Annotated in this window: 168 protein-coding genes, 2 pseudogenes and 1 riboswitch; of the genes and pseudogenes, 73 read left to right on the top strand and 97 right to left on the bottom strand. The window is 61.3% G+C overall.

The features are described 5' to 3' along the window. Positions 1-58: 58 nt before the first annotated feature. From H096_RS09610 to H096_RS09575, 8 genes are all read right to left on the bottom strand, one after another. Positions 59-769: an ABC-type transport auxiliary lipoprotein family protein gene (locus tag H096_RS09610; RefSeq protein WP_033897860.1), complete on the bottom strand. Its 711-nt coding sequence runs from the start codon at positions 767-769 to the stop codon at positions 59-61. A 176-nt stretch (positions 770-945) separates the two neighbouring features. Then, positions 946-3,210 carry a DNA topoisomerase IV subunit A gene (gene parC, locus H096_RS09605; RefSeq protein ID WP_025999681.1) on the bottom strand — a complete coding sequence of 755 codons (2,265 nt, stop codon included), beginning with the start codon at positions 3,208-3,210 and terminating at the stop codon, positions 946-948. A 73-nt stretch (positions 3,211-3,283) separates the two neighbouring features. Then, entirely contained in the window at positions 3,284-4,279 is a 996-nt protein-coding gene (locus H096_RS09600; RefSeq protein ID WP_033897858.1) for an esterase-like activity of phytase family protein, read from the bottom strand. Then, on the bottom strand, positions 4,279-6,186 hold the full coding sequence (gene parE / locus H096_RS09595) for a DNA topoisomerase IV subunit B (RefSeq protein WP_033897857.1): 1,908 nt from the start codon (positions 6,184-6,186) through the stop codon (positions 4,279-4,281). Before parE ends, H096_RS09600 begins: the two co-directional genes overlap by 1 nt. A gap of 45 nt (positions 6,187-6,231) precedes the next feature. Further along, positions 6,232-6,840: a YqiA/YcfP family alpha/beta fold hydrolase gene (locus H096_RS09590; RefSeq protein ID WP_033897856.1), complete on the bottom strand. Its 609-nt coding sequence runs from the start codon at positions 6,838-6,840 to the stop codon at positions 6,232-6,234. Between the two features lie 49 nt (positions 6,841-6,889). Beyond that, positions 6,890-7,705, bottom strand: a complete 816-nt coding sequence (gene cpdA / locus H096_RS09585; protein WP_033897854.1) for a 3',5'-cyclic-AMP phosphodiesterase — start codon at positions 7,703-7,705, stop codon at positions 6,890-6,892. A gap of 97 nt (positions 7,706-7,802) precedes the next feature. Beyond that, complete coding sequence (locus H096_RS09580) at positions 7,803-8,252, bottom strand: DUF1249 domain-containing protein (protein WP_003171323.1); 450 nt, start codon at positions 8,250-8,252, stop codon at positions 7,803-7,805. Then, positions 8,243-8,860, bottom strand: a complete 618-nt coding sequence (locus tag H096_RS09575; RefSeq protein WP_033897867.1) for an NUDIX domain-containing protein — start codon at positions 8,858-8,860, stop codon at positions 8,243-8,245. The genes H096_RS09580 and H096_RS09575 overlap by 10 nt, the downstream gene beginning before the upstream one ends. Positions 8,861-9,051: 191 nt before the next feature. Between H096_RS09575 and H096_RS09570 the strand changes: the two genes are divergently transcribed. Further along, the gene (locus H096_RS09570; protein ID WP_033897852.1) at positions 9,052-9,789 is read left to right on the top strand and encodes an RsiV family protein; all 738 of its coding nucleotides are present in this window, start codon (positions 9,052-9,054) and stop codon (positions 9,787-9,789) included. Here the strand turns inward: H096_RS09570 and cytX are convergent. Together cytX and thiC are read right to left on the bottom strand one after the other, a co-directional pair. Continuing rightward, complete coding sequence (cytX, locus tag H096_RS09565) at positions 9,758-11,035, bottom strand: putative hydroxymethylpyrimidine transporter CytX (protein WP_033897851.1); 1,278 nt, start codon at positions 11,033-11,035, stop codon at positions 9,758-9,760. The genes H096_RS09570 and cytX overlap by 32 nt on opposite strands. Positions 11,036-11,138: 103 nt before the next feature. Continuing rightward, positions 11,139-13,028, bottom strand: coding sequence for a phosphomethylpyrimidine synthase ThiC (gene thiC, locus H096_RS09560; RefSeq protein WP_033897850.1), 1,890 nt, complete (start codon positions 13,026-13,028; stop codon positions 11,139-11,141). A gap of 149 nt (positions 13,029-13,177) precedes the next feature. Next, positions 13,178-13,283, bottom strand: a riboswitch (TPP riboswitch). 193 nt (positions 13,284-13,476) lie between these two features. On the opposite strand from thiC, the gene H096_RS09555 reads away from it, so the two are divergent. Beyond that, complete coding sequence (locus H096_RS09555; RefSeq protein ID WP_028615490.1) at positions 13,477-14,916, top strand: TolC family outer membrane protein; 1,440 nt, start codon at positions 13,477-13,479, stop codon at positions 14,914-14,916. On the opposite strand, the gene waaA is transcribed toward H096_RS09555, so the two are convergent. Together waaA and H096_RS09545 are read right to left on the bottom strand one after the other, a co-directional pair. Beyond that, complete coding sequence (gene waaA / locus H096_RS09550) at positions 14,910-16,184, bottom strand: lipid IV(A) 3-deoxy-D-manno-octulosonic acid transferase (protein WP_033897849.1); 1,275 nt, start codon at positions 16,182-16,184, stop codon at positions 14,910-14,912. The genes H096_RS09555 and waaA overlap by 7 nt on opposite strands. Positions 16,185-16,207: 23 nt before the next feature. Beyond that, positions 16,208-17,098 carry a LysR family transcriptional regulator gene (locus H096_RS09545; RefSeq protein ID WP_033897848.1) on the bottom strand — a complete coding sequence of 297 codons (891 nt, stop codon included), beginning with the start codon at positions 17,096-17,098 and terminating at the stop codon, positions 16,208-16,210. A 102-nt stretch (positions 17,099-17,200) separates the two neighbouring features. Here H096_RS09545 and H096_RS09540 point away from each other — a divergent pair, with 102 nt between their 5' ends. The 4 genes from H096_RS09540 to H096_RS09525 all read left to right on the top strand — a co-directional run bounded on the left by H096_RS09540 (position 17,201) and on the right by H096_RS09525 (position 20,654). Beyond that, positions 17,201-17,536 carry a multidrug efflux SMR transporter gene (locus H096_RS09540; RefSeq protein ID WP_010213655.1) on the top strand — a complete coding sequence of 112 codons (336 nt, stop codon included), beginning with the start codon at positions 17,201-17,203 and terminating at the stop codon, positions 17,534-17,536. 138 nt (positions 17,537-17,674) lie between these two features. Further along, the gene (locus tag H096_RS09535) at positions 17,675-18,844 is read left to right on the top strand and encodes an FAD-dependent oxidoreductase (RefSeq protein WP_033897847.1); all 1,170 of its coding nucleotides are present in this window, start codon (positions 17,675-17,677) and stop codon (positions 18,842-18,844) included. Then, on the top strand, positions 18,841-19,653 hold the full coding sequence (locus tag H096_RS09530; protein ID WP_033897846.1) for an aldo/keto reductase: 813 nt from the start codon (positions 18,841-18,843) through the stop codon (positions 19,651-19,653). The genes H096_RS09535 and H096_RS09530 overlap by 4 nt, the downstream gene beginning before the upstream one ends. Positions 19,654-19,694: 41 nt before the next feature. Then, on the top strand, positions 19,695-20,654 hold the full coding sequence (locus H096_RS09525; protein ID WP_028615485.1) for a hypothetical protein: 960 nt from the start codon (positions 19,695-19,697) through the stop codon (positions 20,652-20,654). A gap of 110 nt (positions 20,655-20,764) precedes the next feature. On the opposite strand, the gene H096_RS09520 is transcribed toward H096_RS09525, so the two are convergent. From H096_RS09520 to H096_RS09495, 6 genes are all read right to left on the bottom strand, one after another. Next, entirely contained in the window at positions 20,765-21,700 is a 936-nt protein-coding gene (locus tag H096_RS09520; RefSeq protein ID WP_033897843.1) for an NAD-dependent epimerase/dehydratase family protein, read from the bottom strand. Beyond that, positions 21,693-23,117 (bottom strand): bifunctional D-glycero-beta-D-manno-heptose-7-phosphate kinase/D-glycero-beta-D-manno-heptose 1-phosphate adenylyltransferase HldE, encoded by a 1,425-nt coding sequence (gene hldE / locus H096_RS09515; protein WP_033897841.1) that lies wholly within the window; start codon positions 23,115-23,117, stop codon positions 21,693-21,695. Before hldE ends, H096_RS09520 begins: the two co-directional genes overlap by 8 nt. Positions 23,118-23,220: 103 nt before the next feature. Continuing rightward, a complete protein-coding gene (gene cysC, locus H096_RS09510) occupies positions 23,221-23,829 on the bottom strand; it encodes an adenylyl-sulfate kinase (RefSeq protein ID WP_033897838.1) in 609 nt (202 codons plus the stop codon). Then, complete coding sequence (locus H096_RS09505; protein ID WP_033897836.1) at positions 23,822-24,526, bottom strand: sulfotransferase family 2 domain-containing protein; 705 nt, start codon at positions 24,524-24,526, stop codon at positions 23,822-23,824. Before H096_RS09505 ends, cysC begins: the two co-directional genes overlap by 8 nt. A 152-nt stretch (positions 24,527-24,678) precedes the next feature. Then, a complete protein-coding gene (msbA, locus tag H096_RS09500) occupies positions 24,679-26,487 on the bottom strand; it encodes a lipid A export permease/ATP-binding protein MsbA (RefSeq protein ID WP_033897835.1) in 1,809 nt (602 codons plus the stop codon). A 9-nt stretch (positions 26,488-26,496) separates the two neighbouring features. Continuing rightward, positions 26,497-27,675, bottom strand: coding sequence for an O-antigen ligase family protein (locus H096_RS09495; RefSeq protein ID WP_033897833.1), 1,179 nt, complete (start codon positions 27,673-27,675; stop codon positions 26,497-26,499). Between the two features lie 148 nt (positions 27,676-27,823). On the opposite strand from H096_RS09495, the gene H096_RS09490 reads away from it, so the two are divergent. Continuing rightward, the gene (locus H096_RS09490) at positions 27,824-28,390 is read left to right on the top strand and encodes a toluene tolerance protein (protein ID WP_191983001.1); all 567 of its coding nucleotides are present in this window, start codon (positions 27,824-27,826) and stop codon (positions 28,388-28,390) included. Here the strand turns inward: H096_RS09490 and H096_RS09485 are convergent. From H096_RS09485 to H096_RS09450, 8 genes are all read right to left on the bottom strand, one after another. Beyond that, complete coding sequence (locus tag H096_RS09485) at positions 28,379-29,464, bottom strand: glycosyltransferase (protein ID WP_033897831.1); 1,086 nt, start codon at positions 29,462-29,464, stop codon at positions 28,379-28,381. The two genes, H096_RS09490 and H096_RS09485, sit on opposite strands and share 12 nt — an antisense overlap. A 46-nt stretch (positions 29,465-29,510) precedes the next feature. Then, positions 29,511-30,272 (bottom strand): hypothetical protein, encoded by a 762-nt coding sequence (locus H096_RS09480; protein ID WP_033897829.1) that lies wholly within the window; start codon positions 30,270-30,272, stop codon positions 29,511-29,513. Between the two features lie 52 nt (positions 30,273-30,324). Next, positions 30,325-31,281 (bottom strand): glycosyltransferase, encoded by a 957-nt coding sequence (locus H096_RS09475; protein ID WP_033897827.1) that lies wholly within the window; start codon positions 31,279-31,281, stop codon positions 30,325-30,327. Then, entirely contained in the window at positions 31,278-32,666 is a 1,389-nt protein-coding gene (locus tag H096_RS09470) for a PIG-L family deacetylase (RefSeq protein WP_033897826.1), read from the bottom strand. Before H096_RS09470 ends, H096_RS09475 begins: the two co-directional genes overlap by 4 nt. Continuing rightward, positions 32,663-33,559 carry an antimicrobial resistance protein Mig-14 gene (locus H096_RS09465; RefSeq protein WP_033897824.1) on the bottom strand — a complete coding sequence of 299 codons (897 nt, stop codon included), beginning with the start codon at positions 33,557-33,559 and terminating at the stop codon, positions 32,663-32,665. The genes H096_RS09470 and H096_RS09465 overlap by 4 nt, the downstream gene beginning before the upstream one ends. Beyond that, positions 33,559-34,689: a glycosyltransferase gene (locus H096_RS09460; protein ID WP_033897822.1), complete on the bottom strand. Its 1,131-nt coding sequence runs from the start codon at positions 34,687-34,689 to the stop codon at positions 33,559-33,561. Before H096_RS09460 ends, H096_RS09465 begins: the two co-directional genes overlap by 1 nt. Next, a complete protein-coding gene (locus H096_RS09455) occupies positions 34,673-36,430 on the bottom strand; it encodes a carbamoyltransferase (RefSeq protein ID WP_033897821.1) in 1,758 nt (585 codons plus the stop codon). Before H096_RS09455 ends, H096_RS09460 begins: the two co-directional genes overlap by 17 nt. 142 nt (positions 36,431-36,572) lie before the next feature. Next, on the bottom strand, positions 36,573-36,929 hold the full coding sequence (locus H096_RS09450) for a YceK/YidQ family lipoprotein (RefSeq protein ID WP_033897820.1): 357 nt from the start codon (positions 36,927-36,929) through the stop codon (positions 36,573-36,575). Positions 36,930-37,130: 201 nt separating this feature from the next. On the opposite strand from H096_RS09450, the gene H096_RS09445 reads away from it, so the two are divergent. Next, positions 37,131-39,233: a TonB-dependent receptor gene (locus H096_RS09445; RefSeq protein WP_033897818.1), complete on the top strand. Its 2,103-nt coding sequence runs from the start codon at positions 37,131-37,133 to the stop codon at positions 39,231-39,233. 76 nt (positions 39,234-39,309) lie between these two features. Then, positions 39,310-40,698, top strand: coding sequence for a surface-adhesin E family protein (locus H096_RS09440; protein ID WP_033897817.1), 1,389 nt, complete (start codon positions 39,310-39,312; stop codon positions 40,696-40,698). A gap of 26 nt (positions 40,699-40,724) precedes the next feature. Here the strand turns inward: H096_RS09440 and H096_RS09435 are convergent, their stop codons facing one another. From H096_RS09435 to glnE, 8 genes are read right to left on the bottom strand one after another with little or no spacing between them, the layout of a single operon-like run. Further along, complete coding sequence (locus H096_RS09435) at positions 40,725-42,167, bottom strand: lipopolysaccharide kinase InaA family protein (protein ID WP_033897816.1); 1,443 nt, start codon at positions 42,165-42,167, stop codon at positions 40,725-40,727. Further along, entirely contained in the window at positions 42,167-42,919 is a 753-nt protein-coding gene (locus tag H096_RS09430; protein WP_033897815.1) for a lipopolysaccharide kinase InaA family protein, read from the bottom strand. The genes H096_RS09435 and H096_RS09430 overlap by 1 nt, the downstream gene beginning before the upstream one ends. Further along, the gene (locus H096_RS09425; protein WP_033897814.1) at positions 42,916-43,650 is read right to left on the bottom strand and encodes a lipopolysaccharide kinase InaA family protein; all 735 of its coding nucleotides are present in this window, start codon (positions 43,648-43,650) and stop codon (positions 42,916-42,918) included. Before H096_RS09425 ends, H096_RS09430 begins: the two co-directional genes overlap by 4 nt. Continuing rightward, positions 43,650-44,456, bottom strand: a complete 807-nt coding sequence (gene rfaP, locus H096_RS09420; protein ID WP_033897813.1) for a lipopolysaccharide core heptose(I) kinase RfaP — start codon at positions 44,454-44,456, stop codon at positions 43,650-43,652. The genes H096_RS09425 and rfaP overlap by 1 nt, the downstream gene beginning before the upstream one ends. Continuing rightward, positions 44,453-45,577 carry a glycosyltransferase family 4 protein gene (locus tag H096_RS09415; RefSeq protein ID WP_033897812.1) on the bottom strand — a complete coding sequence of 375 codons (1,125 nt, stop codon included), beginning with the start codon at positions 45,575-45,577 and terminating at the stop codon, positions 44,453-44,455. Before H096_RS09415 ends, rfaP begins: the two co-directional genes overlap by 4 nt. Further along, a complete protein-coding gene (gene waaC / locus H096_RS09410; protein WP_033897811.1) occupies positions 45,577-46,638 on the bottom strand; it encodes a lipopolysaccharide heptosyltransferase I in 1,062 nt (353 codons plus the stop codon). Before waaC ends, H096_RS09415 begins: the two co-directional genes overlap by 1 nt. 1 nt (position 46,639) lies before the next feature. Then, positions 46,640-47,674, bottom strand: a complete 1,035-nt coding sequence (waaF, locus tag H096_RS09405) for a lipopolysaccharide heptosyltransferase II (protein ID WP_033897809.1) — start codon at positions 47,672-47,674, stop codon at positions 46,640-46,642. Positions 47,675-47,728: 54 nt separating this feature from the next. Then, positions 47,729-50,668: a bifunctional [glutamate--ammonia ligase]-adenylyl-L-tyrosine phosphorylase/[glutamate--ammonia-ligase] adenylyltransferase gene (glnE, locus tag H096_RS09400; RefSeq protein ID WP_033897808.1), complete on the bottom strand. Its 2,940-nt coding sequence runs from the start codon at positions 50,666-50,668 to the stop codon at positions 47,729-47,731. A 383-nt stretch (positions 50,669-51,051) separates the two neighbouring features. Here glnE and aceE point away from each other — a divergent pair, with 383 nt between their 5' ends. The 4 genes from aceE (at position 51,052) to msrA (ending at position 59,069) form a co-directional block, all read left to right on the top strand. Continuing rightward, entirely contained in the window at positions 51,052-53,697 is a 2,646-nt protein-coding gene (gene aceE / locus H096_RS09395) for a pyruvate dehydrogenase (acetyl-transferring), homodimeric type (protein WP_033897804.1), read from the top strand. Between the two features lie 11 nt (positions 53,698-53,708). Then, positions 53,709-55,349, top strand: a complete 1,641-nt coding sequence (gene aceF / locus H096_RS09390) for a dihydrolipoyllysine-residue acetyltransferase (protein ID WP_033897803.1) — start codon at positions 53,709-53,711, stop codon at positions 55,347-55,349. Between the two features lie 305 nt (positions 55,350-55,654). Then, positions 55,655-58,348, top strand: a complete 2,694-nt coding sequence (locus H096_RS09385; protein ID WP_033897802.1) for a GGDEF and EAL domain-containing protein — start codon at positions 55,655-55,657, stop codon at positions 58,346-58,348. Positions 58,349-58,421: 73 nt separating this feature from the next. After that, positions 58,422-59,069 (top strand): peptide-methionine (S)-S-oxide reductase MsrA, encoded by a 648-nt coding sequence (gene msrA, locus H096_RS09380; RefSeq protein WP_033897800.1) that lies wholly within the window; start codon positions 58,422-58,424, stop codon positions 59,067-59,069. 51 nt (positions 59,070-59,120) lie between these two features. Here msrA and rlmJ read toward each other — a convergent pair whose 3' ends face one another. The 4 genes from rlmJ to putP all read right to left on the bottom strand — a co-directional run bounded on the left by rlmJ (position 59,121) and on the right by putP (position 64,410). Further along, positions 59,121-59,957, bottom strand: a complete 837-nt coding sequence (gene rlmJ / locus H096_RS09375; RefSeq protein ID WP_033897799.1) for a 23S rRNA (adenine(2030)-N(6))-methyltransferase RlmJ — start codon at positions 59,955-59,957, stop codon at positions 59,121-59,123. Positions 59,958-60,054: 97 nt separating this feature from the next. Next, positions 60,055-60,738 (bottom strand): DUF4123 domain-containing protein, encoded by a 684-nt coding sequence (locus H096_RS09370; protein WP_033897798.1) that lies wholly within the window; start codon positions 60,736-60,738, stop codon positions 60,055-60,057. 21 nt (positions 60,739-60,759) lie between these two features. Then, positions 60,760-62,721 (bottom strand): type VI secretion system tip protein VgrG, encoded by a 1,962-nt coding sequence (locus tag H096_RS09365; protein WP_033897797.1) that lies wholly within the window; start codon positions 62,719-62,721, stop codon positions 60,760-60,762. Between the two features lie 204 nt (positions 62,722-62,925). Then, entirely contained in the window at positions 62,926-64,410 is a 1,485-nt protein-coding gene (gene putP / locus H096_RS09360; RefSeq protein WP_033897796.1) for a sodium/proline symporter PutP, read from the bottom strand. A gap of 460 nt (positions 64,411-64,870) precedes the next feature. Between putP and putA the strand changes: the two genes are divergently transcribed. Both putA and H096_RS09350 read left to right on the top strand, forming a co-directional pair. Continuing rightward, positions 64,871-68,824: a trifunctional transcriptional regulator/proline dehydrogenase/L-glutamate gamma-semialdehyde dehydrogenase gene (gene putA / locus H096_RS09355; RefSeq protein WP_033897795.1), complete on the top strand. Its 3,954-nt coding sequence runs from the start codon at positions 64,871-64,873 to the stop codon at positions 68,822-68,824. A 166-nt stretch (positions 68,825-68,990) separates the two neighbouring features. Further along, positions 68,991-70,793, top strand: coding sequence for an acyl-CoA dehydrogenase (locus H096_RS09350; RefSeq protein WP_033897794.1), 1,803 nt, complete (start codon positions 68,991-68,993; stop codon positions 70,791-70,793). On the opposite strand, the gene H096_RS09345 is transcribed toward H096_RS09350, so the two are convergent. Beyond that, positions 70,790-71,083: a cell division protein ZapA gene (locus H096_RS09345; protein WP_016977202.1), complete on the bottom strand. Its 294-nt coding sequence runs from the start codon at positions 71,081-71,083 to the stop codon at positions 70,790-70,792. The genes H096_RS09350 and H096_RS09345 overlap by 4 nt on opposite strands. Then, on the bottom strand, positions 71,080-71,310 hold the full coding sequence (locus H096_RS09340; protein ID WP_016977201.1) for a hypothetical protein: 231 nt from the start codon (positions 71,308-71,310) through the stop codon (positions 71,080-71,082). Before H096_RS09340 ends, H096_RS09345 begins: the two co-directional genes overlap by 4 nt. A 278-nt stretch (positions 71,311-71,588) precedes the next feature. Between H096_RS09340 and H096_RS09335 the strand changes: the two genes are divergently transcribed. The 4 genes from H096_RS09335 (at position 71,589) to selO (ending at position 80,168) form a co-directional block, all read left to right on the top strand. Further along, positions 71,589-73,214, top strand: coding sequence for a methyl-accepting chemotaxis protein (locus H096_RS09335; protein ID WP_033897793.1), 1,626 nt, complete (start codon positions 71,589-71,591; stop codon positions 73,212-73,214). A 307-nt stretch (positions 73,215-73,521) separates the two neighbouring features. Then, complete coding sequence (locus tag H096_RS09330) at positions 73,522-75,264, top strand: potassium/proton antiporter (RefSeq protein ID WP_016977199.1); 1,743 nt, start codon at positions 73,522-73,524, stop codon at positions 75,262-75,264. 50 nt (positions 75,265-75,314) lie between these two features. Beyond that, positions 75,315-78,656, top strand: coding sequence for a mechanosensitive channel MscK (mscK, locus tag H096_RS09325; protein ID WP_033897792.1), 3,342 nt, complete (start codon positions 75,315-75,317; stop codon positions 78,654-78,656). A 48-nt stretch (positions 78,657-78,704) separates the two neighbouring features. Next, positions 78,705-80,168: a protein adenylyltransferase SelO gene (selO, locus tag H096_RS09320; RefSeq protein WP_033897791.1), complete on the top strand. Its 1,464-nt coding sequence runs from the start codon at positions 78,705-78,707 to the stop codon at positions 80,166-80,168. Between the two features lie 39 nt (positions 80,169-80,207). Here the strand turns inward: selO and H096_RS09315 are convergent, their stop codons facing one another. Together H096_RS09315 and H096_RS09310 are read right to left on the bottom strand one after the other, a co-directional pair. Next, positions 80,208-80,609 carry a transcriptional regulator gene (locus H096_RS09315; protein WP_016979222.1) on the bottom strand — a complete coding sequence of 134 codons (402 nt, stop codon included), beginning with the start codon at positions 80,607-80,609 and terminating at the stop codon, positions 80,208-80,210. Further along, positions 80,606-80,905 (bottom strand): type II toxin-antitoxin system HigB family toxin, encoded by a 300-nt coding sequence (locus H096_RS09310; RefSeq protein WP_033897790.1) that lies wholly within the window; start codon positions 80,903-80,905, stop codon positions 80,606-80,608. The genes H096_RS09315 and H096_RS09310 overlap by 4 nt, the downstream gene beginning before the upstream one ends. 237 nt (positions 80,906-81,142) lie before the next feature. Between H096_RS09310 and trxC the strand changes: the two genes are divergently transcribed. Next, positions 81,143-81,577 (top strand): thioredoxin TrxC, encoded by a 435-nt coding sequence (gene trxC, locus H096_RS09305; protein ID WP_033897789.1) that lies wholly within the window; start codon positions 81,143-81,145, stop codon positions 81,575-81,577. Here the strand turns inward: trxC and H096_RS09300 are convergent. Together H096_RS09300 and H096_RS09295 are read right to left on the bottom strand one after the other, a co-directional pair. After that, positions 81,565-81,789: a DUF6124 family protein gene (locus H096_RS09300; protein WP_033897788.1), complete on the bottom strand. Its 225-nt coding sequence runs from the start codon at positions 81,787-81,789 to the stop codon at positions 81,565-81,567. The genes trxC and H096_RS09300 overlap by 13 nt on opposite strands. Positions 81,790-82,126: 337 nt before the next feature. Then, entirely contained in the window at positions 82,127-82,897 is a 771-nt protein-coding gene (locus H096_RS09295; protein WP_033897787.1) for a ParA family protein, read from the bottom strand. Between the two features lie 348 nt (positions 82,898-83,245). Between H096_RS09295 and H096_RS09290 the strand changes: the two genes are divergently transcribed. The 20 genes from H096_RS09290 to H096_RS09195 are packed head-to-tail and all read left to right on the top strand — an operon-like array spanning position 83,246 to position 100,497. Beyond that, positions 83,246-83,965, top strand: coding sequence for a beta-ketoacyl synthase chain length factor (locus H096_RS09290; protein WP_033897786.1), 720 nt, complete (start codon positions 83,246-83,248; stop codon positions 83,963-83,965). Then, positions 83,941-84,753: a lysophospholipid acyltransferase family protein gene (locus H096_RS09285; protein ID WP_033897785.1), complete on the top strand. Its 813-nt coding sequence runs from the start codon at positions 83,941-83,943 to the stop codon at positions 84,751-84,753. The genes H096_RS09290 and H096_RS09285 overlap by 25 nt, the downstream gene beginning before the upstream one ends. Then, complete coding sequence (locus H096_RS09280) at positions 84,731-85,000, top strand: phosphopantetheine-binding protein (RefSeq protein ID WP_014716603.1); 270 nt, start codon at positions 84,731-84,733, stop codon at positions 84,998-85,000. The genes H096_RS09285 and H096_RS09280 overlap by 23 nt, the downstream gene beginning before the upstream one ends. Positions 85,001-85,009: 9 nt before the next feature. Next, positions 85,010-85,264, top strand: a complete 255-nt coding sequence (locus tag H096_RS09275) for an acyl carrier protein (protein WP_016979215.1) — start codon at positions 85,010-85,012, stop codon at positions 85,262-85,264. Continuing rightward, complete coding sequence (locus tag H096_RS09270; protein WP_033897784.1) at positions 85,261-85,806, top strand: membrane protein; 546 nt, start codon at positions 85,261-85,263, stop codon at positions 85,804-85,806. Before H096_RS09275 ends, H096_RS09270 begins: the two co-directional genes overlap by 4 nt. After that, a complete protein-coding gene (locus H096_RS09265) occupies positions 85,803-87,473 on the top strand; it encodes an acyl-CoA synthetase family protein (RefSeq protein WP_033897783.1) in 1,671 nt (556 codons plus the stop codon). The genes H096_RS09270 and H096_RS09265 overlap by 4 nt, the downstream gene beginning before the upstream one ends. Beyond that, positions 87,466-88,200, top strand: coding sequence for a glycosyltransferase family 2 protein (locus H096_RS09260; RefSeq protein WP_033897782.1), 735 nt, complete (start codon positions 87,466-87,468; stop codon positions 88,198-88,200). Before H096_RS09265 ends, H096_RS09260 begins: the two co-directional genes overlap by 8 nt. Further along, on the top strand, positions 88,197-89,132 hold the full coding sequence (locus tag H096_RS09255; protein WP_016979211.1) for a glycosyl transferase: 936 nt from the start codon (positions 88,197-88,199) through the stop codon (positions 89,130-89,132). The genes H096_RS09260 and H096_RS09255 overlap by 4 nt, the downstream gene beginning before the upstream one ends. Next, positions 89,116-90,657: an aromatic amino acid ammonia-lyase gene (locus H096_RS09250; RefSeq protein WP_033897781.1), complete on the top strand. Its 1,542-nt coding sequence runs from the start codon at positions 89,116-89,118 to the stop codon at positions 90,655-90,657. Before H096_RS09255 ends, H096_RS09250 begins: the two co-directional genes overlap by 17 nt. Next, positions 90,650-91,075: an acyl-CoA thioesterase gene (locus H096_RS09245; protein WP_033897780.1), complete on the top strand. Its 426-nt coding sequence runs from the start codon at positions 90,650-90,652 to the stop codon at positions 91,073-91,075. The genes H096_RS09250 and H096_RS09245 overlap by 8 nt, the downstream gene beginning before the upstream one ends. After that, positions 91,072-91,662 (top strand): outer membrane lipoprotein carrier protein LolA, encoded by a 591-nt coding sequence (locus tag H096_RS09240; RefSeq protein WP_033897779.1) that lies wholly within the window; start codon positions 91,072-91,074, stop codon positions 91,660-91,662. The genes H096_RS09245 and H096_RS09240 overlap by 4 nt, the downstream gene beginning before the upstream one ends. Next, positions 91,652-93,964: an MMPL family transporter gene (locus tag H096_RS09235; protein ID WP_033897778.1), complete on the top strand. Its 2,313-nt coding sequence runs from the start codon at positions 91,652-91,654 to the stop codon at positions 93,962-93,964. The genes H096_RS09240 and H096_RS09235 overlap by 11 nt, the downstream gene beginning before the upstream one ends. 33 nt (positions 93,965-93,997) lie before the next feature. Next, on the top strand, positions 93,998-95,245 hold the full coding sequence (locus H096_RS09230) for an NAD(P)/FAD-dependent oxidoreductase (RefSeq protein ID WP_191983000.1): 1,248 nt from the start codon (positions 93,998-94,000) through the stop codon (positions 95,243-95,245). Continuing rightward, a complete protein-coding gene (locus tag H096_RS09225; protein WP_033897776.1) occupies positions 95,242-95,976 on the top strand; it encodes a class I SAM-dependent methyltransferase in 735 nt (244 codons plus the stop codon). Before H096_RS09230 ends, H096_RS09225 begins: the two co-directional genes overlap by 4 nt. Then, positions 95,973-96,455 (top strand): hypothetical protein, encoded by a 483-nt coding sequence (locus tag H096_RS09220; RefSeq protein ID WP_033897775.1) that lies wholly within the window; start codon positions 95,973-95,975, stop codon positions 96,453-96,455. The genes H096_RS09225 and H096_RS09220 overlap by 4 nt, the downstream gene beginning before the upstream one ends. Continuing rightward, entirely contained in the window at positions 96,452-97,618 is a 1,167-nt protein-coding gene (locus tag H096_RS09215; RefSeq protein ID WP_033897774.1) for a beta-ketoacyl-[acyl-carrier-protein] synthase family protein, read from the top strand. The genes H096_RS09220 and H096_RS09215 overlap by 4 nt, the downstream gene beginning before the upstream one ends. Further along, positions 97,615-98,076 carry a hotdog family protein gene (locus H096_RS09210; RefSeq protein WP_033897773.1) on the top strand — a complete coding sequence of 154 codons (462 nt, stop codon included), beginning with the start codon at positions 97,615-97,617 and terminating at the stop codon, positions 98,074-98,076. The genes H096_RS09215 and H096_RS09210 overlap by 4 nt, the downstream gene beginning before the upstream one ends. Next, a complete protein-coding gene (fabG, locus tag H096_RS09205; RefSeq protein ID WP_033897772.1) occupies positions 98,073-98,801 on the top strand; it encodes a 3-oxoacyl-ACP reductase FabG in 729 nt (242 codons plus the stop codon). The genes H096_RS09210 and fabG overlap by 4 nt, the downstream gene beginning before the upstream one ends. Beyond that, positions 98,801-100,027 carry a beta-ketoacyl-ACP synthase gene (locus H096_RS09200; RefSeq protein WP_033897771.1) on the top strand — a complete coding sequence of 409 codons (1,227 nt, stop codon included), beginning with the start codon at positions 98,801-98,803 and terminating at the stop codon, positions 100,025-100,027. Before fabG ends, H096_RS09200 begins: the two co-directional genes overlap by 1 nt. A 26-nt stretch (positions 100,028-100,053) precedes the next feature. After that, positions 100,054-100,497, top strand: coding sequence for a hypothetical protein (locus H096_RS09195; protein WP_033897770.1), 444 nt, complete (start codon positions 100,054-100,056; stop codon positions 100,495-100,497). A 371-nt stretch (positions 100,498-100,868) separates the two neighbouring features. On the opposite strand, the gene H096_RS09190 is transcribed toward H096_RS09195, so the two are convergent. Then, on the bottom strand, positions 100,869-101,762 hold the full coding sequence (locus tag H096_RS09190; protein WP_033897769.1) for a LysR family transcriptional regulator: 894 nt from the start codon (positions 101,760-101,762) through the stop codon (positions 100,869-100,871). A gap of 124 nt (positions 101,763-101,886) precedes the next feature. Here H096_RS09190 and H096_RS09185 point away from each other — a divergent pair, with 124 nt between their 5' ends. Further along, entirely contained in the window at positions 101,887-103,161 is a 1,275-nt protein-coding gene (locus tag H096_RS09185; protein WP_082461496.1) for an MFS transporter, read from the top strand. 24 nt (positions 103,162-103,185) lie between these two features. Here H096_RS09185 and H096_RS09180 read toward each other — a convergent pair whose 3' ends face one another. The 13 genes from H096_RS09180 to H096_RS33845 form a co-directional block, all read right to left on the bottom strand. Then, positions 103,186-104,457: a type II toxin-antitoxin system HipA family toxin gene (locus tag H096_RS09180; RefSeq protein ID WP_033897767.1), complete on the bottom strand. Its 1,272-nt coding sequence runs from the start codon at positions 104,455-104,457 to the stop codon at positions 103,186-103,188. Further along, positions 104,450-104,701: a helix-turn-helix domain-containing protein gene (locus tag H096_RS09175; RefSeq protein ID WP_033897766.1), complete on the bottom strand. Its 252-nt coding sequence runs from the start codon at positions 104,699-104,701 to the stop codon at positions 104,450-104,452. Before H096_RS09175 ends, H096_RS09180 begins: the two co-directional genes overlap by 8 nt. Positions 104,702-104,835: 134 nt before the next feature. Further along, positions 104,836-105,903 (bottom strand): uroporphyrinogen decarboxylase, encoded by a 1,068-nt coding sequence (hemE, locus tag H096_RS09170; protein ID WP_033897765.1) that lies wholly within the window; start codon positions 105,901-105,903, stop codon positions 104,836-104,838. 109 nt (positions 105,904-106,012) lie between these two features. Next, positions 106,013-107,431: an FAD-dependent oxidoreductase gene (locus H096_RS09165; protein WP_033897764.1), complete on the bottom strand. Its 1,419-nt coding sequence runs from the start codon at positions 107,429-107,431 to the stop codon at positions 106,013-106,015. A 32-nt stretch (positions 107,432-107,463) separates the two neighbouring features. Continuing rightward, positions 107,464-111,909, bottom strand: coding sequence for a glutamate synthase large subunit (gene gltB / locus H096_RS09160; protein ID WP_033897763.1), 4,446 nt, complete (start codon positions 111,907-111,909; stop codon positions 107,464-107,466). Positions 111,910-112,262: 353 nt separating this feature from the next. Continuing rightward, a complete protein-coding gene (locus tag H096_RS09150; RefSeq protein ID WP_033897762.1) occupies positions 112,263-113,828 on the bottom strand; it encodes an AAA family ATPase in 1,566 nt (521 codons plus the stop codon). A gap of 10 nt (positions 113,829-113,838) precedes the next feature. After that, positions 113,839-114,939 (bottom strand): 3-dehydroquinate synthase, encoded by a 1,101-nt coding sequence (gene aroB, locus H096_RS09145; RefSeq protein WP_033897761.1) that lies wholly within the window; start codon positions 114,937-114,939, stop codon positions 113,839-113,841. A 125-nt stretch (positions 114,940-115,064) separates the two neighbouring features. Then, a complete protein-coding gene (gene aroK / locus H096_RS09140; protein WP_016979191.1) occupies positions 115,065-115,583 on the bottom strand; it encodes a shikimate kinase AroK in 519 nt (172 codons plus the stop codon). A 4-nt stretch (positions 115,584-115,587) separates the two neighbouring features. Continuing rightward, positions 115,588-116,913 (bottom strand): type IV pilus secretin PilQ family protein, encoded by a 1,326-nt coding sequence (locus tag H096_RS09135; protein WP_033897760.1) that lies wholly within the window; start codon positions 116,911-116,913, stop codon positions 115,588-115,590. 69 nt (positions 116,914-116,982) lie between these two features. Further along, the gene (locus H096_RS09130) at positions 116,983-117,942 is read right to left on the bottom strand and encodes a pilus assembly protein PilP (protein WP_033897759.1); all 960 of its coding nucleotides are present in this window, start codon (positions 117,940-117,942) and stop codon (positions 116,983-116,985) included. Continuing rightward, positions 117,939-118,493 carry a PilN domain-containing protein gene (locus H096_RS09125; RefSeq protein ID WP_033897758.1) on the bottom strand — a complete coding sequence of 185 codons (555 nt, stop codon included), beginning with the start codon at positions 118,491-118,493 and terminating at the stop codon, positions 117,939-117,941. Before H096_RS09125 ends, H096_RS09130 begins: the two co-directional genes overlap by 4 nt. Further along, positions 118,490-119,143 carry a type IV pilus assembly protein PilM gene (gene pilM / locus H096_RS09120; RefSeq protein ID WP_051421990.1) on the bottom strand — a complete coding sequence of 218 codons (654 nt, stop codon included), beginning with the start codon at positions 119,141-119,143 and terminating at the stop codon, positions 118,490-118,492. Before pilM ends, H096_RS09125 begins: the two co-directional genes overlap by 4 nt. A 23-nt stretch (positions 119,144-119,166) precedes the next feature. Beyond that, a complete protein-coding gene (locus tag H096_RS33845; protein ID WP_021492324.1) occupies positions 119,167-119,313 on the bottom strand; it encodes a hypothetical protein in 147 nt (48 codons plus the stop codon). A gap of 48 nt (positions 119,314-119,361) precedes the next feature. Here H096_RS33845 and H096_RS09115 point away from each other — a divergent pair, with 48 nt between their 5' ends. Beyond that, positions 119,362-121,824 carry a penicillin-binding protein 1A gene (locus H096_RS09115; RefSeq protein ID WP_033897757.1) on the top strand — a complete coding sequence of 821 codons (2,463 nt, stop codon included), beginning with the start codon at positions 119,362-119,364 and terminating at the stop codon, positions 121,822-121,824. A gap of 108 nt (positions 121,825-121,932) precedes the next feature. Here H096_RS09115 and H096_RS09110 read toward each other — a convergent pair whose 3' ends face one another. From H096_RS09110 to rpmE, 3 genes are all read right to left on the bottom strand, one after another. Then, entirely contained in the window at positions 121,933-123,201 is a 1,269-nt protein-coding gene (locus H096_RS09110; protein ID WP_016979185.1) for a malic enzyme-like NAD(P)-binding protein, read from the bottom strand. 181 nt (positions 123,202-123,382) lie between these two features. Continuing rightward, positions 123,383-124,189: a thermonuclease family protein gene (locus tag H096_RS09105; protein WP_033897756.1), complete on the bottom strand. Its 807-nt coding sequence runs from the start codon at positions 124,187-124,189 to the stop codon at positions 123,383-123,385. A gap of 14 nt (positions 124,190-124,203) precedes the next feature. Further along, a complete protein-coding gene (rpmE, locus tag H096_RS09100; protein ID WP_033897755.1) occupies positions 124,204-124,434 on the bottom strand; it encodes a 50S ribosomal protein L31 in 231 nt (76 codons plus the stop codon). Positions 124,435-124,649: 215 nt separating this feature from the next. On the opposite strand from rpmE, the gene H096_RS09095 reads away from it, so the two are divergent. From H096_RS09095 to H096_RS09050, 10 genes are all read left to right on the top strand, one after another. Beyond that, complete coding sequence (locus H096_RS09095; RefSeq protein WP_033897754.1) at positions 124,650-126,869, top strand: primosomal protein N'; 2,220 nt, start codon at positions 124,650-124,652, stop codon at positions 126,867-126,869. Positions 126,870-126,979: 110 nt separating this feature from the next. Next, positions 126,980-128,716: an arginine--tRNA ligase gene (gene argS, locus H096_RS09090; RefSeq protein WP_033897753.1), complete on the top strand. Its 1,737-nt coding sequence runs from the start codon at positions 126,980-126,982 to the stop codon at positions 128,714-128,716. A 1-nt stretch (position 128,717) separates the two neighbouring features. Next, positions 128,718-129,419: an SPOR domain-containing protein gene (locus H096_RS09085; protein ID WP_025858692.1), complete on the top strand. Its 702-nt coding sequence runs from the start codon at positions 128,718-128,720 to the stop codon at positions 129,417-129,419. Between the two features lie 256 nt (positions 129,420-129,675). Then, positions 129,676-130,206 (top strand): ATP-dependent protease subunit HslV, encoded by a 531-nt coding sequence (gene hslV / locus H096_RS09080; RefSeq protein ID WP_003171209.1) that lies wholly within the window; start codon positions 129,676-129,678, stop codon positions 130,204-130,206. Positions 130,207-130,242: 36 nt separating this feature from the next. Continuing rightward, positions 130,243-131,580 carry an ATP-dependent protease ATPase subunit HslU gene (gene hslU / locus H096_RS09075; RefSeq protein ID WP_033897752.1) on the top strand — a complete coding sequence of 446 codons (1,338 nt, stop codon included), beginning with the start codon at positions 130,243-130,245 and terminating at the stop codon, positions 131,578-131,580. A gap of 79 nt (positions 131,581-131,659) precedes the next feature. After that, positions 131,660-132,037, top strand: coding sequence for a DUF971 domain-containing protein (locus H096_RS09070; protein WP_033897751.1), 378 nt, complete (start codon positions 131,660-131,662; stop codon positions 132,035-132,037). A gap of 249 nt (positions 132,038-132,286) precedes the next feature. Next, complete coding sequence (phaC, locus tag H096_RS09065; RefSeq protein ID WP_033897750.1) at positions 132,287-133,966, top strand: class II poly(R)-hydroxyalkanoic acid synthase; 1,680 nt, start codon at positions 132,287-132,289, stop codon at positions 133,964-133,966. A 22-nt stretch (positions 133,967-133,988) separates the two neighbouring features. Further along, entirely contained in the window at positions 133,989-134,834 is an 846-nt protein-coding gene (gene phaZ / locus H096_RS09060; protein WP_016979176.1) for a poly(3-hydroxyalkanoate) depolymerase, read from the top strand. 89 nt (positions 134,835-134,923) lie between these two features. Beyond that, complete coding sequence (gene phaC / locus H096_RS09055) at positions 134,924-136,606, top strand: class II poly(R)-hydroxyalkanoic acid synthase (RefSeq protein WP_033897749.1); 1,683 nt, start codon at positions 134,924-134,926, stop codon at positions 136,604-136,606. Between the two features lie 27 nt (positions 136,607-136,633). Continuing rightward, complete coding sequence (locus tag H096_RS09050; protein ID WP_033897748.1) at positions 136,634-137,254, top strand: TetR/AcrR family transcriptional regulator; 621 nt, start codon at positions 136,634-136,636, stop codon at positions 137,252-137,254. Positions 137,255-137,267: 13 nt separating this feature from the next. On the opposite strand, the gene H096_RS09045 is transcribed toward H096_RS09050, so the two are convergent. Beyond that, on the bottom strand, positions 137,268-137,942 hold the full coding sequence (locus H096_RS09045; RefSeq protein ID WP_237142545.1) for a response regulator transcription factor: 675 nt from the start codon (positions 137,940-137,942) through the stop codon (positions 137,268-137,270). A 368-nt stretch (positions 137,943-138,310) separates the two neighbouring features. Here H096_RS09045 and H096_RS09040 point away from each other — a divergent pair, with 368 nt between their 5' ends. The 6 genes from H096_RS09040 (at position 138,311) to H096_RS09015 (ending at position 144,703) form a co-directional block, all read left to right on the top strand. Then, positions 138,311-138,892, top strand: a complete 582-nt coding sequence (locus H096_RS09040) for a type 1 fimbrial protein (RefSeq protein WP_033897747.1) — start codon at positions 138,311-138,313, stop codon at positions 138,890-138,892. Between the two features lie 63 nt (positions 138,893-138,955). Next, positions 138,956-139,732, top strand: coding sequence for a fimbria/pilus periplasmic chaperone (locus H096_RS09035; protein ID WP_033897746.1), 777 nt, complete (start codon positions 138,956-138,958; stop codon positions 139,730-139,732). A 6-nt stretch (positions 139,733-139,738) separates the two neighbouring features. Continuing rightward, positions 139,739-140,494: a molecular chaperone gene (locus H096_RS09030; protein WP_033897745.1), complete on the top strand. Its 756-nt coding sequence runs from the start codon at positions 139,739-139,741 to the stop codon at positions 140,492-140,494. Between the two features lie 186 nt (positions 140,495-140,680). Further along, a complete protein-coding gene (locus tag H096_RS09025; protein ID WP_241495490.1) occupies positions 140,681-143,179 on the top strand; it encodes a fimbria/pilus outer membrane usher protein in 2,499 nt (832 codons plus the stop codon). 43 nt (positions 143,180-143,222) lie between these two features. Then, positions 143,223-144,158, top strand: coding sequence for a fimbrial protein (locus tag H096_RS09020; protein WP_033897743.1), 936 nt, complete (start codon positions 143,223-143,225; stop codon positions 144,156-144,158). 17 nt (positions 144,159-144,175) lie between these two features. Next, on the top strand, positions 144,176-144,703 hold the full coding sequence (locus H096_RS09015; RefSeq protein WP_033897742.1) for a fimbrial protein: 528 nt from the start codon (positions 144,176-144,178) through the stop codon (positions 144,701-144,703). Positions 144,704-144,764: 61 nt separating this feature from the next. Here the strand turns inward: H096_RS09015 and H096_RS09010 are convergent, their stop codons facing one another. The 3 genes from H096_RS09010 to H096_RS09000 form a co-directional block, all read right to left on the bottom strand. Next, positions 144,765-145,760: a phasin family protein gene (locus H096_RS09010; RefSeq protein WP_033897741.1), complete on the bottom strand. Its 996-nt coding sequence runs from the start codon at positions 145,758-145,760 to the stop codon at positions 144,765-144,767. Positions 145,761-145,772: 12 nt separating this feature from the next. Next, complete coding sequence (locus H096_RS09005; protein ID WP_033897740.1) at positions 145,773-146,195, bottom strand: phasin family protein; 423 nt, start codon at positions 146,193-146,195, stop codon at positions 145,773-145,775. 105 nt (positions 146,196-146,300) lie between these two features. Beyond that, positions 146,301-146,576, bottom strand: a complete 276-nt coding sequence (locus H096_RS09000; protein WP_033897739.1) for a polyhydroxyalkanoic acid system family protein — start codon at positions 146,574-146,576, stop codon at positions 146,301-146,303. A 144-nt stretch (positions 146,577-146,720) separates the two neighbouring features. Between H096_RS09000 and ubiE the strand changes: the two genes are divergently transcribed. The 11 genes from ubiE (at position 146,721) to H096_RS08945 (ending at position 156,886) form a co-directional block, all read left to right on the top strand. Next, positions 146,721-147,491: a bifunctional demethylmenaquinone methyltransferase/2-methoxy-6-polyprenyl-1,4-benzoquinol methylase UbiE gene (gene ubiE / locus H096_RS08995; RefSeq protein ID WP_033897738.1), complete on the top strand. Its 771-nt coding sequence runs from the start codon at positions 146,721-146,723 to the stop codon at positions 147,489-147,491. Then, positions 147,491-148,114, top strand: a complete 624-nt coding sequence (locus H096_RS08990) for an SCP2 domain-containing protein (RefSeq protein ID WP_033897737.1) — start codon at positions 147,491-147,493, stop codon at positions 148,112-148,114. Before ubiE ends, H096_RS08990 begins: the two co-directional genes overlap by 1 nt. Then, positions 148,111-149,715, top strand: a complete 1,605-nt coding sequence (gene ubiB, locus H096_RS08985; RefSeq protein WP_033897736.1) for a ubiquinone biosynthesis regulatory protein kinase UbiB — start codon at positions 148,111-148,113, stop codon at positions 149,713-149,715. The genes H096_RS08990 and ubiB overlap by 4 nt, the downstream gene beginning before the upstream one ends. A gap of 41 nt (positions 149,716-149,756) precedes the next feature. Continuing rightward, entirely contained in the window at positions 149,757-150,149 is a 393-nt protein-coding gene (gene hisI, locus H096_RS08980; protein WP_033897735.1) for a phosphoribosyl-AMP cyclohydrolase, read from the top strand. A gap of 2 nt (positions 150,150-150,151) precedes the next feature. Beyond that, positions 150,152-150,484, top strand: coding sequence for a phosphoribosyl-ATP diphosphatase (locus tag H096_RS08975; RefSeq protein ID WP_003187881.1), 333 nt, complete (start codon positions 150,152-150,154; stop codon positions 150,482-150,484). A gap of 26 nt (positions 150,485-150,510) precedes the next feature. Continuing rightward, the gene (locus H096_RS08970) at positions 150,511-150,789 is read left to right on the top strand and encodes a twin-arginine translocase TatA/TatE family subunit (protein ID WP_003171180.1); all 279 of its coding nucleotides are present in this window, start codon (positions 150,511-150,513) and stop codon (positions 150,787-150,789) included. A gap of 10 nt (positions 150,790-150,799) precedes the next feature. Continuing rightward, a complete protein-coding gene (gene tatB, locus H096_RS08965; protein WP_033897734.1) occupies positions 150,800-151,204 on the top strand; it encodes a Sec-independent protein translocase protein TatB in 405 nt (134 codons plus the stop codon). Further along, positions 151,201-151,989, top strand: a complete 789-nt coding sequence (gene tatC, locus H096_RS08960) for a twin-arginine translocase subunit TatC (protein WP_010213805.1) — start codon at positions 151,201-151,203, stop codon at positions 151,987-151,989. Before tatB ends, tatC begins: the two co-directional genes overlap by 4 nt. Beyond that, positions 151,986-152,693, top strand: coding sequence for a 16S rRNA (uracil(1498)-N(3))-methyltransferase (locus tag H096_RS08955; RefSeq protein WP_033897733.1), 708 nt, complete (start codon positions 151,986-151,988; stop codon positions 152,691-152,693). The genes tatC and H096_RS08955 overlap by 4 nt, the downstream gene beginning before the upstream one ends. 262 nt (positions 152,694-152,955) lie before the next feature. Next, positions 152,956-154,872 (top strand): methyl-accepting chemotaxis protein, encoded by a 1,917-nt coding sequence (locus tag H096_RS08950; protein ID WP_033897732.1) that lies wholly within the window; start codon positions 152,956-152,958, stop codon positions 154,870-154,872. Positions 154,873-154,978: 106 nt separating this feature from the next. Next, positions 154,979-156,886, top strand: coding sequence for a methyl-accepting chemotaxis protein (locus H096_RS08945; RefSeq protein WP_033897731.1), 1,908 nt, complete (start codon positions 154,979-154,981; stop codon positions 156,884-156,886). On the opposite strand, the gene H096_RS08940 is transcribed toward H096_RS08945, so the two are convergent. From H096_RS08940 to hutU, 20 genes and pseudogenes are all read right to left on the bottom strand, one after another. Then, entirely contained in the window at positions 156,881-157,615 is a 735-nt protein-coding gene (locus H096_RS08940) for an amino acid ABC transporter ATP-binding protein (RefSeq protein WP_033897730.1), read from the bottom strand. The genes H096_RS08945 and H096_RS08940 overlap by 6 nt on opposite strands. Continuing rightward, positions 157,608-158,567, bottom strand: coding sequence for an amino acid ABC transporter permease (locus H096_RS08935; RefSeq protein ID WP_033897729.1), 960 nt, complete (start codon positions 158,565-158,567; stop codon positions 157,608-157,610). Before H096_RS08935 ends, H096_RS08940 begins: the two co-directional genes overlap by 8 nt. 92 nt (positions 158,568-158,659) lie before the next feature. Beyond that, positions 158,660-159,457, bottom strand: coding sequence for a transporter substrate-binding domain-containing protein (locus H096_RS08930; protein ID WP_025999974.1), 798 nt, complete (start codon positions 159,455-159,457; stop codon positions 158,660-158,662). A gap of 219 nt (positions 159,458-159,676) precedes the next feature. Continuing rightward, positions 159,677-160,477 (bottom strand): transporter substrate-binding domain-containing protein, encoded by an 801-nt coding sequence (locus tag H096_RS08925; protein WP_033897728.1) that lies wholly within the window; start codon positions 160,475-160,477, stop codon positions 159,677-159,679. Positions 160,478-160,661: 184 nt separating this feature from the next. Further along, positions 160,662-163,234 (bottom strand): annotated as a pseudogene (gene mdoH / locus H096_RS08920) (glucans biosynthesis glucosyltransferase MdoH); the annotation flags it as partial. Further along, positions 163,227-164,963, bottom strand: coding sequence for a glucan biosynthesis protein G (locus tag H096_RS08915; RefSeq protein ID WP_033897864.1), 1,737 nt, complete (start codon positions 164,961-164,963; stop codon positions 163,227-163,229). The pseudogene mdoH and the gene H096_RS08915, both read right to left, overlap by 8 nt. A 267-nt stretch (positions 164,964-165,230) precedes the next feature. Beyond that, the gene (dtd, locus tag H096_RS08910; RefSeq protein WP_033897726.1) at positions 165,231-165,668 is read right to left on the bottom strand and encodes a D-aminoacyl-tRNA deacylase; all 438 of its coding nucleotides are present in this window, start codon (positions 165,666-165,668) and stop codon (positions 165,231-165,233) included. After that, positions 165,665-166,636 (bottom strand): prolyl aminopeptidase, encoded by a 972-nt coding sequence (gene pip / locus H096_RS08905; protein WP_033897725.1) that lies wholly within the window; start codon positions 166,634-166,636, stop codon positions 165,665-165,667. The genes dtd and pip overlap by 4 nt, the downstream gene beginning before the upstream one ends. A gap of 103 nt (positions 166,637-166,739) precedes the next feature. Then, the gene (locus tag H096_RS08900; protein WP_033897724.1) at positions 166,740-167,675 is read right to left on the bottom strand and encodes an alpha/beta hydrolase; all 936 of its coding nucleotides are present in this window, start codon (positions 167,673-167,675) and stop codon (positions 166,740-166,742) included. Further along, entirely contained in the window at positions 167,672-168,604 is a 933-nt protein-coding gene (locus H096_RS08895) for a choline ABC transporter substrate-binding protein (RefSeq protein ID WP_033897723.1), read from the bottom strand. The genes H096_RS08900 and H096_RS08895 overlap by 4 nt, the downstream gene beginning before the upstream one ends. 129 nt (positions 168,605-168,733) lie before the next feature. Beyond that, entirely contained in the window at positions 168,734-169,534 is an 801-nt protein-coding gene (gene hutG / locus H096_RS08890) for an N-formylglutamate deformylase (protein ID WP_033897722.1), read from the bottom strand. 12 nt (positions 169,535-169,546) lie between these two features. Continuing rightward, a complete protein-coding gene (gene hutI / locus H096_RS08885; protein WP_033897721.1) occupies positions 169,547-170,752 on the bottom strand; it encodes an imidazolonepropionase in 1,206 nt (401 codons plus the stop codon). Between the two features lie 15 nt (positions 170,753-170,767). Next, on the bottom strand, positions 170,768-172,177 hold the full coding sequence (locus tag H096_RS08880; protein ID WP_033897720.1) for an amino acid permease: 1,410 nt from the start codon (positions 172,175-172,177) through the stop codon (positions 170,768-170,770). 98 nt (positions 172,178-172,275) lie between these two features. Then, entirely contained in the window at positions 172,276-173,814 is a 1,539-nt protein-coding gene (hutH, locus tag H096_RS08875; RefSeq protein ID WP_156717472.1) for a histidine ammonia-lyase, read from the bottom strand. A gap of 32 nt (positions 173,815-173,846) precedes the next feature. Continuing rightward, positions 173,847-175,355, bottom strand: a complete 1,509-nt coding sequence (hutH, locus tag H096_RS08870; protein WP_033897719.1) for a histidine ammonia-lyase — start codon at positions 175,353-175,355, stop codon at positions 173,847-173,849. A 16-nt stretch (positions 175,356-175,371) separates the two neighbouring features. Further along, a complete protein-coding gene (locus tag H096_RS08865) occupies positions 175,372-176,196 on the bottom strand; it encodes a glycine betaine/L-proline ABC transporter ATP-binding protein (RefSeq protein ID WP_005783958.1) in 825 nt (274 codons plus the stop codon). Further along, positions 176,193-177,044, bottom strand: a complete 852-nt coding sequence (locus H096_RS08860) for a proline/glycine betaine ABC transporter permease (RefSeq protein ID WP_010213842.1) — start codon at positions 177,042-177,044, stop codon at positions 176,193-176,195. The genes H096_RS08865 and H096_RS08860 overlap by 4 nt, the downstream gene beginning before the upstream one ends. 71 nt (positions 177,045-177,115) lie before the next feature. Then, positions 177,116-178,081 (bottom strand): ABC transporter substrate-binding protein, encoded by a 966-nt coding sequence (locus H096_RS08855; RefSeq protein WP_033897718.1) that lies wholly within the window; start codon positions 178,079-178,081, stop codon positions 177,116-177,118. A 69-nt stretch (positions 178,082-178,150) separates the two neighbouring features. Next, positions 178,151-179,596, bottom strand: coding sequence for a cytosine permease (locus tag H096_RS08850; protein WP_033897717.1), 1,446 nt, complete (start codon positions 179,594-179,596; stop codon positions 178,151-178,153). A 43-nt stretch (positions 179,597-179,639) separates the two neighbouring features. Beyond that, entirely contained in the window at positions 179,640-181,325 is a 1,686-nt protein-coding gene (gene hutU, locus H096_RS08845) for a urocanate hydratase (RefSeq protein WP_016979142.1), read from the bottom strand. Between the two features lie 454 nt (positions 181,326-181,779). Between hutU and H096_RS08840 the strand changes: the two genes are divergently transcribed. Next, complete coding sequence (locus H096_RS08840) at positions 181,780-182,178, top strand: hypothetical protein (protein ID WP_156487790.1); 399 nt, start codon at positions 181,780-181,782, stop codon at positions 182,176-182,178. Positions 182,179-182,220: 42 nt separating this feature from the next. On the opposite strand, the gene H096_RS08835 is transcribed toward H096_RS08840, so the two are convergent. Together H096_RS08835 and hutC are read right to left on the bottom strand one after the other, a co-directional pair. Continuing rightward, positions 182,221-182,778: a HutD family protein gene (locus H096_RS08835; protein WP_033897716.1), complete on the bottom strand. Its 558-nt coding sequence runs from the start codon at positions 182,776-182,778 to the stop codon at positions 182,221-182,223. Next, positions 182,775-183,554, bottom strand: coding sequence for a histidine utilization repressor (gene hutC, locus H096_RS08830; protein ID WP_170949823.1), 780 nt, complete (start codon positions 183,552-183,554; stop codon positions 182,775-182,777). The genes H096_RS08835 and hutC overlap by 4 nt, the downstream gene beginning before the upstream one ends. A gap of 78 nt (positions 183,555-183,632) precedes the next feature. Here hutC and H096_RS08825 point away from each other — a divergent pair, with 78 nt between their 5' ends. Next, positions 183,633-184,997: a formimidoylglutamate deiminase gene (locus tag H096_RS08825; RefSeq protein WP_033897715.1), complete on the top strand. Its 1,365-nt coding sequence runs from the start codon at positions 183,633-183,635 to the stop codon at positions 184,995-184,997. 38 nt (positions 184,998-185,035) lie between these two features. Here the strand turns inward: H096_RS08825 and H096_RS08820 are convergent, their stop codons facing one another. The 6 genes from H096_RS08820 to H096_RS08795 all read right to left on the bottom strand — a co-directional run bounded on the left by H096_RS08820 (position 185,036) and on the right by H096_RS08795 (position 194,127). Then, a complete protein-coding gene (locus tag H096_RS08820) occupies positions 185,036-185,605 on the bottom strand; it encodes a lipocalin family protein (protein WP_028615380.1) in 570 nt (189 codons plus the stop codon). A 30-nt stretch (positions 185,606-185,635) separates the two neighbouring features. Further along, complete coding sequence (locus H096_RS08815; protein ID WP_033897714.1) at positions 185,636-185,890, bottom strand: lipoprotein; 255 nt, start codon at positions 185,888-185,890, stop codon at positions 185,636-185,638. 176 nt (positions 185,891-186,066) lie between these two features. Further along, positions 186,067-187,077, bottom strand: coding sequence for a class 1 fructose-bisphosphatase (locus H096_RS08810; RefSeq protein WP_033897713.1), 1,011 nt, complete (start codon positions 187,075-187,077; stop codon positions 186,067-186,069). 109 nt (positions 187,078-187,186) lie between these two features. Further along, the gene (locus H096_RS08805; RefSeq protein ID WP_033897712.1) at positions 187,187-188,542 is read right to left on the bottom strand and encodes a DUF3999 domain-containing protein; all 1,356 of its coding nucleotides are present in this window, start codon (positions 188,540-188,542) and stop codon (positions 187,187-187,189) included. Continuing rightward, the gene (locus H096_RS08800) at positions 188,542-191,592 is read right to left on the bottom strand and encodes a DUF2339 domain-containing protein (protein ID WP_033897711.1); all 3,051 of its coding nucleotides are present in this window, start codon (positions 191,590-191,592) and stop codon (positions 188,542-188,544) included. Before H096_RS08800 ends, H096_RS08805 begins: the two co-directional genes overlap by 1 nt. An 84-nt stretch (positions 191,593-191,676) precedes the next feature. Continuing rightward, positions 191,677-194,127 (bottom strand): glycogen/starch/alpha-glucan phosphorylase, encoded by a 2,451-nt coding sequence (locus H096_RS08795; protein ID WP_033897710.1) that lies wholly within the window; start codon positions 194,125-194,127, stop codon positions 191,677-191,679. Positions 194,128-194,367: 240 nt separating this feature from the next. Between H096_RS08795 and H096_RS08790 the strand changes: the two genes are divergently transcribed. After that, the gene (locus tag H096_RS08790; RefSeq protein WP_017734855.1) at positions 194,368-194,802 is read left to right on the top strand and encodes a YkgJ family cysteine cluster protein; all 435 of its coding nucleotides are present in this window, start codon (positions 194,368-194,370) and stop codon (positions 194,800-194,802) included. Positions 194,803-194,899: 97 nt separating this feature from the next. Here the strand turns inward: H096_RS08790 and typA are convergent, their stop codons facing one another. After that, a complete protein-coding gene (gene typA, locus H096_RS08785) occupies positions 194,900-196,720 on the bottom strand; it encodes a translational GTPase TypA (protein WP_032890153.1) in 1,821 nt (606 codons plus the stop codon). Positions 196,721-196,859: 139 nt separating this feature from the next. Continuing rightward, the gene (gene thiI, locus H096_RS08780; RefSeq protein WP_033897709.1) at positions 196,860-198,314 is read right to left on the bottom strand and encodes a tRNA uracil 4-sulfurtransferase ThiI; all 1,455 of its coding nucleotides are present in this window, start codon (positions 198,312-198,314) and stop codon (positions 196,860-196,862) included. A 334-nt stretch (positions 198,315-198,648) separates the two neighbouring features. Between thiI and glnA the strand changes: the two genes are divergently transcribed. Then, positions 198,649-200,055, top strand: coding sequence for a type I glutamate--ammonia ligase (glnA, locus tag H096_RS08775; protein WP_016979133.1), 1,407 nt, complete (start codon positions 198,649-198,651; stop codon positions 200,053-200,055). Between the two features lie 77 nt (positions 200,056-200,132). On the opposite strand, the gene H096_RS08770 is transcribed toward glnA, so the two are convergent. Both H096_RS08770 and H096_RS34355 read right to left on the bottom strand, forming a co-directional pair. Beyond that, positions 200,133-200,372, bottom strand: coding sequence for a DUF6124 family protein (locus tag H096_RS08770; protein WP_033897708.1), 240 nt, complete (start codon positions 200,370-200,372; stop codon positions 200,133-200,135). A gap of 130 nt (positions 200,373-200,502) precedes the next feature. Then, positions 200,503-200,830 (bottom strand): annotated as a pseudogene (locus H096_RS34355) (hypothetical protein); the annotation flags it as partial.

Below are 200,830 nucleotides of genomic sequence, written 5' to 3'. Positions count from 1 at the left end.
GCGTTTTGAGACTGAAACAGGTGTAAACCTATTTCAGGACTAGACACTGCGATTCAGATCAGAACCTGAACACTTCCATATCCGTACGAATCGGCGTTGCCATCGGCATCTTCGGCTTCTGCGGTTCTGCCGGCTTAGCCTGTACCGGGGCGCTTTGCTTGCGCGGCGCTTCGGCAATCGGCGGCTGGTTGGCCAATGGCTTGAGGGCCACCGACAGCTGCTGTGCCAGATGTTGCAGCAACACGCCCTGGGCCTGGACCTGGGACGCGGTGGTGCCAGTGTGTTGTTCCTGCAGGTGCACGATGCGGTTGTCGCGTACCTGGCCACGACGATCGATCAAGCGCCATTGCGCATCGAGGATCGCTGGTTGCGACGTACCGGAGTCAAGACGGGTGATGGTCAACAACACTTGCACATCCGGGGTAAAACCAGTCGGCGCGGGCGCCAGCACCACACGCTGGCTGTCCAGTTGACCCGCCACCTGGCGCAACATCAATTGGTTGATGTCGGAGGACAAACTACCCGCCCAACGGCCATCGGTTGAACCTTGCAGGCTGCCGTCGTTCTGACGTTGCAGCAGTGTTTCGCGTTGCAGGTAGTCGGCAACGACCACCGGGCCCAGCAAGACAGCCATGCCGGCGGTCTGTGCAGGTTGAGCCGGACTTCCGCTGTCCAGCTGGTACAGCGACACCGGCTGGTGTGTGCTGCAACCCGCCAACCCCAAAAGGCCAGCGAGCACAAAAAATAAAGGAAGGCGTGGAGCAGTCATCATCCCATCCAGGTGGCTGCCACAAGGCGAACCACAATGTAATACTAAAAATAACCTAAACACGCTCGGCCACGCCGGCGCTGGAAAGGCCATATCATCCGTGAATATGCGCCATGACTCCAGCGCCAAAGCGTCGATCTACGGGTTAAATCGTAGATCGAGGGCTCTAATCCGCCTTAAACCGGTGTTTCCACCAACAAAGCATCCACTCGCTGGAAGCCACGTGGCAATTTGTTACCACGCCGGCCACGTTCTCCCTTGTAGTGCTCAAGGTCGTCAGGACGCAACGACAGGGTACGTTTACCGGCCTGAAGCACCAACGTCGCGCCTTCCGGGATCACTGCGATGTCGGTCACGTACTCTTCGCGACTGGCCACCCGCTCGCCGGGAATACCAATGATCTTGTTGCCCTTGCCTTTGCCCAACTGCGGCAGGTCGCTGATCTTGAACACCAGCAAACGCCCCTCAGTGGTCACCGACGCCAGCCAGTTGCTCTCGCGGTCGTCCACCGGACGAGGCAGGATCACCTTGGCGTTGTTCGGCAGGCTCAGCAAAGCCTTGCCCGCCTTGTTCTTCGCCTGCAGGTCTTCACCTTTCACCACAAACCCGTAGCCCGCGTCGGAGGCGATCACGTACAGCGCATCGTCGTCCGGCAGCAGCACGCACTCGAAATTCGCCCCGGGCGGCGGTGTAAGGCGCCCGGTCAATGGCTCGCCCTGCCCCCTTGCGGATGGCAAGGTGTGGGCCGGCACCGAATAACTGCGCCCCGTGGAGTCGATAAACACCGCAAACTGGTTGGAACGCCCGGCGGCGGCGGTCTTGAAGCCGTCGCCAGCCTTGTACGACAAACCAGTGGCGTCAATATCATGCCCCTTGGCGGAACGAACCCAACCCTTTTCCGACAGAACGACGGTAATTTTCTCGTTTGGCAGCAGTTCGGTTTCTGTCAGCGCTTTGGCTTCGGCGCGCTGGACGATTGGCGAACGACGGTCATCGCCGTAGGTTTCCGCGTCTTTGATCAGCTCGCTGCGCACCAGCTTCTTCAGCTTGGCTTCGCTGCCCAGCAGCGCTTGCAGCTTGGCTTGTTCCTTGAGCAGCGCATCTTGTTCGTCGCGCAGCTTCATTTCTTCCAGCCGCGCCAACTGACGCAAGCGGGTGTCGAGGATGTAGTCAGCCTGGATCTCGCTCAGCTCGAAACGCGCGATCAGCTCGGCTTTCGGGTGTTCGGCGGTACGAATGATGTGGATCACTTCATCCAGGTTGAGATAGGCGATCAGCAAGCCGTCCAACAGGTGCAGGCGACGCTCGACCTTATCCAGGCGGAATTGCAGGCGGCGACGCACGGTCTGCACCCGGAACTCCAGCCATTCCACCAGCAAGTTGCGCAGGTTTTTCAGCTGCGGCTTGCCGTCCAGGCCGATGATGTTGACGTTGACCCGGTAGCTGGACTCCAAGTCCGTGCTGGCAAACAGATGTTGCATCAGCACTTCGTGGTCGACCCGGCTGTTGGTCGGGATGATCACGATGCGGCAGGGGTTTTCGTGGTCGGATTCGTCACGCAGGTCGGCAACCTGCGGCAATTTCGACGGCTTGGCCTGCATCAACGCGGCGATCTGCTCCAGCACCTTGGCACCGGACACCTGATGCGGCAGCGCGGTGACGATAATGTCGCCATCTTCGATGTGGTACACGGCGCGCATGCGCACCGAGCCCTTGCCGGTTTCGTACATCTTCAGCAGGTCGGCGCGCGGCGTGATGATTTCCGCTTCGGTCGGGTAGTCCGGGCCCTGGATGTGTTCGCAGAGCTGTTCCACCGTGGCTTTGGGCTCATCCAGCAAGCGCACGCACGCGGTGGCGACTTCGCGCAGGTTATGCGGCGGCACATCGGTGGCCATGCCGACGGCGATGCCGGTGGTGCCATTGAGCAGGATATTCGGCAAACGTGCCGGCAACACCAGCGGTTCATCGAGAGTGCCGTCGAAGTTAGGCCCCCAGTCAGCGGTGCCCTGGCCCAACTCGCTCAGCAGGACTTCCGAGTAACGCGACAGGCGTGCCTCGGTGTAGCGCATCGCAGCGAACGACTTGGGATCATCCGGCGCACCCCAGTTGCCCTGGCCGTCTACCAGCGTGTAGCGATAGCTGAACGGTTGGGCCATCAACACCATGGCTTCGTAGCAGGCGGAATCGCCGTGGGGGTGGAACTTACCGAGCACGTCACCGACGGTACGCGCCGACTTCTTGTGCTTGGAATCGGCGTCCAGGCCCAACTCACTCATGGCGTAGATAATGCGCCGTTGTACAGGCTTCAGGCCGTCGCCGATATGCGGCAAGGCACGGTCCATGATCACGTACATGGAGTAGTTGAGGTAGGCATTTTCGGTGAAGTCAGCCAGCGACCGGCGTTCTACGCCATCTAAGCTGTCTGCGAGGATGTCACTCATGCGGGCCTCATCATGGTCGGGTAAGGTGCTGCGGAACTGCCGCTGCACCGGGTCAATTCAAAAAAACAGGGGCTCATGGGCGAGCGCTCCAGCCACCGGCAGGGGCGGCGAAACGATAGACCACGGGGCGCGTTTCACCATCGGCACGCGGGCCGAAGTTGTTGTCGATGCCCAGCCAGGCACCGTCGGCATCCACCACCAGGGCTTCGGCCAGGCCATAGGGCTGGGGATAACGCCGCTCGGGCGTTAGGGTCTCGTCGGCAAACGACCAGCACAGCTCGACCTTGGCCGTGACCGCATCCCGCCGGCAAATCTGGAACGCATTGCGCTCCAGGGTAAACAGCTTGCCGTTGAACAGCGCCAGGTCGGCGAAATCCTTGGACACCGCCTTGGCGTTCGGGAACTGGGCCGGTTGCACTTCCTGGCCGGCCTCGCTCAACAAGACGCAGGGGCCGTCACAGTCCCACAGGCTTTGCGGACGCTTGATCGAGATCAGTCCACGTCTTTCGCGCTCAGCGGCCAGCCAAATCTGGTTGCCTTCGGGGTTGATCGCCAGGCCTTCAAACAATGCATTGAAGTGCAGCAGCATGCCGCTGGCGCGCGCTTCACGCACCATACCCGGCGCAATCTTCAACCACTCAGGCGCACCCGTCACCGGCACCTGCAGCACCGCCGCATGGGCTTCGCTGACGATGTAGCGGTTGCCGGCGGCATCGCAGGTGATGCCTTCAAAGTCCAAGTCACCACCGCGAATGAACGATGCGGCCTTGGTGCGCGAACGCAAACCCCAGGGCAACCCGGACTCGGGCACCGGTGGCACGTCGATCTTTACCGCCTCGGCCTGCCAGGTCGGCGCGCTGATATCCAGGCGGTAGATCTGGTCATCATCGCGGTCGGAAACCGTCCACAACTCCGTGCCACACAAGGCCAGGCCCGACAGGTTACCGCCGCGCATGCCATCCACCGGGTGCTCGGACAGCAGCTTCAGCTCAGACACGGGTGCGGCAACCACTGGGGTAGCCGCCAGCCCGCTCAACATCAGGATCGCCAGGGCGAAACCTGTGCGCATCAGCCCAGAACCTCGGCCAGGTTGCCTTTGGATTCCAGCCAGGATTTGCGGTCCGGCGCGCGTTTCTTCGCCAGCAGCATGTCCATCATTTCCGAGGTGGCGGCGAAGTCGTCGCCCAGGGTCAACTGCACCAGACGCCGAGTGTTCGGGTCCATGGTGGTTTCGCGCAGCTGCGGCGGGTTCATTTCACCCAGGCCCTTGAATCGTGTGACCTGTGGCTTGCCGCGCTTCTTCTCGGCCACCAGGCGGTCGAGAATGCCGTCGCGCTCAGCCTCGTCCAGGGCGTAGTAAATCTCCTTGCCCAGGTCGATCCGGTACAACGGCGGCATGGCGACGTAGACGTGGCCGGCATCCACCAGCGGGCGGAAGTGCTGCACGAACAGCGCGCACAGCAGCGTGGCGATGTGCAGGCCGTCGGAGTCGGCGTCGGCGAGGATGCAGATCTTGCCGTAGCGCAGTTGGCTCATGTCCGCCGCGCCTGGATCTACCCCAATGGCCACGGCGATGTTGTGCACTTCCTGGCTGGCCAGGACTTCGCTGCCATCGACTTCCCAGGTGTTGAGGATTTTGCCGCGCAACGGCAGGATCGCCTGGAATTCCTTGTCTCGTGCTTGCTTGGCGGAACCACCGGCGGAGTCACCTTCCACCAGGAACAGCTCGGAGCGCATCGGGTCTTGCCCGGCGCAATCGGCCAGCTTGCCGGGCAATGCCGGGCCCTGGGTGATGCGCTTGCGCTCGACCTTCTTGCTGGCCTTCAGGCGACGGCCGGCGTTGTTGATCGCCAGTTCCGCCAGGGCCAGGCCCAGTTCAGGGTGTTCGTTGAGCCACAGGCTGAACGCGTCCTTGACCACGCCGGAGACAAACGCCGCTGCCTCGCGGGACGACAGGCGTTCTTTGGTCTGGCCGGAGAATTGCGGCTCCTGCATTTTCATCGACAGCACGAACGCGATGCGCTCCCACACGTCTTCCGGCGCCAGCTTCACGCCGCGCGGCAACAGGCTGCGGTATTCGCAGAATTCGCGCATGGCATCCAGCAAGCCCTGGCGCAAACCGTTGACGTGGGTGCCGCCCTGGGCGGTCGGGATCAGGTTGACATAGCTTTCCTGCACGCTGTCGCCACCTTCCGGCAGCCACAACAACGCCCAGTCCACGGCTTCTTTATTACCGGCCAGGCTGCCGCAGAACGGCTCGTTGGGCAGGCGCTCGAAGTCGCTGACGGAATCCTCCAGATACGAGCGCAGGCCATCTTCGTAGTGCCACTCGACCTTCTCACCGGTGCCTTTGTCTTCAAAGGTCACCAGCAGGCCTGGGCACAGCACGGCCTTGGCCTTGAGCACGTGCTTGAGGCGGCTGATGGAGAATTTTGGCGAATCGAAATATTTCGGGTCCGGTGCAAAGTACACGCTGGTGCCGGTATTGCGCTTGCCAACGGTGCCGATCACTGCCAAGTCGGTGGCTTTGTAGCCATCGGCGAACGTCATCTCGTACTCGTTGCCGTCGCGCTTGACCCTGACGCGAACCAGCGTAGACAGGGCGTTGACCACGGAAATACCCACACCGTGCAAGCCACCGGAGAACTGGTAGTTCTTGTTAGAGAACTTACCGCCAGCATGCAGCTTGGTGAGGATCAGCTCAACGCCGGGCACACCCTCTTCAGGGTGGATGTCCACCGGCATGCCGCGACCATCGTCGGACACTTCCAGGGAGTGGTCAGCGTGGAGAATGACATGCACCGACTTGGCGTGGCCGGCCAGGGCTTCGTCGACGCTGTTGTCGATGACTTCCTGGGCAAGGTGGTTCGGCCGACTGGTGTCGGTGTACATGCCGGGGCGTTTGCGCACCGGGTCGAGGCCCGAGAGGACTTCGATGGCGTCGGCGTTATAAGAGCTAGCGCTGGGAGTGGCCATGGGGTCTCGTCGTGAGTCGTTCGATTAAAAAGTGACCTGCGATTCTTACAATGAAGAAAAATCGAAGGATTGATACTGATCTGCGCCAATACCGGCAAAGCTCAACATGGCCGGCAATTGCTGGGCGAACCCCTGGTAACCATGGTCGCCGCCGGCCTGGATGCGCAAGGCACAGGCCCGGTAATACTGCTGGGCGAGGCGATAATCCAGGGTTTCATCCCCGGTCTGCAACCACACCTGATACCGCGCCGCGTCCTGGGGAGCCGGTACTTCCAGCTCGGCCAGCGCCGTGACGTGGTCGTGGGTCAGTTCCCAGGTTTCATCGGTGTAGAGGTTCTTCTGGGTGCCCAGGTAACCGTCGAACATCCGGTGAGGGCTGACCGCCGGGTTTACCAGCAGCGCCTTGAGGCCATGGCGCTCGGCAAGATGGGTTGCATAGTAGCCGCCGAGTGAGCTGCCGACCAGCAGTGGCCGCCCCAGTTCAGCGATCGCGGCTTCCAACTGAGGAATGGCCTGACGGGGATGGTGATGCAGGGCCGGTACGCGCAATTGGTCGGCCAGGCCAATGGCACCCATTACGGTGATCAATTGAGTGGCCTTGTTGGACGCAGGCGCGCTGTTGAAACCGTGGATATACAGGATCGAAGCGGACATGCCGGGCTCTCCGTGCTTGCGCCAAAAAGGCGCAGTTTACAGGTAAATCTCAGTAGCCGTTGCTACCGTAATCCACCGTAAACGCGAAGCCGACCAAGCGCTCTACCCCCGTCTCCAACCGTCCGTCGGCATGCAGACGCAGCCAGCGGTAGCCCGGCGCTTGCTCGCTGACCTTGAAATCCTCGCTGCCCGGTGCGAACTGGATGCAGGTGGACGGCGATGCCAGCAGGCGCACGCCGTTGCGCTCGCGGTCGATTTCCTGGTGCACATGCCCCCACAGTACCGCCCGTACCTGCGGAAACCGGTCAAGCACGGCAAACAATGCCTCAGGATTGCGCAAGCCAATGGGGTCCATCCAGGCGCAACCGATGGGCACCGGATGATGGTGAAAACACACCAGATGATGACGGTTAGGCGCTTCGCTCAGGGCCTGGGCGAGCAGCTGCAGCTGTTGGTCTTGCAGGTAGCCCGGCACTGAACCGGGTACGGCGGAATCCAGCAGGGTCACGCGCCAGTTGCCGATATCGAGCACCGGCTCCAGCAGATCGCTGTGCACGGCGGCGTGAGCCATGATGTGCGGTTCGTCATGATTGCCGGGAATCCAGCGCGCCGGGGCGTCGATCTGCCGGGTCATGTCGCGAAATTGCTGGTACGACTCCAGCGTGCCGTCCTGGGACAGGTCCCCCGTAGCCAACACCAAATCGATGCGCGGCTGCTGCGCGCGCACCAGTTCAATGACGCCTTGCAGGCTTTCGCGGGTGTTCATGCCCAGCAGCGTACCGTCGGCCTCGGCAAACAAATGGCTGTCGGACAGTTGCACCAGCAATGCGGGCGCATCGGGACTCACAGTGGATACGCTCGGCAAGGCGCTCTCCCAAGGCAATCACAGGAATGGACGTGTGGCGTGATTATGCTGGGGCAGGACACAAGAGGAAACCTTGGGAAGCAGATGCAGTTCACATCTAACGCACAACTTCGAACTCATGGCCCAAGGCCAGGCAATGGCTCAACCATTCACCGAGGAACACATTGAGCTGTGCTTTCTCATCGGGCTGGTGCATGAACACGTTGGGGTAAGGATAGATGCTGCGAAAGCGTCGTGCATGTTCGGCGCTGATGACTTCGGCCATCCGCGCGTCGTGGTACACCTGCACTTCCAACTGCGGCACTGGCAGCCAGGGCAGGCTGTGTTCCTGACGTACGCGCAAGGTGGTGGTGTACGGGCAATTGACGATGACTTCCAGCGCCAGCACGCCGAGCATCTGGTCGCCGTGGGTCACGCCGATACGGCGGGCCTCCGGGGCATGGCGCATGTCGGGGAGCAAGCGCATCAGCCGCGCGTAGTTGGCCTCGCAAGCCGCTTGCAGCCCGATCAGGTCGACTCGATAACGTTCCCGTGCCTTTACTGCCATAACCCCCTCACTTCCGCGCGATTAAGCGCAAGCCATTGCAGGGCGATAATGCTGGCTGCGTTGGAAATTTTGCCGTCGCGCACCGCTTGCAGGGCATCTTCGAAGGCCCAGACGGTGACGCGGATATCTTCAGCTTCTTCTTCCAATCCATGGACGCCCCCCACACCGGCGCTGTCGCAGCGACCCAGGTACAAGTGCACATATTCGGTACTGCCGCCGGGCGACGGGAAATACTTGGTGATCGGCCACAACGCGGAGAATGTCAGCCCAGCTTCCTCCTCGGCTTCGCGGTGTGCAACCTCCTCGGGTTGCTCGTCCTTGTCGATCAGGCCGGCGACCATCTCGATCATCCAGGGGTTGTCGGTACGGCCCATGGCTCCGACGCGAAACTGCTCGTTCAACACCACTTCATCGCGCTGCGGGTCGTAGGGCAATACACACACGGCATCATGACGAACAAACACTTCGCGGTTGATCACACGGCTCATGCTGCCGTCGAATTTTTCATGGCGCAGTTGTATCTGATCCAGCTTGTAGAAGCCTTTGTAGAGATTGTCGTGCTGAACAATTTCGATCTTGTCCGGCGCCGACTTTGCAAAATCCGTCATATCCATCCCCGTTGAACCTGCGCAATTGGCGCCATCCTAACGCGCTCATGCCTCTGGATGCAGCCCCTTTCCAGTTGCCGGGATAGACGGCGGGCGTCAAACTCACTCTAATCAGCTTAGTGGCGAACTGACTGCCTTGCCGGTAGTCGAAGCTGCACAATTTCGCTCTTATCGACGGACGAAGACCCTACATGTCGCTTTTAAAAATCGCCTCCGTGGCCTGTATCGCATTGACCCTCGGTGCCTGCCAAAGCCTGTTCCAGCCCAGCTATAAAGCCCCGCTGGACGCCACCCGCGACGCCACCGAGCAAAGCAAGCCAGGCTGCGCCAGCGCCGATTGCCCGCTGGTGAACATCGACACGGTGCACTTTGCCAAGGAGCCCAAGCTGGACGCCTTGATCGAACAGCGCCTGCTGGAAATGACCCAGGCCGACCCGCTGCCAACCAGCCTCGCGACCTACAGCGAGCAGTTCCTGCGCACGGCCGCTCCACGCAACAGCATGTACTTGCAGGCCAAGGTACGTGAGCAGCATGACGGCTTGGTGATCATCGAACTCTCCAGCTACCTGGACCAGGGCGCCACCCACGGCGAGCCAGGCCGTGCGTTCATCAACTATTCGCGCCAGCAGCAAAAGGCCCTGACCCTCACCGACATGTTGCTGCCCGGCAAGGAAGACGCCTTCTGGAAAGCCGCCCAAGTGGCCCATAACAGCTGGCTGATCAGCACCCGCCTGAGCCTGGAGCCGGAGTACGTGAAACAGTACCCCTTCCAGAAAACCCCGAACGTGGCGCTCACCTACGGTGGCGTGATCCTCAAGTACCCCACCACCACCATCGCGCCGTATGCCTTGGGCCACGTCGAGTTGCAGATTCCGTACTCGCGCCTGGAAGGCATCCTCAAGCCTGAACTGGTGCCTGCGCGCCGCTGAAGGCCCGGCCCAGGATCAGCTGCAACAGCCCTGCCAGCACCAGCGCCGGCAGGGTCGCGCCGATGTCCGGATACAGATTGGCCAGCAGGTGGTAAACCGCAATGCCACCCAGCCAGGCGATTAACGCCGGCCAGCGCAGGCTGGCTAAGGCTCCCCCGCTACGACGGCGCAGGATGAAGTGATCCACCAGCACCACGCCAAACAGCGGCGCGAATACCGAGCCGATCAGCAGCAGGAAGTTCTGGTACTGAGCCAATGGCGCAAAGCAGGCGATGAGCGTGCAGATCACGCCAATCGCCAGCGCCAGGTGCTCGACCTTCAGGCGCAGCAATATCCCGCTGGAAACCGCCGCCGAGTGAATATCGGCGAAGGCGTTTTCCGATTCGTCCAACAGGATCAATAGCAGCGGGATCCCCAGGCCAGCCCCGGCCAACGCCAGCAACAGCGCGTTCACTTCGCCGCTCGGCGCAAACGCCAGGGTGTAGGCCACACCCAGGCTCATCAGCCAGAAATTACCGATAAAGAACCCCAGCGCGGTACCGCCGAACACACTTTTGGCACGCTTGCCGAAGCGTGAGTAATCCGCGATCAGCGGCAGCCACGACAGCGGCATGGCGATGGCGATATCAAAACCCACCGCAAATGGCATCGAACCGTCACCCGCCCTGGCCCAGAGTGCGGCGAGGTCGGCTTTGGCGAACAAATTCCACGTCAGCCACAGGCAGGCGGCGAGCAGCAGCCAGATGCCCCATTTGCGCAAAATCTGGCGCACAAAGGTCAGCGGGCCACTGACCGCCAGCAGCGTTGCCAAGCCGCCGAAGAACAGGGTCCACAGCAATGGGCTGGCCAGCAGGCTGCCGTCACTGAACGCCCGCGTGCCCAACAGGCTGGCTGCATCGCGCATCACGATGATTTCAAACGAACCCCAGCCGATCAACTGCAGCAGGTTGAGCAGCGCCGGCAGGCTGGCGCCTTTGGCGCCAAGGCTGAGCTTGAGGGCCGCCATGGCGGACAGGCCGGTGTCGCTGCCGATCACGCCGACGGCGGCCAGCAACAGGACACCCACCAGGGTGCCGAGGAAAATCGCCAGCAACGAACCGGACAGGCCCAGGCCCGGCGCAAGCAAGGCGCCGGTTTGCAGGACCATCAGGCCGATGCCGAGGGAGAACCAAAGGGAGAACAGGTCGCGGGCGCCGAAGACGCGCCTGGCGGTGGGGACAGCGTTGTCGGGAGAGTAGGTGTTCAAGGCAGTTGTCCTTGTGAGCGAATAGGGCCGCAAGTTTCAAGCTGCAAGCTCCAAGTAAAAGCAGAACTGCTTCTGCTCTAACTTGCAGCTTGCAGCTTGCCGCTTAAACCTTCTTGTAAAGCTGACTACCTTCCTGCTTGAACCGCTCCGCCTGCTCGGCCAAGCCTTTGGCCACATCCACATCCACCGTTTCAATGCGCTGGTTGGCCGCGTATTCACGCACTTCCTGGGTGATCTTCATCGAGCAGAACTTCGGCCCGCACATGGAGCAGAAATGCGCGACCTTGGCCGAGTCCTTCGGCAGGGTTTCATCGTGGTACGAACGCGCGGTATCCGGATCCAAGCCCAGGTTGAACTGGTCTTCCCAGCGGAACTCGAAGCGCGCCTTGCTCAAGGCGTTATCGCGGATCTGCGCGCCCGGATGGCCTTTGGCAAGGTCAGCCGCGTGGGCGGCGATCTTGTAGGTGATGATCCCGGTCTTCACGTCATCCTTGTTCGGCAGGCCCAAGTGCTCCTTAGGCGTGACGTAGCAGAGCATGGCGCAACCGAACCAGCCGATCATCGCCGCACCGATGCCGGAGGTGATGTGGTCGTAGCCCGGCGCAATGTCGGTGGTCAGCGGGCCGAGGGTGTAGAACGGCGCTTCGTCGCAGCATTCGAGCTGCTTGTCCATGTTCTCCTTGATCAACTGCATCGGCACGTGGCCAGGGCCTTCGATCATGGTTTGCACGTCGTGCTTCCAGGCGGTCTTGGTCAGCTCGCCGAGAGTTTCCAGCTCGCCGAATTGCGCGGCGTCGTTGGCGTCGGCAATCGAGCCTGGGCGCAGGCCGTCGCCGAGAGAGAAGCTGACGTCGTAGGCCTTCATGATTTCGCAGATTTCGTCGAAATGCGTGTAGGTAAAGTTCTCTTTGTGGTGCGCCAGGCACCACTTGGCCATGATCGAACCGCCACGGGACACGATGCCGGTGACGCGCTTGGCGGTCAGCGGCACATAGCGCAGCAGCACGCCGGCGTGGATGGTGAAGTAATCCACACCTTGCTCAGCCTGTTCGATCAGGGTGTCGCGGAACAACTCCCAGGTCAGGTCTTCGGCGGCGCCGCCGACTTTTTCCAGGGCCTGATAGATCGGTACAGTGCCGATCGGCACGGGCGAGTTGCGGATGATCCACTCGCGGGTTTCGTGGATGTGCTTGCCGGTGGACAAATCCATCACGGTGTCCGAACCCCAGCGAATGCCCCAGGTCAGTTTCGCCACTTCTTCTTCGATGGACGAACCGAGGGCGCTGTTGCCGATGTTGCCGTTGATCTTCACCAGGAAGTTACGGCCGATGATCATCGGTTCCAGTTCGGTGTGGTTGATGTTGGCCGGGATGATCGCGCGGCCACGGGCGATTTCTTCGCGCACAAATTCCGGAGTGATGATCTTCGGCACGCTGGCGCCAAAGCTGTGACCGGCGTGTTGCTGGTCGAGCAGGCCAGTGGCGCGGGCTTCTTCCAGCTTCATGTTTTCGCGGATGGCGACGTATTCCATCTCGGCGGTGATGATGCCTTTGCGCGCGTAGTGCATCTGCGTGACGTTAGCGCCGGCCTTGGCGCGACGCGGGTTCTTCACGTGGGCGAAGCGCAGCGCGGTGAGTTCGGCATCGCTCAAGCGTTGCTGGCCGAAATGCGAGCTGAGGCCAGGCAAGCGCTCGGTGTCATTACGCACTTCGATCCACGGCGAACGTACATCGCCAAGGCCTTTGCGCACGTCAATGATGACGTTAGGGTCGGTGTACGGGCCGGAGGTGTCATAGACCACGACCGGCGCGTTGATTTCACCGCCGAAGTCGGTGGGGGTCACGTCCAGGCTGATTTCACGCATCGGCACGCGAATGTCCGGGCGGGTGCCTTGTACGTAGATTTTTTGCGAGCGGGTAAAGGGTTGCACAGAGCCGGAGTCGACCTTGGCCGATTCACTCAGGTGCACGGTATTTTTTAGTTTTGTCGTCATCACGGGCTCTCCAACTTATCCAGGCGGTGGATTTTTGTCGGAGCGAACCTGTGACGGATGGACGCACTGAAACCAGTGCTGTGCTTGGCGCACGAGAGCTGTTCAAAAAACGAACAACAACCCGGACGAAGCACAAGAGGACTCGCCGGGTGACGAGAAATCTTGTTCCCTACGCAGGCGCTAACCTGATCAGGTTCAACGGGATCCGGTATTTACCGATCTCAGCCTTCCAACAAGGCACCCCGACAAGAACGCGGCCAGTCTAGACCATGGCGTGGGCAAATTGCCAATGGCGGTGCATTCAGCGTGATGAATGGCTCTTTTGCAGATTGTTGTGCGGTGACCGCGCCACTACACTCGGGAACTGCTTAAGGCTTGACGCCACAAAAGGCGAGCCTTAGCCTTGGGCTCGAAATTACATCCATAATATTTATCTAGGGATCGCCTCATGCTGCGCAAACTTTCACTGGCTCTCGCCGTGTCTTGTGCGACCAACGGAATGGTCTGGGCAGCTGAAGCGCCCTTGTCCGCTAAAACTGACTTGGTCAGCGTCTACCAGGAAGCGGTGGACAACAACGCCGACCTGGCCGCCGCCCGCGCCCAATACGGCGCGCAAAAAGAAGTGGTGCCCCAGGCCCGCGCCGGGCTGCTGCCGAACCTGACCGGTGGCGCCGACATCAATAACGTGCGCACCCAGATCGACACGCCCGCCGCCACCGCCAACCGCGATGCGCATTCCTGGCGGGCCACCTTGAGCCAGCCGCTGTTCCGCGCCGACCGCTGGTTCCAACTGCAGGCGGCCGAGGCCACCAACGAGCAGGCGGCGCTGCAACTGTCGGCCACCGAGCAGAACCTGATCCTGCAAAGCGCCGAAAATTACTTCGCCGTGCTGCGCGCCCAGGACAACCTGGCGTCGACCAAGGCCGAAGAGAATGCCTTCAAGCGCCAACTGGACCAGTCCAACGAGCGCTTCGACGTCGGCCTGTCGGACAAGACCGACGTGCTGCAATCCCAGGCCAGCTACGACACCGCCCGCGCCAACCGCATCCTGGCCCAACGCCAGGTGGAGGACGCGTTCGAAGCCTTGATCACGCTGACCAACCGCCAATACAACTCGATCCAGGGCATTGTCCACACGCTGCCGGTGCTACCACCGCTGCCGAACGACGCCAAGGCCTGGGTAGAAACCGCCGGCCGCCAGAACCTCAACCTGCTGGCCAGCAACTACGCCGTCACCGCCGCCGAAGAAACCCTCAAGCAGCGCAAGGCCGGGCATGCCCCGACCCTGGACGCCGTGGCGCAATACGAAAAAGGTGACAACGACGCCCTGGGCTTCAGCAACCCGAATGCGTTCGGCACGCCGTACCGCGGCGATGTGGAACAGCGCACCATCGGCCTGCGCCTGAGCATCCCGATCTACAGCGGCGGGCTGACCAGCTCGCAAGTGCGTGAGTCCTACTCGCGCCTGGGCCAGACCGAGCAACAGCGCGAAGGCCTGCGCCGCCAGGTGGTGGAAAACACCCGCAACCTGCACCGTGCGGTGAACACCGATGTGGAGCAGGTGCAAGCGCGCCGCCAGTCGATCATCTCCAACCAGAGCGCGGTGGAAGCCACGGAAATCGGTTATCAGGTGGGTACGCGCAATATCGTCGATGTGCTGGATTCACAACGCCAGCTCTACGCGTCGGTGCGTAACTACAACAACAGCCGCTACGACTACATTCTCGACAATCTGCGCTTGAAGCAAGCGGCAGGCACTTTGAACCCAGGTGACTTGCAGGACCTGGCGCGCTACTTAAAGGCTGACTACAACCCGGACCGCGACTTCCTGCCGCCGGACCTGGCCAAAGCCGCCGCCGAGCAATTGAAAGCCCGCCCCGGCTATTGAAGCAAACGCCCCAGGCCATCCAGCAAGCGCTTCAACGCGCCCTGATTGGCCTGCATCACCTTGAGTCCCGCCTGCGCCATCTTGCGCGCATCCTGCGGCAGTTCGAATAACTGGCGCACGGCTTCGGCCAAGCCTTCGGCGTCATCCACCTCGCGCAACGCCCCGGCTTCACGCATCATCGTGGTGATTTCGAGGAAGTTGAACACGTGCGGCCCCATGATCACAGGCTTGGCCAATGCCGCCGGCTCCAGGGGATTGTGCCCGCCGGTCGCCACCAGGCTGCCGCCGACAAAAGCGCTGTCGGCCAAAGCGTAGAGAAACAGCAATTCGCCCATGGTGTCGCCGAGCAGAACCGAGGTTTGCGCGGTGACGGCTTCGCCGCTGGAGCGACGCACGGTGACAAAACCTTGCTGCTGGCACAGCTCGAACATCGGCCCGAAGCGCTCCTGGTGGCGCGGCACCAGGATCAGCAGCGCGTTGGGATAGCTTTCGAGCAATTGGCGATGGGCTGCCAAGACGACGTCATCTTCACCTTCATGGGTACTCGCGGCGATCCACACCGGGCGCTCGCTGGCGCCCCATTGCGCGCGCAACGCAGCGGCCCGCGCTGGCAGCTCGGGGTCGATGGTCAGGTCAAACTTGATCGAGCCGGTGACGTCGACGGTTTCCGGGCGAGCGCCAAGGCTAAGGAAACGCTGAGCTTCGGCGTGCGTCTGCACGGCGAACAGGCTCATTTGCGCCAGCATCGGCGCCGTCAGCTTGGCAAAGCGTGCATAGCCCTTGGCCGAACGCGCCGACAGCCGCGCATTCGCCAATGCCACCGGAATCCCACGCTGGGCGCAGGCGTGGATATGGTTGGGCCACAGCTCGGTTTCCATGATCACCGCCAGTTTCGGCTGCACACGGTCGAGGAAACGTCTGGCCGCGCACGGCAAGTCATACGGCAAATAGCAATGCTGGATGCGTGGCTCGTTGGCGAACAATGCCTGGATGCGCTCGGACCCGGTGGGCGTCATGCAGGTAACAGTGATCGGCAGCGTCGGATAACGCGCCAGCAACCCGCGCACCATGGGCGCGGCGGCAATGCTCTCGCCTACCGACACAGCATGCACCCAGATCCCGCCGGGCTGCATCACCGGCAGGCCATAGGAGAAACGTTCGCCGACGCGCTTGGCATAGGCCGGCGCCTTGCGCGCGCGCAGCCACAGACGTAAAGCCACCAACGGCAGCGCCAGGTAAAACAGACAGCTGTAGAGAGTTCTATTCATGGCGGCGGAGTTTATCGGCTTTTTCAGTCGATCGCCTGCAAGCACTCGGCAAATCGTTTGGCCAGGAAGCGCGCGGCAGGTCCCAGGTGTTCGTCGCGGCGCCAGACCAACTCCACCACCAGGGCCGGCGGCGTCCATTCGCTGTCCAGCTCCACCATCTGTTGCTGATAGGTCGGGTACTGCACGATATGCCGGGGCAGCCAGGCCCAACCCAGGCCGCTCATCAGCCACTCGGCCAACACGTAGAAACTGTCGGCGCGCCATACCAGCGGGCTGGCCGCTTCGCTGCCGGGATACACGCTGGTCTGGGTCGACATCAGCAACTGGCGGAACTGCGCCAGGCGTTGGCACGTCACGTATTGCTCCTTGGCCAGTGGGTGATTTACACCGCACACCGTGACCATCTCCACACTGCCGACCACCCGTCGCTCCAAGGCTTCGGGGATCTGGTCGTGATAGAACAGCAGGCCCAGGTCAGCCTTGCGCTCCACCAACTTGCGCGCCACATCGCCTTGGGCGGCGCTGGACAGCTGCACTTCCAGCAACGGGTATTCGCCGGCCAGGGCTTCCAGGCTGTCGAGGACCGGCTGAAACAGCATGGCTTCGTCCTGGGCCAGGCGCAGGCACGCCTCCTCGCCGCGGGTCAGTGAAAGCGCCCGGCCATTGAGGCGCTCACATTGGCGCAGCACTTCGCGTGCTTCCTCCAGCAATACGCTGCCGGCTTCGGTCAACCGTGGTTGGCGGCCGCTGCTACGCTCGAACAGGCTGACGCCGAGGTCCGCCTCCAGCATTGCAATCCCATTGCTCACCGCCGACTGCGCCTTGCGCTGTTGGCGCGCCACGGCCGAAAACGAGCGCTGTTCGGCGACGCTGACAAACAGGCGCATCTGCTCCAGATCCCATTGCACGCTCATGGCTCAACCCATCTCCAATTCAGATAGGTAATGACTTTACCCCATCTGATTAAACTCTAGAATGCCAGCCTTATCTGATTGCTTTACCCCGAGGATTGACCCATGAACGTCGCTTACTACTACTTGGCCATTGCCATCTGCTCGGAAGTGATCGCCACCGTGTCCATGAAGGCCATCAAGGGCTGGAGTACGCCGATCCCACTGTTGCTGGTGATCGTCGGCTACGGCGTGGCGTTCTGGATGCTGACGCTGGTGGTGCGCACGGTGCCGGTGGGCGTGGCCTACGCCGTGTGGGCCGGGATGGGCATTGTGATGGTGAGCATCGCGGCGCTGTTTATCTACGGGCAGAAGCTGGATATCCCGGCGATGCTGGGGATGGGCCTGATTGTGTTGGGCGTGGTGGTGATCCAGTTGTTCTCGAAAACCGCCGGGCACTAGGAAAGCAGCCGCTAGCTTTAAGCGGCAAGCGACAAGAAAAAGCAGCGCGGTCGGCGTCTAACTTGCCGCTTGCAGCTGATAACTTGCAGCTGCGCGCTATACTAGCCCTCCTTTTTCTACGCCAGAGGTCCCGCGCGCATGCCTATTTCCACCGACGTTCTGATTGTCGGCGCCGGGGTTGCCGGCCTCTGGCTGAATGCGCGCCTGCGCCGCCAGGGGTTTTCCACGGTGTTGGTGGAAAGCGCCACCTTGGGGGGTGGGCAAAGCGTGAAGTCCCAGGGGATCATTCACGGCGGTGCGAAATACGCCCTGCACGGCGCCCTCACCGGCGCCTCAGAAGCCATTGCCGACATGCCGCGCCGCTGGCGTGAAGCGCTGGCGGGCGACGGTGAGCTGGATCTGACCGGCGTGCGCCTATTGTCCGAAGCCCATTACCTGTGGTCGCCCGGTACGATTGCCGGCAACCTCACCAGCTTCTTCGCCAGTAAGGCCGTGCGTGGCCGTGTCGATCAGGTCAAGGGCGACGACCTGCCGCCAGCCCTGCAAGACCGTCGATTCAAGGGCAAGGTCTATCGCCTTGCCGAGCTAGTCATCGACGTGCCGAGCCTGATCGAGCGCCTCGCGCAACTGGCCGGTGATGGTTTGCTCGCCGGGCAGCACATCGAGCCCCTGCTGGAAGGCAACACACTCGTCGGCCTGAAAGTGGACGGCCGCGAGATCCGCGCCCAGCGCATCGTGCTGAGTGCCGGCGCGGGCACGGCAGATCTGCTGACCGCGCTGGGCCTGAGCCAGCCGGCGATGCAGAAGCGCCCTTTGCACATGATCATCGCCAAAGGCCCCGGCCTGAAGCCGTTGTATGCCCACTGCCTGGGCGGCGGCACCAAGCCGCGCATCACCGTCACCACGCACCCGGCCGCCGATGGCAACTGGGTGTGGTACATGGGCGGCGACATTGCCGAAGCCGATGGCGTGGCGCGCACGCCGCAAGAACAAATCGCCACTGCGCAGAAAGAGCTTGCTCAGCTGTTGCCGTGGATCGACATGAGCCAAACCCAGTGGGCCACCCTGCGCGTCGACCGTGCCGAGCCGCTGCAATCGGGCCTCACCCGTCCCGACAATGCCTTCATCGCCGAGGAAGGCCGCCTGTTGGTGGGCTGGCCGACCAAACTGGCGCTGGCGCCGGACTTCGCCGATCGGGTGATCAACAGCCTGGAACGTGACGGCATTCGCCCAAGCGCCAGCGAGCCGCTGCCCGACCTGCCAAAACCCGCCATCGGCGTCCCTGCCTGGGAGCAACTGTTGCCATGAGCCTGCCCACCCTGCACGACCTGCATCGCCCCTTGGGCAACTCCGGCCTGATGGTTTCGCCACTGGGCCTGGGCACCGTCAAGCTGGGCCGCGACCAAGGGGTGAAGTACCCCAGCGGCTTCCAGATTCCCGGTGATGACGAGGCGCGCATGCTGCTGCAACAGGCCCGCGAACTGGGCATCAACCTGATCGACACCGCGCCGGCCTATGGCATGAGCGAGGAACGCCTGGGCCCGCTGTTGCGCGATCAACGCAAGGAGTGGGTGATTGTCAGCAAGGTCGGGGAAGAGTTCGAGAATGGCGCATCCACCCACGACTTCAGCGCGGCTCACACCCGCCTGTCGATCGAGCGCAGTTTGAAACGACTTGAAACCGATTTTATCGACCTGGTGCTGGTGCACTCCGACGGTAACGACCTGCACATCCTCAACGACTGCGAGGTCTACCAGACCCTGGCCGAGCTGAAAAAAGAAGGCAAAATCCGCGGTTTCGGCTTCTCCGGCAAAACCGTCGAAGGCGGGGTGAAGGCTCTGGAACAGGGCGATTGCGCCATGGTCACCTACAATTTGAACGAACAGGCCGAGAAAGCCGTCATTGATTATGCGGCCGCCCATGGCAAGGGCATCCTGGTGAAAAAGGCCTTGGCCAGTGGTCACGTTTGCCTGGAGTCTGGAATGGATCCAATTCGTGCGAGTTTCATGCTGTTGTTTGCGCAAACGGGCGTCGCCAGTGCTATTGTCGGGACCATCAATCCGCTGCACCTGGCCCATAACGTGGCGACCGCTGCCCAGGTCATTCGTCAACTCTGATGCCGCCCACGCGGCCGACCCCGTCGCAAGAAGGAGCCGACATGCCGCGAACGCTCATAAGAAAAAACCCCAGCAACTTCAAGACACTGCCGCTGCACGTGGAAGCCACCCCCGAAGGCTTGAGTTACCAGAGCGTCGGCATGCCGCTCAACTTTGCCCAGACCCTGCAACGGCGCAAACCGGTGGAAGTGGCCGACCCAGAGCGCTTCGCCCTGGAACTGGCCAACCTCGGGGTATCGGTACGCCTGACCCTGCACTGGCAAAACCGCGATTATTGGGTGCTGGTGCGCCAACGCCGCCAAGACCGTGGCGATGTGGTGCTCAAGCTGATCTCCGGCTACGTACCCGCCCATGAACTGAACCTGCCGCTGCACACCGCCATCCAGGAAATCGCCGAAGAGTGCCTGCTGGAGACGCCGGAAGGCTGGCTGGGCGGACGCTTCAACGACACTTGGCTACCGGCGCCTTATTCCGCCGCGCTGCATTACCGTGAAGCCCTGCCCTTTCGCCTCAGCCCGCTGTCCGGTGCCGCCCGCCCGGTACGTTGCGCCACCACCCAATTGATCGAGCGCCCGCGCGCCTACGTGCACCTGCCCACCGCCTCCCTGCAATTGATCTATGACCTGCGCCTGGAAGTGCCCAAGGAAGCCAAGTCCCTGAGCCTGTTCCATGTGGACGAGCGCCTGGAAGGCGATCAACTGGTGGCACGCCTGGACCGCCAGCGTCCTGACCTGTACCTGATGCCGTTGAAAGACGGCCAGCCTCTGGCCGAGTTGTACACCGTCAAGAAAGACCAGCTGTACCCGGCGAGTACTCGCGGTTTGTACCTGGCGGAAAGCTTCGCCCAGCAGGAAGGCTGGCTGGTGCGTGAAGAGCGGATTCGCTGGAAGGATTGGCTACGCCAGCAGGGGTTGGCGGAGCCGGAGAAAGAGTCGAAATTGAAGCGCCTGGCACAGCGGGTGCTGCGCAAGATCGTGCCCAAGAAAAAAGCCAAGGCCTGAATCAGACTGTAGTGAGCGGGCTTGCCCCGCGCTGGAGTGCGTAGCGCTCCGGCTTTTTTGGGGCCGCTACGCAGCCCAGCGCGGGGCAAGCCCGCTCACTACAAATCGCGTCAGCCTTTGAGCAAGCGCTCCAGCCCGACCTTCAAGGGTGTGGGCTCGGGGAGTGTGAAGCTCGCCAACAACCGCTGATTGTTCGCCCGCGAGTGGCGAATATCCCCAGAACGCGCCGGACCGTAAGTCACCGCCGGCAACTTGCCGACAATCTCTTCCAGCGCCTGCAATACCTGCTTGAGGGTAGTGGTGCGGTTCCAGCCCACATTAATGGCACCCAGCGGTGCAGTCGGCGCTTCAATCGCCTGCACCAACACATCAACCAAGTCTTCCACGTACATGAAGTCACGGGTTTGCTCGCCATCGCCGAACACGGCAATCGGCACGCCCTGCTGCACGCGCTCGCTGAAGATGCTGATCACGCCGGAATACGGCGATGACGGATCCTGGCGAGGCCCGAAGATATTGAAAAAGCGGAAAATCACCGGCTCCAGCGCGTGCTGGCGACGGTAGAAGTCAAAGTAGAACTCACTGGCCAGCTTGTCGGACGCATAGGGCGTCAGTGGCGCCTTGGTGGTGTCTTCGTCAATCGAAGCGCCTTCGCCATTGTTGCCATACACCGCCGCGCTGGAGGCATACACCACACGTTTGACGCCGGCCTTGCGCATGGCTTCGCAGACATTCAAGGTGCCGACGAAATTGCTCTGGTGCGTGCTGACCGGATCATCCACCGAGGCCTGCACCGAGGCCACAGCCGCCAGGTGCACCACCGCTGTTGCGCCGACGGCGGCGCGGGCTACCAGATCGGCATCCGCCACATCACCTTCGAGCAATTGGACGCGTGGATTGTCCAGCGGCAAATTGCTGCGCTTGCCGGTGGACAGGTTATCCAGCACTCGCACGCCGTAGCCTTTGGCAAGCAGCGCATCGACCAGGTGCGAACCAATAAAGCCGGCGCCGCCGGTGATCAGAACCCACTTATCAGCGTTACTCATTGTTACGGATCTTCTCGACAATGGCGGTGGTCGAGCTGTTCTCGACCAGGCCCAGTACTTTGACCTTGCCACCGTAGGCGCTGACGATATCCGCCCCTACCACTTGGTCGACGGAGTAGTCACCACCTTTGACCAGCACGTCCGGCTTGACCTGGGCCAGCAAGTTTTCCGGGGTCGCTTCAGGGAAGCTGATCACCCAGTCCACCGCGCCCAGACCTGCAAGCACCGCCATGCGACGGTCGACACTGTTGATCGGACGGCCAGGGCCTTTGAGGCGGCTGACCGACGCGTCATCGTTGACCGCGACGATCAGGCGATCGCCTTGGGCGCGCGCCTGTTCCAGATAAGTCACGTGACCGGCGTGCAGGATGTCGAAGCAGCCGTTGGTGAACACAATGCTTTCGTTGTGGGCACGAGCGTCGTCAATTGCCAGCAGCAATTGTTCGATGGTCAGCACACCGCGTTCCGAGCCTTCGGAGCGCTGGATCGCACGGCGCAATTCAGGTGCGCTGATGGCAGCGGTACCCAACTTGCCCACTACGATGCCCGCCGCCAAGTTGGCCAGGGCCACGGCGTGGGGCAGTTCTTCGCCCGCCGCAATCGAGGCGGCCAGGGTGGAGATCACGGTGTCGCCAGCGCCGGTAACGTCGAACACTTCACGGGCACGTGCCGGCAGGTGCATCGCCGGGTGGCCCGGACGCAGCAAGGTCATGCCGTGCTCGCCACGGGTGACCAGCAAGGCGCCCAGGTCGAGGTCGGCCATCAGCGCGGCGCCCTTGGTGACCAGGTCGTGTTCATCGGCGCAACCGCCGACGATGGCTTCGAACTCGCTGAGATTCGGCGTGATCAGGCTGGCTCCGCGATAAATCGAGAAGTCCTTGCCCTTGGGATCGGCCAGTACCGGAATGCCCTTGGCCTTGGCGGCCTGGATCAGCACCTGGTGGTTGCGCAAGGCGCCTTTGCCGTAGTCGGACAACACCAGCACCTTGATGCCTTCGAGCAGCTCATCGACCTGGCCGCTGAGGGCCAGGGCATCGGTGGCGAAGGGTTCTTCAAAATCGATACGCAGCAGTTGCTGGTGACGGCTCATGACCCGCAGCTTGACGATGGTCGGCTGGTGGGCAATGCGCTGGAACAGCGCGCGCACGCCGGCACCGCGCAGGCTGTTGGCCAGGCTGTCGGCGGCTTCGTCGTCACCGGTCACGCCGACCAGGGAGGCCGGGGCGCCGAGGGCGGCAATATTGAGGGCAACGTTGGCAGCGCCGCCCGGACGGTCTTCGATTTGCTCGACCTTGACTACCGGTACCGGCGCCTCAGGGGAAATCCGTGAGGTACCGCCATGCCAGTAACGGTCGAGCATGACATCGCCGACCACCAAGACAGGGGCTTGATCGAATCGCGGCATGGACAACTTCATGGAGCATCCCACATACAAAATGAACAGGGGCGCGATATTAGCACAGGGTGAGCGCCGCCTAGTTCGAGAGCTTTATGTGGGATGCATCACATGCGAAATCTGATCATTTTTTGAACAGTACCGCCAAAATGTGATCCACCGCGTCGGCCAGTTCGACTTCATCGGTATTGATTTCGCAGTCAGCCTTGATCGGCGCTTCATAGGGGCTGTCCAGCCCGGTGAAGGCTTTGATCCGGCCTTCCAGTGCCGCACGGTACAACCCCTTGGGATCACGCCGTGCGCACACCTCGAACGGCGTACTGATGTAGACCTCGAAAAACTGCCCCGGCCCGAACAGTGCCTTGGCGGTTGCCCGATCAGCGCTGAACGGGGAAATCGCCGAAACGATCACGATCAGACCCGCGTCCACCATCAGCCGCGCTACCTCGCCGATGCGCCGGATATTTTCCTTGCGCGCCGCATCACTCATGCCCAGGTCATTGCATAATCCCGTGCGCAAGTTATCGCCATCGAGCACGAAGGTATGCCGGCCCTGCTCGTTGAGTTGCACTTCCAGAGCGTTGGCCAAGGTCGACTTACCGGACCCGGACAACCCCGTCAGCCAAAGGCAGCAAGGCTGCTGGTGCTTGAGTGCGGCCCGTGCGGCGACCGACAACGATAAGGCAAAGGGTCGGATAGAAGCAGAACCACTGGAGAGCGACTGACTATTCATACCCCAAGACCTCGTAATCACGTTGATAGGCACGCCGGACCAAGCGGCGCGTACGCTGGGTACAAAAGTCCTTGACCGATTCGCTGCGCCGCCTCAGTGAAACATTCAAATGTGGCAGGGATGTGCTCACGCCGAGGCGTTCGCATACCTGCTGGAAGTCATTCTCCAGGGACTCCTGGCGCCCAAGAAAGTCCATGGCCATCTGGCCCATGTGATCGACCAGAAAATCGGTCTGAGGGGCGAAATGCAGTTGGCGGCGCAGGTTCTCCGGGTGCAGCCAGTTGCCGACGAAATGATCGAAGTCGCGGTAGCTGCATACCAATGCCTGGGCGTGCAGATCACGGCTGCCCATATGGTTGCTGCGCAAGTAGGTGTAGGCCGAGTAAGCGCGCTCCAACGGGTCCCGCACGAAGGCAAATTTGAAACTGCGCTCGCAATGCTCGGGGAACTGCTGCTGATACCAGTAATACGGCAGATGCCCCGGCCAACGCCCGTCGAGGAGTGCCGAGCAGACGCTGCTGCCAGCGCACTTGGGCACATGGATAAATACGCAGTTGTGACGTTTGAAAGCCGGCGCAAGCGTGGCCACCCCAGACAGGGATTTGTTCACCGCTTGGCGGTCCACCACCGATAAACGCCCCAGCAGAAAAACCCGCTGGGATTTGGGAAGCAATTTCCAGAACAGACGTTGCAACATTCCATTACCCACGCAAGAAGGTTAGCCCTCTCGTTCGTCAATCGAATCGAGAAGGCCAACATAACAAACGATAGGCAGTGAATTATTTGGCTTTGGTCAAGCCTGTAAGGGACTTGATACAAACACCGGGGCGCATTGCGCGCCCCGGCACATCAGGTGATGTTGGCCGTTACCGGCTCATCCAGGCCCATGGCGTGCAGGCGCGAGTAATAGCCGCCCATGGCCAGCAGTTCCACGTGCGTACCACGCTCGACAATTTCACCGTGGTCCATCACCAGAATCATGTCGGCTTTCTCGATGGTGGACAGTCGGTGTGCGATCACCAGGGTGGTACGGCCCTTCATGACCTTGTCCAGCGCGGCCTGGATATGCCGCTCGGACTCGGTATCCAGCGCCGAAGTCGCCTCATCCAGGATCAGCAGCGGAGCATTTTTCAGCAGTGCCCGGGCGATAGCCAAGCGCTGGCGCTGACCGCCGGAGAGCAGCACGCCGTTTTCGCCGACTTCAGTGTCCAGGCCTTTGGGCAGCTCGGCGATGAAGTCCATGGCATAGGCATCGGTGGCAGCTTTCTCGATGTCTTCACGCGGCGCATCCGCCAGGTCGCCGTAGGCGATGTTGTTGGCCACCGTGTCGTTGAACAACGTGACGTGCTGGGTCACCTGGGCCACATGCCGACGCAGGTTGCGCAGGCGGTAGTCTTCGATTTCCACCTCGTCCAGCAGGATTTTGCCGGTTTCGTGGTGGTAGAAACGCGGGATCAGGCTGGCCAGTGTGGACTTGCCACTGCCCGAGCGGCCGACCAGGGCGATCATCTGCCCAGGCTCTGCGGTGAAGCTGATGTTCTTCAGCACTTCACGCTCGGCACCTGGGTAGGTGAAGCTCAGGTTGCGCACGTCCAGGCGACCGCTGACGCGGTCACGCTCCACGGTGCCGCTGTCGACTTCAGGCTCTTCATCCAACTGCTCGAAGATGCTTTCGGCACCGGCGACGCCTTTCTGGATGGTCGAGCTGACTTCCGACAGTTGGCGGATCGGCTTGGGCAACAGGCCCGCTGCGGTGATGTAGGCCACCAGGTCACCCGCCGTGGCATCGCCGCGCAGCAGCAGCACCAGGAACATCAGTGCCGCCATGGCGGTGTAGATCACCAGTTGCAGCATCGGCGTGTAGACCGCGCCGGTCTTGTTCATGCGCAGTTGCTTGTCGGTGTTGCCTTGGCTGGCCGCGGCAAAACGGCGTTCTTCGTAGCTTTCGCCACCGAAGCTGCGCACCACGCGGTAACCCTGGATAGTCTCCGAGGCCACGTGGGTGACGTCGCCCATCGCCACCTGGATTTTCTTGCTCTGCTTGCGGAATTTCTTGCTGGTACTGCCCACCATGATTGCGATCAACGGCAGGATCGCCAGCATGACCAAGGTCAGCTTCCAGTTCATCCACAGCAGGTAGCCGAACAGGAACACCACCGTCAGACCCTCACGGATCACCACCTTGATCGCATCCGTGGCGGCGCCAGTGACCATGGTCACGTTGAAGGTGATGCGCGAAATCAGGTGGCCGGAGTTGTGCGTGTCGAAATAACGGTTGGGCAATACCAGCAGCTTGTTGAACAACTGGACCCGCAGGTCATGCACCAGGCCCAGGGAGACCTTGGCCAGGTAGTAGTTGCCCAGGAACGAGCCGAGGCCTTGCCACGCGGCGATCAGGATGATCAGCAGCGGCACGGCCATCAACAGCTTCAGGTCCTTGAACAACGGGATCTTGGGCAGGAACACCACGTCGGGATTGCTCAAGCCATCCACGAAGTACTTGAGGATCCCGGCCAGCATCGGCTGGGTGGAAGCAAAGATCACGAAGCCCACGATACTCAGCATGAACATGCCGATGTACGGTTTCACATAGCCCAGCAGCCTGAAATAGATTTTCAGGCTGGATTCCTGGTCCGCTTTGGGCGGTGCGTCACTCATGTGTCGAGCTCACTGATTGGGTAGGACGCGAACTTTATCACATGCGTCGGGGTTGGCCCGAGCCCAGACCAAGGCAGTCGCCAGCGCAATCGGCAGCCATGAGATAAACCACTCGGCCCGCGGAGTGCCCGTCAGGCTGGCAGCATCGAACTGCATGGCCAGGGACGAGAACACCCACATACCGATGACACCCTTGCCGTAGAGCGTGTCGCGGGCTTTCCAGGCTTGCCACAGCACGCCGAACCACAGGCCGCACCACAGCAGCAGGCCGGGCAGACCGAGTTCGATAGCAACGTGGGAGAACAGGTTGTGGGCATGATCGAAATACACGCCCTCAGCCAGGACTTTATAGTCCCCTCCCAACCCCAGGCCGGTCCACGGGCGCTCGGCAATCATCTGCATGGCAGACATGAAGATCTGTGGTCGATAAGAAACGCCGCGAGCAAGCATCAACGATTGCATGGCGAAGAACACCGCCAGCGCCGCGATGACGGCGCCAATGGCGATCACTGCCGTACGACGATCACGACACCAGGCCGGCATTGCCACGACGGTCAGCAGCAAGGCCAGTGCAGCCCCCCGGCTCTGGCTCAGCACGACGAAGAGCCCAAGCAATGCGATGGACACGACCCATGCAACCTGCATCCAGCGGCCACGTGGCAGCCAATGCAACAGCCAGACGGCAGCAAGACCAATCACATAAGCTCCCAGAATCGGGTGGGACAACTGACCCAAGCCCTCGAGGCGCGCAAACCAGGCATTGTGCTCAACGCCGTAGAACTTGATGATCGCAACCAGTGACGACAAGGCCAATCCAAAACCGCCCCACTGCATCACACGGATGATTCGCTCGGTCTGCCCACAGGCAAACACCGGGAAAAACAGCAGGAATACGCCGATGTACAGCAGGCGCTTGACCTCGCGCGAGGGATCTTCGGCATTAGTCCATAACAGGCTGATGGCACCCCAGACGGCCAACGCCGCCACCATCAGGCACATCCAACGCTGCTTGCGCCAGACGTCCTTCAAGCGCTCACGGGCCGACCAGGCAAACACCATGGCGGGCAACCAGAGAAACAGGGTCAAGCCTTGTTGATAAATCTTGTTGGTCGGCGCAAAGGCAATCGCCAGCAAAAACCACAGCAACCCGAAAATCATCCATACCTGCGCCCAACGACTTGCTTGCATCACCCGCTCCTGAATACGTCCACTCCGCCAACGCGGCATGGTTAAAACCCAAAACTTTCGGCATTATTACCGATCACTGTGCCCGCGACTCCTACAAGGCTTTCCGACGATGCAATGTTCAAGGCTTCCCCAAGCCGATTTAAACGCGATGATTGAAGGTGCCCGTATCCTCGAAAAGGACAGCTATGGCCCTAAGGTCTACCTGCTGGCTGACGGGAATATCCTCAAACTGTTTCGCCGCAAGCGCCTGTTTTCATCGGCGCTGTTTCGCCCCTACTCCAAGCGCTTCATCGACAACGTGGCGCAGTTGCAACAACGTGGCATCCCCACCTTGACCGTGCTTGCGTTCTTCCAGCTGGCCGCGCCCGGCATGACCGCCGTGCTGTATCGCCCGTTGCCGGGTGAAACGCTGCGCCAGATCTCCAACAAGGAAGGCTTTGACTGGCAATCGAACCTCGACCCGCTGGTGGCACTTATCCGCCGTTTGCATGGTGCGGGAATCTACTTCCGCTCCCTGCATTTGGGCAATATCGTTGTTACACCTGATAACGAAATGGGCCTGATCGATGTGGCGGACATGCGTTTTTTGCGCGCGCCGCTGAACGCGGAGCTCGCGCGGCGCAACTTGCAACATTTCGCACGCTATATTGCACGCGAGAAGCTGAACGAACGCTTTCCAATGCAAGCACTGGAGCAAGCGCTCTTAGCGGCATGAAAACAGGCGCTGGGAGGTTTCACTGAAGTCCTTCCAGGCTTGCTCCGGCGCCAGGGCCCGGGACTGAGCGTCGAGCACGTCCTGGGCCGAAGTCGCGAAGGCGTGCTCCATCAAGCGGCCCCAGGCCTGTGCATTATCTGAAGGGGCGTACCAGCCGGCGTCCGCCAGTTGCTCGCGGAACACGGCCAATTCGCTGGTCAATACGGGCACACCGGCCATCACGGCCTCTTGCAGGATCAACCCCAAGCCCTCTTGCGTCGACGGAATGGCGACCCAGTCAAAGGCCCGGTACAGCGTCGCCGCGTCCGGTAAATGACCCGGCAGCGAAACCTTGCCCTGCAAGCCGAGCTGCTCGATACGCGCCTCCAGAGTATCCCTCGCCGCCCCCTCACCGATTATCACCAGCCGCGCATCCGGCTGATGCACCGACACACCGGCAAACGCCTCCAGCAAACAGCTGAACCCTTTGCCGTCGACCAACCGGCCTACTGCACCCAGTACGGGCGAGCCGTCCAACGGAAGGCCAAGACGAGTGCGCGCCTGCTCCCGAGAAAGCGCGGCAGCACGAAAAGCCACGGGATCGAACGCGCTGCGCAGCACGGTTACCGGCCGCTGCAGGAAACGCTCGATCGAGTGAGCCAGGGTTTGCGAAACGGCCACCAGGGTCAGCTGTGTAGCCGGAAACTGTTCAAACAGCTTCTGGTCCGCCCGGCGCATGCGTGTGACACCATGAAACACCACGACGGCGCGTACGTGCGGCAAACGCTTGAGCACCGGCAACATCACCCGAGCCACGCCAACCCCATCAATCAGCACAATCTCTACATCGTCAGGCAACGCTTTCTGGAAGCGCGCACGCATCCAGGGCATCAGCAACTTCCAAAAGTGCCGGCCCTTGAGCCGGGCAGAAGAGAGGTTCCACTCCAATGCCCGCCCATCCTCTTGCGAATGACCTTGAAGCAGCCAGGTATTGATCGGTGCACGGCAAATGGCGTGGGAAAGTATCTGTTGATGAACCTTCTGCACCGAAGCGAATGCAGAACCACCGGCCCACATGATGTTGATGATACTCATCGAAAAAATGACCTTTTGCGGCGTTGTTGTGGCTTGTCGTCTGTTCTTAATGGATCAACCAGCCGATACCGACACCCAGTACCAGCATGACTGCCAGCTTGACCCGCTCTCGCCGCTTACGACGCACCTTGGTCAAACGCTCCTCTGCCGTCGCCACATGCAAACCAAAACCGGTATGCAGAACCGCATCGCCCTCCAGCGTCACGGCTGCCAGGTTCAGCTGTGCATAACGCTTCGATAGCCCCTTCTCACCCTCGAACCCGGCGTAAGGCGCGCACAACCTGTACTCCTTGACGCGTCGCAACCCCGGGTTCAACGAAAAGCCCTGCCACTCTGGCTTGTCGGACAGCAGGGGATAACATGGCACCCCGCCGATCACCTCACGCGGCCCTAAATGGATGTAAGGGCTGTGTACCTGCAAGTCGTATACGTAGTTGCGCAACCACACCTGCAAAATATCGGGTCGCTGCTCCAATACCGCCTTGGAATCTTCGATGAAGCCTGGTCGATAAAACGCCCAGTCATCTTCGCAATGGAATATGTAGGGAGTCTCGACCGACTCGTAGGCCAAGTCGATAGATGCCAACTGCCCAAGCTTCGGGCGGTTGATCAAGAAAGTGCAATGGCTGCGCCAGTGCTCAGGAACCGCATTGCGTACGGCTTCATCGCCAGAGTCTTCGGTAATGAAGACCTCACGTATATCAGCCGTATTAAACAGATCGAAGCTCTCGAGCGCGCGCTTTAACAAATCGAAGCGACCACAACTGGTCACTACGAGCGTTATGTCGCTTTGATCAGAGAATTGCATTCAAGGCCTCGACAATATCATATAGCCATCATTTGCGACCACCTGGCCGATATCAAACGCCCAGCTTCAGGCGCAACCTTTCCAGCACACTCAATGGTGCACGGGGCCGCAGCGGCGGCTCGAGGGCTTCGACAATCCGCTGGCCGATCCGGGCAAAGCTGAACTGGCTGACGGCCAGGTCCTGGCCCTTGCGCGCAATATCGGCCGCCAACTGCGGATTGGACCGTAACACGGCCAGCTTTTCCTGCAACTGTGGGATGTCCTTGTAGAACACCACATTGACCATCTCTTCGAACCCCAGGGCCGCGTTTTCCTCGGCGCCCTGATCGAATGCCAGCAGCACGCATCCACAGGCCATGGCTTCGAAATTCTTGATCATGTACTCGCCCATGCCCACATCGGCGCTGACGAAAAAGCGGATCCGGTTGAGCGTGGCGCAATATTCTTCACCGGATTTGGTGCGTGTGACCACCAACGGCTCAACCTGTGCCAGTTCATCGAGCAGCGCCTTGCGACCACTGTAGGCGACGCTGTTGGTACTGCCGACAAACGCCAACTCGATATCCCGCTCACGCTCCTGCGGCTGCAACAGCGCCTGATCATAGCCCTTGGGCACGAACACTGCGTCAAAGCCCTCGGCGCGCAGCCGTTCGGTCACCATGTAGCCGGAGCTGATCACCCGCGCCCAAGGCAATCGTCGGTAATGAGCGCTGAATTTACCGGTGTATTTGCAAGGAATGTAGTTCTGGTAGGCGTCGTGTTCGAGGATCACCAGGTTCGGGATCGTACGGATAAACCCGGCCTGGCGGATTTCCTGCTTGAAGCGCAGGAAGAACACAATGCGGTCGTAGCGGGTCACGTCGACCTCACGCCGGAAGTAACCGCGCAGGTTGCGCTGCTCATCGCTGCTCAACCAACGGATATCGCATTCGCAGTGCTCGGCCACGCCTTCGTACAAGCGATCGAGGATGGCGCGCTGCTCTTTCTGCACCAAAAACAAGACTTTCATGACTTATCCTTTCCCAAACGCCAGAACAGCTCATGCCGTCGTACGGCCTTGCGGAAAAATTCGTTCTCACCATACGGCGACTGCGCACGGCCCGCCAACACTCGCTGCAGCCAACGCCGTACGCGACGCTTGAAGGGCGGTGACGGTTGCAAGTCATGCATCATGCCCAGCGCCATGGCCTTGTCACGCTGCTGTGTCAGCGTCAGAGGCAGGCTGCAGGGCAGCAGCTCTTCGGTCGCGTCGAACAGCGGCGGCAACGCAATGCCGGTGCCCGCGTCGCCCATGGGCCAGCGGTCGTTGTCGTGCAAGTGGTTGGCGTAGCCGAGTACTGTCGTCGGCTGCCACTCAAGACCTTGCAAGGCTTCCAGAACCGCGTGCTGCGCGCAGATATGGTCTGGATGCGGGTCCAATACCGGATGCGGCAGCACAATCACCTCTGGACGCGCCATCAACAACACTTGGCGCAGGTCGGCCAACAGGTTGTTCCAGGTCGGCAAGCCATCGCTGTTCGCCGGCAATTTAAACGGATTGAATTGGCGGAACGGCCGAACGTCTGTCATCTCGGCTTCACGGGAAGCAAACGGCAGATCCGGAGCGGCTTGCATCGCCTGCAATTGCAGGCAGAAGTAACCCAATTGCACGCAATGGGCTTGCGGCACACCCGCCCAGAGCGGCACGGCGATACTGTCCCAGGCGCGCAGGCGACCCTTGATGCGCGCGGATTCGACCGCGTCCAGGCCCATCTGCTGGTAATGCTCGGCTTCGATTTCGCCCGCCGTCAGGGTGACGATCCAAGGCTTTTCAGCCTGGCTGTACAGGCCGAACGCCGCCAATTCGGCATCGTCGGCATGGGGCGCGATCACCATCACGCGCTGCGTGCGGTAATCCGGGTGGTTCCAGGCCCACAGGCGCGGCGTGCCGATCACTCGGCAATGCCGACCGCGCAACGGCAACTCGTTCAGCGCCAAACCACTGAGGTTCAGGTAACGCACGCCGTTGACGCCGCGCTCAACGGTTTGCCGGTCGCCCGCCAGTTCAATGCTCGGGTCAAGGAAGCGTCCCAGCCACGTGCTTTTGATCTTGATCGCCAGCACCCGCGTTGCGTCCGCGTCCACCGGCTGGTCCAGTAGCAAGCGCCCATGTTCCAGGCGCACGCCCGGCACCTCGGCGTCCGCTGCAAAACGGTATTGGTAATCCTCGTTAGGCGCATAGAACAGATGGTCGGCAAACCAGGCCTCATGGGCGATCCAGGCCAGCACGGCCAACAGCAATGGCAACCACCAGGCCACCAGGATGCCGATCACCACCAGCAGCAATAAGCCAACCATCAGCGCCGTGCGCTTGTTGCGCCGATGGCGCTTGAGCAGTTGCTGCTTACGGGTCATACGCTGAATACCTGCACGGGGTTGCACCAACGGTCCTTGTACTCGCGGTCGGCCCGGCCAAAGGAGAAGCGCAACGGCTTGCCGACTTCGCGTGCCTGCTCCCAGGCACTCTGGGTATTAAGAAAGCTCAACACGCTACCGGGGCTGAAGGCACGGGTTTCAGGATCGACCCCGCCGTTGACGTACTCGACACTGATCCACTCCGGCGATTCGACCCGATACACCAACTGAATCGCGATAGGCGCGTCATTCAGAAAAATCACCGAGCCGATCAACCACTCGCGCATCAGCTCGATCACTTCAGCCAAGCGCTCGGCGCCAGTGGCTGTGAAGCCCCAGCGGCGCAGGAACAGGTCACAATAGATGGCCGCCAGCTCTGCGCTGGAAAACTCGCTGACAGGCCGTACCACGCCGCCCGCCTCTTCCAGCAAACGCAGTTCGCGGCGCTGGTTGTAGCGAAATTTCTTCGACAGCTCTTCCGGAGTGCGCGCCATGGCCAACTGCTCGGCCTGGGGCTTGAGGCCGCTGAAGCGGCCTTCGTTCAACGTCGACAGGTAGCGTGCACGCTGGCGCAAAGGCGCCTGCGCATCGGCGGCGGCCGGCAGGATCACCTCGGCATTGCCCAGGTCGAACAGGCCTTTCTTGCCACTGCGCTTGAGCACGTCCTTGGACAGCGCCAGGTCGCGCCCCCAGGTGGCAATGCACGCCTTGAGTTCACCCGCCTGCTCCCAGGCCAGGTATCGCACTGGAATCTGCGCCAGCCCAGCCAGACGCTCGATCACTTGCGGATGGGTCGCGACGCTACCGCCAAAACGCTGCCAGGCCTCGTGGTAGGTCGGTGCCTCGACGACGCACCAGCCGCGCTCGCGCCAGCCTTGGAATCGATTGAGCATCAAGCCCTCGCGGTCAGTTCAATGACATGGGGCAATTGCCAGAAAGTGTCGCGCACCGCCTGATCCGAGAATCGTGCGTGCAGGCGCTCCAGCATCAGCTCTGCGCACTGGTGTTGCTGGTGTGGGTCCATCGCGGCCAGATGGCACAGCCCTTGGGCCAGGTGCTCGGCGTCACCGAACGGAAACAGGATGCCAACACCTTCGACCACTTCCCGTGCACCACCACACGCGGTGGCCAACAGTGGTACGCCAGCGGCCATGGCTTCCAGCAGCACCATACCGAAGGGTTCGTGATCGGAGCTCAGCGCAAACACATCAAACGCGCGGAAATAGCGGCGCGCCTCCGGCACCTGGCCGAGGAACAGCACCTTGTCGGCAATCCCCAACTCGCGGGCCAGCTCCTTCAGGTCCTGCTCCAGGCGCCCGGTGCCGAGGATCGCCAGGCGGCTTTCAACCGGCAATTGCGCCAATGCCAAGGCAAAACCCTTGAGCAGGGTGGCCTGGTCCTTGTCCGGGTGCAGGCGGCCGACATTGCCGACCACCCATTCATCCGGCGACAACCCCAGGGCATCCCGCGCGTCATCCCTGGAAACCTGCTGGGCTTGCAGGGCTTGCACATCGATGCGGTTGTACAAGGTCTGGATACGCGCCGCCGGCCAACTCGGCAGGCAGCGGCGGATGTCATCGCGCACGGCGTCGGAAACCCCCAGCAGGCTCAGGCGCTTGCGGAAGATCGACGCGAACAGGCGGCGGCCACGGCGCTGATAATCACCGAAAGCATGGTGCACACCGATCACCTGCAACCGCGTGGCGAGCAACGCCACGTAGATCGGCTTGGCGCGGTGCGCGATGCAGAAACTGAAATTGCGCGAGGCGGCAATCTTACGCATCTCGGCGATGGCGCCCAGCTTGAGGCCACGAATGGCCTTCGAGCTGAACTCCATGAACAACACCTCATCACTGGCGCAACCCGCCGCCACTTCAGGGTCGGCAACCCCGGTGAGAAACACCGTGGTCACCTTGTAGCCGGAGCCTGCGAACAGGCTGGCGTATTGCCGCGCGCAGTCCAGGAACGGCCCGTCATAGCCGTGGCAGAACTGCAGGACGTGGCGTTCAGCCGACCGTGTCATAAGGGTCCACGCCGTCTTTGACGACCAGGATGTCTTCCATGATCAGGTATTGCAGGTCAGAGCCGAAGAACATGTCCAGCGCATCTTTCGGCGAGCAGATCATCGCTTCGCCACGACGGTTGAGCGAGGTGTTCAGCGACACACCGTTACCGGTGAGCACTTCCAGCTCTTTCATCATGTCGTAGTAACGCGGGTTGTATTCGCGCTTGAGCACCTGGGCGCGGGACGTGCCATCTTCATGGACCACCTCCGGCACGCGGGTCTTCCACTCTTCAGCCACTTCAAAGGTGAAGGTCATGAACGGCGCCGGGTGATCGACCTTGATCATCTGCGGGGCGACGGTGTCGAGCATCGACGGGCAGAAAGGCCTCCAGCGCTCGCGGAACTTGATCTGGTGGTTGATGCGATCAGCCACGCCGGTGGCGCTTGGGCAACCGATGATCGAACGACCGCCGAGGGCACGCGGGCCAAACTCCATGCGGCCCTGGAACCAGGCCACCGGGTTGCCGTCGACCATGATCTTGGCGATGCGCTGGGGCATGTTGTCGATCTTGCGCCATACGGGCTTGCTCTCGTGCTTGGCGCACGCCGCAATCACCTCTTCGTTGCTGTAGGACGGGCCGAGGTAGACGTGTTCCATCTTCTCCACCGGCACACCACGGGCGTGGGACACATAAGCCGCCGCACCGACCGCCGTACCGGCATCGCCGGACGCCGGCTGTACGAACAGCTCCTTGACGTCGTCACGGGCAATGATCTTCTGGTTCAGCTTGACGTTCAACGCGCAGCCGCCAGCGAAGGCCAGCTTGCCGGTGTCTTTCAGGATGTCGCCCAGGTAGTGGTCGATCATCTGCAGGGCCAGCTTCTCGAACAGCGCTTGCATGCTGGCGGCGTAGTGGATGTACGGCTCGTCGGCGATATCGCCTTCGCGCTTCGGACCCAGCCACTCGATCAGTTTTGGCGAGAAGTAGAACCCTTTGCCTTTCTCTTTATAGCGGCGCAGGCCGATGACGTTGGCGTAGTCGGTGTTGATCACCAGCTCGCCGTTTTCAAAAGAGGCCAGGCGCGAGAAGTCGTATTTGCTGGCATCGCCGTACGGCGCCATGCCCATGACCTTGAACTCGCCGTCGAGCATCTCGAAACCGAGGAACTCGGTAATTGCGCCGTACAGGCCGCCGAGGGAGTCCGGGTCGTAGAATTCCTTGATCTTGTGGATCTTGCCGTTCTCGCCGTAGCCGAAGAACGTGGTGGCGTACTCACCTTTACCGTCGATGCCGAGGATCGCAGTTTTCTCCTGGAAGCCGGAGCAGTGGTAGGCGCTGGACGCGTGGGCCAGGTGGTGTTCAACCGGTTCGATCTTGATTTTCTTCGGATCGAAGCCCAGTTGCTCCAGGCACCAGACGATCTTGTTGCGATAGCGTTTGTAGCGACGGTTGCCCATCAGGATCGCGTCGAGGGCGCGGTCCGGGGCGTACCAGTAACGCTTGGCGTAGTGCCAGCGCGCCTCACCGAACAGGCTGATCGGGGCGAACGGAATCGCCACCACGTCAACGTCGGAAGGCTTGATGCCGGCCTGCTCCAGGCAGAACTTCGCCGACTCGTAGGGCATGCGGTTCTTTGCATGTTTGTCGCGTACGAAGCGCTCTTCTTCGGCGGCCGCGATCAGCTTGCCGTCGATGTACAAGGCTGCGGAAGGATCATGGCTAAGGGCGCCGGACAGGCCAAGAATCGTCAATGCCACAGGGGTCTAGCCTCTTTTAGTCTGCATGCAGGCGGGTTACGCCGCGAAAAAGTGTGCTTCCCGCCTGGGCAGGAAACAGCTAAAGGGCGGGATTATAGCTTAAAAGCAGGGGGGAGCTGTTAGCGGCGAGTGGCAAGAAGGATCAGCGGAAGATCTCGATGCTGCCGTCTTTGCTCTGGCGGTAAAGGGTGTAGGGCAACACCAGCGTATCGACCACGCCGGAGGCAATGAAATCGACGGCAACGAAAGGTAGCGCGGCACCGCTATGGTCTTTCAGGCTATTGCTTGTCAGGCTCTTGTCGGGGGCCGGCTCGCCATTGAGCGTGCAAAAGTTGTAGATCACCCCGCTGTAGATACGTGGCACGTTCTCGCAGTGGCTACGCGAGTCCTTGAGGTTCTGGCTGGCGACCGCATCGGGACGGAAGACCGTGGTGACGGTTCCGCAACCGGTGATCAGACAGCACAGCACAAGCCACACGACTTTCGACCCAATCCTCATGACCCCCTCCTTTTGACCCATCGGCCATTGTCGTTACCAAGGCCTGCCACGCTAACATCGCAAAGGCTGATGTCCCAGGGTGGCACCTCCGATGTGCAGCGTAAGACGATTCCTAAATGATAAATCTCGCCCAAGTCACTAAACTCGCGCCCCTTTGCGCGTTTACCTCTTATACAACGCGCCACGGATTCTGGCTGACCCATGAAAACCCTCGCCCGCTTCACCTTGTTGCTGCCCGGTTTGCTCGCCTTGAGTGATGCCGCGCGGGCTGACGACGCACCGCTGATCCTGGACCCCAGCGTGGTCACCGGCTCCCGCAGCGCCAGCCCGACCTTCGACCTGCCCTACTCGATCGACGGCGTCAGCCGTGAGCAGATCAGCGACGGCCAACTGGGCATCAATGCCTCCGAGGTCCTGTCTCGCGTGCCCGGCCTGGTGGTGCAGAACCGCCAGAACTACGCCCAGGACCTACAGATTTCTTCCCGCGGCTTCGGCGCCCGCTCGGCCTTCGGCGTACGCGGTCTCAAGTTGATCGCCGACGGTATCCCTGCCAGCACGCCAGACGGCCAGGGCCAGGCCGCCACGTTCAACCTCGACACCGCCGAGCGCATCGAAGTCCTGCGCGGCCCGGCGGCCACCCTGTATGGCAGCAACGCCGGCGGCGTGATCCAGATGTTCTCCCGCGACGGCGAAGGCCCGCCACGCATCGGCGCCGAGACCCTGGTGGGCAGCGACGGCTTGAACAAGAACCACCTGACCGCCGAGGGCGCGACAAATGGCGCAGGCTTTGTGCTCGACGCCTCACGCATGGACACCAACGGCTACCGCGACCACAGCAGCGCGCGCCGCGACCAGACCTTCGCCAAGCTCAACTTCCAACCGGATGACGACAGCAAACTCGCGCTGATCTACAGCAGCCTGGAACAGAACGGCACGCAGGATCCGCTGGGGCAGACCTGGGCGGCGTACAAGGCCGATCCACGCTCGGTGAGTGCCAATGCGCTGACCTACAACACGCGCAAAAGCATCGATCATCAGCAATTGGGCCTGAATTACGAGCGATACATCGGCGATGCGACGTTGCAGGTGAATGCCTATACGGGGCGGCGGAGTGTGATTCAGTATCTGTCGATCCCTGACAGGTTCGCCAGTGGCGTGACCAACCCCGCCAATGCACGCGGCGGCGTGGTGGCGTTCGACCGCAAGTTCTACGGCGGTTCCGTCCACTGGTTGCAACCCATCACCAGCGTCCCGGGCGACCTGACCCTGATCGCCGGGCTCGACTACGACCGCAGCCAGGATGATCGCCAAGGCTATTCCAACACCGTCAATGGCGTTCACGGCGTGAAAGGCGCACTTGGCCGCGACGAAATCGACACCGCCACCAGCCTTGACCCATTCGTGCAAGCCAACTGGTTACTGGGTGACTGGACGCTGCAAGCAGGGCTACGCCACAGCACCATGGAAATGAAGGTCGACGACCACTTCCTCAGCGACGGCAACGACAGCGGCAGCAAGACTTACCAGAAGAACACACCGTCAGTCAGCGTCATGTACGCGTTCACGCCTGACTTGCACGGCTACGTCAGCGCAGGCAAAGGCTTTGAAACCCCGACGCAAGCTGAATCGGCTTATTCCAGCAGTTCAAACGGTTTCAATTTTGCGCTCAAGCCTTCGGTCAGTACGCAATATGAGGTTGGCCTGAAAGCACGCGTCGGCCAGGACACGCGCATCAACGCCGCCGTCTTCCAGATCACGACCGAAGACGAATTGGTGGTGCAGCAATCCAGCGGCGGCCGTACGACTTATCAAAACGCCGGCCGCACCCTGCGCCGCGGCTTCGAACTGGGCATCGAAAGCCAGCTCAGCGAACACTGGAGCACCAACCTCGCCTACACCCGCCTGCAAGCCACCTATGACAGTGACTTCGTCAGCGGCGGCAACACTGCCGTCGACAAGGGCAACTACCTGCCCGGCGTACCGCAAACCACGCTGTTCGCCGAGCTGAACTGGAAACCCCGAGACTGGGTCAGCACCGCCATCGAAGGCCTGTACCGCAGCAAGGTCTACGTCGAAGACACCAACAGCCAACACGCCGCACCGGCCTATAGCGTGTTCAACTGGCGCGCGCGCTTTGAGCAGAAAGTCGAACACTGGACCTTCCACCAGACCCTGCGCCTGGATAACCTGCTCGACCGCCAGTACGTCGGCTCGGTGATCGTCGGCGATGGCAACAACCGCTATTACGAGGCCGCGCCGGGGCGCTCCTGGTATGCGGGTGCAGGGGCGGAGTATCAATTCTGATCAGCGCGCCCCGCACAAAACGCGATGCGGCGGGTCGAAAGGCCCTGATCACCTCTCATCTCTGCAAGGAACGCTCATGAAACACATCGCGGTTATCGTCGCCCTAGGCCTGCTCAGTGGTTGCGGCGCGCAAGGGCTGAAGAGCGGCGACAAGGCCGACGCCCCGTATAAAGACATGCTCAAGAAGCCGCTATTGGCCGACTCGATCATGCGCGATGGCGACGACCTCAGTTACCAGGTTCACGTCACCCTGACCAACAACACCTCCGTGCCGGATATCGCGCAGATCCAGGCATCCTGCACCACTCCGAGCGGGAGCCTGCTGTATCTAGAAGCCCCCGGCACCCCAGGGCGCGATGGCCAGCCTACTCGCATCACGGTCATGCGCGACCTGGTGCCAGCAGTGATTGGCGAACTGCAACAGAACACCAGCTTTACCGACGCTTGCGCCCGCACGCCGCGCCCGGATTGGCGTCTCGTCAGCACGACAGAGACTCAACGCCAGTTGCTCATCGACCGCGCCAGCCTCAAGACCGTGGGCGAGAAAGTGGAGTTCTGGGGCGCCTACGATGAGCCGCTCATCCTGATCAACAAACTCAAGAAAATGCCCTACGCCCAGACGCGTATCCATTTAGAGGTCAACTGCAATCGCCAGACTTATCGCACCCTGGCGGCTTTCAGCCTCACCCAAAACAACAAGGTCACCTTCGGCAACGTCGTCGCCGTCCCCATTGACCAGCCCTTCAGCAGCGCCGAGGCGGAAAGCCAGCCCCTGCTCAAAGCTGCATGTTCGTCAACCGTTGCGCAGTTGCCGGTCGCCGTTGCACGCGACAAGGTCCAGGAAACCCTGACACCACCGCCCGTTCCCGCAACGGTAACGGCGGCCATCTCTGCCCTGGGCATGCCCGCTGCCCCTCAGTCACTCCATCACCTTGTGGAGAAGCGCGACCTGGGCTCCTCCAGCCTGCAAACCGACGTATTCATTGAGCCCGGCGCTGCAGAAAACCAACTTAAAGCCCGCCGCGTGACTAAGTTCTCGACCGCCCACATCACGACGTTCCGTGGATTGTTCAGCCTGACATTCCAAGGCGGATTTGAATTGCGCGGGTTGAACGTCTCGGCCGCAAGCCACCTTGAACAACTCAGTTTCACCGGCGACTGGAAGCACATGCCGGTCGGCACAACGCTGGGCTTCAAGGTGAAAGAGCGCAATCGCAACACCGCCGAAGAGGACCGCCTGCTCTCCCGTGATTCGACCTGCGTCGTCGCACGCGAACTGCCGGCCAGCAAAGTCAATTCGGCACTGAGTGGCAACGCGAAAGAGCTCAATTGCACGGCTGCTGGCGATAACTACCAGGCAACCGGCACGGTCATGTACCTGCAGGACTATGGGTATTTCTTCGCCAGCCAGGACTTTATCCAGGGCAAATACAAAACCCGTACCACGCTGGTCAACGCGCAATAGCGCCGGCAAACTGAGGCCTAAACGGATCAGGCGATCTGTTTAGGCAGGCGCTGATCGATCAGTTGATACAACGCGCTGCTTTCAGGCCAGTTGCGCATAAACCGCGCGCGGTCCTTGGCAAACGCCGGGGCGAAGCTCGCGGCGGAGCTGTGTTGGCGCATGGAGTCCAGGTCGATCAACGACCAGCGGTCCTTGTCCCAGAACAGGTTGTGGCCTTTGAAATCACCATGGCTGATGCGCTCGCGGATCAGTTCGGCAAACAGGTGATCCAGGGCCAGCAGCTCATCTTCCGGCGCATTGCCTTTTTCAACGTAGGGCGCAAAGCGCTCGATGATGTCCGGCCCCGTGATGAGTTCGGTCACCAGGTAGGCACGGCTGCGCAGCCAGAAAAAACGCTTTTCCAGCACGGCCAGCGGCTTGGGCGTGGCGATGCCAAGAAAGGTCAGGCGATTGCCTTCGCGCCAGGAATGCCAGGCGCGGCTCGGGCGCCAGAAGCGCTTGAGCCAATGGGCGAAACCCTTGATGTTGTAGCGTTTGATCACCAACGCACGACCGGCCACTTCTGCCTTGGCCACCGTGGCGGCACCACCGGTCTTGAACAGATGGCCCTGGTCGAGCAGCGCATCGGCCTGTTCCAGCACCGGCAGCATCGCAGCTTCTTCCTCGCGGCGGATGGCACGCAGGGCAAACGGCCCACGCAGCACGCTGAACAGCGTGCATTCGCGGCCGACCTTGTTGAGAAAGTCCTTCAGGCGCCAGGCGCTGACTTTGCGCACCTGTTTTTCCAGGGCTTCCAGCGGCAAGGCGTGTTCGCCGTTGCCGAGCAGGTAATACACCAACAGCTCTTCGGTAAACGGCTCAAGGTTCTTCGGCAACTGAGCGAAAAACACGCCGAGGTTTTCCAGTACGCGGTTGCGCGACAGCGGTTTGCCCGCCTCTTCCACGCGAATCCCGGCGCCATCGATCAGGTACAGCTTGCCGTGTTGGCGCAGCAGGTTGTCCAGGTGCAGGTCTTCCTGCCACAGGCCCTGGGTGTGCATCTGCGCAATCGCGCCCAGCGCTTCGGCGAGTACCGCGGTTTGCTCGTCGGCCAGCGGCGGCAGACCTTCGACGGCATGCCAGGCGTCAGCCAGGCTTTCGGCGCCTTCAATAAATTCAAACAGCAACCAGCCACCCTCGCCTTCCTGCAAACCATCGGCCAGCAACAACGGCGTGGTCAGCCCTTGCTCGGCAAGCAGGCGCACACCCGTAAGCTCACGCTGAAAATGCCGCGCCGCCTTACTGCCGACCAGCAACTTGGCCAGCACGGGGCGCCCACGCCACACGGCAGCGCCTACGTAGCGCTCGCCCGGCAGCACGCGCAACAGGCTCAGCAATTGCAACTGGCCGGGGCCCGCCGCATCGGCCAGTTCAAGGGTCAGGGGCAAGTCGGGGGAACGGCCGGCGGTTTTCAGCTCGGACAAACGCATCAACGGTTTTCCTTGTGGCTACGGCGGGCGCTCAGGCGCTGGAACCAGGTGTCGACCAACGAACTGTCCGCAGGCAGTTCCAGATACGCCGCCAACAGTTGGCGCACCTGCGCATCAGACCATTGGGGTGCGCGACGCAACAACGGCTCCAGATCCTTGACACGATCACGCCAGCCGAACAGCAGCGGGCGGGTTTTCTCCAGGTCGATCAACTGCGCGGCGTAACCGTCGCCGGTAGCCTGCAGGAAAATATGCTTGGGATAAAAACAGCCATGCACCTGGCCGACGCTGTGCAGCCGACGCGCCAGTTGACCGCAGGCCAGCAAGATCGCGTGGTGCTGGGCATCGCTCAATGAAGGCCATTGCTCCAGCAGCGAATCCAGGTCATTCCAGCCGTCCAGGGCGCGAGTCAGCAACATGGCGCGATGTTCGCCGTTGACTTTACGCTCGCCGTAGAACGCCGCTTGCAAGGCCGGAATGCCGAGCTTGCGGTAACGGCTGATATTGCGGAATTCGCGGGAAAAACTCGGTTCGCCAAAGGGACGGTGCAAGCTGCGCGTCAGGTAATTGCTCTGGCGCTTGAGGTAATAACCCTGGCCGTCGAGTTCGAGGCGGAACACGCTGCTCCAGCCACCACGGCTGGTATTGGGTTCATCCACCGCGTCCAGCTGTTTGGCCCACAAGGCGTCGAACGTCGCCAGGCCGTGGCGCGCCAGCAGCGCACGGTCTTCAGCCGCCAGGAAATCACTCATTCGCGGCCCTCGAAAAACTTCACCACGTGGCGAATCCGCTCTTTATCCGATGCACTCAAGTGCCGACGCTGACGGTACTGCATGTAGAAACGCAGGCGCTGGGTGGCGGACAGATGATACTTGGCCACCTTGTCCAGGCAGGCCAGGTCTTTGGTGATGCGGTACTTGAGCCAGAACCCGCGCCAGAAGTCGCCATTGGGGCAATCGATCAGGTACAGGGTGGCCTGGTCATCGATCAGCAGGTTGCGCCACTTCAAATCATTATGGGTAAAGCGATGATCGTGCATGGTGCGCGTGTACTCGGCGAGCTGGCGGCTCACCGCGTTGACCCACTTGGGGTCACGCAGGCGCGCATCGTTGCGCTCGGCGAGCACCGAAAGGTCTTCTGTCCTCGGCAGCTCGCGGGTGATCATCGCCCCACGGTCGTAGGCCAGGCCTTTGCGCTCCAGGCCCCAGGCAACCACGTCGGCAGTGGGAATACCCCACTTGGCGAAGCGCTTGAGGTTCTGCCACTCGGACTTGACCCGAGGCTTGCCCAGGTAACGCCGCAGGCCCTTGCCTGCGCCGGTGTAGCGCTTGACGTAGTAATTGACCCCGCCACGCTCTACGCGGATCACTTCCGACAATGGGTCACGGGTCAGGCGCTCGCCTTGCAGGGCGAATACCGCTTCAAGACTGCCAAAATCATCCGCCAGGTTCGCGTAGGCCGGTTCCAGGTTCCAACCCGCCATCAGATCGCATCCCCGTAACGTAGCTTGCGCGCATACAGCTTGTCGGCCTTGCGCTGCATCAGGTTCAACGACGCCGATTGCTCGGCCAGGATCTGGCGCAGCGGCTGGCGGAAGTAACCCTTGAGGAAACGCAGCTTGTCGCGACGGGTCAGGCCGATGTCCAGCGCCGAGTAGTACAGCGCGGAGAGGTCCTTGTCGCGCCAACGCAACGGCAAGTGCGCGCGCAGTTGGGCACGGTGCAGGTCGATCACCGACAGCTTGATGTTCTTCGCATCGATGGGCTTGGCCGTGTCCAGCAGGAAGTGGCACAGGTAGCAATCGCGGTGGTTTACGCCGCCACGGTGCATGTCGCCGACCATGCGTGCCAGCTCATGGGTGAGTGCATGACGCAACGCAGGCGCCGGAGGCGAGGCCACCCAATTGATCGTCACATCTTCCAGGCTGAGGGTTGGCGCCAGTTCTTCTGTGATGATGAACGAGTGCTGGTCGGCCGGGTTGCTGCCTTTTTCACCGAAGGCGACGCCAGTCATGGTGGGCACGCCGAGTTCCTGCAAGCGATGAATCGCCGCCCACTCAAGGCCCGCACCCAGCACCGGCAGCTTGGCGGTGATCAGGTTCTTGAAGATCTCGCCCCAGCCAATGCCACGGTGGATTTTCACAAAATACGGACGGCCATCCACCACGGTACGCAGCGTGCGACGCGCCGCCAGCTCGCGGAATACTTCGCCTTGCAGCTTCTCGACTTCGGCAAAGGCATCAAGCCCGGCCCATAACGTCTTGAACGGTTCGGCAAGAATCAACTTCATCGTTTTGGCTCCGCCAGGATCACATCCGCAGCGTGCTGCGGCATGCTGTAAAGGTCGGCCGTCTCAGCGAAGGCCAAACCATTGCGGCTCCAGGCCGCGCGCTGTGCAGTGTCAGTGAGCATATTCGCCAGGTACTGGTTGAGCTGCGCTTGTTCGAACGGCTCATCCAGCACCAGGCCGCTGTCGGCTTCAGCGATGTAGTGGGCATAACCACATACGGCCGAGACCAGCACCGGAAGCCCGGCCACCAGGGCTTCAAGCAATACCGTGCCGGTGTTTTCGTTGTACGCCGGGTGGATCAACAGGTCGGCACCCAGCAGGAAACGCGGGATATCGCTGCGGCCCTTGAGGAACTGCACATTGTCCCCCAGCCCCAACGTAGCGCTTTGCAGTTGGAATACTTTGGGGTCGTCCTGGCCGATGACAAACAGGCGCGTACGTTTTTTCAGCTCAGACGGCAACGCGGCAACGGCTTTGAGGCTGCGGTCAACGCCCTTGGTCTTGAAGCCCGAGCCGATCTGCACCAGCAGCAAATCGTCGGCGCCCAGGTTGAACTCCTTACGGAACCCTTCACGGATTTCAGCCGCATTCGGCGGCGCGCGGCGGTCCTGGGCAATGCCCGGCGGCAGCAGGTGGAAGCGTTCCAGCGGTGTGTCGTAATGCTTGATAAACAGCGGCTGCTGCACTTCGGAAATCATCAAGACTTCGGTCTTGGCGTCCTTGGCGAACACCGCGCGCTCGTACTCGGCAAAGTGCTTGTAGCGGCCAAAATAGCGGTACAGCGAGTGGCGCAGGTTTTGCGCCTTGTCTTCAAAGCAGCCGTCGGCGGCGTAATACACATCCAGGCCAGGCATTTTATTGAAGCCAATCAGACGGTCCACCGGGCGCTTGGCCAGGTCGGCGGCCATCCAGGCGCTGAGTTTCTCATTGCGCCGATGGTTGAAGAACGCCTTGACCGGCGCCACCAGCACTTCGAAGCCGGGCGGGATGTCGCCTTCCCAGATCAGCGTGTAGACACGAATCTGATGGCCGCGCTGCTGGCACTCCAGGGCGATGCGCATGAAGTCGCGCTGCAGGCCACCGAAGGGGAAATATTTGTACAGCACAAAAGCCAGTTGCATCAGTGCAGCTCCTCAGCCAATAACAACGTGCTCAGTCGGCTTGCCACACGCTCAGGGTTCAGGCGCGTGAAGCACAGCGGCGACTCGCGCTTGATGTCGAACCGACGCAGGTCGTCGGCCGTCGGTTGATAGGTACATTGCTTTTGCAGGCACGGCGCGCAAGGGAAGTCGCTGGCCAGGTGAATCTGGCCCTTGCCATAGGCGCCGGTGAGGCCTGGGTTGGTCGGGCCGAACAGGGAAATGGTCGGCACATCCAGCGCGGCGGCCAGGTGACCAAGGCCCGTGTCCACCGCTACGCAGGCGCGGGCGCCGGCCAGTACGCGGGCGACGCCGGCTAGGTTCAATTTGGGCAGCACTTCGGCGTTTGGCAGGCCTTGGGCCAAGCGTTCGGCGCGGGCTTTTTCGGCAGCGTTGCCCCAAGGCAATTTCACGTCGACGCCCAGACGCCCCATGCGCTCGGCCAGCTCACGCCAGTAGGCTTCGGGCCAGTGTTTGGTGTCCCAGGTGGTGCCGTGCAGCAGCAGTACAAACGGCTTTTTCGGCGGCAGGCCCAGGAGCTTTTCAGTGCTCAGACCGTAGTCGCCCAAGCCTTTGGGCAAGTCATAACCGAGGGCCACGGCGAACAGCTGACGCAGCCGCTCCACCGCATGCTGCCCACGCGCCACGGCGAGGCGACGGGAATAGAAACGTGCAGCCATCGGCTCGCGCGCGGAATGCTTGTCGAAACCCGCGATGGGCGCACGCACGTAGCGGGTCAGCCAGGCGCTTTTCAGCAGGCCCTGGGCATCGATCACCAGGTCATATTTGGTCGACTGGACTTGCTGCTTGAAGCGCCGCCATTCGCCACTCTTGAGGGTCTGCCAGATATTTTTTCGCCAGCGGCGGATCGCCACCGGGATCACCTTATCGACCGCCGGGTGCCAGGTGGGAATCTCGGCGAAGCCTTCTTCCACCACCCAGTCGAATCGGATGCCGGGAATCGCCCGCGCCGCATCGGTCAGGGCCGGTAAGGCATGAATCACATCGCCCAGGGATGAGGTCTTGATTACCAGTACGCGCAAACTATCGGACCTCGACCGCAGAGCTCTGCAACCGCTGCAAGGCTTCGTTCACCGGCTGCGGCAGCAACTGGCGCATGCAGTTGTAGTGACCGAAACGGCAGGTGCGATCAAAACACGGGCTGCACTCCAGGCCCAGGCGCACCACTTCGACCTTGTCGGCCAACGGCGGCGTGAAGCCCGGCGATGTGGAACCGTACACCGCCACCAGCGGGCGGTTCAGCGCGGCGGCGACGTGCATCAGGCCGGAGTCGTTGGACACTACCGAGTCGGCGCAGGACAGCAGGTCGATGGCTTCGGCCAAGGACGTGTCACCACTGAGGTTGACCGCCTCTTCACGCAGGCCCGGAATCAGGCGCTGGCGAATGTCTTCGCCCACCGGATGGTCTTTCTTCGAACCAAACAACCAGACCTGCCAGCCTTCGCGGATCTTCGCCTCGGCGACCTTGGCGTAGTGCTCCGACGGCCAGCGCTTGGACTCGCCAAACTCGGCGCCGGGGCACAGCGCCAGGACAGGACGGTCGAGTTCCAGGCCGAACTTGGCCAGGGCGGCGTCACGGCTCACCGGATCAATCTGCAAACTCGGACGCGGATACGGCGTGGGCAACTCGGCCCCCGGCTCGTAGGCCAGGGCCATGAAGCGCTCGATCATCAGCGGATAGCGGGCTTTGTCCAGGGTGCGCACGTCATTGAGCAACACGTAGCGGAATTCGCCACGCCAACCGGTGCGCTTGGGGATACCGGCGAAATACGGCACCAACGCCGACTTGAGCGAATTGGGCAGCAGGATCGCCTGGTCGTATTCGCCCGCCAGGGATTTACCGATGCGACGGCGGGTCGCCAGCTCCAGCGCGCCATGGCCGAGCGGAAAGCTCAGGGCCTTGCGCACTTGCGGCATGCGTTCGAGGATCGGCCGGCTCCACTCAGGGGCAAGTACGTCGATCTGGCAGTCCGGGTAGCGCATACGCAGGCACTGGAACAGTGTCTGCGCCATCACCATGTCACCGACCCAACTGGGCCCAACGATCAGAATATTCATGTAGTTTCCACAAACGATGCGGGGAGGCTTATGCCTCCCCGCCCTAATAGTGTTTCAGCTCAACCCCAGCTCTCGCCAGATTCGCATCACCTGGCGCCGTTCGTCGGCGAACTGATCCCCAGCCACCGTGCCGGCCTCATTTTGCAAGGCCTGGCGGTGCGCGGCGGAACGGTAGGCCTTATACACCTCGCGCAATAGATGGGCATCGGCGGCAGGCATCAAGCCCACCTGCTCCAGGCCTTCCAGAATGCGGATATTGTCGGTGTAGCGCAGCAACGATGGATGTTGCGCAGACCACGCCAAAGCCGCGTATTGCACCATAAATTCAATATCGACGATACCTCCGGCGTCCTGCTTGAGGTCGAACGCCGCCGTGGCCTCGAAGGCATTGGCGCCGGTGCCGGCCGCCGTGGTCTTGGTGCCCAGGTTGTCACGCATCTTGGCACGCATCTCGCTGACCTCCTGGCGCAGCTTCGCCAGATCGCGTTGCTGCCCCAGCACTTTGGCACGAACCTGCTCGAACGCCTGGCCCACATCCTGGCTGCCCACCAGCACCCGCGCGCGAATCAAGGCCTGATGCTCCCAGGTCCAGGCTTCATTTTGTTGATAGCGGTCAAACGCACCCAGCGAGCTCACCAGCAAACCGGACGCGCCGGAAGGCCGCAGGCGCATGTCGACTTCGTACAGCTGGCCGGAGTTGGTCTGCGTGGTCAGCAAGTGAATGATGCGCTGGCCCAAACGCGTGAAGAACTGCGCGCCGTCGATCGGCTTGGCGCCATCGGTTTCCGCCTGCGGATCGCCATCGTGGATAAACACCAGGTCCAGGTCCGAACCATGCCCCAGTTCGATCCCGCCGACTTTCCCATAACCGACAATGATGAACCCAGGATCGCACAGGGTGCCGTCCACGCGTTGCGGCGAGCCATGGCGCGCCACGGTCTGGCGCCAGGCCAAGGCCAATACTTGTTCGAGGATGGCCTCAGCAAGCCAAGTGAGGTAGTCACTGACTTTCATCAGCGGCAGGCTGCCAGCGATTTCCGAAGCGGCCACGCGCAGGCGGTGGGCCAGCTTGAAGTGACGCAGGGCTTCCATCTGTTGCTCAAGGTCGTCTTCCGGGATGCGCGTCAGACGCTCGCGCAACTCGGCGGCCAATTCAGGCGCCAAGGGTGGCTTGAACAGACGGCCTTCGTTGAGCAGTTCGTCGAGCAGTAGCGGGAAGCGGGTGATCTGCTCAGCGATCCACGGGCTGGCGGCGCACAGGGTCAACAGGCGACGCAGGGCGTCGGGGTTTTCCGTGAGCAGCACCAGATAAGCGGAACGCCGCGCGACGGCTTCGACCAATGGCAGCACGCGCTCCAGCACCAGGTCCGGGTTGGTGTGCTCGACCGCCTGGGCGAGCAGGCGTGGAATAAATGCATCCAGCCGCTCACGCCCCAAACGCTGCATGGCGCGCAATTGCGGGCTGCTGCGCAGGCCGGCCAACGCCTTGAGCGCCTTGGTCGCATCAGTAAAGCCGCCTTCAGCCAATTGGCGGCAAGCCGCTTCTTCATCTTGGGATTCTTCCCACAGCGGCAACCACTCACCGCCCACCACCAACTCGCTTTCTTCGCCCTCTTCTTCGTCAGGATCGGCAATCACCTGGCGGAAATGCCAATCCACCCGACCGCGCCAGTACATCAGCCGCTCGTGGAAGGCGGTCCAGTCGGCAAAGCCCAACATAAAGGCTATGCGCGCCTGGTCTTCCGGGCCGTCCGGGAGCATTTGCGTCTGCCGGTCGGCAATCGCCTGGATCGCGTGTTCGGTGTAGCGCAGGAATTCGTAGCCATTGCGCAATTCGGCGATCACCGCCGGCGGCAGGTAGCCCTGGCCTTCCAGCGTACCGAGCACTTTGAGCAACGGCCGCTGTTGCAGGCTCAGGTCACGACCGCCGTGGATCAGTTGGAAGGCCTGGGCGATGAATTCCACTTCACGGATACCGCCCGAGCCCAGCTTGATGTTGTCGGCCATGCCCTTGCGCCGCACTTCCTGCTGGATCAACTGCTTCATGGTGCGCAGCGCTTCGATGGCGGAGAAGTCCAGGTAGCGGCGATAGACAAACGGTCGCAGCATGTCCAGCAACTGCGCACCCGCCACCTGATCGCCAGCCACCACGCGCGCCTTGATCATGGCGTAGCGTTCCCAGTCGCGGCCCTGGTCCTGGTAGTACTGCTCCAGCGCATTGAAACTGAGCACCAGCGCACCCGCTGAACCGTAAGGCCGCAGGCGCATGTCGACGCGGAACACAAAGCCGTCGACGGTCATCGGGTCGAGGGCCTTGATCAGTTTTTGACCCAGGCGGATGAAAAACTCCTGATTGTCCAGGGAGCGCTTCACTCCGACCGTTTCGCCGCCCTCGGGGTAGGCGAAGATCAGGTCGATATCCGACGACAGGTTCAGCTCCACCGCGCCGAGCTTGCCCATGCCCAGGATCACCATGTGCTGCGGCTCGCCGCTGCGCCGGCCGGTGGGCGTGCCGAACTGCACGCAGTGGCGTTGGTACAGCCATTGGTAGGCCTGGTCGATGCTGGCGTCGGCCATGTCGGAGAGGTCGCGGCAGGTTTGCACCAGGTCCGCCTGGCGGGTCAGGTCGCGCCAGATGATGCGCACCTGCTGGCGCGTACGCTGGCGACGCAGCACACGTCCCAGCTCATCTTCTGTTTCGGCTTGTTGCACGGCGCCAGCAATTTGCCCGCACAGCTCATCAGGGGCGAAACCACGGTCCAACTCGCCCCAGGCCACCAGTTCGAGCAACATCAAAGGGTCACGAACACTCTGTTCAATGACGAAATCACTGGCCGCGCACACGCGGGTGAAGTCGGCCCACCGTTGCGGCGTCCACGCAGAAAGTCCATGATCGTCGTCCAGCGCGGCCACTGCGTCACGAAATGACTGCTCGGCCCGCTGGGCTTTTGGCAAGAGAATCGCCGGTAGTTCGGCGAGTGTTGGAAGGCTCATGGTCTATCCTTGTTCGGCGCGTAAATGGCGTGTGGCTGTGAACGCAAGAACCACGCTCTATGAAGGACTGTCGAACAAAGGTTAGAAATAGCTGAAATTAATTTCATTTTGGCAGCCAACATCAAACATTCACCTTTTCTTGTTCGCAAAAGATCAACAATAACGATTATGCTCACCAGCCAGACCGAGCCATACGCTCAGTCTTGTGTAGTTTTACTACTCGTATATACATTCGAAAGGCTGAAATGGCCGACGATTTGTAGTAAAACTACAGGACGCCGAAGCAACCTTCGGCCATCCAAGAATTTATGTCGTCTGCCCACAAGGCCAGTCGCAAACTTCAGGCAACCGATTCTGGTAGCCTTTCCGCCCTGGAGCAAGCCATGCAAGACCTCGATCCCGTCGAAACCCAGGAATGGCTGGACGCCCTGGAATCGGTTCTCGACAAAGAAGGCGAAGACCGTGCTCACTACCTGATGACCCGTATGGGCGAACTCGCGACCCGCAGCGGCTCGCAACTGCCTTACGCCATCACTACGCCATACCGCAACACCATCCCTGTTACCCACGAAGCACGCATGCCTGGCGACCTGTTCATGGAACGCCGCATTCGCTCGCTGGTACGTTGGAACGCCATGGCGATGGTAATGCGCACGAACTTGAAAGATTCGGACTTGGGCGGTCACATCTCCAGCTTCGCTTCCAGCGCAACCCTGTATGACATCGGCTTCAACTACTTCTTCCAGGCCCCGACCGACGAACACGGCGGCGACCTGATCTACTTCCAGGGCCACACTTCTCCAGGCGTTTACGCCCGTGCGTTCATGGAAGGCCGCATCACCGAAGAACACATGAACAACTTCCGCCAGGAAGTGGACGGTAACGGCCTGTCGTCGTACCCGCACCCTTGGCTGATGCCTGATTTCTGGCAGTTCCCGACCGTTTCCATGGGGCTGGGCCCGATCCAGGCGATCTACCAGGCGCGCTTCATGAAGTACCTGGAAGCCCGTGGCTTCATCCCTGAAGGCAAGCAGAAAGTCTGGTGCTTCCTGGGCGACGGCGAGTGTGACGAGCCGGAATCCCTGGGCGCCATCTCCCTGGCTGGCCGCGAGAAGCTGGACAACCTGATCTTCGTCATCAACTGCAACCTGCAGCGCCTCGACGGCCCGGTTCGCGGCAACGGCAAGATCATCCAGGAACTCGAAGGCGTGTTCCGCGGTGCTCAGTGGAACGTGACCAAAGTCATCTGGGGCCGTTTCTGGGACCCACTGCTGGCCAAGGACGTCGACGGTATCCTGCAACGTCGCATGGACGAAGTCATCGACGGCGAGTACCAGAACTACAAAGCCAAAGACGGCGCGTTCGTGCGTGAACACTTCTTCAACACGCCTGAACTCAAGGCAATGGTTGCAGACCTGTCCGACGACGAGATCTGGAAACTCAACCGTGGCGGCCACGACCCGTACAAGGTCTACGCGGCGTACCACGAAGCGGTCAACCACAAAGAACAACCGACCGTCATCCTGGCCAAGACCATCAAGGGTTATGGCACCGGTGCCGGCGAAGCGAAGAACACTGCGCACAACACCAAGAAAGTCGATGTCGACAGCCTGAAGTTGTTCCGCGACCGCTTCGACATCCCGGTCAAGGACGAAGAGCTGGAGAACCTGCCGTTCTTCAAGCCGGAGCCGAACAGCGCCGAAGCCCGTTACCTGGCCGAGCGCCGCGCCGCACTGGGTGGTTTCGTGCCTCAGCGTCGCGCCAACAGCTTCAGCGTACCGACGCCAGACCTGAGCACCCTCAAGGCTATCCTCGACGGCTCGGGCGACCGTGAAATCTCCACCACCATGGCTTTCGTGCGCATCTTGGCGCAGCTGGTCAAGGACAAGGAAATCGGCCCGCGCATCGTTCCGATCATCCCGGACGAGGCCCGTACCTTCGGTATGGAAGGCATGTTCCGTCAGTTGGGCATCTACTCCTCCGTCGGCCAGCTCTACGAGCCAGTCGATAAAGACCAGGTGATGTTCTACAAGGAAGACAAGAAGGGCCAGATCCTCGAAGAAGGCATCAACGAAGCGGGCGCCATGAGCTCCTTCATCGCTGCCGGTACTTCGTACTCCAGCCACAACCAGCCGATGCTGCCGTTCTACATCTTCTACTCGATGTTCGGCTTCCAACGTATTGGCGACCTGGCATGGGCAGCAGGCGACAGCCGTACCCGTGGCTTCCTGATCGGCGGTACCGCTGGCCGGACCACGCTGAACGGCGAAGGCCTGCAACACGAAGACGGTCACAGCCACATCCTGGCTGCCACCATCCCGAACTGCCGCACCTTTGATCCAACCTACGGCTATGAGCTGGCGGTGATCATCCAGGACGGCATGAAGAAGATGACCGAAGAGCAGCAGGACGTTTTCTACTACATCACCGTGATGAACGAGTCCTACCAGCAGCCTGCAATGCCGGCTGGCGTGGAAGAAGGCATCATCAAGGGCATGTACCTGCTCGAAGAAGACACCAAGGAAGCAGCGCACCACGTACAGCTGATGGGCTCCGGCACCATCCTGCGCGAAGTGCGTGAGGCGGCGAAGATCCTGCGTGACGAGTTCAACGTCGGCGCTGACGTGTGGAGCGTTACCAGCTTCAACGAACTGCGTCGCGATGGCCTGGCCGTAGAGCGTCACAACCGCCTGCACCCTGGCCAGAAGCCACAGCTCACCTTCGTTGAAGAGTGCCTGAATGGCCGTAAAGGTCCGGTGATCGCTTCGACCGACTACATGAAACTGTTTGCTGAACAAATTCGCCAGTGGGTCCCGTCCAAGGAATTCAAAGTCCTGGGCACCGACGGTTTCGGTCGCAGTGACAGCCGCAAGAAGCTGCGTCACTTCTTCGAAGTTGACCGTCACTTCGTGGTGTTGGCAGCCCTGGAAGCCTTGGCTGACCGTGGTGAGATCGAACCTAAGGTGGTGGCAGACGCTATCGTCAAGTTCGGGATCAACCCGGAAAAACGCAACCCACTGGACTGCTGAGGAGATTTTTTGTGAGCGAACTCATTCGCGTACCTGACATCGGCAGCGGTGAAGGTGAAGTAATCGAGCTGTTTGTGAAGGTCGGCGACACCGTCGAAGCCGACCAGAGCATCCTGACCCTGGAATCGGACAAGGCGAGCATGGAAATCCCTGCTCCCAAGGCCGGCGTGGTCAAGAGCCTGAAAGTGAAGCTGGGCGACCGCCTGAAAGAAGGCGACGAACTGCTGGAACTGGAAATCGAAGGTGCCGCTGATGCGGCCCCTGCGGCGGCGCCTGCTGCCGCTGCTGCACCTGCGCCTGCTGCTGAAAAGCCGGCTGCCGAGGCCGCTCCGGCCCCAGCTGCTGCACCTGCCGCTGCCAGCGTCCAGGACATTCACGTCCCGGACATCGGTTCGTCGGGCAAGGCCAAGATCATTGAGCTGCTGGTCAAGGTCGGCGACACCGTCGAAGCCGACCAGTCGCTGATCACCCTGGAGTCCGACAAGGCCTCCATGGAAATCCCTTCGCCGGCTGCCGGCGTGGTGGAAAGCATCGCGGTCAAGCTGGAAGACGAAGTCGGCACTGGCGACTTCATCCTCAAGCTGAAAGTACAAGGCGCTGCACCTGCTGCCGCGCCAGCCCCGGCCGCCGCTCCAGCCGCCAAGGCTGAAGCTGCACCGGCTGCTGCGCCGGCACCTGCTGCGAAAGCCGAGGCCGCACCGGCCCCTGCTGCTGCCGCACCTGCGCCAAGCGGTGCCAAGGTTCACGCCGGGCCTGCCGTGCGTCAGCTGGCCCGTGAGTTCGGCGTTGAGCTGAACGCTGTGTCGGCCACCGGCCCTCACGGTCGCGTGCTGAAGGAAGACGTGCAGGTCTACGTCAAGGCCATGATGCAGAAAGCCAAGGAAGCTCCGGCTGCTGGCGCTGCTACCGGTGGTTCGGGCATTCCGCCGATCCGTACCGTGGACTTCAGCCGCTTCGGTGAAATCGAAGAAGTGCCGATGACCCGCCTGATGCAAATCGGCGCGGCCGGTCTGCACGCCAGCTGGCTGAACATCCCGCACGTGACTCAGTTCGACCAGGCCGACATCACCGACCTGGAAGCTTTCCGCGTTGCGCAGAAAGCCGTGGCCGAAAAAGCCGGCGTGAAACTGACCGTGCTGCCGCTGCTGCTCAAAGCCTGCGCGCACCTGCTCAAGGAACTGCCGGACTTCAACGCTTCGCTGGCGCCAAGCGGCAAGGCGATCATCCGCAAGAAATACGTGCATATCGGCTTTGCCGTCGACACCCCGGATGGCCTGCTGGTACCGGTCATCAAGAACGTCGACCAGAAGAGCCTGCTGCAACTCGCTGCCGAAGCCGCTGCACTGGCTGCCAAGGCCCGCGACAAGAAGCTCACCCCGGACGACATGCAGGGCGCGTGCTTCACCATCTCCAGCCTCGGCCACATTGGCGGCACTGGCTTCACGCCAATCGTCAATGCGCCGGAGGTGGCGATCCTGGGCGTGTCCAAGGCCACCATCCAGCCTGTGTGGGACGGTAAAGCGTTCCAGCCGAAGCTGATGCTGCCGCTGTCGCTGTCCTACGATCACCGTGTGATCAACGGCGCTGCTGCGGCTCGCTTCACCCAGCGTCTGAGCCAGTTGCTGAACGACATCCGCACCATCCTGCTGTAAGCACGAACAGGCCTCCCGTTCACCCGGGACGCCTGGTTGCACCGATTTTCGAGCGCCACGCTCGTACCTCAACCCCGCCACTTGGCGGGGCTTTTTTTGCCGGTTTGTTGGACAACAAAAACAGGCTTGTACACCTTCCATCACCCCGATTGCAGAAATCCCTTTCGCGGCCGATAACACCCTTATAGCACTTAGCCTTCATCCTCTCTTGTCAGCCCGCGCCGCATGATGCAACCTTGCCGCAGGCAACAGAAAAGAGGGCGTGAGCCCGGCGCCGTGCGCGTAATTTCAAGTGAGTTTCCCCCATGAAAAGCCAACCCGATGTCGCCCGTATGGCGGCCGAGGTAGTGACGCAGTTACCGGTGCCTTCGCGCCTCGGTATGCTGCGTTTCGAGCGGCTGAATGAGGCAAGCTGGGCCCTCCTTTACCTCGACCCCAATTGCGAACGCCAATTCGGCCTGCCGGCGGTCGAGCTGTGTGCCTTGATCGGCACGCCCTACGCCAGCCTGATGGAGCCCCAGGCACGCTATCAACTGCACGACACCATCCAGCAGCAACTGACCCAGAGCCCGCATTACCTGGTGCGCTACACCCTGCACACCAGCGGCGGGCCGCTGAGCCTGCTGGAGATGGGCGAGGCCTACAAACAACACAATCGCCACCTGCTGCGCGGTTACTTGATGGTGGTCGACGGCCTGTTCAGCGAGATTCCCACCGCTGCCCCGACGGCAGACCTGGAGAACCAGAACAGCCGCCTGCAGATCGCCCTGGAGCTCAACCAGCGCGCCCAGCAGGAACAATTGCAGCACCTGGAGCGGGTGCGCGCCCAGCAGGAGCTGATCCTGCTGCTGGCCCGCCAGCGCTACACAGCTAACAATTCGCTGCAAGAAGCCGCCGAGCTGATCACCCGCAGTGCCTGTGATATCTACCAGATTGACTGCGCCAGCATCTGGAACCTCGAAGGTCAGCGCCTGGTGCCGATCTCGGCCTACCACCGCGCCGACGAGCAGCACCACCTGCCTGAATCCATCGATGCCAGCTGCTTCCCGGACTACCTGGAAGCCTTGCACAGCAGCCGGGCGATCGACGCCACCAATGCGCTGCGCGATCCACGCACCCGGGAAATGGCCGACAGCCTGCGCGACAAAGACATTCACGCCATGCTCGACGCGAGCATTCGCGTCGACGGCCATGTGGTGGGCGTGCTGTGCCTGGAACAAAGCGGCAGCACCCGCGCCTGGCAGGCTGACGAAATCGCCTTTGCCGGCGAGCTGGCCGATCAGTTCGCGCAGGTCATCAACAACCACAACCGCCGTACCGCGACCAGCGCCCTGCACCTGTTCCAGCGCGCCGTGGAGCAAAGTGCCAACGCCTTTCTGCTGGTCAATTGCGACGGCATAGTCGAGTACGTCAACCCGAGCTTTACCGCGATCACCCAGTACAGCGCCGAAGAGGTCCACGGCCACCGCCTGGCCCAGTTGCCGGCGCTGGAAAACCTCAGTGAATTGCTGTTCGATGCGCCGTCGAGCCTGGCCAAGAGCAACAGCTGGCAGGGTGAATTCAAGAGCCGGCGCAAAAACCTCGAACCCTACTGGGGCCAGCTGTCGATCTCCAAGGTGTATGGCGACAACCGCGAGTTGACCCACTACATCGGCATCTACGAAGACATCACCCAGACCAAGCTGGCCCAGCAGCGCATCGAGCGCCTGGCCTACACCGACAACCTGACCAACCTGGGCAACCGCCCGGCGTTCATCCGCAACCTCGACGAACGCTTTGCCCGCGACAGCGACAGCCCGATCAGCCTGTTGCTGGTGGACATCGACAACTTCAAGCGCATCAACGACAGCCTTGGCCATCAGACCGGCGACAAGCTGCTGATCAGCCTCGCGCGGCGTTTGCGCAACAGCCTGAGTGCCGGTGGTAGCCTGGCGCGGTTTGCCAGTAACGAATTCGCGGTGCTGCTCGATGACACCGACCTGGAGAGCGGCCAGCAGGTTGCCAGCCAGTTGTTGGCGACGCTCGACAAACCGATGTTCGTCGACAACCAATTGATCAGCGTCACCGGTTCCGTGGGCCTGGCCTGCGCGCCGCTGCATGGCCGCGACCCGCAGACCCTGATGCGCAACGCCGGCCTGGCCTTGCACAAGGCCAAGGCCAACGGTAAGCATCAGGTCCAAGTGTTTACCGAAGCGCTGAACGCCGAAGCCAGCTACAAGCTATTCGTCGAGAACAACCTGCGCCGCGCCCTCACCCAGAACGAGCTGGACGTGTTCTACCAGCCCAAGCTGTGCCTGCGCAGCGGCCGCCTGCTGGGCATGGAAGCGCTGCTGCGCTGGAACCATCCGGAAAAGGGCATGATCCGCCCGGACCAATTCATCAGCGTGGCGGAAGAGACCGGCCTGATCATCCCCATCGGCAAATGGATCGCCCGCCAGGCCTGCCGCATGAGCAAGCAACTGAGCGCCGGCGGCATGGGCAACTTGCAGGTGGCGATCAACCTGTCGCCCAAGCAGTTCTCCGACCCGGACCTGGTGGCCTCGATTGCCGCGATCCTCAAGGAAGAACAGCTGCCGGCCAACCTGCTGGAGCTGGAACTCACCGAAGGCCTGCTGCTGGAAGCCACCGAAGACACACGCCTGCAGCTTGATCAACTGAAAAGCTTTGGCCTGACCCTGGCCATGGACGACTTCGGCACCGGCTACTCGTCGCTGAGTTACCTGAAAAAATTCCCCATCGACATCATCAAGATCGATCGCAGCTTCATCCACGAAATCCCGGACAACCAGGACGACATGGAAATCACCTCGGCCGTGATCGCCATGGCCCACAACCTCAAGCTCAAGGTCGTGGCCGAAGGCATCGAGACCGCCGAGCAACTGGCGTTCCTGCGCCGGCATCGTTGCGATGTCGGCCAGGGTTACCTGTTTGACCGGCCGATCCCCGGTGCAGAGCTGCTGGCGATGCTCAAACGCTACCCGCGCGGGCCAATCGCCTGACAGCGCCGTAACACTCGGGCACACTGGCTGTCTGAATCTTTACCGCTAACTCAACCTGACGAGAGGACTGATCATGGTCTTGCGCTCGGAAATTCTGGTGAACAAAAACGTGCTGCCCACTCAAGAACAAGCTCTGCCTGGCCGTGAAACCCCGATGAACCTGCCGGAAACGCATTTCGTCAACGGCAACCCACTGCTGGGTCCATTCCTGGACGACGTCGGTTTTGCGATCTTTGGCCTGGGCTGCTTCTGGGGTGCGGAGCGCCGGTTCTGGCAGCGCGATGGCGTGGCCAGCACCGTGGTCGGTTACGCCGGCGGCTATACGCCGAACCCGACCTACGAAGAAGTCTGCTCGGGCCTGACCGGCCACAGCGAAGTGGTGTTGGTGGTGTATGACCAGGCCAAGGTGAAATACGAAGACCTGCTTAAGATGTTCTGGGAACTGCACAACCCGACCCAGGGCATGCGCCAGGGCAACGACATCGGCAGCCAGTACCGCTCGGTGATCTACGCGACCACGCCGGAGCAATTGGCGGCGGCGCAGGCGAGCGCCGAGGCTTATCAGGGTGAGTTGACCAAGGCTGGCCTGGGTGCGATCACCACCGAGATCGAAGAAGCGCCGACGGTGTATTTTGCCGAGGCGTACCACCAGCAATACCTGGCGAAGAATCCGCAGGGGTATTGCGGGATTGGCGGCACGGGCGTGACCTGCCCGATCTAAGGCCAAAAGCATCGCGGGCAAGCCCGCGATAGTGTCCTGACAGGCAACTATTTACTCAGCGATCAACCAATCCATCTGCCACCCGCCCTGGGTCTGACCCAGCTGCTTGGACAACCACGGCAGCAGCTCGCGCAACTCCTCCTCCAAGCCCCACGGCGGGTTGGCAATCGCCAGGCCCGAGCCCGTCAGGGTGTTGGGTGTGTCCAGCGGATGCACCAGCAATTCCACACGCAGCAACTTCGGCGCACCGGTGCCGGCCAGGTCCTGGTAGAAACGGCGCAACAGGCGTTGATCTTTCACCGGGTACCAGATGGCGGCGACGGTCTGGCGCATGCGGCTCACGGCTTCCTTGAGGGAAGCGGCGCAGCGTTGCATCTCGTCGAGTTTTTCGAACGGCGGATCGATCAGCATCAATGCGCGCTTTTCCGGCACCGGCAACAAGGCACGCGGCACATGCCAGCCTTCGCCCAGGTGAACCTTCACCCGACGATCACCCTTCATGTTGTCCTTGAGCAGCACGCCGTCTTCCGGGTGTTTTTCATTGAGCAGCACGCGGTCCTGGGGGCGGGTAAGGCGTCGCGCCAGTTCCGGCGAGCCGGGGTAGTAACGCAACTGGCCGTCCGGGTTCATCTCATGCAGCACGCGCATGTAATCATCGGTCAACGGCGGCAGGTCGCTTTCGCCCCACAGGCGCGCAATGCCTTCCAGGTATTCACCCGTACGGTTGGCCTGGTCGCCCTGCAGGTCGTACAGGCCAATCCCGGCGTGGGTGTCGAGGTAGGCGAACGGCTGCTCCTTGCGCGACATCAGGGCGATGAGGCGGGTCAAGGTCAGGTGTTTGAAGACATCGGCGTGGTTGCCGGCGTGAAAGGCGTGACGATAATTCATGGTTGCTCCTGCGCAGGGGGCGAAGTTTACCTTTTACGCGGGCGTTGGTGCAGTGCGGTGTGCCGGGCGGCGCTTAAGTCGAAGGGGCGCGCTGGGTTCAACTCAACTCTGAAGCCAGATAGTCCGCCAAACCCTGATGGCTGACGTCGCGGCGGCGCGTGAAGTAGGCGACCTTGTGCCGCAAGGTCGTCGGAATAAACGCGGTGTGGAGGTCGGGGCGCTGCTCTTCGAGCCCTTGCAGGAGGTTATCGATCAGGGTTTGCGGCGATTGCTCGGCCAGATGTTGCAGTAACGGCGCAGGCACTCGCCACCACGGGCTCGCTTTGGCGGCAGTGACTGGGCCGGTGGCGACAGTCAGCGACTGGCCGTTGATCACGTAGCGCTGGAAAACCGGCAATAGCTCATCGCCCGCCTGCTGAAGAATCGGCAGGAATTGAGCACCATCCCAGAACCGTAAGAACACTTCCTGGCCATCGGGCAGGTACACCTTGGTCAGCCCTTGCAGGTGTGCAATCACGGTTACTAGCGGGTGGGTCGATAGGGCCAACCACCCCCAATCCGTGGCATCAGTGGAGGCGGCCCATTCCAGGAAAGGACTGCCCGGCTCGACGATGCCTACATAGGGCATGACCTCGTCCCATGCCGCATAGGCCGTGCCGGCCCAAACGGGGTGCAGGGGGGCCCCGGCGGCGAGCGCCCGCCAGGCTTCAAGGGGTTTGGCGTCGCTGGCAGCGCCCAGCACTGCAAACATCTGTTCACCAGGCAACATAGGTTGCTGCATCTTCGTAAGTCCCTTTAAAAGTCAGATGGGGCCGCACTGGCCGTTTTTGCAACGCTCGCATTCCTCGCAAAACGGCGCGCTGCGCTTCAGGCTGGCCACTTGCACGCGGCTGAGCGGAGCGGGAATCACCGCCAGCAGTGTTTCCTTCAGTCCAGGCGTCAATGGCGCCGCCGTAACAGCGGGCGCGCTGCCAAGCTGGATCGGCACACTGCTGAAAATCCCGCCCGTAGACAGCGTGATCGACTGCCCGCCCGCCTGAATCGTGACGGTTGCGCCACCCTCGATCACAACGCTTTGCCCCGCGCCTATCTGGATGGTCTGCCCTGCCCTTACCTGCCGTGAGCCGCCCACCATCAAGTGGTCGTCTTGCTTCAGGTCGGTCAGACGGTTGCCATGGATGATGCGCTGCTCCTCGCCTTGCATTTCGTGATGCGACTCACCGTCCACCTTTACCCGAAGGTCATGCAGCACGTGCTGCGTCCAATCCCGCTGGGCGCGCAGGTAGATTTCCTCGGCCCCCTTGCGGTCCTCGATGCGCAGTTCGTTGTAGCCACCCCCACCAGGGCTGCTCTGGCTGCGGAAGATGCTGCGGGTCTTGTCCGCCGGAAGGTCGAGGGGAGTCTGGGTGGCGGCATTGGGCAGGCAGCCCATGACCAGCGGCATATCCATGTCACCGTTGACGAAGCCCACCAGCACTTCCATACCCACCCGAGGGATCAATACCGCCCCATAACGATCATGCGCCCAGCCGCTGGCAACCCGCAGCCAACAGCTGGAATGGTCGTTGTGTTCGCCATCGCGATCCCACGCCAATTGCACCTTGACCCGACCGTATTCGTCGCAATGGATTTCGCTGTCGGCAGGGCCGGTCACCACTGCGTTCTGGTAACCCGCTATTTGAGGCCGAGACATAATCAGAGGTGTTCGAAACGCTACGTCCCAAGGCGTTACAACAAAGTCATTGCTGTAGCCTTGAGGCGACTCATCGCCCACAGACTCCTCAAGCACCTGAGGTTGGTGCCCTACATGGTGCAACTGGGTAACCAGCCATAAATCATTCCATTCCTGACGCGGGTGCCCAGTCATCTTCAAGAACTGCCCTGTCACCAACGCCGGCTGGTCGCTAGCGCCACTGGCCTGACAGTAATCGCTGCGATGACGCTCCAGCAGTCGTTGCGCCAAGTACTTGCCACGCTCACGATCCGTGAAATGCCCAGGGTAGCGCTGGTCATCCAGGGAGGGCCGCAGCCGACTGGATGCTTCGCTTTCCAACGTCAGGCCCGGCTTCTGGAAATCGTAGTCCCGCAGGCTCACGCCAGTGGTACGCGTCTTCAGCCGCAGCATAAAGCGCTTGATCGCCGGCTCGTCGGCAACCATCCCGGTACCAGGCGAATACGGCGTGGATTGATCAGGCTGCGCAAAAACACTTTGATCGTCGCCAAACACCATCAGGTGTCGCTCAGGGTTGTGCTGGAAGTGATAGTGAATGCCCGATTCGGCACATAGGCGCTGAATGAACTCCAGATCGGTTTCACCGAACTGAACACAGTATTCACGCTGCGGATACTTGCCGCTCAGTTGAAACGCAAAGGCATCACTTTGGATAGCCTGAGCCTCCAATACCTGCGCAATGATCTCGGGCACCGTTTTCTTCTGAAAAATCCGCTGATGGGTGCTGTGTTCCAGATAAGCCAACTGCGGCACCAGAGTGATCTGGTAACGGGTAAGGCGTCTGCCCGAATCGCCCTGCGCCACCCGATACACCAGGCCATGAATCCCATGACCATGGGCGTCAAACCCCAGGAACGCTTGGCGGTGTAGCAGCCTCTCAAGGTCTTGATCGGACTGTTCGCTGACCAACTCAAGGTCAAAGCGAAAAGGCAGGCTGATGAATTCATCTCCCATGAACCCGTGGACCTGGAATTCACTGGGCTCCCCATCGAGGGTCAGGGTGAAGGCGCTTTGATTGGCAGGAGCGAACATCCGGTGTTTCTCTGCTAGGTGTGGAGGACCGATTCTGCATCACGGCTCCCCCTGGCTGAGCAGGTCGCCGCTAAATCAGTAAAGCCCTACACAGACGCGTCTGAATCCTCTTCGGACCGACGTAAAACGCACGCAAAAAAAGGCCCGCAATCCGTAGGACGCGGGCCTTTCTTTCAACTCACTTGGCGCTAAACACCCAGCGAATTACTTATTGAGGTTGTAGTCTTTTTCCGCAGCATCAAAACGCTCGACCATACCGGCAGTCGGTGCGCCCATCTTGCTCACGAAGTAGATCGCCAGGCTGGCAAAGATGAAGCCTGGGATGATTTCGTACAGACCCAGCAGTTCGAAGTGTTTCCACACAATCACAGTGATCGCGCCAACCAGGATACCGGCCAGTGCGCCGTTGCGGGTCATGCCTTTCCAGATCACCGAGATCAGCACCACAGGACCAAACGCGGCGCCGAAGCCGGCCCAGGCGTAGCTCACCAGGCCCAGTACGCGGTTTTCCGGGTTGGCCGCCATGGCGATGGCGATCAGTGCAACCACCAGCACCATCAGGCGACCGACCCATACCAGCTCAAGCTGGGAGGCGTTTTTGCGCAGGAAGGTCTTGTAGAAGTCTTCGGTCAGGGCGCTGGAGCACACCAGCAGTTGGCAGCTCAAGGTGCTCATCACCGCCGCCAGGATGGCCGACAGCAGTACCCCGGCAATCCACGGGTTGAACAGCAGCTTGGCCAGTTCGATGAACACACGCTCGTGGTTCTCGTTGACCGGGCCCGCAACTTCCGGGTGCGCCGAGAAGTAGGCAATACCGAAGAAACCCACCGCCACGGTGCCGCCCAGGCACAGAATCATCCAGGTCATGGAGATGCGACGCGCATTGGCGATCGACTTCACCGAGTCCGCCGCCATGAAACGCGCGAGGATGTGCGGCTGGCCGAAGTAACCCAGGCCCCAGCCCATCAGCGAGATGATGCCGATGAAGGTGGTATTTTTCAGCATGTTGAAGTTGTCAGGGTTCTTGGCTTCGATGGCCAGGAACGTGGTGTCGACGCCACCGGTGGCCAGCAGCACGATGATCGGCGTGAGGATCAGCGCGAAAATCATCAGCGTGGCTTGTACGGTGTCGGTCCAGCTCACTGCCAGGAAACCACCGACGAAGGTGTAGGCAATGGTCGCTGCAGCACCGGCCCACAGCGCAGTCTCGTAGGACATGCCGAAGGTGCTTTCAAACAGGCGGGCACCGGCGACGATGCCGGAAGCGCAGTAAATGGTGAAGAACACCAGGATCACCACGGCGGAGATGATCCGCAGCAGGCCGCTCTTGTCTTCGAAACGGCTGGAGAAGTAATCCGGCAGGGTCAGGGCGTCGCCGTTGTGTTCGGTCTGGACCCGCAGGCGACCGGCAACGAACAGCCAGTTGAGGTAGGCACCGACGATCAGGCCGATGGCGATCCAGCTTTCCGACAGGCCAGACATGTAGATCGCGCCCGGCAGGCCCATCAACAACCAGCCGCTCATGTCGGAAGCGCCGGCCGACAAGGCAGTCACCACGCTACCGAGGCTGCGACCGCCCAGGATGTAATCGGAAAGGTTGTTGGTGGAGCGATAGGCCATGAAGCCGATCAGCACCATTGCTGCGATGTAGATCACGAACGTGATCAGGGTTGGATTACTAACGCTCATAAGAGTGACGCCCTGGCTTTGTTTTTATGTAGCAGCGGTCTGTCAGACGGCCACCCACTGGAAGTAGGTAGACGTAGCTGCGTGCCGCGCATTTATGACTGACGTTTCCCCAGGAAAGCCGTCAGCCGATGAACCGACTCGTTGAGGTGGTTGCACCTTGGGCGCGAATGCTATTCAACAAAGCAAATAAGGTGCAACCAGTTTCGTGAGAATAAGTTGCACCTGGATATGTTTTGCGGAAAACAGCCTGTTTTTGCTCCTTTTCGGAGCAAGAACAGCCGATCTCAGAAGCAAACGCACCAAGGCGGAGCGCAATCCGTCGGCGGTGTATTTTTTTCCCGATCACGATCGAAAATTTCCTGAACAAAAAGGGTTGCACCCGGTTGCACCTCTGCATGCGCAAAGCTAATCTTGCCGCCAGCTGATGCCACTCGGTAGTGGCACCCATGAGGATAAGAAAATGGCTACGACCACCCTTGGGGTCAAACTCGACGACCCGACCCGCGAGCGCCTGAAGGCTGCCGCGACCTCCATTGATCGCACGCCGCACTGGCTGATCAAGCAGGCGATTTTCAATTACCTGGAGAAACTGGAGGGTGGTGCAACCCTGACCGAACTCAATGGTTTGAGCAGCAAAGACGCCGACGATGCGGGCGAGGTTCAGACCGACCACGCCCACCAGTGCTTCCTGGAGTTCGCCGAGAGCATCCTGCCGCAATCCGTCTTGCGCGCCTCGATCACCGCCGCTTACCGCCGCCCCGAGCCGGAAGTGGTGCCGATGCTGATCGAACAGGCTCGACTGCCGGCCCCGATGGCCGAAGCCACCAACAAGCTGGCCGCCTCGATCGCTGAAAAACTGCGTAACCAGAAGAGTGCCGGCGGCCGTGCCGGTATTGTTCAGGGCCTGCTGCAAGAATTTTCCCTGTCGTCCCAGGAAGGCGTAGCACTGATGTGCCTGGCCGAAGCGCTGCTGCGTATCCCGGACAAGGGCACCCGCGACGCACTGATCCGCGACAAGATCAGCACCGGCAACTGGCAGCCGCACCTGGGCAACAGCCCGTCGCTGTTCGTTAACGCCGCGACCTGGGGCTTACTGCTGACCGGTAAACTGGTCGCCACCCACAACGAAGCGGGCCTCACCTCGTCCCTGAGCCGCATCATCGGCAAGAGCGGCGAGCCGATGATCCGCAGGGGCGTCGACATGGCGATGCGCCTGATGGGCGAGCAGTTCGTCACCGGCGAAACCATTGCCGAGGCCCTGGCCAACGCGAGCAAGTTCGAAGCCAAGGGCTTCCGCTACTCCTACGACATGCTCGGTGAAGCCGCGCTGACTGAACACGACGCGCAGAAGTACCTGGCCTCGTACGAACAAGCCATTCATTCGATCGGTAAAGCGTCCCACGGCCGTGGGATTTATGAAGGTCCGGGCATTTCCATCAAGCTGTCGGCCCTGCACCCGCGCTACAGCCGTGCGCAGTACGAGCGTGTGATGGACGAGTTGTACCCGCGCCTGCTGTCCCTGACCCTGCTGGCCAAGCAATACGACATCGGCTTGAACATCGACGCTGAAGAAGCCGACCGTCTGGAGCTGTCCCTGGACCTGCTCGAACGCCTGTGCTTCGAGCCGCAACTGACCGGCTGGAACGGCATCGGTTTCGTGATCCAGGCCTACCAGAAGCGTTGCCCGTATGTGATCGACTACGTCATCGACCTGGCGCGCCGCAGCCGCCATCGCCTGATGATCCGCCTGGTAAAAGGCGCGTACTGGGACAGCGAGATCAAGCGCGCCCAAGTCGAAGGCCTGGAAGGCTACCCGGTCTACACCCGCAAGGTGTACACCGACGTTTCCTACATTGCCTGCGCACGCAAACTGCTGTCGGTGCCGGAAGTCATCTACCCTCAGTTCGCCACGCACAACGCCCACACGCTGTCGGCCATCTACCACATCGCAGGTCAGAACTATTACCCCGGCCAGTACGAGTTCCAATGCCTGCACGGCATGGGCGAACCGCTGTACGAGCAGGTTGTAGGCAAGGTTTCCGAAGGCAAGCTGAACCGTCCATGCCGCGTGTATGCACCGGTTGGCACCCACGAAACGCTGCTGGCTTACCTGGTGCGTCGCCTGCTGGAAAACGGCGCGAATACCTCGTTCGTCAACCGCATTGCCGACCAATCCATCTCCATTCAGGAGCTGGTGGCCGACCCAGTGGCCAGCATCGAGCAAATGGCCACGCTGGAAGGCGGCTTCGGCCTGCCGCACCCGCGCATCCCCTTGCCGCGTGACCTGTACGGCAGCGACCGCGCCAACTCGGCCGGTATCGACCTGGCCAACGAACACCGCCTGGCGTCGTTGTCCTGCGCCTTGCTGGCCACCGCACACAACCACTGGAAAGCGGCGCCGATGCTCGGTTGCGCCTCCAGCGAGCAAGCGGCAGCACCGGTACTGAACCCGTCCGACCTGCGTGACGTGGTCGGTCACGTGCAAGAAGCCACCGTCGAAGACGTCGACAACGCGATCCAGTGCGCCATCAGCGCTGGCCCGATCTGGCAGGCCACCCCGCCCGCCGAGCGCGCTGCGATCCTGGAACGTGCCGCCGACCTGATGGAAGGCGAGATCCAACCGCTGATGGGCCTGCTGGCTCGCGAAGCCGGCAAGACCTTCGCCAACGCCATCGCCGAAGTGCGTGAAGCCGTGGATTTCCTGCGCTACTACGCGGTGCAGGCACGTAACGACTTCACCAACGACGCCCACCGCCCGCTGGGCCCGGTGGTCTGCATCAGCCCGTGGAACTTCCCGCTGGCCATCTTCAGCGGCCAAGTCGCCGCCGCATTGGCCGCCGGCAACCCGGTACTGGCCAAGCCTGCCGAGCAAACCCCATTGGTGGCCGCGCAAGCCGTGCGCATCCTGTTGGAAGCCGGTATTCCGGAAGGCGTGCTGCAATTGCTGCCGGGCCAGGGCGAAACCGTCGGTGCCCGCCTGGTGGGTGATGATCGCGTCAAAGGCGTGATGTTCACTGGCTCCACCGAAGTGGCGCGTCTGCTGCAACGCAACGTCGCCGGTCGTCTGGATGCCCAGGGCCGTCCGATCCCGCTGATCGCCGAAACCGGTGGCCAGAACGCGATGATCGTCGACTCCTCGGCGCTGACCGAACAAGTAGTCATCGACGTGGTGTCCTCGGCCTTCGACAGTGCCGGCCAACGCTGCTCGGCCCTGCGCGTGCTGTGCCTGCAGGAAGATTCGGCAGACCGTGTCATCGAAATGCTCAAGGGCGCCATGGCGGAATGCCGCTTGGGTAACCCGGAGCGCCTGTCCGTCGACATCGGCCCGGTGATCGACGCCGAAGCCAAGGCCGGCATCGAGAAACACATCCAGGCCATGCGCGACAAAGGCCGCAACGTGTATCAAGTGGCGATTGCCGACGGTGAAGAGATCAAGCGTGGCACCTTCGTGATGCCGACCCTGATCGAGTTGGAAAGCTTCGACGAACTGCAACGCGAGATCTTCGGCCCAGTGCTGCACGTGGTGCGCTACAAGCGCAAAGAGATCGACCAGCTCATCGGCCAGATCAACGCTTCCGGCTATGGCCTGACCCTGGGCGTGCACACCCGTATCGACGAGACCATCGCCAAGGTGATCGACAACGTCCATGCCGGTAACGTCTATGTGAACCGCAACATCGTCGGCGCTGTGGTCGGCGTGCAACCGTTCGGCGGCGAAGGCCTGTCGGGCACTGGCCCGAAAGCCGGTGGCCCGCTGTACCTGTACCGCCTGCTGTCGACGCGTCCTACGGATGCCATTGAGCAATCCTTCGTACGCGGCGACGCCTTGGCCGCACCGGACGTGCGCCTGCGTGACGCCATGAGCCAGCCGCTGACCGCCCTGAAAACCTGGGCCGACAGCAATAAGTTCAGCGACCTGAGTGCCCTGTGCAGCCAGTTCGCCGCGCAATCGCAAAGCGGTATCACCCGCCAACTGGCTGGCCCGACCGGCGAACGCAACAGCTACGCCATCCTGCCCCGCGAGCACGTACTGTGCCTGGCGGAAGTGGAAGGCGACCTGTTGACGCAACTGGCGGCAGTGTTGGCTGTGGGCGGCTCGGCGGTATGGCCCGAATCCGACCTGACCAAAGCCTTGTTCCCACGCCTGCCGAAGGAGATTCAGGCGAAGATAAAGCGCGTGGCCGACTGGACCAAGGACGACGTGGTGTTTGATGCAGTTCTGCATCACGGTGATTCCGACCAACTGCGTGCGGTGTGCCAGCAAGTGGCGCAGCGTGGTGGGGCGATTGTCGGGGTGCATGGCTTGTCGCAAGGCGAGACGGCGATTGCGCTGGAGCGCTTGGTGATTGAGCGAGCGTTGAGCGTCAACACCGCTGCGGCGGGCGGTAACGCCAGCCTGATGACTATCGGCTGATCAGCAGCGGCAAGTTTTAAGCTACAAGCTGCAAGTAAAAGCATCGCGCTCTTACTTGTAGCTTGAAGCTTGCAACTTGTGCCGCCCCATCACCCCCATCTATCTTCCTTCCCCGTTTTTATCAGCACTCCTAGACTGCGGCATACTTTTCTAAAGGTAATCCGCCATGTCCGAGTCGCTGCTCAGTTCCCGCAATCTGGCTTTCGAGCTGTACGAAGTCCTCGATGCCGAGGGCCTGACCCAGCGTGAGCGGTTTGCCGAGCACAACCGCGAAACCTTCGATGCAGCCATCAGCACCGCCCGCACCATCGCGGAGAAGTACTTCGCCCCACACAACCGCAAGAACGACGAAAACGAACCGCGCTACGAAGACGGCCAGGCCATCCTGATCCCGGAAGTGAAACCCGCCGTGGACGCCTTCCTGGAAGCCGGCTTCCTCAACGCCGCGCGCAGTTTCGAAGCGGGTGGCATGCAACTGCCGACCCTGCTGTCCCAAGCCTGTTTCGCGCACTTCCAGTCGGCCAACGCCGCATCCACGTCCTACCCGTTCCTGACCATGGGCGCCGCCAACCTGATTGAAAGCTTCGGCACCGAGGATCAGAAACAACGCTTCCTGCAACCCATGATCGACGGCCGTTTCTTCGGCACCATGGCCCTCACCGAACCCCACGCCGGTTCTTCGCTGTCAGATATTCGTACACGCGCAGAGCCTGCGGCTGACGGCAGCTATCGACTCAAAGGCAACAAGATTTTCATTTCCGGCGGCGACCACCCGCTGTCGGAAAACATCGTGCACATGGTGCTGGCCAAACTGCCGGACGCGCCGGCCGGGGTGAAGGGTATTTCGCTGTTTATCGTGCCCAAGTTCCTGGTCAACGACGACGGCAGCCTGGGCGAGCGCAACGATGTGTTGCTGGCCGGGCTGTTCCACAAGATGGGCTGGCGTGGCACCACGTCCACCGCGCTTAACTTCGGCGATAACGGGAATTGCGTCGGCTATCTGGTGGGCAAGCCGCACCAGGGGTTGAGCTGCATGTTCCAGATGATGAACGAGGCGCGGATTGGTGTCGGCATGGGCGCGGTCATGCTCGGTTACGCCGGCTACCTCTACTCCTTGGAGTACGCCCGCGAACGCCCGCAAGGTCGCCTGCCCGACAGTAAAGATCCCACGACCGCACCGGTCTCGATCATTCAGCACGCGGACATCAAGCGCATGCTGCTTACCCAAAAATCCTACGTGGAAGGCGCCTTCGACCTCGGCCTCTACGCCGCACGGCTGTTTGACGACACCACCACCTTGGCCACCGAAACCGAACGCAAACAAGCCCACGAACTGCTGGACCTGCTCACGCCCATCGTCAAATCCTGGCCGTCGGAGTTCTGCCTCAAGGCCAACGAACTGGCGATCCAGATTCTCGGCGGCCATGGCTACACCCGCGAATACCCGGTGGAGCAGTACTACCGCGACAACCGCCTGAACCCGATCCACGAAGGCACCCACGGCATCCAGTCCCTGGATCTGCTCGGGCGCAAACTGGCGCAGAACGGTGGCGCGGGCTTGAAGCAACTCATCCGACTGATCGCCGAAGCCGGCGCCCGCGCCCAGGAATACCCAAGCCTTACCGCGCTGAGGGAACCGCTGGAGCAACTGGTCAACCGCCTGCAAAGCGTCACCCTCGGTTTGCTGACGGATCTCGCCCACGGCAAGGTCAACAGCAGCCTGGCGAATTCGGCGCTGTACCTGAAGGTGTTCGGGCATACGGTGATTGGCTGGCGCTGGCTGGAACAGGCGATTCACGCCGAAGCCGGCTTGGCCAAGGGCAATGCGGCGGATGTGACCTTCTATAAAGGCAAGCTCCAGGCCGCCCGGTACTTCCTGACCTGGGAAGTGCCGAGCTGCCATCATGAACTGGCAATCTTGGAGGCCCGTGATGACACGTGCCTCGGCATGCAAGATGAGTGGTTCTAAGGCGTTCCGATCGCCTTGGAAATCACATCGACCGTGGCGCTGACTTGCTCTTGGTAACGGTCGAGTTCCTGCTGGTGCGCCTGCTGCATTTCGATCTGCTCGGCACACAGGTTCAGCGCCGCCAGCACCAGTAGCTTGTCACCGATCAGGGTCGGGTACTTCTTCTTGGTGGTGGCCAGGGACGCCTTGAGCAGGGTCACGGCGTGCATCAGGGTTTTCTCTTCCCCGGCCGGAGCCTTGATCGAGTAATCCTCTCCGAGAATCGAAACGACCTTTATCCCTTCACTCATGCGCCGACAGGCCCTGCGCTCACACGCTCAACCAGCGCCTGGATACGCGCGGCGGTGGCGCCGTGCTTTTCTTCCTGCTCCATCAGGTTCAGTTGCAGGCTGTCGTTCTCGTCCTTGGCGCGGGCCAGTTCCGCCTTGAGGGATTCGTTGGTGCCCAGCAGGTCCTGGTTCTGCTGTACCAGGTCGCTGACGAGTTGTTCCAATTGGCTGAGGGATGCTTCTAACATTTTGATTTCTCGGGCTTTTTCAAAGGGCGGTGACGATAAAGAAAATTCACCTCGGATGCCAGGGTTATCCCCGGCGCGCAGCCCGATTTTTAAGGGCCGGGCCGCACTTTCGAGCCTTAGTGACTGCATTTACCGGATCTGGTTCCTGAATCGGCGAAACCCCTCGTCAGATGCGACAAAACCGCACACGCCCCTTTAGACTTTAGTCGTACGACCGATAGAGAGGGACACCCCGTCTCATGGCCGCACGGATCGCGCTTCTCCCCCAGGATTCCCGCATGTCGCTTCGTAATATGAATATCGCTCCGAGGGCCTTCCTCGGCTTCGCGTTTATTGGCGCGTTGATGTTGTTTCTCGGTGTGTTTGCCCTGAACCAGATGAGCAAGATCCGTGGCGCCACCGAAGACATCACCCTGTCCAGCGTGCCGAGCATTCGTGCCCTCGATGAATTTACCCAGCTGACCCTGCGATTGCGGGTGCTGTCGTACCGCCTGCTGACCAACCGCGAGCCGGAGGTTCAGCAAAAGACCCTGGAAGCCTTTGAACTACGTAACCAGCAGATTCGCACGGCCCAGGGCATCTACGAAAAACTCATCGAGAGCAGCGAAGAGCGCTCGACCTACGACGAATACGTACGCCTGCTGGGCCAGTACCATCAGATTGAAGAGCGCATGAAGAGCCTGTCGCGCGCCAATCAAGTGGAAGAACTGCGCGCCCTGCTCAACACCGAACTGCTGAGCAACTCCGAGCAGGTCAACGCCGTGCTCACCCGCCTGCTGGACATCAACAACAAGATGGCCCTGGCCACCAATCAGCAAGCCGAAGACCAATACAACCTGGCCTTTGACCTGGTGGTCGGCCTGCTGGTGATCGCCACGGCGTTGACCCTGCTGTTCGCCTGGCTGCTGACCCGCAGTATCACCCTGCCTATTTCCCAGGCACTCGAAGCCGCCGAAGAAGTGGCCGAAGGCAACCTGACGCGGCCGATCAAGGTCGACGGCAACGACGAAGCCGGGCGCCTGCTGGCCGCCATGGCCAAGATGCAGGACAAGCTGCGCGACACCCTGCAACGCATCGCCGGGTCAGCGACCCAACTGGCGTCGGCAGCCGAGGAACTGAACGCCGTCACCGACGAAAGCGCCCGCGGCCTGACCCAGCAGAACAACGAAATCGAACAAGCCGCCACGGCGGTGAACGAGATGACCAGCGCCGTCGAAGAAGTCGCCCGCAATGCGGTCAGTACCTCCGAAGCTTCGCGCAACGCCACCACCTCCGCCGGCGATGGCCGTGACCTGGTGCAGGAAACCGTCAGCGCCATCGAACGCATGAGCGGCGACGTGCAAGCCACGGCCACCCTGATTGGCGACCTGGCCAATGAGTCGCGCGACATCGGCAAGGTGTTGGATGTGATTCGCGGCCTGGCCGACCAGACCAACCTGCTGGCCCTGAACGCAGCAATTGAAGCGGCGCGTGCCGGTGAAGCCGGTCGCGGTTTTGCGGTAGTGGCCGATGAAGTGCGCGCCCTGGCCCATCGCACGCAGCAATCGACCAGCGAGATCGAGCGGATGATCGGCAGTATCCAGGCCGGCACCGAGCACGCGGTGGATTCGATGCGCAACAGCACCGAACGCGCCGAATCGACGCTGAACATCGCCAAAGGCGCCGGCATGTCGCTGGATACCATCAATACCGCGATTGTCGAGATCAATGAACGCAACCTGGTGATCGCCAGCGCGGCGGAAGAACAGGCCCAGGTGGCGCGGGAAGTGGATCGCAACCTGGTGAACATCCGCGATCTATCGGTGCAATCAGCGACCGGCGCCAGCCAGACCAGTGCGGCGAGCAGTGAACTGTCGCGCCTGGCGGTGGACTTGAACGGAATGGTCGGCCGCTTCCGCCTGTAACTGACCCCGACCGACTGTAGTGAGCGGGCTTGCCCCGCGCTGGGCTGCGAAGCAGCCCCAAAACCAGTCACCGCATACTATCTGTAAACATGAGGTGTTCCTGTTGGGGCTGCTCTGCAGCCCAGCGCAGGGCAAGCCTGCTCACTACAAGAGCCCTGCCCACTACAGCAAGCCAGCTTCCACATTAACCCTGCACGAATCAGAAAAAGCTTTTTGACAGTGCAGCAATTCAACAGGTTAGAATCGCTGGCACGCAGACTGCATGGTCAGTTTGCGCCCCGTCTTGTTTGCTCATGGAGTACTGCCTTTGAATGCGACGACCATCAACAGCCTGTTCTTGATCGGCGCGTTGCTGGTGAGTGCGAGCATTCTGGTGAGTTCTCTTTCGTCCCGCCTGGGGATCCCGATATTGGTGATCATCCTGGCCGTGGGCATGGTCGCCGGCGTCGATGGCGGCGGCATCATCTTCGATAACTACCCAACCGCCTACCTGGTGGGCAACCTCGCCCTGGCCGTGATCCTGCTCGATGGCGGTTTGCGCACACGGGTGGCGAGTTTCCGCGTGGCACTCTGGCCGGCGTTGTCGCTGGCCACGGTGGGGGTGTTGATTACCACCGGCCTCACCGGCATGGCTGCGGCCTGGCTGTTTGACCTCAATATCATCCAAGGCTTGTTGATTGGCGCGATTGTCGGCTCCACGGACGCCGCGGCAGTGTTCTCGCTGCTCGGCGGCAAGGGCCTCAACGAACGGGTCACTGCCAGCCTGGAAATCGAATCCGGCAGCAACGACCCCATGGCGGTGTTCCTCACCGTCACCTTGATCGACATGCTGGCCAGCGGCCAGACCGGCCTGCACTGGAGCCTGCTGACTCACTTGGTGCGCGAGTTCGGCATCGGCGGCGTGGTCGGCCTGGGCGGCGGCTGGCTGATGCTGCAAATGGTCAACCGCATCAACCTGGCCACTGGCTTGTACCCGATCCTGGTAATCGCTGGCGGCCTGTTCGTGTTCGCGGTGACCAACGCTTTGCACGGCAGCGGCTTCCTCGCCGTGTACCTATGCGGCCTGGTCATCGGCAACCGCCCAGTGCGCAGCCGTCATGGCATTTTGCATATGCTCGACGGCATGGCCTGGTTGGCACAGATCGGCATGTTCCTGGTGCTGGGCCTGCTGGTCACGCCCCATGACTTGCTGCCCATCGCGTTGCCGGCCCTGGGCCTGGCGCTGTGGATGATCCTGTTTGCACGGCCGTTGTCGGTGATGGTCGGCCTGCTGCCGTTCAAGGCGTTCCACGGACGCGAAAAAGCCTTTATCGCCTGGGTCGGCCTGCGCGGCGCGGTGCCGATCATTCTGGCGGTGTTCCCGCTGATGGCCGGCCTGCCCCACGCGCAGCTGTACTTCAACCTGGCGTTCTTTATCGTGCTGGTGTCGCTGCTGGTGCAGGGCACGAGCCTGCCGTGGGTGGCCAAGCTGCTCAAGGTCACCGTACCACCGGACCCGGCGCCGATTTCCCGTGCTGCCCTGGAAGTGCACGTCACCAGCGAGTGGGAGTTGTTCGTCTACCGCCTGGGCGCGGAAAAATGGTGCATCGGCGCCGCCCTGCGTGAGCTGAAAATGCCCGAAGGCACGCGGATCGCTGCGCTGTTCCGTGGCCAGCAACTGCTCCATCCGTCGGGTAGTACCGTGCTGGAAGTCGGCGATTTGCTCTGCGTGATCGGCCATGAACACAACCTGCCGGCCCTGGGCAAACTCTTCAGCCAGGCGCCGCAACGCGGTCTGGACCTGCGTTTCTTCGGCGACTTCGTGCTGGAAGGCGATGCCCAGCTGGGCGCGGTTTCCGCGCTGTACGGCCTGAAGCTGGAGGGCATCGACCCGGATATGCCGCTGAGCAGTTTCATCACCCAGAAAGTCGGCGGCGCGCCCATCGTCGGCGACCAGGTGGAATGGAACAACACCATCTGGACCGTCGCGGTCATGGACGGGAACAAGATCGGCAAAGTGGGCGTCAGATTCCCCGAAGGAAGTCGCCCGGGCCCCGGACTCTTCCTCTAAACTGCGGGGCGACGACGCCCCCGATTCTTCACCTTGCAAGACCGGTCTCTATGCCTACCCTGCGCACGTTCCTCGCCACTGCCCTGCTGGGCCTGACCCTTTGTGTCGGCACCGTTCACGCGGCCGACCCGCCCAGCGCCGACGCCATCCAGCAAACCCTGGACAAGCTGCCCGACCGCAAGCTGCCCGACGCCGACATGAAGGCCCTGCAGACCATCCTGCAGCAGACCCTGACTTACCTGGGCAACAAGCAGGATTACGAGCAGCGCCTGGTCGACCTCAAGCGCCAGCTGGAAGACGCGCCGCGCGAGACCGCCGACAACCAGCGCGAGCTGACCCGGCTCAAGGCCACCAAAATCATCCCGGTCGCCCAGCGCTACGCCACCCTGCCGGTGCCGCAGCTTGAGCAACTGCTGGTGCAGCGCACCACCCAGCAAGGCGACCTGCAAAAAGAACTGGCCGACGCCAACAGCCTGTCCATCGCAGCCCAGACCCGCCCCGAACGCGCCCAGACCGAAATCAGCAGCAGCCAGACGCGCATCCTGCAGATCAATTCGATCCTCAAGGCCGGCAAGGACAACGGCAAGGCCCTGACCGGCGACCAGCGCAACCAGCTCAACGCCGAACTCGCCGCCCTCAACGCACTGATCCCGTTGCGCCGCCAGGAACTGGCCGGCAACAGCCAACTGCAAGACCTGGGCAACAGCCAGCACGACCTGGTGATGGAAAAAACTGCACGCCTGGAACAAGAGATCCAGGACCTGCAAACCCTGATCAACCAGAAGCGCCTGGCCCAATCCCAACAAACGGTCACCCAACAGTCCATCGAAGCGCAAAAAGCCGGTGGCAGCAGCTTGCTCGCCACCGAGAGCGCGGCCAACCTGAAGCTGTCCGACTACCTGCTCAAAAGCACCGACCGCCTCAATGACCTGACCCAGAAAAACCTGAAAACCAAGCAACAACTCGACACGGTGACCCAGAGCGACTCGGCCCTGGACGAGCAGATCAACGTGCTCAAGGGCAGCCTGTTGCTGTCCAAGATCCTCTACAAACAGAAACAAGCCTTGCCACGCCTGACCGTGGACCGCGACCTGGCGGACGACATCGCCAACATTCGCCTGTACCAGTTCGAGGTCAACCAGCAGCGCGAACTGATCAGTTCGCCGAGCGCCTATGTGGATAACTTGCTGGCCAACCAAGCGCCGGAAGACGTCACCCCCCAGCTGCGCCGCACCCTGCTGGAACTGGCGATCACCCGCAGCGACCTGCTGGAGCGCCTGAGCCGTGAGTTGAGCGCGCTGCTCAACGAATCCATTACCCTGCAACTGAACCAGAAACAACTGCTCAGCACCGCCACCACCCTGCGCGCGACGCTGGATGAGCAGATGTTCTGGATCCCCAGTAACAAGCCGCTGGACACCGAATGGCTGGAAACCGTGCCGGCGCACCTGAGCAAGCAAGTCGCCACCCTGCCCTGGGCCTCCAGCGTCAGCGAGCTGTATGACGGCCTGACCCAGCGCCCGCTGCTGTTCCTGCCGCTGCTGCTGTTGATTGGCGCGCTGCTGTGGCGCCGTAAAAACCTGTACCAGCGCCTGAACAAGGTCCATCTGGACATTGGCCACTTCAAGCGTGACAGCCAGTGGCACACGCCCCAGGCCATCCTGATCAATATCCTGCTGGCGATGCCGGTGTCCCTCGGCCTGGCGCTGTGCGGCTACGCGCTGCAGATCGACGCCCGTGGGCAGAACGCCAACCTCGGGTCGGCGCTGCTGCAGATCGCCCAGGCCTGGCTGGTGTTCTACACCGCTTATCGCATCCTGGCGCCGGGTGGCGTGGCTGAACTGCACTTTCGCTGGGAAAAACCCCAGGTCGAATTCCTGCAAGGTTGGGTGCGCAAGCTCGGGCTGGTGGTACTGGCCCTGGTGGCCGTGGTGGCCATTGCCGAGCACCAACCGGCGGCGCTGGCCGACGACGTGCTGGGCATCGGCGTGGTACTGACCTGCTACGCGCTGATGGCCTGGCTGCTCGGGCGCCTGTTGCTCAACAGCCCGACCCATGAAAAAGCCTCGCTGTTCCGCAAGGCCGTGGGCCTGTTGTTTACCGCGCTGCCGGTCGCGCTGTTTATCGCCGTGTGCTTTGGCTACTACTACACCGCGCTCAAGCTCAGTGACCGCCTGATCAACACCCTGTACCTGCTGATGTTCTGGCTTGTGATCGAAGCCACCTTCGTTCGCGGCCTGGGCGTTGCCGCCCGACGACTGGCCTATGCGCGTGCCCTGGCCAAACGCCAGGCCGCCAAGGAAGCCGGCGACGGTGAAGCAGTGATCGAAGAACCGACCCTAGACATCGAACAGGTCAACGAACAATCCATGCGCCTGATCCGCCTGGCCTTGCTCGGCGGTTTTATCGCGGCGCTGTACTGGGTGTGGTCGGACCTGATCTCGGTGTTTTCGTACCTGGATAACGTCACGTTGTACGAATACACCAGCGGCACCGGCGCCAATATCAGCATGGTGCCGATCAGCATCGGTGACCTGCTCGGTGCGTTGATCATCATCGGCATCACTTTCGCCCTGGCGCGTAACCTGCCCGGCCTGCTCGAAGTGCTGGTGCTGTCCAAGCTGGACCTGGCCCAGGGCAGTGCCTATGCGACCACCACGTTGCTGTCGTATGTGATTGCCGGCGTCGGCTTCGTCTCCACCTTGTCCACCCTCGGCGTGAGCTGGGACAAGTTGCAATGGCTGGTGGCGGCGCTGTCGGTGGGCTTGGGTTTCGGTATGCAGGAAATCTTCGCCAACTTCATCTCCGGCATCATGATCCTGTTCGAACGCCCTGTGCGCATCGGCGACACCATCACCATCGGCAACCTGTCGGGCACGGTGAGCAAGATTCGCATCCGCGCCACCACGATCACCGACTTTGATCGCAAGGACATCATTGTCCCGAACAAAACCTTCATCACCGGGCAACTGATCAACTGGTCGCTGACCGACACCATCACCCGCGTCACCCTCAAACTCGGCGTGGACTACGGTTCCGACCTGGACCGCGTGAAGGAACTGCTGCTCAAGGCCGCCCGCGACAACCCTCGGGTACTGAAGGAGCCAGAGCCCCACGTGTACTTCCTCAACTTCGGCGAAAGCACCCTCGACCACGAACTGCGCATGCACGTGCGCGACCTAGGCGACCGCAACCCGGTGATCGACGAAGTGAACCGCTTTATCAATCGCGAGTTCAAGAAAGAGAGCATCAACATTTCGTTCCGCCAGATGGAGGTCTACCTCAAGAACCTCCACGGCCAGGAATACAAGTTGGTGGAAGTCGACACCCCTCCCGCCAAGCCCGCCAACGACGGCGGCGTGCAGGAACCACCGCCGAGCAAACTCGACTAACCGCGCTATCCCCAGCAGAATGCTCGGACATTCTGCTGGAGATGGCCGGTGAAAGCCCTCGACGAACTGACCTTCGACAACCGCTTCGCACGCCTGGGCGACGCGTTCTCGACCCACGTATTGCCTGAGCCCCTCGACGCGCCGCGCCTGGTTGTGGCGAGCGAGGCCGCCCTGGCCCTGCTCGACCTTGACCCCGCCGTGGCCGAAACGCCGGTATTTGCCGAGCTGTTTGGCGGCCACAAATTGTGGGCCGAAGCGGAGCCCCGGGCGATGGTCTATTCCGGGCATCAGTTCGGCGGCTACACCCCGCAACTGGGTGACGGCCGTGGCTTATTACTGGGCGAGGTGTACAACGAGGCGGGCGAGCACTGGGACTTGCACCTCAAGGGTGCCGGGATGACGCCCTACTCACGCATGGGCGATGGTCGCGCGGTGTTGCGCTCCTCAATCCGCGAGTTCCTGGCCTCCGAAGCGCTGCACGCGCTGGGCATCCCCAGCAGCCGCGCGCTGTGCGTGATCGGCTCCGACACACCCGTGTGGCGCGAGAAGCAGGAACGCGGCGCGATGGTATTGCGCATGGCACACAGCCATATCCGCTTCGGGCATTTCGAATACTTCTACTACACCAAAAAGCCCGAACAGCAGGCGCTGTTGGCCGAACACGTATTGAACCTGCACTACCCCGAGTGCCGCGAACAGCCCGAGCCGTACCTGGCGATGTTCCGCGAAATCGTCGAGCGCAATGCCGAACTGATCGCCAAGTGGCAGGCTTATGGCTTCTGCCACGGCGTGATGAACACCGACAACATGTCGATCCTCGGCATCACCTTCGACTTCGGGCCGTTTGCGTTCCTGGATGACTTTGATGCGCACTTCATCTGCAACCACTCCGATCATGAAGGGCGCTATTCCTTCAGCAATCAGGTGCCGATCGGCCAGTGGAACCTCAGCGCATTGGCGCAAGCACTGACGCCGTTTATCAGCGTCGACGCCTTGAAAGAAGCGCTTGGGCTGTATCTGCCTCTGTATCAAGCGAACTACCTGGACCTGATGCGCCGCCGCCTGGGACTCACCACCGCCGAAGACGATGACCAGCAGTTGGTGGAGCGTTTATTGAAGCTGATGCAGAACAGCGGCGTGGATTACACCCTGTTCTTCCGCCGCCTGGGAGATGAGTCGGCGGCGTTGGCCGTGGCGCGGTTGCGCGATGACTTTGTCGACCTGGCCGGGTTTGATGCCTGGGCCGAGCAGTACAAGGCGCGTGCTGCACGGGATGGTGACTACAGCGAGGAACAGCGCCGTGTGCGGATGCAGGCGGTGAACCCGCTGTATATCTTGCGCAACTACCTGGCGCAAAACGCCATCGCGGCCGCTGAATCCGGGGATTACAGCGAGGTGCGACGGCTGCATGAAGTGCTTTCCAAGCCGTTTGAGGAGCAAGCAGGGATGGAGCAATACGCACAGCGCCCGCCGGATTGGGGGAAGCATTTGGAGATTAGTTGTTCGTCGTAGGAGGCCTATCCAGAAGATCACCCACCGCCTTGATCGTGATCAGATGAACATGTCCACCGGCACCTTGAAGAACTCCGCCAGCCAACGAATCTGCCGAACGTTCAGCTGGCGTTTTCCACTCAGGATTTCTGAGACAACCGACTGAGCGCCGACCCCAGGCAGGTCACTTTGCGTCAAGCCATGCTCCTGCATCATTGACCGCAATACATCGACACCGCTCGCCTCAGGTATTGGCCAATGCTCTAAGTCGTAGGCCTCAACCCAGTCACCGATGATATCGACCAGCCCCATCAGCGGATGGGTTTCATCGTCCCCCACGATATCCAGCAATTCGTCGAGCGCCTCGACCAACAGATCGTAATCAGCCTCGGTTTTCGGCTTACGCAACAAGGGGGACACGAACTGCCAATGCTCGGCGACTTGCTCGATCAATACACTCATTTTTCCCATGACTCCTTCCATTTACCCTTGTCGTATTCACGATGGTCCAAAATATGCCGGATATAGAGGCGCTGCATTCGATAGCGCACGATGGCAACAAGGCGGAGCTTGTTGCCTCCGATATTGAACACATGCAGCGCCCCAACTTTATCCACAGCCGGGAAAACGGCTCTCAACGTCGCAAAATCTTCAGGGCTGATGACTTTGACCTTCCGATGCCACTCATCCAGAGCACTGGCTGAGTGAGGCCATTTTTCCTTGGCATTTCGTATTTGCTTCGCACTGATCACTCGCATGCAACATCCCTATCGCATCTTGCTATGAAGGTTATACCCGAACACTGACTATCGCAATTTGCTATAGAGCCGATCGGACCGGTGGTGCTTTGTCGAGCACGCTTTCACAGCCTAGATAGGCGCGCGCAATCGACGCGCAAAAATCTGTGAGCATATGCAACGCCGCTTCAGAACTTGATAACACCTTCGCCCGACTCCACATTGAGCTTCACTGACTGCTTTCGTTGGAGCTTCACCATGTCCGAACCACTTGTAATCCCCTGCCCCCACTGCAACGGCCTCAACCGCATCCCCGGCGAACGCCTGGGCGATGCGCCCAAATGCGGGCGCTGCAAGCAGCCGGTTTTACTGAACAAACCGTTTGAGCTGAAGCAAGGCGACTACGCCAGCCAGGTCAAAGGCGATTTGCCGTTGCTGGTGGATGTGTGGGCCGACTGGTGTGGGCCGTGTAAATCGTTTGCGCCGGTGTTCGAACAGGCGGCTGGGCAGTTGGCGGGCAAGTGCCGGTTGGCCAAGCTGGACAGCGAGGCCAATCAGCAGTTGTCGGCGCAGTTGGGGATTCGCTCGATTCCCAGTTTGATTCTGTTCAAGAACGGCCGCGAAGTGGCACGCCAGAGTGGTGCGTTTCCGTTGCCGCAGTTGATGAGCTGGTTGCGCAGTCAGGGGGTGTGAGCCACCGGGGCTTCACGGTCCATCATCTGGCCGACCAGCAGTACACCCAGTTCGCTCAATTGGTGGATCGCCAGTGCCACGTCGCGGTGTTCGCCGGTGAGGTCGTTGGACAGGTTGAGCAACAGGGTGCGGACGGAGGAGAAGGTTTCGTAGCTGTTGAGGACGAGGGTTTCGGTGGGGAGGTTGGGGGTGACGGTATAAAGGTTAACCATGGATCGTCTCCGAGCAGGAGCCGCAACCGACCGCTACTAAACGGGGGTGGCAGCTGTACGCAGGTTAGTAGACCGGGAGACGCAACCGGCGCGCTCAAGAGCGCCCTCCGTACAGCCACCATCAAATTCAGGAAGGTCCTGATCGACGATTTTGCTGTACGTCTCAACACGGGCTACTAAACCCGACCACTGAGAATTCAGTGGCCCGAGAACCTTAAGAGAAGCCCATCCAGACGCACAAGCCAGCGGATTCTGGAGTACCTGTAGGCAACGTTACAAGGCTTAACCCCTATAGCCAGACCCTTCCTACACCCCCTGTAAGAAGGATCGACATCAATCACGCGTTTTCCAGCAGGTTATGCAACTCCACAAACTGCTGCGTCAGCTTATGCCGTGGATCCAGGTGGATCAGCGGCTTGCTCTCCTGGTGCGACTCACGCATGCGCACGGAGCTGGCCAGGTACACCGGCAATACCGGCAACCCTTCGGCAATCAATTCGTCCAGCATCTGCTGCGGCAAACTCGCGCGGGCCTGGAACTGGTTGACCACGATGCCTTCCACTTCGAGGCCTTCGTTGTGGTCTTCCTTCAATTCTTCGATTTCCGCCAGCAGGCCATACAGGGCCTGGCGCGAAAAGCTGTCGCAATCGAAAGGGATCAACACACGATCAGCGGCAATCAGCGCCGAAACCGCATAAAAATTCAGAGCTGGCGGTGTATCTAGGTAGATCCGGTCGTAATCCTCGCTCAGATCATCCAGCAACTTTCGCAGCTTGTTGATCTTGTGCTTGGCCTCAAGCTTGGGCTGCAGGTCGGCCAACTCTGCGGTTGCAGTGATGACGTGCAGGTTGTCGAACGGGGTTTCGTAGATATCCACCTTGTTCTTCTTGGAAAACGGCCCGGAAGACAGGGTTTGCTTGAAAAAATCCGCGATACCCATTGGGATATCGTCGCCGGTCAACCCGGTGAGGTACTGGGTTGAGTTGGCTTGTGCATCGAGGTCCACCAACAGGGTTCGATAACCTTCGCTGGCGCTGACTGCCGCCAGGTTGCAGGCAATGCTGGACTTGCCAACGCCGCCTTTTTGATTGAACACCACACGCCGCATGGAAAAACCTCCGTGTATCAATGAATGTCCGAGTGTAGAGGGCAAAAGCGCCTGTTAGCTACCTCGTTCATCCATGCACTGCTGCATCACGGCCGATCGGCGACCTGCCTGTCATACGCAGCCGACAGATTAAAAAGAACGGTCCGACAATCCAATCAGTCCCCTGGTAAAGGACAATCTGTAAATCCTTTCCACTATTTTGTAATCAACCGTGCACAAATCTTTACCAAAGTTTGCTAGAACCCCACGGCACCGGGATAATGCGCGCCATTCGGCTATTGCTCCCTGTCCCGGTATTCGGGGCCAAAAGCCGCACATGGAAGCCCGCAGGGGCGGGATAACTTCTCAGTGATCAACTTCAACATCGCCCAATGGCGCGCCTGGGCCCCAGGGCTCGATAGCGTGGACGACTGGCGCGCCTGGTGCCAAGCCCCGGTGTTGCTGCCTGCCAGCGATGCCTGCCCTGATGTGTCGTTCCTGCCGGCCATGCAGCGCCGCCGTCTGAGTCGCCTGGCGCGCATGGCGTTCAGCGTGGGTTGGCCACTGGCCGAGGGTTTGCAGGACCTGCCGCTGGTGTTTGTCTCCCGGCATGGCGAGACCCCGCGCACCCTCGACATCCTCAGTGACCTGGCCAACGACCAGCCGCTGTCGCCGACCCAGTTCAGCCTGTCAGTGCACAACGCGGTGATTGGCCTATGGTCGATCCTGCGCAATGAAACCAGCGAAATGACCGCCCTCGCCGCCGCAGGTGACGGACTGGAACACGGCATGCTCGAAGCCGCCGCCCTGCTCAACGAAGGTGCCCCGGCCGTATTGCTGGTGATCACCGAAGAACAGCCGCCCGAGGCCTACGCCAGCTGGATTGTCGACGTGCCGTTTCCCTACGCCCTTGGCCTGCTGCTGACGCCGGGCGACGAGTGGCAGCTGGAACTGAACAGCGGCACTGTCCAACCCACTCAAACCCAGTGGCCCCACGCCCTGAACCTGCTGCGCACCCTGCTCACCGAACAGGTCGCCTGCCAACATGCCTGGAAGAACCGTGTATGGAATTGGCAACGCAAGCCCTGAAAGAAAAACCACGGGACGCCTACTACTGGCGTCTGTTCGCCACCGCCGCCAGCTTCGCGCTGTTCGGCTTCGGCGGCCTGTGCCTGCGTTTGCTGGTGTTTCCGTTGCTCAGTTGCCTGCCAGGGGACGCTGCCAAACACCGCAACCGCGCCCGCCACACGATCAGTTGGCTGTTCTGGTTCTTCATTCGGCTGATGCAGCGCGCCGGCGTGCTCACCTACAGCGTCGAAGGCGCGGAAAACCTCGGCCGCCCAGGCCAGATGATCATCGCCAACCACCCGTCGTTGATCGACGTGGTGTTCCTGATCGGCCTGGTGCGCCAGGCCAATTGCGTGGTCAAGCAAAGCCTGTGGCAGAACCCCTTCACCCGTGGGCCGGTGCGCGACGCGGGCTATATCAGCAACGACGGCAGCGCCGAAATGCTTGATGCGGCGGCGGATGCCCTGCGCGGCGGCCAGACCCTGATCATCTTTCCCGAAGGCACCCGCACCACACCCGGCGCGGCGCCTGCCTTTCATCGCGGCGGCGCCGCCATTGCACTGCGCGGTGCGACAATCATCACCCCCGTGGTGATCAAGGTCAGCCCCACTACGCTGACCAAGGCCGAACCCTGGTATCGCATCCCAAAATGCCGCGTGCACTTCAGTTTGCGGGTGGGTGCCGATATAGAACCACAGGCGTTCGCATCAAAGGGGCCCGCGCCCCAGGCCTCACGCAAGCTCAACGATTACCTGCACCACTATTTTACTAAGGAGCTCGCCGAAGATGAGCGACCAACACCGCCTTGAGCACGACATAAAGACGCTGATCATCGAGGCCCTGGGCCTGGAAGACATCAGCGTCGACGACATCGGCAGCGAGCAGACCCTGTTCGGCGAAGGCCTCGGCCTGGATTCGGTAGACGCCCTGGAATTGGGCCTGGCGATCCAGAAAAAGTACGGTATCAAGATCGATGCCGACGCCAAGGACACCCGCAATCACTTCACCAACGTGGCCAGCCTTGCGGCGTTCGTCACGGCCAGACAGGCAGCTTGAGACCGGACCATGCAAACTCGTGACGATATTTTCAACACCTTGCGCGACGCCTTGGTGGAACTGTTTGAACTGCCGCCGGAACGCGTCACCCTTGACGCCAACCTGTACCAGGACCTGGAAATCGACAGCATCGACGCCGTCGACTTGATCGACCACATCAAGCGCCAGACCGGCAAGAAGATCGCCGCCGAAGAATTCAAGGCCGTGCGCACCGTCAACGACGTGGTTGAGGCGGTGTACCGTCTGGTCACGCCTGCCGCATGAGCCGGCTGATCGGCCTTGGCCTGTTGTTGGCGGGGCTGCTGTACCCCTTTGCGGTGTATTACGGCACCGAACACTTTGCGCCGTGGCAATTCGGCCTGCTGCTCGGCAGTTTGTGGCTGCTGCGCGCTCTGACCGGTGCGCGACGCCCCGGCGCCCGCTGGATGGCAGTGGCGGTGATCGTGTTCTGCCTGCTGCTGGCCTGGTTCGACAACCCGCACTTGCTGCGCTGGTACCCGAGCCTGGTCAGCGGGTTCATGCTGGCGTTGTTTGGCTTGAGCCTCAAATACGGCCCGCCGATGGTCGAGCGCCTGGCGCGCATGACCAATCCGGTGCTGCCCCCGCATGCCATTGTGTATACCCGCCAGGTCACCGTGGTGTGGAGCGTGTTTTTTCTGTGTAATGGCCTGCTCGCCGCCGCCCTCACCCTGTGGGCGCCGCTGAGCTGGTGGACGTTGTACAACGGCCTGATCGCCTACGGGCTGATGGGGTTGTTGTTTGCCGTGGAATGGCTGGTACGACAAAGGGTTCGAGGCCGCGTATGAATGGGTTGAAACTTGAGCACTTGTTGCTTGAGCCGCTGGAACAGCGTCCGGTCACCACCGAACCTGCAATGAACCATGCCCAGTTGTGGGCGCAGTCCCTGAGCCTGGCCGCAGGCCTGCAAGCGCGCGGCATCCAGCGCCTGGCCGTGTACCTGGAAGATGCCGGCCTGCTGGCGATTGCCCTGCTGGGCGCCTGGCGCGCCGGGGTCAGCGTGTTGCTGCCCGCAGACCTGCAACCTCAGACCCGCCAACGCTGGGACGAGGCCGTCGATGCCTGGCTGACCGAAGCGACAGACCTGGACACGCTGTACCAGGCGCCACTGACCGCTGCCGCACTCGATCTGGACGCTTGCGACCTGAGCCTGTGCACCTCCGGGTCCAGCGGCGAGCCCAAGCGCATCGACAAGACCCTGCGCCAGCTGGCCAACGAGGTCGAAGCCCTGGAAACGCTGTGGGGACCGGACCTTAAGGACGCCTGCATCATCGGCAGCGTCGCCACCCAGCATATCTACGGTTTGCTATTTCGTGTGTTGTGGCCGCTGTGCGCCGGCCGCACTTTCGTGCGCAAGCAACTGGCCTTCCCAGAAGACTTGCAGCGCGCCAGCCGCGAGCATGCCCGGTTCGCCTGGGTCGCCAGCCCGGCGTTGCTCAAGCGCATGGGCGACAATCTCGACTGGCCGGCGCTGAGCCAGGTGTCACGGGTATTTTCCTCCGGCGGCGCATTGCCGGTGGAAGCCGCCGGCAGCCTGTACGACCGTTTGCAACAATGGCCCACAGAAATCCTCGGCAGTTCGGAAACCGGCGGTATCGCCTGGCGCCAGGGTGCGCAGCCTTGGCAACCGTTTGCCGACGTGCACCTGAGCCAGGACGCCGACGGCGCCTTGCGCATCGCTTCACCGTATTTGCCTGAAGGGCATGTCGAACAGACCGCCGACGCCGCGCGCATCCATGCCGATGGCCGTTTCGAGTTGCTCGGGCGCCTGGATCGCATCGTCAAGCTGGAAGAAAAACGCATCTCCCTGCCCATGCTGGAACACGCATTGATGACTCACCCGTGGGTCGCGGAAACGCGCCTGGGTGTGGTGCAGGAAAACCGCGCATCCCTGGGTGCCCTGGTGGTGCTGAGTGCCGAAGGCCTGCATGCCTTGCGCAATCAGGGCCGACGCACGCTCACCCAAACCCTGCGCCAACACTTAAGCCAACATTGCGAAGCCCTGGCGCTGCCGCGTCGCTGGCGTTTACTGAGACAGTTGCCGCTGAACAGCCAAGGCAAACTGCCCCAGGCGCAGGTCGAAGCGCTCTTGTTAGCACCACGACCGAAAGCCCCGGAAGTACTGGAGCAGGTCGAAGCCGATGGCGAATGGACCTTGCAACTGAGCGTCCCGCCAGACCTGGCCTATTTCAGCGGGCACTTTCCGGTCACCCCAGTATTGCCGGGCGTGGTGCAGGTGGAATGGGCGTTCAACCTGGGCCAGCAACTGCTCGATTTACCGGCAACGTTTGCCGGGATGGAAGTGCTCAAGTTCCAGCAACTGGTGCGGCCGGGTGATGCGATCGAACTGCACCTGCGGTTTGATGCGGAACGCGGCAAGTTGTATTTCGCCTATCGCAACGGTGTGGCGGCCTGTTCCAGCGGCCGGATTTTACTGGAGGCCGCGCATGCATAACCCCTGCGCCCTGATCCCGGTCTACAACCACGAAGCCGCCGTGCCCGCCGTGGTCCGGAGTCTGTTGAACAGTGGCCTGCCCTGCCTGCTGGTGGACGATGGCAGCAGCCCGGCCTGCGCCGCCGTGCTGGCGCAACTGGCTACCTTGGAAAACGTCACCCTGCTGACCCTGCCCACCAACCAGGGCAAAGGCGGCGCCGTCATGGCCGGTTTCCGCGAGGCCGCACGCCTGGGCTTCAGCCACGCCCTGCAAGTCGACGCCGACGGCCAGCACGATCTGCGCGAAGTCGAGACCTTCCTCGACACCTCGCGCCGTCACCCGGACGCGATCATCTGCGGCTACCCCGAATACGACGACAGCGTGCCCAAAGGCCGCCTGTACGCGCGCTACCTGACACACGTGTGGGTGTGGATCAACACCTTGTCGCTGCAGATCCGCGACTCGATGTGCGGCTTTCGCGTGTACCCGCTGGCGCCGGTGCTGGCGCTGATGGACTCGGCCTACATCGGAACACGCATGGATTTCGACTCCGACATCCTGGTGCGCCTGGCCTGGCGCAACCAGCCGATGCGCTGGCTGCCGACCCAGGTGCATTACCCCGCTGACGGCCTGTCGCACTTCCGGCTGTTCCGCGACAACGTACGCATCTCGGCCATGCACACCCGGTTGTTCTTCGGCATGTTGGTGCGCGCGCCGATGATCCTGTGGCGACGGTGGCAGGCATGAGCGACAGCGGCAAACACTGGGCCGACCGCGAGGAACGCGGCAGCTATTGGCTGATGAAACTCACCGCCTTCGCCGCCAAGGTCCTTGGCCGCCGCCTGTTGAGCCCGGTGCTGTACGGCATCGTGTTGTACTTCTTCCTGTTCGGTCGCACCGCGCGCCGCAGCGCCTGGCAGTACCAGCAGCGCCTGGCCGACTGGAGCGGGCGCGACGAGCTGCGCCCCAGCCACTGGAAAGTCTTCGGCCAGTTCATGGCGTTTGCCGACTCGCTGCTCGACAAACTCGACGTGTGGAACGGTAAGCTGCGCCTGGAGCAGATCGAGATCAACGACCCGGCGCAATTGCGCGGGCAACTGCGCGGCGAGCGCGGGCAGATGCTGGTGGGCGCGCACCTGGGCAACCTCGAAGTGTGTCGCGCCCTTGCCGAAATAGGCGAGCAGGTCACCATGAATGTGCTGGTGCACACCAAGCACGCCGAGCAATTCAACCGCCTGCTGGGCGAAGCCGGGGCGACCCATTTGCGCCTGATCCAGGTCAGCGAGTTGGACCCGGCCACCATGCTGCTGCTCAGCCAGCGCCTGGACGACGGTGAATGGCTGGCCATCGCCGGCGACCGCGTGCCACTGCACGGCGGGCGTACGGTGCGCGTGGATTTCCTCGGCCATGACGCCGCCTTCCCCCAAGGCCCGTGGCTGCTGGCCGGCCTGCTCAAATGCCCGGTAAACCTGCTGATGTGCCTCAAGCACAACGGCCGCTATCGCCTGAGCATTGAGCCTTTCGCTGAATTGATCGAATGGAAACGCAACACCCGTGAGCAGGTCATAGCCCTGTGGACCGCGCGCTACGCGGCACGCCTGGGCCAGTTCTGCCTGGAAGCGCCCCAACAATGGTTCAACTTTTACCCTTTCTGGAAGACCGATGACGACGCATCTTGAGCCGGTAACCTTTGGCGAACGCGCTTTGCGCATCGAAGACGTGTTGGCCCTGGCCAACCGTCAGGCGCCGACCCAATTGCAGGACGATGCCGCCTATCGCCAGCGCATCGCCAAGGGCGCGCAGTTCCTCGACTCGCTGCTGGACAAGGAAGGCGTGATCTACGGCGTGACCACCGGCTACGGCGACTCGTGCGTGGTGGCGGTGCCGTTGCAGCACGTCGAAGCGTTGCCGCGTCATCTGTACACCTTCCACGGTTGCGGCTTGGGCAAGCTGCTCGACGCCCAGGCCACCCGCGCCGTGCTGGCGGCGCGTTTGCAGTCGCTCTGTCACGGCGTGTCCGGGGTGCGCGTGGAATTGCTGGAGCGTCTGCAGGCGTTCCTCGAACACGACGTGCTGCCGCTGATCCCGGAAGAAGGCTCGGTAGGCGCCAGCGGTGACCTGACGCCGCTGTCCTACGTGGCCGCGACCCTGTCCGGCGAACGCGAAGTGATGTTCCGTGGCGAACGCCGCCAAGCCGCCGACGTGCACCGCGAGCTGGGCTGGGAACCGCTGGTGCTGCGCCCCAAGGAAGCCCTGGCGCTGATGAACGGCACCGCTGTGATGACCGGCCTGGCCTGCCTGGCCTTTGCCCGCGCCGACTACCTGCTGCAACTGGCCACGCGCATCACCGCGCTGAACGTGGTGGCGCTGCAAGGCAACCCGGAACACTTCGACGAGCGACTGTTCGCCGCCAAGCCGCACCCTGGGCAGATGCAAGTCGCCGCCTGGCTGCGCAAGGACCTGGCCATCGACGCGCCGACCGCGCCGTTGCATCGCCTGCAGGATCGTTACTCGCTGCGCTGCGCGCCCCACGTCCTTGGCGTGTTGGCCGACAGCCTGAACTGGCTGCGCTCGTTCATCGAGATCGAGCTGAACAGCGCCAACGACAACCCGATCATCGACGCAGAGGAAGAACGCGTGCTGCACGGTGGGCATTTCTACGGCGGGCATATCGCCTTCGCCATGGACAGCCTCAAGACCCTGGTGGCCAACGTCGCTGACCTGCTCGACCGCCAGCTCGCGTTGCTGGTGGACGTGCGCTACAACCACGGCCTGCCGAGCAACCTGTCCGGCGCGCCAGCCGACCGCGCCATGATCAACCACGGCTTCAAGGCCGTGCAGATCGGCACCAGCGCCTGGACCGCCGAAGCCTTGAAAAACACCATGCCGGCCAGCGTGTTCTCGCGCTCCACCGAGTGCCACAACCAGGACAAAGTGAGCATGGGCACCATCGCCGCCCGCGATGCGATCCGCGTGCTGGAGCTGACCGAACAGGTCGCCGCTGCCACGCTGCTCGCCGCCAACCAAGGCGTGTGGCTGCGCGCCCAGGCCGAAGATGCGCGACCGTTGCCACCCGCATTGGCAGCAATGCACGAAGAACTGGCCAAGGACTTCCCACCTGTCATCGAAGACCGCGCCCTCGAAGGCGAACTGCGCCTGTGCCTGCAACGCATTGCCGAGCAACACTGGAGGCTGCATGCGTAGCCAGGGCGTGCTGCAGTGCGACACTGAAATCCTCGTGCCGTTTTTTGACGTCGACACCATGAACGTGGTGTGGCACGGGCATTACGTGAAGTACCTGGAGGTCGCGCGCTGCGCGTTGCTGGACAAGATCGGTCACAACTACACCGCGATGCTCGAATCCGGCTATGCCTGGCCGGTGATCGACATGCAGCTACGCTACGTACGCGGCGCGGTGTTCGGCCAGACCCTCAACGTGCGCGCCAGCCTGGTGGAGTGGGAGAACCGCTTGAAGGTCAATTACCTGATCACTGACCTGGCCAGCGGCGAGCGTCTGACCCGCGCCAGCACCGTGCAAGTGGCAGTGGAAATCGCCAGCCGCGAGATGCAGTTGGCCTCGCCCAAAGTATTCACCGACGCCGTCGAAAAGGCCCTTTCATGAAATGGATCACCTTTCTGGGTGCGCTGCTGCTGTCGCTGCAAGCCCACGCCTTCGATCTGCAACAGCTCAGCGAGCAGTTGGCCAAACCCAGCGTGATCCACGGCAGCTTCACCCAGGAAAAACACCTGCGCGCCCTGCCCCAGCCCTTGGTCAGCAAAGGCACCTTTGTGCTGGCGAAAGACCACGGCCTGCTGTGGCTGCTGAAAACCCCATTGCAACAGGACTACCGCATCAGCGCCCAGGGCATCGCCCGCCGTGACGCCAATGGCTGGCAACTGCTGCCGAACAAGAGCGCCGGCGCCGAGCAGAATCGCCTGTTCCTCGCCGTGCTCCAGGGCGACAGCAGCGGCTTGCAGCGTGACTTCGAATTGCAGCTGCAAGGCGAGGCGAAACAATGGAAGCTCACGCTGATCCCGCGTTCACTGTTGCTCAAGCAGGTGTTCACCCAGATCAACATCGACGGCGGCGACTTGGTGCAGACCATCGAACTGCTGGAAACCCAAGGCGACAGCACTGTTTTGCGCATGCAGGACAGCACCGCCAGCCAACCCCTGAGCGAAGCGGAGCAACACGACTTTGCCCAGTGAGCGCCTGTTACCACGCCTGTTCCTGATCCTGCTGGTGGCCGTGCTGGCCCTGGCCGGCTGGCAGTGGCGTCATGGCGCGCCGTTGTCGGCCAACCTGATGGAACTGGTGCCGGGCAACACGCCGGACGCCCTAGAACAGCAAGCCGAACAGCGCATGCAGGAACCGTTGAACCGCGAGATGTTGGTGCTGGTGGGCCATGCCGACCGCCAGCAAGCCGTGGCCGTCGCGCAACAATTGGGCGAGCGCTGGCAAACCAGCGGGCTGTTTGAAAAAGTGCAATGGAACCTGCAAGCCGACTTGCCGGCACTGCGCGAGCAATTGCTGCGCGGGCGCCTGGCGATGCTCTCGGCCAAGGACCGCGAGCAGTTGATCGAACAGCCCGACACGTTTATCCAACAGCGCGTGCAAGCGCTGTTCGATCCCTTCACGGGGTTCAGCCTGGTGCCGAGCCAGGACGACTGGCTGGGCCTCACCGGGCGCATCCAGAACAGCCAGCCGCAGCACGGCTCGGTTCAGCTGGATATCGGCAGCGGCGCGTTGATCGCCGATGCCGACAGCAAGAGCTGGGTGCTGCTGCGTGCGCGCACCACCGGCAATGCCTTCGACATGAAACTGCCGCTGCAAGTGGCGGATTTGCTCCAGGCCAGTCGCGAGCAAGCCAGCGAACACGGCGCGCAATTACTCGCCGCCAGCGGCTTGCTCTACGCCGCCAATGGTCAGCAGCAAGCCACGCGGGAAATCACCTGGGTCGGCGGCGGCGCAACCGTCGGCATCCTGTTGTTGCTGTTGCTCGCCTTCCGCCGCTGGCGCGTATTTCTGGCCTTTGTGCCGGTGCTGGTGGGCATGCTGTTTGGCGCGGTGGCCTGTGTGGCGCTGTTCGGCCATATGCATGTGATGACGCTGGTGCTGGGTTCTAGCCTGATCGGCGTTGCGGTGGATTACCCGCTGCACTACCTGTCGAAAAGCTGGAGCATGAACCCGTGGCGCAGTTGGCCGGCGTTGCGCATCACCTTGCCGGGGTTGAGCCTGAGCCTGGCGACCAGTTGCATCGGCTACCTGGCGCTGGCCTGGACGCCGTTCCCGGCCTTGACGCAAATCGCCATCTTCTCAGCCGCCGGCCTGGTCGGTGCCTACCTGTCCGCCGTGTGCCTGCTGCCGGCGCTGCTCAAGGGCGTCGAACTGCGCCCGGCGCAATGGCCGCTACGCATCGCCGAATGCCTGTGGTTGGTGCGCGAATCGCTGCTCAAGCGCGTGCCGAGCGCGGTCCTGCTGGCCCTGGTGCTGCTGTTCTGCGCCGGTGGCCTGTGGCACCTGAACAGCAAAAACGATATCCGCCAATGGATCGGCGCACCACCGCAGTTGCTGCAAGAGGCGCAGGCCGTGGCGCGAATTACCGGGTTCCAACCCACCAGCCAGTTCTTCCTGGTGCGGGCGGACAACCAGCAACAGCTGCTGGAGCGTCAGAGCGCGTTGGCGCAGCGCCTGGATCAGTTGGTGAACATGGACAAGCTCCAGGGCTACCTGGCGCTCAATCAATTGGTCAGCCAGCCCGCCGAACAGCAACAACTGCGTGATGCGCTGAACAACCTGGCGCAACACTGGCAGCCGCTGCTGGACCTCGGCGTGCCCACCAGCGCCCTGCAAGCCGAAGTCGCGCACCTGCAAGCGCTGCCCACCCAAGACATCGACGCCGCGCTGGCCGGCCCAATGGCCGAACCTTGGCGCACGCTGTGGCTCGGCAAGGTCGAGGGCGGCGTGGCGGCCATGGTCAGCCTGCAAGGCTTGAACAACCCCGCCTTGCTGCGTGTACAGGCGCTGGACTTGCCGGGCGTGCAATTGGTCGACCGATTGGGCGACTTGAACCGGGTGTTCGCCGACACGCAGATCAGCGCCGCTGAATTGAAGTTGATGTCTTGCGTGCTGATCGTGTTGCTGCTGATCCTGCCGTTCGGTTTCGGCGGGGCCTTGCGCATCGTCGCCTTGCCGCTGCTGGCAGCCCTGTGCAGCCTGGCCAGCCTCGGTTGGCTCGGCCAACCGCTGACGCTATTCAGCCTGTTCGGCCTGCTGTTGGTCACGGCCATCAGCGTCGACTACGCGATCCTGATGCGCGAGCAAATCGGCGGTCCTGCGGTCAGTCTCTTGGGAACCTTGTTGGCAGCGCTGACGACCTGGTTGTCGTTTGGGCTGCTGGCGGTGTCCAGTACACCGGCGGTGAGCAATTTCGGCTTATCGGTCAGCCTGGGCCTGGCATTCAGCTTTATGCTGGCACCCTGGGCCGGGCAACAGAAACACGCCTTATGAATGTGATTATCGCCAATGTGGCAAGGAGCCCTCGTGCCCACAGTTGAAATGGAACGTCGCCAGGTGGTGGTGATCGGTGCCGGTCCGTCCGGGGCCATCGCCGCCGCGCTGTTAAAGCGCAAAGGGCATGATGTATTGATCATCGAGCGCCAGCATTTCCCGCGCTTCTCGATTGGCGAAAGCCTGCTGTCCCACTGCATCGACTTCATCGAAGAAGCCGGCATGCTCGACGCCGTGCAGGCCGCGGGGTTCCAGCTGAAAACCGGCGCCGCGTTCGCCTGGGGCGAGCGCTACAGCGCATTTGATTTCAGTGACACTTTCAGCAATGGCAAGCCGACCACCTTCCAGGTGCAGCGCGGCGAGTTCGACAAGTTGCTGGCCGATCAAGCCGCGCTGCAAGGCGTGGAGATCCGCTACGGCGAAACCATCGTCGGCGTGGACTTCCAGGGCGAATCCCGTTACCTGCACGTACGCCGCGAGAACGGCACCGAGTACCACCTCAAGGCCAAGTTTGTGCTCGACGCCAGCGGCTATGGCCGCGTGCTGCCGCGCCTGCTGGACCTGGATCTGCCGTCCGACTTCCCCGTACGCCAGGCGGTGTTCACCCACGTCGAAGACCGCATCGAACATCAAGGTTTTGATCGCAGCAAGATTCTGGTGACCACCCATCCCACCCAGCGTGATATCTGGTTCTGGACCATTCCGTTCAGTAACGGGCGTTGCTCGGTGGGCGTGGTCGCGGCCAAGGAGCATTTCGACGGCCGTGATGGCGACCTCGACGCCTGCCTGCGCGGCTTTATCAATGAAACCCCAAGCCTTGCCGGCGTGCTGCAAAACGCCGTGTGGGATACCCCGGCGCGCACCCTCGGCGGCTACGCAGCCAACGTCAAAACCCTGCACGGGCCGGGTTTTGCCTTGCTGGGCAATGCGGCGGAATTTCTCGACCCGGTGTTTTCTTCCGGGGTGACCATCGCCATGCGTTCGGCGAGCATGGCAGCCGCTGTGTTGCACCGTCAGCTCAAGGGCGAAACCGTCGACTGGGAAAGCGAGTTCGCAGTGCCCTTGAAACGCGGCGTGGACACCTTCCGCTGTTACGTCGAGGGCTGGTATGCCGGGACGTTCCAGGATGTGATCTATCACCCGGACAGCTCGCCGGAGATTCGCCGGATGATCTGCTCGATCCTCGCCGGCTACGCGTGGGATGAGCGCAACCCGTTTGTCAGCGAGCCCAAGCGGCGGTTGCGGATGTTGTCGGAGATTTGTGCGAGTGAGCCGGTATGACTAGCCAGTACCTGAGTAAAAACTACGTCGAGGAAACCAAGTTCGGCTTCTGGTTCCTGCGCAGCCACACCTGGCAGCACCATGTGCTGCGCGTGGCGATCAACGACCTGCGCAGCCTGTTTACCGACCCCTTGCCAGAGGCGCCGGTATTGCTCGACGCCGGTTGTGGCCAGGGCAAGTCGTTCCAGTACTTGCAGCAGGTGTTCGCCCCCGAGCGCCTGATCGGCCTGGACGCCGACCCGCACAGCCTGAAGCTGAGCCGTGAAGAAGCCCAGCGCCAAGGCTTGGCCATCGAGCTGATCGGCAGCGACTGCGCGACCTTGCAAGTACCGGACGCCAGCGTCGATATCCTGTTCTGCCACCAGACCTTCCACCATCTGGTCGAGCAACATCGCGCACTCAAAGAGTTCTACCGTGTGCTCAAGCCGGGCGGTTATCTGCTGTTTGCCGAATCCACCGAAGCCTATATCGACACCTGGGTGATTCGCTGGCTATTCCGCCACCCGATGCATGTGCAGAAAAGCGCCGAGGAGTACCTGGAGATGATTCGTGAGCAGGGCTTTGAATTTGGCCCGCAGAACGTCTCGTACCCGTACTTGTGGTGGAGCCGCTCCAGCGACTTCGGCCTGCTGGAACGCTGGGGCCTGCGCAAGGCGCCGCCGGTGGGCCAGCGCGAGGAAACATTGGTCAACTGCGTGGCACGCAAACCTCTGACGAGCGCTGCCCCATGATGCGCATGCTGTTGATCGGTTGCCTGTTGCTGCTGAGCGCCTGCGCCAGCCAACCGCCGCTGCCGGAGAAAACCCCGACCCTGGCCTTGCCGCTGCAATTGCATGTGCAGCGCCTGGCCGACGGGCAGAGCCAGGACTGGCTGTTGGTGATCCAGCGCGAAAGCGGCGGCATTCGCTGGTCGATGATGGACCCGCTGGGCATCCCACAGGCCCGACAAAAACTGATCGATGGCGAGTGGCAGGCCGACGGCTTGCTGCCGCCTAATCCCCAGGCGCGCGAGCTGTTTGCCGCGTTGCTGTTTGCCCTGACGTCGGCGGACGACGTGCGCGCGCTCTACCCCAGCGCCCAGGCCATGGACCTGACGCGCACCCTGCCGGGGCATTGGCAGATCGTGTATCAATCGTCCGAGGTCTTCAGCGTGAACATGACCGGCCAGCCGTTGAGCTACCGCATCACGCCGCTCGGGGCCGCCCGATGAGCGCCTACCTCAACGCCCTGGGCGTGATCTGCGCCCTAGGCCGAGGCCAGGATGAAGTCAGCCGCAGCCTGTTTGCCGGCGACTGCTCCGGTATGCGCGCCGAAAGCGGCTGGGTGCCGGAACGCGTGTTGCCGGTAGCCGGTGTGCACGGCGAGTTGGCGACCATCCCCGCCGAACTGGGCCAGCAAAGCAGCCGCAATAACCAGTTGCTGCTGGAAGCGGCGTTGCAGATTGAGGGCGATATCCGCCAGGCGATCCACACCTACGGCGCATCGCGCGTCGGCGTTGTACTCGGTACCAGCACCTCGGGCATCGACGAAGCCAGTCGGGGCATCGCGCATTTTCTGCGGGAACACCAGTTCCCCGGTGACTACGACTACCAGCAGCAGGAACTCAGCGCCCCGGCGAATTTCCTCGCCGACTGGCTGCAACTGAGCGGCCCGGCCTATGTGATCTCCACCGCCTGCACCTCCAGCGCCCGCGCCTTGATGAGTGCCCAGCGCCTGCTGGACCTGGGTGTGTGCGATGCGGTGATCTGCGGCGGCGTCGACAGCCTGTGCAAGCTGACCCTCAACGGTTTCAGCTCATTGGAAGCGGTGTCGAACGAGCGCTGCAATCCGTTCTCGGTGAACCGCAACGGTATCAACATCGGCGAAGCGGCCGTGCTGTTCCTGATGAGCAAGGAACCCGCGCCCATCGCCCTGTTGGGCAGCGGTGCCAGTTGCGACGCTCACCATATCTCCGCGCCCGAGCCCACCGGCAAAGGCGCGTTGCAGTCGATGCGCAAGGCCTTGGCCAGCGCCCGATTGCAGCCTGAGCAGATCGGCTACCTGAACCTGCACGGCACCGCCACCCAACATAACGACGCCATGGAAAGCCTGGCCGTCGCCAGCCTGTTTCCGCACGGCGTGGCCTGCTCATCGACCAAACCCATGAGCGGCCACACCCTGGGCGCAGCCGGTGCGCTGGAAGCGGCGTTCTGTTGGTTGAGCCTGGCTCACAACCGTGTCCCGCCCCACGTGTGGGACGGCCAGGCCGACCCGGCCCTGCCCGCCTTGCAGTGGGCGCAGGCCTCGGAAACCCTGGGAAAGCGCTGCCTGATGAGCAATTCATTTGCCTTCGGCGGCAACAACGTCAGCCTGATTATCGGAGGGGCCCCATGATTGCTTGGCCACTCGCTGAACTGCTGCCCCATGCGGGCGACATGATCCTGATCGACCAGGTGCTGTCGTTCGATGAAGAGCAGATCCACACCCGCGTCAGCGTCAAACCCGGCGGCCTGTTCAACCGCCCGGACGGCAGCCTGCCGGCCTGGGTCGGCATCGAGTTGATGGCGCAAAGTGTTGCCGCCTACGCCGGTTGCCGCGCGCGCCAGAAAGGTGAAGCGGTGGAACTGGGCTTCCTGCTCGGCACACGTAAGTTCGAATGCAACGTGGAGCACTTCCCGGCGGGCGCCGAGCTGAAGATCCACGGCCTGCGCTCCCTGGAAGACGACAACGGCATGGGAGTGTTCGAATGCCACCTGACCGGTGATGGGATCCAGGCCAGCGCCCGCTTGAATGTATTTCGACCGCCCCAGGCGGCCACCTATTTAGATGAATCGAAGGACGTAACGCCATGACTGAATCCGTACTGGTCACCGGCTCCAGCCGTGGCATCGGCCGCGCCATCGCCCTGCGCCTGGCGCAGGCCGGGCATGACATCGTGCTCCATTGCCGCAGCGGCCGTAGCGACGCCGAGGCGGTACAGGCCGAGGTTGAAGCCCTGGGCCGCAAGGCGCGGGTGCTGCAATTCGATGTGGCGGATCGCGCGGCGTGCAAGGAAATTCTTGAAGCCGATGTAGAGCAACATGGCGCCTATTACGGCGTGGTGCTCAACGCCGGCCTGACCCGTGACGGCGCCTTCCCGGCCTTGTCGGAAGACGATTGGGACGTGGTGATGCGTACCAATCTCGACGGTTTCTACAACGTGCTGCACCCGGTGATGATGCCGATGATTCGTCGTCGCGCCGCCGGGCGCATCGTCTGCATTACGTCGGTTTCCGGGCTGATCGGCAATCGCGGCCAGGTCAATTACAGCGCCTCTAAAGCCGGGTTGATCGGCGCCGCCAAGGCCCTGGCCATCGAGCTGGGCAAGCGCAAGATCACCGTCAACTGCGTCGCCCCCGGCTTGATCGACACCGCCATGCTGGATGAAAACGTGCCGGTGGAAGAACTGATGAAGATGATCCCGGCGCAACGCATGGGCACGCCGGAAGAGGTGGCCGGTGCAGTGAACTTCCTGATGTCGGCCGAAGCCGGTTACATCACGCGCCAGGTCTTGGCCGTGAATGGAGGCCTGTGCTGATGAAACGCGTCGTAGTGACCGGCATGGCCGGCATGACTTCCCTGGGCGGCGATTGGGCGACCATTTCCGCCAACTTCCGCGCCAACCGCAGCGGCATCCGGCGCATGGATGAGTGGGACCGCTTTACCGAACTGAACACGCGTCTGGCCGGCCCGATCGACGATTTTGTCGTGCCCGCGCACTGGACGCGCAAGCAACTGCGCAGCATGGGCCGGGTCTCGCGCCTGGCGGTGTGGGCGGCGGAGCAGGCGTTGCAGGACGCGGGCTTGCTCGGCGATGAGTCGATCAAGGACGGGCGCATGGGCGTGGCCTGCGGCTCGTCTACCGGCAGCACTGACGAGATCAAGGCGTTCGGCAACATGCTGCTGAACTCGGTGGCCGAGGGGCTAAATGCCAACTCCTATGTGCGCATGATGCCGCACACCACGGCGGCGAATATCAGCATCTTCTTTGGCCTGACCGGGCGGCTGATCCCTACATCAAGCGCTTGCACCAGCGGCAGCCAGGGCATTGGTTATGCCTATGAGGCGATCAAGTTCGGCCGTCTGCCGCTGATGCTCGCCGGTGGCGCCGAGGAGTTGTGCCCCACCGAAGCCATGGTGTTTGACGCGCTCTACGCCACCAGCCTGAAAAACGACGCGCCGCAGACCAGCCCACGCCCCTACGACAGCGGCCGCGACGGCCTGGTGATCGGCGAAGGCGGCGGCATGCTGGTGCTTGAAGAACTGGAACACGCATTGGCCCGTGGTGCACATATCCACGCCGAGCTGGTGGGCTTCGGCAGCAATGCCGACGGCCAGCACACCACGCGCCCGGAACAGAAAACCATGCGCCGCGCCATGGAACTGGCCCTGGAAGATGCCGGGCTGGAGCCCTCCGCTATCGGCTACGTGAACGGGCATGGCACCGCCACCGACCAAGGCGATATTGCCGAGACGCTGGCGACCAGCAGCCTGTTCGGCAGCCGCATGCCTATCAGCTCGCAGAAGAGTTTCCTCGGTCACACCTTGGGCGCGTGCGGCGCGCTGGAGTCGTGGTTCAGCATCGAGATGATGAACCGCAACCAGTACGTGCACACCTTCAACCTGGACTCCGTCGACCCGCAATGCGGCGAGCTGGATTACCTGCAAGGTGAGTTCCGCGAGATGCACCACGACTACGTGATGAACAACAACTTTGCCTTTGGCGGCGTCAACACCTCGCTGATCTTCCGCCGCTGGTCCTGACTTTTAAATCGATTGGAGAATACGGAATGTCTTCCTTGCTACGCGTCACCCTGATCACCCTGGCCCTGTTGGTCACCGCCGGTTGCACCAACAAGCCGGTCCTCAACACCCAGCACGACCTGCCGGTCGACGCCCAGGTCAGCGAAGAAAAAATGAAAACGGTGATCGTCAACGCCCTGCAAAAGCGCGAATGGACGGTACAACGCCTGAGCCCGCAACTGGTGCAAGCCGAAATCAACGTGCGTAACCAATACTACGCAGCCATCGACATCCGCTACACCCGCAACAGCTACGCCATCACCTACCGCGACAGCCGCGACTTGGGCTACAAGGACGGCAAGATCCATCGCAACTACAACCGCTGGGTGAACAACCTGGATAGCGACATCATGGCGGGGTTGCGCAGCAATGGCGTGAATGAGGCGGGGTCGGCGGCGCAGTTGTTTGAACAAACCGGCACCACCAAGTAAAACGAACTCAGGCTCTACAGAAACGACAAAGGGCGCCTTTCGGCGCCCTCTTCACAAACAGGTTGGCTTGTCATCGCCGCCTCCTGCCTGGCTCTGCGATTGCTGGTTGCCCAGGATCCTCAGAGTCTCACAAGCCCCTTTCGGGAACGTGGGCAGTATGCCTGAAAACATCCCTGGGGCAACTCGTGGCAAAGTGCCGATCTGACGACTAACGCAATACCTGTGGCGAGCGGGCTGTTGTGGTGAGCGGGCTTGTCCCGCGCTGGAGTGCGAAGCGCTCCCAAGATCTTTGGGGCCGCTACGCAGCCCAGCGCGAGCAAGCTCGCTCACCACAACAAGCCCGCTCGCCACAACAACCTGCCTGCCGGAAGCTATTGGGAAGCCTTGCGCGTCAACAACTCCACAAACGCCTCTGCCATCGGCGTCTGCACGCCCTTGCGTTGCACCAGCCACACCGCCGTCATCGCCTCCTGGTCCAGCAACGTGCGATAGACCACGCCATCAATGCGGATGCGCTGGTATGACGCCGGCAGCACCGACACGCCCAACCCCGCCGCCACCAGGCCGATGATGGTCATCGCCTCCCCGGCCTCCTGGGCAAAGTGCGGGCTGAAGCCGGCGTCACGCGCCAGGCTGAGCAACTGGGCATAGAGACCACTGCCGTAGGTGCGTGGGAAAAATACAAACGGTTCCTGCGCCAGTTGCGCCAGGTGCAAGCCCCGTTCACTGCCCTCCACCAAAGGATGACCGGCGTTCAACACGGCCACCAGCGGCTCACGCATCAACTCGACCACACTCAGCGAATCCGGCAACGGCAGCGGCCGCATCAGCCCTACCTGAATCGACTCATCCACCAGCGACTCGGCCACTTCGGTGCTGCTCATCTCCTGCAGGTTCAGATGCACCGCCGCGAACGCCTGGCGAAACGCAAAGATCGCCTGGGGGATGCTGGAGTTGAACGGCGCCGACGAGGTGAAGCCAATCTTCAATTCACCCAGTTCACCCAACTGCGCCCGGCGCGCTACGTCCGCCGCCTTGTCGACCTGTGCCAGCACCAATCGCGCCTCGTGCAGGAACAACCGCCCCGCCTCGCTCAGTTCGACCCGACGATTGGTACGCTCAAACAACCGCGCCCCCACCTCCTGTTCCAGCGCCTGGATCTGTTGGCTGAGCGGCGGTTGCGAGATGCCCAGCACCTGCGCGGCCCGGCCGAAATGCAGTTCTTCGGCGACGGCGATGAAGTACCGCAAGTGACGCAATTCCATGGGAGCCTCATTAGGTCGTCAAAGCTATCAAACAGGTCGAACAATATATTGGAAAGAATCATTAGGGAGCTATATTCTTTTTTGCATTGCCTGTCCTGGCACGCTCTTCCTCCCCGAGGTCCCCTTGAAAGCTGCTGTCGCTCCACTCGCTCAAGACGTACCGCCTACCGCCCTGGATGAAGTGGTGGCCCAGCTCAATGACGAGTTCATCGAAAAAGGCACGCCGATGTTCATGCGCACGGTGCTGGCGCTGTTCTCCGGTGGTTTCGCCACCTTTGCGCTGCTGTATTGCGTGCAGCCGATGATGCCGGCGCTGTCCCACGAATTTTCCATCAATGCGGCACAAAGCAGCCTGATCCTGTCGGTGGCCACGGCGATGCTCGCCTGTGGCCTGTTAATCACCGGACCGATTTCCGACCGCCTGGGGCGCAAGCCGGTGATGGTCTCCGCGCTGTTCTGCGCCGCATTAGCCACCATCGCCAGCGGTCTGATGCCGACCTGGGAAGGCATCCTGTTCATGCGTGCACTGGTGGGCTTGTCGCTGAGCGGCCTGGCCGCCGTGGCGATGACCTACCTGAGCGAGGAGATCCATCCGCAGCACATCGGCCTGGCCATGGGTTTGTACATCGGCGGCAACGCGATTGGCGGCATGAGCGGGCGCCTGATCATCGGCGTGTTGATCGACTTCGTCAGTTGGCACACCGCTATGCTGATCATCGGCGCCCTGGCGTTGATCGCCGCAACCGTGTTCTGGAAAATCCTCCCCGAATCGCGCAACTTCCGCGCCACCAGCCTCAAGCCGCGCAGCCTGGTGGATGGCTTCGTCATGCACTTCAAGGACGCAGGCCTGCCCTGGCTGTTCCTCGAAGCGTTCCTGCTGATGGGCGCGTTCGTGACGATGTTCAACTACATCGGCTATCGCCTGCTGGCCGATCCCTACGACCTGAGCCAAGCCGTGGTCGGCTTGCTGTCGTTGGTGTACCTCTCGGGCATCTACAGCTCGGCAAAAATCGGCTCCCTCGCAGACCGCCTCGGCCGCCGCCGCGTGCTGTGGGGCACCATCGTATTGATGCTGGCCGGCATGGCCCTGACCCTGTTCACCCCGCTGTGGCTGGTGGTGCCGGGCATGCTGATCTTCACCTTCGGCTTCTTCGGCGCCCACTCGGTAGCCAGCAGCTGGATCGGCCGCCGCGCGGTGAAAGCCAAGGGGCAGGCGTCGTCGCTGTACCTGTTCTGCTACTACGTGGGGTCGAGTATTGCCGGGACAGCGGGCGGGTTCTTCTGGCATTTTGCCGGGTGGAATGGGATTGGGGCGTTCATCATCGCGCTGCTGATCGGCGCGTTGCTGGTGGCGTTGAAGTTGGCGAAGTTGCCGCCGTTGGGACAGGTAACGGCATAACGTTGTGTTAAAGAAAAAACCGCTTCATCGCGGTTTTTTCACCACAGGTTTTCGCTTCATCCCAGTGGACACCGAGTCATGGAGCGCCATGGCACGTCCCCCGTCCCACTCAGCTTGCATCGCCGAAAACAGTTCGACGTCGATGCGCGCCTGATGCGTACCGAGCGCCTCGGACATCGCCTCTGCGATTCGCTCGATGATCACACTCGGCTTCTCCACCGCACAGTACTTACGACCAAACTCCATTAGTTGCTGACGGTCTGGGTAAGCCTTCGTCTTGTTCATTTTGATTGCCAGGGTGCGATCAACCAATGAACGACCGGACTTGGGATTGTAATGCTCATACACGGTGGTCGTTGTGACATCGAATACCGGCGCCATTTGTACCGTTTCGCGGGCTCCCGGATGGGTATAGATCACACCAAAGTTTTTCAGGTGAGCATCACCGTTACGCACCATGACCGACAAGCAAACCGAAGAGAAAAACCGCTCAAGTTCACGCAGCGGTTCACCTTGCGCGCACACGTGGTTGATGACCGCAGCGAGGGTTTCGTAGCTCTGGGAGTACTTGTAATTGTCATGGGGATCTTTGTTGAGCCCCAACAACACGGCCATGTCTTCAAAACCAAGCCGCCCCGAGGGTGTCAGGTCAAAGCGCTCCATGACAAACAGATCGCCTCCTTCGGACAACCAGAAAGGCGGTGTCTCCATGCCCGCTATTCGGGCAGCTTCCATGCAGAGGAATTCGTTCTGGGCCAGGTGAGCGTACTCATCGGCGCCAGATTTCACGATCAGATCAGAACTGAGCATGGTTTTGCGGTTGCCCGCGAGCTTGTCCAGATCGGGTACCAGCACCTTGGGCTGCACGCCGGAAATGCCCGACTCGAAATACGTCTCTACCAGAAATTCAAATACGTGTTGAGAGCTGTCGGCTGACAGTATTTGCTGGAGCCCTACCTGAGCCTGTACGGGAACCGACGCCTCGGCAGGATTCTGGTACGTCAGCCGTCCAATCTGGTTCCCACCGATGATCGACAACAGGCGCATCTCATCCACCTGCATGTGTTTAGCCATCCGTCGCTTGATCTGATCGGCCAGAAAACCTTCTGGTACGTTCATATCGAAAATCGGATGCAGCACATTGCTGACTGAAGGCGTCGGGTCGTAGGGCATGACCAGCGATGCCTCACGCTCGGCATCAGCAGACACATAGGAAAACGCAAACTGCGAGCCCTTGGACAATTCGCCTGAATGTCCCTGAGGGGTGACAACGTTGAGCAATTTGACTCTACTCATCGTGCTCCACCAGATCAGCCAGGGATTTGAGATCAATGCGTTTATCGACGACTTCGAGTGCCATTCCCAAGGCAGAAATCACCCTGAACACGGTATACATCGCGACATTTTCACCCGCTTCAAGATCCATGATGGTCTTGCGGTTGCACTTGGCACGGTCCGCCAGTTGCGCTTGGCTATAGCCCTTGGCGCGACGCAGTTGCCGTATTCTTTCACCCAGCTCAGGTGGATTAACCAGCAACATGATGTCACCCAGAACGGACTTTTAAGATAGATACCGTGATTATGTCCGCAATAACGGACATTACAAGCACCTTACGTCCGCCCAACTCAAATAAAAACGCCCGGATAAACCGGGCGTTTTTCATTGGGCAACAATTATTCGTGATACTGCGCCGACAACTCATGCACCGCGCGCAGGAACGCACCCGCATGCTCCGGGTTCACTTCCGGGGTGATGCCATGGCCGAGGTTGAACACGTGCCCAGTGCCTTTGCCGTAGCTGGCGAGGATGCGGCCGACTTCGCTGCGGATCGCTTCCGGCTTGGCATACAGCACGGTCGGGTCCATGTTGCCTTGCAGGGCGACGCGGTTGCCCACGCGCTGGCGGGCTTCGCCAATATCGCAGGTCCAGTCCAGGCCCAGCGCATCGGCACCGGCGTCGGCAATGCTTTCCAGCCACAGGCCGCCACCCTTGGTGAACATGATTACCGGCACTTTGCGGCCTTCGTGTTCGCGGATCAGGCCGCTGACGATTTTGCGCATGTAGGCCAGGGAAAACTCCTGGTACGCCGCCGCCGACAGGTTGCCGCCCCAGGTGTCGAAAATCTGCACCGCTTGCGCACCGGCCATGATCTGGCCGTTGAGGTAGGCGGTGACCGACTGCGCCAGCTTATCCAGCAGCAGGTGCATGGCCTGTGGGTTGTCGTAGAGCATGGCCTTGGTCTTGCGGAAGTCTTTCGACGAGCCGCCTTCGACCATGTAGGTGGCCAAGGTCCAGGGGCTGCCGGAGAAGCCGATCAGCGGCACGCGGCCATTGAGCTCGCGGCGGATGGTGCTCACGGCGTCCATCACGTAGCCGAGGTCTTTGTGCGGATCCGGGATCGGCAGCGCTTCGATATCGGCCAGGGTGCTGACGACCTTCTTGAAACGCGGGCCTTCGCCGGTTTCAAAGTACAGGCCTTGGCCCATGGCGTCAGGGATGGTGAGGATGTCGGAGAAGAGGATGGCCGCGTCCAGTTGCGGGTAGCGGTCCAGCGGCTGCATCGTGACTTCGCAGGCGAACTCCGGGTTCATGCACAGGCTCATGAAGTCGCCGGCGTTGGCGCGACTGGCGCGGTATTCCGGCAGGTAGCGACCGGCCTGGCGCATCATCCACACAGGGGTGACGTCCACAGGTTGCTTGAGCAGGGCACGAAGGAAACGGTCGTTCTTGAGGGCAGTCATGTCGGCATCCGCAAAAAAAGTGCGGGCATTTTCTCAGAGCCAGACGCAAAAGGCACGGTATGAGCCGTGCCTTTTGTCTATCGGGTCAATTTGTCGCGGGTATCAGGGCTCAGACGCCCAGGTAATCCAGGATCCCTTCGGCAGCATTGCGCCCTTCGAAGATCGCCGTCACCACCAGGTCGGAACCACGCACCATGTCGCCACCGGCGAAGATCTTCGGGTTGCTGGTCTGATGCTTGTACTGGCCTTGTTCCGGGGCCACGACGCGGCCCTGGCTGTCGGTCTGGATCTGGAACTGCTCGAACCACGGCGCCGGGCTTGGGCGGAAACCGAAAGCAATGACCACGGCATCCGCCGGGATGATTTCTTCGGAGCCCGGGATCGGCTCAGGGCTGCGACGGCCACGGGCGTCTGGTTCGCCGAGACGGGTCTCGACCACCTTCACGCCTTCGACGCGGTCTTCACCGACAATCGCAATCGGCTGGCGGTTGTAGAGGAATTTCACGCCTTCTTCCTTGGCGTTCTTCACCTCTTTGCGCGAGCCCGGCATGTTGGCTTCGTCACGGCGATAGGCACAGGTCACCGACTTGGCGCCCTGGCGGATCGAGGTGCGGTTGCAGTCCATCGCGGTGTCGCCACCGCCCAGCACCACAACCTTCTTGCCTTTCATGTCGACGAAATCTTCCGGCGACTTTTCAAAGCCCAGGTTGCGATTCACGTTGGCGATCAGGAAGTCCAGCGCGTCATACACGCCCGGCAGGTCCTCACCGGCAAAACCGCCCTTCATGTAGGTGTAGGTGCCCATGCCCATGAACACAGCATCGTATTCTTCGAGCAGTTGCTCCATGGTCACGTCTTTGCCGATTTCGGTGTTCAGGCGGAACTCGATACCCATACCGGTGAACACTTCACGACGGTTGCTCAGGACGGTTTTTTCCAGCTTGAACTCGGGGATGCCGAAGGTCAGCAGGCCGCCGATTTCCGGGTTCTTGTCGAACACCACCGGGGTCACGCCGCCACGCACCAGCACGTCGGCGCAGCCCAGGCCGGCAGGACCGGCGCCGATGATGGCGACGCGCTTGCCGGTCGGCTTGACCTTGGACATGTCCGGACGCCAGCCCATGGCGAACGCGGTGTCGGTGATGTACTTCTCCACCGAACCGATGGTCACCGCGCCGAAGCCGTCGTTAAGGGTGCACGCACCCTCGCACAGACGGTCCTGCGGGCACACCCGGCCGCAGACTTCCGGCAGCGTGTTGGTCTGGTGCGACAGCTCGGCGGCGGCGAGGATGTTGCCCTCGGCCACCAACTTGAGCCAGTTGGGAATGAAGTTGTGCACCGGGCACTTCCATTCGCAATACGGGTTACCGCAACCCAGGCAGCGGTGGGCCTGGTCGGCCGAGTGCTGGGGTTTGAAGGGTTCGTAGATTTCCACGAACTCTTTCTTGCGTTGACGCAACAGTTTCTTCTTCGGATCTTTGCGCCCGACATCGATGAACTGGAAGTCGTTATTCAGACGTTCAGCCATGTTAAAACCTCATCAAACTCTTCAGGCGCATATCACTGCGGGTTGGCACGGATGCTGGAAAGCAACGATTTCAGGTTGGCAGCCTTGGGCTTGACCAGCCAGAAACGACGCAGGTAATCATCGAGGTTTTCGGCGAGGTTGCGGCCCCATTCGCTGCCGGTTTCCTCGACGTACTCGTCCAGCACGTGCTGCAAGTGGTTCCGGTAGGATTCCATGGCTTCGCCGCTGATCCGCTGGATCTCGACCAACTCGTGGTTGACCTTGTCGACGAAGGTGTTGTCCTGGTCGAGCACGTAGGCGAAACCGCCGGTCATGCCCGAACCGAAGTTGTAACCGGTCTTGCCCAGTACCGCGACAAAGCCCCCGGTCATGTACTCGCAGCAGTGATCGCCAGTGCCTTCCACCACGGTGTGGGCACCGGAGTTACGCACGGCGAAACGCTCACCGGCGGTGCCGGCGGCGAACAGCTTGCCACCGGTGGCGCCGTACAAGCAGGTGTTGCCGATGATGGCACTGTCCTGAGTCTTGTAGACGCTGCCTTTTGGCGGAACGATCACCAGCTTGCCGCCGGTCATGCCCTTGCCCACGTAGTCGTTGGCGTCACCTTCCAGGTACATGTGCAGGCCGCCGGCGTTCCACACGCCAAAGCTCTGGCCCGCAGTGCCCTTGAAGCGGAAGGTGATCGGCGCCTTGGCCATGCCCTGGTTGCCGTGCTTGCGCGCGATTTCGCCGGAGATGCGTGCGCCGATGGAACGGTCGCAGTTGCAGATATCCAGGGCGAATTCGCCACCGCTGGCATCGTTGATCGACGAACCGGCGATTTCCACCATCTTTTCGGCCAGCAGGCCTTTGTCGAAGGGCGGGTTGCGCTCGACGCCGCAGAACTGCGGTTTGTCGGCCGGAATGTGATCGCTGCCCAACAGCGGCGTGAGGTCCAGGTGATGTTGCTTGGCGGTCTGGCCTTCAAGGATTTCCAACAGGTCGGTGCGACCGATCAGCTCTTCGAGGGAACGCACGCCCAGCTTGGCCAGCCACTCACGGGTCTCTTCGGCGACGTAGGTGAAGAAGTTCACCACCATGTCGACGGTGCCGATGTAGTGATCCTTGCGCAGCTTTTCGTTCTGAGTGGCGACACCGGTGGCGCAGTTGTTCAGGTGGCAGATGCGCAGGTATTTGCAGCCCAGGGCGATCATTGGCGCAGTCCCGAAGCCGAAGCTTTCGGCGCCGAGGATCGCGGCCTTGATCACGTCGAGGCCGGTTTTCAAGCCGCCGTCGGTCTGCACACGGACCTTGCCGCGCAGGTCGTTGCCGCGCAGGGTCTGGTGGGTTTCGGCCAAGCCGAGTTCCCACGGTGCGCCGGCGTACTTGATGGAGGTCAGCGGCGAAGCGCCGGTGCCGCCGTCGTAGCCGGAAATGGTGATCAGGTCGGCATAGGCCTTGGCCACGCCAGCGGCAATGGTGCCCACGCCGGCTTCTGCTACCAGCTTCACCGAGACCAGCGCCTGCGGGTTGACTTGTTTCAAGTCGAAAATCAGCTGCGACAAGTCTTCAATGGAGTAGATGTCGTGGTGCGGCGGAGGCGAGATCAGGGTCACACCCGGCACTGCGTAACGCAGCTTGGCGATCAGACCGTTGACCTTGCCGCCCGGCAGCTGGCCACCCTCACCGGGCTTGGCGCCCTGAGCCACCTTGATCTGCAGCACTTCGGCGTTGACCAGGTATTCCGGGGTCACACCGAAACGACCGGTCGCAACCTGCTTGATTTTCGAGCTTTTGATGGTGCCGTAGCGCGCCGGGTCTTCACCGCCTTCGCCGGAGTTGGAACGCGCACCCAGGCGGTTCATGGCTTCGGCCAGGGCTTCGTGAGCCTCAGGCGACAAGGCGCCCAGCGAGATACCGGCAGAGTCGAAGCGCTTGAGGATCGACTCCAGCGGCTCGACTTCGCTGATGTCCATCGGCGTGTCCAGGGTCTTCACCTTGAACAAATCGCGGATCATCGACACCGGGCGGTTGTCCACCAGCGAGGTGTATTCCTTGAACTTGGCGTAGTCGCCCTGCTGCACGGCGGCTTGCAGGGTGTTGACCACGTCCGGGTTGTAGGCGTGGTATTCGCCACCGTGCACGAACTTGAGCAGACCGCCTTGCTGGATCGGCTTTCGCGCGCTCCAGGCTTCGGCTGCCAGGGCTTTTTGCTCGGCTTCGATGTCGACGAAACGCGCGCCCTTGATACGGCTCGGCACGCCACGGAAGCTCAGGTCGCAAACCTCTTCGGACAGGCCGATGGCTTCGAACAGCTGTGCGCCGCGGTACGAGGTAACCGTGGAGATGCCCATCTTCGACAGGATCTTCAGCAAGCCCTTGGTGATGCCCTTACGGTAGTTCTTGAACACCTCGTAGAGGTCGCCCAGCACTTCACCGGTACGGATCAGGTCACCCAGCACTTCGTACGCGAGGAATGGGTACACCGCCGAGGCGCCGAAGCCGATCAGCACCGCGAAGTGATGCGGGTCGCGGGCGGTGGCGGTTTCCACAAGGATGTTGGAGTCGCAGCGCAGGCCTTTTTCGGTCAGGCGGTGGTGCACTGCGCCGGTCGCCAAGGAAGCGTGGATCGGCAGCTTGCCTGGTGCGATATGGCGGTCGGTCAACACGATCTGGGTACGACCGGCGCGCACGGCTTCTTCGGCCTGGTCAGCGACGTTGCGCACAGCGGCTTCAAGGCCGAGGCTTTCGTCGTAGTTCAGGTCGATGATCTGGCGGTCGAAGCCTGGGCGATCCAGGGTCATCAACGAGCGCCACTTGGCCGGGGAAATGACCGGCGAGCTGAGGATCACGCGGGAGGCGTGCTCAGGCGATTCCTGGAAGATGTTGCGCTCGGCACCGAGGCACACTTCCAGGGACATCACGATGGCTTCGCGCAGCGGGTCGATCGGCGGGTTGGTCACCTGTGCGAACTGCTGGCGGAAATAGTCGTACGGCGTGCGCACGCGCTGGGACAGCACGGCCATTGGCGTGTCATCGCCCATGGAACCGACCGCCTCGTAGCCTTGCTCGCCGAGCGGACGCAGCACCTGGTCGCGCTCTTCGAACGTGACCTGGTACATCTTCATGTATTGCTTGAGCTGGTCGACATCGTAGAAAGCCGAACCGTGGTCGTTGTCTTCCATGGTCGCCTGGATGCGCAGGGCGTTCTTGCGCAGCCATTGCTTGTACGGGTGACGGGACTTCAGGCGGTTGTCGATGGCGTCGGTGTCGAGGATCTGACCGGTTTCGGTGTCCACGGCCAAAATCTGGCCAGGGCCCACGCGGCCTTTGGCGATAACGTCTTCAGGCTTGTAGTCCCACACGCCGATTTCCGACGCGAGGGTGATGAAGCCGTTGGTGGTGGTGACCCAACGCGCCGGGCGCAGACCGTTACGGTCAAGCAGGCACACCGCGTAGCGGCCGTCAGTCATGACCACGCCGGCCGGGCCGTCCCACGGTTCCATGTGCATCGAGTTGTACTCGTAGAACGCACGCAGGTCCGGGTCCATGGTTTCGACGTTCTGCCACGCTGGCGGAATGATCATGCGCACGCCACGGAACAGGTCGATGCCGCCGGTGACCATCAGTTCGAGCATGTTGTCCATGCTGGAGGAGTCGGAACCCACGCGGTTAACCAGCGGGCCGAGCTCTTCCAGGTCCATCAAATCGTTGGCGAACTTGGTGCGACGGGCCACGGCCCAGTTGCGGTTGCCGGTGATGGTGTTGATCTCGCCGTTGTGGGCGAGGAAGCGGAATGGCTGGGCTAGCGGCCATTTCGGCAGGGTGTTGGTGGAGAAGCGCTGGTGGAACACGCAGATTGCGGTTTGCAGGCGCTCATCGCTCAGGTCTGGATAGAAGGCGGTGAGGTCCGCCGGCATCATCAGGCCTTTATAAATGATGGTCTTGTGCGAAAAGCTGCAGATGTAGTGGTCGGTGTCGGCGGCGTTGGAAACCGACGAACGACGACGCGAGGTGAACAGCTTGATCGCCATGTCCTGGTCGCTCAGGCCTTCGCCGGCGATGAACACTTGTTCGATCTGTGGCAGGCGCTCCAAGGCCAGGCGGCCGAGTACGCTGGTGTCGATTGGCACTTTGCGCCAGCCGACGAGTTGCAGGCCGGCGGCCAGGATCTCGCGGTTCATGTTCTCGCGGGCGGCTTCGGCCTTGACCGGGTCCTGGTTGAAAAACACCATGCCCACGGCGTACTGCTTGGGCAGGTCGACCGCAAATTGCTCTTTTGCGACAGCGCGCAGGAACTGGTCGGGCTTTTGAATCAGCAAGCCACAACCGTCACCGGTCTTGCCGTCGGCGTTGATCCCACCGCGGTGGGTCATGCAGGTCAGGGCCTCGATGGCCGTTTGCAAAAGGGTATGACTGGGCTCGCCCTGCATATGGGCTATCAGGCCGAAACCGCAGTTATCCTTGAATTCATCGGGTTGGTACAGACCTGCTTTCATAGACACTTTCTCACCAGGCTGCCTCTTATATCGAGGCAAATTTCTTTTCAATTCAACCGGTTACCTTCCACGCCGAACGTACGCCGGCTTAGCGGGGGCAAAAGGGAGGTCATTGTACACACCGACACAGACGCTCACAAATTTAGCGACGAAATGTCGCAAATCTATGTCGCATTTATGAAAGGTTTAAAGCGATATGCTGTGCTAGTCAAAACTTTTTTAATTCTGACCGCTACGACTCAAAAGCTACTGTGACGCAGACACCACAAAGCGCGCGGTCTCTAGAGACTGCACGCACTTGCGGTTATTTTTTGAGGTGCCGGGAGGGCGGCCTGGGTAAGGCCGCCGGATCTTCAGCGAGTTGTTGCGAGTTCTTGTTGAACGCTGGCAACAGTGCGAGGCCAAGGTTTACCAGCCTGGACCTTCGCTGGCAAGGTTTTGATCGCAGAATCGGCGGCTGCACGGCTGGAGAAGTTGCCGTAGGTGATCACGTAGAGAGGCTTGCCGTTGAGCACTTTCTTGAAATAACGGTACTCGCCGCCCTGCTCTTTCACGAACGCCTGGGCGTTGGCTTCGGAGCTGGTGCCGAGAATCTGCACCACGAAGTTGCCGGTCGGCTGGCTGGCGTACCAGCTGCCGCCAGCAGCGCCGCCTTTAGCAACGGTGGCGGCCGGTTTTTCAGCAGGCTTGGCAGCCGCAGCCGGTGCTGGCTTGGCGGCTGGCGCAGGCGCGACCGGCTTGGTTACAGGCGCTGGCTTGGCGGTGGCGACAGTCGGTGCCGGAGTCGGCTTGGCAACCGCAGCCGGCTGGCCCGCTGGAACGCCCGCAGGCGGCGCAGTGGTGGTCACGGTAGGTGGTGTGGCGCTGGAGCCTTCCAGCGGCACGCCGTCGTCGCCTTCGGAGATGCCACCGGCTTCTTCGGCGAGCGGACCGCGCATCACAGGCTGGCCGACCATCGGCAGGTTGGTCGGTTGGCCGGAGTTGGCGAACTCGACGTTTGGCGTGGGCTTGCCCAGTGGCAACTGCGCCTGTTCGGTTGGCGCGCCGGCCGTGGTCGGTGCCTTGCTGCGGCCTGGAATCAACCAGGCGGCGGCGACAGCGACCACGACAACGGCGGAAATAGCCAATACGTGTTTCTTAGGCATAGTGAACCCCATCTTTGGACGCTTGACCGCAGTGCGGCTGGCAATCATGGCTTCGATCATGGCATCGCGGGCAACCTGGTTGATGGTGCCAGGCCAGCCGTCGGAGCTTTCGTGAATATCAGAGATCTGCTGAGCGGAGAAAAGTTCGATACCGGCCCCTGCGCCTTCAAGGCGTTGAGCCAGGTATTCGCGGGTTTCTTCCTCTTCGTACGGCTGCAGCTCGATGACGTGGAACAGCTCCTGGTCACCGCTGATCTGCTCCAACTCGGCGATCAGCGACGACTCACCAAACAGGAACACGTGCGGGCGACCTTCCGGCGTACCGGCTGCCAGCGCCAGCAGCGCTTCCAGGGCGGATTCGTCGAGCTGCTCGGCGTCATCCACCAGCAGGTAGACTTCCTGGCCGGTCAGGCCCAGCTGCACCACTTGCTTGAGGATCGCATTCGGCTCGGCAGTCGCTACATCCAGCGCCTGGGCGACTTGGCGCAGCACGCCCGCCGCATCACCGGCACCACGGGCCGACACCACCACACTCTGCACCGACTGCTTGTTGGTGCTGGCCACCAGGGCCTGGCGCAGCAGGGTCTTGCCGCTGCCCAGCGGGCCGGTCACGACCAGCAGCAGCTGACTGTAACGTGCGAGGTGGTGCAGCTGGCCAAGCACTGGCTTGCGCTGGGCCGGGAAAAATTTGAAGCCAGGCACCCGTGGAGCAAAAGGGTCGTGGCTTAACTGGTAATGGCCGAGGAACGCCTCGTCGGCATGCAAACTAGTCATCGGGATCTTATTAACCTTTAAGCTGGGCCAGGGCGCGGTAATCCGCTCCCAGCGTGGCCTGTAAAATCTCTTTCGGATAATCGTCGGTCACCACCGCTTCGCCCATGTGGCGCAGCAGCACCAGTCGCAGTCGACCGTCGATCACTTTCTTGTCTATTGCCATATGTTCGAGGAAATCCGCCTCAGTCATCTCCTCCGGCGGGATCACCGGCAAACCGGCGCGCTGGAACAGGCGGATGCCGCGATCACGCTCCTCGGCGCTGATCCAGCCCAGGCGCTGCGACATCTCCAATGCCATCACGGTGCCAGCCGCTACAGCCTCCCCGTGCAACCACACACCATAGCCCATGTGGGTTTCGATCGCATGGCCGAAGGTGTGGCCCAGGTTGAGGGTGGCCCGTACACCGGACTCCCGTTCGTCGGCATTCACCACCAGCGCCTTGGCGGCGCAGGAGCGGGAAATCGCTTCGGTGAGTGCTACTTGGTCAAGGTTGCGCAACGCGTCGACGTGTTCTTCCAGCCAGGCCAGGAACGGCTCATCGCAGATCAACCCGTACTTGATGACTTCCGCCAGGCCCGCCGACAGCTCGCGCGGCGGCAAGGTGTTGAGGGTCGCGGTGTCGATCAGCACGGCTTGAGGCTGGTAGAACGCGCCCACCATGTTCTTGCCCAGCGGGTGATTGATGCCGGTCTTGCCGCCCACCGACGAATCGACCTGGGACAGCAACGTGGTCGGCACTTGGATAAAGTCCACGCCACGCTGGTAACAGGCCGCCGCAAAGCCGGCCATGTCGCCGATCACGCCGCCGCCCAGGGCGATCACGGTGGTGCGGCGGTCATGACGTGCGGTGAGCAGGCCATCAAAGATCAGTTGCAGGGTTTCCCAGTTCTTGTGGGCTTCGCCGTCGGGCAGGATCACGGAGATCACCGAATAGGCCGACAGGCTGCGGCTCAGACGCTCAAGATACAGCGGCGCGACCGTTTCGTTGGAGATGATCGCCACTTGCCGCCCGGCAATATGCGGTGCGAGCAACTCGGGCTGGTCCAGCAGACCTTCGCCAATATGGATCGGGTAGCTGCGCTCGCCTAGATCGACCTTAAGTGTCTGCATGTGTCCCCGCGTTAGAGATATTGTGACGACCGATGACGTCACGTTCTGACGTCACCTGATGGCTCTACGCCACACCCCACAGGGTGATAGCGCGCCGCCGAGAATAGCGCATTTCGAGCCGGGCTTTAACGGGGTGGCAGCCGTTGCAGGCGCTCAAGAATGTCGAGGACCACCATCCGAGGTGGCCGCTCATCGGTTTCCACCACCAGATCGGCGATTTCCCGATACAGGGGATCGCGCAGCGTGAGCAGGTCCCGCAGGGTTTTTTCCGGGTTGGCCGTGCGCAGCAACGGGCGATTGCGATCGCGGGCGGTGCGGCCCACCTGCTGCTCGACCGACGCATGCAGATAGACCACCCGACCACCGGCATGCAGCGCGCGGCGGTTTTCTTCGCGCATCACTGCGCCGCCGCCGGTGGCCAATACCACGCCGTCGAGGCCGCACAGCTCGGCGATCATCGCCTGCTCGCGGTCACGAAAGCCCAGCTCGCCTTCCTTATCGAAGATCCATGGGATATTGGCACCCGTGCGCAATTCAATTTCCTTGTCGGAATCTTTGAACGGCAGGCGCAGCTCTTTGGCCAGCAAACGGCCGATGGTGCTTTTTCCAGCGCCCATCGGTCCTACAAGAATCAAATTTCGCACAGAATCAACGACTCACAGCAATCGCCTGGTTATTCATAATACGCGGAGTCAGGAATACCAGCAGCTCGGATTTTTTCTCCGCCAGCACATCGCGCCGGAAAAGGCGGCCAAGATACGGCACATCGCCCAAAAATGGCACTTTATCTACCACTTTGCTTTGGGTATTGGAGAAAACCCCGCCGATGACGATGGTCTCGCCGTCCTTGACCAGCACCTTGGCGTTGACCTCGTTCTTCTTGATCGGTGGTACGTCGTTGAGTTTGTTCAGGTAGTCGGGCTCGTCCTTGGTGACCTTGACCTCCATGATCACACGGTCATCCGGGGTGATTTGCGGGGTGACTTCCAGCGATAGCGAGGCCTCCTTGAATGAAACCGACGTAGCGCCACTGGAGCTGGATTCCTGATAGGGAATCTCGGTGCCCTTGAGGATGCGCGCGGTTTCCTTGTCGGACGTGACCACCTTGGGTTGCGAGACGATTTCACCGTTGCCGGTTTTCTCCATGGCGGTGAGTTCCAGGTCCAGCAGCAGGTTGTCGGTGATATAGGCGATGCCCAGGCCCGAAGTGCCGGTGAGTGACCCCAAGTCCACGAAAGGCGAACTGGGTGGATTTTCCGGCGGTTCCGCGCCTTCAGACAGGGGCTTCGGAATGCCTCCCGCGCCCCAGTTGCCCCGATTGAGCCGGCCACCCCAACGTGCGCCCAGGCTTTTGTCGTAATCGACATTGGCCTCGACAATCCGCGCCTCGATCATCACCTGGCGTACCGGAATATCCAGCTGTGCCACGATCCGCCGCAGCTCCTCCAGCCGCTCAACGGTCTGGTAGGCGATGATGTTGTTGGTGCGATCATCCACCGCCACCGAACCGCGCTCATCGGTCACGCCTTCAAGGCCGGTGACCGACTGGAACAACTTGGCCAGGTCCGCCGCCTTGGCGTAATTGACTTGCAGCAGCTCCCGGCGCAACGGCGCCAATTCGGCCATCTGTTTGCGCGATTCCAGCGTCAGCAGCTCACGCGCAGCCAGTTCCTCGGCCGGCGCCACCAGCAACACACCGGCCTTGACCCGCTTGTCTAGACCCTTGGCTTGCAGCACCAGGTCCAGCGCCTGATCCCAGGGCACCTCCTTGAGACGCAGGGTGATCGAGCCTTGCACATCATCGCTGGCAACCAAGTTGAGGCCCGCCACATCGGCAATTTGTTGCAACGCGGTGCGCAACTCGATGCTCTGGAAGTTGAGGGTGATCTTATCGCCTGTGTAGGCGCTCAGTGTACCGACGCCGGGTGGCGGCAACTGGATCAGATCCACACGATTGGGCACAGCAGCAGCCATCGGTGCCGTGAACGCTATCCATAGCGCCACACCGAAGGACGAGAAAGTCCTTTTCATTGTTTGATTCCGTTATGAGTTGATGTTTAACAACAAGGTTCGCGGGCGTTCCAGCCATGCGCCCTGACCATCGGGAAACAGCTCGACCAGTTCTATAGCGCGCTCATGGATGGCCGTGATCCGACCATGGTCCGGCCCCAAGTAGTCTCCGACCGCCAGGCGATGGACCTTGGAGGCAGCACGTAGCAAGGCAAAAACCTGCACCCCACGGGACAGCGTGCCGACCATTTCAAACTGGTCAACCGCGAGGCTTTCCAGCACGCCACGCGGTCGGGTGAGATCCGGCGCCCGGGCCGGCCGCCCCTTCACAGGGTCGACCTGCGCTGCGAGCAGTTGAAAGGGATCACGCAACCCCGACAAGCCGTAGGCAAAAAGCTGTCGCGGTGCACGCTGCCCGCCGCCCTGCGCATGCCAGTAAGTCTTGACCAGCTGGTCCAGACGCAGCAGCTTGCCATCACGCCGCAGGGCCATATCGTGCACCGTAGCGATGCGCGACAGGCTGCCCAGACCCGTGAGGAACATTGCCAGATCGTGATAAGTGCCCATGACGCCGACCTGCACGAGTTGTTCGTGAAAGAACGGCTGAGACTCCTCATCCAACGGCGTGACGCTCTCGACCAGCAAACCATTGGCCAGTGCCAGGCGCGCGATATCTTCGAGCAAGCCAGGCATTTCGGACTCGCCGGGCAACGCCTGCGTTAGTTCATTGACCTTAACTTGCATCCGTTGAAGCTGCTGTGCGCGCGCTTCAAGGCTGGCGGCCAGGCCAGTCTTGTGTGCGATTTGCTGTTGTAGGGCCACTTCCCGCGCTTCGACCTGACGCAACCGCTCCCGCGAAGGGCTCAGGTACACAAGGTCGCCCACCACAAACACCACGCCCGCCAGCGCACAGCCCAACAGGGCCTTGCCAGGTAGGGGCCATTTTGCAGCGTTGTGAGTGAGTGCAGAAAGATTGAGCCTTGGCAGGCTCAAGGTTGAGCCTCGGAGGACTCTCCCTGACGCACCATCAGCTGGAATTCATTGTTACCGCGCGCGCCATCCGTTCGCACATGCTGCAGACGCGTGGAATGGGCACCTTCCGCCGCCTCCAGGCGACGCATCAATTGGGCGACGTCCTGGCTGGACTCAGCGCTGCCGCTGATACTGACCGTATCGCCCTTGGCGACCACTTCATGCAGGTGCACGCCGTCGGGGACCGCGCGCGCCAGTTGGTCCAATAGCTGCGCGCCTGGCGAGCGGGCATCGTGCAGGTCTTGCACGACTTTCATGCGCTGGGCCAATTGCTGGCTTTGCTCCTGCAGATCGTCGATGGTCTTGATGCGTGAATCCAGGCCGATGACCTCCTTGCCCAGATGGTCATTGCGGGTCACTTGACGATCGATGGCCTGGTCGATGACCTGGTCCGCCAGCCACACGGTCGCGAGCGCCGCACAGGCGAACGCCAGCAAGCACGCCAGTAGATACTTGCGTCGCCGCTCTGCCAGCGCCTGACGCCAAGGCAGTAGGTTGATTCGTGTCTTCAAGCGAAACTCCTCAGGGCCAACCCGCAAGCAATTCCCATCCCCTGGGCATCCACGGCCCATTGTGCACCATCGACGCGATGGCTCGGCGTGAAGCTGGCGAAATCCTGACGGCAAGCGCGCGCCAATGCAAACGCTTCGATATCGATCACCTTCGGCACCAGCCCCGCCAGGGTCAAAACCGCCTCGCGGGCCTCCACGTGTTCCTTCAAGCATGCAGCCAGCAGTACCTCGACCCGACTCGGATCCAGGGCCGTCGGCCCGCGCACTTGAAAGTCGATAGCCACATCATCCAGCGGATAAGGAATGTACTGGTCCGCCTCCATCTGGATCATCCAGGTCATCTCATCATCAGAGAGCCCGGCGTCCATCTCGATCATCCGCGTGATCACCGAGGGCCCGGACACCGCAGCGACAGCACCACGAACCGAAGTCGACAATCGCGACCACGCGCTGCGCAGGGCGCGCCCTACCCCTTCTAGATCAAGGAAGGTGCTGTCGACTACCGCTTGCGCCGGCAGCGCTTGCGTGACGTAGCCTTGAACGTTGTAGCCTGAAGCTGAACGGCCCAGCTCGATCAAGCGGATGGCCGTGTCATTGATGTCAACACCCAGCAAGGCGCCGCCTTTTCCCGTGAAAAATCCCTTTCCCATAAAACTCCCTAAAGCTTTGCCTGTCATACCGCCTGATTGCCGCTGGGCGCCATGCATTCGGTCGACTTGTTGAACAGGTGCGAATGACGTCCCAAGTCGAAAAATGCTTTAATGCCCAGCGTTTTTTCCCGCTTTTTATCTGCAGCTCGGGTCGATCCATCGTTTGCCATGCATGCCCCGACGCCTAACTCATTCTTTTCTCTGGAAATCCAAAAGCCTTGATTCGTCTGCTGAAGTTTTTCGGGTACTCCATTGTCGCCATCGTTTGCGGGCTGCTGCTCGTGCTCAGCGGGGCCTACCTCTACCTTAGTCCGGGTTTGCCCTCGGTAGAGGCCCTCAGAAGTATCCAGTTGCAGATTCCTTTGCGGGTCTACAGCAGCGATGAAAAACTGATCGCGGAGTTCGGCGAAATGCGCCGCACACCGATCCGTTTTGCCGATATTCCGCCCAATTTCATCAGCGCCCTTTTGTCAGCTGAAGACGATAATTTTGCCAACCACTATGGCGTCGACCCCAGCAGCCTGGTGCGTGCGGCGACACAACTGGTAAAAAGCGGACACATCCAGTCCGGCGGCAGCACCATCACCATGCAGGTGGCGAAGAACTTCTTCCTCACCAGCGAGCGCAGCTTTTCGCGCAAGGCCACCGAGATCCTCCTGGCGCTGCAGATCGAACGCCAGCTGACCAAGGACGAGATCCTTGAGCTGTACGTCAACAAGATCTACCTGGGCAACCGTGCCTACGGCATCGAGGCGGCTTCGCAGGTCTACTACGGCAAGTCCATCCGTGACGCCAGCCTGGCGCAGATGGCGATGATTGCCGGCCTGCCCAAGGCCCCTTCACGCTTCAACCCCCTGGCCAACCCGGCGCGCAGCAAAGAACGCCGCGACTGGATCCTGGGCCGCATGTACAAGCTGGGCAAGATCGACCAGGCCGCTTACGAAAGCGCCATCGCCGAACCGCTGAACGCCAGCTACCACGTGCCGACGCCGGAAGTGAACGCGCCTTATATTGCTGAAATGGCGCGCGCCGAGATGGTCGGCCGCTATGGCAGTGAGGCCTACACCGAAGGTTTCCGGGTGACCACCACGGTGCCAAGCAACCTGCAGGAAATCGCCAATGACTCGGTGCATTCCGGCCTGATCACCTACGACCAGCGCCACGGCTACCGTGGCCCTGAATCACGCCTGCCAGGCAAGACCCTGAGCGCGTGGACCACCGAACTGGGCAAGCAGCGCGCCATCAGTGGCCTGGAGCCGGCTATCGTCACCCAGGTCAAGAAAGACGGCGTACAGGTGCTGACCCGCACCGGCGAAGCCCATGTAGCGTGGGACAGCATGAAATGGGCGCGTCCCTTCCTGAACACCAACAGCATGGGCGCGCTGCCCAAGCAGCCGTCTGACGTGGCCCAGGTGGGTGATTTGATCCGCGTGCAACGCCAGAAGGACGACAGCCTCAAGTTCAGCCAGGTGCCGCTCGCCCAGGGCGCGCTGGTGTCGCTGGACCCGCAGAATGGTGCAATCCGCGCGCTGGTCGGTGGCTTCGCCTTCGAGCAAAGTAACTACAACCGCGCCACCCAGGCCAAGCGCCAGCCGGGTTCGAGCTTCAAGCCGTTCATCTACAGCGCCGCGCTGGACAATGGCTACACCGCCGCCAGCCTGGTCAACGATGCGCCGATCGTGTTTGTCGACGAGTACCTGGACAAGGTGTGGCGCCCGAAGAACGACACCAACACCTTCCTCGGCCCGATCCGTATCCGCGAAGCGCTGTACAAGTCGCGTAACCTGGTATCGATCCGCTTGCTGCAGGCCATGGGCGTCGGCAAGACCATCGACTACATGACGCGCTTTGGCTTCAACAAGTCGGACCTGCCGCCAAACCTGTCCCTGGCCCTGGGCACCGCGACCCTCACACCGATGGAAATCGCCACCGGCTGGAGCACCTTTGCCAACGGCGGCTACAAGATCGCGCCGTACCTGATCGACAAGATTGAAAGCCGCAACGGCGACACCCTGTTCACTGCCAACCCGCCGCGAGTGCCGGGGGATGTGGTCAATGGCGTGGCGGCGACGGATGGGCTGGAGGCCCCAAGCAATGGCGGTATCACCATTGAGCCGACGCCAGGTGCCGCACCTGCCACCAACACTGCTGCAACCGAGCCGCAGGCGCCTGCCGTGGCCGAGCGCATCGTGGATGGCCGTACCACCTACATCCTCAACAGCATCCTGGAAGACGTGATCAAGAAGGGCACCGGCCGCCGCGCCTTGGCCCTGGGCCGTCCGGATATCGCGGGCAAGACCGGTACCACCAACGAATCCAAGGATGCCTGGTTCTCCGGTTACAACGCCGATTACGTGACCACCGTGTGGACCGGCTACGACCAACCGGAAAGCCTGGGTCGCCGCGAGTTTGGTGGCACCGTCGCGCTGCCGATCTGGATGAGCTACATGGGCGCCGCCCTGAAGGACAAGCCGCCGCATACCCAGCCGGAGCCGGAAGGTATCCTCAGCCTGCGCATCGACCCGGTGAGTGGCCGTGCAGCGTCGCCAAGCACGCCGAATGCGTACTTCGAACTGTTCAAGAGCGAAGACACGCCGCCGTCGGTCAACGAGCTGGGCAATGGCGTTGTGCCTGGCAGCCCGCTGCCGGCGGATGAGGCGGCGCCGATTGATCTGTTCTGAGGTTGGAAGCAGGGCTCACCGCAAGAGCCTGCCCAGCACAAAATGATTCGCCACAAAAAAGCCCCGACTCGCAAGAGCCGGGGCTTTTTGTTGGTGCGCTACAACGGCTTAGCCGTTGAACACATCATCCACGCTTTGCAGCGGGTAGTGCTTCGGATACGGCAGGGTGGCCACACCGGTCTCGATGGCGGCTTTGGCCACGGCATCGGAGATCAGGGTGATCAGGCGCTTGTCCATTGGTTTCGGAATGATGTACTCACGACCGAATTCCAGCTTGATACCACCGTAGGCGTCGCACACTTCCTGAGGCACCGGCAGCTTGGCCAGTTCGCGCAGGGCGTTGGCGGCAGCCACTTTCATCTCTTCGTTGATGCGCTTGGCGCGAACGTCCAGGGCACCACGGAAGATGAACGGGAAACCCAATACGTTGTTGACCTGGTTCGGGTAGTCCGAACGGCCAGTGGCCATGATCACGTCGCTGCGGGTGGCGTGCGCCAGTTCCGGAGAGATTTCTGGATCAGGGTTGGAGCAAGCAAATACGATTGGGTTGGCCGCCATGGACTTGAGGCCTTCGGCGCTCAGCAGGTTCGGGCCGGACAGGCCGACGAACACGTCTGCACCGTCGAGGGCGTCAGCCAGGGTGCGCTTGTCGGTGGCGTGAGCGAACATCGCCTTGTACTGGTTCAGGTCGGTACGCTCGGACTGGACCACGCCCTTGCTGTCGACCATGAAGATGTTTTCCAGCTTGGCGCCCATGCTCACCAGCAACTTCATGCAGGAGATGGCCGCAGCGCCGGCGCCCAGGCAGACGATCTGTGCGTCAGCCAGGGTTTTGCCAGCGATTTCCAGGGCGTTGATCATGCCGGCCGCAGTAACAATCGCGGTGCCGTGCTGGTCATCGTGGAATACCGGAATGTCGCACTGTTCGATCAGGGCCTTTTCGATCTCGAAGCACTCAGGTGCCTTGATGTCTTCCAGGTTGATGCCACCGAAGGTGATGGAAATGCGCTTGACCGTGTCGATGAAAGCCTGCGGGCTTTCGGAGTCGACTTCGATGTCGAAAACGTCGATGCCGGCAAAGCGCTTGAACAGCACGCCCTTACCTTCCATGACTGGCTTGGAAGCCAATGGGCCGAGGTTGCCCAGGCCCAGAATCGCGGTGCCATCGGAAATCACTGCAACCAGGTTGCCTTTGCCGGTGTACTTGTACGCCAGTTCAGGGTCGCGGGCGATTTCACGTACGGGCTCGGCAACACCAGGGCTGTAGGCCAGCGACAGGTCGCGAGCGGTGGCAGTGGCTTTGGTGAGCTCTACACTCAGCTTTCCTGGACGAGGATGGGCATGATATTCGAGAGCGGCAGTTTTCAAATCAGACATATCGGCATTCCGCTTTTACTGTTGGTCGACGGACCGCCGAGGATACGCGTGTCGCAAAGTCCCTACAAGACTGGGCAGTCACAGGTGTCAAGGGCCCTGCGCTACGACTTTTGGCCAAGAGCCACGGGATACAAGGGCTCAACTGTTCACAATCGATTAAAAAAATGTCTACAATTTTTTCTTAATCAGTCGATTTGAGCATGCTGGAGTCGGTCAATGGCAGTACCCAACGTGCGTGGCCGTTTTTCAGGCCACCGCGCTTGGCGCGATCCTGCACCCAGCCACGCGCCTCGATTGCCTTGCCTTGCAGACCACTGAGGGTTGCAGAGTCGAATTGTTTGACGAGGTCGGGTGCAATGCGTAATACCAGTGAACCCTGCAATTCGATCCAGATTCCGCCGCGATTGCGTTCGATCTTGCTCACCCGGCCGCTGACCAAGGCGAAGCCGGATTGCTTGAGCCGGGCCACGTTTTGCACCGGAGATTGCCGCCACAGGCCCGACCGCGTATCACGGGCGCTGTTTTCAGCGGCCTGCTGGCAGTCGACAAGATCGACGTTGGGCGCAACACCTACCTGAAAGCCCAGGCCTTCGGCCAGCAGCCGCGCCTCAAGATTCTCGCCATCCGCGCCGTACAGGTGGGCCAACGTGCGGCCATAGCGGTCCTTGCTCTCGCGCCCAGGCACCAACCCGACGCGACCGTCGCTCGCGTCGACCAATACCTGTAAACGCTGGCGGGCAGCAACCGCGTAAGGCTCGTCGGGGCGGCCTTTCTTGCCAGTTTCCGGGGCATTGAGGCCGATCATCCGCACGCTGCGGCCATCCGTGAGGCGCACCGTGTCGCCATCCACCACGCGCTGCACTTCTACCGGGACCAAGGAGGCCGGCGCGGGGCAAAACACCTCGGCCTGGGCAGCCGGCAGCCAAATCCCAGGCACAAAAAAGGCGCCCACAAGGGACGCCTTTTTCAACAGCTGGCAAAAGCCCATAAGGCTTTTGAGCCTTACTCTGCTGGAGTAGCAGGCTTCTTGCCGAAAGCACCAAAGCGATCTGCGAAGCGCTGTACGCGGCCGCCGGTGTCCAGAGTTTTCTGCTTACCGGTGTAGAACGGGTGGCACTCGTTGCATACGTCAGTACCCAGTGGCTTGCACAGGTTCGAACGGGTCTGGAACTTGTTGCCGCAGCTGCAAGTTACGTCGATGACTTCGTACGCTGGATGGATATCGGCTTTCATGGCACTTCCTCGGGCTAGCGTGCCGCCACTCGACACTATTGTCGAATACCGCACGTAATTAGGCCGCGGATTCTACCAGACCTTTTTAATCGCGCAAGCCGCGTATCCGGCTGAAAACCGCCTTTCATCAGAAAACCATGGCATACCCAAGCCCTCCCCCGTCTGCTAGGCTCCCGCCCCTGCGCCACCGCCTGCCTTTATATGAGACCCCCCGCGTGCCCGACGCCATTTTGCGCCTAGCCCTGCCCTCGCCCCTGCGCCGCCTGTTCGATTACCGGGCCCCGGCCGGCGTGCTGCGGGCGCAGTTGCAGCCGGGCATGCGCGTGCGCGTGCCGTTTGGCCGGCGCGAAATGATCGGCATTCTGGTGGAAGTCGCGGACCACAGCGAAGTCCCGGCGGAAAAGCTCAAGCCTGCGCTGGCGATGCTCGACGCCACCCCACCGTTGCCGCCTGCCCTGTTCAAGCTGTGCCTGTGGACCGCCCAGTATTACCAGCACAGCCTCGGCGATACGCTCAGTTGGGCGCTGCCAGTACTGCTGCGCCAGGGCGAACTGGCCGAAGCGCGCCAGGAACGTTTCTGGTCGATGGTGCCCGGTGCGCGCCTCGACGACCCGCGCATCGCACGCGCCCCGCGCCAGCGTGAAGCCCTGGCGACACTGGCCCAGCACCCCCATGGCGTCGCGCACCAGCTGTTAAGCAAGCTGATGCTGAGCAAAGACAGCCTCGACCTGTTGCTCGCCAAGGGCCTGGTGCAGGTGGAAATCCGCAAGCACGCCCCGGATGCCCGCCACGAACACTGGCTGGCCCAACCGGAACTGCCACTGAACCCCGAGCAACGCGCCGCTTATGAAGCGATTCGCGCCGGCTTCGACAGTTTCCATGCGTTCCTGCTGGCGGGCGTCACCGGCAGCGGCAAGACCGAAGTCTATCTGCAGTTGATCCGCGAAACCCTGCAAGCCGGCAAACAGGCGCTGGTGCTGATCCCCGAGATCAACCTGGGCCCACAGACCCTGGCGCGCTTCGAACAGCGCTTCAACGCGCGCATCGCCCTGGTGCACTCGGCAGTCAATGACCGTGAGCGCCTGGAGTCCTGGCTGGCCGCACGGGATGGCGAGGCCGACATTATTATCGGCACCCGCTCGGCGCTGTTTACCCCGATGAAAAACCCCGGGCTGATCATCATCGACGAGGAGCACGACGGCTCCTATAAACAGCAGGAAGGCTTGCGTTACCACGCCCGCGACCTGGCACTGGTGCGTGCACGCCAGGAAGACATCCCGATTGTGCTGGGCTCGGCCACGCCATCCCTGGAGAGCTTGCACAACGCCTACACCGGGCGTTACGGCCTCCTACGCCTCAACGAGCGCGCGGGTGGCGCCAAGCAACCCAAATTCCTGCGCCTGGACGTCAAAAGCCGTCCACTGGACAGCGGGATTTCCGGGCCGATGCAACAAGCCATCGGCCAGACCCTCGCCGCTGGCCAACAGGTCCTGGTATTCCTCAACCGGCGCGGTTTTGCACCGACCCTGCTGTGCCACGACTGCGGCTGGATGTCCGAATGCGAGCGCTGCGATGCGCGCATGACCGTGCACCAGCGCTACGGCGAACTGCGTTGCCATCACTGCGGCCATGTGGAACGCGTACCGCGCCACTGCCCGCAGTGCGGCAAAGTCGACCTGCGACCGGTGGGCGCCGGCACCGAACGGGCTGAAGAGCGCCTCGGCATTCTGTTCCCGGATTACCCGGTTTTGCGGGTCGACCGCGACAGCACCTCGCGCAAGGACGCGATGAACCAATTGTTCGCGACCATCCAGAAAGGCCACCCATGCATCCTGATCGGCACGCAGATGCTTGCCAAAGGGCACCACTTTCCACGGGTGACCCTGGTGTCGATCTTGGATGCCGATGGCGGGTTGTTCTCCGGGGATTTCCGCGCCAGCGAGCGCATGGCGCAGTTGATCGTGCAGGTCGCCGGTCGTGCGGGCCGCGCCGAAGAACCCGGCCGGGTGATCATCCAGACTCACCTGGCCGACCATCCACTGCTGATCCAGCTGACCGAACAAGGCTACTTCGCCTTCGCCGAGCAGGCGCTGAGCGAACGTCGCGCGGCGGGCCTGCCGCCGTTTTCCCATTTGGCCCTGCTGCGCGCCGAAGCCCACAAACCAGGGCAGGCGGAAAGTTTTCTGGATGAGGCGTGCAGCGCCGCCGAACGTTTGCTCGGCGAACTGGGCCTGAGCGGCATCGAACTGCTCGGCCCGGTGCCCGCCCCGATGGAGCGCCGCGCCGGACGTTATCGCGCTCAGCTACTCTTGCAGGCAACCTCGCGCGCGCCCCTGCATCGACTATTAAGTAGCTGGTTGCTTGCCCTGGAGCAAATGCCCAGCGGTCGCCAAGTGCGATGGTCGTTGGACGTAGACCCGGTAGATTTGTATTAAGCCTGGCCATAGGTCCCGCGAAGGTTGGCAAGCCCGCCCTCGCCACGGATAATGCCCAGTTTTTCCACCTGCGCATCGCGCGCCGCCGCTTGCGGTTGAAAGAGAACACCATGAAAGACACCATTCGCCAGCTGATCCAACAAGCCCTCACCCAACTCGTCAACGAAGGTGTGTTGCCTGAAGGCCTGACGCCGGCGATCCAGGTGGAAAACACCCGCGACAAGACCCACGGTGACTTCGCCAGCAACATCGCGATGATGCTGTCCAAGCCTGCGGGCATGAAGCCGCGCGACCTGGCAGAGAAAATCATCGCCGCGCTGCCGGTGGACGAAAGCGTCACCAAGGCTGAAATCGCCGGCCCAGGCTTCATCAACTTCTTCCAGAACACCCAGGCCCTGGCTTCGCGCCTGGATGCGGCCCTGGCCGACGCCAAGATCGGCGTGCGCAAAGCCGGCCCGCTGCAACGCGTGGCGATTGACCTGTCGGCACCGAACCTGGCCAAAGAGATGCACGTGGGCCACCTGCGCTCCACCATCATCGGCGACGGCGTGGCGCGGGTCCTGGAATTTCTCGGCGACACCGTGATCCGTCAGAACCACGTGGGCGACTGGGGCACCCAGTTCGGCATGCTGATGGCCTACCTGCAGGAAAACCCGATCACCAGCAACGAGCTGTCGGACCTGGAAAACTTCTACCGTGCTGCCAAGAAGCGTTTCGACGAATCCGAAGAATTCGCCGACCGCGCCCGTGGCCTGGTGGTCAAGTTGCAAGCCGGTGACAAGGAATGCCTGGAGCTGTGGAACCGCTTCCGTGAGATTTCCCTGTCCCACTGCCAGGAAATCTACGAGCTGCTCAACGTCAAGCTGACCATGGCCGACGTGATGGGCGAAAGTGCCTACAATGACGACCTGATCAACGTGGTCAACGACCTCAAGGCCAAAGGCCTGCTGGTAGAAAGCAACGGCGCGCAGTGCGTGTTCCTCGAAGAGTTCAAGACCGCCGAAGGCGAACCGCTGCCGGTGATCATCGTCAAGGCCGATGGCGGCTATCTCTACGCCACCACCGACCTGGCCGCCGTGCGCTACCGCAGCGGCGTGCTCAAGGCTGATCGCGCGCTGTATTTCGTTGACCAGCGCCAGGCCCTGCACTTCCAGCAGGTGTTCGAAGTGGCGCGTCGCGCCGGCTTCGTCACCCACCCGATGCACATGGAACACATGGGCTTCGGCACCATGAACGGCGCCGATGGCCGCCCGTTCAAGACCCGTGACGGCGGCACCGTGAAGCTGATCGACCTGCTGACCGAAGCCCAGGAACGTGCCTACAACCTGGTGAAGGAAAAGAACCCGGAGCTGGCCGAGGCCGACCTTCGCAACATCGCCCGCGTGGTGGGCATCGGGGCGGTGAAATACGCCGACCTGTCCAAGCACCGCACCAGCGACTACAGCTTCAACTTCGAGCTGATGCTGAACTTCGAAGGCAACACCGCGCCGTACCTGCTCTACGCCTATACCCGTGTGGCGGGCGTTTTCCGCAAGCTGGGCAAGGACTTCAGCGAGGTTGAAGGCCAGATCGTGCTGGACGCCCCGCACGAACAGGAACTGGCCGCCAAACTGGCGCAATTCGGCGAAGTGCTGAACAGCGTCGGCGAGAAAGGCACGCCGCATATCCTGTGCACTTACCTGTATGAAGTCGCGGGCCTGTTCTCCAGCTTCTACGAGAACTGCCCGATCCTGAGCGCCGACGACGAAGCCCAGAAGCAAAGCCGCCTGCGCCTCGCCGCCTTGGCGGGACGGACCCTCAAGCAAGGCCTGGAACTGTTGGGCCTGGAAACTCTGGAGCGTATGTAAGTTGGCTGCCAAGAAAAAACCTGCACCCAAGCGCGGCGCCAGCCGCTACCAGGCCCCGGCGAAGAAGCCGATCCCGGGCTGGTTGTGGATGGCGATCGGCCTCACCGTCGGTGCGTTTATCGTGTTCCTGATGAAGCTGGATCCGGGCAAGGGCGATGACGTCAAACGGGTCAAGCAGGAACAGCAGAAGGCCACGAAAATGGCCGAAGCCAACAAGACGGCGCCAAGCCCGACCGCACCTGTGAAGCCGAAGTACGACTTCTACACGCTGCTGCCGGAATCGGAAGTGATCGTGCCGCCTGACGCCGTGCCGGAGAAAACCCTGCCGACGCCACAGGTACCGACCACCCCGGTCACCCCAGCGGAAGCGGCGAAAATCGACACGGCGCGCGCCCAGGCTGCGCTGGCTGGCATTACGCCGCCGCCAGCACCGCCGGTTGCCGAGACCAAAGCCGCGCCGGTGACGAAGTTCTTCCTGCAAGCGGGCTCGTTCCCGAAACAGGCGGATGCGGATCGCGTGCGGGCGCAGATCATTCTGCTGGGCCAGTCGGTGACGGTTGAGTCGGGTACGGTGAAGGATGCGACCTGGTATCGCGTGCTGGTGGGGCCGTTCAGCAACCGTGAACAGCTGACCGTGGCGCAGAAACAACTGGCTGGCGCGGGCTTTAGCAACCTGTTGTTACAACAACGCCAGAGCCGCTAGCTCGCAGCCAACACAGTACAATTGTGGGAGCTGGCGTGCCTGCGATGGCGGTGTAACAGTCAATATTTTCAGTGACTGACACACCGCCATCGCAGGCACGCCAGCTCCCACATTTGGTTTCGGGTGTCCTCAAAATTGTGTAAGGCCTATAAACACCACTCGTCCACCCTCCCGTCCTACAGTTGAAATCCCCCCCACCACCCCCATATCAGTTTCCATCAGGGCATTTTCGCCCCGCTGCGTGGAGACTCTCCCCTTGACCACCATCGTTTCAGTACGTCGCCACGGCAAAGTCGTCATGGGCGGCGACGGCCAGGTTTCCCTGGGTAATACCGTGATGAAAGGCAACGCCAAGAAAGTGCGTCGCCTGTACCACGGCCAGGTTCTCGCAGGCTTTGCCGGCGCCACCGCCGACGCTTTCACCCTTTTCGAGCGTTTCGAAGGCCAGCTAGAGAAACATCAGGGCCACCTGGTGCGCGCTGCGGTTGAACTCGCCAAAGAATGGCGCACCGATCGCTCCCTCAGCCGCCTGGAAGCCATGCTGGCCGTCGCCAACAAAGACGCTTCCCTGATCATCACCGGCAACGGCGATGTGGTTGAGCCTGAACATGGCCTGATCGCCATGGGTTCCGGCGGTGGCTACGCCCAAGCGGCCGCCAGCGCACTGTTGAAGAAAACCGACCTGTCGGCTCGCGAAATCGTCGAGACCGCCCTGGGTATTGCCGGTGATATCTGCGTGTTCACCAACCACAACCAGACCATTGAGGAGCAGGACCTCGCTGAGTAAGCCGTAGGCTTATTCCGCTTGAGGCCGCCAAACACTATGTCCATGACTCCCCGCGAAATCGTCCATGAACTCAACCGCCATATCATCGGCCAGGACGATGCCAAGCGCGCCGTAGCCATTGCGCTGCGTAACCGCTGGCGCCGGATGCAACTGCCCGAAGAACTGCGCGTTGAAGTAACGCCCAAGAACATCCTGATGATCGGCCCGACCGGCGTCGGTAAAACCGAAATCGCCCGTCGCCTGGCCAAGCTGGCCAATGCGCCGTTCATCAAGGTCGAAGCCACCAAGTTCACCGAAGTGGGCTACGTGGGCCGCGACGTCGAGTCGATCATCCGTGACCTGGCCGACGCCGCCCTGAAAATGCTGCGCGAACAGGAAGTGACCAAGGTCAGCCACCGCGCCGAAGACGCCGCCGAAGAACGCATCCTCGACGCCCTGCTGCCACCGGCACGCATGGGTTTCAATGAAGACGCCGCGCCGGCCTCGGACTCCAACACCCGCCAGCTGTTCCGCAAGCGCCTGCGTGAAGGCCAGCTGGACGACAAGGAAATCGAGATCGAAGTCGCTGAAGTCTCCGGCGTCGATATCTCCGCCCCGCCTGGCATGGAAGAAATGACCAGCCAGTTGCAGAACCTGTTCGCCAACATGGGCAAGGGCAAGAAGAAAAGCCGCAAGCTCAAGGTGAAGGAAGCGCTGAAACTGGTGCGCGACGAAGAAGCCGGGCGCCTGGTGAATGAGGAAGAACTCAAGGCCAAGGCCCTGGAAGCGGTCGAGCAGCACGGCATCGTGTTTATCGACGAAATCGACAAGGTGGCCAAGCGCGGCAACTCCGGCGGTGTCGATGTGTCCCGCGAGGGCGTACAGCGCGACCTGCTGCCGCTGATCGAAGGCTGCACGGTGAACACCAAGCTGGGCATGGTCAAGACCGACCACATCCTGTTTATTGCCTCCGGCGCGTTCCACCTGAGCAAGCCAAGCGATCTGGTGCCGGAGCTGCAAGGCCGCCTGCCGATCCGCGTGGAGCTAAAGGCGCTGACCCCAGGCGACTTCGAGCGCATCCTCAGCGAGCCGCACGCGTCGCTCACCGAGCAATACCGTGAGCTGCTGAAAACCGAAGGCTTGGGTATCGAGTTCCAAGCGGACGGCATCAAGCGCCTGGCGGAGATCGCCTGGCAGGTCAACGAGAAGACCGAGAACATCGGTGCCCGTCGTTTGCATACCTTGCTGGAGCGGCTGCTGGAGGAAGTGTCCTTCAGTGCTGGCGATTTGGCTGGCGCGCAGAATGGCGAGGTGATCAAGATCGACGCTGGATACGTCAACAGCCACTTGGGCGAATTGGCACAGAACGAAGATCTGTCGCGCTACATTCTGTAGAGTTCAAGCTGTAAGCTACAAGCGACAAGTTGACCCCATTCAACTTGAAGCTTGTAGCTTGCAGCCCAAGGTCTTCCCAATGTCAAAATTTCCCACCGCTGTAAACCTGCACAAAACCTCCAACACCCTCGGCCTCACCTACGGGCCCGACGAGGTGTACCAACTCCCCGCCGAGCTGCTGCGCACCCACTCGCCTTCCGCCGAGGTCCAGGGGCACGGCAAACCGATCCTGCAATTCGGCAAACTCAACGTGAAGTTGATCAAGGTAGAACCCGCTGGCCAGTACGCACTGAAATTGACCTTCGACGACGGTCATGACAGCGGACTGTTCACCTGGGACTACCTCTACCAACTCGCCGTGCGCCAAGACGCGTTGTGGGTCGATTATCTGGCCGAACTCAAAGCCGCCGGCAAAACCCGCGATCCGGATCAGTCGGTCGTACGGCTGATGCTCTAGCACAGGCCTCTTGCTCTTTAGAGGGCATTTTCTAATTTCATCTGCTTGAATGCCCTGTCGCGTGACCAACGATTGGTCCGCTTGCGAAAAAAATTAAACTCGGGTAACCAATGGAGCTGGCAAGTTCCCTGCATTTGACGATGCGGTATCAACGGTCACCCGAGTCGCAGTACCAGGCTTGTGTTGTGTATCGAAACTGGGTGCGCAGCGGTCCCCGGTACTCGTCTTTCGGACAATGGAGCGTCGTAGATGAGTAACAAGAACAACGATGACTTGAAACGCCAGGCCTCGGAAAACACCCTGGGGCTCAACCCGATCATCGCGTTACGTAAAAAGGATTTACTCGCCTCGGCGAAGATGGTGCTGACCCAAGCCATCAAACAACCGTTGCACAGCGTCAAGCACGTCGCGCATTTTGGCGTCGAGTTGAAGAACGTGATGTTCGGCAAATCCGCGTTGGTGCCCGAAAGCGACGACCGTCGTTTCCAGGACCCGGCCTGGAGCCAGAACCCGCTCTACAAACGCTACCTGCAAACCTACTTGGCGTGGCGCAAGGAACTGCACGACTGGATCGGCGACAGCAACCTGTCGGAACAGGACATCAGCCGCGGCCACTTCGTGATCAACCTGATGACCGAAGCCATGGCGCCCACCAACAGCGCGGCCAACCCGGCGGCGGTCAAACGTTTCTTTGAAACCGGCGGCAAGAGCCTGCTCGATGGCCTGTCCCACCTGGCCAAGGACATGGTGCACAACGGCGGCATGCCGAGCCAGGTCAACATGGGCGCCTTTGAAGTGGGCAAGACCCTGGGCACCACCGAAGGCGCCGTGGTGTTTCGCAACGACGTGCTGGAGCTGATCCAGTACAAGCCGATCACCGAACAGGTGCACGAACGCCCGCTGCTGGTGGTGCCGCCGCAGATCAACAAATTCTATGTATTCGACCTGAGCCCGGAGAAGAGCCTGGCGCGCTTCTGCCTGCGCAATAACCAGCAAACTTTTATCGTCAGCTGGCGCAACCCGACCAAGGCCCAGCGCGAGTGGGGCCTGTCGACCTATATCGAGGCGCTCAAGGAAGCGGTGGATGTGGTCACGGCGATTACCGGCAGCAAAGATGTGAACATGCTCGGCGCCTGCTCCGGCGGCATCACCTGCACTGCCCTGCTCGGCCACTACGCGGCGCTGGGCGAGAAGAAGGTCAACGCCCTGACCCTGCTGGTGAGTGTGCTGGACACCACGCTGGACACCCAGGTGGCACTGTTTGTCGACGAACAGACTCTGGAGGCGGCCAAGCGCCACTCCTACCAGGCCGGCGTGCTGGAAGGCCGCGACATGGCCAAGGTGTTTGCCTGGATGCGGCCCAACGACCTGATCTGGAACTACTGGGTCAACAACTACCTGCTGGGCAACGAACCGCCGGTGTTCGACATCCTGTTCTGGAACAACGACACCACGCGGTTGCCGGCGGCATTCCACGGTGACCTGATCGAGCTGTTCAAGAACAACCCACTGGTGCGCGCCAACGCACTGGAAGTGTGCGGCACGCCCATCGACCTCAAGCAGGTCACTGCCGATATCTATTCCCTGGCTGGCACCAATGACCACATTACGCCGTGGCAGTCGTGCTACAAATCGGCGCAGCTGTTTGGCGGCAAGGTGGAGTTCGTGCTGTCCAGCAGCGGGCATATCCAGAGCATCCTCAACCCGCCGGGCAACCCCAAGGCGCGTTACCAGACCAGCGACAGCCTGACGGCGAAGCCGCTGGAGTGGCAGGAGAATGCCACCAAGCACACCGATTCGTGGTGGCTGCATTGGCAAGCCTGGCAGGCGGAACGGGCGGGTAAGTTGAAGAAAGCACCTACAAGCCTGGGTAACAAAACCTATGCGGCGGCCGAAGCGGCGCCGGGCACTTATGTACACGAACGATAATCCTCACCCGTAGGGTAAGCCCATGCCGCAACCGTTCATCTTCCGCACCATCGACCTGGATGGCCAGACCATCCGCACGGCGGTGCGCCCGGGCAAGCCTCACTTGACGCCGCTGCTGATCTTCAATGGCATCGGCGCCAACCTTGAGTTGGTGTTTCCGTTCGTCCAGGCGTTGGACCCAGACCTGGAAGTGATCGCGTTCGATGTGCCCGGCGTGGGCGGTTCCTCCACACCCAATCGACCGTACCGTTTTCCCGGCCTGGCCAAGCTCACCGCACGTATGCTCGATTACCTGGACTATGGCCAGGTGAACGCGGTGGGTGTGTCCTGGGGGGGCGCGTTGGCGCAGCAGTTTGCCTACGACTACCCGGAGCGCTGCAAGAAGCTGATCCTGGCGGCCACAGCGGCGGGTGCGGTGATGGTGCCGGGCAAGCCGAAAGTGTTGTGGTTGATGGCCAGCCCGCGCCGTTACATCCAACCGTCCCATGTGGTGCGCATCGCGCCGATGATCTACGGCGGCTCGTTCCGCCGCGATTCGAAACTGGCCGCCGAACACGCGAGCAAAGTGCGCTCGGCCGGCAAGTTGGGCTACTACTGGCAGCTGTTCGCCGGGTTGGGCTGGACCAGCATCCACTGGCTGCACAAGATCCGCCAACCCACCCTGGTGCTGGCGGGGGACGATGACCCGCTGATCCCGCTGATCAACATGCGCATGCTGGCCTGGCGCATCCCCAATGCACAGTTGCACATCATCGATGACGGCCACCTGTTCCTGATCACCCGGGCGGAAGCCGTGGCGCCGATCATCATGAAATTTCTCGAAGAGGAGCGCATGCGCGCGGTGATCCATCCGCGACCGGCCGTGTAAGGACCACACCGCCGCGCAACTTGCCAGGAACCGGCTATGGTTCTGAATTGGCGTGCCTGTTTGATGGCTTGACGAAGGAGTGTTGGCTCATGCGAGAAAGACCCGTGACGAACCCGGCGCCCACCCCTGCCGCGTTCATCAATGCGCAAAATGCGATCACCGGCCTGCGCGGTCGGGACCTGCTGTCGACCCTGCGCAGCGTGGCCGCCCATGGCTTGCGCAACCCGGTGCATACCGCTCGCCATGCCTGGGCGTTGAGCGGTCAACTGGGCCGCGTGCTGCTCGGTGAAACCGTGCACGAACCCAACCCCAACGACGGCCGCTTCACCGACCCCACCTGGAAACTCAATCCGCTGTACCGGCGTAGCCTGCAAGCCTATCTGAGCTGGCAGAAGCAGACGCGCCACTGGATCGATGACAGCAACCTGAGCGCCGATGACCGCGCCCGAGCGCATTTTGCTTTCTCGTTGATCAACGATGCGGTCTCCCCTTCCAACACCCTGCTCAACCCGCTGGCGATCAAGGAACTGCTCAATTCCGGCGGCAACAGCGTGGTGCGCGGTGTGACCAACCTGTTCGAAGACCTGCTGCACAACAATGGCCTGCCGCGCCAGGTGAGCAAGCACGCCTTCGAGGTGGGCAAGACGGTCGCCACCACCCCAGGCTCGGTGGTGTTTCGCAATGAGCTGCTGGAGCTGATCCAGTACAAACCCATGAGCGAAAAGCAGTACGCCAAGCCGCTATTGATCGTGCCGCCGCAAATCAACAAGTACTACATTTTCGACTTGAGCCCCGCCAACAGCTTTGTGCAGTACGCCCTCAAGAATGGCCTGCAGACCTTTATGGTCAGCTGGCGCAATCCGGATGTGCGGCATCGCGAATGGGGCCTGTCCACCTACGTCGCTGCGCTGGAAGAAGCCCTCAACGTGTGCCGCGCGATCACCGGCGCCCGCGAGGTCAACCTGATGGGCGCCTGCGCCGGTGGCCTGACCATCGCCGCGCTGCAAGGCCACCTGCAGGCCAAGCGCCAGCTGCGCCGCATCTCCAGCGCCAGCTACCTGGTGAGCCTGCTGGACAGCCAGATCGACAGCCCCGCCACCCTGTTCGCCGATGAACAAACCCTGGAAGCCGCCAAGCGCCGCTCCTACCAGCAAGGCGTGCTGGACGGCCGCGACATGGCCAAGGTGTTCGCCTGGATGCGCCCCAATGACCTGATCTGGAACTACTGGATCAACAACTACCTGCTGGGCAAGGAACCGCCGGCTTTCGACATCCTGTACTGGAACAACGACAACACGCGCCTGCCCGCCGCGCTGCACGGCGACCTGCTGGACTTCTTCAAGCACAACCCGCTGAGTCATCCCGGTGGCCTGGAAGTGTGCGGCACGCCGATCGATTTGCAGAAGGTCACGGTGGACAGCTTCAGTGTGGCGGGCATCAACGACCACATCACGCCGTGGGACGCGGTGTATCGCTCCACCCAATTGCTGGGCGGCGAGCGGCGCTTCGTGCTGTCCAACAGCGGGCATATCCAGAGCATTCTCAACCCGCCGGGCAACCCCAAGGCCAACTACGTCGAGAACCCCAAGCTGAGCAGCGACCCGCGCGCCTGGTACTACGACGCCAACCACGTCGAAGGCAGTTGGTGGCCGCAGTGGCTGGACTGGATCCAGCAGCGCTCCGGCGCGCAACGGGAAACCCTTACCGCCCTGGGCAACCAGAATTACCCACCGATGGAAGCGGCGCCCGGCACCTATGTGCGCGTGCGCTGAGCTCAACGATCACATTAAGAAGACTGGATGAAGACCCGCGACCGTATCCTTGAATGTGCCCTGCAGTTGTTCAACCAAAAGGGCGAGCCGAACGTGTCGACCATGGAGGTGGCCAATGAAATGGGGATCAGCCCCGGCAACCTCTACTACCACTTCCATGGCAAGGAACCGTTGGTGCTCGGGTTGTTCGAGCGTTTCCAGAATGAGTTGGCGCCCCTGCTCGACCCTCCGGCGGACGCGCAACTGGAAGCCGAGGATTACTGGCTGTTCCTGCACCTGATCGTCGAGCGCATGGCGCATTACCGGTTCTTGTTCCAGGACTTGTCGAACCTGGCGGGACGCCTGCCAAAGCTGGCCAAGGGCATTCGCAACCTGCTGACGGCGCTCAAACGGACCTTGGCGTCTCTGCTGGCACGGCTCAAGGCCGCCGGGCAATTGGTCAGCGACACCCAGGCGCTGGGGCAACTGGTTGAGCAAATCACCATGACCTTGCTGTTCTCCCTGGATTACCAGCGGATTCTCGATCGCGAAGGTGAGGTGCAAGTAGTGATCTACCAGATCATGATGCTGGTGGCGCCCCATCTGCAGTCGCCGGCACGACAGGCCACAGAGCAATGGGCGCTGCGTTATCTGGACAATCCGACTTAAAGACTCATTGAAATCAATCAGGTCGACCAAACTGTTTAGTGAACATGAAAAGTTCACTGTCGGTCCTGATCCCCAGCTTTCGATAAGCCGATTGTTTTTGTGTACTGATGGTACTTGCACTGCGCGAAAACTTTGCCGCAATTGAGTTCACGGACATGCCATCCAAAAAACAACGCAATACTTCTTGTTCTTTGGGCGTTAAAGCGCCACTTAATCGCAACGGCATAGCCGTTTCAAGTTTCGACTCGATATTCATCTGCCGCAAAGCAGACTCACCCTCCTGCAATACCGACAACATGCAACGTTGCAGGTAAATCCGCCCTTGGGCGACGGTTCGAATAGCCACGACCAATTCCGTGAGCTGTTGGGTCTTGCCCAGTACCCCCAGGCTTCCAGCCTTCAGCGCCAGCGTGACCCTTGCACGTGTGCAGTGCGACGACACAACGAGCACCTTGCAGCGCTTAAAGCGCCGGCTCAGCATCTGGATCAGGCTGAGGCCATCGATGTCCGACGGCCCCAGCGTAAAGTCCATCACCACCACATCCGCAGGTCGCTGTGTGAGCGCATCCAGTAACGCCCTGGACGTGCTGAATGAGCCGATGACATCCAGATCGGTCTCTTTACGCAGGCCCAGTTCGATCCCCTGTCGAACCATCTCGTGATCATCCAACAACATGATGGTGTGCATATCGGCCACCAGAAAGTTCGCCCAAGTAGGTACAACTTAGTTCAAATACGCTCATTGCACGAACAGGGTATAGCGCAGCTTTTTTGATGCTTCAACATAGAAAAATCAACTCGACCCGCCCTTACAACTTAATCCTACATATATGCCTTACACCTGATTCTTACAGACGCAGACCCATACAATTGTTTTAATTAATATTTTGGACTTCGAACAATTACGAGATAAATCTCGTTACATCTCTATAGGCATCGTTAACGTTCCCAGCCAAATTAGAGCTCCCCGCAATTCGGTAAAAAAACGAAACAAATTACCGATGCAGCACATCACTGTGCGGCGGGTTACGCAAATAACTCACGATTGGGAGCTCTATGACAGTCAACACTTTCTCCACCCTTGCCGCCGCACTTGCCTTGGCTGCGGCCGTATCGCAAACGGCACACGCCGCCAACGACGGAACCATCAATTTCACCGGGCTGGTGAACGATACGACCTGCACCATCGAAGGCGCAGCGCCGGGCACCGGTGCCGTGGTCAAAGACGTCAACCTCGGCGGTGTGTCTGCCGCACGCCTGGCGAAGCCGGGTGATCGCGCCAACCTCACCGGTTTCACCATTCGCATTGGTGCGCCTGGCGAAGGTGGCTGCACCAACGGCCGCACCGCGATGGTTGCCTTCGACCCCACCAGCCCGGCCATTGATGTGGCAACCGGACGCTTGAACATCGACGGCTACGATGACCCGTCCGACACCACCAACGCCAAGAACGTCCAGGTTGAAGTGACGAACCGTAACGGCTTGCCGATCAACGTCTACACCGAAAAATCCGAAGGCGTAGTGATCGCCGACAACCAGGCGGTCATCCCACTGGCCGCGCAGATGTACGCCAGCGGTGCCGCAACTGAAGGCACGGTCAAGACCCGCGTCGGCTTCATGGTCGTGTACGACAACTAAACCGCAAGCGGGCCTGCAGTTGCCAGGCAGGCCCATCCGCCTGATTCGTAGAGAACATTGAGCATGAAAAAGCTGGTCTGCCTCGCGCTTGCCACCTGGGGTATCGCAGGGTTACTGCTACACGCATTTCCCGCCCAGGCTGGGGTCATTATTTATGGCACCCGCGTGATCTACCCCGCCGATCAGCAGGAAGTGGTCGTGCGCCTGGAAAACAAAGGTGACCGCCCGGCCCTGGTACAAACCTGGCTGGACACGGGCGACATCCGCTCCACGCCAGCCACGGCGCAGACGCCGTTTACCGTTTCGCCACCGATCTTCCGCATCGAGCCGCACCAGCAACAGGCGCTGCGCCTGCGCTATTCCGGGGAGGGCGCGGCCGCCGACCGCGAAAGCCTGTACTGGCTGAACGTGCTGGAAGTCCCACCGCTGACCGCCGGTGCCGAACAGAACAACCAGATCGAATTGGCCTTTCGCACTCGCTTGCGGGTGTTTCTGCGACCGCAGGCATTGCCTTACTCGGTGGGCAGCGCGGCGTCCAAGTTGCAATGGAAACTGGTTGCCCACCACCAGGGCTATGCCCTGCAAGCGACCAACCCCACGCCGTACCATGTTTCCCTGAGTTCAGTGGTCTTGGTGAGCGAAGGAAGGCGCTTCGGCAAAGCCGCCAACAAGGAAGCCAACGACAGCCTGATGATGCCGGCCGGCGACGTGAAAGTATTCGCGCTGCCGTCGCTGCGCGAACGCCCTAACGGTGCGCTCAAGGTCGAATTCACCGCCGTCAGCGACTTCGGTGCCCGCGTTCGCCACTCGGCAGACCTTACGCCTCCAGTCGCCGGGTAACAGACCATGAACGCCGTTTTCGCTTCACACCTGTCGGCCCGCCTGATCGCGTTGGCCTTTGCACTGCTGAGCGCCGCCGCGCAGGCCAGCGTGGTCATCAGCAGCACCCGGATCATCTACCCACAGGACGACAAGGAGGTGACGGTCCGGCTGGAAAGCAAGAACCAGGCGCCCGTGCTGATCCAGGTGTGGCTGGACAGCGGTGACGAACACTCCACCCCGGATCGGGCCACGGTGCCGTTTATCGCCACGCCGCCGATCTTTCGTATGGAACCGGGCAAGCAACAGGTTCTACGCCTGGCGTACACGGGTGACAGCCTGCCGACGGAACGGGAAAGCCTGTTCTGGTTCAACCTGCTGGAGGTGCCCGCGCATTCCCAGGAGGCCAATCAGCTGCAACTGGCCTTCCGTTCGCGGATCAAGCTGTTTTTCCGGCCACCGAACCTGCCGTATGGCGTCGACGCCGCGCCCGGAAAACTGCAATGGCGGCGTGAGTCGACCGAGCACGGCCAGGCCTTGGAAGTCTATAACCCCACGCCCTATCACGTGACCTTCGAGCAGGTCGACGTACTGGACGCTCAGCAGCGTCATGCACGCAAACCCTCGGCTTCTGGTGCCGGGAACATGGTGCCGCCTGACGGTCGCACGCGTTTTGAACTACCCAGCCTCAAAAAACCGCCGGGCAGCGCCGCCACGGTGGAGTTCCAGACGCTCGACGACTACGGCGTGCGCAGCACCCACAGCAGCCCGCTCTCGACATGACCCACACGGCCAGTCTGGCCGACGACTGACCTCACCGCACACGTTCGTCTGATGCCCATTTCTCGGGGCAGGGCTTTGCTTTGCCCGAATTCGGACAGCGCCCACTTTTTGGAAAGGGTACACATGAGTCTGAACACCCACGCCAGCCCGAACAGCTGGCTCCTTGCACGTCATCGTTGGACGCTGATGACGCGCTGCCTTTGGCTGCTGAGCAGCGCCTATGCCGTGGGCGCCCAAGGTGCCGAGAACGTCGGGTTCAACCCCGCCTTCTTTCCGGATGGCGTGGGCGGCCGGCAGGTCGATATCGCCAAATTCAGCCAGGGCAACGTGGTGCTGCCCGGCAGTTACCGCACCGACGTTTATCTCAATGGCCAATGGATCGGGCGCGAAACCCTGGCGTTCGTCGCGGTCAAGGGCCGGGACGCTGCACAGATGTGCCTGGAGCGCGACGCCGTGCTCAGGTTCGGCATCGACTTGGAGGCGCCGCACAATCAACCCGCCGAAGCCGGTCAGGCGCCTATTCCCGCATTCGCCCCCTGCGAAGACATTGCAACCTACCTGCCAGGCAGCACCGCTCAATTCGACTCGGGCGAAAACCGCCTGACGTTGCAGGTTCCACAGATCTACCTGGCGCGTAAAGCGCGCGGGTATGTCGACCCCAAACACTGGGACGGCGGGGTCGATGCGGCGTTTGTGCGCTACAACGCCAACACCTTCACGACGCGTACGAATGGTCGCTCCATCGACTCTCATTACTTGGGCCTGAACACCGGGCTCAACCTGGGTGACTGGCACTGGCGCCACAACGGCAGCTTCAGCCAGACCGATGCCGTCGCGGGCTACCAGAGCAGCAGCACCTATGTGCAGCGCGAATTGAGCCCGTTGCGATCACAGCTGATGGTCGGCGAGATCTATACCCCAGGCCAGTTGTTCGACAGCGTGCGCCTGCGCGGTGCCAGCCTGTTCAGCGATGATCGGATGCTGCCGGATTCCCAGACCGGCTTTGCCCCGGTCGTGCGCGGCATCGCCGAGACCAACGCGCGGGTCACCGTGCGTCAGCGCGGTGTGTTGCTGGATGAAGTGTCGGTCGCACCTGGCCCGTTCGTGCTCAACGACTTGTTTGCCACCGGCTATGGCGGTGACTTGACCGTCACAGTGACCGAGGCCGATGGCCGTCAGCGTGAATTCATCGTGCCGTTCGCCGCCAACGCCAACCTGTTGCGCACAGGCCACAGCCGCTATTCGCTGAGCGCCGGCCTGCTCGACGAAATCGGCCTGCGCCATCCCCCAAGGCTGATGCAAGCCACTTACCAGCACGGCCTCAGCAACCTGCTGACCGGCTACACCGGGGCGGTGGCGGGTGACGACTATCTGTCGCAGCTATTGGGGGCGGCGTTCAACACACCGTATGGCGCACTGTCCCTTGACCTGACCCACTCGAACGCAGCGCTACCCGGCCACGGCGCTCGCCAAGGGCAAAGCCTGCAGTTGCGCTACAGCAAGAACTTCACCGACACCGGCACCCACTTTGCCCTCGGCGCCTACCGCTACTCCACGCAAGGCTTTCTGAGCGTCGCCGACGCTGCACGGGTTCGCGACCTCGCCATCGACGGCAACAACCTGGATAACGTCTCGCGCCTGCGCGACCGGATGGACATCAGCCTCAACCAAGGCCTGGCGAACGGCACGGTCTACCTGACCGGCTCCTCGCAAAACTACTGGAACCGCAGCAGCGGCAACCTGACCTTCACCACCGGCTACAGCGGCAGTTGGAAGGGCTTGCACTACACCGTCAGTGCCCAGCGCACCAAGGATCTGCTGAGTGATCGGGTCGACAAACAAGTGGAACTGACCCTGAGCCTGCCCCTGGGCAGCGACGCTCGCGCACCTACCCTGACCACCACCGCCTATCGCGGCGATCAAAGCAGCGGTGAGCGGATGAACCTCGGCGGCACCCTGGGCGAACGCAGCCAATTCAGCTACGGCGTGGGCGGCAGTCGCACGCAGGGCAGCAGCAACTCAGTGACCGCCGACATGAAATACCAGGCGAGCCATGGCGTGCTGTCCGCCGGTTTCGGGCAAAGCAACGCCTACCGTGCGACCTCCCTGGGCATGACCGGCGGCATCGTCGCCCACGCCGATGGCGTGATTTTCGCCCCGGAACTGGGCGACACCCTTGGCATCGTCCAGGCGCCGGACGCGCAGGGTGCGCGGATCAACGGCAACCACGGCGCCCAGGTCGGCAAGCGCGGTTATGCCGTGGTGCCCCACCTCACTCCCTATCGCCAGAACGTGGTCGAGTTGGACCCCAAGGACCTGTCCGTCGACGTAGAGCTCAAGACCGCCGCGCAAAACGTCGCACCCCGTGCGGGCTCGGTGGTGAAGCTGCAATTCGACACGGTCAGCGGCCAGGCGATCTTGATCACGGCCCTGCGCGAGGACGGTAGCTCGCTGCCTTTCGGTTCGGATGTGTTCGATGAAGACGGCGCCAGCGTGGGCATTGTCGGGCAAGGCGGTAAAGCCTTTGTGCGGGTCTCTCGCCCGCAGGGGCAGTTGAAGGTCAAGTGGGGGGCCAATGCTTCTTGCCGGTTGCAATACGGCGTGGGCCCGCAGCGGGGGCCGGAGGGCGGCAACCGATTGCGCCATCTGGACGCAGGCACTTGCCAAGCCGCGGCCAACGGTTGATCAGGCGCGCTCGAACGCCCTATTTCTTACGACGGGACTGAAGATGAAACACTCCATCAAATTCGTTTTGACAGTACTGAGCCTGCCGCTGACCGCCCAAGCGTATTGCGATCGGTATCCAGACTCGACGCTGACCCTCAACCTGCCGGCGACCATCACGGTGCCGGACAGCCTGCCTGACGGGAGCCTCATCACCAGCCAGGCCTTCAGCGGTCCGTCTCCGGCCTTCGTCGCCAATTGCCCTGTGGCTGTGCGCCGATGGTATGTCGGGCGATACCCGGACCAGCGATACCCAGGCTCCAACATTTACCGCACCGAGGTCCCCGGTATTGGCGTACGCATTTCCCTGACGTGGGCCGACGGGGTCAACGAAGCGTTCTTCGCCATTCACACCCAGCCGCCCCAGCAGGTTTACGGCAAGATCCCCAGCTACACCTCTGCGACGGCGCACTTTTACAAAATGGGGCCTGTCACAGACGGAACGATCCCGGCCGGAAACCTCTGGGAGCACCGCTGGATACACACCCCAGAGGTTTACCGTCTTGACCTCGGCAACGCGGTGCGCTTTGTCAGGCCCGCCGCCACCTGCGACCTGGCCGCCGGTGACGTCAACCGCACAATCACGCTCCCCACGATACAAGCCAGCGCCTTGAAGGACGTTGTCTACACGGGCGTACATGACTTCGAGCTGACCGCCCAGTGCAGCGATGCGACCAACGTCACCTTCCGTTTCAGCGGCACCCCGGCACCGGGCAACCCCCTGCTCTTCGACAACACCGGCACTGCCGGCGGCGTAGACCTGTGGCTGTACTCACGCCTCAACGGCGTGCCCCAGACCATCAGCGCCAACGAAGAACGCACCGTGGCGGTGTCCGGCGACCGCGCGGTCTTGCCACTTAGCGCCGCGTATCACAAAAACGGCACGGTCAGCCAAGGCTCCCTGGCCAGTACCGCCACCGTCAACATCACCTACAACTGAAACCTGAGGAAAACCCGATGTACCTACGCAGCATTCCCCTTCTGTTGGCAATGACCGGCGGGCTCGCCAGCTTCAGCGCCCAGGCCGCGACAACCGGCACCTTGACCTTTGCCGGGCAGGTCGACGCCGGCACCTGCAACCTGGCCGCCGGCGACGAGAACCGCACCATTACCTTGCCAACCATCAAGATTTCCGACCTGGACGCGACCCCCTCCGCCGGGCAGCTCGATTTCGAGGTCTCCGCCGACTGTGAATCCGATATCCGCAACGTGATCTTCCTGTTTACCGGCACGCCCTCAGCGGGGAATGGCGAATTATTTGCCAATACCGGTGGCTCGAAAGGCACCGCGCTGTTACTGGCGCATCGCGCACCCGCGCTTTCAACCATCCCGGCCAATGGCACCCCTGACCAGCGCAGCCGAACGGTTGCAACCAGCGGCAACAAAGCTGTCCTTGCGCTTGCAGCGGCTTACCATAAAACCGGTGAAGCCATCACTCAAGGCAGCTTGGCCAGCGCTGTGACCGTGTCTATCACTTACAACTGATACAGACGCAAAAAAATGCCCGGCCTTTGCAGGCCGGGCATTTTTTGTGTCCTGGGAAAAATCAGGACTGACTGGATGGCGTCGGGGTTGCCGGCGTTGCAGTCGGGGTCACAGCAGCAGGGGTCGGTGCGGACACCGAGTTGGCTGTGGAAGCGGTTGGCGCCGTTGCAGGCTTGGCCGCAACAGCAGGCTTGGGTGCTGCTGGTTTTTTTGCAACTGCTGGCTTCTTCGCGGCGGCTGGTTTTGCCGCTGGCTTGGCTGCAGCAGGCTTGGCAGCCGGTTTAGCGGCGGCCGGCTTGGCTGCAGGTTTCGCAGCGGCTGGCTTGGCAGCGGGTTTTGCAGCTGCAGTTTTGGCCGCAGGCTTGGCGGCTGGTTTAGCGGCGGCCTTGGCTGCTGGTTTGGCGGCTGGCTTGGCAGCAGCTTTAGCGGCAACTGGTTTAGCGGCAGGCTTGGCGGCCGGTTTGGCAGCGGCGGTTTTTGCCGCAGGCTTGGCGGCTGGTTTAGCCGCCGCTTTGGCGGGAGCCTTGGCAGCGGGTTTGGCAGCCGGCTTGGCGGCCGCTTTTACCAGAGGCTTGGCGGCCGATTTCGCAGCCGGTTTGGCCGCTGCGGTTTTAGCCGCAGGCTTGGCAGCCGGTTTGGCAGCAGCCGTTTTCGCGGGAGCCACTTTAGCGCCGGTCAGTTTTTCGATTTGCTTGGTCAGGGTATCGACCTTGCTGTGCAGCGTCTTCAGCTCTGCCTTGCTCGGCACGCCCAGTCGCGAAATGGCACTGTTAAGGCGCTTGTCGAAAGTTTCTTCCAACTTGCCCCACGTGTCAGAAATGCTCGACTTGGCGGAGCCGGCAGTTGCCTTGGCGGCTTCAACTTTTTTACCAACCGTGGTTTTGGTCAACTTCTCGGCCTTCTCGCCGTCCTTGACCAAAGTCTCGAAGTATTTGCCGCCGTCACTGCTAACCTTCGAGTACACGCCTAAACCAGCAAGCCAGATCTTACGGGAATATTTTTCAACTTCCCCGACCCACGAGCTGCCTTCTTTCTGAGTAGTCTTTTTAACAGCCATCCCGATGTCTCCTTAGTGTTTACGCGCGACACGTTCTAGCAATGTCGTCAGCTCTTCGAGCTTAGCAGAGAGTGTCTCAACGTCATGTTTAGACGCAATGCCGATTCGATTCAAGGCACTGGCAACGCGAGTATCAAAAGCTTTTTCAACTTTATCCAGCTGAACTTCTACCAGACCTTTGACGGAGGAGACATTACTCTTTACTTGGTCAATCTGACTGTTGGCGGCCTCAAGTTGTTCAACTGCAACTTTTTTACCTTTACTTTCAACATGTTGACCGGTCTTAACCAGCTCTTTGAAGTACTCGCCGCCTTCGCTTCCAACCTTGGCGTAAGCACCAAGTCCTGCCAGCCAGATCTTGCGGGCGTAGGATTTAACCTCGCTCAGGGTAGTGGTCTGGGCGTCGATTTTTTTCTTCAGGATAACTTTGGCCATGGTGCACCTCACGCAGATTAGGGGGGAGGAACGGCCCGCAGGAGTTGAGGGCTTGGGCACAAAGTAGGCTGGAAAATTAGAATCGGCACCCTAAGAACAGACGGATCACACCAAGGCTTTATCCAGGGCTTTTTCGATTTCGGACTTGATGGTGCCACTCATGGCCGACATCAACAGGCCCAGTTCCACATCGATGCGCAACGAATCTTCAGTGACTAATACCGTGCCCTTAACCCCCGAACGCTTGAGGTTCAAGGTATCGCCGGACCACGACGGCTCCAGGCCATATTGCTCTTTGAGTTTGTGCGCCAACTTGTCGGCCTTCGCCCGCGCGCCCTCTTTACCCAGTGAATGTGCGCGCTCAACGGTTATACGGGCCATTGCAATGACTCCTCTTTATAGGGACGTGAATACCTTCGATGCGGCAAAAGGTCTCGGTGACCACCCATCTTACCTGCAGCCTTGCCAAGACAAAGCAGGCCTTGGGGATTATCATGTCCCGCATTCTCTTTTGGTGACAGCGATATGACTGATCAGCGCAAAGGCAGCGATGCCGAACCCACCACTCACTTCGGCTTCAAGAACGTCCCGGAAAGCCAGAAAGCGGAAAAAGTCGCTGAGGTGTTCCACTCGGTCGCGGCCAAGTACGACCTGATGAACGACGTACTGTCGGGCGGCATGCACCGCCTGTGGAAGCGTTTCACCATCGAGTTGTCGGGTGTTCGCCCTGGCAACCGTGTGCTGGACATCGCCGGCGGCACGGGTGACCTGGCGGCCAAGTTCTCCAAGCTGGTGGGCCCGACTGGCCAAGTGGTACTGGCCGACATCAACGGCTCGATGCTCAAGGTCGGGCGCGACCGCCTGCTGGATAAAGGCGTGGCCGGCAATATCGAATTCGTCCAGGCCGACGCAGAAAAACTGCCATTCCCCGACAACCATTTCGACTGCGTCACCATCGCCTTCGGCCTGCGTAACGTTACCCACAAGGAAGACGCGATCCGCTCGATGCTGCGCGTGCTCAAGCCGGGTGGCCGCCTGCTGGTGCTGGAGTTCTCCAAGCCGACCAACGCCATCATGTCCAAGGTCTACGACACCTACTCCTTCGCCTTCATGCCGTTGATGGGCAAGCTGATCACCAATGACGCCGAGAGCTATCGCTACCTGGCCGAATCGATCCGCATGCACCCCGACCAGGAAACCCTGAAGTCGATGATGGTAGAAGCCGGTTTCGACCGCGTGACCTACCACAACATGACCTCGGGTATCGTCGCCCTGCACCGTGGCATCAAGCCCTGATGTTGCTCGCAGGCTTTCTCGCCAGCGTTGAACACGGCCTCAACCGTGTGCTGCGCCTGGACAGCACCGCCCTGGCGCGGCTTGCGCACCTCAATGGCAAAGTGATTGCCGTCGACTGCCGTAGCCCCGCCTTGCAGCTGTTTATCCTGCCCAGCGATGAAGGCCTGATGCTCGCGACCCAGTGGGCCGCCGAAGCCGACTGCACCCTGCGTGCGCCGGCATCGAGCCTGTTGCACCTGGCCCTGAGCCGCAACAAGACCGCCATCCTGCACAGCGCCGAAGTGGAGCTGGAAGGCGACAGTTCGGTGCTGATGGACCTGGCCGCCGTGCTGCAAGACCTGGAACTGGACTGGGAATACGAGCTGTCACGCTGGATCGGCCCCGTCGCCACCCAGTTGATCAGCGGGCACCTGCGCAGTCGTTCGCGCTGGTACCAACAAGGGTTCGCCAGCCTCAACCAGAACCTCGCCGAATACCTGAGCGAAGAATCGCGCACCCTGGTCGGAGAACGGGAAGCGCAAGCGCGCTTTCGTGAACTCGACAAGGCCAAAATCGACCTGGAACGCCTTGAGGCCCGCTTCGAGCGCCTGAGCCGTTCCCTTGATCCAAGCGATAACGCATGAAGCTGCTCGCCGTCCGCCGTTTGTTTCGTATCCAGCGCGTCGTAATCCGCTACCAACTCGATGACCTGCTGTTCGCCCTGCCCCTGCCGTGGTTCCTGCTGGCGGTGCGCTATGTGCTGCCGTGGCGCTGGTTCCCGCGCAAGAAGCTGGAGCTCAGCCGTGGCGCGCGCCTGCGCCTGGCGTTGCAGGACCTAGGGCCGATCTTCATCAAGTTCGGACAGATCCTCTCGACCCGCCGCGACTTGCTGCCTGAAGACATCGCCGACGAGCTGATGCTGCTGCAGGACCGCGTACCGCCGTTCGACTCCCAACAGTCGATGGCGCTGATCGAAGAACAATTGGGCAAGAAGATCAGCGAAGTCTTCAGCCGCTTTGACGTCGAGCCTCTCGCGTCGGCCTCCGTGGCCCAAGTGCACGCGGCGCAGCTCAAGACTGGCGAAGAAGTGGTGGTGAAAGTGATCCGCCCCGGCCTCAAGCCGATCATCGGCCAGGACCTGGCGTGGCTGTTCATCCTCGCCCGCGCCGCCGAGCGTTTCTCGGCCGATGCGCGCCTGCTGCACCCGGTGGATGTGGTCGCCGACTACGAAAAAACCATCTACGACGAACTCGACCTGCTGCGCGAAGCCGCCAATGCCAGCCAGCTCAAGCGCAACTTCGAAGGCTCGCCCCTGCTGTACGTGCCGCAAGTGTATTGGGACTGGTGCCGCCCGAAAGTGCTGGTGATGGAGCGCATCTACGGCGTGCAGGTCACCGACCTCGCAACCCTGGCAGACCAGCGCACCGACATGAAGATGCTCGCCGAGCGCGGCGTGGAGATCTTCTTCACCCAGGTGTTCCGCGACAGTTTCTTCCACGCCGACATGCACCCCGGCAACATCTTCGTCAGCACCGTGAACCCGTGGAGCCCGCAGTACATTGCGATCGACTGCGGCATCGTCGGCAGCCTGACCCCGGAAGACCAGGACTACCTAGCGCGCAACCTGTTCGCCTTCTTCAAGCGCGACTACCGCCGCGTGGCGCAGTTGCACATTGATTCGGGCTGGGTGCCGGCAGAAACCAAGCTCAACGAATTCGAAGCGGCGATCCGCACCGTGTGCGAGCCAATCTTTGAAAAACCGTTAAAAGATATTTCCTTCGGCCAGGTGTTGATGCGCCTGTTCCAGACCGCGCGACGCTTCAACATGGAAGTGCAACCGCAGTTGGTTTTGCTGCAAAAAACCCTGCTGAACATCGAAGGCCTGGGCCGCCAGTTGTATCCTGACCTTGACCTGTGGAACACCGCCCAGCCGTTCCTCGAACGCTGGATGCGCGAGCGTATGAGCCCGAAAACCGTGCTGGGCAACCTGCATAGCCAGATGGAACAACTGCCGCACCTGGCCAACATGACCCGCGACCTGCTGGAGCGCATGTCCCAGCCCCACGCCAAGGACCCGGCGCCGCCCTGGAAGCAGCGCAAGGACGACTGGTTCCTGCGCCTGCTGGGCGCTGCGCACCTGGTCGGCGGGGTGATGCTGGCCATCGGTGGCCCGCTGAACCAACTGGGCCACTGGCCGGCTGGCATCATGGTCGCCGTGGGTGTTTATCTGATCGTGCGTCGATAGCCAATCCGGTTATACACTGTCGCAAATTGCCGGAGCCGAACATGAAAGACTGGCTGGACGAGATCAAGTGGGACAGTGACGGCCTGGTGCCGGCCATTGCCCAAGACTACAAGACCGGGCGCGTGCTGATGATGGCCTGGATGAACCGCGAGGCCCTGAGCCTCACCGCCACTGAGCAGCGCGCCATCTACTGGTCACGCTCGCGTGGCAAACTGTGGCGCAAGGGCGAAGAGTCCGGGCACGTGCAGACCCTGCACGAGATGCGCATCGACTGCGACGCCGACGTGGTGATCCTCAAGGTCGAGCAGATCGGCGACATCGCCTGCCACACCGGCCGTCACAGCTGCTTCTATCGCGTTTTCGAGAATGGCGAATGGAAGGTTGTGGAGCCGGTGCTCAAAGACCCCGACGCCATTTACTCGGCAGGACACTAGACATGAGCGATACCCTGAACCGCGTGGCCCAGGTGCTGGAAGACCGCAAAGGCGCGGATGCCGACAGTTCCTACGTCGCCAGCCTGTACCACAAGGGCTTGAACAAGATCCTGGAAAAGCTCGGCGAAGAATCCGTCGAGACCATCATTGCAGCCAAGGACGCGCAAATCAGCGGTGATTACAGCGATGTAATCTACGAGACCGCTGACTTGTGGTTCCATAGCCTGGTCATGCTCGCCCAACTGGGGCAGCATCCGCAGGCTGTGCTGGATGAACTGGACCGACGCTTCGGCTTGTCCGGGCATGCCGAGAAAGCCTCGCGCCCGTCCGCCTGAATAACTAAGACTTGAGGATTTGCAGCATGGGCATTTTTGACTGGAAACACTGGATCGTCATTCTGGTGGTGGTGGTACTGGTGTTCGGCACCAAGAAACTCAAAAACCTGGGCACTGACGTGGGCGAGTCAATCAAGGGCTTCCGCAAGGCCATGAACGACGACGAAAAACCCGCCGACCCGGCCGCCAACCCGGTGCCTCCGGCGCAGCCTGTGCACCCGCAGGCCACCCAGCCGATCACCGAGCGTCGCACCTTCGACGTGCAGGCTGAGAAAGTCGAAGAGCCGACCCGCAAAGACTCGTGAGCACTGACTAATGTTTGGTATCAGCTTCTCTGAACTGCTGCTCGTCGGCCTCGTGGCCCTGCTGGTACTGGGGCCGGAACGCCTGCCCGGTGCAGCACGCACGGCCGGCCTGTGGATCGGGCGCCTGAAACGCAGTTTCAACGCAATCAAACAGGAAGTTGAACGGGAAATCGGCGCGGACGAGATCCGCCGGCAACTGCACAACGAGCACATCCTGTCGTTGGAGCAGGAGGCCCGCAAGATTCTGTCGCCGGTGCAGGAGCCCGCCAAACCGGCGGAGCCTGTGCCTGAAAACAGCATTGCACCGGTTGCCGAAGCCGCCCCCGTGGCACCGACCGCGCCCACCGAGCCTGCGCCGACGCCCACCGCGTCGCCCGCGCCCCATGACCCTACATTGCCGCCGCGAGCCCCATGAGCGCTGATAAACCGGAAAACGACCAGCATATGCCGCTGGTCTCGCACCTCACCGAGCTGCGTACCCGCCTGCTGCGTTGCGTAGCGGCCATCTTCATCATCTTTGCTGGGTTGTTCGCCTTTACCCAGCAGATCTACACCTTCGTCTCCACGCCGCTGCGCCAATACCTGCCGGCCGGCGCGACGATGATCGCCACCGACGTGTCGTCGCCGTTCCTCACGCCGTTGAAGCTGACCATGATGGTCTCGCTGTTCCTGGCGATCCCGGTGATCCTGCACCAGATCTGGGGCTTTATCGCGCCGGGCCTGTACAAGCATGAGAAGCGCATCGCCGTGCCGCTGCTGGTGTCGAGCATCCTGCTGTTCTACACCGGCATGGCGTTCGCCTACTTCCTGGTGTTCCCGCTGATCTTCAAGTTCTTCGCCGCCGCCACCCCGGCCGGCGTGGAAATGATGACTGACATCACCAGCTACCTCGACTTTGTGATGACGCTGTTCTTCGCCTTTGGCGTGGCCTTCGAAATCCCGGTAGCCGTGGTGCTGCTGGTATGGATCGGCGTGGTCAACGTGGCGTACCTGAAGAAAATCCGCCCGTACGTGATCATCGGCTGCTTCGTGGTCGGCATGATCCTTACGCCGCCGGACATCTTCTCCCAGACCCTGCTGGCCGTGCCGATGTGGATGCTGTTCGAGATCGGCATCCTGTTCAGCGGCTTGATCAGCAAGCGCGGCGAACACCCGGATGACCAACCCGACGACGACCAGCCGCCAGCGACCCAGCCGTGAACCTGCTGCTCCTCGAAGAGGCCGACTTCATCGCGGCCGACCGTGTGGTGCTGCGTGATCGGCGCCTGGTGCACATGCAGGAAGTCCATCGCGCCGCCGTCGGCGACAGCCTGCGCGTCGGCCGCATCGGCGGGCAGATGGGCAATGCCCAACTGCTGCGTCTGGAAGCAGCGGAAGCAGAGCTGCACGTCAGCTTCGACCAACCGCCGCCGGCCAAACTGCCGCTGACCCTGCTGCTGGCGCTGCCGCGCCCGAAGATGCTGCGTCGGGTGCTGCAGACCGTGGCCGCCATGGGCGTGCCCAAAGTGGTGCTGCTCAACAGCTACCGCGTCGAAAAAAGCTTCTGGCAAACCCCATTCCTGGAACCCGAAGCGATTCGCGAGCAACTGATCCTCGGCCTGGAACAGGCACGAGACACGATCCTGCCCGACATCATCATCGAAAAACGCTTCAAACCCTTCGTCGAAGACCGCCTGCCAGCCATGACCACGGGCACCCTGGGCCTGATCGGCCATCCCGGTGATTACCCGGCCTGCCCACGCGGGCTGGACGAGCCGGTGACCCTGGCAATCGGCCCGGAAGGCGGCTGGATCCCCTACGAAGTGGACCTGCTGACCAAGGCCGGCTTACAGCCCGTGCAGCTCGGCGCCCGCATCCTGCGCGTCGAAACCGCCGTCACCGCCCTGCTCGCCCGCTTGTTCTAACCCCGCTTACTCCGGATGGATGGGCTTTTTGTGGTGAGCGGGCTTGCCCCGCGCTGGGCTGCGCAGCGGCCCCAACAAGGACGCCGCAGTGTATCAGCAAGACCGCGATGCCTGGGTTTAGGGCGGCTCCGCCACCCAGCGCGGGGCAAGCCCGCTCACCACACAAACCCTCTCCGACATTCGACCTTGTTCCTACAGAACTCACCTACGCTGCCGATAAGCTCTTAATAAGTCCAAGCCTTGTTCCAGGGGAGTTCGCAGCATGTATCGTTGGTTAGCCGAAAAGCTGGGGAATGTAAGCGTCAATCGCAAGCTGGGCGTAGGCTTTGGCTTGGTGTTGATCCTGACGCTGTTGATCACCTTCACCGGCTGGACCGGCCTGGGCGATGTGATCAATCGCGGTGACAAGCTGGGCTATATCTCCAGCCTCAACGGCCTGACCAAGGACTTGCGCCTGGCGCGCCTGGACTTCGAAATGCGTCGCGGCGAACAAGGCACCGACGCGGTCAACAACCTGATCACCAAACTGGACAGCGGCCTGAAAACCGCCGCCGACCTGATCGAGCAACCCGACGACAAGGCCCTGGTGGAGCAGCAACAAGACGCCCTGAACCAATATAAAAAGGCCTTTGCCGCCATGGTCCAGGCCGGGCTCAAGCGTGAAGGTGCCCGCAGCAAACTGGGCGACACCGCCGACAACGCCGTGGAAAAAGTCAGCGAGGTCGAAAAAAGCCTGCTGCAAGGCGACAGCGTCACCCAGTTCAACAGCGTGGTCGACCTGAGCAAACTGATTCAGCAAGCGCGCTTCCAGGTGCGCGGCTACACCTATAGCGCCAAGGTCGAGGCTGAACAGCCGGCCCTCGATGCCATTGATAACGCCATCAAGAAGATCACCGAACTGGAAGGCCAACTGCCCGCGCAGTATCAGGCCAACCTGCAGCAGGCCAGCACCTCGCTGCAGGCCTACCGCGCGGCCGTCAGCCAGTACCGCGACTCCCAGACCGCCGCCGCCGAGGCGCTGAAAATCATGAGCGCCCAGGGTGACATCCTGCAGGCCCACAGCGAAAAACTCACCACCTCGCAAACCGTGGTGCGCGACACCGACGCCGCGCAGGCCAAACAACTCTTGCTGCTGGCGACCGTGCTGGCGTTGATCTTCGGCCTGGTGGCCGCCTGGGCGATCACCCGCCAGATCGTCATTCCGCTGAACCAGACCCTCAAGGTGGCCGAGCGCGTCGCCTCCGGTGACCTGAGCCACAACCTGACCTCCACGCGCCAGGACGAACTGGGCCAGCTGCAACGCGCCATGCAAAGCATGACCGTCGGCCTGCGCGAGCTGATCGGTGGTATCAGCGACGGTGTCACCCAGATCGCCAGCGCCGCCGAGCAACTGTCGGCCGTGACCGAACAGACCAGCGCCGGGGTCAACAGCCAGAAGGTCGAGACCGACCAGGTCGCCACCGCCATGAACGAAATGACCGCGACCGTGCAGGAAGTGGCACGCAACGCCGAGGAGGCCTCCGAAGCCGCCGTGGCGGCTGACCAGCAGGCCCGTGAAGGCGACAAGGTGGTCGGCGAAGCCATCGCCCAGATCGAACGCCTGGCCACCGAGGTGGGCAACTCCACGGTCGCCATGGGCGACCTGAAGCGCGAAAGCGACAAGATCGGCAGCGTGCTCGACGTGATCAAGTCCGTGGCCCAGCAAACCAACCTGCTGGCCCTCAACGCGGCGATTGAGGCTGCGCGTGCCGGTGAAGCCGGGCGTGGCTTCGCCGTGGTGGCGGATGAGGTGCGCAGCCTGGCCCAACGTACCCAGAAGTCCACCGAAGAGATCGAAGAGCTGATCGTCGGCCTGCAAAGCGGCACGCAGCAAGTGGCGACCATCATGGACAACAGCCGTGGCTTGACCGACAGCAGCGTCGAACTGACCCGCCGTGCCGGCAGCGCCTTGGCAAGCATCACCCGCACGGTCTCGACCATCCAGGCGATGAACTCACAGATCGCCACGGCCGCCGAGCAACAAAGCGCAGTGGCGGAAGAGATCAACCGCAGCGTGTTGAACGTGCGCGATGTGTCGGAACAGACCTCGTCGGCCAGTGAAGAAACCGCTGCATCCAGCGCCGAGCTGGCCCGCCTGGGGATTTACCTGCAAACGCTGGTGGGGCGTTTCCGGATCTGATCCAAAATTTGTGAAACGTCCTACGTAGTTATCAGCCCAGCGTTACACCGAATCGAATTAGCGTTTCCTTTGTTGCGAAACGCTTCTTCAGATTCGGAGGTTCATCATGTTTTCTCGGCTGACCCGCTTGCTGGTCAATGCCAGCGTCCGACTCAAACTCGCCCTGGGTTTTGGTCAGGTGCTGATCCTCAGCTTCATCATCGCCATGACCGGCTGGCAAGCCTTGAATGCCGTGCTATTTCGTTCGGGCAACCTGACCGAGCTGGGCAAGCTGGCCGCGGTGGCAGAAGCCATGCGCGCCGACCGTATCGTGTACCGCACCCTGACGGACACCGCCAGCCTAAGCAAAATGAAATTGCAGATCGAAAAAATCGACCAGCACCTCGACTACCTGCAAAACCACCTGAAAGACACAGCCGACCTGCAACGTATCCAGGAAGCGAAGGGTTTGGTGGTCAGCTTCAAAACGGCACTCGTTGAACTGTCGCCGCTGATCGAACAACGCGAAACCACCCGGCCTGTGCTGCGCAAATCCGCCCTACAAGCCAGCGACACCCTCGCCCAATTAGCCAGTGAACTACCCGACCAGCAGGATCAAAAAGCACTCGATGCCATCGAGAACCTGCGGCAAACCATGGAACAAGCTGAAGAGCGTGCCCGCAGCCCTGCCTGGGCTGCCGAATCGCTAAAAGCCTATGTCGAAGTGCTCGGTACAACACTCGATGCTCTGGACATCGCTCAAGCCGCCGTCACGGAGCTGCCCGTGGACTCGGCGCTGCTCAAAACCGACCTGGCCAATTATCGCGCGCAGTTACTGGCGCTGAAGGACGCTCAAGTCACGACTGAAACCGTGCAGAACCGCTTCGAGCAACAACTCAACCAGTTGCTCGAAAAAACCGACCGGGTGAGCGAGGGGCAAATCGTCAAGCGTGACGGTGAGGCGCAACAGACTCGCCTGTTGCTGGTGAGCGTCACGGTTGCCGCACTGTTGCTGGGTGCGCTGGCGGCCTGGTGGATCGCCCGGCAAATCGCCCTACCGTTGCGTCAGGCCTTGGCCGCGGCGAACCGCATCGCCGAGGGCAACCTGAGCGACAACCTGGTGGTGGAGCGTCGGGATGAACTCGGCCAACTTCAGCAAAGCATCGCGCAAATGTCTCGCAACCTGCGCAGTTTGATCAGCGGCATCGGCGACAGCGCCCGGCAGATCGCCAGCGCGGCCACCCAGCTCTCCACCGTCACCGAACAGACCCGCGCCGGGGTCAGTAACCAAAGGGACGAAACCGACCAGGTGGCCACCGCGATGAATGAAATGCTCGCCACTGCCCAGGAGGTCGCGCGACATGCCGAACAAGCCTCGGCGGCGGCCAGGGAGGCCGATGAACAAGCCACGGCTGGCGACAAGGTTGTCGGGCAGGCCGTCGAGCAGATTGGTCATCTGGCCCACGAAATGGCGCGCGCCGGCCAGGCGATGATTGCACTGCAACAGGAGAGCCAAAAGATCGGCGGCGTGCTGGACGTGATCAAGTCCGTGTCGCAGCAGACCAACTTGCTGGCGTTGAACGCCGCCATTGAAGCCGCGCGGGCTGGCTCGGCAGGCGAAGGGTTTGCCGTGGTCGCAGACGAAGTGCGCAGCCTGGCTTTACGCACGCAGGCATCCGCTGAAGAGATCGAAGGGCTGATACTCGGATTGCACACCGGCACCCAGCAGGTGGCCGATATCATGGACGGCAGCCGCGCCCTGACTGACTACAGCGTCGACCTGAGCCGTGATGCAGGCGATGCACTCGCGGCGATTATCCGCACGGTGTCGATCATCCAGGAAATGAACCCGCAGATCGCCGCTGCCGCCGAGGAGCAGAGCGCGGTGGCGCAAGAGATCAATCGCAGTGTGTTGAAGGTGCGCGATGTGTCCGAACAAACTGCCGCCGCCAGTGAGGAGACGGCGGCGGCGAGTGTTCAACTAACCCGGCTGAGCCTGGATCTACAAGCGCTGGTGGGCAAATTCAGGTTATAGGACCTGACGCAGGAAAGCTTGGGCCCGTGGGTCTTTCGGCGCATCGAAAAACGCAGCCGGGGCGGCGTCTTCCAGCAGTTTGCCATGATCGAAAAACAGCACGCGGTCAGCCACTTCACGGGCAAAGCCCATTTCGTGGGTAACGCAGACCATGGTCATGCCTTCCAGGGCCAGGGTCTTCATCACGTCCAGCACTTCGCCGACCATTTCCGGGTCCAGCGCCGAGGTGGGCTCGTCGAACAGCATGACCTTGGGGTCCATCGCCAGGGCCCTGGCAATCGCGACGCGCTGCTGTTGGCCACCGGACAAGCGTGATGGAAACTCATTGGCCTTCTGTGCAATTCCGACCTTTTCCAGCAACGCCAGGGCTTTGGCCTCGCGCTCTTTCTTGCTGCGCTTGCGCACGACTTTCTGCGCCAGGCACAGGTTTTCCAGCACCGTCATGTGGGGGAACAGGTTGAAATGCTGGAACACCATGCCGACTTCGCGGCGATAGGCATTCACGTCGGTCTTCGGGTCGGCCAGTTGCAGGCCGTCGATGCTCACCGAGCCCGAGTCAAATTCTTCCAGGCCATTGAGGCAGCGCAAGAAGGTGGACTTGCCGGAGCCGGACGGGCCGATCACCACCAGCACTTCACCCTTGGCCACTTGGGTGGTCACGTTGTCGACCGCGCGGACCACCTGCCCACGGGTGTCGAAGACTTTTACCAGATCGCGGACTTCAATCACTTTGCGCGAGCCTCCGCTCAAGCCGGCTGGCCATTTTCGACAGCGGCAGGTTGATCAGCAGGTACAGGCCTGCGACGCAGAACAGGATTTCAAACGGCGAGAACGAGGTGGTGATCACCTCACGGCCGCTCTTGAGCAATTCGGTAATCGCAATCACCGAGACCAGCGAAGTGTCTTTCACCAGGCTGATAAATTGCCCAGCCAATGGCGGCAGCACGCGCTTGAACGCCTGCGGCAATACCACATGGCGCATTGACTGGCTCGCGCTCAGGCCCAAGGACCGCGCGGCTTCGTTCTGGCCACGGGTAATGGACTGCACGCCAGCGCGGACGATTTCCGCCACGTAGGCGCCGGTGAACAGCGACAGCGCGGCGATCCCGGCAAATTCACGGGACAGGTTGAGCACCGTTCCGATAAAGAAGTAGAAAATGAAGATCTGCACCAATAGCGGCGTGCCGCGTACCAGTTCGACGTAGATCGTCGACAAATCTCGTAAGGTCGGGTTGCTGGACAAGCGGCACAGCCCGGTCGCCAGGCCGATGATCAAGCCAAGGATGCCAGAGACAACAGACAGCCACAGTGTGGTCCACAAACCCCACATCAGTGGGCCCAACGCCCAATGGCGGGTCACGCCGACCACATCGCCTTCGGCCACATCGTCGTCACGCGCCACTTGCAGGCTGTTGTCGGCAACGGTCAGCTTTTGCTCGGCGCCCGCGTCGTTGCGCAAGGTCACTTCGGCGATATCGCCTTTGCGTACCAGCTCGACGACCGTGGAGATATCAGCGGCGCGCTGGGACGTTTCAGCCTGGTAGGCGAAGTATTGCGGTACACGGTTCCAGCGCCACTCGTAGGACATCAGCGACGTGGCGTAGTACAAGGCGCCGGCCAGGCCGACCAGCACGACCACGGTCAGCAGGTGCCAGGGCCATTGGGCTTTTTTCTGTTTCATTACTCAACATCCAAAAAAGTCTAAGGCAAACGCCTTTGTGTAGTGAGCGGGCTTGTCGAATCGTCGCACCGCCCGCTCACTACAAACCAGCCTTATTCCATGTCCTTGAGCCACTCGGAGCTCTTGAACCACTTGTCATGGATGCGATCGTAGGTGCCGTCGTTGCGGATCTGGTGCAGGAAGTTGTTGATGAAGTTGATGCTGTCGTAGTCGCCTTTCTTCAGGCCGAACGCCAAAGGTTCGAAGGTGAAGGGTTCTTCCAGGTAGACCAGCTTGCCGTTACCGACCTTTTTCTCGGCCACAACGTTGTACGGCGCGTCATACACAAAGGCATCGGCCTTGCCGTTGACCACGTCCAGCACGCCTTCCTGCTCGTTGTCATAGCCGTGGTACTTGGCCTTGGAGATCAGCTTCTTGGCCACCATTTCGCCGGTGGTACCGAGCTTGGAGGTCAGGCGGTATTTCTCGTCGTTCAGGTCTTTGTAGGACTTGATGGTGCCTTCCAGTTCCTTGCGGATCAGCAGGGTCTGGCCGACCACGATGAAGGGTTCGCTGAAGTTCAGGCGCAGGTTGCGTTCCTGGGTCAGGGTCATGCCGCTGCCGATCATGTCGAACTTGTTGGTCAGCAGGGCCGGGATGATGCCGTCGTAGCCGGTGGAGATTGGCTCGAACTTGACGCCCATGGACTTGGCCATGGCCTTGAGGATGTCCACTTCGAAACCGATGATTTCGCCGCGTTTGTTGGTCATCTGGAACGGCATGTAGGTCGGGTCCATGCCGACTTTCAGCGTGCCGCGCTTGACCGCATCATCGATGGCGCCGGCCTGGGCCGCATTGACCGCGACCAGCGCGGTGACGCCAAGCAGCAGCATCGAAAGATACTTTTTCATCATCAAGTCCCCTGAACGATTCTTATGAGGTCGGCGCGCAAACGGGCTGCACCATTTCGGGGTGCGATCCTAACCCACTCGCCTGCTGTCACAAAGGTTTCACGGCTATTTGTTGTCGGCGTATGTCGGAAAAGCCCCACAACCGCGCAGCAAAGGGCAGATGTAGACACATGCAAGGTCGATGGAAGCAACGGTTTGATATGTAAGCAGTTATGACTTTCAGTCGATCTCCGCCAGCCAGGCGGTGTCTTTAAACCACTTATCGTGAAGACGATCGTAGGTGCCGTCCTGGGCAATCTGGTTGAGAAAATGATTGATCCAGTTGAGGCTGTCGAAATCGCCTTTTTTCAAGCCAAACGCCAGCGGTTCAAACGTGAAAGGTTGCTCGAGCGCCAGTAGCGTGGTGTTTTCCGGGCGGTTCAGGGCGATCAGGTTGTAGGGCGCGTCATAAATAAAAGCATCTGCCTTGCCCTGTACCACTTGGCGTACTCCTTCCTCCGGTGTTGAGAAGCTGCTGAGTCGGGCCGCCCCTAGAAACCGTCGCGCCGCCAGCTCGCCGGTGGTGCCTTCGGTGGTGGCGATCCGGTAGCTGGCGTCGTCCAGGTCTTCGACACTGCTGACCTTGCCCGCCAGGCTCGGATGCAACAGTACGGACTGGCCGACCACAATGAACGAGTCGCTGAAATTCAGCTTGAGGTTGCGCTCCTGGGTGACCGTCATGCCGCTGCCGATCAGGTCGAATTTCTTCGCCTGCAACCCCGCCACCAGCTCGGTGTAGGGCACTGCGACCAACTCAAGTTCCACACCCAGTGCTTGGCTCATGACCTTGAGCAGGTCGATTTCAAAGCCGATGATTCGCCCCTGTTTGTCGGTCATTTCGAAGGGCACATAGGTGGGTGTGGTGCCGACCTTCAGCACGCCGCGTCGAACGGCGTCGTCAATCGCGCCGGCCTGCGCCAACCCCGTGTGAATCAATGCGGCAGCGCTTAGCAGCAGCGCCAAACAATAGCCTTTGCTCATGAATACCCCTGTGGCAAGTCCAAATCCGGGGCGATGCTAACTCAGTCACGGGCACGGCAATATGCCTCGGACGAGGGACTTTTGTTTCGAAAAAACAAGACGTTAGCAGGAGATAGGAGGGAGCGGAAAACGCTGTAGGACCAGCGTTTGGAACGCCCCCGAAGAGAACCCTCGGGGGCGTCTGAATCAGGCCGGTTGGGCCTGGGACGACAGCGGTTGCAGCGGCAGCAACGGCGCGTGCGGATCAGCCTTGATCGAGTCACGCCAGGCGGCGAGCCACTCGGCATGGCCTTCGTTCCAGACGTGCTCATGCAGGCGAGCCAGGGCGACCGGGTCGCTCAACAGAGCCAGGCGTTCACCGTTGTTGAGGCCGGCCGGGCCGACTTTCAACGCGTGACGCACACGTTCGGTACGCAGGTACTCGATCGGCTCCGCTTCACGGTGACGCGAGGTCGCCAAGGCGCAGGCCAGGGCGTTCTGCTGCGGGTCGACCACCGAGCGCACGAAGCCATCGTTCAGCGCATGCCAACGGTTTTCGTGGGTGTACTGCTCGGTCGACAGCAACGCTTGCGGCGGATTGTATTCCTCGGGGATCAGGAACAGGCTCTCGTCGCGGGACTTGAGGCCCAGCCCGACACGGCTGGAGATCACCGACACCGGGATCGACAGCATCAGCGACCCCACAATCGGCACCAACCACCACAGGAAGCTCGGGTTCAACCACACCACCAGCAGGGCCCACAGGAAGCCCAACACGGTTTGCGGACCGTGGCGCTTGACCGCTTCGCTCCATGGGGTGGAGTCGTCGTCACGCTGCGGCGAGTTCCAGGTCGCAGCCCAGCCGAGGAACGCGGCGAGTACAAAGCGGGTGTGGAAAATCATCCGCACCGGCGCCAGCAGCATGGAGAACAGCATCTCCAGCAGCATCGACAAGGTCACCTTGAACTTGCCGCCGAACTCTTTCGCGCCCTTGGCCCAGATCAGGATGATGCTCAGCAGTTTCGGCAGGAACAGCAACACGATGGTGGTGGAGAACAGCGCCACCGCCTTGTCCGGATGCCATTGCGGCCACAGCGGGTACAACTGGCGTGGCGCCATGAAGTACTGCGGTTCCATCAGGGTGTTCACCGCCAGCAGGGCCGTGGACAGCACCAGGAACAGGAACCACAACGGCGCCGACAAGTAGGACATCACGCCGGTCAGGAACACCGCACGGTGCACCGGGTGCATGCCCTTCACCAGGAACAGGCGGAAGTTCATCAGGTTACCGTGGCACCAGCGACGGTCACGCTTGAGTTCGTCCAGCAGGTTCGGCGGCAACTCTTCATAGCTGCCCGGCAAATCGTAGGCAATCCACACGCCCCAGCCGGCACGGCGCATCAACGCCGCTTCAACGAAGTCGTGGGACAGGATGGAACCGGCGAACGCGCCTTTGCCCGGCAACGGCGCCAGGGCGCAGTGCTCGATGAACGGCTTCATGCGGATGATTGCGTTGTGACCCCAGTAGTGGGATTCACCCAGCTGCCAGAAGTGCAGGCCGGCGGTGAACAGCGGGCCATACACGCGGGTAGCGAACTGCTGCATGCGCGCATACAGGGTGTCCATGCCCGACGCACGCGGCGCGGTCTGGATGATCCCGGCATCCGGCGTGGCTTCCATCAGGCGTACCAGGCTGGTCAGGCATTCGCCGCTCATCACGCTGTCCGCGTCGAGCACGACCATGTACTTGTAGTCACCGCCCCAACGACGGCAGAAGTCGTCGAGGTTGCCACTCTTGCGCTTCACGCGACGGCGGCGACGGCGATAGAAGATCTTGCCGAAGCCACCGGCTTCGCGGCACACGTCGAGCCAGGCTTGCTGTTCGGCGATGCAGATGTCGGCGTCATTACTGTCGCTGAGCACGAAGAAATCGAAGCGGTCCAGGTCACCGGTGGCGGCGACCGATTCGAACGTGGCGCGCAAACCGGCGAATACCCGAGGCACGTCTTCGTTGCAGATCGGCATCACCAGCGCGGTACGGGCGTCTTTCGGAATCGGCTCGTCACCGGCACTTTTACCGGAGATCCGGTATTTATCGTGACCCGTCAGCAATTCCAGGAAGCCCATCAACGCGGTCCAGAAACCCGCCGATACCCAGCAGAACAGGATCCCGAACATGATCAGGATGCTGGTTTGCAGGGCGTAAGGCAGTACCTGGGTAGCAGTCTGCAGCAGGGTCTGGTTGCGGATTTCGTCGAAGTCGACCAGCGACCAACCCTGGTACGGCATGATGCCTTTCATGTACCAGCCAGCCACGATGGTCTGGCCGAGCATCAGCACCAGCAGGATGTAACGACGGATCGAACCGACGGTACGCCAGCGCGCGGCCGGCAATACACGCTCATCCTTCGGCGGCGCCGGAGGATTGCTGCGCCCGGTGAGTCGGCGCCAGCCGCGCACCAGGATATTGGTGCGCCACGGCTCCGGCACCACGCGGGTACGACGGATTGGCGGCGTGGCCTTCAGGCACACGCGGCCAGCAGCGTCGACCGCCAGCATTTCGGCGTCTTGCAGCTCTTCGGCGGTGTTGAGGGTCAACCGCGTGCCAACCGACGCCTGGGCGGCGTCGACCGGCGCGTCGAAGGTCGAGGACGACAAGCGTTCGTGCAGCTCGGTGAAGGATGTGCAGCCCGCCAATTCGGCGCGCTGCTCAGCGGTCATCGGTAGATGCGCCAGATACTCCTGCAGAGTTTCTGGCTGGACTTGAGAATTACTCATCGGCAGGCAACTGATAGCTCCAGGTTTCGGTCAGGACTTGTTCGGTCTTGATCGGCTCCGGTGTGGCTGGGGCAGCTTCTGGCTGCTTGGCTTCCTTGTCTTTCGCGTCTTTCTTGGCCTGTTTCTCGTGCTGCTTGGCCAGGACCTTGTCAGCCTTGAGCACGTGGCTCGAGTCCTGTTCAGGCGCAGGTGGGGCAACATCTTGCACCAGCGCTGCGCGCATTTCGGTCGGCTTGCCTGCGTCCTTGATCTTCATGCGCAGGGTCAGGCGCCAGCCTTTGGTGTGTTCGTTGTAGCGCACGCTGTTCTCAACCAGTTCAGCGTTGTCGCTGACACTCACTTGGCTGCGCACCGGGGCATCCGATGGCAGGGCCTTGAGGGACGGGCCCTCGAAGTCCACCAGGTAGGCCACGCTGCCGTCTGGCTGGCGGATCAGGTTGGATTGCTTCACGTCACCGGTAGAACGCAGGGTCTGCTTGACCCAGGCGCTGTCGCTTGGGTGCAGGGATTTTTCGTCCATGGTCCAGTGCAAGCGGTAGGAAACGTCCAGCGGCTTGCCGACTTCCGGCAGTTCCGCAGGGCTCCAGAACGCAACGATGTTGTCGTTGGTTTCATCGGCAGTCGGAATCTCTACCAGATTGACGGTGCCTTTGCCCCAGTCGCCCTCAGGCTCGATCCAGGCGCTTGGGCGCTTATCGTAGTTGTCGTCGAGGTCTTCGTAGTGGCTGAAGTCGCGACCGCGTTGCAGCAGGCCGAAACCCTTCGGGTTTTCTACGGTGAAGTTGCTGACCGACAGGTGTTTTGGGTTGTTCAGTGGGCGCCAGATCCACTCGCCATTACCGGCATGGATCGACAGACCGCTGGAATCGTGCAGCTCACGACGGTAGTTCAGCACTTTGGAAGGCTGATTCGCGCCGAACAGGTACATGCTGGTCAACGGGGCAACGCCCAGTTTGCTGACCTTGTCGCGCAGGAACATCTGGGATTTCACGTCGACAATGGTGTCGGTGCCCGGACGCAGGATCAGTCGATACGCGCCGGTCGCGCGTGGGGAGTCCAACAGGGCAAAAATCACCAGTGTTTTCTCACCCGGCTTTGGACGCTCGATCCAGAACTCGGTGAAACGCGGGAATTCTTCGCCGGACGGCAATGCAGTGTCGATCGCCATGCCACGGGCAGACAGACCGTACGCCTGGCCCTTGCCGACTACGCGGAAGTAGCTCGCGCCGAGCATGGTCATGATTTCGTCTTGTTTGTCGGCCTTGTTGATCGGGTACAGCACACGGAAGCCGGCATAACCCAGCTGTTCGGTGGCTTTAGGATCAAACTTCACGTCGCCGAAATCGAAGCGCGTCGGGTCGTATTTGATTTCCTGGACGCTGTCGGCGGTGACTTCGTTGATTTTCACCGGTGTATCGAAGTGCATACCCTGGTGATAGAAGGACAGCTTGAACGGGGTGTTTTGATCAGCCCACTCGGCTTTTTCGTTGCGGAAACGAATCTTCTGATAGTCCGCGAACTTCATTTCGCGGAATTCGTTCGGCAGATTGCTGCGCGGAGCTTCGTATTTCTGCCCGGCCAGCTCTTTTGCCTTGGCCGACACATCATCCAGACTGAATGCCCACAGTTGACCCGCGCCGAACAGGCAAAACAGGGCGGAGCCCGTCACCAGTGCGTTTCGTAACCGTTTGGCAGACAATTTTGGTGCATTACAGGGACTAACAATCACGAGCAACCCTCGCCGAAAACAGATCAAAAAACCAACGGCCAGCTATCTATATGCCAGGTTGGCGAGCATTGTTCCGACTCCCCTGGGGCAAAATGATTCCCCATGGGTTGTCGGACAAGTCTCTACCTAAGTCAAAAATGGACCAAACAACGCTGATCCCCGTAGCGCGCGATTATCTAGTAGCCCGCGAAACAACGCATCAGGGATAACGAAGTATTTGTAGCGAAACCCTGCGTTTTTAGGCATTAAAAGTCATTTTTAATACATTCACGTCTGCAAGAGGAAGGTCACAGGGCCATCATTGACCAAATGCACCTGCATATCCGCGCCAAAACGCCCTGACGCCACCTTGCCATGCAATTGTTGCGCTTGTAACAGCAAGTGATCAAAAAGCGCCGCTCCCAGGGCCGGTGGGGCCGCTGTAGAGAAGCTCGGCCGCAGCCCGCTCTTGGTATCCGCCGCCAGGGTGAACTGCGACACCAGCAACAAACCGCCGTCGATATCCTTCAACGACCGGTTCATCTTGCCTTCGTCGTCGCTGAACACCCGATAGTTCAACAGCTTGTGTAACAGCTTATCGGCACTCTCCGGCGTATCCGCAGGCTCGACGGCCACCAGCACCAGCAACCCCTGGTCGATGGCGCCGACGATTTCGCCCGCAACCTCGACCCGGGCGCCGCGCACCCGTTGCAGCAGGCCCTTCATGCTTCTTCGGGCGGCAGGTCGAGCAAGCGACGTGCCATCTGGCTGGTCGCCCGCACCAAGGCATCGGTGATGCCGGGCTCGGACGCGGCATGGCCGGCCTCGCGAATCACCTGCAACTCACTGTTGGGCCACGCCTGGTGCAACTCCCAGGCGTTATCCAAAGTGCAAATCATATCGTAGCGCCCGTGAATGATTACGCCAGGCAGATGGGCGATCTTGTGCATATCGCGGATCAGCTGGTTGGGCTCCAGGAAGGAGTTGTTGGTGAAGTAGTGGCACTCGATCCGCGCGATGGACAGCGCGCGCTGTGGCTCGGAAAACCGCTCCACATGCTGCGGGCTCGGGCACAGGCCGAGCATGCGCCCTTCCCAGCCGGACCAGGCCTTGGCCGCGTGCATCTGGGCGATCTGGTCGTTGCCGGTGAGGCGCTTGTGGTAGGCCGCGATCATGTCGTGACGCTCTTCCGGCGGGATCGGCGCAATGTAGTCCTGCCAGTAATCCGGGAACAGGCGGCTCGCGCCTTCCTGGTAGAACCAATGGATGTCCTGCGGCCGGGCCAGGAAAATGCCGCGCACGATCAGGCCGAGCACACGCTCGGGATGGGTTTGCGCGTAGGCCAGTGACAGGGTCGAGCCCCACGAGCCGCCGAACAGTACCCACTTGTCGATGCCCAGATGCTCGCGGATGCGCTCAAGGTCGGCGACCAGGTCCCAGGTGGTGTTGTTTTCCAGGCTGGCGCGCGGGGTGGAGCGCCCGCAGCCACGCTGGTCGAAGGTGACGATGCGGTACAAGTTAGGGTCGAAATAGCAACGGCTCTGGGCATCACAACCGGAACCCGGGCCACCATGGATAAAGACGACGGGCAAGCCTTCGGGGGAGCCACTTTCATCGACGTACAGCGTGTGGATGTCATCGACGGCCAGATCGTGCCGGGCGTGGGGTTTGATCTGCGGGAACCAAGTCTGCATTGCGCGCTCCGTAAGGGGTCGGGTTCATCCCTGGGGGGACGTCTTTTATTTTGCCGTCTGGCACTATAAACCCGAATTGTGCAATGAGCATGTCCTAGAGCACTTAGACCTGTGTCAGCCCTTCGCTCCCCAGGTAGTCCAGCAGGTATTCATAGAGCCGGTCCACTTCCGGCGCTTGCCGCCGCCCCCGCAGGCAGCCGTGGACCAGGCCTTTGCCGGGATACAGCACGGCGGCCACGCCTGCCGCCTCCAGACGTTCGGCGTAGAGCATGCCGTCGTCGCGCAGCGGGTCGAACTGGGCCACGGCGATCAACGCCTTGGGCAAACCGCTGAAGTCTGCGGCCAGCAGCGGCATCGCGTAGGGTGACGGGTTGCCACTGCCCTGCAGGTACAGCGCCAGGTAGCCATCGGTGTCGGCGCTGCTGAGCAAGGGCGCGTCCATGCAGTCGCGCCGCGATGGCAAGTCGCAGGGGCCGCCCAACCCCGGATAGATCAAGACCTGGGCGCGCGGCAACGGTTGCCCGTCGTCGCGCAATCCCATACACAATGCTGCCGCCAGGTTGCCGCCTGCACTGTCGCCCATGACCACCAGGCGCCGCAGGTCGATGGCATACGGCGCCTGCCTCGCCTGGATGGCCTGCCACACGGCGCGACAATCCTCATAGGCGGCCGGGAACGGGTGTTCAGGCGCCAGCCGGTAATCGATGGCGATCACCAACACCTGCAAGGCCGTGGCCAGCTCGAAGCAGATGAAATCGTGGGAATCCAGCCCGCCGACGACCCAACCGCCGCCGTGCATATAAAGGAGGCAAGGCCAGCCATCAGCAGGAACCGGCGAGGTCGGCAGATAACTGCGCACGCCTACGCCGGCCAGGGTCAAGTCTTCGACCTGCAAGCCTTCGGGTTTCGCCGGGGTGAATGCCTGGCACATGCTGTCGTAGTTTTGGCGTAAGCCCGCCAGCGATGAGTCGTCACGGGTGAAGGACTCAGTCTTCTCCACGAACGCTGCCAATTCTGGCGAGATCGGGTATCGACTCATTTGAGACTCGCCTGCACTGCCGCCGCCCCATCGCTGCCATCGAACGCCTTGACCCCAGCCAGCCAGCGCTGCAAATCCTCGGGGTGATCACGCAGCCATTGCTTGGCCACGTCCTGCGGCGATTTGCGCTCCATGATCGGCACCATCAACTGGCTTTCCTGGGCAGCAGTGAAGGTGAGGTTTTCCAACAGACGATTGGCATTGGGGCAGCGCTCGGCAAAATCCGGCGCAGTGACGGTGGAGACGGTGGCGCGGCCTTCGTCGGGGCCGAATACGTCTTCACTGCCGGTGAGATAGGCCATCTTCATATTGATGTTCATCGGGTGCGGGGTCCAACCGACGAACACCACGAATTCCTTGCGATTCACCGCGCGCTGCACCGCTGCCAGCATCCCGGCTTCACCGGAGGCAACCAACTTGAAGCCGCCAAGGCCGAAGCGGTTGGTGTCGATCATTTTCTGGATATCGGTGTTGGCACCGCTGCCCGGCTCGATGCCATAGATCTTGCCGCCGAGCTTGTCCTTGAAACGGGCGATATCGGCGAAGGTCTTCAAGCCCGCATCCGCCACGTATTGCGGCACGGCCAGGGTGGCCTGGGCGTCGGCGAGGCTGGGTGTATCGAATACCTTGACCTGCTTGGCCGCCAGGAACGGCGCGATGTTGTTGTCCATCGCCGGTTTCCAGTAACCGAGGAAAATATCCAGGCGCTTGTCGCGGATGCCGGCAAAGATGATCTGCTGCACGGCGCTGGTCTGCTTGCTGTCGTAGCCGAGGCCATTGAGCAGCACGTCGGCCATGCCGGAAGTGGCGACCACGTCGGTCCAACTGACCACGCCCATGCGGATGTTCTTGCAGGAGGCCGGTTCGGCGGCCATGGCGTTGGCGCTGAGCAACGCGGCGCCGGTGAGGGTCAACAACAGTTTTTTCATGGAAGAGGTCTCACTCGGCAGCTTTATTGTAGGAGTGGCGTCTGACGCGCCGTATCCACAACCTTACCCAGCGAGACCTCGATAAAAGCGACCTGTGGCGACCGGGTTTTGCACCCAGGCGACAGACGGTCAGCCGTAGCGCTTCTGCCCCCACGCCAACAAACCTTGCAACAATTGCTTGAGCACCACCCGCGTCGGCTCGGCCAGATCCGCTCGATACCGGAACGGCTCGAACTCTTCCATATAGGCGCTCTGGCACAGCTCCAGCTGCACCGCGTGGATATCCTGGCCCGGGTCACCGTAATGCCGGGTGATGTGGCCGCCCTTGAAGCGCCCGTTCAGCACATGGGTGTACTGCGGATGCGTCGCGCAAATAGCTTCCAACTGGCTGGCCAGTTCCGGATCACAGGCGGCGCCATTGAAGGTGCCGAGGTTGAAGTCCGGCAGCTTGCCTTCGAACAGGTGCGGGATGACCGAACGGATCGAGTGCGCATCGAACAGCAAGGCGTAGCCGAACTCGGCCTTGAGCCGTGCCAGTTCCTCCTGCAGGGTGCGGTGATACGGGCCCCAAATTTTCTGCAAGTAACTGGCGCGCTCGGTCTCGTTCGGCTCCAGCCCCTCGCGGAACAAGGGCACGCCGTCGAACAGCGTCGCCGGATACAGCCCGGTGGTGGCGCCGACATACAGCGGCTTGTCGTCGGATGGCCGGTTCAGGTCGATCACAAATCGGGAATATTCTGCCGACAAAGTGCTAGCACCCAGTTCCTCGGCAAAGTCATACAGCGTGGGGATATGCCAATCGGTGTCCGGCAGGCTTTGCGCCTCGGGAATCAACCCCGCCTCGACAGCAGGCGTCAGGCGCAGGCCGGCGTGGGGCATGCTGATCAGCAGCGGCACACGGCCTTGTTTGAAGTTCAGAACCTTATCCACGAACAGTACTCCTCAAACAGTGACATCGACGCCATGGCGCACGACGCGTTTATCCAGCTCGCCGCCCAGCCAATAGGCCAGGTCGGCAGGACGATCAATCTGCCAGGCGACGAAATCCGCGACCTTGCCCACTTCCAGGGAGCCGTGGGTATCGCCCATGCCCAACGCAGTGGCCGCATGTTGAGTGGCGCCCGCCAAGGCTTCTTCCGGGGTCATGCGGAACAGTGTGCAGGCCATGTTCAGCATCAGGCGCACCGACAGAGCCGGCGAGGTGCCGGGGTTGAGGTCGCTGGCGATGGCGATTTTCACGCCGTGCTTGCGCAGGGCGTCCATCGGCGGCAACTGGGTTTCGCGCAGGAAGTAGAACGCGCCCGGCAGCAGCACCGCGACGGTGCCGGCAGCGGCCATGGCGATGGCGTCTTCTTCGGTCATGAACTCCAGGTGGTCCGCCGACAGCGCCTGGTAACGCGCCGCCAGGCTGGAGCCGTGCAGCGATGAGAGTTGCTCGGCGTGCAGTTTCACCGGCAGGCCGAGTTGCTGGGCAACCTTGAACACGCGCTCCACCTGCTCGGTGGAAAACGCCAGGTATTCACAAAACGCATCCACCGCGTCCACCAGCCCTTCCGCCGCCAAGGCCGGCAGCATCTCGGCGCAGATGTGCTCGATGTAGTCGTCGGCGCGGTCCTTGTATTCCGGCGGCAACGCGTGGGCCGCCAGGCACGTGGCGCGCACGCTGACCGGCAGCGCTTCACCAAGGCGACGGGCGACGCGCAGCATCTTGCGTTCGTTGGCCAGGTCCAGGCCGTAGCCGGACTTGATCTCCACGGTGGTCACGCCATCGCGTAGCAGACTGCGCAGGCGTTTTTCAGCGCTGGCAAACAGTTCATCTTCCGTCGCCGCACGGGTGGCACGCACAGTGCTGGCAATACCGCCGCCCTTGGCCGCGATCTCGGCGTAGCTCACGCCTTCGAGGCGTTGCTCGAACTCGCCGCTGCGGTTGCCGCCGAACACCGTGTGGGTGTGGCAGTCGATCAGCCCGGGGGTGACCCACGCGCCTTGCAGGTCATGCACCTGGGCGTAATCCGCCGTGGGCGCCTGGCTGCGGGGGCCGATCCACTCGATGAGCGAACCCGCTGTGACCATGGCGGCATCCTCGATGATCGAGTATTTGCCCTGTGCCATGGTTGCGACGTGGCAGTGTTGCCAAAGCGTTTTCATCAACGCCTCCCTAGATTAACGATGAGACAAAGCCGGGTCGTAATGGACCTTGGCCGCTTGCCCGGCAGCGGGCTTGACCCACAGCAGGTAAGCCACCACCAGCAGCACGATCCACACAGCACCGACCAGCAAAGCGGCCTGGGTGTCCGGGAAGTAACCCAGCACGCCAAACACGAACAGCATGAACACAATGGCGGCCGCCGGCGCATAGGGCCAGAACGGCACGGGGAATTTCAGTTCGGCCACCTGCTCTTTAGTCATCGAACGGCGCATGGCGACCTGGGTGAACAGGATCATCAGCCACACCCACACGGTGGCGAAGGTGGCAATCGAGGCGATCAGCAGGAACACGTTTTCCGGGATCAGGTAGTTGAGCACCACACCGCCGAGCAGCGCCGCGCCCATCACCACAACAGTCATCCACGGCACGCCGTGTTTCGACAATTGCGCAAAGCCTTTGGGCGCCTGCCCTTGCTGGGCCAGGCCGTACATCATGCGGCCGGCGCCGAAGATGTCGCTGTTGATCGCCGAAACGGCCGCCGAGATCACCACGATATTGAGAATGGTCGCCGCCGAGCCGATGCCGAGGTTGCTGAAGATCTGCACGAACGGGCTGCCCTGGCTGCCGATTTGCGGCCATGGATAGATGGCCATCAGCACGAACAGGGTCAGAACGTAGAACAACAGGATGCGCAGCGGCACCGCGTTGATCGCCTTGGGGATCACGCGCTGTGGGTCCTTGGCTTCACCGGCGGTGATGCCGATGATTTCGATGCCGCCAAAGGCAAACATCACCACCGCGAACGAGGCGATCAGGCCGCCAATGCCGTTGGGCATGAAACCGCCGTGGGCCCACAGATTGCTGAGGCCGCTGGCCTGGGTTTCACCGGCCGAATGAATGCCGAACAGCATGATGCCAAACCCGCCGAGGATCATCGCCACAATGGCACCGACCTTGAGCAGCGACAGCCAGAACTCCATTTCGCCAAACACTTTGACGTTGCACAGGTTCAGGCCGCCGATCAAAAACACAATGCCGAGCACCCAGACCCAACGCGCGACGTCGGGAAACCAGAAGCCCATGTAGATACCGAAGGCGGTGACGTCGGCCAGGCAGACGATGATCATCTCAAAGGCGTAGGTCCACCCGAGGATAAACCCGGCCATGGGGCCCAGGTAGGTGCTTGCGTACTGGCCGAACGAACCGGCCACCGGGTTGTGCACGGCCATTTCGCCGAGGGCGCGCATCACCATGAATACAGCGGCGCCGCCGATCAGGTAGGCCAGCAGCACAGCGGGACCGGCCATCTGGATGGCGGAGGCGGAGCCATAGAACAGCCCGGTGCCGATCGCGGAACCGAGTGCCATGAAGCGAATATGTCGGGCGCTGAGCCCGCGTTTCAATCCTTTCTCTTGCTGGTGCATTTCTCTTCCCTAGTTATTTTTATCCCGAGAAAATTTCGACCCTGTCGCCTGACAACTGTAGTGAGCGGGCTTGCCCCGCTCACTACAGAATGTCGCCCTTAGAGGCTCGGCAGCAGCTTGGCCGGCACCAGCTCATTCAGGCAGCGGCTGGCCAACAACTCGCTGGCGGCGTTGATGTCCGGTGCGAAGAAACGGTCCTTCTCATAGAACGCCACTTTGTCGCGCAGGATCCCGCGCGCTTTTTCCAGCGCAGGCGAGGTTTTCAGGCCTTCGCGCAGGTCCAGGCCCTGGCACGCGGCCAGCCATTCCACGGCGAGAACGCCACGGGTGTTCTCGGCCATTTCCCACAGGCGCTTGCCCGCAGCCGGGGCCATCGAAACGTGGTCTTCCTGGTTGGCCGAGGTCGGCAGACTGTCGACGCTATGGGGATGGGCCAGCGCCTTGTTTTCGCTGGCAAGCGCGGCAGCGGTCACCTGGGCGATCATGAAGCCGGAGTTCACACCACCATTGCCCACCAGGAACGGCGGCAGTTGCGACATGTGCTTGTCCATCATCAGCGAGATACGGCGCTCGCTGAGCGAGCCGATTTCAGCGATGGCCAGTGCCATGTTGTCGGCGGCCATGGCCACCGGTTCGGCGTGGAAGTTACCGCCGGAAATCACGTCACCTTCGGCGGCAAAGACCAGCGGGTTATCCGATACGGCGTTGGCTTCTACCACCAACACCTCGGCGGCCTGGCGGAACTGGGTCAGGCACGCGCCCATGACTTGCGGCTGGCAGCGCAGCGAGTATGGATCCTGCACCTTGTCGCAGTTCTGGTGCGACTGAGACACCTGGCTGCTTTCGCCCAGCAGGTGACGATAGGCTGCTGCTGAATCGATCTGCCCACGCTGGCCGCGTGCGGCATGAATGCGTGCGTCGAAGGGGGAGCGCGAACCCAGCACTGCTTCCACGGTGAGCGCGCCGCATGCCAGGGCACCGGCGAACAGGTCTTCGCCTTCGAACAGGCCACGCAGGGCGTACGCGGTGGACACCTGGGTGCCGTTGAGCAGCGCCAGGCCTTCTTTGGCGGCGAGGGTCAGCGGCGTCAGGCCGGCGACTTTCAGCGCGTCGGTGGCTTCCAGCCATTCGCCCTTGTAGCGCGCCTTGCCTTCGCCCAGCAGCACCAGGGACATGTGCGCCAAGGGCGCCAGGTCGCCGGACGCACCGACTGAACCTTTCAGCGGAATATGCGGGTACACCTCGGCGTTGATCAGCGCGATCAGCGCGTCGATCACCTGGCGGCGGATCCCGGAGAACCCACGGCTGAGGCTGTTGACCTTGAGTACCATGACCAGCCGCACCAGGGCATCGCTGATCGGCTCACCGACGCCGGCGGCGTGGGACAGCACCAGGGAACGCTGGAGGTTTTCCAGGTCTTCACTGGCGATGCGGGTCGAGGCCAGCAGGCCGAAACCGGTGTTGATGCCGTAGGCGGTGCGGTTCTCGGCGAGAATCTGCTCCACGCAAGCAACACTGGCGTCGATCTGCGCCGTGGCGCTGTCATCCAGACTGAGGGTTACCGGCTGCTGGTAGATGGCTCGCAGTTGGGCAAGGCTCAGTTGGCCTGGAATCAGGTTTAGCGCAGTCACATTCATACTCCTTTTGAATTGTTCTTTTGAATAAGGCTTCAGTGCAAATTCGGTAAGTCGGTGTCTTTGAGCAGTTGGGCAGCGGCCGCAATGTCCGGCGCCAGCCAGCGGTCCTGCTCGTAGGCCGGGACCACTTCACGCAACAGGCGCCAGGCGCGGTCGGTGCCGGCGCCGAAGCGCTGGTCCTTCAAGAATTCGAACGCCTGGGCCGCCAGCAAGTACTCGATGGCGAGGATCTGCGTCACGTTGGCCAACACCTGGTGCAGCTTGAGCGCGGCATTGGTGCCCATGCTCAGGTGGTCTTCCTGCAGGCCCGAGGTGACGAAGTTGTCGAGCACCGCCGGTTGCGCCAACTGACGATTTTGCCCACACAGCGAAGCGGCGACGTACTGCACGATCATCATCCCGGAGTTGACCCCAGGGTTGCTCACCAGAAACGCCGGCAAGCCACTGACATGCGGGTTGATCAGGCGGTCCAGGCGGCGTTCGGCCACCGAGCCGATTTCGGCCATGGCGATTGCCAGCATGTCCGCCGCCAGTGCCACGAATTGTCCGTGGGGGTTGGCCTGGGACAGCACGCGGTAATGGTCTGGCGTGCCGAGTACCAGCGGGTTGTCGGTGGCGCTGTTGAGTTCGGTCTCGATCTGGCGGGTGGCGTGTTCCACCTGGTCGCGGGCTGCACCGTGGATCTGTGGGATCGAACGGATGCTCAAGGCGTCCTGGGTGCGGATGCCTTTGCTGCTGGCGATCACTTCACTGCCATCGAGCAAGGCGCGCAGGTTGATGCCGACGTGTTGCATGCCAGGGTGCGGTTTTAAGGCGATGATCTCTTCGTCAAACGCGTCGATCTGGCCGCGCTGGGCTTCAAAACTCATGGCGCCGATCACGTCGGCCCACTGCAGCAAGTGATGGGCGTCGGCCAGGGCCAGACAGCTCAGGCCGGTCATGCACGGCGTGCCGTTGACCAGGCACAGGCCGTCCTTGGCGCCAAGCACGACCGGATGCAATCCTTCCGCGCTCAAGGCCTCTTGAGCCGGAACGATGCGGCCTCGGTAACTCACATCGCCCACGCCCAACAAGGCCACGCCCACATGGGCCATGTGGGTCAGGTAACCCACCGAACCCTGGGACGGCACTTGCGGTGTGATGCCGTGGTTGAGCAACGCCAGCAACGAGTGCACCACCTGCGGATGCAGGCCGGATTTGCCGTGGCTGTAGTTGATGATCGCCGCGCAGATGATCGCACGGGTCTGCTCGTCGCTCAGCACCGGGCCAACGCCACAGGCATGACTCAGCAAGGTATTGCGCGATAGCTGGCTGAGTTGCTCGCCCTTGAGCGACACATTGCACAGCGCGCCCAGGCCGGTGTTCACGCCATAGGCGCGCTCACCGCTGGTGACGATGCGTTGCACGATGGCCTGGGCATTGTCGATGCGCGCCCAGGCCTGGCCCGAGAGTTCAAGCACCGCGCCTTGGCGGGCGACGGCGACGACGTCCTGCCAGCGCAGCGGGGCGTCGGCAATGATGATTTTTGCTGCCTGGAACATGGTTGACCTCTTCAATTCAAACCACCGCCGCCCGCCGCTGAACAAACCGATCCACATATTCATCCGCCGGCGAATGCAGGATCTCCCGAGGGGTGCCGACCTGGATCAGCTTGCCATCCTTGAGGATCGCAATACGGTTGCCGATGCGCACGGCCTCGTCGAGGTCGTGGGTGATGAAGACGATGGTTTTGTGCAGGGTCTTTTGCAGCTCCAGCAACTGGTCCTGCATCTCGGCGCGGATCAGTGGGTCGAGTGCACTGAAAGCCTCGTCCATCAGGATGATGTCGGTGTCCGCCGCCAAGGCGCGGGCCAGGCCGACGCGCTGGCGCATGCCGCCGGAAAGCTGGTGCGGGTATTTGTTTTCGTAGCCCTTGAGGCCCACGGTTTCGATCCAGTGCAGGGCGCGTTCGGCGCAGACCTGCTTGGTTTCGCCACGCACTTTCAGGCCGTAGGCGACGTTGTCGAGCACACTCTTGTGGGGCAGCAGGCCGAAGCTCTGGAATACCATGCTGATCTTGTGCCGACGGAATTGGCGCAGGGCTTCCATGTCCAGTTGCAGGATGTCTTCGCCGTCCACCAGGATCGCGCCGCTGGTGGGGTCGATCAGGCGGTTGAAGTGGCGCACCAGGGTGGACTTGCCGGAACCCGACAGCCCCATGATCACGAAGATCTCGCCAGTGCCGATGCTCAACGACAAATCGTTCACGCCGACCACGCAACCGGTCTCGGCCAGCACCTGGTCCTTGGTCTTGCCCTGGCCGACCATGGCCAGCGCATCCTTAGAGCGGGCGCCGAAGATCTTGAAGACGTTTTTAACTTCGATTTTGCTGACAGTAGTCATTTGCTCGCCTCATGCCGTGGACGACCATAGGCCTGGGTAATGCGGTCGATGACCACTGCGAGAATCACAATCGCGAGCCCGGCTTCGAGGCCACGGCCGACGTTGAGGGTCTGGATGCCGACGAGGACGTCTTCACCCAAGCCACGGGCTCCGATCATCGAGGCGATCACCACCATCGACAGCGCCATCATGGTGGTCTGGTTGATCCCGGCCATGATGCTCGGCAACGCCAGCGGCAGTTGCACGCCGAACAGTTGCTGCCAGCGGTTGGCACCAAAGGCGTTGATAGCTTCCATGACTTCGCCGTCGACCTGGCGAATGCCTAAGTCGGTGAGGCGGATCAGCGGCGGCGCGGCGTAGATCACGGTGGCGAAAATCGCCGGGACCTTGCCCAAACCGAACAGCATCAGCACGGGGATCAGGTACACGAAACTCGGCATGGTCTGCATGATGTCGAGCAGTGGCATCAGCACCGAGCGCAGGCGATTGCTGCGTGCGGACAGAATGCCCAGCGGCACGCCGATCAGCACCGAGATCACCGTGGCGACCATCATCAAGGCCAGGGTCTGCATCAGCTTGTCCCACAGGCCAACCGCGCCCACCAGGAACAGCAAACCGACGATCACCGCCGTGGTCACCACCTTGCGGGTGGCGTGCCAGGCGACGCCGCCGACGATGGCCAGCATCAGCCACCAGGGCGCTGCGCGCAGCAGCCCTTCCAGGTTGACGATGGCCCATAGCAGGGTGTCGGAAATGTGCCGGAACACATCACCGTAGTTGGTGACCAATGAGTCCACCCAACCGTTGACCCAGTCGGCGATGGAAAACGTAAAACTCTCAGGAAACATATCGTGCTCTCGATCCAGTGGGTTGTGGCCAGGCGCCCGGCTGCCCCTCAGGGTAGCCGGGCACGCTTGACCTACAAGGCCGCGTCGATTTTCTTGGCTGCGTCGTCGCTCACCCAGGCGTGCCAGACTTCAGGATGTTCCTTGAGGAAAATTTTCGCCAGTTTTGGCGACTCAATTCGCTCCTTGGCCATGCGACCCAGGTTCTGGTTCAGCAGGTCGATCGGCAGGTTGACCTTTTCCAGCACGGCCACCAGTTCCGGGGCTTGCTCGTGGAAGGTCTTGGACAGGCCGACCTTGATGCTCACGCTTTTATCCACACCGGGTTTTTCTTCCAGCTTGACCAGGTCGACCTGGCCCATCAGCGGGGTTGGCGACCAGTAGTAGAACAGGATCGGCTCGCCGCGCTTGTAGCTCGACAGCACCGCTGCATCCAACGCCGGGCCGGTGCCTGGGCGGAAGTTGGTGTAGGAATTTTCCAGGCCATAGCTTTTCAGCATTTCGCTGTTGTCCAGCTCGCAGGTCCAACCGGCCGGGCAGTTGTAGAAACGGCCTTTGGAGGGCTCTTCCTGGTCCTTGAACACCGAGGCGTACTTGGCCAGGTCAGCGATGTTTTTCAGGTCGGGGGCCTTGGCTTCCAGCTTGCGTTTGGCATCGCCTTCGATCACATAACGCGGCACGTACCAGCCTTCGATGGCACCGACTACTGGGGCGCCGACGCCGACGACTTTGCCGGCCTTCTCAGCCTTGTTCCAGACCTCACTGCGGCCCACCCATTCTTCGGCAAAGATCTGGATGTCGTTGCTGCTCAGGGCGTTTTCCATGGTGATGGAGTTGCCCGGCAGGCTGTCGGTTTTGCAGTCGTAGCCTTTTTCCAGCACGGTTTGCAGGATGTCGGTGAGCAACATGCCGCTTTCCCAGTTCAGGCCTGCGAATTTCACCGGCTTGCCGGATTCGCACCAGCCGGCTGCCTGGGCGCCAGCGCTTGCCAGCAAACCTGCAGAGAGCAGGGTGGCCATCAGGGTCTTATGCATTTTCATTGTTGTGACGCTCCCAATCTTGAAATGGATTACGGCAGTCAGTAGGCATCCTGCCCTGTCCACGTCCCATCAGGCTTGTGCCGCCAGCCCGGTTGTTGTTGGTATAGCGCCCTGCTCTGTTGGCAGGATCAGTTGATCGGGCACCGTGCCGTGCCATTTTTTCGCACACAGGTAATACAGCGCTGCCGGCAGTACCAGACCGATGATCCAGGAAATGTCCACATCACCCAGCGCAGCCACCAAAGGACCGGTGTAGAACTTGGTGGAGATGAACGGCAATTGCACCAGCACGCCGAACACGTACACGCTGATCCCCAGCAGGTTCCAGCGACCGTAGCGACCGTTCGGATCGGCCAGCGCCGGTACGTCATAACGCTCACGGGTGATGCAGTAGTAGTCCACCAGGTTGATCGCGCTCCAGGGCGTGAAGAACGCCAGCAGGAACAGGATGAAAGACTTGAACGCGCCGAGGAACGAATGCTGACCGAGCAAGGCGATCAAGGTCGCGGTGCCGACAATCGCCAGCACAAACACCAGGCGTTGCAAGCGCGTGACCTCCAGGCGGCCACGGAAGCCGCTGATGATAGTGGCAATGCACATGAAGCTGCCGTAGGAGTTCAGCGTGGAGATGGTGACCTTGCCGAACGCGATGCTGAAGTACAGCAGCGCCGCAGTGGCCCCAGTGCCACTCAAGCCGACGATGTAGGCCACTTCATGACCGGCGAATTGCCCGTTGGACATGGCCGCGGCAAACACGCCGAGAACCATCGCCACCTGCGCGCCACTCACCGAGCCGGCACCGGCGGCGAGAAAGGTTTTTACCGAAGGGGTCTTGCTCGGCAAATAGCGCGAGTAGTCCGCCACGTAAGGGCCGAAAGCGATCTGCCAGGACGCCGCAAGCGACACCGCCAGCAGGAAACTGCTCCAGCTGAAGTGGCGGATCTGCAGGAGTGCGCCAACGTCGGTCTGGCTCATCAGACGACTGAACAGGTAGACAAAGGCGATCACGCCAATGACGCTGGCAACGCGACCGATGAAGTGGATCACCCGATAACCGAGCACCGTGACCAGCACGATGACACTGGCGAAAATCAAGATGCCAGTGCTGTCGCTGACCCCGAACAACTGGCCCAGCGCCTGGCCGGACAGCACGGTGCCAGTGGCGGTGAAGCCGAGGTACATCAGGCACACCAGCACGATCGGAATCGCCGCGCCGTACACGCCAAACTGCACCCGGCTGGAGATCATCTGCGGCAATCCCAGCTTGGGCCCTTGCGCCGCATGCAACGCCATCACGCCGCCGCCGATCAATTGACCGACCAACAGGCCGATCAACGACCAGAACACATCACCGCCCAGCACCACGGCCAAGGCCCCGGTGACAATCGCGGTGATCTGCAGGTTGGCACCCATCCACAGGGTGAACTGGCTCAATAGACGACCGTGTCTTTCCGCTTCCGGGATGTAGTCGATCGAACGTTTCTCGATCAACGGGGTGGTGTCATTTGCAGCCATGGATGTTCAACCTCTGATGGATTGTTTTCAGGGGGGTGCTGGCTTACTTGATCATCGGCAGGTTCAAGCCCTGCTCCTTGGCGCAATCAATCGCGATCTGGTAGCCGGCGTCTGCGTGACGCATCACCCCGGTGGCCGGGTCGTTGTGCAGTACTCGGGCAATACGCTCGGCCGCTTCGTCGGTACCGTCGCAGACGATGACCATGCCGGAGTGCTGGGAGAAGCCCATGCCCACGCCGCCGCCGTGGTGCAGCGAAACCCAGGTCGCGCCGCTGGCGGTGTTGAGCAAGGCGTTGAGCAGCGGCCAGTCGGACACGGCGTCGGAACCGTCCTGCATGGCTTCGGTTTCGCGGTTCGGGCTGGATACCGAGCCGGAGTCGAGGTGGTCACGGCCGATCACCACCGGTGCCGACAGCTCGCCGCTGCGTACCATTTCGTTGAACGCCAGGCCGAGCTTGGCGCGCTGGCCCAGGCCCACCCAGCAGATACGCGCCGGCAGGCCCTGGAAGCTGATGCGCTCGCGCGCCATGTCCAGCCAGTTGTGCAGGTGAGCGTCGTCGGGGATCAGTTCTTTGACCTTGGCGTCGGTCTTGTAGATGTCTTGTGGGTCGCCGGACAGTGCCGCCCAACGGAACGGGCCGATGCCACGGCAAAACAGTGGACGGATATAGGCCGGGACGAAACCTGGGAAGTCGAAGGCGTTTTCCACGCCTTCTTCCTGGGCCATCTGGCGGATGTTGTTGCCGTAGTCGAAGGTCGGGATGCCTTGTTTCTGGAATTCCAGCATGGCTTTGACGTGCACAGCCATCGACTGCTTGGCGGCCTTGATCACGGCAGCCGGCTCGGTCTTGGCGCGGGCGCGGTATTCGTCCCAGGTCCAGCCGGCTGGCAGGTAGCCGTTGAGTGGGTCGTGGGCGCTGGTCTGGTCGGTGACCATGTCCGGGCGCACGCCGCGCTTGACCAGTTCCGGCAGGATTTCTGCGGCGTTACCCAGCAGCGCAATGGAGATGGCCTTGCCTTCTTTCGTGTACTTGGCGATACGCGCCAAAGCATCGTCGAGGTCGGTGGCTTGTTCGTCGACGTAGCGGCTGTTGAGGCGGAAGTCGATGCTGACCTGCTGGCACTCAATGTTCAGCGAGCAGGCACCGGCGAGGGTTGCGGCCAAAGGTTGCGCGCCGCCCATGCCGCCGAGACCGGCGGTGAGTACCCAGCGACCAGTCAGGTCGCTGTTGTAATGCTGGCGACCGGCTTCGACGAAGGTTTCGTAAGTGCCTTGGACGATGCCCTGGCTGCCGATGTAGATCCAGCTGCCAGCGGTCATCTGGCCGTACATGGCCAGGCCCTTGGCATCCAGTTCGTTGAAGTGTTCCCAACTGGCCCAGTGCGGCACCAGGTTGGAGTTGGCGATCAGTACACGCGGGGCGTTGCTGTGGGTCTTGAATACGCCGACCGGTTTGCCGGATTGCACCAGCAGGGTTTCGTCGTCATTCAGGTTAGTGAGGCTCTCGACGATCTGGTCGTAGCACTCCCAGTTGCGCGCCGCACGGCCGATACCGCCGTACACCACCAATTCTTTCGGGTTCTCGGCCACTTGTGGGTCGAGGTTGTTCATCAGCATGCGCAGCGGCGCTTCAGTCAGCCAGCTTTTGGCGGTGAGCTTGTTACCGTGGGCGGCACGGATTTCGACGTCGCGGTATTTTGTAGGCTTGGCTTTAGAAAAATCGGTCACTGCTGGACTCCTCGGCACGATGCGCGAACATGGATGGTGCGAAGGAGAGTCTTACGCACACATCTTTACTTGTACATACAAGCATATGCAATCAAGCGGCCAACTTTAGAAAGGCGTCGTCGGGATTTTTCGTGGAGGGGTGTGCAAGCCTTGGAAATTGAGACTTTGAGGCTTGATGAAATTTCTTGCAGCCGTTTCTTGCCGGGAGAGGAGTTTGTCACCCCAACGCAGCGTTGCGCCGCATTGGGGCATTCGGTAACAAAATGGTGCGCACGGTTGGGAAGCGAGGGTGGGCATGCGTAGCAGTGAAATAGCGCGCCTGGCCTGCCAGGCAAAAGGCGCGTCCCAACGACGATTTTTCTGAGTTATCTGTAGCCCAGTAAAAACGGATTTTTTCGTATATTCAGTGGTTTAGAGTCGGCGTTCACACACCCAACACCCTGGAAGACTTATCGTGACCACTCTAAAACGGGCAGGCATCTTTATCGTACTCATGGCGACAAGCATGGCTTCAGTCCAGGCCATTGCCGCCACCTTTACTGCGACCCTTGATAAAACAGGAAAAGTTACTGCGCAGTCACCCAAGTGGATCAAGGACGTGAAACTCACCGCCCAACCTGATTACTTCTCCGATTACAAAGTCAGGTTTGTGCCGGGAGTGTTCAAGGACGCGCCACGGTTTTGCACCGTGTCGGTGACGGACGTCAGCTCCAATGATCACATCTTCTACGGCCACGCCAAGTTGGGGAGCGTCCCGGCGATCAACTACGTCAACGTTTTAACGCTGAAAGTGGGAGACAACAAACCCGCTGGCGATTCTTCGATGGGCTTTCAACTAATGTGCGTTAAGTAAACCCATCTCTCCATACTGGCTGAGCGCCGGCCATACAAGCGCTCAGCGGTTGCTCAGTTCGATAACGCAACAGCGACCGCTCACGGCAACCTCCAGCAGGTCAGTGTTACCGTCCACTTGCAGGCAGTCGTGATGACCAAGTTTCTGGTCCAGCACCTTCACTTCATCCGCAACACTGAACACCAGCACCGTCTGCGCGGTGCTGAAGAAGCGCTGTTCGCCATCGATCCATTGCAGCCGTGCGTGGTAACGCTGGGGAGAATAGATCAGGTTGAAGTCGCGGATCGGCCCGGTAATCAAACGGCATGACACCTGGCTGTCACCCTTGAACGCAAAGGCTTGCAGCGGCAGCAACCCGCGCTGCTCCTCGCCGTCTACGGTCAACACCATGCCGGCGCCCTGGATCACGGTGATCACGCGCTGGTAGCCGGCAAAGGTGGAGAAGCCGCCGGATTCCGCGATATCCGCAATCGACAAGCGCCAACCAAAGCCATCCAGCCCTGTACCGGCATCACGGGTGATTTCTTCGGTGCTGCCGCCGCCGTTTTTCCAAGGCATGCGTACGTAATCGGCGGCGCGCCAGACTTTTACGGAACTCATTTACTGAAGCGTCCTTCCAGGCTGTGACGGGAACCGGGGTGGATCAAACGCGCGGCGGTCACCGGCTGGCGGCCCGACCAGGTGCGTCGGCGAATCAACAGGCACGGCTCGGTGGGTTCGATCTGCAGCAGCTTGCACTCGGCGGCGTCGGCAAGGATGGCTTCCACCACGTGCTCGCCTTCGGTCAGCGGCGCCACCTGGTTCAGGTAGGCATACGGCGTTTGTTGGGTGAAATCCTGTTGCAGGTATTCCGGCGCGACCAAGGCGTTGACGAAACGGTCTTCGATTTGCACGGGAATATCGTTTTCGAAGTGCACGATCAATGAATGGAAAACGCGCCCGCCTTCACGCATCTCCAAGGCGACGGCGCGCTCGGAACCGGCAGCCTCTTCGCCCAGGTGGATGACCTGGCAGGTATGCCGATGACCGCGGGAGGCGATCTCATCGGCAATGTTATGCACTTCGAACAGGGCTGACTGGCTCTTGGGCTCAGCGACAAAGGTGCCGACACCTTGCATGCGCACCAACAAACCTTCAGCGGTGAGCTCGCGCAGGGCGCGGTTGATGGTCATGCGGCTGAAACCCAGCTGGCTGACCAGTTCGCTCTCCGACGGCACGCGGTAATGGGGCGGCCAGTTGCCGTTGAGAATCTGCTGGCTGATCATCTGTTTGACGCGGGCATACAAGGGCGCCGGACTTTCGTCCATGTGGGCAGCCAGCGAAGACTTGGCAGGCGGAGTCGGCACAGGGAATCCTTGCAGGGGGAAAAGATGCATAGATTGCCGGAGTTTACCGAGCAGGCAAACGTCTGTATATGTATATACAAATAAACACACGACCGGGGTGCCTTGATCATGTCCGCTTTCTTTGCCGAACGCGCGCTGCTGCCTAATGGATGGGCCAACGATGTACGTCTTGAAGTGAGCGCCGATGGGCTGCTGACAAAGGTTGAGGCCAATGCCAGCGCAGAGGCTGCCGAACGGCTGAGAGGCCCGGTTTTAGCGGGTATGCCGAACCTGCATTCCCATGCGTTTCAACGCGCCATGGCGGGTTTGGCGGAAGTTGCTGGCAACCCGAATGACAGTTTCTGGACCTGGCGCGACCTGATGTATCGCATGGTCGGCAAGATCAGCCCGGACCAATTGCAGGTGATCGCGCGCCAGTTGTATATCGAAATGCTCAAGGCCGGCTACACGTCGGTGGCTGAATTTCACTATGTGCACCATGACGTCAGCGGTCAACCGTATGCCGATCGCACGGAACTGTCGCGACAGATCAGCCAGGCGGCGGCCAGCAGCGGGATTGGCCTGACATTGCTGCCCGTGCTGTACACCCACTCGGGGTTTGGCGGCCAGGCGCCGAATGAAGGCCAGCGGCGGTTTATCAACAGCACTGAAAACTACCTGGACCTGCAGGCGCAGCTGAAACCCCTCCTCGCCGCACAACCGGCGCAGCAGTTGGGGCTGTGCTTCCACTCGCTGCGCGCGGTGACGCCGCAGCAAATCAATGATGTGCTTGCCGCCAGCGACAAGGCGTGCCCGGTGCATATCCACATCGCCGAACAACAAAAGGAAGTCGACGACTGCATGGCCTGGAGCGGCAAACGCCCGCTGCAATGGCTGTATGACAATATTGAAGTGGATGAGCGCTGGTGCCTGGTGCATGCCACTCATGCCGATGCGAATGAAGTCGCACGCATGGCCAAGAGCCGCGCGATTGCTGGCCTGTGCTTGACCACCGAGGCCAACCTGGGTGATGGGATCTTCCCGGCGGTGGATTTTCTCGCCCAGGGCGGACGCATGGGCATCGGGTCCGATAGCCATGTGTCATTGAGCGTGGTGGAGGAATTGCGCTGGTTGGAATATGGTCAGCGCCTGCGCGATCAGCGGCGTAATCGTTTGTATCGCAGTGATCAGCCGATGGTCGGCCGTACGCTGTTTGACGCCGCGCTGGACGGCGGTGCCCAGGCGTTGGGGCAGCCGATTGGTCGGCTGGAAGTGGGCAAGCGTGCGGATTGGATTGTGCTGGACGGTAATGATCCGTACCTGGCGACGGCGACTGAGGACGGAATTCTCAACCGCTGGCTGTTCGCGGGCGGCGATCGGCAGGTACGGGATGTGCTGGTGAACGGAAATTGGGTGGTGCGCGATGGGCATCATGCCGGTGAGGAAGAAAGCAGCCGGGCGTTCACGCACGTCTTGAGGGATTTGCTGGGCTGAAAAAAACCGCCGCCTTATCCGGGCGGCGGTTTTTTTACTTACTGCGAGGTCTTCGCCATCTGCTTGTCCGACGTGCGCCAGATCAACCGCGTGGTGTCATACCCCTGCTGCCGCGCCCTGCTCAGCAGGTCTTCGCGGGTGTCCGCACTGACCGTCGGCGTGCGCGACAATATCCACATGTACCGCCGGCTCGGGCTGCCCACAATCGCGGTCTTGTAGTCATCACTGACGTACAGCACCCAGTAATCGCCCTTGGCGACGCCCGGCAACAGCGCGGTGAACCAATTGTTGAATTCCACCCAGAGCTTGTCGGTCTTGCCCGGCACTTGCGGGGTGGCGGTGCCCTTGGCTTCTTCCCACTTCCATTCGGTCGTCAGGCAGCGGTTGAACACCGACATGTCGCCATCGGGCAGCAAGGTGTAGCGGGCTTCGGACTGCGCGCAATTGCGCTGGAAGTACATCGGCAATCGGGCCAACTCATACCAGGTGCCCTGGTAACGCTTGAGGTTGACGTTGCTCGCTGTCTTGGGTTGCAGATCATCGCCAGAATGGCTGGCGCAGCCCGCCAAAAACAGGCTGGCACAAAGGAACAAAACAAAACGCATCATTCTTCTTCTCCCGCAGGCTCTCGCCCCGGTTTACTTCAGGCCTTGCCCGGAAAACATCAGAACCTTGTCACCGGCATATTGAACGCTGATAAAGCTGTTTTTATCGCCCCAGGTGCAGCTGGACATACCCAGCGCGCCGGAACAATCGGTCGGCTTACCCAGCAACGACTCCACTTCAGCCTTGGCCATGCCAGCCGACAATTTTTGATAATTTTCTTGGTTGACCTTGCTGCAAGCGGCCAACAGCACGCAAAAAGCCAGCAAAGCGAGACGGCGTAACGACATGGAAAAACTCCTGGAGGGACGAAGCAGCGTGGGTATCTGCCAGAAGCTTAGAAGGGAAAAGAGGTGTCTGGTTCCCGATGAGCGAAAACAAAAAAGCCCCGAAAACGCTGAAACGTTTCGGGGCTTCTTCAGGGGTGAACCGGCTCACAACAATGCCGGCCACTTATCGCATCAACTTACTTCTTGTGATACGCCGTCACACGCTCAACTTCTTCCTTCGAGCCCAGGAACACCGCCACACGCTGGTGCAGGCCTTCAGGCTGGATGTCGAGGATGCGCTGGTGGCCATCGGTGGACGCGCCGCCCGCTTGCTCAACCAGGAAGGACATCGGGTTGGCTTCGTACATCAGGCGCAGTTTGCCTGGCTTGGACGGCTCGCGGCTGTCGCGTGGGTACATGAACAGGCCACCACGGGTCAGGATACGGTGCACGTCGGCAACCATTGCGGCCACCCAGCGCATGTTGAAGTTTTTCTTCAGCGGGCCTTCTTCGCCAGCCATCAGCTCGCCCACGTAGCGGGTCACAGGCTCTTCCCAGTGACGCTGGTTGGACATGTTGATCGCAAATTCCTGAGTAGAAGCAGGAATGGTGATGTCTTCGTGGGTCAGTACGAAGCTGCCCATTTCGCGGTCCAGGGTGAAGCCCTTGACGCCGTCGCCCAAGGTCAGCACCAGCATGGTCTGTGGGCCGTAGATGGCGTAGCCGGCAGCGACCTGTTGGGTGCCTGGCTGCAGGAACGCTTTCTCGTTCAGCGGCTCGTTCTGGCTCAGGTATTCGTTCGGGCAACGCAGTACCGAGAAGATGGTGCCGACCGGTGCGTTGATGTCGATGTTGGACGAACCGTCCAGTGGGTCGAACACCAGCAGGTAGGCGCCTTTCGGGTATTTGCCGGGGATCTGGTAGGCATTGTCCATTTCTTCGGACGCCATGCCGGCCAGGTGACCGCCCCATTCGTTGGCTTCGAGCAGGATCTCGTTGGAGATCACGTCGAGTTTCTTCTGCACTTCGCCCTGCACGTTTTCGGTGCCCATGCTGCCCAGGACACCACCCAGTGCGCCTTTGGACACGGCGTGGCTGATTTCCTTGCAAGCACGCGCCACCACTTCGATCAGGAAGCGCAGATCGGCAGGCGTGTTGTTGCTGCGGGTCTGCTCAATCAAATAGCGACTCAAGGTAACGCGGGACATGTAAGGCTCCGGAAAAGGGGGGGCTTGAAAACCCGCGCAGTTTAACGCGAGTCGGGGCGTATTTCCTCCTATCAGAGGATTTAAACCCAATAGAGTTCATGGACTTTATTTAACGTGCCACCGGCGGCTTGCGCAGCAAACTGTAGGCCATGGCGCCCAGTGCCGCCACGCCGAGCAGCAACACGGCCCAAAGACCGAGTTTTTTCCAGTCTGCTCCGGCATCGGCAGCGGGCGCGACGGCGGGCGGCGCAGTGGCGATTTCCCCGGTGACCGTTGCCTGCCCCAACGTCTTGAGACGCTCGGCGCTGTAGTCGGGGATCAAGGTCGAGAGCGGAAGGTTCGCCGCCTTGGCCGACGCATTGCCCAACGCCAGGGTGAACGGCGGCTCGCCCCGTGCCAGGAACACCAATTGCGTGGCACGTACCGCAAAACGCAGCGCCGGCGCCTCGACACCCAAGCCGCCACCGCGCTCATCGACAGTCAACTTGAGCTCGGCAACCGTCTGGCCCGGCAGCTGCAATTCATCCTGCACCACGTCCCGACCATTCTGGGTCAGGCGATACAGCACGCCATTGCTCAGGGGCTGCCAGGCCTGTTTGCTGTCCCTGCGCCCCGCCAGCGTCACGGGCGCCAAGGTGTTGGGTTGTTTCAACTCGATGCGCAGCCGCTCAAGAGTCAGCCCCGTGGGCAATTGCCAGCTGTACTCCCCGGCCTTGAGCCGCGTGCCCGCCAACGGTTGCGACCATACCAATGGCAGGGCCAAGTGGCTGCGGGTGGCACTCACCAACTGGGCAGAGGTCAGCAATGGCGCCGCCTGGCCTTGCCAGACCAGGCGCAAGTAACGCGCCGATTGCCCCGGCAGGCTCACGTCATGCTGCTCGACCCGTTCGTCGGCAAATGACAAACGCGCCACTTGCCCATCGCCCCAGGCTTGCCAGTGCTGCAAGTCATCACTGGCTTCAATGCTGAAACGCTGGAAGCCCTCCTGGTCATGGCTCCAGTCCAGGCTCAATTGCTGCAAAGGCGCCTTGATTGCACTGGCGTCCAACACCCAGCCGCGCAGCACTTGCTTGCCGGGTTTGGGCGCAGAGGATGGCGTGATTTCCACCAAGGTGCCTGTGGTGGTGGCCTTCATCACCACGTCGGGCAAGGCTTGCTCGGTATCGGCACCGTACAGCGGGAACCACTTCACGTCGGTGACGTTGCGAGTCTCGGAGCGTTGCGCGGACTGACGCGACAACGCATAGGCCTGGGGTTCACCGGCAGCGTTGAATACCCGCACATCGCTAAGATCGGCGTGACGTGCACTTAGTTGAACCGCCAATGGCAGCTCCAGGCGATACCAGGGACCCGTGCCGCTCACGGCCAGCGGCACCTGGGTGGCGAAATCAGCCGGACGCTCTTGAGCAAACGCCGCCGAGCACAGCATCCACACCGTCAACCCACTCAGACTCAGCTTGCCCATCAAGAAGACGCTCCCTCAGTTTCAACGCGTTTGGGCGGCAGCGGCGCAAAGTAGCCCACCACCAGCAACAAACCGCCCACGCCGATAAACGACACAATCCGCGCCAAGCCGCCACGGTTACTCAGCTCGACAAAAAACAGCTTGGCCACCACCACGGCAATCAGTGCCGCGCCGATCAGCCACACTTCGCGACGATGGCGCAGGTGGCCGCCGATCATCAGGCCGAGGGCGATCAGGGTCCAGATGATCGACAGGCCCGCCTGCACCAGCATGGACTCCAGCAGCGCATCCAGATGAAACGGTACGCCGCTCCAATGGTGGGCGGTGCGCATCACCAGCGCGGTAAAGAAGGCAAACAGGGAAATGCCTGCCACGCCCTGGGCGATCAACTCAACACGCGGCCCGCGCTGCGGCGCCACACTGCGCAACCACAGGTAAATGCCCAGCAATGCGAACAGCAGGCCCAGGTCCAGCGGGTTGAGCAGCGGCACATAGGGCAGCGGCTTGGCCGTGCCGTCACTGAAGAAATTCGCCAGCCAGAACCAACCGAGCATCAGCACCGCCAGGGGCAATGCGGCGAGCACGCGGTATTCCCTTGGATATGCCGAAACAGGCCACGGCCAACTGCGCGGCGCGGCGGCCAACACCAGGTACAGGCTTGGCAGAATCGCCCAGCCCAGCCAGCGCCAGGCGTTGTATTCGCTCGACAGCACCAGCAAGCCGTAACGCAGTTCCAGCGCCAGCACGCCGATCAGCATCCAGCAGCCGAGTACGTGAGCCGCGCTCAGCACTTTGCCGGGCACCACCGTTGCTAAACGCCGCAGCGAGATGAAATGCACCGTGAACACCGCCAGCCAGGCCAGCCAGCCGAACTGCGCGGCCGGGTGGTAATACTCGGTCCACGCGCCCCATAACACCAGGCCCGCCGCAGGCATCAGCAACGTGCTGGCGATACCCAACGCCGCCCAACGCAAACGCAGCGCCAGTGTTGTCCAGATCACCCCGCTCAGCGCAGCCGCCAGCAGCAACAGCGCAGCATGCAAAGGTGCAGGCGCCAAGCGCCACACTTCAATGATCACCGCCAGCGCCCACCACGCCACGCCCCAGGCCAAAAGACCTGCGGACAAGCGGCCACTGAACAAGCGCCAGGCGCCGAGCATTGCCGCCAAGGCAATGATCATCGGTGTCCAGGCATTGTTCACCGGGTCGAGCGCAAACAGCGCGCCGGCGAGCACTTGCACAGCAACGCCACAGCGCACCATCACTGGCGAGCCGATACGCTGGCCCGCCCACAGGGTCGCGAGGCCAGCAACTGCCCAACTGACGATGCTGCCTTGGGTCGAAAACAACAGCGGCGCCAGAAGGTAGGCGCAACCCAGGCCGAGTACGGCGAGTGCCGGAGCGCCGATGCGCTCCCAACGCCGGGTCTGTTCCGGCGCGGCTTTGTGTAGTTGATAAAAGCTGAACAACAATGCCGCGCCCAGCAACAACGCCCCTAGTGGAGGCCCCTGCAGCAACGTGTTCTGGCCATCGCGCAGCTCGCTGAGGAAGGCGAGCAGCGAACCCAGTTGCAGCAACAAGGCGAACGCGCGCGCCACAGGGCGATGCTGGCGCAGACCGAGCCAGAAGATGCCGGCGCCTTCGACGGCCCACGCCGCAGCCGTCCAGCGTGCATCGAGCCCCAAGGGAATGGCCAAGCTGGCGAAGATCACGCCCAGGGCCAGACAGGTTTCCGTCAGGAGCACGGCGCGCCCGCCACTGAGTACACGGGCCAAGACCATGTAAAGGATGCCCAGGCCCAGCGCACTGAACGCAGCGGCAAACTCAAGGTGCTGCACCAGCGCGAACTGCAAGCCAAAACCCACCAGAGGCGGGCCGAACAACAAGGTGCCGTCGACATAGTCGCCCTTGCGCCATTGCGCACCCAGGCTGTCGCCCTCGCCCACCTCCAGCAATGTGCGCCGGGCGTACAACAGGCCGATAGCCAGGTACATCGCAAAAAACAGGATCAGGAACGGCTCGGTGCTCCACAACAGCTCCGGCGTATAGGAGCGCATGCCCCAGGCGAAACCGATCCCGAAGGTGCCCACAAAACCGATCACGTTCAGCAGGCGCCAGGCTTTGAACCAGGCAATCGCGAGAATGCCGGCGTTGAGCAACGCAAAATAGCTGAACAGCGCCACATGGCTTCCGGCGCCAGTCGATACCAGGATCGGCGCCGCAAAACCGCCCAACGCTGCCGCACAAGCCAGCCCGAGCGCATCCTGGGTGATCGCCAGGATCGCTGAAAATACCGTGACGGCGACCAGCAACCCCATTGCCGCGCCAGGATCGATCAGCGGATGCAGACGCATCGCCGCAAACACCGTGAGGTACAACACCGCAATCCCCGCGCCTTGCAGCATCAAGCCGTAGTTGCTGTTGCGCAGCCGCAGCCACCAGCCCAGGCCCAGCAGGCCCAATGCAGCGGCGGCAACACCGGCGTAACGCAACTCGATCGGCACCACCATGCCTTCAGTGGCATAACGCAGCAGGAAAGCCAGGCCGAGGAATAACAGCACCACGCCGACGCGCAGCACGGTGTTGCCGCCGAGCAGCCAATTGCGCGCCCCCTCGATGGCGCGTTCGATCAGGTTGGGGCCGCTAGGGGTTGCGGGTTCTTTAGCCGTCGGCGCTGGCGTCCACACGTCATCCAACAGCGGCTGGCTCTGCTCAGGGACCAGAGCAACGGGTGCCAATTCGGCAGGCAGCTCCCACACCAATTCGGGTGACTTGGCGACAGGTGCCGATTCGGGAACAGAGGGTTCAACCCTCATGCTGCTTGCAGGCGCTGGGACTTCCAACTGCCGCAGGCGTTCGCCCAGCGCAATCAGCGATTTCTGCGTGGTTTCCAACTGACGTGCCTGCTGGTCCGCCTTGGCCGACAGCTGCGCCAGGCGTATCGCCTGGCCAATGCCCAACCCCAGCAGCGCACCCATGCCCGCATCACTGAACGACTCGTCGAGCGTCCAGCCGAGCACCAGGCCAATCAGCATGAAAATCCATTGCATGGTCGATATCCCTAAGCAAACCGAGGCCTAGTATATCGACAAGGCCCAACAGAGGTTGGGCCTTGGGGCACAGATCTGGAAAACTCAGTCGAGGGCTTTCCAGATCTCCGTGGCGTACTCCCTGATCGTACGATCCGAACTGAACCAGCCCATACGCGCCGTATTCAGCACCGCCGAACGCCACCAGGCCTTGGAATCATGCCAATGCGCCTCGACCCGCGCCTGGGCGTCCCAGTACGAATCGAAGTCGGCACACACCAGGAAGCGGTCGTAGTCGATCAGCCCATCGATCAACCCTACATAGCGGCCCGGATCATCCGGCGAGAACACCCCGCCCCGGATCGCTTGCAGCACGTCGTTCAAGCGGTGAGACGCCGCGATATCAGGACCTGCGTTGAACTCACCCGCGTGTTTACGGGCTTCAACCTGCTGCGCACTGAGGCCGAAGATAAACATGTGCTCGGCGCCCACACGCTCATGCATTTCCACATTGGCGCCGTCCATGGTGCCGATGGTCAGCGCGCCGTTGAGGCCGAATTTCATGTTGCTGGTGCCCGACGCTTCGAAGCCGGCAGTGGAAATCTGCTCCGACAAGTCCGCCGCCGGGATGATGCTTTCCGCCAGGCTGACGTTGTAGTTGGGCAGGAACACCACCTTGAGCAAACCGCGCACGGTCGGGTCGTTGTTGACCGTACGGGCGATGTCGTTGGTCAGCTTAATGATCAATTTGGCCTGGTGATAACTGGCCGCCGCCTTGCCGGAGAAGATCTTCACCCTCGGCACCCAGTCGGTGCCCGGTTCGGCGCGGATCGCCTGGTACAACGCCACGGTGTGCAGCAGGTTGAGCAGTTGACGCTTGTATTCGTGGATCCGCTTGACCTGCACGTCGAACATCGCCGCCGGGTTGACCGCAATGCCCAGGCGCTCATGAATGATGTCCGCCAGCGCCCGCTTACTGTGCAGACGCTGCTCGGCAAAGGCCTTGCGGAACGTCTGTTTTTCGGCAAATGGCTCAAGCTCCACCAGCCGTTCTTCGGGCTTGTCGAGAATGTCCGGGCCGAGCGCTTCCACCAGCATGGACGTGAGCTTGGGGTTGGCCTGATACAGCCAGCGGCGGAAGGTAATGCCGTTGGTTTTGTTGTTGATGCGCTCCGGGTACAACTTGTGCAGCTCGGAGAACACGGTGCTGCGCATCAATTGAGTATGCAGGCCGGACACGCCGTTGACGCTGTGGGAGCCGAGGAACGCCAGGTTGCCCATGCGCACGCGACGACCGTTGTCTTCTTCGATCAGGGACACCGCGCGCAGCACGTCAAAGTCATGGATGCCTTTGGCGCGCAGCGAATCGATGTGCTGGGCGTTGATCAGGTAGATGATCTGCATGTGCCGGGGCAGCATGCGCTCCATCAAGCCTACAGGCCAGGTTTCCAATGCCTCAGGCAACAAGGTGTGGTTGGTGTAGGAAAGGGTTTCGACAGTGACATCCCACGCGGCTTCCCATGGAATGTCGTGCAGGTCCACCAACTGACGCATCAACTCGGCCACGGCGATGGACGGGTGGGTGTCGTTGAGCTGGATCGCGGCGTGTTCGCCCAGGCTCAGCACCGAGCCGTGCATGTTCTTATGGCGGCGCAGCAGGTCTTGCAGGGAGGCGGCGACGAAGAAATATTCCTGGCGCAGGCGCAGTTCCTGCCCCGCTTCGGTGCTATCGGCCGGGTAAAGCACTCGGGAGATGCTTTCGGCACGCGCTACTTCGGCGACGGCGCCCAGGTGGTCACCGGCGTTGAAGCGCTCCAGGTGCAGGTCTTCCACCGCACGGGCACGCCACAGGCGCAGGGTGTTGACGCTGGCGCCGCGCCAGCCGACCACCGGCGTGTCATAGGCAATGGCGCGCACGGTTTCATTGGGGGTCCACCGCTGAACCATTTTGCCGGTGCCGTCATCCAGGGTTTCGACGCTGCCACCAAAGCCGATCGGGTACACCACTTCAGGGCGTTCGAATTCCCAGGGGTTGCCGAAGTCCAGCCAGTGTTCGGTCTGCTCCTGTTGCCAACCATCGACAATCGCCTGGCGGAACAGGCCGTGTTCATAGCGGATGCCATAACCGTGGCCGGCCACACCCAGGGTCGACATGCTTTCCATGAAGCACGCCGCCAGGCGGCCCAGGCCACCGTTGCCGAGCGCGGCATCGGGCTCCAACAGGCGGATGCGCTCCAGGTCGACGCCCAGCTCCGATAGCGCTTCGCGCGCAATCTCCAGCACGCCGAGGTTGCTCAGGCTGTCATAGAGCAAGCGGCCGATGAGGAATTCCAGGGAAAGGTAGTAAACCCGCTTCTGGCCTTTGCGGTAGATGCGTCGGGTGTGGTCCATCCAGTGATCGACCATCTGGTCGCGCGCGGCCAGGGCAATGGCTTCAAACCAGTCGTGGTCGAAGGCGTGATCCGGGTCCTTGCCCACCGCGTAGGTGAGTTTGGTCAAGACGGCATCGCGAAATGCGGCTACCTCTGCTTCTCGTGCAAGTGGTTCCTGAGACATCAATTGCGACCTCGGGCGAGATAGAAGGAGTTGCTAGAGCCTAGACGGTCTGACAGACGGTAGACGCTCTGGTTCGGCACTTTTTTAACGCATTTACCTTTGCAGGGTTTTGATGCATTGGCCGTGCCTGCTTTTGGCAAACGCGCGCCTTCTGGCCGAAACCCACAAAATATTGTTCAAAAAATCACCAATCCCGGTATGATCGCGCGCCCGGATACAGCCCCACCTTTTGGAACCCTGATGAAGCCTCAATTGATCGCCGCCGCGGAACTCGACCGTCTCGAAACGTGGCAGAAATATTCCGCGCACATGTGCGGTGGTTGCGTGTCCAGCTGCTGCACGCTGCCGGTGGAAGTGAAGGTCAAGGACCTGATCCGCATCGGCCTGGTCGATGAGTTCGAACTCGGCGACCCTGCGAAGAACATCGCCAAGCGGCTGCAAAAGGAAGGCATCGTCGAGCGCTTCAATTCCAAATCCGAGATTTTTACCCTGCAGCGCATGAGCAACAACGATTGCCTGTTCCTGGATCGTAAGACGCGCTTCTGCACTATTTATGACAAGCGCCCGGATACTTGCCGCAATCACCCGAAAATCGGGCCGCGGCCGGGGTATTGCGCGTATAAGCCGAAGGAAGTGGTGCGCGAGACTAAGTTCAAGACCCTCGACAAGTTCTGATCCAAGCTATGTAGTGCCCTTTAGGGCCCTATCGCAGGCACAAAAAAACGCCCCCGGCCTTTCGACCGGGGGCGTTTTTCATTCAGCCTGAGTTAACTCAGTTCTTGGCTTTCTTGGCAGCGCGGGTACGCTCGCCTTCGTCCAGGATCTTCTTACGCAGGCGGATCGACTTAGGCGTGACTTCGCACAGCTCGTCGTCCTGGATGAATTCCAGGGCCTGTTCCAGGGTGAAGCGAACAGGTGGAACCAGAGCGATGGTTTCGTCTTTGCCCGAAGCACGCATGTTGTCGAGCTTCTTGCCTTTGGTTGGGTTGACGCCCATGTCGTTGTCACGGCTGTTCAGACCAACGATCTGACCGTTGTAGATCTCTTGACCGTGTTCAACGAACAGCTTGCCACGCGCCTGGAGGGTTTCCAGGGAGTAGGTCAGCGCCTTGCCGGTTTCTACCGATACCAGAACACCGTTCTGACGGCCGGACATGTCGCCGGACTTCATGGTGTCGTAGCGATCGAAGATCGAGGTCAGGATGCCAGCACCGTTGGTCAGGGTCAGGAACTGGTTACGGAAACCGATCAGACCACGCGCAGGGATGTTGTATTCCAGACGCACACGGCCTTTGCCATCCGGCACCATGTTGGTCAGGTCGCCTTTACGCAGGCCCATCTCTTCCATCACCTTGCCCTGGGATTCTTCCGGGGTGTCGATGGTGACGTTTTCGAAAGGTTCCTGCTTCACGCCGTCAACCTGACGGATGATCACTTCTGGACGACCAACGCCCATTTCGAAGCCTTCGCGACGCATGGTTTCGATCAGTACCGAGAGGTGCAGCTCACCACGGCCGGAAACCTTGAACTTGTCAGCCGAGTCGCCTTCCTCAACGCGCAGAGCAACGTTGTACAGCAGCTCTTTGTCCAGACGCTCCTTGATGTTACGGGAGGTCACGAACTTGCCTTCTTTACCGCAGAATGGCGAGTCGTTTACCTGGAAGGTCATGGAAACGGTTGGCTCGTCAACGGTCAGAGGCTTCATGGCCTCGACGTTGTCCGGCTGGCACAGGGTGTCGGAGATGAACAGGGAGTCCATGCCGCTCACGCATACGATGTCGCCGGCGAAAGCCTCTTCAACGTCGATACGGTGCAGGCCGTGGTGACCCATCAGCTTCAGGATACGACCGTTACGCTTCTTGCCGTCGGCGCCGATGGCGACAACCGGGGTGTTCGGCTTGACGCTACCACGAGCGATACGGCCAACACCGATAACACCCAGGAAGCTGTTGTAGTCCAGTGCCGAGATTTGCATCTGGAACGGGCCGTCACGGTCAACTTTCGGCGCTGGTACGTTGTCGACGATCGACTGGTACAGCGGGGTCATGTCTTCAGCCATGTCGGTGTGTTCCAGACCGGCAATACCGTTCAGGGCCGAGGCGTAGACGACTTTGAAGTCCAGCTGTTCTTCGGTGGCACCCAGGTTGTCGAACAGGTCGAAGATCTGATCCAGAACCCAATCCGGACGCGCGCCTGGACGGTCAACCTTGTTGATGCACACGATCGGACGCAGGCCGGCTTCGAAAGCCTTTTTGGTCACGAAACGGGTTTGCGGCATAGGGCCGTCTTGAGCGTCAACCAGCAGCAGAACGGAGTCAACCATCGACATTACGCGTTCTACTTCGCCGCCGAAGTCGGCGTGGCCCGGGGTGTCCACGATGTTGATGTGGTAGCCGTTCCAGTTGATAGCGGTGTTTTTAGCCAGGATGGTAATACCGCGCTCTTTTTCCTGGTCGTTGGAGTCCATCACGCGCTCGTCGTTGAGCTCGTTGCGCTCCAGGGTGCCGGATTGACGCAGGAGTTTGTCTACCAGGGTGGTTTTACCATGGTCAACGTGAGCAATGATGGCGATGTTACGTAGATTTTCGATCACTTGTGTATCTCGATCAGAGGATTCGGTGTGCTGACAGGTCGTGGCAGCGATTAACAGTAGAGTCAGGCCTTGCCGTTACAGCTTGACGGCAGAGTCGGGGGGCCGGTGACGCAGGCCACAGGCAAACAGCCCCGGGCTCTTAGCTCGGTCGATAAACGCGCACATTGGCATGCCCCTCACTGAGCAAATGGTGGGCATGCAGGCGACTCATCACGCCTTTGTCGCAATACAGCAGGTACTGACGGCTGTTATCCAGTTCCTTGAAACGCGCGTTCAATGCATAGAACGGCAGCGTTTGTACGTCGATGCCGGCGATTTCCAGCGGCTCATCTTCAGCGGCATCCGGGTGACGGATGTCGATGACGATCTGGCCGGCCAGGGCTTCGCTGACTTCTTCGATCTTCACATCCTGGCCCAGTTCGTCGATCACGCGATCGATCGGGACCAGCTTGGCGTTCTCGAGCGCACGCTCCAGAATCGCCATGTCGAATTCTTTCTCTTCATGCTCCACGCGGTGACGCTTGGCGTGGGTCTTGGGGTTCACCGAAATGACCCCGCAGTACTCAGGCATGTGCTTGGCGAAGTCGGCGGTGCCGATTTCCTCTGCCAGGTCGATGATGTCCTGCTTGTGACTGGCGATCAGCGGGCGCAACACCAGCTTCTCGGTAACGCAGTCGATGATCGACAGGTTCGGCAGCGTCTGGCTGGACACCTGGGAGATCGCCTCACCGGTCACCAGTGCGTCGATCTGCAAGCGGTCGGCAATCTGCGACGCGGCGCGCAACATCATACGCTTCAATACCACGCCCATATGACCGTTATCGACTTTGCCGAGAATTTCGCCCAGCACTTCTTCGAACGGTACGCTCACAAATAGCACGCGTTGGGAGCTGCCGTACTTCTTCCAGATAAAGTGCGCGACTTCCATCACGCCCAATTCGTGTGCACGCCCGCCCAAGTTAAAGAAGCAGAAGTGGCTCATCAGGCCGCGGCGCATGATCTGGTAAGCAGCAACCGTGGAATCGAAACCGCCGGACATCAAGACCAGGGTCTGTTCCAGGGCACCCAACGGATAACCGCCGATGCTGTTGTGCTGGCTGTGGATGACAAACAACCGTTGGTCGCGAATTTCCATGCGCACTTCAATTTGTGGCGCTTTCAGGGAAATTCCGGCTGCGCCGCACTCGCGACGCAGCTTGCTGCCGACGTATTTTTCGACGTCCATGGAGCTGAAAGTGTGCTTGCCGGCACGCTTGCAGCGCACCGAAAAGATCTTGCCTTCCAGCTCGCTGCCGTAGTGCTGTTTGCACTTCTCGGTGATGTCGTCGAAGTCGCCCAGCGGGTACTCATCCACCTGCAGGAAATGCGCGATACCCGGCATGCAGCTCAGGCGCTCGGTCATGTCCTTCAAGGCTTTGGGCTCGGTGACACGGGTTTCCAGCTCGAGGTTGTCCCACACGCCGTTCACCACCACAGCCGGGTCCAGATCGCGGAGCACGGCACGGATGTTCTTGGCCAATTGACGGATGAAACGCGTCCGTACCGGTCGGCTTTTGATGGTGATCTCGGGGAAGACTTTTACGATTAATTTCATGGAAACAGCGCGCGCCGGGCCTGCTGAAAAAGGGGGGCGCGGATTATAGCGGAAATCGCTCAAGGTTTAACCAGTTAATATGCATCGCAAGCGCAACGCACTAAAGAGGTGCATTTGTGCGCCTTTGCGCTACATTGCGGTGCGCTATTTTTGGGCTTTTGTCGCAATGCACCTTTATAGGGGCGTTTTTGGAGCAGAAAACCCATGTTGGCGCACTGGCATGCAATTTGCTCTCTTGTGAGGCAGGTTGCCATGGCGGACTATCCGCGCCGGCATCACCCACATTCTAAGGGCTAACTCCACTACCCCAGCCCGAAGCCACCCGGAGGACACTATGTCGAAGTCGGTTCAACTCATCAAAGATCATGACGTTAAATGGATTGATCTGCGCTTCACGGACACCAAAGGCACTCAGCACCACGTGACCATGCCGGCTCGCGACGCGCTGGATGAAGCTTTCTTCGAAGAAGGCAAAATGTTCGACGGTTCCTCCATCGCTGGCTGGAAAGGCATCGAAGCCTCCGACATGATCCTGATGCCGGACGACAGCACTGCCGTACTCGACCCGTTCACCGAAGAGCCGACCCTGATCCTGGTCTGCGACGTGATCGAGCCTTCGACCATGCAAGGCTACGACCGCGACCCACGTGCGATCGCCAAGCGTGCCGAGGAATACCTGAAGTCCACCGGTATCGGTGACACTGTATTCGTAGGCCCAGAGCCAGAATTCTTCATCTTCGACCAAGTGAAGTTCAAGTCCGACATCTCCGGTTCCATGTTCAAGATCTACTCCGAACAAGGCTCCTGGATGTCCGACCAGGACGTGGAAGGCGGCAACCATGGCCACCGTCCAGGTATCAAAGGTGGCTACTTCCCAGTTCCGCCGTTCGACCACGACCACGAAATCCGTACCTCCATGTGCAACGCCATGGAAGACATGGGCCTGGTCATCGAAGTGCACCACCACGAAGTGGCCACTGCCGGTCAGAACGAAATCGGTGTGAAGTTCAACACCCTGGTTGCCAAGGCTGACGAAGTACAGACCCTGAAGTACTGCGTACACAACACTGCCGTCGCTTACGGCCGTACCGCGACCTTCATGCCTAAGCCACTGTACGGCGATAACGGTTCGGGTATGCACGTTCACCTGTCCATCGCCAAAGATGGCAAGAACACCTTCGCTGGCGAAGGTTATGCCGGCCTGTCCGACACTGCCCTGTACTTCATCGGCGGTATCATCAAGCATGGTAAGGCCCTGAACGGCTTCACCAACCCGTCGACCAACTCCTACAAGCGCCTGGTCCCAGGTTTTGAAGCACCGGTAATGCTGGCCTACTCGGCGCGTAACCGTTCCGCTTCGATCCGTATTCCTTACGTGTCCAGCCCTCGCGCTCGCCGTATCGAAGCCCGCTTCCCGGATCCAGCCGCCAACCCATACCTGGCCTTCGCTGCCCTGGTCATGGCCGGCCTGGACGGTATCCAGAACAAGATCCACCCAGGCGACGCCGCCGACAAAAACTTGTACGACCTGCCGCCTGAAGAGGCCAAAGAGATCCCACAAGTGTGCGGCAGCCTGAAAGAAGCCCTGGAAGAGCTGGACAAGGGCCGTGCGTTCCTGACCAAAGGCGGCGTGTTCAGCGACGACTTCATCGACGCTTACATCGGCCTGAAAAGCGAAGAAGAAATCAAGGTTCGCACCTTCGTACACCCACTGGAATACGAGCTGTACTACAGCTGCTGATCCGGTAGCGCTGCGTCCTTAAGAGCGGCGTGACGAAAAAAGACCTCCCTCGGGAGGTCTTTTTTTTTGCCTGGGATTTAGCGGGTCGGGGCATGGCGGTCGAGCATCTGGCCGACCATCTGCGTGCCCAGCGCACTCAGTTGGTGAATGGCCAAGGTGGTGTCACGGTGCTTGCCGCCCAAGTCCTCAGATAAATCCAGCAACAGGGCGCTGACCGAGGTGAGGGTTTCGAAGGTATTGATCATCAAGGCTTCGTCGTCGATATCGGCGGCGATGGTGAAGACAGAGGGTGGTGGATTGGGGGTTGGCTTGAACATTTTCTACATTCCTCAAATGAGGCCGCCTTCGCTTCGCTACTAAACGAAAGGGTGGCAGCTGCGCGCAGGTTAGTAGACCGGTGAATGTAGAAGCCCGGCGCATCCGAGGATGCCCTGCGCACAGCCACCATCAAGCACAGGTTGTAGAAACCTGATTGATGGAGAATGCACGACCTACAATTCGAATCCAGGCTACTAAACCTGATCGCTGATGAGCAGCGACCGAGCAACCATAGAGACGACAAGCCAGCCGTACAAGCCGGCGGATTCTGGCGTAACTGTAGGCAAGCACGCAAGTTAAGGTAGCCTCTGACTGACGCCGCTGTAGACCTGCAAACCCCATTAAAAATGTGGGAGCTGGCTTGCCTGCGATGGCATCAGCTGGGTATACCTGATGCATCGCGTTGCCCGCATCGCAGGCAAGCCAGCTTGTGTCTTCAAGATCTCTTAAACTCAGA

This window comes from Pseudomonas sp. FH1 (genome assembly GCF_000510895.2).
Lineage (GTDB): Bacteria > Pseudomonadota > Gammaproteobacteria > Pseudomonadales > Pseudomonadaceae > Aquipseudomonas > Aquipseudomonas azotoformans_A.
The sequence above is the reverse complement of the archived record's forward strand: the minus strand, read 5'-3'. Positions and strand labels throughout refer to the sequence as shown.

Excerpts from the sequence above, each read along its gene's own strand:
- H096_RS09610 (WP_033897860.1), bottom strand. The coding sequence starts at position 769 with ATGACTGCTCCACGCCTTCCTTTATTTTTTGTGCTCGCTGGCCTTTTG.
- parC (WP_025999681.1), bottom strand. The coding sequence starts at position 3,210 with ATGAGTGACATCCTCGCAGACAGCTTAGATGGCGTAGAACGCCGGTCG.
- H096_RS09600 (WP_033897858.1), bottom strand. The coding sequence starts at position 4,279 with ATGCGCACAGGTTTCGCCCTGGCGATCCTGATGTTGAGCGGGCTGGCG.
- parE (WP_033897857.1), bottom strand. The coding sequence starts at position 6,186 with ATGGCCACTCCCAGCGCTAGCTCTTATAACGCCGACGCCATCGAAGTC.
- H096_RS09590 (WP_033897856.1), bottom strand. The coding sequence starts at position 6,840 with ATGTCCGCTTCGATCCTGTATATCCACGGTTTCAACAGCGCGCCTGCG.
- H096_RS09580 (WP_003171323.1), bottom strand. The coding sequence starts at position 8,252 with ATGGCAGTAAAGGCACGGGAACGTTATCGAGTCGACCTGATCGGGCTG.
- H096_RS09575 (WP_033897867.1), bottom strand. The coding sequence starts at position 8,860 with ATGACGGATTTTGCAAAGTCGGCGCCGGACAAGATCGAAATTGTTCAG.
- H096_RS09570 (WP_033897852.1), top strand. The coding sequence starts at position 9,052 with ATGTCGCTTTTAAAAATCGCCTCCGTGGCCTGTATCGCATTGACCCTC.
- thiC (WP_033897850.1), bottom strand. The coding sequence starts at position 13,028 with ATGACGACAAAACTAAAAAATACCGTGCACCTGAGTGAATCGGCCAAG.
- H096_RS09555 (WP_028615490.1), top strand. The coding sequence starts at position 13,477 with ATGCTGCGCAAACTTTCACTGGCTCTCGCCGTGTCTTGTGCGACCAAC.
- waaA (WP_033897849.1), bottom strand. The coding sequence starts at position 16,184 with ATGAATAGAACTCTCTACAGCTGTCTGTTTTACCTGGCGCTGCCGTTG.
- H096_RS09545 (WP_033897848.1), bottom strand. The coding sequence starts at position 17,098 with ATGAGCGTGCAATGGGATCTGGAGCAGATGCGCCTGTTTGTCAGCGTC.
- H096_RS09540 (WP_010213655.1), top strand. The coding sequence starts at position 17,201 with ATGAACGTCGCTTACTACTACTTGGCCATTGCCATCTGCTCGGAAGTG.
- H096_RS09535 (WP_033897847.1), top strand. The coding sequence starts at position 17,675 with ATGCCTATTTCCACCGACGTTCTGATTGTCGGCGCCGGGGTTGCCGGC.
- H096_RS09530 (WP_033897846.1), top strand. The coding sequence starts at position 18,841 with ATGAGCCTGCCCACCCTGCACGACCTGCATCGCCCCTTGGGCAACTCC.
- H096_RS09525 (WP_028615485.1), top strand. The coding sequence starts at position 19,695 with ATGCCGCGAACGCTCATAAGAAAAAACCCCAGCAACTTCAAGACACTG.
- H096_RS09520 (WP_033897843.1), bottom strand. The coding sequence starts at position 21,700 with ATGAGTAACGCTGATAAGTGGGTTCTGATCACCGGCGGCGCCGGCTTT.
- hldE (WP_033897841.1), bottom strand. The coding sequence starts at position 23,117 with ATGAAGTTGTCCATGCCGCGATTCGATCAAGCCCCTGTCTTGGTGGTC.
- cysC (WP_033897838.1), bottom strand. The coding sequence starts at position 23,829 with ATGAATAGTCAGTCGCTCTCCAGTGGTTCTGCTTCTATCCGACCCTTT.
- H096_RS09505 (WP_033897836.1), bottom strand. The coding sequence starts at position 24,526 with ATGTTGCAACGTCTGTTCTGGAAATTGCTTCCCAAATCCCAGCGGGTT.
- msbA (WP_033897835.1), bottom strand. The coding sequence starts at position 26,487 with ATGAGTGACGCACCGCCCAAAGCGGACCAGGAATCCAGCCTGAAAATC.
- H096_RS09495 (WP_033897833.1), bottom strand. The coding sequence starts at position 27,675 with ATGCAAGCAAGTCGTTGGGCGCAGGTATGGATGATTTTCGGGTTGCTG.
- H096_RS09490 (WP_191983001.1), top strand. The coding sequence starts at position 27,824 with ATGATTGAAGGTGCCCGTATCCTCGAAAAGGACAGCTATGGCCCTAAG.
- H096_RS09485 (WP_033897831.1), bottom strand. The coding sequence starts at position 29,464 with ATGAGTATCATCAACATCATGTGGGCCGGTGGTTCTGCATTCGCTTCG.
- H096_RS09480 (WP_033897829.1), bottom strand. The coding sequence starts at position 30,272 with ATGCAATTCTCTGATCAAAGCGACATAACGCTCGTAGTGACCAGTTGT.
- H096_RS09475 (WP_033897827.1), bottom strand. The coding sequence starts at position 31,281 with ATGAAAGTCTTGTTTTTGGTGCAGAAAGAGCAGCGCGCCATCCTCGAT.
- H096_RS09470 (WP_033897826.1), bottom strand. The coding sequence starts at position 32,666 with ATGACCCGTAAGCAGCAACTGCTCAAGCGCCATCGGCGCAACAAGCGC.
- H096_RS09465 (WP_033897824.1), bottom strand. The coding sequence starts at position 33,559 with ATGCTCAATCGATTCCAAGGCTGGCGCGAGCGCGGCTGGTGCGTCGTC.
- H096_RS09460 (WP_033897822.1), bottom strand. The coding sequence starts at position 34,689 with ATGACACGGTCGGCTGAACGCCACGTCCTGCAGTTCTGCCACGGCTAT.
- H096_RS09450 (WP_033897820.1), bottom strand. The coding sequence starts at position 36,929 with ATGAGGATTGGGTCGAAAGTCGTGTGGCTTGTGCTGTGCTGTCTGATC.
- H096_RS09445 (WP_033897818.1), top strand. The coding sequence starts at position 37,131 with ATGAAAACCCTCGCCCGCTTCACCTTGTTGCTGCCCGGTTTGCTCGCC.
- H096_RS09440 (WP_033897817.1), top strand. The coding sequence starts at position 39,310 with ATGAAACACATCGCGGTTATCGTCGCCCTAGGCCTGCTCAGTGGTTGC.
- H096_RS09435 (WP_033897816.1), bottom strand. The coding sequence starts at position 42,167 with ATGCGTTTGTCCGAGCTGAAAACCGCCGGCCGTTCCCCCGACTTGCCC.
- H096_RS09430 (WP_033897815.1), bottom strand. The coding sequence starts at position 42,919 with ATGAGTGATTTCCTGGCGGCTGAAGACCGTGCGCTGCTGGCGCGCCAC.
- H096_RS09425 (WP_033897814.1), bottom strand. The coding sequence starts at position 43,650 with ATGGCGGGTTGGAACCTGGAACCGGCCTACGCGAACCTGGCGGATGAT.
- rfaP (WP_033897813.1), bottom strand. The coding sequence starts at position 44,456 with ATGAAGTTGATTCTTGCCGAACCGTTCAAGACGTTATGGGCCGGGCTT.
- H096_RS09415 (WP_033897812.1), bottom strand. The coding sequence starts at position 45,577 with ATGCAACTGGCTTTTGTGCTGTACAAATATTTCCCCTTCGGTGGCCTG.
- waaF (WP_033897809.1), bottom strand. The coding sequence starts at position 47,674 with ATGAATATTCTGATCGTTGGGCCCAGTTGGGTCGGTGACATGGTGATG.
- glnE (WP_033897808.1), bottom strand. The coding sequence starts at position 50,668 with ATGAGCCTTCCAACACTCGCCGAACTACCGGCGATTCTCTTGCCAAAA.
- aceE (WP_033897804.1), top strand. The coding sequence starts at position 51,052 with ATGCAAGACCTCGATCCCGTCGAAACCCAGGAATGGCTGGACGCCCTG.
- H096_RS09385 (WP_033897802.1), top strand. The coding sequence starts at position 55,655 with ATGAAAAGCCAACCCGATGTCGCCCGTATGGCGGCCGAGGTAGTGACG.
- msrA (WP_033897800.1), top strand. The coding sequence starts at position 58,422 with ATGGTCTTGCGCTCGGAAATTCTGGTGAACAAAAACGTGCTGCCCACT.
- rlmJ (WP_033897799.1), bottom strand. The coding sequence starts at position 59,957 with ATGAATTATCGTCACGCCTTTCACGCCGGCAACCACGCCGATGTCTTC.
- H096_RS09370 (WP_033897798.1), bottom strand. The coding sequence starts at position 60,738 with ATGCAGCAACCTATGTTGCCTGGTGAACAGATGTTTGCAGTGCTGGGC.
- H096_RS09365 (WP_033897797.1), bottom strand. The coding sequence starts at position 62,721 with ATGTTCGCTCCTGCCAATCAAAGCGCCTTCACCCTGACCCTCGATGGG.
- putP (WP_033897796.1), bottom strand. The coding sequence starts at position 64,410 with ATGAGCGTTAGTAATCCAACCCTGATCACGTTCGTGATCTACATCGCA.
- putA (WP_033897795.1), top strand. The coding sequence starts at position 64,871 with ATGGCTACGACCACCCTTGGGGTCAAACTCGACGACCCGACCCGCGAG.
- H096_RS09350 (WP_033897794.1), top strand. The coding sequence starts at position 68,991 with ATGTCCGAGTCGCTGCTCAGTTCCCGCAATCTGGCTTTCGAGCTGTAC.
- H096_RS09345 (WP_016977202.1), bottom strand. The coding sequence starts at position 71,083 with ATGAGTGAAGGGATAAAGGTCGTTTCGATTCTCGGAGAGGATTACTCG.
- H096_RS09340 (WP_016977201.1), bottom strand. The coding sequence starts at position 71,310 with ATGTTAGAAGCATCCCTCAGCCAATTGGAACAACTCGTCAGCGACCTG.
- H096_RS09335 (WP_033897793.1), top strand. The coding sequence starts at position 71,589 with ATGTCGCTTCGTAATATGAATATCGCTCCGAGGGCCTTCCTCGGCTTC.
- mscK (WP_033897792.1), top strand. The coding sequence starts at position 75,315 with ATGCCTACCCTGCGCACGTTCCTCGCCACTGCCCTGCTGGGCCTGACC.
- H096_RS09315 (WP_016979222.1), bottom strand. The coding sequence starts at position 80,609 with ATGAGTGTATTGATCGAGCAAGTCGCCGAGCATTGGCAGTTCGTGTCC.
- H096_RS09310 (WP_033897790.1), bottom strand. The coding sequence starts at position 80,905 with ATGCGAGTGATCAGTGCGAAGCAAATACGAAATGCCAAGGAAAAATGG.
- trxC (WP_033897789.1), top strand. The coding sequence starts at position 81,143 with ATGTCCGAACCACTTGTAATCCCCTGCCCCCACTGCAACGGCCTCAAC.
- H096_RS09300 (WP_033897788.1), bottom strand. The coding sequence starts at position 81,789 with ATGGTTAACCTTTATACCGTCACCCCCAACCTCCCCACCGAAACCCTC.
- H096_RS09295 (WP_033897787.1), bottom strand. The coding sequence starts at position 82,897 with ATGCGGCGTGTGGTGTTCAATCAAAAAGGCGGCGTTGGCAAGTCCAGC.
- H096_RS09285 (WP_033897785.1), top strand. The coding sequence starts at position 83,941 with ATGGAATTGGCAACGCAAGCCCTGAAAGAAAAACCACGGGACGCCTAC.
- H096_RS09280 (WP_014716603.1), top strand. The coding sequence starts at position 84,731 with ATGAGCGACCAACACCGCCTTGAGCACGACATAAAGACGCTGATCATC.
- H096_RS09275 (WP_016979215.1), top strand. The coding sequence starts at position 85,010 with ATGCAAACTCGTGACGATATTTTCAACACCTTGCGCGACGCCTTGGTG.
- H096_RS09270 (WP_033897784.1), top strand. The coding sequence starts at position 85,261 with ATGAGCCGGCTGATCGGCCTTGGCCTGTTGTTGGCGGGGCTGCTGTAC.
- H096_RS09265 (WP_033897783.1), top strand. The coding sequence starts at position 85,803 with ATGAATGGGTTGAAACTTGAGCACTTGTTGCTTGAGCCGCTGGAACAG.
- H096_RS09260 (WP_033897782.1), top strand. The coding sequence starts at position 87,466 with ATGCATAACCCCTGCGCCCTGATCCCGGTCTACAACCACGAAGCCGCC.
- H096_RS09255 (WP_016979211.1), top strand. The coding sequence starts at position 88,197 with ATGAGCGACAGCGGCAAACACTGGGCCGACCGCGAGGAACGCGGCAGC.
- H096_RS09250 (WP_033897781.1), top strand. The coding sequence starts at position 89,116 with ATGACGACGCATCTTGAGCCGGTAACCTTTGGCGAACGCGCTTTGCGC.
- H096_RS09245 (WP_033897780.1), top strand. The coding sequence starts at position 90,650 with ATGCGTAGCCAGGGCGTGCTGCAGTGCGACACTGAAATCCTCGTGCCG.
- H096_RS09240 (WP_033897779.1), top strand. The coding sequence starts at position 91,072 with ATGAAATGGATCACCTTTCTGGGTGCGCTGCTGCTGTCGCTGCAAGCC.
- H096_RS09225 (WP_033897776.1), top strand. The coding sequence starts at position 95,242 with ATGACTAGCCAGTACCTGAGTAAAAACTACGTCGAGGAAACCAAGTTC.
- H096_RS09220 (WP_033897775.1), top strand. The coding sequence starts at position 95,973 with ATGATGCGCATGCTGTTGATCGGTTGCCTGTTGCTGCTGAGCGCCTGC.
- H096_RS09215 (WP_033897774.1), top strand. The coding sequence starts at position 96,452 with ATGAGCGCCTACCTCAACGCCCTGGGCGTGATCTGCGCCCTAGGCCGA.
- H096_RS09210 (WP_033897773.1), top strand. The coding sequence starts at position 97,615 with ATGATTGCTTGGCCACTCGCTGAACTGCTGCCCCATGCGGGCGACATG.
- fabG (WP_033897772.1), top strand. The coding sequence starts at position 98,073 with ATGACTGAATCCGTACTGGTCACCGGCTCCAGCCGTGGCATCGGCCGC.
- H096_RS09200 (WP_033897771.1), top strand. The coding sequence starts at position 98,801 with ATGAAACGCGTCGTAGTGACCGGCATGGCCGGCATGACTTCCCTGGGC.
- H096_RS09195 (WP_033897770.1), top strand. The coding sequence starts at position 100,054 with ATGTCTTCCTTGCTACGCGTCACCCTGATCACCCTGGCCCTGTTGGTC.
- H096_RS09190 (WP_033897769.1), bottom strand. The coding sequence starts at position 101,762 with ATGGAATTGCGTCACTTGCGGTACTTCATCGCCGTCGCCGAAGAACTG.
- H096_RS09180 (WP_033897767.1), bottom strand. The coding sequence starts at position 104,457 with ATGAGTAGAGTCAAATTGCTCAACGTTGTCACCCCTCAGGGACATTCA.
- H096_RS09175 (WP_033897766.1), bottom strand. The coding sequence starts at position 104,701 with ATGTTGCTGGTTAATCCACCTGAGCTGGGTGAAAGAATACGGCAACTG.
- hemE (WP_033897765.1), bottom strand. The coding sequence starts at position 105,903 with ATGACTGCCCTCAAGAACGACCGTTTCCTTCGTGCCCTGCTCAAGCAA.
- H096_RS09165 (WP_033897764.1), bottom strand. The coding sequence starts at position 107,431 with ATGGCTGAACGTCTGAATAACGACTTCCAGTTCATCGATGTCGGGCGC.
- gltB (WP_033897763.1), bottom strand. The coding sequence starts at position 111,909 with ATGAAAGCAGGTCTGTACCAACCCGATGAATTCAAGGATAACTGCGGT.
- H096_RS09150 (WP_033897762.1), bottom strand. The coding sequence starts at position 113,828 with ATGACTAGTTTGCATGCCGACGAGGCGTTCCTCGGCCATTACCAGTTA.
- aroB (WP_033897761.1), bottom strand. The coding sequence starts at position 114,939 with ATGCAGACACTTAAGGTCGATCTAGGCGAGCGCAGCTACCCGATCCAT.
- H096_RS09135 (WP_033897760.1), bottom strand. The coding sequence starts at position 116,913 with ATGGCTGCTGCTGTGCCCAATCGTGTGGATCTGATCCAGTTGCCGCCA.
- pilM (WP_051421990.1), bottom strand. The coding sequence starts at position 119,143 with ATGGGAAAGGGATTTTTCACGGGAAAAGGCGGCGCCTTGCTGGGTGTT.
- H096_RS33845 (WP_021492324.1), bottom strand. The coding sequence starts at position 119,313 with ATGGCAAACGATGGATCGACCCGAGCTGCAGATAAAAAGCGGGAAAAA.
- H096_RS09110 (WP_016979185.1), bottom strand. The coding sequence starts at position 123,201 with ATGTCTGATTTGAAAACTGCCGCTCTCGAATATCATGCCCATCCTCGT.
- H096_RS09105 (WP_033897756.1), bottom strand. The coding sequence starts at position 124,189 with ATGGGCTTTTGCCAGCTGTTGAAAAAGGCGTCCCTTGTGGGCGCCTTT.
- rpmE (WP_033897755.1), bottom strand. The coding sequence starts at position 124,434 with ATGAAAGCCGATATCCATCCAGCGTACGAAGTCATCGACGTAACTTGC.
- argS (WP_033897753.1), top strand. The coding sequence starts at position 126,980 with ATGAAAGACACCATTCGCCAGCTGATCCAACAAGCCCTCACCCAACTC.
- hslU (WP_033897752.1), top strand. The coding sequence starts at position 130,243 with ATGTCCATGACTCCCCGCGAAATCGTCCATGAACTCAACCGCCATATC.
- H096_RS09070 (WP_033897751.1), top strand. The coding sequence starts at position 131,660 with ATGTCAAAATTTCCCACCGCTGTAAACCTGCACAAAACCTCCAACACC.
- phaC (WP_033897750.1), top strand. The coding sequence starts at position 132,287 with ATGAGTAACAAGAACAACGATGACTTGAAACGCCAGGCCTCGGAAAAC.
- phaZ (WP_016979176.1), top strand. The coding sequence starts at position 133,989 with ATGCCGCAACCGTTCATCTTCCGCACCATCGACCTGGATGGCCAGACC.
- phaC (WP_033897749.1), top strand. The coding sequence starts at position 134,924 with ATGCGAGAAAGACCCGTGACGAACCCGGCGCCCACCCCTGCCGCGTTC.
- H096_RS09050 (WP_033897748.1), top strand. The coding sequence starts at position 136,634 with ATGAAGACCCGCGACCGTATCCTTGAATGTGCCCTGCAGTTGTTCAAC.
- H096_RS09045 (WP_237142545.1), bottom strand. The coding sequence starts at position 137,942 with ATGCACACCATCATGTTGTTGGATGATCACGAGATGGTTCGACAGGGG.
- H096_RS09040 (WP_033897747.1), top strand. The coding sequence starts at position 138,311 with ATGACAGTCAACACTTTCTCCACCCTTGCCGCCGCACTTGCCTTGGCT.
- H096_RS09035 (WP_033897746.1), top strand. The coding sequence starts at position 138,956 with ATGAAAAAGCTGGTCTGCCTCGCGCTTGCCACCTGGGGTATCGCAGGG.
- H096_RS09030 (WP_033897745.1), top strand. The coding sequence starts at position 139,739 with ATGAACGCCGTTTTCGCTTCACACCTGTCGGCCCGCCTGATCGCGTTG.
- H096_RS09025 (WP_241495490.1), top strand. The coding sequence starts at position 140,681 with ATGACGCGCTGCCTTTGGCTGCTGAGCAGCGCCTATGCCGTGGGCGCC.
- H096_RS09020 (WP_033897743.1), top strand. The coding sequence starts at position 143,223 with ATGAAACACTCCATCAAATTCGTTTTGACAGTACTGAGCCTGCCGCTG.
- H096_RS09015 (WP_033897742.1), top strand. The coding sequence starts at position 144,176 with ATGTACCTACGCAGCATTCCCCTTCTGTTGGCAATGACCGGCGGGCTC.
- H096_RS09010 (WP_033897741.1), bottom strand. The coding sequence starts at position 145,760 with ATGGCTGTTAAAAAGACTACTCAGAAAGAAGGCAGCTCGTGGGTCGGG.
- H096_RS09005 (WP_033897740.1), bottom strand. The coding sequence starts at position 146,195 with ATGGCCAAAGTTATCCTGAAGAAAAAAATCGACGCCCAGACCACTACC.
- H096_RS09000 (WP_033897739.1), bottom strand. The coding sequence starts at position 146,576 with ATGGCCCGTATAACCGTTGAGCGCGCACATTCACTGGGTAAAGAGGGC.
- ubiE (WP_033897738.1), top strand. The coding sequence starts at position 146,721 with ATGACTGATCAGCGCAAAGGCAGCGATGCCGAACCCACCACTCACTTC.
- H096_RS08990 (WP_033897737.1), top strand. The coding sequence starts at position 147,491 with ATGTTGCTCGCAGGCTTTCTCGCCAGCGTTGAACACGGCCTCAACCGT.
- ubiB (WP_033897736.1), top strand. The coding sequence starts at position 148,111 with ATGAAGCTGCTCGCCGTCCGCCGTTTGTTTCGTATCCAGCGCGTCGTA.
- hisI (WP_033897735.1), top strand. The coding sequence starts at position 149,757 with ATGAAAGACTGGCTGGACGAGATCAAGTGGGACAGTGACGGCCTGGTG.
- H096_RS08975 (WP_003187881.1), top strand. The coding sequence starts at position 150,152 with ATGAGCGATACCCTGAACCGCGTGGCCCAGGTGCTGGAAGACCGCAAA.
- H096_RS08970 (WP_003171180.1), top strand. The coding sequence starts at position 150,511 with ATGGGCATTTTTGACTGGAAACACTGGATCGTCATTCTGGTGGTGGTG.
- tatB (WP_033897734.1), top strand. The coding sequence starts at position 150,800 with ATGTTTGGTATCAGCTTCTCTGAACTGCTGCTCGTCGGCCTCGTGGCC.
- tatC (WP_010213805.1), top strand. The coding sequence starts at position 151,201 with ATGAGCGCTGATAAACCGGAAAACGACCAGCATATGCCGCTGGTCTCG.
- H096_RS08950 (WP_033897732.1), top strand. The coding sequence starts at position 152,956 with ATGTATCGTTGGTTAGCCGAAAAGCTGGGGAATGTAAGCGTCAATCGC.
- H096_RS08945 (WP_033897731.1), top strand. The coding sequence starts at position 154,979 with ATGTTTTCTCGGCTGACCCGCTTGCTGGTCAATGCCAGCGTCCGACTC.
- H096_RS08935 (WP_033897729.1), bottom strand. The coding sequence starts at position 158,567 with ATGAAACAGAAAAAAGCCCAATGGCCCTGGCACCTGCTGACCGTGGTC.
- H096_RS08930 (WP_025999974.1), bottom strand. The coding sequence starts at position 159,457 with ATGAAAAAGTATCTTTCGATGCTGCTGCTTGGCGTCACCGCGCTGGTC.
- H096_RS08925 (WP_033897728.1), bottom strand. The coding sequence starts at position 160,477 with ATGAGCAAAGGCTATTGTTTGGCGCTGCTGCTAAGCGCTGCCGCATTG.
- dtd (WP_033897726.1), bottom strand. The coding sequence starts at position 165,668 with ATGAAGGGCCTGCTGCAACGGGTGCGCGGCGCCCGGGTCGAGGTTGCG.
- pip (WP_033897725.1), bottom strand. The coding sequence starts at position 166,636 with ATGCAGACTTGGTTCCCGCAGATCAAACCCCACGCCCGGCACGATCTG.
- H096_RS08900 (WP_033897724.1), bottom strand. The coding sequence starts at position 167,675 with ATGAGTCGATACCCGATCTCGCCAGAATTGGCAGCGTTCGTGGAGAAG.
- H096_RS08895 (WP_033897723.1), bottom strand. The coding sequence starts at position 168,604 with ATGAAAAAACTGTTGTTGACCCTCACCGGCGCCGCGTTGCTCAGCGCC.
- hutI (WP_033897721.1), bottom strand. The coding sequence starts at position 170,752 with ATGAAAACGCTTTGGCAACACTGCCACGTCGCAACCATGGCACAGGGC.
- H096_RS08880 (WP_033897720.1), bottom strand. The coding sequence starts at position 172,177 with ATGCACCAGCAAGAGAAAGGATTGAAACGCGGGCTCAGCGCCCGACAT.
- hutH (WP_156717472.1), bottom strand. The coding sequence starts at position 173,814 with ATGAATGTGACTGCGCTAAACCTGATTCCAGGCCAACTGAGCCTTGCC.
- hutH (WP_033897719.1), bottom strand. The coding sequence starts at position 175,355 with ATGTTCCAGGCAGCAAAAATCATCATTGCCGACGCCCCGCTGCGCTGG.
- H096_RS08865 (WP_005783958.1), bottom strand. The coding sequence starts at position 176,196 with ATGACTACTGTCAGCAAAATCGAAGTTAAAAACGTCTTCAAGATCTTC.
- H096_RS08860 (WP_010213842.1), bottom strand. The coding sequence starts at position 177,044 with ATGTTTCCTGAGAGTTTTACGTTTTCCATCGCCGACTGGGTCAACGGT.
- H096_RS08855 (WP_033897718.1), bottom strand. The coding sequence starts at position 178,081 with ATGAAAATGCATAAGACCCTGATGGCCACCCTGCTCTCTGCAGGTTTG.
- H096_RS08850 (WP_033897717.1), bottom strand. The coding sequence starts at position 179,596 with ATGGCTGCAAATGACACCACCCCGTTGATCGAGAAACGTTCGATCGAC.
- H096_RS08835 (WP_033897716.1), bottom strand. The coding sequence starts at position 182,778 with ATGAGTTCCGTAAAAGTCTGGCGCGCCGCCGATTACGTACGCATGCCT.
- hutC (WP_170949823.1), bottom strand. The coding sequence starts at position 183,554 with ATGCATCTTTTCCCCCTGCAAGGATTCCCTGTGCCGACTCCGCCTGCC.
- H096_RS08825 (WP_033897715.1), top strand. The coding sequence starts at position 183,633 with ATGTCCGCTTTCTTTGCCGAACGCGCGCTGCTGCCTAATGGATGGGCC.
- H096_RS08820 (WP_028615380.1), bottom strand. The coding sequence starts at position 185,605 with ATGATGCGTTTTGTTTTGTTCCTTTGTGCCAGCCTGTTTTTGGCGGGC.
- H096_RS08815 (WP_033897714.1), bottom strand. The coding sequence starts at position 185,890 with ATGTCGTTACGCCGTCTCGCTTTGCTGGCTTTTTGCGTGCTGTTGGCC.
- H096_RS08810 (WP_033897713.1), bottom strand. The coding sequence starts at position 187,077 with ATGTCCCGCGTTACCTTGAGTCGCTATTTGATTGAGCAGACCCGCAGC.
- H096_RS08805 (WP_033897712.1), bottom strand. The coding sequence starts at position 188,542 with ATGGGCAAGCTGAGTCTGAGTGGGTTGACGGTGTGGATGCTGTGCTCG.
- H096_RS08800 (WP_033897711.1), bottom strand. The coding sequence starts at position 191,592 with ATGCAATGGATTTTCATGCTGATTGGCCTGGTGCTCGGCTGGACGCTC.
- H096_RS08795 (WP_033897710.1), bottom strand. The coding sequence starts at position 194,127 with ATGTCTCAGGAACCACTTGCACGAGAAGCAGAGGTAGCCGCATTTCGC.
- H096_RS08790 (WP_017734855.1), top strand. The coding sequence starts at position 194,368 with ATGAAGCCTCAATTGATCGCCGCCGCGGAACTCGACCGTCTCGAAACG.
- thiI (WP_033897709.1), bottom strand. The coding sequence starts at position 198,314 with ATGAAATTAATCGTAAAAGTCTTCCCCGAGATCACCATCAAAAGCCGA.
- glnA (WP_016979133.1), top strand. The coding sequence starts at position 198,649 with ATGTCGAAGTCGGTTCAACTCATCAAAGATCATGACGTTAAATGGATT.
- H096_RS08770 (WP_033897708.1), bottom strand. The coding sequence starts at position 200,372 with ATGTTCAAGCCAACCCCCAATCCACCACCCTCTGTCTTCACCATCGCC.